Source organism: Sediminihabitans luteus (genome assembly GCF_002797595.1).
In the GTDB taxonomy this organism is placed as follows: domain Bacteria; phylum Actinomycetota; class Actinomycetes; order Actinomycetales; family Cellulomonadaceae; genus Paraoerskovia; species Paraoerskovia lutea.
The window spans coordinates 1-227299 of sequence record NZ_PGFE01000001.1 but is presented as its reverse complement, the minus strand read 5'-3'; the positions used below and the strand labels follow the sequence as shown (position 1 = coordinate 227299).

Sequence of the window (227299 nt, the reverse complement as noted above, 5' to 3'; positions counted from 1 at the left end):
AGGTCATCGGCGCCCGGCTCGCGCACCTCGAGGGCGACGGCCCCGCGCTCGCCGCGCACCGCGAGACCGAGCTCGCGGGCGCCCTGGCCGCGCTCGGGGTGCGCGACCACGTGTTCCTCGACGCGGTCCCGGCGCAGGACACCGCGGGCGACCCGGGGCGGTTCGAGGACTCGGGCATGTCCTGGCTCGCGCCCGGCATCGCGGCGTCGGCCGCCCGCCCCGCCCCGGGCGCGTTCGTCGGCGTGCCGCTCGACCGCGCGGCGGCGCGCCTCGCGGCGGTGCTGCGCGCGCGCCGTCCCGCCGTCGTGGCCACCTACGAGCCGGGCGGCGGGTACGGGCACCCCGACCACGTGCGCACGCACGAGGTCGTGCTGCGCGCGGTCGAGCTCGCGCGCGCGGCCGACGGCCCCGGGACGGTCGGGCAGGTGTGGTGCGCCGTCGTGCCCGAGTCCCTCGCGCGGTCCGGACGCCGCGCGCTCGCGTCCGCGCCCCCGCCCGCGGGGCGGAGCCTGCCCGACCCCGACGAGCCGCTGCCGCCCGTCGCGGTGCCCGACGCCGTGCTCGGGGAGATGCCCGGCGACGTCGTCGTGGTGCCCGTCGCCCCCGTGCTCGACGCGGTCCTCGCCGCACTGCGGTCGCACGCGACCCAGGTGCAGGACGTCGCACGGTGGGCCGGCGGGTCTGCCGACCACCCGGCGTCCGCCACGGACGCCGCGGTCGCGACCTACGCGCTGAGCAACGACGTCCTGGCCGCGGTGCCGCCGCACGAGCACTACGTGCGGGTCGAGGACCTCCGGGACGCGCCCGCGGACGCCGTGGGTGGCGGACCCGGGTCGGACGACGTCGCTGCCGCCGATCGACCCCGCGCCCGGTAGCGTGGGCCCGGTGATCCCCGAAGCCTCTCCCCGCGGCGCGCGCGCCCCGGGCCGCTCGCTCCTGCAGGTCCTCGTCGTCGTGCTGTGCTGCCTGCTGCTGGGGGTGGCGATCGGTGCGCTCGGGACGGTCGTGCACCGCAAGCACGTGCTCGACTGGTTCCCGCTCGGGATCGTGCTCGCCCTCGCCGCGACGCTCACCGCCGGCGTGCTCTCCCGGGCGTGGGGACGCATGAGCGGACTGCTCGGGTACGGGGTCGGATGGCTCGTGGTCGTCCAGCTCATGGCGCTCGAAGGGCCGGGCGGGGACGTGCTGATCCCGTCGGTCGACAAGATCGGGTACGTGTGGTCGTACGCCGGTCTGGCGATCGTCGCCGTGTGCGCGTTCCTGCCGTCGCAGTGGTTCTCCGACGAGCCACGCCCGGTGCGTGCGGGCAAGGCCCCTGTGGACCCGCGCTGAGCCCGGTGCCCCGGCGCGGATAGGATGGTGTCGTCGGTCACGCGTCCCGGTACGGGGAGCTGATCGGGCCACCAGCACCAGCGTCGCGGGCAGGTCCCGCCAGTTACGGAGAACGTCCATGGGCACCGAGAACGAGGACACGCCGACGGAGCCCCGGGACGAGGACGTGACCACACCGCCGTCCGACGACGAGGCGCCCTACACGCCGCGCGTGTTCGCGTTCGAACCGCCGCAGGGCGCCGGCGCGGCCGGTCCCGAGGACGCGTCGGGGACCACTGCGTCGGGGACCACTGCGCCCGAGACCGCGGCGCCCGAGACCGCGGAGTCCGAAACGACTGCGCCCGAGACGACTGCGCCGGTCGCCGAGGTCTCGGCGGAGCCTGAGGTGCGTGCTGAGCCCGAGCCTGAGCCCGAGGCCGGCGTGGCCGAGGGCGCTGGGGCGGACGCCGCACCGACCGGCGCTGCTGCGGCCGAGGAGAGCGAGCCCACCGAGACCGCTACGGCCGCGCCCGCGCCCGCGCCGACCGGACCTGCGGGCACGACCGTGCCTGCCGCTGCTGACCAGCCTGAGCGTGCCGCCGCCGACCCGGACGCGCCCGCCGCTGCCGACCAGGCCGAGCCGGACGTCGAGTCGACGGCCGTGATGGAGGCGATCCCGGCCCACGGAGAGAGCCCCTCGACGGGAGATGTGCTCCCCGCAGCGACCCCTGTCGCGGTTCCGCCGACCGAGAACCGCCCCCGTCCGTCGTCCGAGCCGCGCCGCTTCGGTGGACGGCCGACGGGCACTGCGGGGTCCGACTCCGTGGGGTCCGACTCCGTGGGGTCCGGCTCCGCGGGGTCCGACGCCACGGGGACCGCATCTGCTGAGGCCGGCGCCGCTGGAACCGCTGCTGCAGCGACCGCCGCCGCTGCGACCGGCGATGACGCCGGGACCGCCGCCGCGGCAGCCGCGGGTGCGGCCGCTGCCGCCGACGCCGGGGAGCCGGGGGCCGGTGCGACCCAGCCGATCGCCCAGGACGCCGCGCGCACTCCCGCCGGCGCCGAGCCCTGGGCTCCGCGCCCGCCGATCACGACGGTCCCGGTCGCAGGGCGGGCCGCGGACACCGCGCAGATGCCGCCGGTGCCCGGTGCGCCGTCCGGGACTGCACCGTCCGGCGCTGCGTCGTCCGGGACGGCACCGACCGGCACTGCTACCTCCGGCACTGCTCCCTCCGGCGCGGCGTCCACCGGGACGTCGGGCACGGGGACGTCGGGCACGGGGACGTCGGGCACCGGGGTGACCGGCACCACGGCCGCCGCGGCGGCCTACGCCGAGCTGCGTGCCCGCGCCGCGTCCCAGCCCGCCACGGACGCATCGAGCGGTGCAGGCGCCGACGGCGGGGACGACGTCCTGCAGGGTGTGGGCAGCGACGCGGCCCCGAGCCGGTGGCCCAAGGTCGTGCTGTGGTCGGGCGTGGGCGTCGTCGTCCTGCTCGGGCTCTACGTGGGCGCCCAGTGGTCGTTCGCCGACAAGGTCCCGTCGGGGACCACGGTCGCCGGGGTCGACGTCGGCGGCATGTCGCACGACGACGCCGCCGACGCGATCGACGCGGGCCTCGCGCCGAGCGCCAAGGAGCCCGTCGAGGTCACCGCGGGGGAGGGCACCACCTCGATCGACCCGGTCGCGGCCGGGCTCACGGTCGACGGCACCGCGACCGCCGACACGCTCACGGGTTTCTCGCTGAGCCCGGCACGTCTGTGGCAGCACCTGTTCGGCGGCACGGACGTCGCGCCCGTCGTCGACGCCGACGCGACGGCGCTGGACGCCGCCGTGACGACCGCCGCGCAGAGCCTCGACGTCGCCCCGGTCGGCGGGACGGTGTCGTTCGACGGGGTCGAGCCGACCAGCACCGACGCGGTCGACGGCACGGCGGTCGTCGTGGACGAGGCCGCGACCGCGATCGAGGAGGGCTGGCTCGTGACCGACGGGCCGATCGACCTGCCGACCACGGCGTCCGAGCCCGAGATCACGCAGGGCGAGACCGACGCGGCGCTCGAGGAGGCCACGACCGTCGTCTCCGGCCCGGTCACGGTCAGCGTCGGCGACCAGTCGGTCGAGCTCCCGGCCGAGGCGCTCGCGGGCGCGGCGTCGTACGTCCCCACGGACGGCGACCTCGTCCTCACGTGGGACGGCGACGCGCTCGTCGACGGCATCATCGACCGCACGAACGACCTGCTGGCCGACCCCGAGGACGCACACTTCGAGTTCGTCGGCGGGCGACCCACGGTCGTCGGCGGCGCCGAGGGAACCACCCTGGACCCGGACGACGTCGCGAAGAGCGTGGGCGCCGCAGCCGTCACCGACGAGCGCGCCGCGACGGTCGAGCTCGTCACGACCGACCCGGAGAACTCGGCCGAGGCGCTCGAGGCGCTCGGCGTGAAGGAGAAGATCGTCGACTTCTCGACCCCCATCACGAACGAGCCGGTGCGCACGCAGAACCTCGTGGTCGGGTCGCAGAAGGTCACGGGGACGCTCGTCAAGCCCGGCGAGACGTTCTCGATCCTGGACACGCTGAGCCCGATCACCAAGGAGAACGGGTACGGCGACGCGCACATCGTGAGCGACGGTCTCGTGGTCGACGGCACGGGCGGCGGCCTGTCGCAGATGGCGACGAACACGTACAACATCGGGTTCTTCGCGGGCTACGAGAGCGTCGCCTACAAGCCGCACTCGTACTGGTACGACCGCTACCCCGAGGGGCGCGAGTCGACGATGTTCGTGCCGAGCATCGACATGAAGTGGACCAACGACACCCCGTACGGCGTCGTCCTGCAGGCCTGGGTCGCCGACGGCCGACTGCACACCGTCGCGTGGTCGACCAAGTACTGGGACGTCACGTCCAGCACGGGCGAACGACGCAACGTCGTCAAGACCACGACGCAGAAGAGCGACAGCTCGTCGTGCGTCGCGTCGCCCGCAGGCAACGACGGGTTCACGGTCACCGTGTACCGCAAGGTCTCGCACGACGGCACCGTCGACAAGGACGAGGCCCGCACCTGGACGTACAAGCCGCAGAACGCGATCGCCTGCGAGTAGCGCTCGGTAGACTGCCGCGGGTGCGGCCCGACGGCGGCACGTCAGGTTCGGCCGCCCCACGGGTGGCCCCGTCGAAGGCAGGGCGATGCTCGGACGCAGCGAGAGGGAGTCGGGCGCGCACGCCCGGAGCGCGGTCACCGCGGCGGGGTGGGACGACCACGAGCCCGTCGACGCCGCCGGGCCGGGCGCACGCCCGGCCGAGCTCGAGCTCCTCGACCTCGGCACGACGAGCGCGACGCTCGCGACGGTCGCGCGCATCGAGGGCCTGCGGGCGGTGCTGCACGTCGGGCACCCGCAGCAGCCCGCGCACGAGCTCGAGCGGGCGATGCTCGCGGCCGACCCGTCGCTCGTGCTCACCGCGAGCGTCGCCGTCCTGTCGCAGTGGGCGTGGGTGGCACCGGCGGCTGCCGCGACCGGGGGCGTCGTCGTCGACGAGGCCGGGATGCGCGACTGCCGGCACGTGCTGCGCACCATGGGTGCCTCGCCGCACCTGGTGCCGACGCGCACGTCGCTCGCCGAGCGCGTCGAGATCGCCGGTCCGGGCGGGTCGCTCGTGATCGAGCGGTCGCGCGTGCCCGCGGGGTGGGTCGAGCTCGCGGGCAGCGAGCGGCTGCGTGACGCCGACCCGATCTGGTACGGGCTCGTCGAGTCGCGCGCGGAGGCCACGATCACGGACGGCGGGGCGCAGGTGTGGCTCGCGTTCGGCCCGAGCGACGACCACCGGGGTTCGCTCCAGCGTGTGCTTGGGGTGCTCGCCGACGTCGGGATCGACCTCGACCACCTGCGCAGCCACCCGTCGTCCGCGGGGCCGCACGTGTTCTTCGCGTCGTTCGGGTGCTCGTCGACGCAGCTGCTGCGCGACCTGCTCGCGCGCCTCACCGAGCAGTCGGTCGCCCAGCGCGTGCTCGCGGTGCTGCCGGGCCGGGAGTTCGTGCCCTCGCCGCACGCGTTCACGCCGCGCTGGGACGCCGCGCGGCCCGTCGCCGCGACCACCGGGGCCTGACCCGTGGGCGTCGCGTACCTGGGGCCCGAGGGCACGTTCACGCACCAGGCGGCACTGACGTGGGCGGGGGACCGGCACCCGCTGGTCGCCCTGCCGAGCGTCGCGGCGGTCTACGCGGGCGTCGCCTCGGGCGAGCACGACGCGGGCGTCGTCGCGATCGAGAACACGGTCGAGGGGTACGTGGTGCCGTCGCTCGACGCGATCGTGGCCGCGCAGGGCGTGGTCGCCGTCGACGAGACGGTCCTGGAGATCACCTTCGACGCGTTCGTGCGCCCGGGGCACGGCGAGCTGCGCGAGGTCACCGCCCACCCGCACGGTCTCGCGCAGTGCCAGCGCTTCGCCGGCGAGCAGGGCCTCGCTGCGGTGCCCGCGTCGTCGAACGCGGCGGCGTGCCGCGACGTGGGCGAGCACCAGGTGGCCCTCGGGCCGAGCCTGTGCGGAGACCTGTACGGCCTCGAGACCCTCGCGCGCGCGGTGCAGGACTTCCGCGGCGCCCGCACCCGGTTCCTGACGCTCGCGCGCCGCGACGACGCGCGCGCGATGCTCGCCGCGCACGACGCCCCGCACGGGTGGCGCACGATGCTCGCGATCACTCCGCTCGCGACGGGCCCGGGCGTGCTGTCACGCATCACGGCCGCGTTCGGCGTGGCCGACGTCAACATGTCGAGCCTCATCACCCGGCCGCTCAAGGCGCAGGACGGCAAGTACGCGTTCGTCGTGACCGTCGACGCCGCACCCTGGGAGCCCGCCGCGCGCCGCGTGCTGCAGGACCTCCTCGCGGCCGGCGACTCGCTCAAGACCCTCGGGGTGTTCCCCGCGCGCGGCGAGCTCGACGACCAGCTCGACCTCGACCACGTCCCCCCGGGCGGGGTGCAGGACGACGCCCCCGCGGACGCCGCGGACGCCGCACTCCTGTGGTGGGCGGGGGGACCGGCGTGAGCGCGGACGCGGGGACCGTCGTGGTCGTCGGGCTGGGCCTCGTCGGCGGCTCCGTCGCGCGCGCCCTGGTCGCCGGCGGCGTGACCGTGCTGGGCGTCGACCCGGACGCCGCGACCCGGGCCGCGGCCCGCGAGGTCGGGATCGACGCCGTCGAGGACGTCCCCGCGCTCGCCGGGCGCCCGCTCGACGTCGTCGTGCTCGCCGTCCCCCTGCGGGCGATGGCCGCGACGGCCGCGGCGCTCGCCCCCGTGCTCGGGGAGCGGACGGTGCTGACCGACGTGGGCAGCGTCAAGGGACCCGTGCGGGCCGCGATCGAGGCAGCGGGGCTCGGGACGCGGTACGTCGGGGCGCACCCGATGGCCGGCACCGAGCGGTCGGGGTTCGCGGCCTCGAGCGCCGAGCTCGTGCGTGGCGCACGTTGGGCCGTCACGGCCGACGACCGGACCGCCCCGGACGCGCTGCACGTCGTGCTCGGCCTCGTCACCGGCCCGCTCGGCGGCACCGCGAGCGTGCTGACCGACACCGCGCACGACGCCGCCGTGGCCCTCGTGAGCCACGTGCCGCACGCCCTCGCCACGACGCTGCTCACCCAGGTCGAGCTCGCGGGCGTGCGCGACGTCGCGCTCGGCCTCGCAGCAGGCAGCTTCCGGGACGGCACCCGCGTGGGCCGCACCGACCCGCGCCGCACCGAGGCGATGCTCGTCGAGAACGCCGCCCACGTCGCACCCGTGCTGCGGGACGTCGCCCGCGACCTCCTGGCGCTCGCGGACGGTCTCGAGGCGGGTGCGCCGGTCGAGAAGTTCTTCGACGCGCCCGCCACGGTGCGGGCGATCCTGGACGCGCGCGACGTCACGGGCGCTGGGGCCTGCGGCTCGACGCTCGTGGTCGAGGACGCCGCGGGCGTGCTGGCGCTGCTGGACGCGGGCACCCACGGGCGGGTCGTCGTCGGCACGCACGGTACGGCGGTCGTGCTCGGCGACTGAGGCGCACCTGTCGTGGTGCGCCTCGATCGGCGGACCGGGGTAGACATCCTTGGAGTCTGCGAGTCGATTCCGAGCACCAATGCGAAGAAGAGGATTCGTCTGCGCGATAGATTCGCGCCATGAGTTGAGCGTGCCCAGGCCGACCGGATCTCGGCTCAGCTCGAGAGATTCAGAGTCGAGGAGCCGGAGGTGCAGGCACATCGTGCGCGACGAGGTGAGCGACGTCATGGCTGACGACGAGTCAGCCCTCATGCATCGTTACGCGCGCACCATCTGGGAGGGGCTCCGGAACGTCTCCCGGACCGAGAAGGACTGGGACTGCTCCGTGCGCTACCAGGAGGCGGAGGACGTGCTGTGGGAGAGGTCGGGGAGGACCGAGGTCCTGTTCCGCATCCTCTGGGACCTCGCGCTCGACCAGGACGAGAGGTGCTATCTCGTCGAGTACACGATGGACATGTTCCCGAGTCAGGAGATCCCGCAGCGCTTCCCGTGGTTGTGGGAGATCGCACGTCTGGATCCCGACATCCGCCAGATCCTGGTGCACAACGACGTCGACGTCTCGTCGCTCCTGCCTCCTGTGGCGCAAGATGCCCAGAGCCGCAAGGAGCGCAAACGATCCCTGAGGCGAGGGCGCCATTGAGATCGTCTGACCACGGGCGCTGATGCTCCGAGGGGCCACGATGCCGCCTCGGCCCGGCCTGCGCGACCGGCACCGAGGCGCGCCACGCGTGGCGCGCGTCAGCGCGGCGTGGGCTCGGGCGGGCGGCGGCGCACGGGGCGGGGCGGCACGACCTTGCCGAGCGCGATCTCGGCCGCCGGGATGGTCACGGTCGCGGGGGAGGGGGCCGACCCGACGTCCGACCGTGCGGCGTCGGTCGCCGGATCGACGGCGCTGACCGGCCCGCGCGCCCGGGCGGGCGGGTCGCGGCGCACCACGACGCCGTCCTCGTCGCTCGCGAGCAGCGTGCCGAGCACGTCCGCGTAGGGGGCGTCGGCCTCGCCCGTGCGGCGACGCACGACCACGCGCGACCCGACGGGCCAGTCGAGCCAGGGGGTCTCGGGCACGGTCCTCCTCGGGGCGGTCGCGGCGGCGTGAGGCTCGTCACGGTCCGGCCGATGGACGGGTGGTCGACGCGGCGGCGTCCTGAGCGATACTAGAGACTCCCGAGCGCAGTTGCGCCCAGAGCTTGGAAGGACAGCGCAGTGACCTACGTGATCGCTCAGCCGTGCGTCGATGTCAAGGACAAGGCGTGCATCGAGGAGTGTCCCGTGGACTGCATCTACGAGGGCAGCCGCTCGCTGTACATCCACCCTGACGAGTGCGTCGACTGCGGCGCGTGCGAGCCGGTCTGCCCGGTCGAGGCCATCTACTACGAGGACGACGTCCCGGAGGAGTGGAGCGACTACTACCGCGCGAACGTCGAGTTCTTCAACGACCTCGGCTCGCCCGGCGGCGCCGCGAAGATGGGTCAGATCGACAAGGACGACCCGATGATCGCCGCGCTCCCGCTCCAGCAGGCCTGACCTCCCCGTGGGGCTCGCCGACCTGAGCGGTCTCGCGTACCCGTGGGACACGCTCGCGCCGTACGTCGCGACGGCGCGGGCGCACCCCCGCGGGCTGGTCGACCTGTCGATCGGCACCCCAGTCGACCCGACGCCCGCCGTCGTGCGCGACGCGCTCGCCGCGGCGTCCGACGCGCACGGCTACCCGACGACGCACGGCACGCCGGCCCTCCGCGAGGCCGTGGCCTCGTGGTTCGCGCGGCGTCGCGGCGTGCCCGGCCTCGACCCTGACGGGGTCCTGCCGACCGTCGGCTCGAAGGAGCTCGTCGGCTTGCTCCCGTCGCTGCTCGGACTCGGGGCCGGTGACGTCGTCGTGCACCCGGCGACCGCCTACCCGACCTACAACGTGGGTGCGCGCCTCGCGGGCGCGACGCCGCTCGCGACCGACGACGTCGACGCGTGGGCCGGGCGCACCGACGTGCGGCTCGTGTGGGTCAACTCCCCGAGCAACCCGACGGGCGCGGTCGCGGACCGTGCGCACCTCGCGCGCGTGGTCGCCGCGGCGCGCGCGATCGGCGCGGTCGTCGCGAGCGACGAGTGCTACGCCGAGCTCGCCTGGGAGGGCCACGCCGCGACCGACGGCGTCGCGAGCATCCTCGACCCCGAGGTCTGCGACGGCTCGCACGAGGGGCTGCTCGCGGTGTACTCGCTCTCCAAGCAGTCCAACGTCGCCGGCTACCGGGCCGCGTTCGTCGCGGGCGACGTCGCGCTCGTCGGCCGGCTCCTGGCGACCCGCAAGCACCTCGGCATGATCGTGCCGGCCCCCGTGCAGGCCGCGATGGTCGCCGCGCTCGGCGACGACGCGCACGTCGACGCGCAGCGCGAGGTCTACCGGAGCCGTCGCGTCGCGCTGCGCGGCGCGGTGGAGTCCGCCGGGTTCGTGGTCGACCACTCCGAGGCGGGGCTGTACCTGTGGGTCCGGGCAGCGGACGGCGCAGGGCCGGGCGGCACCGTCCCCGCGGACGGCCCACGGCCGGGCGACACCGTCCCCGCGGACGGCCCAGGGCCGGGCGACACAGGGTCGGCCCCGTGCTGGGGCCTGGTCGGGGACCTCGCGGCACGGGGGATCCTCGTGGGCCCGGGCGCCTTCTACGGCGAGGCGGGCCGCGCGCACGTGCGGATCGCGCTCACGGCGTCCGACGAGCGGGTCGCCGAGGCCGTGGCACGGCTCACCGGGGCCTGACCATCTGCCGGTCGAGACCTGCAGATTCCTTGCCCCGGACTGACCGTTCGCGGGGGAGTGCTTGACCGGAACCGGGCCGCTCACGGGTCGACGCGGGGTACGCTTGTGACTCGCATCACAGCGTTGTGTGCAATCTGTGTGGGTTCGGGATTGGTCACGTACGCGGGATACGGGATACCGTCGTCCTCGGGCAGTGACGTCTCACGCGCGCGTCCTTGTGCGCCGCGGCCGCGACGCGCATGACGCCCCTCGGACCACATGCTCTCGGCAGGCCTCGACGAGGTGCCCGCCGACGGGCCGCAGGAAGGACACCATGACCAGCACGGAGCACGCGACGACGGTTCAGCTCGTCGCCGGCGGTACGACCCAGGACCTCCCCGTGGTCCCCGCGACCGAGGGCAACGACGGCATCGTCGTCTCGAGCCTCATGAAGACCACCGGTCTGGTGACGGTCGACCCGGGGTTCACGAACACGGCGTCCTGCTCGTCCGACATCACCTACATCGACGGCGACGCGGGGATCCTGCGCTACCGCGGGTACCCGATCGACCAGCTCGCGGAGAAGTCCACGTTCCTCGAGGTCGCGTACCTGCTCATCCACGGCGAGCTGCCGGACGCGCCCACGCTCGAGGCGTTCGTCGAGCGGGTCAACCGCCACACGTTCGTGCACGAGGACTTCCGCACGCTCATGGGGACCTTCCCGCGCAACGGGCACCCGATGGCGGTGCTCGCCTCGGCGATCAACGCGCTGTCGACGTTCTACCCTGAGTCGCTCGACGTGAACGACCCCGAGACGGTCGAGCTCGCGACGGTCCTGCTGCTGGCCAAGACGCGCACCATCACGTCGTACCTGCACCGCCGCGCGGTCGGCGAGCCGCTGCTGTACCCCGACTACTCGCGCGGCTACGTCGACGACTTCCTGCGCATGACGTTCGCGCGCCCCTACCAGGAGTACGAGTCCGACCCGGTCGTCGTCGACGCGCTCGACAAGCTCCTCATCCTGCACGCCGACCACGAGCAGAACTGCTCGACGTCGACCGTGCGGATCGTCGGCTCGTCCAACGCGAACCTGTACGCCTCGGTCGCCGCGGGCGTCAACGCGCTCTCCGGCCCGTCGCACGGCGGCGCCAACGAGGCCGTGCTCTCGATGCTCCACCAGATCCAGGGCAGCGACTTCGACGTCGACACGTTCATGACCAAGGTCAAGAACAAGGAGGACGGCGTCCGGCTCATGGGCTTCGGCCACCGCGTCTACAAGAGCTACGACCCGCGCGCCGCGATCGTCAAGAAGAGCGCCGACGCCGTGCTCTCGAGCCTCGGCAAGAACGACGAGCTGCTCGAGATCGCGCAGCGCCTCGAGGAGATCGCGCTCAACGACGACTACTTCATCGAGCGCAAGCTCTACCCGAACGTCGACTTCTACACGGGCCTGATCTACAAGGCCATGGGCTTCAGCCCGACGATGTTCACGCCGCTGTTCGCCCTCGGGCGCATGCCGGGCTGGATCGCCCAGTGGCGCGAGATGATGAACGACCCGCAGACCAAGATCGGACGCCCGCGCCAGATCTACACGGGCGCGACCGAGCGCCCCTACGTGGACCTGTCCCAGCGCTGACCCGCTGACGACGACGAAGGCCCCCGCCACGTGGCGGGGGCCTTCGTCGTCGGTGGACGCCGTCCTACGGCGTCGCGACCGCGAGCACCACGCGCACGGTCCCCGCGGGCAGCGCCTGCGGGCCGCTCTCCTGCCCCCCGCCGTCGTGCGCCTCGTCGTCCTGCGGATCGCCGTCCGGGACGTCCGCGGCCTGCGAGGCCCACGCCCCGAGGTCTCGGGACCACGCGTCGTCCGCCACACCGACCGACGTGACGCCGGTGCCCGCCGCGACCGCGACGGCCCACTGGCCCACCGCCCACGCGCTGCGGGCCGCGTCGGCCGGGGCGGCGCCGCCGTACCCGGTCGCGTCGATCGTCAGCGCGAGCGATCCCTCGCCCGACGCGCCGTCGACCGGGACGACCTCGAACCCGAGGTCGCGCTCGGCCCGCGCGGTGAACGCGCGCACCGCCTCGTCACGGGGCGCGGGCTCCGCGACGTCGTCGAGCGTGCAGGCCAGCGCGGCGGGCGACCATCCGGTCAGGGCCGACGCCCAGGCCCGCGCCATGCCCTCGTGCTGGGCGTAGGCGTCGGGGAAGGCCGAGCGCTGCACGGTCTGCGCCGCGACCGTGACCTCCATGTCGTGCCACCCGTCGACCTCGTCGAGCGCGTCGTAGAACGTGTTGGTCGAGTACACCGGGTCCATGATCTGCTCGACCGTGCCCCAGCCCTGCGACGGGCGCTGCTGGAACAGGCCGACCGAGTCACGGTCGCCGTAGTCGATGTTGTAGAGGCTCGACTCCTGCATCGCGGTCGCGATCCCGACGGTCGCGGCCCGCGCCGGCATGCCGCGCCGCACGGCCGTGGTGCCGATCAGCGCGGCGTTGTCGGCCTGGCCCAGGCGCAACGGGAACGTCCCCGCGTCGGACGTCGCCACGCACCTCTCGACGAGCGGCGCGGCCGCGTCGTGGCCGCGCAGCAGCACGACCACGGCGCTCACGCCGATCACCCCGACGGCGACGACCGTGAGCGTCGAGACCCACGGGAAGACCCGGCGGCGCGCCGGTGGTCGTGACATGCGCGTGCCCCCTGCAGCCGCGCGTCAGTTCGCGTGCAGCGCGGCGTTGAGCTCGACGCCGGTCCCGGCGCGCGCGACCACCTCGACCCCGCCCGTGAGCGAGTTGCGGCGGAACAGCAGGTTGTCGCGGCCCGCGAGCTCGCGCGCCTTGACGGTCGTGGGCTCCTCGGCGCCGACCACGGTGACCTTGGTGCCCGCGGTGACGTACAGGCCGGCCTCGACGACGCAGTCGTCGCCGAGGGGGATCCCGATGCCGGAGTTCGCGCCGAGCAGCGACCGGCGGCCGATCGAGATGACCTCCTTGCCGCCGCCGGAGAGGGTGCCCATGATCGAGGCGCCGCCGCCGACGTCCGACCCGTCACCGACCACGACGCCGGCCGAGATGCGGCCCTCGACCATCGACGTGCCGAGCGTGCCGGCGTTGAAGTTCACGAAGCCCTCGTGCATGACCGTCGTGCCCGCCGCGAGGTGCGCGCCCAGGCGCACGCGGTCGGCGTCGGCGACGCGGACGCCCGTGGGCACGACGTAGTCGACCATGCGGGGGAACTTGTCGACGCCGTAGACGGTGACGGTCCGGCCGGTCGCGGCGCGCAGACGCAGGCGCGTCTCCTCGAAACCCTCGACCGCGCACGGGCCCTGGTCGGTCCACACCACGTTGGCGAGCACGCCGAACAGCCCGTCGAGGTTGAGCCCGTGCGGCTGCACGAGGCGGTGCGAGAGCAGGTGCAGCCGCAGGTACGCGTCCGCGGCGTCGGCGGGGGCGGCGTCCAGGTCGATCTCGGTGCGCACCACGACGACCTCGACGCCCCGCGCCTCGTCGACCTCCGCGAGCGCGACGAGCGACGCGGGCGCGGCGGCGTCCGGGGCGGTGCCCAGGGCCGGGGTCGGGTACCAGGCGTCGAGCGTCACGCCGTCCGCGACCGTGGCCAGGCCGTCGGCCCAGGCGGTGCGGGGGGCGGGGGCGGTCTCGGGGGCGTTCTCCGGGATCGAGGAAGTCATGGGTCCAACCCTAGTGGGTGGAGCCCGTCGCCCCGGGCGACCTCGGTAGAGTCCGGCCCATGACGTCCGCACCCGCCGCAGGCAGCCCCGACCGTCCCGCACCCGGCGAGGAGGCCGCGCCGGGCGCCGTGCCCGTGCGGCTCGACCTCGAGGGCGACCTGATCGCGCTGTTCCGTGCGATCTGCGACGTCCCGTCGGTCAGCGGCGACGAGAAGGCGCTCGCCGACGCGGTCGAGGCCGCGCTGCGCCCCTACGCGCACCTCGAGGTCGTGCGTGACGGCGACGCCGTGGTCGCGCGCACGAACCTCGGGCGCCAGCGCCGCGTCGTGATCGCCGGGCACCTCGACACGGTTCCCCTCACGGACCCGCCGAACCTGCCGACGCGCGTCGTCGGCGAGGGCGCGCACGCCGAGGTCTGGGGCCGGGGCACGGTCGACATGCTCGGCGGCGTCGCGATCCAGCTCGCGCTCGCGGCCGAGCTCGTCGAGCCCGCGCAGGACGTCACGTGGGTGTTCTACGACCACGAGGAGGTCGCGGCCAACCTCAACGGGCTCGGGCGCCTCATGCGCCACCGCCCCGACCTGCTCGCGGGCGACTTCGCGGTGCTCGGCGAGCCGACCGCGGCGGGCATCGAGGGCGGCTGCAAGGGCACGCTGCGCGTCGAGGTCGCGACCACGGGCGTCGCGGCGCACTCGGGCCGCCCGTGGCTCGGCGAGAACGCGATCCACGCCGCGCACGAGGTGCTCGACCGGCTCGCGGCGTACGAGGCCAAGGAGGTCGAGGTCGACGGGCTCGTGTTCCGCGAGGGCATGAGCGCGGTCGCGATCTCGGGCGGCATCGCGGGCAACGTGGTGCCCGACCGCTGCGTCGTGACCGTCAACTACCGGTTCGCACCGAACCTCGACCTCGCCGGGGCCGAGGCGCACGTGCGCGACCTGTTCGCCGGGTTCGACGTCCGGGTCACGGACGGCGCCCCCGGCGCGCGCCCCGGGCTCGACGCGCCGCTCGCGAAGGACTTCGCCGACACGGTGCTCGCGCTCACGGGCGGGCAGCCCGCCGCCAAGCAGGGCTGGACCGACGTCGCGCGGTTCTCGGCGCTCGGCGTGCCGGCCGTGAACTTCGGCCCGGGCGACCCGCTGCTCGCGCACAAGGACGACGAGCGGTGCCCCGTGGGGCACGTGACGACCTGCCACGCCGCGCTGCGCGAGTGGCTCACGCGCTGACCCGCCGCGCATGCGTAGGCTCGGCCCCATGAGCGACGAGGGACTCCCGCAGACCGGATCCGGCTACCGCAAGGGCCCCGTGCTGCTGCGCGGCGGCCAGATCCCCCAGCAGACCACCGACGCGCGGCTGCTCGACACCGCCGAGAGCGCCGACTGGGTGCACTCCGACCCGTGGCGGGTCATGCGCATCCAGAGCGAGTTCGTCGAGGGGTTCGGCGCGCTCGCCGAGGTCGGGCCCGCGGTCTCGGTGTTCGGCTCGGCCCGCACCAAGCCCGACCACCCCGACTACGCGACCGCCGAGCGCGTCGGCCGCCGCCTCGTCGAGGAGGGCTACGCCGTCATCACCGGGGGCGGGCCCGGCGTGATGGAGGCCGCGAACAAGGGCGCGAACGACGCCGGGGGGCTCTCGATCGGCCTCGGCATCGAGCTGCCGTTCGAGCAGGGCGTCAACGAGCACGTCAACCTCGGCGTCAACTTCCGCTACTTCTTCACGCGCAAGACCATGTTCGTCAAGTACGCGCAGGGGTTCGTCGTGCTCCCGGGCGGGTTCGGCACGTTCGACGAGCTGTTCGAGGCGCTCACGCTCGTGCAGACCCACAAGGTGACCGAGTTCCCCGTGGCGCTCGTCGGCAGCGACTACTGGGGCGGGCTGCTCGACTGGGCGCGCGACGTCGTGCTGCCGCGCGGCATGATCGGCGAGCACGACCTCGAGCTCGTGCACCTGTGCGACGACGCCGACGAGGCCGTGGAGTACGTGTGCGAGCGCGGCGCCGAGCTCGCGGCCGAGGAGATCGCGGCCGTGCGCGAGACGGCGGCGGACGTCACGGCCGCCGCCGAGGCGTCCCCGCCCGCACGGTGACGCGCCCCGACCGCGCCGTGGCCGCGGCCCCGGACCCGACCGTCCCCGCGGCGTCCGCCCCCCTCGAGCTGCGGGGGCGCGTCGTCGGCCCCGGGCCCGTGGTCATGGCCATCGTCAACCGGACCGACGACTCGTTCTACGCCGGCGCCCGCACCCTCGAGGACGCGCCCGCGCTGCGCGCCGTCGAGCGGGCCGCGCGCGAGGGCGCGGCGATCGTCGACGTGGGTGGCGTCCGGGCCGGGGTCGGCCCCGAGGTCACGCCCGCCGAGGAGATCCGCCGGGTCGTGCCGTTCGTCGCGCGCGTGCGCGAGGAGTTCCCCGACTTGCTCGTGAGCGTCGACACCTGGCGGGCGGACGTCGCGCACGAGGCAGCGCTCGCGGGCGCCGACCTCGTCAACGACACCTGGGCCGGGCACGACCCCCGGCTCGTCGAGGTCGCCGGGCAGCACGGCGTCGGCGTCGTCTGCTCGCACACGGGCGGCATGCGCCCGCGCACCGACCCGCACCGCGTCGCGTACCCCCTGCCCGACGACGCGCCGCCCGGCAGCGACCCGCGCGACGGCGTCGTGCTCGACGTCCTCGCGACCCTGCGCGCGGCCGCGGCGCGCGCCGTCGCGTGCGGGGTGCCGCCGGCCTCCGTGCTGGTCGACCCCACGCACGACTTCGGCAAGAACACCTGGCACTCGCTGCACCTGCTGCGCCGCACGCAGGCGCTCGCCGGGCTCGGGTTCCCGCTGCTCATGGCGCTCTCGCGCAAGGACTTCGTGGGGGAGTCGCTCGGGCTGCCCGCCGACGAGCGGCTCGAGGGCACGCTCGCCGCGACGGCGCTCGCGGCCTGGCTCGGCGGACGGGTCTTCCGTGCGCACGACGTCGCCGCTACAGTGCGGGTGCTCGAGATGATCGCGGTCGTGCGCGGGGACGTGCCGCCCGCCGCCGTGCTGCGCGGTCTCGGGTGAACCGCCGGACGCGTCGCGGCCGCGCACGGGCGACGACGACCGGCCGGACGACGATCGGCCGGACGACGACCGGCCAGAAGACGACCGGCCAGAAGACCAGGGGAGTGGCGTGACGGGGACGACGACGCAGGACGACGCGCCCGTGGGCGCGGCGGACACGCCCGCCGCGAAGGAGCAGGGCACGCGCGTGCGCGGCGCCAGGTGGCCCGGCCGCTGGCCGTGGTGGCTCCGGGTGCTCGCGGTCTACGGCCTCGCGCGCGCGGTGAGCGCGGCGATCATCATGATCGTCGCGCAGCACCAGGCCGAGAACTACTGGACGGGCGCGCAGCCCGGCTACCTCGAGTACACGGGGTCGATGTGGGACGCGAGCTGGTACGAGCAGGTCGCGCGCGACGGCTACCCGGCCGAGCTGCCGCGCGGCGACGACGGGCTCGTGCAGCAGAACGCCTGGGCCTTCTACCCGCTGTTCCCCGTGCTCGTGCGCGGGCTCATGGAGATCACGACGCTCCCGTGGGACGTCGTCGCGCCGATCCTGTGCCTCGTGCTCGGCGCGATCGCGATGCTCGTGATCCACCAGCTCGTCGCCGCCGCACCGCGAGCCGTCGCCCGGCACCCCGGGCTCCCGCTCGCGACCGTCGCCGTGGTCGCGACCGTGCCCTCGTCGCCCGTGCTGCAGGTCGCGTACACCGAGGCGCTCGCGCTGCTCCTGATCTCCACGACGCTCCTGCTGATCGTGCGGCACCGGTACGAGTGGGCCGCGCTGAGCGTCGTCGGCCTCGGGTTCACGCGCGCGGTCGCGCTGCCCATGGCCTGCGTCGTCGTGTGGCACGGCCTGCACCGCGCCTACGGGTGGTGGAGGCTTCGCCGCGCCGCGCTCGCGGCCGCCTCCGCCCCGGAGGTCGGTGCGTCGGACGCCGCACCCGCAGCCAGCCCGGCCCCGCCACCGTTCCCGTGGCTCGACGGGATCCGGGTCGCGGCGCTGCTCGCGGTCGCGGTGCTCTCCGGGTTCCTGTGGCAGTGGATCTGCGCCGCGCGCACCGGGGTGCCCGACGCGTACTTCCTGACGCAGCAGGCCTGGCGCGGCACGGGCCCGGTCGAGATCTTCACCCCCTGGGTCGAGATCTCGCAGATGCTCTGGGGCGAGCGCGGACCCTGGTACCTCGGCATGATCCTGGTCGCGACCGCCGCGGTCGTGCTGAGCCCGCCGATGTTCCGGCTCGGGCCGGAGCTGCAGGCGTGGACCGGCGCCTACCTGGCCTACCTCGTCGCGGTCATCGAGCCGTGGACGAGCCTGTGGCGGTTCCTGCTGCTCGCGTTCCCGCTCGGCGCCGTCGCGGTCTCGTGGCCGCGGCCCCGGTGGGCGGCGCGCGCGTGCCTCGCGGTGGTCGTCGCGGCCGGCGTCTACGGGCAGTGGTACTGGGTCTGGAACCTGTGGCAGCTCGTCCCGCCGTCCGGCTGGCCGCCGTGATCGTCGTCTCGGTGGGTGTGTCGTGCGAGGTGTGCCGTGCGAGGTGTGCCGCGGCGGGCGTGACGAGTCATGGGTGCCATGAGCCTGGGCGTGACGGGTCCGGGCGTGACGGCGCTGGGCGTGTGACGGGTTCGGTGTGACGAGGTCGTCGGCGGGGCGCCGGACCAGGCTGTCGCCGGGGTGAACTAGACTGTGACGCGGACCTCTTTGGACGTCCGGGACGATGTCGCCTGCACGGATCGCGTCCGCCTGGGACCAGGCGGGTGGCGCGACCGCGCACAACAGGAATGGAGAGCCCCCAATGGCTGCGATGAAGCCGAGGACGGGTGACGGACCGCTCGAGGTGACCAAGGAGGGTCGCGGCATCGTCATGCGCGTCCCCCTCGAGGGTGGTGGCCGGCTCGTCGTCGAGCTCAACGCGACCGAGGCGAGCGAGCTCGGTGACGCACTCGAGGCAGTCACCGGCTGACCTGTGGCACGCGAGCTGACGGGCGACGCCGGGCGGCGTCCTGTCGTCGACGGTGACCTCCCCGAGGTCGTCGTCGCGGACGGGACGCTCGCGACGTGCGCGTTCCTGCGGGACGGCGACGTCGACGCGGTCGTCGTGGCCGTGGCGCCGGCGTTCGAGGCCGAGGACGGCGTCGAGCCGCGCTCGGGGACGGTCGACGCCTCGACGATCTATGGCGTCGACCTCGCCGAGCTCGCCGACCGGGACGTGTCGTTCGACGGCGCTGCCGGTCAGCACGTCACGGTCGAGCTGCCGCAGGCGCACGCGCGCTCGTCGGTCACGCTGCCCTGGGCGGGCCTGCCGCCCCGGATCGTGCTCCTGGGCATCGGCTCGGGCAGCCCCCGGGACCTGCGCCGCGCGGGTGCGGCCCTCGCCCGCGCGACCGACGGCCTCGGTCGCGTCGTGAGCGTGGCCTCGGCCCGCGAGGTCGGCGACGGCGCCGAGGCGTTCGTCGAGGGGTACTTCCTGGCCGCCTACCGTGTGCCGCGCTTCGGCGGGGCGGACGCCGAGGGTGCACGCATCCCGGGCGGTGCCGAGCAGCTCGTCCTGCTGGGTGACGACGTACAGCCCACGATCGACGCGGCGAACGCCGCGGCGTCCGCCACGTGGCTCGTGCGCGACCTCGCCAACGTCCCCGCGAACATCAAGGGGCCCGAGTGGTTCGCGGCACGGGCGAGCGCGCTCGCCGCCGCCGCGGGACTCGTGGTGGACGTGCTCGGCCCGGCCGAGCTCGCCGCGCAGGGGTTCGGCGCGATCCTCGCGGTCGGCGCCGCCGCTGAGCGCGGCCCGCGGCTCGTGACGGTCTCCTACGACCCCGTCGAGTCCGCGAAGGACGCACGCCACGTCGTCGTCGTGGGCAAGGGCATCACCTACGACACGGGCGGCATCTCGATCAAGCCGCGCGAGTCGATGGTCCCCATGAAGACCGACATGGCGGGGGCCGCGGTCGCGCTCGCGACCGTGCTCGACGCCGCGCGCGCCGGGCTCGCGCACCGCGTGACCGCCGTCCTCCCGCTCGCCGAGAACCACCTCGGCGCGGCGTCGTACCGTCCGGGCGACGTGATCCGCACCTGGTCGGGCGCGACCGTCGAGGTCGCGAACACGGACGCCGAGGGGCGCCTCGTGCTCGCCGACGCGCTCGCATGGTCGGCCGCGACGCTCGCCCCCGACCTGATGGTCGACGTCGCGACCCTCACCGGTGCCGTGGCCGTGGGGCTCGGTCGCACGCACGCCGCGCTCTACGCGACGGACGACGACCTCGCGGCGCGCGTCGAGCGCGCGGGCGAGGCCGCGGGCGAGCTCGTGTGGCGCATGCCGCTCGTCGACGAGTACCGGGCCGCGCTGCGCTCCGACGTCGCGGACCTGCGCAACGTCCCCCGTGACCCGCCCGGGGCGGGGTCGGTCGTCGCCGCGCTGTTCCTCGAGCAGTTCGTGGCCGACGTGCCGTGGGTGCATCTCGACGTCAACGGCGTCGGCCGCTCCGCGAGCGACAAGCACGAGCTCTCCGCCGGGCCGACGGGGTTCGGCGCGCGGCTCCTGGGACGGTTCCTGCGCGACCTCTGAGGTCGGCGGCAGGCAATGTCAGCGGCGAACTTCGTTAAATGCGGGCAATGTCAGCGGCGAACGTCGCCAAACTGCGGGCAATGTCAGCGGCGGACCGCGACCAGCAGCCCGTCACCGACCGGCAGCAGCGCCGGGACGACGCGCTCGTCGTCCCGCAGCCTGCGCCCGACCTCGCGCACGATGGTCGTGACCTCGTCGCGGCGCGCCGGGTCCGCGACGCGGTCGTCCGCGAGCGCGCCGTCGACCACGAGCATCCCGCCCGGGCGCAGGAGGCGGAGCCCCTGCTCGGCGTAGTCCGGGTAGCTCGGCTTGTCGGTCCCGACGAGCACGAGGTCGTACGCGCCGTCCGTGAGCCGGGGCAGCACGTCGGACGCGCGCCCGGGGATCGTGCGGGTCCGGGTGCTGCGCACGCCGGCCTCGGCGAAGGCGCGCTTGGCGGCGCGCTGGTGCTCGACCTCGAGGTCGATCGTCGTGAGCACGCCGTCCTCGGGCATGCCGCGCAGGAGCCACAGCGACGCGACGCCGGCGCCCGTGCCGACCTCGACGACCGAGCGTGCGCCCAGGCCCGCGGCCAGCGCGGCGAGGGTCGCGCCCACGCCGGACGAGACCGCGGAGCAGCCGAGCTCGGCGGCGCGCTCGCGGGCGCGCAGGAGGACGTCGTCCTCGGGGACGAAGTCCTCGCAGTACATCCAGCTCGAGATCTTGGACCGTGCGCCGATGTCGGTGATCGGGACCTCCGGGGGTAGGGGGTGCTGCGCGCGGGCCGCATGCCCGTGCAGCGGGCCGTCAGCGCTGATCGTACCCGTCGCGGGGGTCGAAGGACCGGACGCCGGCCCCGACGCGGCGGGTGTCGTGCGAGGCGCGTCGGCCCGGGGCGCGGACGTCGTGTGAAGGCGCTGCGTGGGGACCGTGGCGAGAAGGTTCCCCGCGGCCGGGGGCGCCCCCGATCTGGGACGATGGTCCCGTGACCGACGCCCCCTGGACCGCACCGTCGTGGGACGAGATCGTCCGCGAGCACTCCGCCCGCGTGTACCGCCTCGCGTACCGGCTCACGGGGAACCGGCAGGACGCCGAGGACCTCACGCAGGAGACGTTCGTGCGGGTGTTCCGCGCGCTGTCGTCGTACACGCCGGGCACGTTCGAGGGGTGGCTGCACCGCATCACCACGAACCTGTTCCTCGATCAGGCGCGCCGCCGTCAGCGCATCCGGATCGACGCGATGGGTGAGCACGACGAGCTGCTCGTCTCGACCGGCGACCACGGCCAGCCCGAGCGCGGGTTCGAGCACGCGAACCTCGACCACGACGTCCAGCGGGCGCTCGACGCGCTCGCGCCCGAGTACCGCGCCGCGGTCGTGCTGTGCGACATCGAGGGCCTCGGGTACGAGGAGATCGCGGTGACGCTCGGCATCAAGATCGGGACGGTGCGCTCGCGCATCCACCGTGGCCGTGCCCAGCTGCGCGTCGCCCTCGCGCACCGCGCGCGCCGGCCGCAGGGCACGCCCGCGCACGGCGGCGTGACGGCCGGCGGCACGACGCTCGACGGTGTGACGGTCGGCGACGTGACGCGGACCCCCATGGAGCGCGACCCGGTGGAGGGCGACCCGATGGGGCGCGACCTGGTGATGCGCGACCAGGTGGTGGCCGACGGGCGGGTCGCATGAGCCACCTCGGTGCGCTCGCGAGCGCACTCGTCGACGGGCAGCTCTCTCCTGCTGCCGCGGAGCGCGCGGTCGCGCACACGGTGCGGTGCGAACGGTGCGCGGCGGAGGTCGCCGACGTCCGCGCCGCGCGCCGGAGCGTGGGCGCGGCGGCTCCCGTGGTCCCTGCGGACGACCTCGTGGCGCGCATCCTCGCGATGGCCCCCGAGCCGGCGGGCGACTCCGGTCGCGAGGCGGGGTTCGCGAGCGACGTGCCGTGCCAGTGGTACGGGACCGCGGCGGCCGCGCCGCGTCGGCGTCGCCTCGTGCCCGTCGTGGCGCTGGGCGCCTCCGGGGTCCTGCTGCTCTCGCTCGCCGCGGTGGGCGGAGCGCCGCGTGTCACGGTGCCCACGACGCGGGCCGAGGCGCGCGACGTGCTCTCCCAGGCGGGTGCGCCCGGCGGGACCGCGCTCGACCCCGGCACGAGCGTCGACGACGTCCTGGGGTCCGGTGGCTGGGTCGTTCCCACGAGCCTCGGCACGCGCGCGAGCCTGACCGGGGTGCGGCTGCCGTCGGACGACGACGGCTGGCTCGAGCTCGACCTGACCGTCGACGGCCACGCGGTGCTCGTCCGCGAGCGTCACGGCGCGCTCGACCCGGCGCTCGTCGCCGCGCACGGGGTCGACGAGCGGGGCGTCGTCGTGGTCTCGGAGGACCCGCTGCACGCCGTGTGGCAGTCGGGCGGTGACGTCGTCGAGCTGCTCGCGAGCGGCCCCGACGAGCAGGACGCGGTCGGCGTGGTCGTCGCGGCGTTCCCCGCGCACGACTACGATGCCGGGGTCCCTGCGCGCATCTGGCGGGGGTGGTCCACGATGACAGGAGCCCTCGACACACCATGAGCACCCAGGACGGCACGAGCCCCCGAGACGGCGAAAGCACCCGCGACAGCGCGAGCACCGAGGGCACCCCGGCACCGGACGCTCCGGCGAACCTGTTCGCGGCCCCCGAGCAGCCACGCGCCTCGGTGGGTCAGGACCCCGCGCCGCACAGCGCGACCGTGCCGGACGGCGCCCCCGCAGGCACGCCGTCCCCGGCCGTGGGCCCTCGCGGGCAGGGCACGCACACGGGCGAGGCGCAGCCGACGCACGGCGCTGCCCCGAGCGGACCAGTACCGACCGGACCAGTACCGACCGGACCTGCACCGACCGGACCTGCACCGACCGGACCTGCACCGACCGGACGGGTGCAGCACGGATTCGCGCAGTCCGACCACACGCAGTCCGGCCCCCCGCAGCCGGGGTACCCGTACCCCTACGCCGCGCCCGGCCATGTCTATCCGCAGCCGCAGCCGCCGACGTCGGGCTGGCCCCGGCAGCGCCCGCGCCGCACGGGTCCGTGGATGACCGCGGGCGTCGCTGTGATCGCGCTGGTCGCCGGTGCCCTGGGCGGCGTGGCCGCCGAGCGCGTCGCCGACGGCACGGGCGTCTACCGCCCCGTCGACGCGAACCTGCCGGCCGCGTCGTCGTCCGGCGCGGACGCTCCCGAGGACGGCTCGGTCGCGGCGATCGCGGCCGCGACGCTGCCGAGCGTGGTCTCGCTCCAGGTCTCGGGGGAGGACGGCGTGGCGACGGGCTCCGGCGTCATCATCCGGGAGGACGGCTACATCCTCACCAACAACCACGTCGTCGCGGGCGGGGCGGACGGCGGCGACGTCGTCGTGCTGCTCGCGGACGGCAGCGAGCTGCCCGCGACGATCGTCGGGCGCACGTCCGACTACGACCTCGCGGTCGTCAAGATCGACGCCGAGGGGCTCACGCCGCTCGTGCTGGGCGACTCCGACAAGGTCGTGGTCGGGGACTCCGTGGTCGCGGTCGGCGCCCCGCTGGGCCTCGACGGCACCGTCACGACGGGCATCGTGAGCGCGCTCAACCGCCCCGTCACCGCGGGCGAGTCGACCGACACCGCGTTCATCAACGCGATCCAGACCGACGCCGCGATCAACCCGGGCAACTCGGGCGGGCCGCTCGTCGACATGGACGGCGAGGTCGTCGGCATCAACTCCGCGATCGCGCAGCCGCCGGGAGCGCTCCAGGCGACCGGCAGCATCGGGCTCGGGTTCGCGATCGGCTCGAACCAGGCACGGCGCACCGCGGAGCAGCTCATCGAGCAGGGGACGGCGACGTACCCGGTCATCGGCGTGCTCCTCGACGACCGCTACACGGGCGAGGGCGTCCAGGTGCTCACCGAGGCCGAGGGCGACCAGCAGCCCGTCGTGCCGGGCGGGCCGGCCGACGACGCGGGCATCCGGGCGGGCGACGTGATCCTCGCGATCGACGGGCGCCCCGTGACGCAGAGCGACGAGCTGATCGTGGCGATCCGGGCCAAGGCGCCGGGCGACGCGGTGACCCTCACGGTCCGCACGGGCGACGAGGAGCGGGACGTGCGCGTCGTGCTGGACGAGCAGGCGAGCGAGTAGTCTGGCGGCATGTTCGGCATCAACGGCAGCGAGTTCGTGGTGCTCGCGGTGCTCGTGGTGCTCCTCGTGGGGCCCGAGCGGATGCCCGAGTACGCCGAACAGCTCGGGCGGCTCGTGCGCTCGGGTCGCAAGCACCTCGACGCGGCCCGCAAGCGGGTCGACGACGAGATGGGCGACGACCTCAAGGACGTCGACTGGGCCAAGCTCGACCCGCGCCAGTACGACCCCCGTCGCATTGTCCGTGAGGCGCTGCTCGACGATCCCGCCCCGACCGCGGGGGCGGCGTCCGCGGCCGGTGCCGCAGCGGCCGTGGCGGGAGGTGCAGCCGCGGGGGGTGCGGTGGCCGCGTCGGTCGGTGCGGTCCGGGCAGGGTCGGGCGCACGCCAGGCCGTCGGCGGCGGCCCGGCGTCGGTCGACCGGCTGCCCGCCGGGGTCGACGCGCCGTACGACGACGAGGCGACCTGACCGAGCCCGTGGGCACGCGTCTTGGAGGTCCTCGCGGACCTGTCAGAATGGATGGCATGTCCGCCGAGACCGCCACCGACGTCGCCACTCCCGTGACCCCGCATCAGCGCCCCCGGATCCTGTCCGGGATGCAGCCGACCGACGACACCCTGCACCTGGGCAACTACGTCGGCGCGCTCACGCAGTGGGTCGCGCTCCAGGACGACCACGACGCGCTGTACTGCGTCGTCGACCTGCACGCGCTGACCGTCAACCCCGAGCCCGCGCGGCTGCGCGAGCGCACGCGGCGGACCGCCGCGCAGTACCTTGCGGGCGGCGTCGACCCCGACCGCGCGACGCTGTTCGTGCAGTCGCACGTGCCGCAGCACACCGAGCTCGCATGGTTGCTGTCGTGCCAGACCGGCTACGGCGAGGCCGCCCGCATGACGCAGTTCAAGGACAAGTCCGCCAAGCGCGGCACCGAGGGCACGAGCGTCGGGCTGTTCACCTACCCCGTGCTCATGGCCGCCGACATCCTGCTCTACGACGCGACGCGCGTGCCCGTGGGCGAGGACCAGCGCCAGCACCTCGAGCTCACGCGCGACCTCGCGGTCCGGCTCAACACGCGGTTCGGCGAGGGCACCGTGGCGGTCCCCGAGGCGCACATCGTCAAGGCCGTCGCGAAGATCTACGACCTGCAGGACCCGACGTCCAAGATGAGCAAGTCGTCGAGCACCGACAAGGGCATCATCGGCCTGCTCGACGACCCGAAGTCCGCCGCCAAGAAGATCCGGTCCGCCGCGACGGACTCGGGCAGCGAGGTCGCCTACGACCCGGTCGCCAAGCCCGGCGTGTCGAACCTGCTGACGATCTTCTCGGCGCTCACGGGCCGTGACGTGTACGCGATCGCCGCGGACTACGAGGGCAAGGGCTACGGGCACCTCAAGGTGGACCTGGCCGACGTCGTCGTCGACCTGCTCGTGCCGTTCCAGGAGCGTGCCAACGGCTACCTGGACGACCCGGCCGAGCTCGACGCGGTGCTCGCGCGCGGCGCCGAGCGCGCCCGGGAACTCGCGCAGGGCACGATCGACCGGGTCTACGACCGCTTCGGCCTGCTGCCGGCGGGTGCGCGCCGGTGAACCTGCCCGACCGTGGTCCGGGGCAGGTGCGCCTCGGGGTGTCCATCGAGATCCCGGCGCCCTACGGGGCCGAGCTCCAGGCGTCGCGCGCCGGCTTCGGCGACCCGCTCGCCGCGACGGTGCCTCCGCACGTGACGGTGGTCGGGCCCACCGTGGTCGACGCCGACCAGATGCCCGCGGTCCACGCGCATCTCGAGGCGGCGTGCGCGGGGCGCGCTCCGTTCCGCATGCACCTGCGGGGCAGCGCGACGTTCCGGCCCGTCTCGCCGGTCGTGTTCGTGCAGGTCGTCGAGGGCATCGCCGAGTGCGAGGACCTCGAGTCGGGCGTGCGGTCCGGGATGCTCGACCAGGAGGTCCGCTTCAACTACCACCCGCACGTCACGGTCGCGCACGACCTCGACGACGCCGCGCTCGACCGGGCCTTCGCGGAGATGGCCGACTACGAGGCGGTCTTCGACGTGACGCACCTGCACCTGTACGAGCACGGCGACGACGGCGTCTGGCGACCCGTGCGCGCCTTCCCGCTCGGCGCGGAGGCTGCGAGCGCGACCCGTACCTCATAGGGTCGGGTCATGACCGACGCACCCGCCTCCCGCCGCACCGCGGTGCGCGAGGCGGTGCGTGAGCGGGCCGTGAAGGCCGGCGCCGACCTCCCGCAGGACGACGGCGCCGACGGCAAGGTCGCGGGCGCCGTCGCGACCGCCAAGGGGCTCACCGAGCTCTGGAAGCGCAGCCGCCCCGGGCGCACGTTCCAGCGCTACTCCGCGGGCCGCGGGGCGCTCCTGTGCGGCGGCATCGCCTACTCGGCGCTCTTCTCGGTGTTCGCGGCCCTCGCGATCGGGTACACGATCTTCTCGAGCATCCTCGGCGACAACGAGGAGCTCCAGGAGTCGGTGCTCGAGCAGGTCAACTCGTTCGTCCCGGGCCTGCTCGACCTCGACGGCGACGGCCCTGCGAAGGGCATCAAGCCCGAGGACCTCGTGGTCGCGCAGGGCCTGAGCTGGACCAGCGTGATCGCGTCCGCCGTGCTGCTGTGGACGGCCATCAGCTTCATGACCGCGCTGCGCCGCGGCGTGCGCGCGATGTTCGGGCTCTCGGAGGTCGGGCAGAGCTTCGTGCTGTCGAAGGTCTGGGCGCTCGTCGGGTTCCTCGGCCTCGCGGTCGGCGTCGTCGTCTCGACCGCGGCGAGCATCCTCGTGACCCAGCTCGGGCAGGTGCTCGAGGAGTACCTGCACCTGGGCGACCTCGGCGGCGTGCTCGTGGTCCTGGCCGGCCTCGCGGTGAGCCTCGTGATCGACTCGCTCCTGGTCGCCGGGGTCATCGTGGTGCTCGCGGGTGCGCGACCCCGAGCCCGCGCGCTGTGGTCGGGCGTGCTCATGGCGGGCGTCGCGTTTGGCGTGCTGCGCTACCTCGGCACCGCCGTGGTGGCGGGCAGCGCCTCGAAGAACGCCCTGCTCGCATCCTTCGCGGTGCTCGTGACGCTGCTGCTGCTCGTCAACTTCGTCGCGCGCGTGCTGCTGCTGGCCTCGGCGTGGATCGCGAACCCCGAGTACGTCGACCCGCACCCCGCACCCGTCGAGACGCCCGCCGAGCGCGCCGAGCGCGAGGCGCGGGTGCACGCCGGCCAGGGCAACGGCTACCCGTGGAGCCCGCTCGTGCGCGGCGTGCGTCGCGGGCTCCTGCCGCGCCCCCGGCGGCTTGTCGCGCGGGGCGAGGCCCTGCGTCCCGAGACGCGCCCCGACGACCGCTGAGCCACGCGTGGACGGCGCGCGCCCGACCCGACCACGCGGCGTCCGGCACGTCGCGGTATCGGCACGACGCGGTATCGGCACGACGCCACCGTCCCCGGAACGACGACGCCGCGCCACCCCGGGCGGGGGTGACGCGGCGTCGTCGTGCGGGCCGGGCGGAGGCCCGGGGTCAGGTCAGAACGCGCGGCGGATCATCGCGCGCTTGACCTCCTGGATCGCCTTGGTGATCTCGATGCCGCGCGGGCACGCCTCGGTGCAGTTGAAGGTCGTGCGGCAGCGCCACACGCCCTCCTTGTCGTTGAGGATCTCGAGGCGCTGCGTGGCGCCGTCGTCGCGCGAGTCGAAGATGAACCGGTGCGCGTTGACGATCGCGGCGGGGCCGAAGTACTGCCCGTCGGTCCAGAACACCGGGCACGAGCTCGTGCACGCGGCGCACAGGATGCACTTGGTCGTGTCGTCGAAGCGCTCGCGCTGCTCGGCCGACTGGATGCGCTCCTTGCTCGGCTCGTTGCCCGAGGTGATGAGGAACGGCATGATCTCGCGGTAGGAGGCGAAGAACGGCTCCATGTCGACCACGAGGTCCTTGATCACGGGCAGGCCCTTGATGGGCTCGACCGTGATCGGCTTGTCGGGGTTGACGTCCTTGAGGAGCGTCTTGCAGGCGAGCCGGTTGCGACCGTTGATGCGCATGGCGTCCGAGCCGCACACGCCGTGGGCGCACGAGCGGCGGAACGTGAGCGAGCCGTCGTGCTCCCACTTGATCTTGTGCAGGGCGTCGAGCACGCGGTCGGTGCCGTGGGCGGTCACGGTGAACTCGTCCCAGGTCGACTCCTCGCCGTGCTCCGACTCGGGGGAGTAGCGGCGCACGCGGAGCGTGACCTCGAACGAGGGGACGGTGCCGACCTCGGTGGCGGGGTTCTCGAGGGTCGCGGTCATCAGTACTTACGCTCCATCGGCTCGTACCGGGTCTGGGTGACGGACTTGGACCCGAGGACGACCTTGTAGCCCTCGAACTCCTCGACGTGGTCGAAGTAGCCCTCGACCGTGCCGTCCGCGGTGTCGGGTGCCGACGGCGGGCGCCGGTACGTCATGGTGTGCAGCATGTAGTTCGTGTCGTCGCGGTCCGGGAAGTCCTCGCGGTAGTGACCGCCGCGCGACTCCTTGCGGTTGATCGCCGCGACGACCGTGACCTCGGCGATGTCGAGCAGGAAGCCCAGCTCGAGCGCCTCGAGGAGGTCGGTGTTGAACAGCCGGCCCTTGTCCTGGACGGACACGTTCTTGAACCGGGCCTGGAGCGCGCGGATGTCGCTCAGCGCCTGGTTGAGCGACTCGCCCGTGCGGAACACCTGGGCGTTGGCGTCCATGGTCTCCTGCAGCTCGCGGCGCACGTCCGAGACGCGGTCGCCGTCGGGGCGGTTGCGCATCTCGTCGAGCTGCGCGACCGTGCGGTCCGCGGCGTCGGCGGGCAGCTCGGTGAACGACGCGGTCTTGGCGTACGCGGCGGCCGTGCGGCCCGCGCGCTTGCCGAACACGTTGATGTCGAGCAGCGAGTTGGTGCCGAGGCGGTTCGAGCCGTGCACCGACACGCACGCGACCTCGCCGGCCGCGTACAGGCCCTTGACGACGTTGTGCGAGTCGCGCAGCACCTCGGCCTCGACGTTGGTCGGGATGCCGCCCATCGCGTAGTGCGCGGTGGGGTACACGGGCACGGGCTCGGTGTAGGGCTCGATGCCGAGGTACGTGCGCGCGAACTCGGTGATGTCCGGGAGCTTGGCGTCGATGTGCGCGGGCTCGAGGTGCGTCAGGTCGAGCAGGACGTAGTCCTTGTTCGGGCCGCAGCCGCGGCCCTCGCGCACCTCGTTGGCCATCGACCGGGCGACGATGTCGCGCGGCGCGAGGTCCTTGATGGTCGGGGCGTAACGCTCCATGAAGCGCTCGCCCTCGGAGTTGCGCAGGATCCCGCCCTCGCCGCGGGCGGCCTCGGACAGGAGGATGCCCAGGCCCGCGAGGCCTGTCGGGTGGAACTGGAAGAACTCCATGTCCTCGAGCGGGAACCCGCGGCGCAGCGCGAGCGCCATGCCGTCGCCCGTGAGCGTGTGGGCGTTCGAGGTGGTCTTGAAGATCTTGCCCGCGCCGCCGGTCGCGAAGATGATCGCCTTGGCCTGGAAGACGTGGATCTCGCCCGTCTGCAGGTCGTAGGCGACGACGCCCGTGGCGTGCACCTCCTCGCCGTCCGCGACGTCGCCCTGGGACAGGTCGTGCGTCGTGATGAGGTCGAGGACGTAGAACTCGTTGAAGAACTCGACGTCCTGCTTGACGCAGTTCTGGTAGAGGGTCTGCAGGATCATGTGACCCGTGCGGTCCGCGGCGTAGCACGAGCGGCGCACGGCGGCCTCGCCGTGATTGCGCGTGTGGCCGCCGAACCGGCGCTGGTCGATCCGGCCCTCGGGCGTGCGGTTGAACGGCAGGCCCATGCGCTCGAGGTCGAGCACCGCGTCGATGGCCTCCTTGGCCATGATCTCGGCGGCGTCCTGGTCGACGAGGTAGTCGCCGCCCTTGACCGTGTCGAACGTGTGCCACTCCCAGTTGTCCTCCTCGACGTTCGCGAGGGCGGCGCACATGCCGCCCTGGGCGGCGCCGGTGTGGGAGCGGGTCGGGTAGAGCTTGGAGATGACGGCGGTCCGGACCTCGCCGGACGCCTCGAGCGCAGCGCGCATTCCTGCGCCGCCGGCGCCGACGATGACGACGTCGTACTGATGGGTCTGCATCGGGGTCGATGCCTCCTGGCAGCTGGTTGGGGGGCGGGGGTGCGCGCGTCAGCGCGCGGTGCGTGCGGACCGGACGGTCACGAGAAGCACACGGACGGCAGCAGGCTGGGGTCCGCACCCACGGGGCAGGGGCTGAAGGTGAAGATCACGAGCGTGCCGGCGACGACGACGATCGTGAACGCCAGGTACAGCGCGAGCTTGAGCACGAGGCGAGTCGTGTCCCGCTCGGCGTAGTCGTTGATGATCGTGCGCACGCCGTTGGTGCCGTGGATCATCGCGAGCCAGAGCATGAGCAGGTCCCAGACCTGCCAGAACGGGCTCGTCCACTTGCCGCCGACGAACGCGAAGTCGATCGCGTGGACGCCGTCGCCGACCATCAGGTTGACGAACAGGTGCCCGAAGATCAGGACCAGGAGCACGACGCCCGAGGCGCGCATGAACACCCAGCCGTAGAGCTCGTAGTTGGTGCGCGTCGACTTCTTGCGACGGTAGGCCTCGCGCGGGGCGGCGAGGTCCGGGGTGCCGGCAGCCATCAGTGACCCCCTGAGAAGACGTTCATGAGGTGACGGGGCAGGAACCCGGCCATCGTCACGGCGAACAGACCGATCACGACCCAGAGCATCACGCGCTGGTACTTCGGGCCCTTGGCCCAGAAGTCGACCAGGATGATCCGGATCCCGTTGAACGCGTGGAAGACGATCGCGGCGACGAGGCCGGCCTCCCCGAGTCCCATGATCTCGGTCTGGTAGGTCGAGATGACGGCGTTGTACGCCTCGGGCGAGACCCGCACGAGCGCCGTGTCGAGCACGTGCACGAGCAGGAAGAAGAAGATCAGCACGCCGGTCACGCGATGCGCGACCCAGGACCACATGCCTTCGCGGCCGCGGTACAACGTGCCAGCAGGTGCACTTGGCACGGTGTGGCCTCCTGTGACGAGATCCGGGGGGATGGACCGCCACGTCCCGGCGTCCAGACCCCTCCGTCGTCGGAGGATCTCGGGCGCGCCGGCAGCGCGGATGTCCGTTCTCTGCTCGTCCACTCTAATGACCCGACCGCGGGGTTCGGCACCCCAGGGCCGGGATGTGAGGTATTCGTGCAGAGTTTGTGACCGATGCCACAGGGGTCCGGCGTCGCTCCCGGGAACTCCTCCCGGGCGTCGTGGTCACGTGTCGGACGGCGGTCGGGGACGTCGTCCGACACCTGGCGTCGGTAGGATTCCGGGCATGGGAACCCCGAGCGCGCCGATCGCCGACTTCTACGCCGTCGTGCCCGCGGGAGGGGCCGGGACCCGGCTGTGGCCGCTCTCGCGCCGCGACGCGCCCAAGTTCCTCCTCGACCTCACGGGCAGCGGCCGCTCGCTCCTGCAGGGCACGGTCGACCGGCTCGTGCCGCTCGCGGGCGAGGACGGCGTCGTGCTCGTGACGGGGGAGCGGCACGTCGCCGCGGCGCGCACCCAGCTCCCCGGCCTGTCGGACGACGCGGTGCTGGCCGAGCCCTCGCCGCGCGACTCGATGGCCGCGATCGGTCTCGCGGCGGCCGTGCTGCAGGAGCGGCACGGCGACGTGGTGATCGGCTCGTTCGCCGCCGACCAGGTGATCTCGGGGACCGACGCGTTCGAGCAGGCCGTGCGTGAGGCGGTCGAGGCCGCGCGCGAGGGGTACGTCGTGACGATCGGCATCGCGGCCTCGCGCCCGTCGACCGCGTTCGGGTACGTGCGCTCGGGCGAGAGCCTCGGGGTGCTCTCGGCGCCGACCGCGCTGCACGCGCAGGGCTTCACGGAGAAGCCCGACGCGGACACCGCGCGCGCCTACCTCGCGACCGGCCAGTACCGCTGGAACGCGGGCATGTTCATCGTGCGCACCTCGGTGCTGCTCGACCACCTCGCGCGCGAGCGTCCCGCGCTGCACGACGGGCTGCGCACCATCGCGGCCGCGTGGGACTCGCCCGCGCGCGACGAGGTCGTGGCCGCGACGTGGCCGGGCCTCGAGCGGATCGCGATCGACCACGCGGTCGCCGAGCCGGTCGCCGCCCTCGGGGGTGTCGCGGTCGTGCCGGGGACGTTCGGGTGGGACGACGTCGGCGACTTCAACTCGCTCGCGGCGCTGCTGCCGTCGGTCGACGGCGCGGGCAGCAAGGTGCTCGGCGACGGCGCGGACGTCGTGCGCATCGACAGCGCCGGGTCGGTCGTCGTGCCGGGCGACCGGGTCGTGGCGGTGCTCGGCCTCGACGACGTCGTGGTCGTCGACACGCCCGACGCGCTGCTCGTCACCACGCGGGCGCGCGCGCAGAAGGTCAAGCAGATGGTCGACGCGCTCCACGACCTGGGACTCGACGAGCTGCTCTGACCTCGAGGACTACCCTCGGGCGTGTGAGCCCCTACGCGTCAGCCCCGCAGTCCGAGACCGCCCGCCGCGTCGACGCCCTCGTCGCGACGCTGCGCGACGAGCTCGTCGAGGTGCGGCGCGACATCCACGCGCACCCCGAGGTCGCGCGCACCGAGGTGCGCACGACCGCCGTCCTGGCCGAGCGGCTCCGCCTCGCCGGCCTGAGCCCGCGCCTGCTGCCCGGGACGGGCCTCGTGTGCGACGTCGGCGACGACCGCGGAGCGGGGCGCGTGGCGCTGCGCGCGGACATCGACGCGCTGCCGCTCGACGACGCGTGCGACCTGCCGTTCTCCTCGACCGTCGAGGGCGTCGCGCACGCGTGCGGGCACGACGTGCACACCACGGTCGTGCTCGGTGCGGGCCTCGTGCTCGCCGAGCTCGACCGTGCGGGCGAGCTCTCGCGCGGCGTCCGGCTGATCTTCCAGCCCGCCGAGGAGGTCATGCCCGGCGGGTCGCTCGACGTGATCGACGCCGGCGCGCTCGACGGCGTGAGCGAGATCTACGCGCTGCACTGCGAGCCCAAGATCGACGTCGGGCTCCTGGGCACGCGCATCGGCCCGATCACCTCGGCGAGCGACCAGGTCTCGGTGACCCTGACGTCGCGCGGCGGGCACACCTCGCGCCCGCACCTCACGGGCGACCTCGTGTACGCGCTCGGGCAGGTCGTGACGCAGGTCCCGGCGATCCTCGGACGACGCACCGACCCGCGCTCGGGCGTGAACCTGACCTGGGGGGCGGTGCACGCGGGCAACGTGCCCAACGCGATCCCGTCGACCGGCACCCTCCGAGGCACGCTGCGCTGCCTCGACGTGCGCGCGTGGGAGCTCGCCGCGCAGGTGCTGCACGACGCGGTCGAGCAGGTCGCCGCGCCGTACGACGTCGAGGTGTCGGTGCACCACACGCGCGGCGTGCCGCCCGTCGAGAACGACGAGGCGGCGACCTCGCGCATCGAGGCGGCGGCGCGCGACGTCGTCGGCCCGGACTCGGTCGTGCTGACCGAGCAGTCGCTCGGCGGCGAGGACTTCGCCTGGTACCTGACGAAGGTGCCCGGCGCCCTCGCGCGGCTCGGCACGCGCACGCCCGGCGGGCGCACGTACGACATCCACCAGGGCGACCTGCGGGTCGACGAGCAGGCGATCGACGTGGGCGTGGCGCTCCTGGCGCGGATCGCGCTCGGCTGAGTGCATCGACGGCTGAGTGCGTCGACGGCTGAGTGCACGAACCGCTGAATGCACGGACGGCCCTCGCGTCTCGCTGGGTGGACACGACGGGGGCGGTCGCGAGACGCCCGATGACGCTTGCGTAACGAAACCGCCGCGTTACCCGTGGGTAACGTCGTGCGGTGCGCGCTCTGGTTAGGGTTCGAGCGAACGGACCGCCAGGCGCCGTGACCGGACCGTGCAACGGCGCGCGGGGCGGTCGCGGTCTCCAACTCCGGCGGTCGTGCGAACGAACACGACAGGAGCTTCACGTGAAGAGAGCGACCACGATCACCGCGCTGGCTGGGATCGCAGCCCTCGCACTGTCCGCGTGCGGAACCGCGCCCGAGGACGAGGCGGGGGGCGACGGCGGCGCCGACGCGAGCGACTTCAAGGCCTGCATGGTCTCGGACGCCGGCGGGTTCGACGACAAGTCGTTCAACGAGTCGGGGTTCAACGGACTCAAGTCGGCCGAGGAGAACCTCGGCATCGAGACGGCGACCGCCGAGTCGCAGTCCAACTCCGACTTCGCGCCGAACATCGACAACCTGATCTCGGCCGACTGCAACCTCGTCGTCACCGTCGGGTTCCTGCTCGCGACCGCCACCGGCGACGCGGCCACCGCCAACCCCGACGTGGAGTTCGGCATCGTCGACTCGACGGCGCAGGACGCGGACGGCAACACCATCGAGCTCGACAACGTCAAGCCGATCAGCTTCGACACCGCCCAGGCCTCCTACCTCGCGGGCTACCTCGCCGCCGGCATGTCCAAGACCGGGACGGTCGCCACCTACGGCGGTCTGCAGATCCCGTCGGTCACCGTGTTCATGGACGGGTTCGTCGACGGCGTCGCGAAGTACAACGAGGTCAAGGGGACCGACGTCAAGACGCTCGGCTGGGACAAGGAGGCGCAGAACGGTTCGTTCGCCGGCGGCTTCGAGGACCAGTCGCAGGGACAGCAGCTGACGACGACGTTCATCGACCAGGGTGCCGACATCATCCTCCCGGTCGCGGGTCCGGTCGGCCTCGGCACGCTTGCCGCGGCGAAGGACGCCGACGGCGTCTCCGTGATCTGGGTCGACTCGGACGGCGCGGAGACGAACCCCGACTCCGCCGACCTCATCCTGACCTCGGTCATGAAGCAGATCGGTCCGGGCGTCGAGGACGTCATCACCGGGGCCGTCGACGACAAGTTCGACAACACGCCCTACGTCGGCACGCTCGAGAACGACGGCGTCGGCCTTGCCCCGTACCACGAGTTCGACGGCGACGTCCCGCAGGAGCTGAAGGACGAGGTCGAGCAGCTCAAGCAGGACATCATCTCCGGGACGATCACGGTGGAGTCGGACAACTCCCCGAAGTAGTCCCGCAGTTCGACCCGGCGCACGCCGGGCAGCGAGCCGACCCGGCCCTTCGCCGGGTCGGCTCGTTCATGCCGCACTAGTGTCGGGAGCACGGCGTCGTGACGTCGCGGCCCGGAAGGAGATCGCAGGTGAAGCTCGAACTGCAGGGGATCACGAAGCGCTTCGGGCCGCTCGTGGCCAACGACCGCATCGACCTGACGATCGAACCGGGTCAGGTCCACGCGCTGCTCGGGGAGAACGGTGCGGGCAAGAGCACGCTCATGAACGTGCTCTTCGGCCTCTACACCGCCGACGAGGGCAGGATCCTCCTCGACGGTGCCGAACGGACCTTCCGAGGTCCCGGCGACGCGCTCGCCGCAGGGATCGGGATGGTCCATCAGCACTTCATGCTCGTCCCCGTCTTCACGGTGGCCGAGAACGTGATGCTCGGGCACGAGGACACCAAGGGCGGTTTCCTGGACCTGCCCACGGCGCGGCGCCGCGTCGCCGAGCTCTCGGCGAGGTTCGGGTTCGGGCTCGACCCGGACGCGGTCGTCGAGGACCTCCCCGTCGGGGTCCAGCAGCGCGTCGAGATCGTCAAGGCCCTCGCCCGGGAGGCCAAGGTCCTGATCCTCGACGAGCCGACCGCGGTGCTCACCCCGCAGGAGACCGACGACCTCATCGAGATCATGCGCCAGCTCAAGGTCGCGGGGACCTCGATCGTCTTCATCACGCACAAGCTGCGCGAGGTCAAGGCGGTCGCGGACACCATCACGGTCATCCGGCGCGGCGCGGTCGTCGGCACCGCTGCCCCGTCGGCGTCCGAGAACGAGCTCGCCGAGCTCATGGTGGGCCGGTCGGTGTCCCTCGGGCTCGACAAGGCGCCCGCGACGCCGGGCGATCAGACGTTCGTCGTGAACGGCCTCACGGTGCGCGACGCCGCGGGCCAGGCCGTCGTGGACGACGTGTCCTTCGCCGTCGCCCAGGGCGAGATCCTCGCCGTCGCCGGCGTCCAGGGCAACGGCCAGACCGAGCTCACCGAGGCCATCCTCGGGGTCCGGGCGTCTGAGTCCGGCTCGATCGTGCTCGACGGCGTCGAGCTGAGAGGCTTGCGCACCGACCAGATCCTGCGCGCGGGGCTCGGGTTCGTCCCGGAGGACCGCAAGGTCGACGGGCTCGTCCTCGACTTCACGGTCGCCGAGAACCTCGTGCTCGACCTCGTCGGGACCGCTCCGTACTCGCGCGGCGTGAGCCTCGACCTGCGCGCCATCCGCAAGAACGCCCGCGCCCGCATCGAGGAGTACGACGTGCGCACGCAGGGCCCCGACCAGGAGGTCGGCCGGCTCTCGGGCGGTAACCAGCAGAAGGTCGTGGTGGCCCGCGAGCTGTCGCGACCCCTCAAGCTCTTCATCGCGAGCCAGCCGACGCGCGGCGTCGACGTCGGGTCGATCGAGTTCCTGCACCGCAGGATCGTCGCCGAACGGGACGGTGGCACACCCGTGATCATCGTCTCGACCGAGCTCGACGAGGTCTCCGAGCTCGCGGACCGGATCGCCGTCATGTACGAGGGCGGGATCGTCGGGATCGTGCCGGGGGACACCCCGCGCGCCGTGCTCGGCCTCATGATGGCCGGCGTCCCGCTCGCGGAAGCCACCCGTGAGGCCGCGGCCCACGAGAGCGCGCACCCTGCGGCGTCCGACGCCGGACCGGTCCCGGACGACGCCGCTGCACCAGAGATCACCGACGAGACGGGAGACACCCTGTGAGCGCCGCGAAGCCTGCACCGCCCTCCGGGGCGACGGACCCAGCGCCCGGCCCGGAGCGGCCCGCAGGGAGCAAGTCCGGGAACGGCGACCGCGCGGCCCAGGTCCTGCGCGAGGTGAGCACCGGCACGTTCGGCGTCACCTTCCTCGCCTTCGTCCTGGCGCTCGTCATCGGCGGCCTCCTGATCATCGCGGTGGACGACGACGTCGCCGACGCGGCGTCGTACCTGTTCGCTCGTCCGGCGGACTTCTTCACGGCCGCCTGGAGCGCGGTGAGCGAGGCGTACGCCGCACTGTTCCGCGGGGCCGTCTTCAACTACGAGGCGAGCACCGTCTCGGGCGCGATCAAGCCGCTCACCGAGACGATGACCGCCGCGACCCCGCTGATCATCGCCGCGCTCGGCGTCGCGGTCGGCTTCCGTGCGGGGCTCTTCAACATCGGTGCCCAGGGCCAGGTGATCATGGGTGCGACGATCGCCGGGTTCGTGGGATTCACCTGGAACCTCCCGGTCGGGATCCACCTCCTCGTCGCGCTGCTCGGCGGCGTGATCGCCGGTGGCCTGTGGGCGGGGATCGCCGGCCTCCTCAAGGCACGCACCGGCGCGCACGAGGTGATCGTCACGATCATGCTCAACTACGTCGCCCTGTACCTCCTGCAGTTCCTGCTGACGACCGACGCCTTCTCGACCGGCAACCAGCCCAAGAGCCCGAGCGTCAAGAGCACCGCGCAGCTCCCGCTGCTCCTCGGCGACGGGTTCCGGCTCAACGCGGGCTTCCTGCTGGCGATCCTGTCGGCCGTCTTCGTGTGGTGGCTCATGTCGCGCTCGACCATCGGGTTCCGGTTCCGGGCCGTCGGGTCGAACGCCCACGCCGCGCGCACCGCGGGCATGAGCGTGACCGCGACGTTCGTGCTCGTCATGATCGTCTCGGGTGCGCTCGCGGGCCTCGCGGGGGCGACCCAGGTACTCGGCACCGAGAAGTTCCTCACGGACGGGATCGCCGGTTCGCTCGGCTTCGACGCCATCACCGTGGCGCTGCTCGGCCGCTCGCGACCGCTCGGGATCTTCCTTGCCGGCCTGCTCTACGGCGGGCTGAACGTCGGCGGGCGCGTCATGGAGGTCTCGACCGGGACGCCCATCGACATCGTGCTCGTGATCCAGTCGCTCGTGGTGCTGTTCATCGCGGCACCCCCGCTGGTGCGGGCGATCTTCCACCTGCCCGCCCCGCGCACCGGCGCATCGAAGGAGGTCGCAGCATGAGCGTGATCGAGACCAAGGACGCACCCGGGCGGCAGGACGTCACGGTCGGCGCCGGCGCGTCAATGCGTGGCCCCGTGGTGATGCTCGCGTTCGGCGTGCTGTCGCTCGTGCTGTTCGGTCTGCTGCCGGACTCGGGCGGCACGACGACGTTCGGGATCTCGACGTCGAGCGACTTCGTGCGGTTCGACCCGGTCGAGCTCCCGTCCAAGGCGACCGCGATCGTGCTGTCGCTCGTCGCGCTCGCGCTGGCCGCCTACGGCGCGCTCCGCGTCCGCGGCGGGCGGAAGGTCCCCACGTGGGTGCTCGCGGCGTTCGGCGCGATCTGGGTCCTCACGTTCCTCACCTGGGCGGTGACCGACAAGTCGACCTCGCTCGTGAGCCTGCTCCAGGGATCGCTGCTCCTCGCCGTCCCGCTCGCCTTCGGGGCGCTCGGCGGCCTGCTCAACGAGCGCGCGGGCGTCGTCAACATCGCGATCGAGGGGCAGCTGCTCACGGGTGCCTTCGGTGCGGCCGTGATCGGGTCGGTCACGGGGAACCCCTACGCCGGCCTGGTCGCGGCGCCCGCGTTCGCGCTCGTCATCGGCGCGATGCTCGCCCTGTTCACGGTCAAGTACCACGTCAACCAGATCATCGTGGGGGTCGTGCTCAACGTCTTCGCGGTGGGCCTCACGAGCTTCCTGTTCGGGTCGGTCCTCAAGGACAACGCGGCCCAGCTCAACTCGCCGCCGCGCCTGGAGACGATCGCGATCCCGGGGCTGTCGCAGATCCCGGTCCTGGGTCCTGTGCTCTTCCGTCAGACGATCATCGTGTACCTGCTCTACGTCGCGGTCGCCGTGATCGCCGTCGCGCTGTTCCGGACGCGGTGGGGACTGCGAGTGCGCGCCGTCGGCGAGTATCCCCAGGCGGCCGACACGGTGGGCATCGACGTCAACCGCACCCGGTGGGGCAACGTCCTGCTCGGCTCCGCGGTCGCAGGCCTCGGCGGCGCGTTCTTCACGATCGGCTCGGTCGGTGCGTTCGGCGAGGAGATGACCGCGGGCAAGGGCTACATCGCGCTCGCGGCGATGATCCTCGGGCGTTGGTCGCCCGTGGGCGCGCTGACCGCGGCACTCCTCTTCGGCTTCGCCGACAAGCTCCAGCAGGTGCTCGGAGTCCTGCAGACCCCGATCCCGAACCAGTTCATGCTGATGCTGCCGTACATCGTGACGATCTTCGCGGTCGCCGGGCTCGTGGGGCGCGTCCGCGGTCCCGCCGCGGCCGGCGAGCCGTACGTGAAGGGGTGACCGGGGTGCCCGCCCCCGACCTGGACGTCGACTGGGACGCGCTGCGTGCCGCGGCGACCGAGGCCATGACCCTCGCCTACGCGCCCTACTCGGGGTTCCCCGTCGGGGCGGCCGCGCTCGTCGACGACGGGCGCGTCGTGGTCGGCTGCAACGTCGAGAACGCGGCCTACGGCGTCACGCTGTGCGCGGAGTGCTCGCTCGTGAGTGCGCTCGTGACCGGCGGCGGCGGGCGGCTCGTCGCGTTCACCTGCGTCGACCGGCACGGCACCGTGCTCATGCCCTGCGGGCGCTGCCGCCAGCTCCTGCACGAGCACGGCGGGCGCGACCTCGTGCTCGAGACCGTGCAGGGCCTGCGGACCATGGCGCAGGTGCTGCCCGACGCGTTCGGGCCCGAGGACCTCGCCCGGTGAGGTGATGCGGGCGCCCGCCCGAGGTCCGCGGCGTCACGGGAGCGAGAGCACGACAGGACACCGAGAGCACCGGGACGCCGACGCGGCGCCCCGCACCGGCCGGCCCGACCGGGTCGGCGAGCCGAGCAGAGCAGGAGCGAACGCATGAGTGAGACCCACGACGCGGTCGACGTGATCCGGACCAAGCGCGACGGCGGCACCCTCGACGCCGCGCAGATCGACTGGGTGGTCGACGCCTACACCCGCGGCGTGGTCGCCGAGGAGCAGATGTCGGCGCTCGCGATGGCGATCCTGCTCAACGGCATGGACCGCACCGAGATCTCGCGCTGGACCGCAGCCATGATCGCCTCGGGCGAGCGCATGGACTTCGCGGGGCTGTCCCGCCCGACCGCCGACAAGCACTCCACGGGCGGCGTCGGCGACAAGATCACGCTGCCGCTGGCCCCGCTCGTCGCGGTGTTCGGCGTCGCAGTCCCTCAGCTCAGCGGCCGGGGCCTGGGGCACACGGGCGGCACGCTCGACAAGCTCGAGTCCGTCCCCGGCTGGCGCGCCGCGCTCAGCAACGACGAGATGCTGCGCCAGCTCGAGGACGTCGGCGCGGTGATCTGCCAGGCGGGCAGCGGTCTCGCGCCCGCCGACCGCAAGCTCTACGCGCTGCGCGACGTGACCGGCACGGTCGAGGCGATCCCCCTGATCGCGAGCTCGATCATGAGCAAGAAGATCGCGGAGGGCACGAGCGCCCTCGTCCTCGACGTCAAGGTCGGCTCGGGCGCGTTCATGAAGGACCTCGGGGCGGCGCGCGAGCTCGCGCGCACCATGGTCGACCTCGGCACCGACGCGGGCGTGCGCACCGTCGCGCTCCTGACCGACATGTCGACGCCGCTCGGCCTGACCGCGGGCAACGCGCTCGAGGTCCGCGAGTCGGTCGAGGTGCTCGCGGGCGGCGGGCCGGCGGACGTCGTCGACCTCACGGTCGCCCTCGCGGTCGAGATGCTCGCGGGCGCGGACCGCCCCACGAGCGAGGACGACGTCCGCGCCGCCCTCGCGGACGGGCGCGCGATGGACGTGTGGCGCCGCATGATCACCGCGCAGGACGGCGACCCGGACGCGCCCCTGCCGCTCGCGCGCGAGACCGACGTGGTGCGGGCCGCGCACGACGGCGTGCTGACCTCGCTCGACGCCTACGCGGTCGGCGTCGCCGCCTGGCGGCTCGGTGCGGGCCGCGCGCGTCGCGAGGACGCGGTGCAGGCCGGCGCGGGCGTCGAGATGCACGCCAAGCCCGGCGACGTCGTCCGCGCGGGCGACCCGCTGCTCACGCTGCACACCGACACGCCCGAGAAGTTCGCCCGTGCCCACGAGGCGCTCGCGGGCGCCTGGTCCGTGGGCGAGGATGGTGCCGGACGCACCGAGGTCGTCATCGACCGGGTGGCCTGAACCGACGGAGAGGGCGGCATGGACGACGAGACGGACCGCGGGCGCGACGACGACGCACCGGTCGACCCGGACGTCGCCGACGGCCCGACCGAGCGGCTCGACCCGCAGCCCGTGCACGTGCCCGAGCACACCGCCGAGCACGCCGCGCAGCACGTGCGCGCTCGGCGCCCGTACGACGTCTACGGCGTCGGCACCGACCCGGACTACCGGTTCTCGATGGCGAACGAGCGCACCGCGCTCGCGTGGATCCGCACCGGGCTGAGCCTGGTCGCCGGGGGCGTCGCGCTCACGTCGTTCGCGACGTTCGCGAACCTCTCGGGCGTGCTCGACGTCGTCGCGGGCCTCGCGTGCCTCGGGGGTGCGAGCCTTGCGCTGTGGTCGCTCGTGGCGTGGCGGCGCAACGAGCGGGCCATGCGGCTCGGCGAGCCGCTGCCCTCGCCGACGTCGCTGCCCGTGCTCGTGGTCGGGGTCATCGGGTTCGGCCTCGGGCTCTGCGTCTACGCGTTCTTCGAGGCGTTCTGATGGTCGAGCGCGACTCCGGCGCGCAGCCCGAGCGGACCGCGCTCGCCTGGCAGCGCACCGTGCTGTCCGTGACGATCGGCTCGCTCGTGCTCGCGGCGACCGGCGTGCGCATGGACACGCACTGGATCGCGGTGGTCGCCGTCGGCATCGCCGCCGCGGCGTTCCTGCCCTTCGTGTTCCGGGCCCCGCAGGGCGGCGTGCCCTCGCACGGGCGTCTGCACGGGTGGTGGTTCCTCGTGCGTATGGTCGTGCTCGTCGCGACGCTCGGGTTCGTCGGCGCGGCCGCGGTCGTCGCGTCGATCCTGCGCGGGTGAGCGTGCCGTCGGGGGTGCCGTCGGGCGTGCCGTCGGGCGGCGGACGGTCCGGGCGCGACGCCTACCCGCGCCTCGCGACCGTCGGTGGTGTGCGCGCCCGCCAGGTGGACGGGACGACGTGCGGCGCGGCGGTGCTCGTCGCGCTGGCCGCGGCGGGCGACGTCCGCGTCCAGGAGCGGGTCCGGGAGGGCGGCGAGCAGGCCTGGCGGGACCTCCAGCGGGCCGCGCACCGCGCCGCGACCACCTGGCACGGTCTCCCGGCGTGGCCGCGCGCCCTCGGCACCCCGCCGTGGGGGCTGGCCCGCACGGCCCGGTGGGGGCCGGTGCGCTACCGGCACGTGCCCGTCGCCGACCGGACCCGGCGGGGGAGGGCGACCCTGCGCGCCGTGGCGGCGGCCGTCCGCGAGGGCGTCCCCGTGCCCCTGTACGTGGGCGGCGGTCGGCCGGCGCCGGTCCCGCGGCACGTCGTGCTCGTGACCGACGTCGTGCTCGTCACCGACCCCGCGCAGGGCCTGGACGAGGACCCCGTGTGGACCGTGCTCGAACCGGGCTCGGGCGGCCTGCACCGGGTGCCCGAGCGCGACGTGCTCGCCCCGGGCGCGTCGGCGGCCCGGCGCGCGGCGTTCGGCGGCTGGACGCGCGCGACCTGGGCGGTGCTGCCGGTGGCGAGCACCCGTGGGCCGCGTGACCATGAAGGTCCCCGGACCGAGGAGTTCTCATGAGCACCGTCCCTGGCGAGGAGTCGTTCCACGACGCGGGGCTCACGCCCCCCGACGACCGCGTCGTCGACGCGGCGCGCGACCCGCTCGAGCACCGACCCGACGAACCCCGCCCCGACCTCGACGGGCTCGCCGACGAGGCCGACGTCGTCGAGCAGGCCGCCGAGGTGCCCGAGGAGGACCCGGACGACGCGCCGCCCCGGTAGCGTGGACCCCATGACACCCACCGAGCTCGAGGCCCACATCGCCGAGCTGCCCAAGGTCCTGCTGCACGACCACCTCGACGGCGGCCTGCGACCCCAGACCGTGATCGAGCTCGCGGCCGACGCCGGCCACGAGCTGCCCACCCAGGACTCCGCGGCGCTCGCCGACTGGTTCGAGGACGCCGCCGACTCGGGGTCGCTCGTGCGGTACCTCGAGACGTTCGACCACACGATCGCGGTCATGCAGACCGCCGACGCGCTGCGTCGTGTCGCGCGCGAGGCCGTGCTCGACCTCGCGGCCGACGGCGTCGTGTACGCCGAGCAGCGCTGGGCGCCCGAGCAGCACCTGACCCGCGGCCTGAGCCTCCAGGAGACGGTCGACGCCGTGCAGGCCGGGATCGTCGAGGGCACCGCGCTCGCCGCCGAGCAGGGCCGCACGATCCGCGTGGGCCAGCTCGTCACCGCCATGCGGCACGCCGACCGGTGGCAGGAGATCGCCGAGCTCGCGGTCGCGAACCGCGACAACGGCGTGGTGGGCTTCGACATCGCCGGGGCCGAGGACGGGTTCCCGCCGTCCCGCCACCCGGAGATCTGGCGCTACCTCGCCGAGAACGACTTCCCGACCACGATCCACGCGGGTGAGGCCGCAGGCGTCGAGTCGATCCGCGAGGCCGTGCACCTGGGGCAGGCCGACCGCCTGGGCCACGGCGCGCGCATCGTCGAGGACATCGCGTTCGACGCCGAGGCCGGCACCGCGACGTTCGGGCGCCTCGCGCACTGGGTGCGCGACCACCAGGTCACGCTCGAGCTGTGCCCGTGCTCCAACCTGCAGACCGGCGTCGCCGAGACGATCCGCGACCACCCGATCACGCGGCTCAAGGAGCTCGACTTCGCGGTCACGCTCAACACCGACAACCGCCTCATGTCGCGCACGTCGATGACGAACGAGATGACGCGTCTCGTGCACGAGGCCGGATGGACGATCGACGACCTCGCCGACGTCACGATCACCGCGGCCTGGAGCGCGTTCGTCCACCACGACGAGCGTCGCGCGCTCGTCGACGACGTGATCCTGCCCGGGTACCAGAAGATCGAAGGAGCCCAGCTGTGAGCGCCACCTCCGCGCACGCGCCGCTCGACCGCGCCGCGCTCGCCCGACTCGTCGACCACACCCTGCTCAAGCCCGAGGCGACGGCCGCCGACGTCGCGGCGCTCGTCGAGGAGGGCGTCGGGCTCGGCGTGTTCTCGGTGTGCGTGTCGCCGTCGATGCTGCCGCTCGACGCCGCGGCCACGCGCGAGCGCGGCCTCGCCGTGGCGACCGTGTGCGGCTTCCCGTCGGGCAAGCACCACAGCGACGTCAAGGCCTTCGAGGCCGAGCGCTCGATCGCCGCGGGCGCCGACGAGGTCGACATGGTCATCAACCTCGGTGCCGCCAAGGAAGGGTCGTGGGACTACGTCGCGGCCGACATCGAGGCCGTGCGCGCCTCGGTGCCGGACGGCAAGGTCCTCAAGGTCATCATCGAGTCGGCCGCCCTCGACGACCACGAGATCGTCGAGGCCTGCCGTGCCGCGGTCGGCGCGGGCGCCGACTTCGTCAAGACCTCGACCGGGTTCCACCCGGCCGGCGGCGCGAGCACGCACGCCGTGTCCCTCATGTCGGAGACCGTGGGCGGCCGGCTCGGGGTCAAGGCCTCGGGCGGCGTCCGCACGCTCGCCGACGCGCTCGCGATGGTCGAGCACGGCGCGACCCGCCTCGGGCTCTCGGGCACCGCCGCGGTGCTCGCCGGGTTCGACGAGGGCGCCGGCGCGCGCAGCGAGGGCGGGGCGGGCTACTGATGGCAGCGGTGCCCGGGGCCGCGGTCGCGGCGGGCGAGCGCGCGCCGCGCGGCAGCACGACCCGCACGGTCACCGTGCGCCGCACCCGGCGGCTCACCCCGCACATGGTGCGCCTGGTGCTCGGCGGCGACGGCCTCGACGGGTTCGCGCCGACCTGCGCGGACGCGTACGTCAAGCTGCTGTTCGGCACGAGCGGTGCCGAGGCGCGCCCCGTGATGCGCACGTACACCGTGCGCGACTGGGACGCGGAGGCCCGTGAGCTCACGATCGACTTCGTGGTGCACGGGGACGAGGGCCTGGCCGGGCCGTGGGCGGACGCCGCCCGGCCGGGTGACACGATCGACCTGCGTGGTCCGGGCGGGACGTACGACCCGTCGTCCGACGCGCCGTGGCACCTGCTCGTGGGCGACGACTCGGCGCTGCCCGCGCTCGCGGTGGCCGCGTCCCGCGTGCCCGCGGGGGCGCGGGTCCTGGCGGTCGTCGAGGTGGGCGACGCGTCCGACGAGCAGGCCCTCGCGTCGTCGGGCGAGCTGGAGGTCGTCTGGGCGCACCGCACGGCCGCGAGCAGCCCGACGCCGGGCGTCGCGCTCGTCGAGGCGGTCGCACGGCTCGGCCTCGGCGCGCTCGCGGCCGAGCGCGGCGTCCCGCAGGTGTTCCTGCACGGCGAGGCGGGCGCGGTGCGCACCATCCGCCGAGCGCTGCGCACGGACGGGCTGCTCGGCGCCGACGCCTCGGTCTCGGGCTACTGGCGGCTCGGCCGCGACGACGAGGGCTGGCGGGCCGAGAAGCGCGACTGGCAGGCGTCGCTCGAGCAGGACGACGCGACGCTCACGCGCGTCTGAGTCGAGCGGGGCGTCCCGGGATTCCGGGAAGCCCCGCTCGCGGCCGTGCCCCAGCCCGGCGGTTCCCAGCCCGACTGTGCCCCAGCCCGGCGGTGCCGGGCGGCTCTCAGAGGCCGAGCGCCCGGCGCACGTCCGCGGCGACCGCGTCGAGGTGCGCACGGGCGCGCACGCGTGCTCCCACGACCGCGTCGTGCGACGCGTCGGCGTCCACGGGTACGACGACCTCGAGGTAGCACTTGACCTTGGGCTCGGTCCCGCTCGGGCGGACGATCACCCGGGTGTCGTCGTCCGCGCGCAGCAGCACGCCGTCGGTGGGCGGCAGGCCGCCCTGCCCGCGCGAGAGGTCGACGACGTCGCGCACCCCGATGCCGCCCAGGACGCGCGGCGGGCGGGCGCGCAGGCGCTCCATGGTCGCCGGGATCTCGGACAGGTCGCTGAACCGGGCGGAGACCTGGTCGGTCAGGTGCAGGCCGTGCGTGCGCGCGAGGTCGTCGAGCGCGTCCAGGAGCGTGCGGCCCTCGGCGTGCAGCCGTGCCGCGAGCCGGGCGACGACGACGGCGGCGCTGATGCCGTCCTTGTCGCGCACCGTCGCGGGGTCGACGCAGTAGCCGAGCGCCTCCTCGTACCCGTAGACCAGCCCGTCGACGCGCGAGATCCACTTGAACCCCGTCAGCGTCGTGCGGTGCTCGAGCCCGTGCGCCGCGGCCACCCGGGCGAGCAGCCGGGACGAGACGATCGAGCTCGCGAGCACCGACCCCGGGGGCGCCGAGGCCGCGACCTCCTCGCCCAGGAGCGCGCCGACCTCGTCGCCGTGCAGCATGCGCCAGCCGTTGCTGCGCGCGGTCTCCGCACCCTGGTGGGTGCCGACGCTCGGGTCGAGCACCGCGACGGCGCAGCGGTCGGCGTCCGGGTCGTTCGCGATCACGAGGTCCGCACCCGCGTCCTGCGCGAGCGCGAGCGCCATGTCGATCGCGCCCGGCTCCTCCGGGTTGGGGAACGCGACCGACCCGAACGTCGGGTCGGGGGCGAACTGCTCCTCGACGGGTACGACGTCCCGGAACCCGGCCTCGCCCAGGGCGCGCGAGAGCATCGCGCCACCCACGCCGTGCAGCGCGGTCGTGACGATGCGCAGACGCCGCGGGCCGTCGTCGGCCCAACGACCCAGGGTGTCGAGGTAGGCCCGCGCGACGCTGCGGTCGAGCACCGTCCAGCCGGACGGCGCGCGCGCGACGTCCGCGGCCGGGGGAGCCGCGTCGATCGCCGCCGCGATCGACGCGTCGAACGGGGGCACGATCTGCGCGCCCTGGCCCGCGTCGGTCACGACGCGGCCGCCGAGGTAGACCTTGTAGCCGTTGTCCGCGGGCGGGTTGTGGCTCGCGGTGACCATGACGCCCGCGTCGGCGTCAAGGTGCCGCACCGCGAACGCGAGCACCGGCGTGGGCCAGGCCTTGGGCATGAGCAGCACCTGCGCGCCCGCGGCCGTCAGGACCTCGGCGGTGTCGAGCGCGAACCGCTCCGAGCGGTGCCGGGCGTCGTATCCGACGACGACGCGCGCCCCTGGCCCGACCTCGTCGTGGAGGAACGCGCCCAGTCCGGCCGCCGCACGGGTCACGACCGCGCGGTTCATCCGGTGCGGCCCGGCGGCCATGCGCCCGCGCAGACCCGCGGTGCCGAACGCGAGGTCGCCCGCGAACCGGTCGCGGAGCTCGTCGAGCACGGCGGCGCGGGCGTCCTGGGACCGCACGTCGGTGCGTCGCGCCTGCTCGAGGAGCGTGCGCAGCTCGGCCTGGTCGTCGGGGTCGACGTCGCCCGCGACCCACGCCTCGACGCGGGCCAGGAGGTCGTCGACCTCCGTGACCGCGGTGTCTGCGCGGTAGGACGGGTCGTCGGCGTCGTACGTGTAGACGGGGGGCGTTCGGGTCATGTCACACCAGCCGGGCGATCGAGGCGAGCAGGGCGCTGATCCGGGGCCCGGCGGCCTGGCCCGCCTCGATGACCTCGGCGTGCGACAGGGGGGTCACGCTGATCCCTGCCGCGAGGTTGGTGACGAGCGAGATGCCGAGCACGTCGAGGCCCGCGTGGCGGGCGGCGATCGCCTCGAGCGTCGTGGACATGCCCACGAGGTCGGCGCCGAGGAACCCGGCCATGCGGACCTCGGCCGGGGTCTCGTAGTGGGGCCCGGGGAACTGGGCGTACACGCCCTCGGCGAGCGTGTCGTCGACCGAGCGCGCGAGCTCGCGCAGCCGCGGCGTGTAGAGGTCCGTCAGGTCGACGAAGGTCGCGCCCTCGAGCGGGGACGTCGCGGTGAGGTTCACGTGGTCGCGGATCAGCACGGGCGTGCCGGCCTTCCACGACGGGTGCAGGCCCCCGCAGCCGTTGGTCAGGATCACGGTCTCGCAGCCCGCCGCGGCGGCCGTGCGCACGCCGTGCACCACGCGCCGCACGCCGCGGCCCTCGTACAGGTGGGTGCGCGAGCCGAGCACGAGCGCGTGTCGCACCTGGCCGTCGGGCCGCTCGACCCGGATCGACCGCGTCGTCGAGCCGTGCCCCGCGACCGCCGGGCGCGAGAAGCCCGGGATCTCGTGCGTCGGGATCTCGGCGACCGTCTCGCCCAGAAGGTCGGCGGCCGCGCCCCACCCGGAGCCGAGGACGAGGGCGAGGTCGTGGTGCTCGATGCCGCTCGTGGCGGCGATGTGCGCGGCGGCCTCCCGGGCGACGACGAAGGGGTCGGTCGTCGGGTCGTCCAGGGCGTCGGAGTCGTGCGTCGTGGTCATGCTCCCGAGGCTAGTCGCTCGGCTGCGGTCCGGCTGTCCGAATGCTGACACAATGGAGGGCGTGAGCATCGAGACCCCACCCATGCAGTCCGGCAACGTCGTCGTCATCGGGGGTGGTCCCGGCGGGTACGAGGCCGCGCTCGTCGCGCGGCGCCTCGGTGCCGACGTGACCGTGGTCGAGCGCAACGGTCTCGGTGGCGCCGCGGTGCTGACCGACGTCGTGCCCTCCAAGACGCTCATCGCGACCGCCGACTGGATGACGAACGCCGAGCTCGGCCCGGACCTCGGGATCCGGCCGGCGGCCGCCGCGCAGGTCACCGAGGCCGGTGCCGGGGCCGAGCACGTGGTCGACCTCGACGCCGTCAACACCCGCGTGCGCGCGCTCGCCACGGCGCAGTCCGCGGACATCCGCGGGCGCCTCGAGCGTGAGGGCGTGCGCGTCGTCATCGGCGACGGACGTCTCGACGGGCCCTCGACCGTGGTCGTGACCACGGCCGCCGGCGAGGAGCGGATCGACGCCCACGTCGTCCTGCTCGCGCTCGGCACCACGCCGCGGGTGCTGCCGACGGCCGTGCCCGACGGCGAGCGGATCTTCACCTGGACCCAGCTCTACGAGCTCACCGAGCTGCCCAAGCACCTGATCGTGGTCGGGTCGGGCGTCACCGGCGCCGAGTTCGCGGGCGCGTACAACGCGCTCGGCAGCACCGTCACGCTCGTCTCGAGCCGCGACCGGGTGCTCCCGGGCGAGGACGCCGACGCGGCCGAGCTCCTGGAGGGCGTGTTCCGTGCACGCGGCATGAACGTCGTGTCGCGCTCGCGCGCCGAGGGCGCGGTCCGCACCGCCGACGGCGTCGCGGTCACGCTCGCCGACGGGCGCGTCGTCGAGGGCTCGCACGTGCTGTTCGCGGTCGGGTCGATCCCCTCGACGCAGGGGCTCGGCCTCGAGGAGGCCGGGGTGCAGCTCTCGCCGAGCGGGCACGTCGTGGTCGACAAGGTCTCGCGCACCACCGCGCGCGGCGTGTACGCGGCCGGCGACTGCACGGGGGTGCTGCCCCTCGCGTCGGTCGCCGCGATGCAGGGCCGCGTCGCGATGTCGCACGCGCTCGGCGACGCCGTCAGCCCGATCACCCTGCGCAACGTCGCCGCGAACATCTTCACCGCACCCGAGATCGCGACCGTCGGGTACTCGGAGGAGCAGCTCAAGGCGCAGTCGTCGAAGTACGTGACCGCGACGCTGCCGCTCGCGCGCAACCCGCGCGCCAAGATGCTCGGCATGCGCGACGGGTTCGTCAAGCTGTTCGCCCACCCGGAGGCCGGCGTGGTGCTCGGCGGCGTCGTCGTGGCGCCGCGCGCGAGCGAGCTGATCTTCCCGATCACGCTCGCGGTGTCGCACCGGCTCACCGTCGACGACGTCGCCGAGGCGTTCACGATCTACCCGTCGCTCAGCGGGTCGATCGCCGAGGTCGCGCGCATGCTGCACCACCGGCACGGCTGACCGGGGCGCCCCGGTCGTCAGCGGGGGCGCAGCGCGACGGCCTTGGCGTCGACCGACGCGTCGACCGTGAAGATGCCGTCGTCGTAGGTCACGCTCGTGACCGTCACGCCGGGCACCTTCGCGGCCAGCGCCGCGCGCACGTCGACCGTGACCCGGGTGCCCGGGCCGGTCGCGAGCCGCACGAGGCCGCGCGGCAGCCCCTGCTTGACGAGCGCCTTGTCGAGCGGCGGCAGGGCCCAGCCGATGAGCTTCTCGGCGGGCAGGCCGGCGGCGTCGACCGCGACCTGGACCACGGCGTGCCCGTTGTCGTACGACACGAATCCGAGCGTCGCGTGCACGACCGGCAGCAGCCGCGCCGCGAACCGCAGGCCCGCAGGGGCGTCCGGGATCTCGCGCAGGTCGATCTCGGCGCGCACGGCAGGGCCGCTGCCGGTCAGGCGGGTCACGCCCGGGGGGAGGGCGTCGGCGGCGGTCGCGAGCTGGGCGGCCTCGACCGCGGTGATCTGGATGCGCATGGCCCCAGTCTCTCAGGCGCGTCCACCCCACCGCCGACCGTGCGATCCGTCACGCTTTCGCGGCCAGATCCGTGACGGATCACGCGGTCGGCGGTGGGGAGGGGCGGGTGGCGGCCTCGAGCCGTTCGCGGAGCCCCGGCCAGGCCTGCGCGAACGCGGGCAGCAGCGGGAGGGCGGTGACGTCGTCCGCGGCCACCCAGCGCACGTCGACGCTCTCGGCGTCGGCCGGGCGGGGGAGGACCAGCGCCCCGGGGCGGACCGTGGCGAGCACGGTCGTGTAGCGCCAGGGGCCGTGGTCGAGCAGGTGCTCGGCGAACGGCACGACGTCGTCCGGGTCGACGCCGGCCTCCTCGGAGGTCTCGCGCAGCGCGCCCTGCGTCGCAGTCTCGTCGGGCGCGACCGCGCCGCCGGGGACGCCCCAGGTGCCGCCCTGGTCCGACCACGGCGCACGGTGCTGCAGCACGACCTCGAGCCGGCCCGCGTCGTCGAGCCGACCCAGCAGCAGGCCGGCCGCGCCGTGCAGGCCCCAGTGCCGGCGTCCGCACACGCACTCGACCCAGCCGTCGCCGGGCTGCAGGTGCCGCGGCCGGGGCCCGGCGGGGTCGGACGGGTCGGGGACGGTGGGGATGCTCACGCCCCCCACTCTCGCACCCGTCAGTCGACGATGTCGCAGATGACGGTCCCGGCGCTCACGCTCGCGCCGACGCCCGCGCCGAGCGAGCGCACGGTGCCCGCACGGTGGGCGAGCAGCGGCTGCTCCATCTTCATGGCCTCGAGGACGACGACGAGGTCGCCCTCGGCGACCTGCGCGCCGTCCGCGACCGCGACCTTGACGATCGTGCCCTGCATGGGCGACGCGAGGGACGTGGACGACGTCGCCGCGGCCGCCCGCCCGCCCGAGCGCCGTGCCGGGCGGCGGGCCGCGTTCGCGGTGCGTGCGCGGCCTGCGGCCCCGCCGAGCCCCGCGGGGATGACGACCTCGAGACGCTTGCCGCCGACCTCGACCACGACGCGCTCGGTCGCGAGGGCCGGGGCGTCGTCGTCGGACGTCGCGGGCGTCGTCGGCGCGGGGGCGAGGGCCTTGAGCTCGTCCGCGAACGCCGTCTCGATCCAGCGGGTGTGCACCCGGAACGGGGAGTCGTCGGCCGGCACGAAGTCGTCGGCGTCGAGCACCGCGCGGTGGAACGGCACCACCGTCGGGATGCCCTGGACCTCGAGCTCGCGCAGCGCGCGGCGCGCCCGCTCGACGGCCTGGCGGCGCGTGGCGCCCGTGACGATGAGCTTGGCGATCATCGAGTCGAACGCGCCCGAGACCGTGTCGCCCTCGACGATGCCCGAGTCCACGCGCACGCCCGGCCCCGAGGGGTAGCGCAGCGTCGTGATGCGCCCGGGGGCGGGCATGAAGTTGTTGGCCGGGTCCTCGCCGTTGATGCGGAACTCGAACGAGTGCCCGCGCACCTGCGTGCTGTCGTACCCGAGGGCCTCGCCCGCCGCGATGCGCAGCTGCTCGCGCACCAGGTCGATCCCGGTGACCTCCTCCGAGACGCAGTGCTCGACCTGCAGGCGCGTGTTGACCTCGAGGAACGAGATCGTGCCGTCGGCACCCACGAGGAACTCGCAGGTGCCCGCACCCACGTACCCGGCCTCGCGCAGGATCGCCTCGGACGCGCGGTACAGCTCGGCCACCTGCTCGGGCGTCAGGAACGGCGCGGGGGCCTCCTCGACGAGCTTCTGGTGGCGGCGCTGGAGCGAGCAGTCGCGCGTCGAGACGACGACGACGCCGCCGTGCTGGTCCGCGAGGCACTGGGTCTCGACGTGGCGGGGGTTGTCGAGGTAGCGCTCGATGAAGCACTCGCCACGCCCGAAGTTCGCGATCGCCTCGCGCACCGCGGACTCGTAGAGCTCGTCGATCTCGCTCGCCTCGCGCACGACCTTGATGCCGCGCCCGCCGCCGCCGAACGCCGCCTTGATCGCGATCGGCAGGCCGTGCTCGGCCGCGAACGCGTGCACCTCGGCCGCGCTCTCGACCGGGTCGGGCGTGCCCGGCACGAGCGGGGCGCCCGCGCGCTGCGCGATGTGGCGCGCGCTGACCTTGTCGCCCAGCGCGTCGATCGCCGCGGGGGAGGGGCCGATCCACGTCATGCCCGCGTCGATCACGGCCTGCGCGAAGTCGGCGCGCTCGGCCAGGAACCCGTACCCCGGGTGGACGGCGTCCGCGCCCGAGCGACGCCCGACGTCGACGATCTTGGCGATGTCGAGGTAGGTGTCGGCCGCGCGGGCCCCGTCGAGCGCGTACGCCTCGTCGGCCAGGCGCACGTGCTGCGCGTCGCGGTCCTGGTCGGCGTAGACCGCGACCGAGGCGATCCCGGCGTCCGCGCACGCACGCAGGACTCGGACGGCGATCTCACCGCGGTTGGCGATGAGCACCTTGGTGACACGGGCGCTGCTGACAGGGGCGCTGGCGAGGGGGGCGTTGTCGGGCACGGCTCACGGTAACGCGTCGGACGGCGCCCGGACACGCTCCGGGCGCCGTCCGACGCAAGATTGGAGAAGGTCCCAACCGGTTCCTGAGACTTTTGTCGGTTCCCCACATGGCCGCCCGTGCGGACCGTGGCCCGACGGCGTCCGGTTGTGGTGAACCGACAATCGGACCCGTGGGTCAGGGTCGGACGCGGTCGCTCCACAGGTCGGTCCAGAGCACGCCCAGCGCGCCGACGAGCTCGCGCAGCAACGGCAGGCTGATGCCCACGACCCCGTGGTGGTCGCCCTCGATGCCGCGCACGAACGCGCCGCCCAGGCCGTCGGTCGTGAACGCGCCCGCGACGTGCAGCGGCTCGCCCGTCGCGACGTACGCGTCGACCTCGGCGTCGCTCACGTCCGCGAAGTGCACCGTGGTCGAGCTCGTCGCGCCCCGGGCGGCCGGCCCGTGGCCCGGGTCGTCCGCCTGCTCCTCGTCCCGGGGGCGCTCGCCGACCGCGACGACCCAGTGCCCCGTGTGCAGCACCCCGGTGCGACCGCGCATCGCGTGCCAACGGCGGCGCGCGTCGTCCGCGTCCCGGGGCTTGCCCAGCACCTCGCCGTCGAGCTCGAGCATCGAGTCGCAGCCCACGACGAGTCGCGGGGCGTCCGGGGCCTCGGTCGGGTCGAGCGGGCGGGCGGCGAGGTCCGCGACGACGGTCTCGGCCTTGGCACGAGCCAGCAGCAGGACCGCCTCGACGGGCGCGACGCCGCCCGGCCGGGCCGCGGCGTCGGCGAGCAGACGGTCCTCGTCGACGTGCGACACGCGCACCGCGGGGTCGATCCCGGCCGCGCGGAGGGTCGCGAGGCGCGCCGGGGACTGCGAGGCCAGCACGAGCGTCATCGGGCGGCCCCGCCGTCGGCGTCCGCGAGCGTGCCCGCCAGCGCGCCGCGCAGCACGTCGAGGCCGACGGACCCGAGCGCGAGGGCGCGCGCGTGGAACGCGCGCGGGTCGAACTCCTCGCCCGCGGCCTCCGCGGTCGCGCGCGCCTCGTCGCGCGCCTGCTCCCACAGGCGCTGCCCGACCTTGTACGACGGCGCCTGCCCGGGCCAGCCGAGGTAGCGGTCGAGCTCGAACCGCACGAACGACTCGGGCATGTTGACGTTCGCGAGCAGGAACGGCCACGCCTTGTCGGCGTCCCAGCGCGGGTCGTCAGCGCCCGCGCGCCACCGCTCGGGCGCCTCGAGGCCCAGGTGCACGCCGATGTCCACGACCACGCGCGCGGCACGCAGGCGCTGCGCGTCGAGCATGCCGAGGCGGTCGCCGAGGTCGTCCATGAAGCCGAGGTCGGCCATGAGCCGCTCGGCGTACAGCGCCCAGCCCTCGCCGTGGCCCGAGACCCAGCAGGCGAGCCGACGCCACGAGTTGAGCGTCTCGCGCGCGACCACGGCCTGGCCGAACTGCAGGTGGTGACCCGGCACGCCCTCGTGGTAGACGGTCGTCTTCTCGCGCCAGGTGTTGAACGTCGTGACGTCGGCGGGCACCGACCACCACATGCGACCGGGACGGGAGAAGTCGTCGCTCGGGGGCGTGTAGTAGATCCCGCCCGTCTGCGTCGGGGCGATCATGCACTCGAGCGTGCGCACGGGCTCGGGGATCGTGAAGTGCACGCCGTCGAGCGCCTCGATCGCGGCGTCCGACGTCTCCTGCATCCAGGCGCGCAGCGCCTGCGTCCCGTCGAGCTGCAGCGCCGGGTCGGCGTCGAGCAGCGCGACCGCGTCCTCGACGCTCGCGTCCGGTCCCGCGATCCGCCGCGCGACCTCCTCCTGCTCGGCCACGATCCGGTCGAGCTCGGCCAGGCCCCACGCGTACGTCTCGTCGAGGTCGACCTCGGCGCCCAGGAACGTGCGCGAGAGCAGCGTGTAGCGCTCGCGGCCCACGGCGTCCTGCGCGGGCGCCTGCGGCAGCAGCTCGTCGGCGAGGAAGTCCGCGAGGCGTCCGTACGCGGCGCGCGCCTCGCGTGCGCCCGCCTCGAGCGATCCCTCGAGGAGCTGGCACGCGGCCGACCCGTCGAGCACCGCGCGGGCGGACTCGCCGCGCACGAACGACGTGAAGAACGACTCGTCGCCGGCCTGCTCGCGCGCCTGCTCGACGCACAGCCGCACCTGACGGGCCGCGGCGACGTGCCCGCGCGCGGCCGCCGCGCGCAGCGACTCGACGTAGCCGTCGACCGCGCCCGGCAGCGCCGCGAGCCGCGCCGCGACGTTCTCCCACGCCTCGACCGTGCCCGTGGGCATGACGTCGAACACGTCGCGGAGGTCCTGCACCGGGCAGGCGATGTTGTTGAGGCGTGCGTGGAACTCGTCGGCCTCGTAGAGCTCGACCTCGAGGCCGAGGCGCTCGCGCATCGCGGCGAGCGTCACGAGGTCGACGTCGTCCACCGGGGTCGCGTCGTCGAGCGCGCGGAGCGTGGCCCGGGCCGCGTCCGCGTCGGCTGCGAGGCCTGCGGGCGACAGGTCGGGCATGAGGTGGTCGTGGCCGGGGATCCCGAGCATGGTCGCCGCGAGCGGGTTGAGCTCGACGACCGTGCGGACGTACGCGTCGGCGATCTCGTCGATCGCGCTCGGTGTGCGGGGGGGCTGGGGCGTGGTGGGTGCCGTCACGCACCGAGGTTATCGCGCCGCGACTCCTCGACGCCGGGCTCCGGCCACGCGACGCCGTCGCGACCGCGCCGGTTGAGCCGCAGGCCCGCGGGCGGCGGGACCTGCGCGTCGTCGGGCAGGTCGGCGTCGAACACCGTGCGCCCGCGCAGGAGCGTGCGGGTCACGCTGCCCGTGAAGGTGCGCCCCGCCCAGGCGCTCGTCGGGTTGCGGTGCGCGAGCCGTGCGACGTCGACGGTCAGGGCGCGGTCGGGCGCCCAGACCACGAGGTCCGCGTCGTTCCCGACCGCGATCGACCCCTTGGCGTGCAGGCCCGCGACGCGTGCCGGCGCCTGGGCCGTCCAGGCGCTCACCGCCTCGATCCCGATCCCGCGCCGGCGGGCGGCGTCCGCGACCGCGACGACACCGACCTGGAGGCCCGCGATCCCGCCCCACGCCTGCTGGAGGTCGCCGCCGCCCGCACGCTTGCGCTCGAGCGTCGAGGGCGAGTGGTCGCTCACGACGCAGTCGATCACCCCGGCCACGAGCGCGTCCCACAGCGCGTCCTGGTTCCCGGTGTCCCGGATGGGCGGGCAGCACTTGAACTCGGCCGCGCCGTCGGGCAGGTGGTCGACGTCGAGCACGAGGTAGTGCGGGCACGTCTCGACGGTCAGGGGCAGGCCCTCGTCGCGCGCCGCGGCGATCATGTCGAGGGCGCGGGCGCTCGACAGGTGCAGCAGGTGCGCGCGCACGCCGGTGTCGCGCACGGTCTCGATCAGGGTCGCGATCGCCGAGGTCTCCGCGGCGTCGGGCCGCGAGGCCACGAAGTCCGCGAACCGGCGGCTCGGCGGGTGCGGGGCGGCGGCGAGCACGTCCGGGTCCTCGGCGTGCACCAGCAGCAGGCCGCCGAACCCGGCGATCTCGCGCGCCGCCGCGGCGAGCTCGTTGCGGTCCAGCGCGGGGAACTCGGGGACGCCCGAGTCCGCCAGGAAGCACTTGAAGCCGTAGACGCCGAGGTCCCACATCCGTTCGAGGTGGCCGAGCGACTCGGGCACGGCCCCGCCCCAGAACCCCGTGTCGACGTGCAGGCGGTGCGCGGCGGCCGCGCGCTTGTACCGCAGCGCCCCCGGCGTCGTGGTCGCGGGGACGCTGTTGAGAGGCATGTCGACGATCGTCGTGACCCCGCCGCGCGCGGCGGCCTCGGTCGCCGACCAGAACCCCTCCCAGCGCGAGCGGCCGGGCTCGTTGACGTGCACGTGCGAGTCGACCGCGCCGGGGAGCAGCACCGCGTCGTCCGGGACGTCGACGCGGGCCGGGTCCGCGCCCCCGGACGTGGGGCCGGGGGCGTCGTCCGACCGGATCTCGTGCACGACGCCGCCGCGCACCACGACCGTGGCGGGGCGCAGCACCCCGTCGACGAGCGCCCGGCGCGCACGCACGACGAGGTCGGGCCCGGGCGTGCCCGCCTCCCGGGTCACGGCGTTCAGCAGAACCCCGCGACGGACTCCCAGGCGCGGCCCGCGGGCGGCGCGTCCTCGACGCTCACGCTCGCCTCGATGAGCCCGTACGGGCGGTCGGCGGCGTAGAAGACCTCGTTCGGGTTGTCGAGCCCGAACGGCGAGAGGTCCACGAGGAAGTGGTGCTTGTTGGGCAGCGAGAGCCGGACCTCGACGATCGCGGGGTGCGCGACCAGCACGGCCTCGGCCATCGCGTACAGCGTCTGCTGGAGGGCGAGCGAGTGGGTGGTCGCGAACGCCTCGAGCAGCGTCGCGCGCACGCTCGCGTACGTCGCGTCCCAGTCGACGTCGGTGCCCGCGTACCGCCACCGGGCCGTGACGGCCGTCGCGAGCACGCGGTCGTCGGTCTCGCCGAGCGTCGTATACCGGTCGCGCGGGAACCCGTGGAACTCCGAGCCGGTCGACTTGAGCACCGTGAGGTCGGTCAGCCCGCCCAGGACCCACACGTCGTCGCCGTCGCGGGTCACGACCGCCGTCCGCGTCTCCTGGCCCGTGCGGACGAACGCGTGGTCGTGCTCGGCGCCTTCGGCCACGATCCGGTCCCACGCGTGCGACAGCGCCTCCCAGCGGCCGCCGTCGACCCAGGCGAAGCCCGTGAAGTGCTCCGCGAGGCGCAGCAGGAACGCCTCGGGCGCGCCCACGCCGTCCCGGGCGAACGCGTAGACCGTGTTCTTCTGGGTGTCGGTCGCCACGACCTGGGAGTTGTCGCCCGCGACGTGCGACGCCGCGAAGTCCCCGCGCAGCTGCGACGTGACGGTGAGGTCCTCGATCTCGTGCCGGGCCGTGTCGCGCGTGACCCGCACGAGCCGCACCTCGGCCTTGCCGTACTGGTTCGCGCCCAGCCGGACCGTGCGCGCGGCGCTGCTCGGGGCGGGGGTCGGGGCGGTCGTGGTCATGGTCAGCTCCCGCGGTAGGTCGAGTAGGCGAACGGGCTCAGCAGGAGCGGCACGTGGTAGTGCCGCGCGGGGTCGTCGAGGGTGAGCGTCACGCACACCTCGGGGAAGATCGTCGGGGTGTCGGACGCCGCGTACCAGGCTCCCGTCGCGAAGCGCAGCAGGTACGTGCCGGGCTCGAGCACGTCGGGGCCGAGGCGCGTGACGCGACCGTCGGCGTCGGTCGTGCCGGTCGCGACGGGCGTGGGCGTGCCGACGCGCTCGAGCACGACCTCGACGCCCACGGCGGGCGTGCCCGTCGCGGTGTCCAGGACGTGCGTGGTCAGGTGGCTCGTCGTCGCGCCGCTCGTCGTCGCGCCGCTCATCGCAGCACCTGTGCGGGGGCGACGGCCGCGGCGAGGCGGAGCAGCGCGATGTCGCACAGCTCGGCCGCGGTCGTCGCGGCCTCGGTCTCGTCGTCGGCCCCGAGGCGGGTCTCGAGCGCCGCGAGGATCTCGTGCGCGTCGCGGCCCGCGGCCCGGATCAGGAACACCCGGCCGAAGCGACGCTCGTACGCGAGGTTCCCGGCGCGCAGCCTGGCCGCGACGTCCGTGTCGGTCGAGACGCCGGCCTGCTCGCGCGCCGACATCCGGGCCTCGGCGCCGTCGCCCGCCGGTCGCTCGCCGATGCGCGGGTGCTGCGCGAGCGCGCCCTCGACCTCGGCGGGCGTCCAGGCCCGGGCGAGGCCGCGCGCCGTGGCGAGCAGCCGGTCGGCGTCGCCGAACGGTCGCAGCGCGACGAGCGCGTCGCACCAGCGCGGCACGTCCGCGCACCGCCGCACGACCTCGCGCGCGTCGTGCGCGGGCAACGTGTCGAACACGAGCTCGGTCACGGGGTGCCTCCGTCCGTCGGGTCCGGGTCAGCGGTCACGCTACGGCGGGGCCCGCACCGCGGCGTGTCCTGGTGGTGTCGTGCGTGTTACTTCGTGCGTGTTACTTCGTGCGGATTGCTTCGTGCGTGCTGCTTCGTACGTGTGACTTCGTGCGTGCTGAGTCGTGCGTGTCATGCCGTGCCGGCGAGGCCGGCGAGCTCGAGCACGGCCTGCTCGAGCGCGTCGACCGCGAGCGCGACGTCGTCCTCGCGCACCGACTCGTCGGGGTGGTGCGAGACGCCGTCGCCGCAGCGCACGAACAGCATCCCGACGTCGGTGAGCGCGGCCATCGACATCGCGTCGTGCCCGGCGGGGCTGAACAGGGTCAGGGGTGCGACGTCCCCCGCGACGCTCGTCACCGCGCGCGCGACGGCGGCGCTCGGGCCGGGTGCGCACGGCACGGCGGGCGCGCGGTGGGTCTCCTCGACCACGAGCCGCAGGCCGAGCCGCACGCATCGGGCGAGCAGCACGTCGTGGATCAGGTCCCAGACGTGGTCGCGCAGCGCGTCGGTCTCGGCGCGCAGGTCGAGGCTGAGCTCGACGCGGCCGGGGATCACGTTGACGCCGCCCGGGTAGGCCTGGAGCCGGCCGACCGTGGCGATGGCGCCCGCGGCGCGGGCGATCCGCTCGATCTCGAGCACCGCGTGGCTCGCGCCGAGCGCGGCGTCGCGGCGGCGGTCGTAGGGCGTGCCGCCCGCGTGCCGGGCCTCGCCGAGCACCGCCATCTCGAAGCGGCGCGCGGCGGCGATCGAGCTCACGACCCCGAGCGGGCGGTCGGCGTCCTCGAGCCGCACGCCCTGCTCGATGTGCGCCTCGAGGTAGCCGACGGTCGTGCCCGGGTCGAGCGCGGCGTCGCCCACGGCAGCGGGGTCCAGGCCGAACGCGACGAACGCCTCGCGCATCGTCGTGCCCGCGGCGTCGGGCAGGTCGAACCACGCCGGGTCCCAGGTGCCGGCGACCGCGCGCGAGCCGAGCAGCGTGGCGCCGAACCGTGCGCCCTCCTCGTCCCCGAACCCGACGACGCCGATCTCGAACGGCAGCTCGGCCGCCCGCGGTGCGAGCCTCCGGGCGACCTCGACCGCGACGACGACGCCGAGCGGGCCGTCGTACCGCCCGGCGTCGGGCACGGTGTCGAGGTGCGAGCCGAGCACGAGCAGCGGGACGTCGGGCGTGCCGGTGCGGCCCCAGACGTTGCCCGCCGCGTCCTGCGCGGTACGCAGCCCCGCCTCGCGCATCCAGCCGGCGACGAGCGTGTTGGCGCGGGCGTGCTCGGGCGTGAGGTAGAAGCGGTCGGTGCGGCCGGGCACCGCGGTCACGGTCGCGAGCTCGTCGCACCGGGCGAGCGCCCTGCGGGCGGCGTCATGGGCGTCAGCCGACGCGGGGCCGGTCGACGCGGGGCCGGCCGCCGGTGCGTGGGTGCCGGTCATGCGTAGACCTCCCGGGCGGCACCGACGCCGGAGCCCGCGACGGGGGCCGCGCCCGCGCTGCGCAGCACCTGCTCGAGCGCTGCGAGGGTCGTGAGCACGGCGTCGCGGCGTGCGTTGTGCCCCATGGTGCCGATGCGCCAGACCCTGCCGTGCAGGGGGCCGAACGACGTGCCGATCTCGATGCCGTAGTCCTCGAGCATGGCCGCGCGCACGCCGTCGCCGTCGACCCCGTCGGGGATCTCGACCGCGACGACGTTGTTCATGCGGTGCGCGAGGTCGCCGAACACGCGCAGCCCGAGGGCCTGGACGCCCGCGAGCATCGCGGCGCCGTGCAGCCGGTGGCGTTCGACCGCGGCGTCCATGCCCTCGTCGACGAGCAGCCGCGCGCACTCGCGCGCGGCGTAGAGCATCGAGGTGGCCTCGGTGTGGTGGTTGAGCCGCCGGGGCCCCCAGTAGTCGAGGATCATCGCGAGGTCCAGGTAGTTCGACGCGATGCGCACGCCGTGGTCCTCGTCGTGCTCGTCGCGGATCCCGTGCTCGACGTGGCGACGCGCGTCGAGCACGGCGACCGCGGCGGGCGAGAGGCTCACGGGCGCGCTGCCCGAGGGTCCGCCGAGGCACTTCTGGAGGCCGGCGCTCGCGACGTCGACGCCCCAGTCGTCCATCGCGAACGTGTTGCCGCCCAGGGACGCGGTCACGTCGGCGTACAGGAGCGCGCCGTGCGCGTGCGCGATCTCGCCGAGCGCCTCGAGGGGCTGGTTCATGGTGGTCGACGTGTCGCCCTGGACGAGCGCGACGACGTGCGGGCGCACCCGCCGCACGGCCGCCTCGACCTGCTCGGGCTCGAACACGGTGCCCCAGGCGGTCTCGATCGTGTGGACCTGCGCGCCGCAGCGCTCGGCGATCTCGCGCAGGAGGTGCCCGAACCGCCCGAGCACGGGCACGAGCACGCGGTCGCCGGGGGACAGCAGGGAGACGAGCGCGGCCTCGATGCCCGCGCGGGAGGTGCCGTCCACGAGCACGGTCGCCTCGTTCGACGTCCTGAGGACCTCGCGGTACAGCTGCGACGTCTCGTCCATGTAGCCCGTCATGACGGGGTCGTACTGCCCCACGAGCGGCGCCGACATCGCGCGCAGCACGCGCGGGTCGGCGTTGACGGGGCCGGGACCCATGAGCAGGCGCGGGGGCGGGTTCACGGGGGCGGACGCCGGTCGGCGCGGCGGGGTGGTCATGCGGGTCCTCCGGCGGTGGTCGGGGGTGTGCGGCGCAGCACGCGGTGGCCGAGCAGGGCGACCGCGAGCGTGATGAGGGCGGCCAGTCCGATGCCCGCGCCGGGGTGCCAGCGCAGCAGCAGGGCGCCGACCGAGGCGCCGAGCAGGATCAGGACGACGGCGCCGGCGCGGCGTCGCCAGAGCGCGGCGCCGTCGGTGCCGGGTGCCGCGTCGAACGCGAGCCCGGTGAGCGTGGACGTCACGACGACGGTCGTGACGTCCTTGACGGCGACGTGCCGCGCGGTGCCGGCCTGGAGCCCCATCGCGAGCCCGAGCAGGCCGGTCACGGTCAGCGCGACGCCGGGGTCGAGGTCGATCACCAGGAGCGCGACGGCGATCGCGGCCATGAGCAGCCCGCCCGCGGTGAGCAGGGTCGTGGTCCGCGACGACCAGCCCGCGGTCTCCTGGCGCAGCACCACGCCCGCGAGCGCGGCGCCGGCCATGAAGCACACGAGCGCGACGAACGGTCCGCGCACGGGCAGGTCGTCGGCGCCCACGAGTCCCATGCCGAGCACGACGACGTTGCCGGTCATGTTGCCGGTGAAGACCCGGTCGAGGCCGAGGTAGCCGACGGCGTCGATGATCCCGGTCGCGAACGTCAGGGCGAGCATGAGGGGCACGTGCAGGTGGCTCGTGACGGTGCGGGCGCGTGCCGCGGGGTCGGCCTGGGTCATGCGGTCGTCCTCGTTCTCTCGGGCGGGTCGGGCGGGTCTCGCGTCCCAGGTCACCGGTCACGGCTCGGACGTCACGGGCCGCAGGTCCCTCGGGGCGCTGCCGCGTCGTGCGCCCGGGTCGTCGAGGTTGCCCCCGGTCGTGCGCCCGGGCCATACTGGGCGAACTTGGTCCGACCAACATACCTGACGGTCGGCCCGGCCGACAGACCGGAGCCCGCGTGGAGACCCCCAGCACGACCCCGTCGCCGCTCCTGCGGCGACCGCGCTCGGTGCGCGGCGAGATCGGCGCCTACCTGCGCCGCATGATCGACGACGAGCTCGCGCCCGGCGAGCGGCTGCCCAGCGAGCGCGACCTCGCCGAGCGTCTCGGGGTGTCGCGCACGTCGCTGCGCGAGGCCATGCGCGAGCTCGAGCAGGAGCGCGTGGTCGACCGTCGGCCCGGCCGCGGGACCGTCGTCCTGCCGCCGTCGGAGCGGGCGCGCCGGCTCGAGGACGGCCTCGCCGACGTCGACCGTGAGCAGGCGGACGTCGCCGAGCTGCGTCTCGTGGTCGAGCCGCGGCTCGCGGGACTCGCCGCGCGACGCGCCGGGGACGGGGACGTCGTCCGCCTCGAGCAGATCCTCGTCGCGTCGCACGCCGGCCTCTCGCCCGAGGAGTCGCTCGCGCTCGACGTGCAGTTCCACACCCAGGTCGCGCGCGCGGCGGGCAACCCGCTCCTGGTCACGCTCTCCGAGCTCGCGAGCTCGTGGACAGAGGCGACGCGGCGGCGCTCGCACACCACGCGCGAGGGCAGACGCACCTCGGTCGACGGGCACAGGGCCATCCTCGAGGCCGTCGTCGCGCACGACGAGGACGCGGCGGTCGCGGCCATGACCGCGCACCTCGACGACGTCGCACGCCTCGTCGCGGCCGAGCGGTCGCGCGCGTGAGGGTGCTGCAGCCGGGGCAGGGGCCCGTGCCGGGCGACGCGTACCTGCCCGCCTCGACCGACCGCCTCACGTGGGGGCGCCTGCCGTGCGCGGCGGACGCCGCCGTGCTCCGCGTGGACCCGGGCAGCACGGTGACCGTCGACACCGTGAGCCACGAGGGGATCCTCGAGGACCAGGGCCGAGACCCGCGCGCGTTCTTCGGCCGCCACGGCGTCGACCCCGACCTGGTGCTCGACGACGCGGTCGCGGTCGCGGCCTCGCGCGGGCTGCGCACGGCCGGGGTCGACGGTCCGCACGTCGTGACCGGCCCGATCGAGGTCGCAGGCGCGCGCCCCGGCGACCTGCTGCGCATGACGGTCCTCGAGACCGTGCGCCGCGTGCCGTACGGCGTGGTCTCCAACCGGCACGGGCGCGGCGCGCTGCCGGGGGAGTACCCGGTCGAGGGGACGTCGTACAGCGTCTTCGCGGGCGTCGACGAGGACGCCGACGGCACCGCGGTCGGCACCCTGCCGCTCGTCGAGGGCGGGCCGCACGACGTCCGGTTCCCGTTGCGGCCGTTCCTCGGGATCATGGGTGTCGCGACCGCGGGCACCGAGCGTCCGCACTCCGTCCCGCCCGGCCCGCACGGCGGCAACATCGACATCAACCTGCTGACGACGGGCGCCTCGCTCTACCTCCCGGTCCAGGTGCCGGGGGCGCTCGCGTACGTGGGCGACCCCCACTTCGCGCAGGGCGACGGCGAGGTCGCGCTCACCGCGATGGAGGCCTCGCTCCGCGTGACCCTCCGGCTCGACGTGGTGCCCGCGGCCGACGCGCTCGAGCAGTTCGGGGCGCTCGTGGGCCCGCTCGCCGAGACCGCCGAGCACCTCGTGCCCACGGGCATGGACGCCGACCTCGACGTCGCCGTGCAGGACTGCACGCGGGCCGCGATCGCGCTGCTCGGCGCCCGCTACGGCATGGCCCCCGCGTTCGCCTACGCCTACCTGAGCGCCGCGACGGACTTCGACATCTCGCAGGTCGTCGACCTCGTCAAGGGCGTGCACTGCCGGATCCGCAAGGCCGACTTCGCCCGGGTGGCGGCGCGATGAGCGACGGCCCGCTCGTGCCCGGCGACCCGCTCGTGCCCGGCGACCCCGTGGTCCACGGCGACGCCCCCGCGGGCCTGCTCGCGGCGTTCGGCGCCTACGAGCGTGCCCTCACGGACGACGACCTGGCCGCGATGGACGCGCTGTTCGCGCCGGGCCCCGGCACGCTCCGGGGCGACCCGGCGGGCCTGCTCGTCGGGCACGGGACCATCCACGACTTCCGTGCCGCACGCCGCGGAGCGCCCCGGCGCGTGCTGCTCGACGTCCACGTGCGGCAGGTCGCGCCCGACGCCGCGCTCGTGGTCGCGGTCACGGCACCCGAACGCGGGGGTCGCGGCCTGCAGACGCAGCTCTGGCGTCGCGCCGGGGTCCGGTGGCAGGTCGAGGCCGCGCACGTCGCACCCCCGCCCGCCGCGTTCGACCCGCGCGTGTGGCGGGTCGTGGGCGACCCCCTCGTCCCGGCGACGGGCTCCGGGGCGCTCGACGGCGCGGGGGTCGCGGTCAAGGACCTGTTCGCCGTCGAGGGGCACCGCGTCGGCGCGGGCGTGCCCGCCCACCTCGAGGGCTCGCGGCCCGCGACCCGCAGCGCGAGCGCCGTCCGCCGCCTGACCGACGCGGGCGCGACCGTGCGGGGGATCGCCCGCACCGACCAGCTCGCCTACTCGATCGCCGGGGCGAACCCGCACCACGGGACCCCGCCCAACGCCGTCGTGCCCGGCGGGCTTCCCGGCGGGTCGACGTCGGGCAGCGCGACCGCCGTCGCGCTCGGCGAGGCCGAGCTCGGCCTCGGCACCGACACCGCGGGGTCGATCCGGGTGCCCGCCTCCTACCAGGGCCTGTGGGGGCTGCGGACGACGCACGGCGCCGTCCCGACCGACGGCCTGGTCCCGCTCGCGCCGGACTTCGACACGGTCGGTCTGCTGGCCCGCGACCCCGGGCTGCTCGCGCGGGCCGCCGCGGCGCTGCTCGGCGACGCCGGGGAGAGGTACCTGGGGGACGGGCGCGTCGCGCGGCCCGGGTCGGCGCCCGGCCCGACGCTCGCGGTCGCGCCCGCGCTGCTCGACGCGCTCGCGCCGGCCGTGCGGGCCGCGTTCGACGACGGCACGCGGCACCTCGAGGTCGTCCGGGTCGAGCTGCCCGTCGCGGACGCGATGCTCGCCGCGTTCCGCACGCACCAGGCGTGGCAGGCGTGGGAGCAGCACGGGGCCTGGATCGAGGCACACCCCGGGGCCGTCGTGGGCGACGTCGCAGAACGGTTCCGCGCGGCCTCGCGCGTGAGCGCGGCCGAGGACCGCGCCGCGCGTCGCGCGCTCGCCGGGCTGCGGGCGCGGCTCGACGACGCCCTGGGCGACGCGCTGCTCCTGCTGCCGTCGGCGGCCTCCGCGGCCCCGCGCGCGTGGCACGACGCCGCCCGGCTCGACGAGGCCCGCGCCGCGACCCTGCGGCTCACCTGCGTCGCGGGCATCACGGGACGCCCCGCGGTCTCGGCGCCGCTGCTGCGGGTGGCGACCGTGCCGGACGCCGCGACCGACGGCCCGCTCGGACTGTGCCTCGTGGGGCCGCAGGGGTCGGACGTCGCGCTCGTCGAGGCCGCCGCGACCCTCTGAGCCCCGGGCGCGCGTTCAGCGACCGTTCAACTCGCAGCGCGACTGTTCGGCGACGCAGCACCCCGGCGTCACCGCCCGTCCACCTGGCGTCGTTACGTTCGCGGCATGTCAGCCCCATCGTTCACCTCGCCCCCCGGGCCCGCGGTCGTCGTGATCCCCGCGCGCGGCGGCTCGCAGGGCGTGCCGCTCAAGAACCTCGCGCGCGTCGGCGGCACGAGCCTCGTCGGCCGCGCGGTGCGCACGGCGCTCGCGGCGCCCTCGGTCGGGGCGGTCGTCGTCTCGACCGACCACGACGGCATCGCGGCCGAGGCCCGACGGCACGGCGCGCGGGTCGTCGTGCGCCCGGACGAGATCGCCGGGAGCACCGCGAGCTCGGAGTCCGCGCTCGTGCACGTGCTCGACCACCTCGCCGCGGGCGGGGACCCGCTGCCGCCGGTGACGGTCCTCGTGCAGTGCACGTCGCCCTTCGTCGACCCGGCCGACCTCGACGCCGCGGTCCGCCGCGTCGCCGAGGGCGAGCACGACGTCGTCCTCGCGGTCTCTCCCACCCACGACTTCCAGTGGCGCGACGACGAGGGCGAGGTGCGCGCCGTCGGGCACTCGACGCTCGAGCGCCAGCGCCGTCAGGACCGCGCCCCGCACTACCGCGAGACCGGCGCGTTCTACGCCATGCGCACCGCCGGGCTGCTCGAGAACGGGCGCCGGTTCTTCGGCAGCATCGGGCTGCAGCCCGTCGACCCGGCGACCGCGCTCGAGATCGACGACCCCGAGGACCTCGACGAGGCCCGGCGGATCGCCGAGACCGTCCCGTCGGGCCGTGCGAGCGCGACCGCGCAGCGGATCGACGTCGACGCGCTCGTGACCGACTTCGACGGCGTGCACACCGACGACCACGCCTACGTCGCGCAGGACGGCACCGAGAGCGTGCGCGTGCACCGCGGCGACGGGCTCGGCGTCGCCGCCCTGCGCCGCGCCGGCGTGCCCGTGCTGATCCTGTCGACCGAGCACAACCCCGTGGTCGCGGCCCGCGCGGCCAAGCTCGGCGTCGACGTGCTGCACGGGGTCGACGACAAGGCCGCGGCGCTGCGCGACTGGATCGCCGCTCACCGGCTCGACCCCGACCGGGTCGCCTACGTCGGCAACGACGTCAACGACCTCGGCCCCCTGCACGTCGTCGGGTGGCCGGTCGCGGTCGCCGACGCCCGCCCCGAGGTCCGCGCCGCCGCGCGCGTCGTCCTCGACCACGCCGGCGGCACCGGGGCCGTGCGCGAGATCTGCGACCTCGTCGCGGCCGCGCGCAGGGCCGCGCCCACCGACCAGAACGTCACCACCCGGCACGACTCCCACGAGCAGAACCCCGGAAGGACCACCACCATGAGCACGAGCCCGCGCGCCGCCCAGCCCGTCGCGATCGGCGAGAACCTCGTCGGCCCCGACCAGCCCGTCTACGTGATCGGCGAGATCGGCATCAACCACAACGGCGACGTCGAGATCGCCAAGAAGCTCATCGACGTCGCCGCCGAGGCCGGCTGCCAGGCCGTCAAGTTCCAGAAGCGCACGCCCGAGATCAGTACCCCCAAGGACCAGCGGGACAAGATCCGCCAGACGCCCTGGGGCGAGATGACCTACCTCGAGTACAAGTACCGGGTCGAGTTCGAGCAGGGCGAGTACGAGAAGGTCGCCGCGCACGCCGCCGACCGCGGGATCCAGTGGTTCGCCTCGCCGTGGGACGTCCCCTCGGTCGCGTTCCTCGAGGAGCAGGGCGTGCCCACCCACAAGATCGCGTCGGCGTCGGTGACCGACCACGAGCTCCTGCGGGCGCTCGCCGAGACGGGCAAGCCGATGATCCTGTCCACGGGGATGTCGACGCTCGAGCAGATCGACGCGGCCGTCGAGATCCTCGGCACCGACGGTCTCGTGATCCTGCACGCGACGTCGACCTACCCGCTGCCCCCCGAGGAGGTCAACCTCCGCACGATCACGACGCTCCAGGAGCGCTACGGCGTCCCGGTCGGGTACTCGGGGCACGAGCGCGGGCTGCAGATCTCGCTCGCGGCCGTCGCGCTCGGGGCGGTCGCCGTCGAGCGGCACATCACGCTCGACCGCACGATGTGGGGCTCGGACCACGCGTCGTCCCTCGAGCCGACCGGCCTGCAGCACCTCGTGCGTGACATCCGGATCCTCGAGCAGGCCATGGGTGACGGCGTCAAGCGCGTCATGCCGGGCGAGCTCGCACCGATGGCTCGCCTGCGCCGCGTCGAGGCCTGACCGGCCACGCGGGAGCGTCCGCGCGGCACCCGCACGCACGACGACGCCCGGCACGGACCACCGTGCCGGGCGTCGTCATGCATTTCACAGGTGCGTGCGCAGCCAGCCGACGGTCCGGTGCGGCAGGAGCGCGGTCGCGACGAGCAGCGCACGGCCGCGCAGGCCGGGGCGCCACCGCACGGTCCGCACGGCCCTCGGCCGGGGCGCGCGCGGGCGCGTCGAGTGCCCGGCCTGCTGCGCCTGCTTGTCCCGGTACTCCGCGACCTCGACCCGGCCACGGAAGTACGCGGTCGTGCGGGCCGCGGTCGAGGCGCGCTGTGCGGGGTCGAGCGCGAGCACCTCGAGCGCCCGGTCGACGATCCGTTCGACCGGCCGGCGGTCGTCGCCGAGGAAGTAGTCGGCGAGCCAGTCGGGTGCCGGGGAGCCGAGGTCGTCACGGTCGACCTGGTCGAACGTCCGGATGAGCCCGGACGGGACGAAGATGTGGTTGCCGTGCTGCTCGTGCACGCCGAGGTCGCCCACGAACGCGGTGCGCACGCCCGCGGCGACGCCCTCCATGGCCGCGGTCGACGAGACCGTGAGCAGGAGGTCGGTCCGCGGCAGCAGCTCGGTGACGGGCGTGTAGTCGATGCGGAAGTTCGCCGGCAGGTCCCAGTCGGCGACGATCGCCGCGGGGTGGTGCCGCATGACGTGGAACGTGTCCTCGTCGGGTCGGTGGCGTGGCTTGAGGAGCACCTCGCGCTCGGGGTGGCGGCGCGCGTGCTCGACGAGCCGTGCGTACACGTAGGCGCGGTCGTCGCGTCGCCGGGGCACGGTGGGCTGGTCGGCGAAGACGACCGTGCGCACGGGCCCGCCGCGCGGCGGCTCGGGCGCCGCGGGCAGCAGCGGCAGCCCGCTCAGCAGGAGGTTGTGCGTCGGCAGCTCGAGCCGGCGCGCGACCTCGCGGAACTGGTCGAGGTCGTGGCGCGTGTTCACCGCGACCACGTCGGCGCCGAACCGTTCGAGGTACCCGGCGACGTGCTTCTCGATGATGACGCCCACCCAGCCCGTGATCGTGACCGGGACCCTGCCGTCGACACTCGGCCGGTCGGCGCGCTCGGCGAGGAACCGCGACGCGAGCGGTCCTTGCACCGCGAGGACGACGACGTCGGACCCGTCCGCGGCGACGTGCGTCTCGGCCCACGTGATCCGCTCGAGAGCGCCCGCGCCGTGGTCGGTGGCCTGGCCGTCCGAGACGGCGTGGCGCACGTCGGTCGGGACGACGTACCGGCAGGCGAACCCCCGCCGGGCGAGCTCGTCGCCGATGCCGAGCGCCCACTTGAGCTGCGAGTCGTAGGCGAGGACGAGGGTGGCGGTGGGTGGCACGGTTTCCTCCGGGTGCGGGCGGCGACCGACGCGGTGCGCGGCGGCCGTGGGGATGCCGCCACGACGTGCCGACGACGGCGCGATGCCGGGCGTCGCGAGCCGTGGCGGGTGCGTCGCAGCGACGCGAATCTCAGGTCAGGTCAGGTCCGGTGCTCGCGGGTCGCGGCGTCGTCGATGCCCCGCCAGAACCCGGCACCCCACGCGAGGTGCATGGTCACGAGCACGGCGGGCAGGAGCAGGCGCACGGGCGCGGGCTGACGCGCGCCCGCGTGCACGGACGCGGCCGTGACCGCGGCGAGGTACGCCGCGGGCGGGACGAGGCCGAGGCCAGCCCAGGGACCGACCAGGAGCGGGCCGAGCACGACGACGGGCACGCACAGCGCGAGCACCGCGACGAGCACGGGTGGTGCCAGGTACCGCAGCCGCACGCTGCGAGGGTCACGCCGCAGGACCTCGCGACGCCACATCCCGGTGCGCCAGAACTGGCGCGCGAGGGATCGCAGCGTCGCGCGCGGGTAGTAGACGACGTGCAGCCCGGGGTCGAACCACACCGTCCCGCCGCGGGCGCGCAGCCGGGCGTTGAGCTCCCAGTCCTCGGCGCGCACGAGCGACTCGTCGTAGCCCTCGGCGGCGAGCAGCGCGTCGCGCCGGAACCCGCCGAGGTAGACCGTGTCGACGGGGCCGGCGGGTCCGCCCGTGTGGAACGCGGCCGAGCCGATGCCGGCGGGGTGGCTCATGGCGCACGCCACGGCGCGCTGCGCCGACGTCGTCCCGACGGGGACCATCATGCCGCCGACGTTGACGGCCCCGGTGGACTCGAGCCGGTCGACGACGCGGCGCACGTAGTCGCGCGGCAGCACGGAGTGGCCGTCGATGCGCACGACGACGTCGTGGTCGGTGCGTCCCGCGCGGATCGCGGCGTTCAGCCCGGTCGACCGGGCCCCGGTCGGATTGTCGAGGACGACGACGCGGGAGTCCTCGCGTGCGAGCTCGTCGGCGATCTCCCGGGTGTCGTCGTGCGAGGGGCCCACGCTCACGACGACCTCGAGGCCGCCCGCGTAGTCCTGGTCGAGCGCCGAGCGGACCGCGGCCCGCAGGTGCGGTCCCTCGTCCCGGACCACCGCGATCACGCTCACCCCGCGAAGGCGCGGATCGGCGCGCCGCTCGCGGGCGGCGGAGGTGGCGGCGGGGTCGTGCCCCGCGGAGGCGTCGGCGAGCGTCATCGACGCGACGGTAGCCACGGCGATCGTCCGGGCGGGGTGCACCGGGCGAACGGGGGGTGAACGTCACCGCGCGGCTCGGCGAACCCCCGCGCTCCGGCGTCCGACGGCCAGCCTGGCGGCGGCCGCGGGGCGCAGGGCCGCGGGCGGCACGGCGAACCGGAGCACGGTCCGTACGTGCCGCGCGCGGGACCACGGCTCGAAGCGCGCGGGCGTCGGGCGGGGCGCGTGCGTGCGCGCGTGCAGAGCCCCGGGCAGCTCGTCGCGCTCGGGGTGCAGGTAGTTCGCGCGCAGCCACGCCGGGTCGGCGACCGGGCCGCCGCGCGACAGCGCCGCGGCGAGGTCGTCCAGCCGGACCACGCAGCCGCTGTCGCGGAACACGGCGTTGAGCATCGCGTCGTCCACGCCGAAGTCGGCCACGACCGCGGTCGGCAGCCCCACCGCCATGGCTTCGAGCGCGGCGGTCGAGCTGATCGTCACGAGAGCGGACCCGGGCGCGAGCCAGCGTGCCATGGGGCCGTCCTCGAAGCGCAGCGCGTCGCGCGGGTGCCCCAGCCGCGCGTGCTCCGCCGACCAGAGCGCGTCGTAGGGGTGCTGCTCGGCGTGGGTCTGCCGCTCGCCGCCACGGGCCCGCAGCTTGACGACGACGTCGCGGTCCGGGCGGGCGAGCCGCGCGAGCGCGTCGAGCACGCGGACCCGCTGCGCGCGGGTGGCCGGGACCTTGGCCTGCGGGGCGAAGACGACGTGCCGCACGCCCGGCCCGGGCGCGGGCTCCGGGACCGCCCCCGGGGTCACCTCCGGGGACGTCGTCGGGCGTGGTGCGAGGAACGGTAGGCGCGAGACCACGACCTCCGGTGCCCGGCCCTGGGCCGCGAACGCGGCCGCGTACGCGTCACGCTCGGCGTGGCTGTGGACCACGAGCAGGTCCGTCCACCGTCGGTACCCGACGCCGTCGGGCCGGGCGGGCAGCGCCATCCCAGGTAGCCCGCTCACGAGGAGCGCGCCCGGGTGGGCCGCCCGCACGACCCGGGCGACGACCTCGGCCACGGGGCCCGTCGCCGCGACGAGGACGGCGTCCGGCCGGGTGCGGTTCAGGGCCCGGCGCAGGCCGCGCAGGCCGACGGTCGCAGGGGTCGCAACCCCTGTGGCCGCGGTCGCCGCGGCGACCTGCGCCACGGTCGGCTGGATCGGGGTCCGCAGCAGCATGACCGTGAGGTGCGCGCCTGCGGTCTCGGGCGCGGTGCGCAGCGCGTCGAGCGTCGCGCAGGCCCACTTGAGGTACGAGTCGGAGTCCGCGACCGCGAGGACGGAGAGGGTCATCGCGCGCCCCCGGCCCGACCGGTCCCGGGGCGGGCCGCGAGGTCCAGCACGCTCGACAGGTGGGCGCGCAGGGCCGGGGAGGCGTCGCGCGTCCACCAGCCGGCGGGGACGGGGACGCCGACCACGTCCGCGCCCGAGCCCGCGAGCGTCGAGCCGAGCAGGACGAGAGCGGTCGACGGCAGCATGAGCACGCGCTGGCCTTCGCCGAGCGAGCGCAGGCGGATCTCGGCGGGGGCGCCGGGCGCCTCGACCGTCGCGCCGAGGGCCGCGACCCGACGCGTCACCGCGCGGTCGTGCCGCCGGTGCGGCAGGTAGCGCACGGGCCCCTCGGCCACCACGCGCCCGACCCACGCGACGTAGGCGTCCGGGTCGACGAGGCCGTCGGCGACCAGGCCCGAGCCGAGCACGACCGTGGCCTCGGGCACGGGTGCCGCGGCCGGGCGCGAGCGCAACCAGCCGAGATCGTCCCGCACGACCGTGATCCCCGAGTCCGCGAGACGCGCCGCATCCTCACCGAGAGGCATGGCCGTGAACAAGGTCAGCCGGCCGTCCGCAGCCAGCGCCCGCAGACGGCGCGCGGTCCGCAGCCCGAGCGCCCGGCGGAGCCGGTGGTGCGACGACCCGACGCGCTGGACGGGCCGGTCGGCGGCGAGCAGCACGTCCGCGAGCGCGAGGGTCGCGAGGCCGTCGTCGACGAGCACGAGGCGCGCCGGCCCGCCGCCCGCGGCGAGCCGTGACTGGAACGACCCCGAGAACGCGTCGCCCACGACCCACGTCCCGGCGCGGGGGAGGCGGACCGGGCCGGGCGGACCGTCGAGGTCGAGCCCTGCCGGGAGCCCGAGCGCGGCGAGCTCCGCGCGGGCCGCCCGCAGCGCGGGCACGTCGCGCCGGGCGTGCACCACGGTCGCGGTACCCGTGAGTCCCGCGGCGTGTGCCTCGACGGCGCACAGGAGCTGCAGCGGCGACTCGACGTGCGCGTGCGCGGGTCGCGCGCCGCTCACGCGGCGGTCACGCGGGAGCCCACGACGACGTCGCGAGCGTCTCGGTCGTGACGCGCCGGGGCGAGCGTCCGGCGGTCTGCACCGACGCCGCCGTGGTCGGGAGGGTCGCGATGGTCGTGCGCACGGCCCGCCGCAGCGTGCGCCGGTCGGCCCGGTCGGGCGCCGGCGCGGCGAGCAGCGCGTCGCAGCGTGCGCGCACGACCGCGGACAGGTGGGGCAGGAACGGTTGCGGCGAGCGGTCCGCGAGGACGACCTGCACCGTGCGGTGCAGCGACGCGACGACCGTTGACGGTGCGGGCGGGCGGGAAGGTCGGCGCTGCGCGAGGCCCGGCGCGTCCACGACGGCGACACCGTGGCTGCGCAGCTGGAGCCGCCACGTCCACGGGAGGTCGGCGGCGGTGCCCAGACCCTCGCTCAGGTCGAGCAGCCCGTCGTGCCCGAGCGCACGGTCGAACACGCCGCCCCGGACGTCGTGGACGACGCCGCGCGCGAGCTCGGCCCGCGGGTCGAGCACGACCCCGCGAGGGGTCACGGGCGAGCGGTCGTGCGCCGACGGCCCCGCGAGCCGTGAGTCGCCCGCGTGCACGGCGTCGCAGCGGAGCGTCTCGAGGGCGCCCGCGAGGTGCGCGAGGCGCTGCGGGGCGAGGACGTCCCCCGCGTCGACGAAGGTCACGAAGCGGCCGGACGCCGCCGCGAGTCCCAGGTTCCGGGCGCTCGCGGGCCCCGTGCCGGCGACGTCGGAGAGCACCTGCAGGCGAGGGAGATCCGTCGCGAACGCCGCGGCGGTCACCGCGGCGGTGCTCGCGGGAGCGGAGGCGGAAGCGGGAGCGTCGACGACGACGACGACGACCTCGAGCTCGCCCCGGTCGACGACCTGGACGCACAACGAGGCGAGGGTCCGGGCCAGGCCCGGGTCGGGCGTGTCGTCGGGTTCGGCGACGACCACGACCGAGATGCGTGGGCGGGCGCGCGTGCTCATGGTTCGACGGTAGGAGGATCCCGCGTCCGGGTGGTGAACCCGTGGTGAACGGTGCTCGACGGTCGCCCGACGGTGGTACCGGACGGCGCTGCACGCGTCAGGCTCGTGCGCCCGGGTCAGGCTCGAGCGTCCTCGTCAGGACTGCGTGCCGGGCGGGTCCTGCGTGCCTGACGGGTCCTGCCCGCCCGGGTCGGGGACGTCGTGCGGGTCGGGTTCGTCGTGCGGGTCAGGCGCGCTCGCCACGAGGGACGCGATCACGTCGTCGGCCCAGCGGCGCGCGTAGCGCACGAGCACCACGTCCTCCGCGTCGGGGCGCGCCGCGTACCAGACGGCGACGGGCTCGACGACGCGGCGCCGCGGCAGCAGGTCGACCACGGCTCCGCCGTCGGCGTCGCGCACGGTGTGCGTGAACCGCACGGTCCGGACCAGGGGCGCGTCCTCGTCGTCGTCGGGCGCGGGCGTGCGCGTGTACGTGCAGGTCCCGGTCAGCACGACGCCGGTCCGCGTGACCTCGGGCTCGGTGGCGAGGTGGAGCGTCCCGGTCGCCCGCACGGGATCGGCGAGCAGCGCGGCCCGGCCGCGGGCCGCCCGGCGGCCCCGGAGCTGGGTCGCGTACGTCACGAGCGACGCGAGCGCCGTCAGGCCGACCAGCACCGTGGTCACCGCCGGGACCCAGCCCGGCACGGTCCACCCCTGGTGGCCGGCGAGCCACTGGTAGACGAGCCCGAGCACCGTGAGGCCGGCGGGCACCGCCCAGCCGTGCTCGCGCCACCAGGCGACGCGGGCCGGGGGCGGGAGCGTCTCGACGTCCCGGTCGACCGCCGCCGCGCTCGCGGGGAGCTCGAGCAGCACCACCTGGTGCAGCACGGGGCCCGCGGTGCTCACGAGCGCAGGCTCCAGCGCCACGCGTCGGCGTTGTGGCGCCCGACGCGACCCCCGAAGCTCTTCGCGGTCGCGCCGCCGCCCGTGCCGCGCAGCACGCGGACGCGGTTGGTCCACTCCTCGACGGGGGCGACGTCGTCGGGCTCGTGATCGCCCACGACCGCGCTCAGCCCCGCGACGAGCGCGGCGACCTCGATCTCGTCGGGCGCGCCGCGCACCACGCGCAGCGCGGGCCGGTCGGGGATCTCCTGCGTCACAGGTCGTCCTCCTCGTCGTCCTCGAAGAAGTCGGGGGCCTCGCCGCGCGAGACCGCCCACTCGCCGACGTGGTAGCCCTGGTCGACGAGCTGCTGCACGATCCCCGAGCCTGCGGCGTCGATGATCCCCATCACGCCGTCGAGCGTGCCGTCGGTCGTGCCCGTGGGCGTGCCGACGACGTAGCCCAGGTAGAACACGTCGGCGTCGGTCGCGTCGTCGTCGGGCACGGCCTCGTCGAGGTCCGCGTCGGGCGACCAGACGGTCGACGTCAGGTCGGGGTGCATGCCGAGCGTGCCGTGCAGCGCGTCGTACAGCTCGGCGTTGAGGGTGCCCACGCGGGACTCGAGCGCGAGGATGCGCGGGTCCTCGTCGGCCTCGGCCGCGCCGAACTCGGCGCGCACGCCCACGGCCGTGTCGACGTACTCGTGCAGCAGCGCCGCGACGCGGTCGACCGCGGCGTGCAGCGGGTCGGGCTCGACCTGCCCCAGGGGCGCGGGCCCGTGCGTGTGGTCCTCGTGGCTCATGCGCGCACCTCGTTCGTAGGTCGGGTCTGGTCCGTCCGCGTCACAGCGGGATGTTGCCGTGCTTCTTGGGAGGAAGGCTCGCACGCTTGGTGCGCAGCGCGCGCAGGGCGCGCGTGATCTGCGCGCGCGTCTCCGACGGGCGGATCACCGCGTCGACGTACCCGCGCTGCGCGGCGTCCCACGGGTTGACGATCGCCTCCTCGTACTCGTCGACCAGGCGCGCGCGCTCGGCCTCGACGTCGCCGCCGTCGTCCGCGACCTTCCGGAGCGCGGAGCGCTGCAGGATGTTGACCGCGCCGCCCGAGCCCATCACGGCGATCTGCGCCGTGGGCCAGGCGAGGTTGACGTCCGCCCCGAGCTGCTTGGACCCCATGACGATGTACGCGCCGCCGTAGGCCTTGCGCGTGATGAGCGTGACGAGCGGCACCGTGGCCTCGGCGTACGCGTAGATGAGCTTCGCGCCGCGCCGGATGATCCCGTCCCACTCCTGGTCGGCGCCCGGCAGGAACCCGGGCACGTCCACGAGCGTGAGCACCGGGATGTTGAACGCGTCGCACGTGCGCACGAACCGGGCGGCCTTCTCCGACGCGTCGATGTCGAGCGTGCCCGCCATGGCCATGGGCTGGTTCGCGACGATCCCGACCGACTGGCCCTCGACGTGGCCGAAGCCGACGATCACGTTCTTCGCGAACAGCGGCTGGACCTCGAGTAACGCGCCGTCGTCGAGCACGTGCTCGATCACGGTCCGCATGTCGTAGGGCTGGTTGTCGGAGTCGGGCACCAGCGCGTCGAGCTCGAGGTCCTCGTCGGTGATCGACAGGTCGGTGTCCTCGGGCACGAACGCGGGCGCGTCCGAGAGGTTGTTCTGCGGCAGGTAGCCGAGCAGGTGGCGCACGTAGTCGAGCGCGTCGTCCTCGTCGGCGCCCATGTAGTGCGCGACGCCCGAGCGCTGGTTGTGGGTCAGCGCGCCGCCGAGCTCCTCGAAGCCGATGTCCTCGCCCGTCACGGCACGGATCACGTCCGGTCCGGTGATGAACATGTTCGACGTGCCGTCGGCCATGACGATGAAGTCCGTCAGGGCGGGGGAGTAGACGGCGCCGCCCGCGCTCGGGCCGAGGATCAGGGAGATCTGCGGGATCACGCCCGACGCGGCGACGTTGCGCCGGAAGATCTCCGCGAACTGGGTCAGGGCCGCGACACCCTCCTGGATGCGCGCGCCACCGCCGTCCGAGATGCCGATGAGCGGCACGCCCGTGCGCAGCGCCAGGTCCTGGACCTTGACGATCTTCTGGCCGTGCACCTCGCCGAGGCTCCCGCCGAACACCGTGAAGTCCTGCGAGTAGATGCACACCTGGCGGCCGTCGATCGTGCCGTGTCCCACCACGACCCCGTCGCCCGGGACGCGCTTCTTGTCGAGCCCGAAGTTCTGCGAGCGGTGCGTCGCGAACGCGTCGAGCTCGACGAAGCTGCCCTCGTCGAGCAGGGCGTCGATGCGCTCGCGGGCCGACTTCTTGCCGCGCGCGTGCTGCTTGGCCTGCGCGGTCTCCTCGGGGACGAGCGTCGCGGCGTCGACGCGCGCGGCGAGGTCGTCGAGCTTGGCGGCGGTCCCGACGGGACGGGTCGTCGAGCGGCCGGCGGCGGACGGGGACGGCGTGGCGGCGGTGTTCACCCGACCGAGCGTAGTTGGTGGGAACGACCAGATCGATAGCAGGGTGACCAGCGTGGGGCCGCACGCCGTTGGTGGAACCCGACAACGACGAGGGGTCGGGCGCAGCGCGGGCACCCTGGTCTCGGGCCGCCCGGCACGGCATCATGGGGGCATGTCGACGCCCCGTGAGCCCCTGCGCGCCCAGGTACTGCAGCAGATGCTCGTCGGCCCCGGGCTGCCCCTGCGGCGCGTCGAGGTGGTCGAGGAGTCGACCTCGACCATGGTCGAGCTCGCCGCCGCGCGCCGCGCCGATCCCGAGGCGTGGCCCACGCCCTCGCTCCTGGTCGCCGAGCACCAGAGCGCCGGGCGGGGACGCGCGGGCCGCAGCTGGCAGACCGCGCCGCGGGCCGCGCTCCTGGCCTCGATCCTGCTGCGCCCGCAGGTGCCCGCCGCGGCCCTCACCTGGCTCCCGCTGCTCGCCGGGCTCGCGACGGTGCGAGCGGTGCGCGCGACCGCCGGCGTCGAGGCCGTGCTCAAGTGGCCCAACGACGTGCTCGTCGAGATCCCCGGCGCGGAGCCCGTCGACGGGTGGGGGACGCTGCGCAAGCTGGGCGGGATCCTCACCGAGGTCCAGCCCGACGGCACGGTCGTGCTGGGCGTCGGCGTCAACGTCTCGCAGTCCCTCGACGAGCTGCCCGTGGGCACCGCGACCTCGCTCGCGCTCGCCGGCGCGGCCACGCTCGACCGGGAGGTGCTGCTCGTCGCGCTGCAGGAGGCCTTCTCGCAGGTGGCCGAGCGCTGGCGGGACGCGGACGGCGACGCGCTCGCGGCCGGGCTGGCCGACGAGGTCGCGCAGGTGTGCGCGACGCTCGGCGCGCAGGTCGCGATCGAGCGCGTCGACGGCTCGGTGCTCGTGGGCGAGGCCGTCGGGATCGGCGCGGCGGGCGAGCTCGTGGTGCGCCCGGACGGATCGGCTCACGGGGACGACGACCTCGTGGCCGTCGTCTCGGGCGACGTGCGCCACCTGCGCCTCGACGGCGGGCGCTGACGGGCGTCGTCCGCGCGTGACGGCGGTCACTATGATGGACGCCGTGCCCCACCCTGACACCCCCGACCTCCCCGCTGCCGGACCCGCCGCCGACCCGGCCGGACCCGCCGCCGACGCGCACCCGACCGTCCCGCGGGGCGGGACCCCGGACCCGACGCTCGCGGCCGGGCAGGTCACCGCGGCACGCCTCGACGAGGCGCTGCTGGGCGGTGAGCGCTCGCTCTCGCTCGACGAGCTCGCGGCGGTCACCGAGCTCACGCCGTCGGACGTCGAGGCGTACTGGAGCTGGCTCGGCCTGCCCGTGACCGACCCGTCCGAGAAGGCCTTCACGCGGGACGACGCGGACGCCCTGGTCGACGTCGCGCGGTTCGTCGCGGACGAGGAGCTCGACCTGCGCGCGCAGACCACGCTCGTGCGGTCGATGGGGCACACGACCGAGCGGCTCGCGCTGTGGCAGGTCGAGGGTCTCGTCGAGCACATGGCGCGGCGGTTCGGCCTCGACGACACGAGCGCGCGCCTGCTCGTGCTCGACCGGCTGCCCGCGCTGGCGCCCGCGCTCGAGCGCCAGCTGCTGCACGCGTGGCGGCGCCAGCTCGCGGCGGTCGCGGGCCGGTTCGCGACCGAGTTCTCGGGCGCGCGCATCACGCCGGGCGACGACGGGGGGCGGCTCCCGCTGCCGCGGGCCGTGGGCTTCGCGGACATCGTGTCGTTCACCAAGCGCACGGCTGGCCTCGGCTCGGTCGAGCTCGCCGAGTTCGTGCAGACCTTCGAGACGGAGGCGCGCGACCGGATCACGGCCGCGGGCGGGCGCGTGGTCAAGACGATCGGTGACGCGGTGCTGTTCGTGGCGGACGACGTCGCGACGGGCGCCGAGGTCGCGCTGCGTCTCGCGGTGTCCGGCGGGGCGGACGGCGGACCCGACGAGGCGGGTGTGCCGCCCGTGCGCGTGAGCCTCGTGTGGGGGCGCGTGCTGTCACGGTTCGGCGACGTGTTCGGCACCTCGGTCAACCTCGCGGCCCGGCTCACCGACATCGCGGAGCCGTCGACCGTGCTCATCGACCGCGACACGGCGGCGGCGCTGCGCGGGGACCCGCGCTTCGCGCTCACCGCGCAGCCCGAGCGCGAGGTCCAGGGGCTCGGCGTGATCGAGCCCGTGCGCCTGCAGCGGGCCTACGCGGGCTGACCCGCCGCGGGGTCCACGGGCTCGACGTCCACCGGCTCGACGTCCACCGGCTCGACGTTCGCCGGCGAGTCGTTCGCGACGTTCCCGACGCCTGCCGCCACCCGGTGCGCCACGAGCCGGTCCGCGTGCCGCGCGACCAGCGCGTGCGCCTCGTCGGCGGACGTCGCGGGGTCGAGCCACGCGTCCCACACGTCGCGGGGCAGCACGGCCGGCGTGCGGTCGTGGATCGCCGCGAGCTCGGTCCCGTCGGCGACGGTGGCGCCCGACGGCGCAGCCGTGGTCACGATCGTGGTGGACACGAGCCACCGCTCGGGGTCGTCGTCGGCGCGGGAGCGGTCGCGCCAGAACTCGTAGAGCCCCGCGAAGGCCGTCGGGCCGGAGGCTGCACGGATGAACCAGGGCTGCTTGCGCTGCCGGCCCGGCCCGGGGAGCTTCTGCCACTCGTAGTACCCGTCGGCGGGGACGAGGCAGCGCCGTGCCGCGAGGGGCTTGGCGAACGCCGCCTTGTCGAGCAGCGTCTCGGCGCGCGCGTTGATCATGCGCGGCCCGACGCCCGGGTCCTTGGCCCAGGAGGGCACGAGCCCCCACCGGGCGACCTGGAGGGAACGGACCGGCGCGGCGTCCGCGCTCCCGCGGGGCGCGCGCTCGACGACGATCCGCACGGGGTCGGTCGGCGCGACGTTCCACGACGGGCCGAGGAGCCGGGCGTCGTCCGCGATCTCGGCGATCGCGAACTCGTCGGCGAGGTCCTGGTCGCTCGTGAAGGAGGCGTAGCGTCCGCACATGCCCCCAGCCTGGCGCGGGCCACCGACAGTCGCACGGCAGCACGCGCGGACGTCACGTCGAAACGATACGACAGGAGCGTCGTCCGCCCGTACGATCAGGACGTGACCACCCCCGGACCCCCGCCCTCGACCCCGCCGCGCGGTGCCGGACCGTCGCGCTCGATGCTCGGGTGGATCCTGCTGCTCGGCGCGCTAGCAACGCTGCCCGCGTTCACGGTCGACACCTACCTGCCCGCGCTGCCCGACGTCGCGGAGGAGTTCGGCGCGTCCGACGCGCTGGCGCAGCTCACGCTCTCGGGCATGCTCGTGGGCGGGGCCGTCGGTCAGTTCGTCATCGGGCCACTCTCGGACCGGTTCGGTCGCCGCCTGCCCGTGCTCGTGGGGCTCACGCTGCACGTCGTGACGTCGATCGCGTGCGCGTTCGCCCCCTCGATCGAGACGCTCATCGTGCTGCGCGTGCTCCAGGGCTTCTTCAACGCCGCCTCGCAGGTCGTGTCGATCGCCGTGATCCGCGACCAGTTCACGGGGGCCGCCGCCGCGCGGATCCTGTCGCGCCTGATGCTCGTGATCGGCCTGGCCCCGCTGCTCGCGCCGTCGATCGGCGCGCTGATCCTCGCCGACGGCGGGTGGCGCTGGGTCTTCGGTGTGCTCGCGATCCTCGGCGTCGCGCTCGGCCTCGTCGTGCTGTTCTTCATGCCCGAGACGCACCCGGTCGCCAAGCGGCGCACCGGCGGGGCGCGCAGCGTGCTGCGCGGCTACGCCTCGCTGTTCAAGGACCGGCACTTCGTCGCGCTCGCGGTGCTGCCCGGCCTCGGCATGGCCGTGCTCATGAGCTACGTCGTCGGCTCGCCGTTCGTGCTGCAGGAGGGCTACGACCTGACGCACGCCCAGTTCTCCGTGCTGTTCGCGGTCAACGGCGTCGGGCTCGTGATCTCCGCCCAGGTCAACGCCGCCCTCGTGCGTCGCGTCGCACCCATCCGGCTGCTGCGCGCCGCCCTCGTGGCCCAGGCCGGGTTCGCCGTCGTCCTGCTCGTCGTCGCGCTCACCGGGGCCGGGGGGCTCGTCGGGCTCCTCGTCGCGCTGTGGCTCGTGCTGTCGATGCAGGGCATGATCCCCGCGAACGCCTCGGCGCTCGCGCTGTCCCGCCACGGCGAGATGGCGGGCACCGCGGCGGCGGTCATCGGCGCGTTCCAGTCGGGCGTCGCGGGCGTCGTGAGCCCGCTCGTGGGGGTCCTGGGCGGCGACGCGACGGCCATGGCGACCGTCATGGTCGGTGCGGTCGCGCTCTCGCTCGTGGTGCTCGCGACCGCGACGCCCGCGTTCCGTCGTGGCGGGTGGCACACCGAGATCTGACGTCCGGACGGAATGCCCGGTCTGCACTGTTCACCGGACGCTCACCGGCGCGCCCGCGCGGGTGCACGCCGCCGTGGCTGAGTGCCCGTTGTGTGAGTCCCATGAGAACCCGTGCGTTGCTCCCCGTCCTGGCGGTCGCACTCACCGCCTCGTTCCTCGTCCCGACGGCCTCGGCCGCGGCACCGCGACCGGCGGCGCCCAGCGCGGCTGCGCCGTCCGCGGGCCACGACCGGCCGCGCACCGTCGTCGTCCCGACCCTTGCCGCGCGGGCGACCCTGTCGGCCGACTACTCGGCCCCCGGCCCCGACTCGGGTGCCCTCGCGACCCCGGGCAACGGGCGCACCGGCCCCTTCGAGGGGCAGGTCGTGCCCGGCTTCTCGGCCATGGTGGAGGACGCCCACGGCTCGTTCTGGGCGCTGCCCGACAACGGGTTCGGCACGCAGGCCAACTCGGCGGACTTCCTGCTGCGGTTCTACCACGTGACCCCGCGCTGGGAGACGGCGCGCGGCGGGGCGGGGCAGATCCGCGTCGACCGGTTCGTCTCGCTCCGCGACCCCGACCGCCGGCTCGGGTTCGCCATCGTCAACGGCTCCACGCGCGAGCGGCTGCTCACGGGGGCCGACCTCGACGTCGAGTCGATCGTCCGGGCCAAGGACGGCTCGTTCTGGATCGGCGAGGAGTTCGGCCCCTTCCTCGTGCACGTCGACCGCACGGGCAAGGTGCTCGAGCGCGAGGTCCCGCTGCCCGGCGTCCGCTCCCCGCAGAACCCGTACCTCGCCGCGGGGGAGGTCCCGACCGTCCGGGCGAGCAAGGGCTTCGAGGCCATGGCCGGGTCGGACGACGGCCGGTACCTCTACCCGGTGCTCGAGGGAGCGCTCGTGGCGGACGACGACCAGCGGCGCCGCGTCATCCACCAGTACGACACGCGCACGCACCGCTACACCGACCGGACATGGGCCTACCAGACGGACACCGACGCGAACCTCGTCGCCGACGCGTTCATGACGGGTCGCTCGACCATGCTCGTGCTCGAGCGCGACAGCCTCGACGGCGCCGCCGCGGTGACCAAGCGCGTGTATGAGATCGACCTCGCACGCACGGACGTCCCCGGCTCGCCACGCACGGGCCGCGGCGGGTACGTCGACAAGACCCTCGTGCTCGACGCGCTGCGCATCGCGAACCCCGACGGGCTCGGCGCGGGCGCCGGCGACGGCACGGGCGACCCGTACGCCTTCGCCTACAACTCGTTCGAGACCGTCGTGCGGCTGCACGACGGCCGCCTCCTGCTCGCGAACGACAACAACTACCCGGGCGACGACGCCCGCGTGCCCGGCACGCCCGACGACACCGAGATGGCGATCGTGGACCTGCGCACGGTCCGCGCCCCGAAGGACGACGGCGTGACCGTCGTCGGGCACCGCGGGGCGAGCGGGTACCGGCCCGAGCACACGCTCGCGTCGTACGAGACCGCGATCCTGCAGTGCGCCGACTACATCGAGCCCGACCTCGTGCCGACCAAGGACGGCGTGCTCGTCGCGCGCCACGAGAACGAGATCGGCGGGACCACGGACGTCGCGGCCCACCCCGAGTTCGCGGCCCGCCGCACGACGAAGGTCGTCGACGGCGTGCGGCTGACCGGCTGGTTCACCGAGGACTTCACGCTCGCCGAGCTGCGCACGCTGCGGGCGAAGGAGCGCATCCCGGGCACGCGGCCCGACAACGTGCGGTTCGACGGCCTCTACCCGGTCCCGACGTTCGACGAGGTGCTCGACCTCGCGCGGCACTCGCGCACGTGCGACGGCGGACCCGTGGGTGTCTACCCCGAGACCAAGCACCCGACCTACTTCGACCAGGTCGGGCTCTCCCTCGAGGAGCCGCTCGTCGCACAGCTCGCCGCGAACGGCATGAACCGCGCGTCCTCGCCCGTGATCGTGCAGAGCTTCGAGACCGCCAACCTGCGCGAGCTGAACCGCGCGACGCCGGTCGCGATCGCCCAGCTCGTCAGCTGCTCGGGCGCACCGTACGACCTCGTCGCGGCGGGCGATCCTCGCACGTACGCGGACCTCGTCACGCGTGACGGGCTGCGGGAGATCGCGCGGTACGCCGACGGCATCGGCGCGTGCAAGGACGTCATGATCCCGCGCACCCCGGCCGGCACGCTCGGCACGCCCACCACCGTGATCCGCGACGCGCACCGTGCGGGCCTCGACGTGCACGGGTGGACGTTCCGGCGCGAGAACACCTTCCTGCCCGTCGAGTTCCGGCAGGGCACCGACCCGAACGCCGTCGGCGACCTCGCCGGGGAGATCCGGGTGTTCCTCGACGCCGGGATGGACGGGTTCTTCACCGACGACCCGGACCTCGGCGTCGCCGCCGTACGCTGAGCCGCCCCCGCCGAACGCCCCGACCGCCCCTGACCTGCCGCGCGGCAGGTCGGGGGCGGTCGTACGCTCAGGACGTGGCCGCAGCGACGACGACCGGTGACGACGCCCACGACGACGTCCCGCGCGCCGTCGCGTCCACCACCGGGTCGCCGCGGCGACCCCCGCGCCGGTCGCACGCCCCCCGGCACGCCCCGCCCCGCCGCCGCCACCCCGTGCTCTTCGCGACGGCGCTGACGGCGACCGCCGCGGTCGTGTTCGTCACCACCGCCGCCGTCGCGGCGTACGTCGACCTGCAGTCCCAGATCACGGTCGACGACGTCGACCCCCTGCTCGGCGCCGACCGCCCCGCGCAGCTCCCCGTGGCACCGCCCACCCGGGACGCCCCGCCCGACCCCGCCGACCCGTACGCCGGCCAGCCGCTCAACATCCTCGTCATGGGCACCGACCTGCGCGACGCCGCGAACATCGCGGTCGCCGGCGGTGCTGTCGAGGACGGCATGCGGTCCGACACGACGCTCCTCGTGCACGTCGCGGCCGACCGCACGCGCGCCGAGATCGTGTCGATCCCGCGCGACTCGCTCGTCGACATCCCGACGTGCACGCGCACCGACGGCACCGTGACCCCCGCACGCTCGACGACCATGTTCAACCGGGCCTTCACCTACGGTGGCGGGCCCGAGGAGGACATCGCGGGAGCAGCCGCCTGCACGCGACGCACCGTCGAGCAGCTCACCGGGGTGCGCACGACCGACCACGTCGTGGTCAAGATGAACGGCGTCGAGCCCATCGTCGACGCCCTCGGTGGCGTGCGCATGTGCATGCCCGAGCCCGTGCACGGGCGCGAGGTCGACCTCGACCTGCCCGCCGGCGAGCAGCGCCTCGACGGGTACGAGGCGATCAACTTCCTGCGCGCCCGCAAGGGCACCGGGTTCGGCCTCGAGCTCGGCAGCGACCTGCAACGCATCGAGCGCCAGCAGGCGTTCCTCGACGCGACCGTGCACGAGGTCACCTCGAAGAACCTCCTGACGAGCACACCCCAGCTCTACCGCGTCGTCGAGTCGATCCTCGCGTCCATCAGCACGAGCCCCGACCTCGGCTCGCCCCGCGCGCTCGTCGGGCTCGCGCTCTCCCTGCGCAGCATCCCGCCCGAGAACGTCGTGTTCACGGCCGTGCCCGTCGTCGACGCGCCCTGGGACAACGACCGCGTGCTGTGGACCGCCGAGGCGGACGAGATCTGGGCGCGCATCGCCGCCGACGAGCCGCCGCCCGGTGCGGAGCCCGCGCCGGGGACTGACGGCGGGACGGGCACCGGTGCCGGGACGGGCGACGGTGAGACGGGCGATGACGGCGACGGCACGAGCACCGACCCAAACCCGTCGGCCGGGACGCCCAGCCCTGCGCCGTCCGCCACCACCGCGCCGGGCGTGTGCCCGGACTGACCCCTACCCGCCCGCGGCGCCGAGCCTTCGCAGACCCGCCACCGCGTCGCGCAGCACACCCTCGCGCTTGACGAACGTGAACCGCACGCTCGACGCCAGGGCGCTCGCGGTTGCGGACGGCGTGCCGTCGTCCCCGGTCGCGCAGAACGCGGAGACGGGCACCGCGACGACGCCCGCGAGCTCGGGCAGGCGACGGCACAGCTCGACGCCGTCCGGGAAGCCGAGCGGCGCGGCGTCCGCGACCACGAAGTAGGTGCCCTGCGGCACGCTCACCCCGAACCCGGCGTCGGCGAGGCCCTCGCACAGCAGGTCGCGGCGCGCGGCGAGCGAGGCCGCGAGCGCACGCGGCGCGTCGTCGTCGGCCAGCGCCTGGGCGACCGCGTGCTGGAACGGCGTGCCCGAGGTGTACGTGAGGAACTGCTTGACGGTCCGCACCGCGGTCACGAGCTCGGCGGGGCCGTGCACCCACCCGACCTTCCAGCCCGTGAACGAGTACGTCTTGCCCGCCGAGCTGATGGTCAGGGTGCGCCCCGCCATGCCGGGCAGCGTCGCGATCGGGACGTGCGTCGCGTCGTCGAACACGAGGTGCTCGTAGACCTCGTCGGTCACGACGATCGCGTCGTGCTCCCGGGACACGGCCGCGATCGCGTCGAGCTCGGCGCGCGTGAGCACGGCGCCCGTGGGGTTGTGGGGCGTGTTGACGAGGATCAGGCGGGTCCGCGGGCCGACGACGGCCCGCAGCGTCGCGACGTCGAGCCGGAACCCTCCCGGGGCGGGGGCGCTCCCGGTGCCGGACGTCGCGTGGTCGGGCAGGGCGGGAGCGGGCAGCATCGGCACCCGCACGTGCGTCGCGCCCGCGAGCGCGATGCACGCGGCGTGCGCGTCGTAGAACGGTTCGAGCGTCACGACCTCGTCGCCCGGCCCGGCGAGCGCGAGGATCGTCGCGGCGAGCGCCTCGGTCGCGCCGGTGGTCACGAGCACCTCGGTGTCCGGGTCGACGTCGAGACCGTAGTGACGATGCTGGTGCGCGGCGATCGTGTGCCGCAGCTCGGGGATCCCGGGGCCGGGCGCGTACTGGTTGTGGCCCGCCTCGATCGCGGCCACCGCCGCGGCCCGGACGGAGGCCGGACCGCCGACGTCGGGGAACCCCTGGCCGAGGTTGATCGCGCCGGTGCGTGCGGCGAGCTGCGTCATCTCGGCGAAGACCGTCTGCGCGACGCTCCCGTCGGGGCGCAGCAGGCCGGTCGCGCGGGCGGCGTCTCGCCAGCGGCCGGGAACGGCGGTGTGGAGGGGGTGGGTCGTGTCGGGCACGCTGCGACGCTACCGCCCGGGGCGTGCGGCAGCGGTCCGAGCCGTGCGCGAGCGTCACCTTCGGGCCCCTCCCGGCACCTCCCGGGGATCCTGGTCACCCGAGCGTCACGTTCGGGCCCCTCCCGGCACCTCCCGGGGATCCTGGTCACCCGAGCGTCACGTTCGGGCCCGTTCCGGGCCCAATGAGGGGGCCGGAACGTGACTCTCGCGCGCTCTTGAACACCCGACCACGCGACCCGACCACGCGACCCGACCACGCGGCCCGGCCACACGTCGTCCACAGCCCCCATGTTGTCCACAGCCCCCTGACGCCGGATGTCCGGTCTGTCCTATGCTGCCGCTGCGACCGAGGGGGGTCGCGTCGACAGGGGGTCGGACGTGGAGAGCATGACGCTGCTCGTCGAGGAGACGCGCGAGGTGCTGCGGCGCCGCGAGCTGGACCCGGTCGCGGACCGGCCCGCGTTCACCGCGCTCGCGCACGAGCTCGTGACCGACTACCTCGCGCGGGCGGCGGCGGGGGTCGTGCCGCCCCTGCCGGACCCCGCTGCGGCGGGCCGCCATCTCGTCGACACGTTCTCGGGCTTCGGCCCGTTGCAGCCGTACCTCGACGACCCGGAGGTCGAGGAGATCTGGATCAACGCGCCCACGGCGGTGTTCGTCGCGCGCGGGGCGGCGCCCGAGCTGACCACGACGATCCTCACGGCGGACGCCGTGCGCGACCTCGTCGAGCGCATGCTCAAGTCCTCCGGTCGCCGGCTCGACCGCAGCAGCCCGTTCGTCGACGCGACGCTCCCGGGCGGGGAGCGGCTGCACGTGGTCGCGCCCGACATCACGCGCGAGCACCTCGCGGTCAACATCCGCAAGCACGTCGTGCGTGCGACCCGGCTGGACCACCTCGTCGCACGCGGCAGCCTCACGCCGCACGCCGCGACGTTCCTCGACGCCTCGGTGCGCGCAGGGCTCAACGTGCTTGTCGCGGGCGCGACGCAGGCGGGCAAGACGACCATGCTCAACGCGCTGGCGGGGTCGATCCCGGCGTCCGAGCGGGTCATCACGTGCGAGGAGGTCTTCGAGCTGCGCTTCGCCGCACGGGACGTCGTCGCGCTGCAGTGCCGCCAGGCGGGCCTCGAGGGCACGGGCGAGGTCACGCTGCGGCGTCTCGTCAAGGAGGCGCTGCGCATGCGGCCCGATCGGATCGTGGTCGGCGAGGTGCGCGAGGCCGAGAGCCTCGACCTGCTGGTGGCGCTCAACGCGGGCATCCCGGGGCTCTGCACGATCCACGCGAGCTCGGCGCGCGACGCGCTGACCAAGCTCTGTACGCTCCCGCTGCTCGCGGGGCCGAACATCTCCGACCGCTTCGTGGTGCCGACGGTCGCGAGCGTGGTCGACCTCGTGGTGCACCTGCGGGTCGACCGGGACGGCACGCGCCGGGTCGCCGAGATCGTCGGGGTCCCCGGGAGGTCGGAGGACGGGGTGGTCGAGACGAGCGACCTGTTCCGCCGGGTCGGGGGCAGGCTCGTGCGCGGGCGCGGGTTCCCGCCCGCCCTGGACCGGTTCGCGCGAGCGGGCATCGACGTCGCCTCCCTGCTCCAGGAGCCCGTCGCGGCCGGCGTCCCGGCGGGGGTGCGCTGATGGGGGTCGTCGCGGGGCTCGTGCTCGGTGCGGGCCTCGCCCTGTGCTGGCTCGCGTGGTGGGAGCCGACGGGGCCGGGCGCGCGCACCCGTGACCGTCGCGCCCGCCGCCACGACCTCGTGGTGCAGGCGGGCGTCCCGGGGCTGACGCCGACGGTCGTCGGTGTCGCCGGGGCGGGTGCGGGCGTCCTGGCCGCGGTGCTCACGCTCGGCGTCGCGGGCTCGGTCGTGCTCGCGTGCGCGTTCGGAGCGCTCGCCGCCTGCGGGCCGTGGCAGCTCGTGCGTTCGCGCGCCGCGCGCAGACGCCGCGACCGACGCGAGCTGTGGCCGGACGCCGTCGACCACCTCGCCTCGGGCGTTCGCGCCGGGCTGTCGCTGCCCGAGGCGGTGAGCCAGCTCGGTGAGCGCGGCCCGGCGGCGCTGCGCGCACCGTTCGCGCGGTTCGCGGACGACTACCGCGTGACCGGCCGCTTCGGTGACTGCCTCGACGCGCTCAAGGACCGCCTCGCCGACCCGGTGGCCGACCGCATCGTCGAGTCGCTGCGGATCACGCGCGAGGTGGGCGGCACCGACCTCGGGCCGCTCCTGCGGACCGTGTCCGCGCTCCTGCGCGACGACCTGCGCACGCGCACCGAGCTCGAGTCTCGGCAGTCGTGGACCGTTGCCGGAGCGCGCCTCGCGTGCGCCGCCCCGTGGGTCGTGCTCGCGCTGCTCGCGACCCGGCCCGAGGCCGCGGCGGCCTACGACTCGACCGCGGGGGCCGTCGTCCTCGGGGCGGGCGCGCTCTGCTCGGTCGTGGCCTACCGCACGATGCTGCGGGTCGGTCGCCTGCCCGAGGAGCGGCGGGTGCTGCGATGAACCCGTGGGTCGTGGGGGTGTGCTCCGGGCTGGGTGCGGGGCTCGGCGTGCTCGTCGTGCTGCGCGCCCTCGCGGCGCGCCGGCCGTCGCTCGTGGCGCGCGTGTCGCCGTACCTGCGGGCACGGTCCGCGACGTCGGGCCTGCTCGCCGAGGACGACGCCCCGGGCCGTCTCGCCGCGGCGCTGGCACTCGTCCTGCCGGACCCGGCCACGGTCGAGCGGGCCCTCGCGCGGCTCGGCGCGAGCCGGGACGACGTCGCGCGCCGCATCCGCCGTGCGGACCTGCCCTGGACGGTCGAGGCGTTCCGCCTGCGGCAGGTCGTGGTCGGGTGCCTCGGGCTCGCCGGAGGGCTGGCCGCGGCCGTGCTCCTCGCGGTGCTGCGCGACGCGCAGCCCGTGCCGCTCGTGCTGCTCGTCGGTCTGTGCGGCCTGCTGGGGGTGCTCGGGTGCGACCGGGACCTGACGGCGAGGGCCCGGGCGCGCGAGTCCCGGATGCTCGAGGAGTTCCCGACCTTCGCGGAGCTCGTGGCGCTCGCGGTCGGCGCGGGGGAGGGCCCTGCGGCCTCGATCGAGCGGGTCGCGCGGTCGATGCGGGGCGAGCTCGCGCGCGAGTTCGTCCGCGTCGCCGCGGAGGTCCACGCGGGTGTGGGGCTCACCGACGCGCTCGAGGCGCTCGCGGGTCGGACCGGGCTGCCGAGCCTCGCGCGGTTCGCGGAGACGGTCGCGGTCGCGGTCGCGCGCGGCACGCCGCTCGCGCACGTGCTGCGCGCGCAGGCGCAGGACGTGCGCGACGCGGGGCGTGCCGCGCTCATGGAGACGGGCGGGAAGAAGGAGGTGCTGATGATGGTCCCCGTGGTGCTGCTCGTGCTGCCCGTGACCGTCGTCTTCGCCGTCTTCCCGGGGATCAGCACCCTCCAGGTGGGGTTGTGAGGGGCCCACGACGGCACCGTGCCGGCGGGGAAAAGCACGCGGGCCGCGAGGCCCGCGAGGACGGAGCAGGGCATGGGGCAGGCAGGACGGACGACGCACGGGACGCGGACAGCACGCGGGACGCGAACAGCACGCGGGACGCGGACGGCGGTGGCCGGCCTCGCCGCCGTCCGCGCGGGGTGGCGTCGGCGGTTCGGGTCGCACGAGGCCGAGCGGGGGGACGTGCCGGGCTGGGTGCTCATCACGCTCATGACCTGCGGCATCGTGATCGCCCTCTGGGCCGTCGCGGGCCCGCTGCTGACGCGGCTGTTCGAGGAGGCCGTGACGAGCGTGACGGGCCCCTGAGCCGCGCCCGGAAGAGCACAGCTCGAACGCGCACAGCCCGAGCGAGCATCGTGCGAGCGAGCGCCAGTGCCCGTGCCAGTGCCAGGGCCCGCCCAGAGGCCGGCTCGGCCCTCGTCGACTTCGTGCTGGTCTCGGCGCTCGTCGTGGCCCTGTTCCTCGGTGTCGTCCAGGTCGCGCTCGTGCTGCACGTGCGGGCGGTGCTGGTCGACGCCGCGGGCGAGGGCGCGCGGGTCGCGGCGCGCGCCGACCGTACCCCGGCGGACGGCGTCGACCGGACGCGGGCGCTCGTGCGCGACGCGGTCTCGGCGCGGTTCGCGCAGGACGTGAGCGCGGGCACCGCGACCCTCGACGGTCTCGAGGTCGTCGAGGTGACGGTCCGAGCGCCGCTGCCCGTGGTCGGTCTGCTCGGGCCGTCCGGGACGCTGACGGTCACCGGCCATGCGGTGGCGGAGCCGTGAGGCGGGCGCTCGCGCGACGGTGGGCTGCCCTCGTGCGCGACGACACGGGCAGCGCGCTCGTCGAGTTCGTCGGCGCGACGGTCGTGCTGCTCCTGCCCGTGCTGTACCTCGTGCTCACGCTCGCCCGGGTGCAGGCGGCGACGTTCGCGGTCGAGTCGGGGGCGCGCGAGGCCGCACGCGTGGTCGTGAGCGCCGACGACCTCGACGAGGGCGTCGCGCGCGCCCGGCAGGTCGTCGGGCTCGCGCTGCACGACCAGGGCTTCGACGACGCGGTTCAGGCGTTCGAGGTCGCCTGCTCGAGCACGCCTTGCCGCGCGCCGGGCAGCACCGTGCGGGTGCGCGTGCGCTACGACGTCGTGCTGCCGTTCGTGCCTGCCTCGATCGGCGACGGCGCGTCCCTCGCGGTCCCGGTCGAGGCGACCGAGGTCATGCCGGTCGACGACCACGTGGCCGCGCCGTGAGGGCCCGGGGCGAGGACGGGCAGGTGCTCGTGCTCACGGCGGCCTTCGTCGCGTTCGCGCTCGCGCTCACGGCCGTGGTCGTGTCGGTCACGGCGATCCACCTCGACCGCAAGCGGCTCGCCGACCTCGCCGACGCGACGGCGCTCGCGGCCGCGGACGCCGTCGCCGCGGACGACCTGTACGCGGGCGGCGCACGCCCGGAGGCCGGGGGAGGCCTCGCGCTGTCGGACGACTCGGTGCACGACGCCGCGGTCGAGTTCCTCGCGGAGGCGGTCGGCCCGAGCAGCCTCGACGGCGTCGTGCTGGTCGACGCGTCGTCCCCGGACGGGCGGGCGGCGCACGTCGAGCTCGCGGTCGTCTCGCGCCCGGTGCTGGTCTCGTGGGTCACGGCGGCGTGGTCGGGCGGGGTCACGGTGCGTGCGGGCGCGACGGCCCGGGCGTGGTGAGTCGCGTACCCTTGACCCTCGTGGCCACCATCGACTTTCCGCACGAGATCAAGAACCTGCGAGCGACGCTGGAGACCATCAGCGCCGTGAGCGACCCCGCCGCGCTGCGCGCGAAGATCGCGGAGCTCTCGGAGGCGGCGTCGGCGCCGGACCTCTGGGACGACCCGGAGGCCGCGCAGAAGGTCACGAGCGCGCTGTCGCAGTCGCAGAACGAGCTCGAGCGCATCACGTCGATGGAGAGCCACATCGACGACCTCGAGACGCTCGTCGAGATGGCGACCGAGGACGGCGGCGACGCCGACACCCTCGCGGAGGCGGAGTCCGAGCTCGAGTCGATCCGCAAGACGCTCGGCGAGCTCGAGGTCCGCACGCTGCTGTCGGGCGAGTACGACGTGCGCGAGGCGGTCGTCACGATCCGCGCGGGCGCGGGCGGCGTCGACGCGGCGGACTTCGCCGAGATGCTCATGCGCATGTACCTGCGCTGGGCCGAGCGCCACGGCTACCCGACGACGGTGCTTGACACCTCGTACGCCGAGGAGGCGGGTCTCAAGTCCGCGACGTTCGAGGTCAAGGCGCCGTACGCGTTCGGGCACCTGTCGGTCGAGGCCGGTACGCACCGCCTCGTGCGCATCTCGCCGTTCGACAACCAGGGCCGTCGCCAGACGTCGTTCGCCGCGGTCGAGGTCATCCCGCTCATCGAGCAGGACGACTCGATCGAGATCCCCGAGTCGGAGATCAAGGTCGACGTGTTCCGCTCGTCGGGCCCGGGTGGTCAGAGCGTCAACACGACCGACTCGGCGGTGCGCATGACGCACATCCCGACCGGCATCGTCGTGTCGATGCAGAACGAGAAGTCGCAGATCCAGAACCGTGCGGCGGCGCTGCGCGTGCTCCAGTCCCGCCTGCTGCTGGTGCGCCAGCAGGAGGAGGCGGCGAAGAAGAAGGAGCTCGCGGGCGACATCAAGGCGAGCTGGGGCGATCAGATGCGCTCGTACGTGCTGCACCCGTACCAGATGGTCAAGGACCTGCGCACCGAGCACGAGGTCGGCAACACGTCGGGCGTGTTCGACGGCGACATCGACGGCTTCATCGAGGCGGGCATCCGCTGGCGTCGTGGCATGGAGAAGGCCGCCGAGTAGGTCGCGCGCACCCCGGGCGACGGGTGCCCGGGGCACCTGGCGTGGGTGAAACCGCGCGGCGTGTCGGACGACGCGTCGTGCGTTCGCTGCTTAGTGTCGAGTTCGTCCGTACCGGCCCGCCGGTTCCTCCGACACCCCGTGAGCAGCCGTGATCCGCTTCGAGAACGTGACCAAGTTCTACGCCAGGACCCCGCGTCCTGCGCTCGACGACGTCAGCATCGAGATCGGCCGCGGCGAGTTCGTGTTCCTCGTGGGCGCCTCGGGCTCGGGCAAGACGTCGTGCATCTCGCTCGTGCAGCGCGAGGAGCGCCCGTCGGCCGGCAAGGTGTTCGTCGCCGGCCGTGACCTGTCGAGCATGTCGGCCTGGAAGGTGCCCGAGCACCGCCGCAAGCTCGGCGTCGTGTTCCAGGACTTCCGGCTGCTGCCCGACAAGACGGTCTACGAGAACGTCGCGTTCGCCCTCCAGGTGATCGGCAAGAAGCGGCACACGATCCGTCTCGCGGTGCCCGAGGTGCTCGAGATGGTGGGTCTCGCGGGCAAGGAGAAGCGTCGCCCGCACGAGCTCTCGGGCGGCGAGCAGCAGCGCGTCGCGATCGCCCGCGCCTACGTGAACCGGCCGCCGATCCTGCTGGCGGACGAGCCCACCGGGAACCTCGACCCGACGACGTCGCTCGGCATCATGCGCCTGCTCGACCAGATCAACCTCACGGGCACGACCGTCGTCATGGCCACGCACGACGAGGAGATCGTCAACCAGTGGCGCAAGCGTGTGATCGAGCTCGACGAGGGCGTCGTGGTGCGCGACCAGCCCGAGGGCATCTACGACTCCTCGCGGCCTGCGCGCGGCGAGCTGACCGTGAGCGAGGCCTGAGGTGCGCCTGTCGTTCGTCCTGGCCGAGATGGTCCAGGGGTTGCGGCGCAACCTCGCGATGACCGTGTCCGTGGTGCTCGTGACGTTCGTGTCGCTCACGTTCGTGGGCGCCTCGATCCTGCTGCAGACGCAGATCGACAAGCTCAAGGACGACTGGTACGACCGGGTCGAGGTCACGGCGTACCTGTGCCCGCAGGACTCGCCGCAGCCGGCGTGCGCCGCGGGCGAGGCGACGGACGAGCAGGTCGCCGCGCTGCAGGCCGTGGTCGACGACCAGCTCGCGGGCGACGTCGAGACCGTCTACCTCGAGACCAAGGCCGACGCGTACGAGGCGTTCGCCGAGCGCTACCCGGACGGCTACCAGGGCGTGCCGCTCACCGAGGACGACATGCAGGCGTCGCTGCGGCTCAAGCTCGTCGACCCGGAGCAGGACTACGCGGTCGTCAACGACGTGCTCACGGGCAGGCCGGGCGTCGAGTCGGTCGAGGACGAGCGGGCGGTCTTCGAGCCTCTGTTCCACGCGCTCAACCGGGCGTCGATCCTCGCGGCCGGCCTCGCGGGGGTCATGCTCCTGGCGGCGGTGCTGCTCATCACGACGACGATCCGCCTCTCGGCGCACAGTCGACGGCGCGAGACGCGGATCATGCGGCTCGTGGGCGCCTCGACGTGGTTCATCCAGATGCCGTTCCTGCTCGAGGGGGCGATCGCGGCCGTGCTCGGCGCGGGTCTCGCGGTGGGCGGGCTGCTGCTCGGGGTCAAGTACCTCGTGGTGGACTGGCTCGAGCAGTCCGTCGACTGGGTCGCGTACGTCGACGCGGGGGACGTGCTGCAGATCGCCCCCGTGCTCGTCGGGATCGCGTTCCTGCTGGCGATCGTCTCGTCCTTCCTCACGCTCCGACGATTCACGAGGGTCTGATCGCATGCGCTCGACGACGCGCCGCACGGCGGACGCACCGACGACCGGCCGGGGGACGCACCCCGCCCCGGCCCGACGACGCGCGCGCTGGGTCGCGCTCGTCGCGGCGTCCGCCCTCGTGCTGGGTGTCGGCACGGCCACCGCGGACGACATCGACGACCGGCGGGCCGAGGTCGAGCGCCAGCAGGCCGCGGCCGAGGCGCACCGCGAGACCCTCGAGTCCGAGCTCGAGCACACCGACGCCGAGCTCGCCCAGGCCGTGCTCGACCTCGACGCGGTCGAGACGCGGCTGCCGGTCGCGCAGCAGGAGCTCGCGGAGGCCGAGGCCGAGGTCGAGCGCACGCAGCGCGTCGCGGACCAGCTCGCGGGTCGGCTGACGGACGCGCAGGCCGAGGAGACGCAGATCTCCACGGACATCGACGAGAGCGCGCAGGCCGCGGACGGCGCGCGCACCGACCTCGCGGAGATGGCGCGGCAGGCGATGCGCGGCGGGAGCAGCACCACGAGCCTCGACATCGTCACGGGCGCGCAGGACGCCGACGCGTTCGTCGACGAGTACGCCGTGGCGATGTCGGCCGCGCGGTCGACGACGCGCACGCTCGACGCGTTGCGCGAGGCCGAGTCGGTCGCGAAGAACCGCTCGGTGCGGCTCACCGCGATCCGCGAGACGATCGCCGACCTCAAGCAGGAGGCCGACGACAACGCGGCCGCGGCGCAGGTCGCCCGGCAGGCGGCGGCCGACCGCAAGGCCGAGATCGAGAAGCTCATCGCGGAGCAGAAGGCGAAGAAGGCCGTCATCGAGTCGCGCAAGGCCGCGGCGCAGAAGGACCTCGAGACCACCGAGGCCGAGCAGAAGGCGCTCTCGCAGGACCTCAAGGCGGTCGTCGCGGAGCAGCTCGCGCGCGACGAGCGGCTGCGCAAGGAGGCGGCCGAGCGGGCCGCGCGCGAGGCGGCGGCGAAGAAGGCCGCCGAGGAGAAGGCTGCGCAGCAGAACCAGTCGGGCGGCGGCTCCTCGGGCGGTGGCTCCTCGGGCGGTGGCTCGTCCGGCGGTGGCTCGTCATCGGGCGGGTCCTCAGGCGGCGGGGCCTCCACGGGCAGGTTCCTGTCGTACCCGACCAAGGTGCCGTACGTGACGTCGAACTACGGCTACCGTCTCCAGCCCGTCCTGGGCATCTACCGGCTGCACGCCGGCACCGACTTCCGGGCCTACTGCGGCACGCCGGTCTACGCCGCGGCCGCGGGCACCGTGCTGTACACCCGCTACTACGGCGGGCTCGGCAACCAGGTGCTCGTCGACCACGGCTTCCACGACGGCGCGAGCATCATGACGAGCTACAACCACCTGACGCGCTTCGCCGTGAGCCCGGGCGCCCGGGTCTCCAAGGGGCAGGTCGTGGGCTACTCGGGCCAGACGGGCGGGGTCTCGACCGCCTGTCACCTGCACTTCGAGGTGTACGTCAACGGCAGCACGGTCGACCCGATGACGATGCTGCGGTAGCCGCACCGACCTCGCGCGTCGGGCCGCCGGGAACCGTGCGACGCCGCCGTTCCTGCCCGACGGCGGGGACGGCGTCCGCCCGCAGCGCAATGACCTGGGTTCCGTCGGTCGGGTCGCGTAGATTGGTCGTCCGCGCCGTCCGGCGCGCGAACGCAGCGACGAGGGAGCCCGGCCGAGATGGCGAAGGACAAGGGACGTGCGGTGATCGCCACGAACCGCAAGGCCCGGCACGACTACGTCATCGAGGACGTCTACGAGGCAGGCATCGTCCTGAGCGGCACCGAGGTCAAGGCGCTGCGCATGGGACGCGCCTCGCTCGCCGACGGCTACGCGTCGATCGACAACGGCGAGGCGTGGCTCGAGAACGTGCACATCCAGGAGTACTCGCAGGGGACCTGGAACAACCACGCCCCCCGGCGCCGGCGCAAGCTCCTGCTGCACAAGGACGAGATCCACCGGCTCGAGATCAAGACGCGCGAGAAGGGTCACACGCTGATCCCGCTGCAGCTGTACTTCCTCGACGGGCGGGTCAAGGTCGAGGTCGCCGTCGGGCGGGGCAAGAAGGAGTACGACAAGCGTCACGCGCTGCGCGAGAAGCAGGACAACCGCGAGGCGCACCGCGCGATCCGCTCGCGCGAGCTGCGCTGAGCGGCCGCGCTCGAGCGGTCGCGGGTGCGCGGCCGGCGTCGTACGGTACGTCGGTCATGCCGGGTGCGTCCCGGCCGTCGTCGTCACCGGGAGGCCCCGTGGCCAAGCTCCGTCAGTACGTCCCCCGTCTCGCCGCGGGTGCGTTCATCCTCAACTCCGGCCTCGGCAAGCGGGGGGCGGACGCCGAGACCGCGGCCGGCCTGCACGCCATGGCCGCGGGGACCTACCCGTTCCTCGAGGACGTCGACCCGCAGGAGTTCGTCAAGGCGCTCTCGACCGCGGAGATCGCGCTGGGTGCGGCGCTGCTCGTGCCGTTCGTCCCCTCGGGCCTGGTCGGGCTCGCGCTCTCGGGCTTCGCCGGCGGGCTCGTGGGGATGTACCTGCGGACCCCGGGCATGACGCAGTCGGACGGCGTGCGGCCGACCCCCGAGGGCATCGGCCTCGCCAAGGACGTGTTCCTGCTGGGCATCGGCGGCGGGCTCGTCGCGGACGCCCTGACGCGCGAGAAGTAGTGCGCCGACGGCGAAACCGCTGCTCCCGGTGGCAAATGCCGTGACGGGTGTCGGCGGGAGCGCGTAGGATCGTGGTGCACGGTCGGGCGGCAGCCCGTTCGTGCACGCGTGCGGTGGCTCTCGGGTCGACCGGGCGCGTGCTTGACAACTGCACAGGGGGTGATCGGTTTCGACGGTGGTCGTGCTTCGAGGAGAAGCGGGCCGAGGATGCAGACTTATCTCGTAAACGACGTCTGCAAACCTATAGGTGCCGATAACAAGCGCACCGACTTCGCCCTCGCCGCCTGAGCGAGGCTTCGAAGTCCGTCAGCCCGGGGATGCTCTCGCCCCGGTTCCTGGCGTCAGCTAGAGAGCCACTGCTCGTGACGTTCGTCGGTGACGTCACGGGGACTTTCAGCCGACTGAGCCTGTCAGCATCGTGTCCGTGAGAATGCTGGGGCCGAGAAAGGCGTAACGGACTGCGCCCGGAGAAGTCCTGGAAAAGCGCCACCGGACCGGGGTTCGATTCCCCGCACCTCCACCCCTGCGCGACGCCCCGCCCCCTCTCGGGGGAGCGGGGCGTCGTCGTTCCTGCAGCCGACGTCCGCGCCTCGTCCGTCGGCCTCCCGGTCGTCGTGGACCCGCCGTGCGCCGACGGGCCCGCGGTGCCCGGGGGCGGGTCCCGATCGTGCCCGGCTCGCGCGGGCTGGTCGGTGTGTCCGTTCCGCGCGCGCTGCCTCGTGCTGACCCCTAGTGTTCGAGTCGTGGGGCGGTTCGCCGCCATCGAGGTCCGGCGGTGGCCGGCGACCCGAGGAGGATTCGCATGACTGCTGACGCCGGGACGATGAGGAAGGGGACCACCGCCGCGCTCATCGCGCTGACGGCGGCCTCGTGCCTCCAGGTGGTCGACCCGACCGCCAACAACATCTCGATCGTCGGGGCCAGCGTCGACCTCGACATGTCCGGCTCCGAGCGTGCGTTCGCGGCGAGCGTCGGCACGCTCGCGCTCGCGGCGCTCATCCTGACCACGGGCGCGCTCGGCGACCGGCTCGGCCGGCGCAAGGTCATGCTCGCGGGCCTGCTCGTCGCGGTCATCGGCGGCGTCATCACCGCGATCGCCCCGAGCACCGCGATCTTCATCCTCGGTCGTGCGGTCACCGGCATCGGCATCGCCGGGTCGTTCGGCCTCAGCTTCGCCCTGCTGCGCGAGGTGCTCCCGAACAACATCCCCAAGGCCGTCGCCTTCTGGCTCGCGGGGCAGACCGCCGCCGCGCTCGTGCTGGGCGTCGTCGCGGGCTGGATGGCCGGCATCAGCTGGCGCCTCGGCTACCTGACCATGCCGATCGTCGCGGTCGTCGCGTTCCTCATGTGCATGCGCGGGCTCCCCGAGGCCAAGGCCGACAAGGTCGGCAAGTTCGACTACGTGGGCCTGAGCGCGATCGCCGTCTCGCTCATCGGCCTGATCTACGGCCTGAGCAACGCGGGCGGCGACGGCTGGACGTCGTCCTCGGTCCTGATCCCGCTCGCGATCGGCGTCGTCGCGATGGTCGTCTTCATCTGGTGGGAGGCGCGCATCCCCGACCCCGCCTTCCCCGTCAAGCTCTTCAAGGACCCCGAGCTCGCCGGGTCGGTCGCCACGGGCTTCTCGTTCAACATGTGGCAGGCCGTGGTGATGATCCAGCTGTCGATGCTCTGGCAGTACGTCTACCGCTACGAGCCTCTGCAGGTGAGCCTCGGCCAGCTGCCGATGAGCCTCGCGATGGTCGTCGGTGCGACCATCGCCGGCCGGATGCTCTCCAAGGGCATCCCCGCGTCCCTCAACCTGATCATCGGTCACGTGCTGCTCATCGGGACGATGGTCATGTTCGGGTTCTCGACCTCGACCTCGCCGTACATCTTCTTCGCGATCCCGATGATCGTCGGTGGCTTCGCCCGCATGCTCAACGAGACGACCATGGGCCAGTACTTCGTGGCCAAGCCGCCGGCGGCTCTCACGGGCGCGATGTCGTCGTCCAAGACCGCGATCGGCCAGACGAGCTTCGCGCTCGGCACCGCGCTCTCGTCGACGTTCCTGTTCGGCCAGTACGGCCGGGCGATCGCCGAGAAGTTCGCCGAGGCCAACGTCGAGCCGGCGCAGCAGGGCCAGTACACGGGCATGATCCAGACCTACGTCTCGGGCGGGGACATGGACCAGTACGACCCCGCCGTCGTGCAGAAGGTCATCGACGAGGCGTCGGACGCCTTCGTGACCTCGTTCAACGGCACGATGTTCATCATCGCCGGGTTCCTGACGTTCTTCGCCGTGATCAGCACGCTGTTCTTCATGCGGGCGAACAAGCTCCGCAGGGACGGTCGTCTGGTCGACGGCCCGCTCACGGTCGACGGCGTGCCCGCGGCCCTCGTCGGCGGCGCCGGCACGTCGACGGCGGACCCCGACGGCGGGACGACCCCCGACGCCGACGGACCGGGCGGACCAGGGACGGCCGGCCCCGCGCCGTCCGGCGCCTGACGAGCGCCTGCCGCGACCGCACCGTCGACGACCACTCCCGCAGAAGGAACGACCATGAGCACACCTGACCTGATCCTGACCAACGCGACCGTGATCACGGTCGACGACGCCGCGACCGTGGCCGAGGCCGTCGCCGTGACCGACGGGCTCGTCTCGGCCGTCGGCACGGCCGCCGAGATCGGCGCCCTCGCGGGCGACGCGACCGAGGTCGTCGACCTCGGCGGTCGCACCGTCGTGCCCGGCTTCGTCGACGCGCACAGCCACGTCTCGATGGGCGCGCCGTACGTCAAGCACGCCGCGCTGCACACCCCGCCGGTCGGCGACACCCGCACGGTCGAGGACGCGATCCGCAAGCTCCACGAGGCCAAGGAGCGCAACGACCCGGCGCCGGGGGAGTACGTGATCGGGTGGGGGTACTTCCCCGACCTGATGGACGACGGCGGCGTGCTGACGGCCGAGATCCTCGACCGCGAGTTCCCCGACCACCGGGTCGCCGTCGTGCACGTCTCGGGCCACGGCGGCTTCGTCAACTCGCGCGTGCTCGAGGACGCGGGGTACGGGCCGGGCAGCCCCAACCCGGACGGAGGGACGATCGTGCGCCTCCCGGGCACCGACGTCCCGTCGGGCGAGCTCTGGGAGCAGGCGTGGATGCCGCTCGTGTTCAGCCTGCTGTCGTACGGCGAGGCCGAGCTCGACGCGATGCTCGCGGAGTACGCGCGCTGGGGCGTGACCACGGTCCAGGACGGCGCGGCGACCGCGGAGCAGATCGAGACGATCCGTGGCTTCGCCGAGAAGAAGCCGCTGCTGGTCGACGTGCGCTCGCTCGCGATCTTCAACGAGCTGCCCGAGGTGCTCGAGTCGGGCCTCATGGGCACGACGGCGGGCGGGCACACGGTCCAGGGTGTCAAGCTGATCCTCGACGGCTCGCCGCAGGGCCGGACCGCGCACGTGACCGAGGAGTACGTGACGGGCGGGCCCGGGGGCGAGCAGCACTGGCACGGCCTCGCGGTGATCGACCAGCCGACGACCGACCACTTCGTCGACCTCGCCTACCGCAACGGCGTCCAGGTGTTCGCGCACTGCAACGGCGACGCGGCGGTCGACCAGCTGCTCTCCGCGCACCGGACCGTCACGGCCGCGGGCGTGACCCCGCCGGGACGCACCGTGCCGATCCACTCGCAGGTCATGCGGCACGACCAGCTCGACGAGTACGTCGCCGCGGGCTTCGAGCCGTCGATGTTCACGATCCACGCCTACCTGTTCGGCGACATCCACATCAAGAACTTCGGCGAGGAGCGCGCGTTCGGGATCTCGCCGATGCGCTCGGCCATCGACAAGGGGCTGCGACCCACGAACCACTCGGACTACCCGATCACGCCGATCAACCCCCTCGTGCTGCTGTGGAGCTCGGTCAGCCGGACGTCGCTCAACGGTGTCGTGCTGGGCGAGGGCGAGCGCATCACGCCGCTTGAGGGCCTGCGGGCGCTCACGATCGACGCGGCGTACGAGCACCGCACCGAGCACGACCGCGGCTCGATCGAGGTCGGCAAGCTCGCCGACCTCGTGGTGCTCAGCGACAACCCGCTCGAGGTCGAGACCGACGCCATCAAGGACGTCCAGGTCGTGCGCACCCTCAAGCGGGGCGTCACGGTGTTTGACGCCTGATGGCGACCGACGGCACGAGCGCGACCCGCTCGACCGAGGGGGTCGCGCACCGCCCGGGCCTCGCGATCTTCGCGCTCACCGTCGCGGGCGTCGCGCAGGCCGCCGACGTCTCGCTGCACAACACCGCGATCGCGTCGGCCGCGGTCGACCTCGGGATGACCGGCTCGCAGCGGGCGTTCGCGGCGTCGGTCGCGACGCTCGCCATGGCGGCGTCGATCCTGTCGATCGGCAGCCTCGGCGACCGCGTCGGGCGGCGCCTCACGCTGCTGTGGGCCTGCGGGGCGCTGCTCCTGGGCGGCATCCTGACGGCCGTCGCCCCGGGCTTCGGGCTCTACGTCGTGGGCCGCGCGATCACGGGCGTCGGCCTCGCCGGCACGCTGTGCCTGTCGATGGCGCTCATCCGGACGGTCGCGCCGGACAGGGTCGCGAAGGCGATGTCGCTCTACTTCACCGGTCAGGTGGGGTTCGCGCTGCCGCTGACCATCGCGGGCGGGGCGCTCATCGGCGCCTCGTGGCGGCTGGGCTACCTCGTCGTCCCCGTCGTGGGCGTCCTGGCGTTCTTCCTCAACAAGCACTTCGTGCCACGGTCGAAGGCGCAGGAGTTCAGGCCGGCCGACCCGGTGGGCCTGAGCCTCATCGCGGTCGCGCTGGTCGGGATCATCTGGGGCGTGAGCAACGCGAGCGGAGGCTGGACCGAGGCCCGCGTGCTGATCCCCGTGGTGCTCGGCGTCGTCGCGCTCGTCGCGTTCCTGTGGTGGGAGACGCACCACGACTCGCCCGCGCTGCCCGTGCACCTGTTCAAGGACCCGAACCTCGCGGGCGCGCTCACCGCCGACGTCTCGTTCAACATGTGGCAGGCCGTGATGACGCTGCAGCTCTCGCTGCTGTGGCAGTACATCTACGCGTACGGGCCGCTCGAGGTCACGCTCGGCCAGCTCCCCGCGACCATCGCGATGGCGCTCGGTGCGTTCGCCGCCGGACGCTACGTGGCGCGCGGCGGCACGCCGCAGACGGCGATCCTCACGGGGCTCGCCGGCGTGACCGTCGCGATGGCGCTGTTCGCGTTCGCCGGCGCCGACACCCCGTACTGGATCTTCGGGATCGGGCTCGTGGTCGGCGGCTTCTCGCGCATGCTGACCGAGACGTCGGCGGGGGAGTTCTTCGTGGGCGTCCCGCCGCCCGACCTCGTCGGGGCGACCGTCGCGAGCAAGCCCGCGATCGGCCAGGCGTCGTTCGCCCTGGGCCTCGCGCTGAGCTCGACGCTCCTGTACGGCGGCTTCGGCAACGGGCTGCAGGAGGCGCTCGACGACTCGGGGCTCACCCCGTCCCAGCAGCTCGTCGTGACGGGCTACTTCGCGGGCGACGACGAGCTGCCCGAGTGGGCGACGCAGACGCCGCAGTTCGGCGAGATCGTCTCGACCGCCGAGGACGCCTACGTCGACTCGTACCGCACGACGATGACGCTCTTCACGGTCGTGTTCGCGCTCCTGTGGTTCGTCGCGGCGTACTTCCTGTGGTGGGTCCCGCGACGCCGGGGGTCACCAGTCCAGCAGTGACCTGCGTGCGAGTGCGCCGTCGTCGAGCCACCGGAGCTCGAGGCGGCGCCCTCGCACGTCGAACCATCCGTTCTCCCCCGGGGGGAGCGGGTCGTGGGGCTCGACCTCGTCGCTGAAGACGGCGGGCACCGCGGGGTCGTCCCACGTGACGTACCACTGGACGACGTCGCGCGGGTTCACGAACGCGCAGTACCGCCGAGGCCCGAGCACGTCCCAGTGCCGTCGCACGCGCGTCATGAGGTACCCGACGGGGCGACCGTCCTCGAGCAACCGCGCGACGGGCACGGTCAGCTCCCGGATCGTGCCGGGGTCGCGACGTCCGCGGCTGCGGGGTCAGGGGCCGCGTCGTCCGGCGCGGCGGAGGCCGCACGCCGTGAACGTCGACGCAGCAGGAGCACCACGCCGAGCACGAGCGCGCCGGCGACGACCCAGGGGAGAAGGACGCCGATCACGACCACGGCGACGCCGACGGTCGCGACGAGGGCGTCCCACCCGGCGGCCATGCCACCGGTGAAGCCGCCGCTCCCGGCCTCCGCGGGCGGCTCGGGGACGATCGCGATGTCGAGGGTCGACATCGCGACCTGGTCGGCGAGCTGCGCGCGCTGGCTCTCGAGGCTCTCGAGGTCCGCCTGGCGGCTCGTGAGCTCCTTCTCGGCGGCGAGCAGGTCGGCCGTGCTCGCGGCGTCCGCCATGAGGTCGCGCAGCCGCGTGGTCGAGGTGGTCAGGGCCGCGATGCGCGCGTCGAGGTCCTGGGCGGTCGAGGTCACGTCGGCCGAGTCGAGCGAGACGTCCTGCACGTCGCCGGCCTTCGACAGCGCTCGGATGGTGTCGTCCGTCGCGTCGGCAGGCAGGCGCACCCGGACGTAGGCCGTGCGCTCGTCGTCCGGCCCGGTCGACTGCGACCGCGACTCGACGCGACCGCCCACGGTGTCCACCATCGTGGCGATCTGCTGCGCGGTCGCGACCGGGTCGGGGGCGACGACCGTGAGCGAGCCGGTCGTGACGATGCTCCGGCCGTCGTCCGTGTCGGCGCCGGCCACACCGGCGATCTCGGGGCCGACCGCGTCCTGCGCGACCGCGGAGTCGTCGCCGGCCGACGAGCTCACGGCCTCGTCGCCGCTCGACGAGCAGCCCGCGAGCGCGGTCGCGAGCACGGCGGCGGTGGCCAGGAGGGCGAGCCGCGCGGTGGCGGGGCGACGGGAGCGCATGCCTCGAGCCTAGGTCCGGGGTGCGTCCAGGAGACGTGGGGTCGCACGATCGTGACCGGTTTGTGGCGTATCCGTGATCCGCCCGAGGCTGGGCGGCGTGCAAGCGCCCCGGGGGTCGGGACAGGGGACCGGGGCAGCGGACCGGCGGTCGTGGCGTCGTCGTCGGAGCCGGCGCAAGATCGTTGATCTCTCAACGATTCCGGGCAGATCCGTGCGCTGACGTGCGACGGGACTTCACCGTGACGTCGCCCGAATGTTTCGGCCCGGCAACGGTTTGGACACGGCCCTTCCGATCGCTTGACACGCGCTTAGTAAAGGCGGTCTACTAACAAACATGACGACGGACGTCACCCGCAGCGGTGCACAGCGACGCGGACTCAGCACGACGCTGAGGCCGACGTCCAAGGTGCTCCCGGAGCACGCCAGGGCGCACAACCGCTCGCTGGTGCTCCAGCACCTCTTCCACGAGGGTCCCACCTCGCGGGCGGACCTCGCACGGGCGACATCCCTGACCCGCGTCACGATCTCGGACCTCGTCTCGGTGCTCATCGCCGAGGGCCTCGTCGAGGAGCTCGGGATCCGTCCCGGCCAGCGCGTGGGCAAGCCCGCGATCCTCGTCGGGATGCGCACGAGCGCCTACCAGATCGTCGCGGTCGACCTCACGGACGACGCCGAGATGCGCGGAGCGGTCATGTCGCTCACGGGCGACGTGGTCGTGCGCTCCAACCTCAAGATCGAGGGTCGCAGCGGCGTCGAGCTCGTCGACTTCCTCGCCCGGTTCACGCGCGGCCTGATCGCGTCGGCGACCCAGCCCGTGCTCGGCGTGGGCATCGGCTCGCCGGGCGTGATCGACGCCGACGGCACGGTGGTCGAGGCTCCCAACCGCGGGTGGTTCGGCGTCCCGCTCGCCACCGACCTCTCGGAGCGGCTCGCGCTCCCGGTCCACGTCGCCAACGACGCCAACATCGCCTCGCTCGCCGAGTTCACCTTCGGCGGTGCCGAGGGCACGGGATTCATGGTCGTGACGATCGGCGCGGGCGTCGGTGCCGGCGTATTCGTCGACGGCACGCCGATGCGCGGCCACGGCGACGCGGCCGGCGAGATCGGGCACATCACGGTCGTCCCCGACGGCGGGCAGCCCTGCGGCTGCGGCCGCGAGGGATGCCTCGAGACCATCGCCTCGGTCCCGGCGCTGCGCCGCGCGATCGCGGGTCTCGACCCCCAAGACTCCGACGCCCACCTGGCGTCGGTCGGCAGGACGCTCGGCATCGCGCTGGCGCCTGTCGTGAGTGCGCTCAACCTCGCGGAGGTCCTTCTGAGCGGTCCGGCGGACCTGCTCGACGGTGCCCTGCGCGAGGCGGCGTTCGAGGTCATCCGCGTGCGGACGATGCCGGCGGTCAGCGCCGGCTTCTCCCTGCGGATGGCGTCGCTCGACGAGGACGTCGTCCTCGCCGGGGCAGCAGTCCTCGTCCTGTCCGGTCAGCTGGGGGTCTCATGACCCTCCGCGGCAGCAGGTCGGAACCCCGCGGCTCCTCGGAGTCGTGACCAGCGGTACACGACGTACAACGCAGTACCGACGCAACACCTCCCGCATCACCTCCGGTGACGTCCCCAGCGTCACCTCAGCGAAACACCGAGAGGAAGTACCCCAGTGAAGAGGAACCGCATCGTTGCCACCTCCGTGGCCGCGGCTTTCGCGTTGGGCCTTGGCCTGACGGCATGCTCCAGCGACGACGACGCAGCAGGCTCGGGCGACAAGGCCACCGACGACGCAGCGTCGATCCCCGACCAGCTCGAGGGCTGGGAGGAGTCGGCCAAGGGCAAGACCGGGCAGACCGTCCGCGTCTGGCTCATCCAGCCGGGTGACTCGCAGAAGGCTGCGAACGAGTACCTGAAGACGGAGTTCGAGAAGGAGTACCCCGGCAACACCCTCGTCATCGAGGAGCAGCAGTGGCAGACGTACAAGGACAAGTACCTCTCCACGCTCGCCGGCTCGGACGCTCCCGACGTCGTCGAGATGGGTAACACCGACACGCAGGCCTTCACCGCGATCGGCGCGCTCCTCGACCTCACCGCGCAGTACGAGGACCTGGGCGGCGACGACCTGCTCCCCGCCTTCACGGAGATCGGCTCGCTCGACGGCCACTTCTACGCCCCGCCGTACTACTCGGCCGCGCGCCTCGCGTTCTACAGCCCCGAGGCCGTGCCCGGCGACGCCCCGACGACCCTCGACGACTACGTCGCCAAGGGCAAGGAGCTCAAGACGGACGACTTCTCGGGCATCTACCTGCCGGGCAAGGACTGGTACAACGTCATGACGTACGTCTGGGCCGCTGGCGCCGAGATCGCGACGCAGGACGCCGACAACAAGTGGACGGGTGGCTTCGACACGCCCGAGGGCATCAAGGGCCTGACGCAGGCCCAGGACGTCCTGCAGAACGCGAACAGCCAGAAGGTCGCTCCGGCCGACGGCGACGAGTCGAAGGGCACGGACACCTTCTGCGAGGGCAAGATCGGTTACCTCGCGGGTGCCGGCTGGCTCGGCGGCGTCATCTCCGACCCCGCCGCGGGCTGCCCCGACGGGGCCGGCAAGGACCTCAAGGCCTTCGCGATCCCGGGCAACGAGGCCGGCACCGCCGCCCCGACGTTCTCGGGTGGCTCGAACCTCGCCGTGGCGAAGAACTCGAAGAACACGGACCTCGCCTACGGTGCGCTGAAGATCATCGTCGGTGCCGAGTACCAGAACATGATCGCCGAGAAGGCCATGATCCCGGCCCTCCAGTCGTCGTTCTCCTCGCTCCCTGACGACGAGGCCACGCAGATCGGCCTCGAGGTCGTCAAGACCGCGAAGCCCGTCCCGGCTTCGCCGAAGTGGTCCGAGGTCGAGACCAAGAGCTACCTGAAGGACGCCTTCACCAAGCTCGCGCAGGGCGGCGACCCGGCCGAGATCGCGAAGACGCTCGACCAGCAGATCGCGGACACGCTCAACAGCTGACGCTGGTGAGCACGTGACCCGGGGCGGGGGCCCCGGGTCAGCCCTCAGGACGACGGCCGGCCGGCGCACGCCGGCCGGCCGTTCGTCCGAGGCCCCCTGAACACCGTTCCACCACCATTCCTGGGAGTCAGATCATCATGAGCGTTCCCGCAGCGGCGGGGACCCGGACCGCGACCACGGATCCGCCAGTCCCGTCCCCACGCAAGGCGCGCGCGCCGAAGCTCCCCTGGGTGCTTCTCGTGCCCACGTTCGTCATCCTCGGCATCATCACCGCGTACCCGGTGGTCCGCCTGGTGATCATGTCGTTCCAGGAGTACACCGCGGCGCAGCTCTACGGGACACCCGCCGAGTGGATCGGGTTCGACAACTACGTCGAGGTGCTGACCGACCCCGAGTTCCACGGCGTGATTCTGCGCAGCCTCGGCCTGATGATCGTCTGCGTCGTGCTCACCATGGTGCTCGGGACCCTCGTCGCGCTGCTCATGATGCGCCTCGGCAAGGGGATGCGCACCATGGTCTCGGTCGGCCTGCTGCTGGCCTGGGGCATGCCCGCCCTCACGGCCACGATCGTGTGGGGCTGGATCGTCGACCCCAACGGCATCCTGAACTACCTGCTCAGCGTCATCACGGGCGACGACTGGTCGGGTCACTCGTGGCTCGCGAACCCGATCTCGTTCCTGGCGGTCGCCGCCGTCATCATCGTCTGGGGCGCCGTGCCGTTCGTGTGCTTCACGATGTACGCCGGCCTCACGCAGATCCCGGGCGAGGTCCTCGAGGCCGCGCAGCTCGACGGCGCCGGGAAGGTCAAGACCTTCCGCCTCATCCAGATCCCGTTCGTGACGTCGATCATCGCGGTCCTCGTGGTGCTCTCGGTCATCTGGGACCTGCGCGTCTTCGCCCAGATCTACGCCCTGCAGGGCATGGGCGGCGTCGCCGCCGAGAACAGCACGATCGGCGTGTACATCTACCAGACCGCGTTCTCAAGCGCGAACTACGGCCTCGCGAGCGCGATGGGCGTGATCCTGACGATCGCACTCATGGCGATCTCCTACGTCTACATCCGCCGCACCGTGAAGGAGGAAGGGCTGTGAGCTCGACCATGACCAGCCCCGCACCCGCGAAGGGCGCGTCCCAGGAGTCGGCCGCGAGCGCCGCCCGACGCTCCCGCACGGGCACCAAGCGACGCGTCGGCAACGTCGGCTGGGGCCTGGTGGCCCTCGTCGTCTTCGTCTTCTCGGTCTTCCCGTTCTACTGGATGCTGAACACCTCGCTCCAGCCGGCCCGCAACACCATGGGGTCGTCGCCGAGCTTCTTCCCGACGGAGTTCACGCTCCGGGCGTTCGACACCGCGATCAACGAGCCCAACCCGGCCGTGTTCTCGACCGCGCTGCAGAACTCGCTCATCGTCACGTTCATGACGCTGGTCGCGTGTCTCGTGGTCGGCTTCATGGCCGCGCTGGCCGTCGCCCGCTTCACCTTCAAGGGGCGTCGCACGTTCATCATCTCGATCCTCGTGGTCCAGATGCTCCCGGCCGAGGCGATGTTCGTCTCGCTCTACCGGATCCTCGACTCGTGGCAGCTGACCAACACCTTCTTCGGGCTCGCGCTCGCCTACGTCGGTGGTGTCCTGCCCTTCACGATCTGGACCCTGCGCGGGTTCGTCGCGGGCGTGCCGGCCGACCTCGAGGAGGCGGCGATGATCGACGGCTGCTCGCGCGGCAAGGCGTTCTGGAAGGTCACGTTCCCGCTGCTCGCTCCGGGCCTCGTCTCGACCGGCATCTTCGCGTTCCTCCAGGCCTGGAACGAGTTCGTCCTGGCGCTCGTCGTCATGACCCGCCCGGAGAACGTGACGCTGCCGGTCTGGCTGCGCTACTTCCAGCAGGCGACGCGTGGCACGGACTGGTCGGCGCTCATGGCGGGGTCGGTGCTCATGTCGATCCCCGTCCTGATCTTCTTCCTCATCGTCCAGGGCCGGATGACGGGTGGCCTCGTCTCCGGCGCGGTGAAGGGCTGACGTGAGCGAACTCAGCCCGGTGGTCCCATCGTCCGACGGGACCACCCGACCTCCCGGTGCGCTCTCGGTCGGGCTCGACGTCGGTGGGACCAAGGTCCTGGGCGTCCTGCTCGGCCCCGAGGGGAACGTCCTCGCGACGCTGCGCATCCCGACCCGGTACGGTCCCGAGGGCGTCGTCGCGAGCGCGGTCGAGGCCGTGCGTGGTCTTGCGGAGCCGGCGGGCGTCGACCCGACGGAGCTGTCCGGCGTGGGCATCGGCGTCCCCGGCCTGGTGGACCCGGCGACCGGTTCGGTCGTCCACGCGGTCAACCTCGGCATCGAGGGCAAGCCGTTCGCGCTCGCCGCGCAGGTCTCGGCCGAGCTCGGTGGCGTCGCGGTGAGCGTCGACAACGACCTCAACGTGGCGGCGCTCGGCGCCGCCCACGCGGCGCCTCCGTCGGCGTCGGGCGACCTCGCCTTTCTCGCGCTCGGCACGGGCATGGCCGCGGGCATCGTCCTCGCGGGCGAACTGCGCCGCGGCGTCTCGGGCGCTGCCGGGGAGATCGGTCACGTGCCGGTCGACCCCGCCGGCCCCGAGTGCCCGTGCGGCCAGCGCGGCTGCCTCGAGACGTTCGTCTCGGGGACCGCGCTGAGCGCGCGGTGGCCGTCGCGCGAAGGGCGCCCGGCGCCCGCCGAGCTGTTCGACGCGGCAGCCGCGGGCGTGCCCGAGGCCGTCCAGATCAAGCACGAGTTCGTCACGGCGGTCGCGAGCGCCGTCCGGCTCCTCGTGCTCACGTACGACGTCGACCGGGTCGTCCTCGGCGGCGGGGTGAGCGCCCTGGGCGTCCCGCTGCTCGACGGGGTCCGTGAGGCGCTCGCGCGGCAGGCGGACGGTTCGCCGTTCATCGCCTCGCTCGCGATCGCCGATCGGGTCGCCCTGTGCCCGCCCGACGTTCCTGTGGCCGCGGTGGGCGCTGCCCTCGCCGGTCGGAAAGAGGTGTCCTGATGGAAGTTGTGATCGCTCCCGCCGACGAGCTCGCGCGGCTCGCGGCAGACACGATCGAGGCCAAGCTCCGTGAGAAGGCCGACGCGGTGCTGGGCCTCGCGACGGGTTCGAGCCCGCTCAAGGTGTACGACGAGCTCGCTCGTCGGCACACCGAGACCGGGCTGTCGTTCGCGAAGGCCCGGGCGTTCATGCTCGACGAGTACGTGGGCATCGCCGCGGACCACCCCGAGCGCTACCGCAACGTGATCGAGACCGAGATCGCGTCGCGCGTGGACTTCGCCGAGGGGGCCGTGCGCGGGCCGGACGGGCTCGCGGACGACCTGGTCGCGGCGTGCGCCGACTACGAGGCCGCGATCGCGGCCGCGGGCGGCGTCGACGTGCAGCTCCTGGGCATCGGGACCGACGGGCACATCGCGTTCAACGAGCCCGGCTCGTCGCTCGCGTCGCGCACGCGGATCAAGACGCTCACGCAGCAGACCCGCGAGGACAACGCGCGGTTCTTCGAGGACGACCTCTCGCAGGTGCCGCAGCACTGCCTCACGCAGGGGCTCGCGACGATCATGTCGGCCAAGCACCTCGTGCTGCTGGCGACGGGCAAGGGCAAGGCCGAGGCCGTGCACCAGCTCGTCGAGGGCCCGATCTCGGCCATGTGGCCGGGCACGGTCATGCAGATGCACCCTCACGCGACGGTCCTGGTGGACGACGCGGCCGCGAGCCGGCTGCAGCTCGCGGACTACTACCGGCAGACGTACGCGTCCAAGCCGGCGTGGCAGGGTCTCTGACCCTCGTCCGCACGAGCACCCGAGGGCGGGTCGGCACGCACGTGCCGGCCCGCCCTCGTGCGTGCTCCCGGGGTCGCGCATCGTGAGACGACGCACAGCGCGGGGTCGACGCCACGTCGGTGCCGCGACCTAGAATCGTGCCCATGAGCGAACCGAGCGCACCCACGGGTCCCCAGGCACCGTCCGACGAGCCGTCGTCGGGCACCTCGACGGGGCTGCTCGAGCGCACCGAGACGACCGAGCAGGTCGAGCCGGGCGACCACGAACGTTTCGCGCACTACGTGCGCAAGGAGAAGATCATGCAGTCCGCGATGACGGGCAAGCCCGTGATCGCCCTGTGCGGCAAGGTCTGGGTGCCGGGGCGGGACCCGAACAAGTTCCCGGTCTGCCCCGCGTGCAAGGAGATCTACGAGGGCCTGCGCAGCCCCCGGGACGGCGACGGCGACTCCGGCAAGTGACCGACCGCCTCAGCCCCCGCACCGACCGCACACCCGCTCCGACACCCGCCGCACCTCAGGCGGCGTCGTCCTTCGCCGCCTCGACGCTCTCGCCCGCGTTCCCGCGGCGCGCCCCGTGGGGCACGGCGTCCAAGCTGCGCGCGTGGCAGGCCGCCGCGCTCGAGCAGTACCGCGCCGCGGAGCCCCGTGACTTCCTCGCGGTGGCGACGCCGGGCGCGGGCAAGACGACGTTCGCGCTGCGCATCGCGACCGAGCTGCTCGAGCAGGGCGTCGTGCGGCGCGTGACGGTGGTGGCCCCGACCGAGCACCTCAAGCACCAGTGGGCCGACGCCGCCGCGCGCGTGGGCATCCGGATCGACCCGAGCTTCAAGAACAGCCAGGGGCGGCACGGGTCGCACTACGACGGTGTGGCGCTCACGTACGCGCAGGTCGCGGCCAAGCCGGCGCTGCACGCGGCGCGCACGACGGCCGCGCCGACGCTCGTGATCCTCGACGAGGTGCACCACGGTGGCGACGCGCTCTCGTGGGGCGACGCGGTGCGTGAGGCCTTCGAGGACGCGACGCGGCGGCTCGCGCTCACGGGCACGCCGTTCCGCTCGGACACCGCGGCGATCCCGTTCGTGCGGTACGCGCGCGACGAGCAGGGCATCCGCCGATCGGTCGCGGACTACACGTACGGCTACGGCGACGCGCTGCGCGACCACGTGGTGCGCCCCGTGCTGTTCATGACGTACTCGGGCCAGATGCGCTGGCGCACGCGCGCGGGCGACGAGGTCAGCGCGCGCCTCGGCGAGGACATGACCAAGGACATGACCGGTCAGGCGTGGCGCACCGCGCTCGACCCGAACGGTCAGTGGATCCCGTCGGTGCTCGCCGCGGCGGACAAGCGTCTCTCGGAGGTGCGGCGCGCGGTCCCGGACGCGGGCGCCCTGGTCATCGCCACGGACCAGACGGACGCCCGCGCGTACGCGGGGCACCTCGCGCGCATCACGGGGACGTCGCCCACGGTCGTGCTCTCGGACGACGACGGCGCGAGCGCGCGCATCGACGAGTTCTCGGCGAGCGACGACCGCTGGATGGTCGCGGTGCGCATGGTCTCCGAGGGCGTGGACGTCCCGCGGCTCGCGGTCGGGGTCTACGCGACGTCGACGTCGACCCCGCTGTTCTTCGCGCAGGCCGTCGGGCGGTTCGTGCGCGCGCGCCGTCGCGGCGAGACGGCGTCGGTGTTCCTGCCGAGCGTCCCGCACCTCGTGGGGCTCGCCAACGGCATGGAGATCGAGCGCGACCACGCGCTCGACCGTCCGCTCACGGCCGAGGAGCAGGGCGAGGAGTTCAACCCCGAGGACGCGCTGCTCGCGGCCGCGAACAAGGAGGAGAAGGCGTCGGACTCCCTGCAGGGGACGTTCGAGGCCCTCGACGCGCAGGCGACGTTCGACCGCGTGCTGTTCGACGGCGGCGAGTTCGGCACGGGCGCGGAGACGGGCTCGGACGACGAGCTCGACTTCCTCGGGCTGCCCGGCCTGCTCGACGCCGACCAGGTCGCGACCCTGCTGCGCCAGCGGCAGGCCGACCAGCTCTCGGCACGCTCGCGGCGCGGCGCGGACGCGCAGCGGATCGAGCAGGAGCGCGCCGAGATGGACCACCGGCGCGCGGCCGAGCTGCGCAAGGAGCTCGCCCAGCTCGTGTCGGGGTGGGCGCGCCGCAGCAAGCAGCCGCACGGCTCGGTGCACACCGAGCTGCGCCGTCGCTGCGGGGGGCCGGAGGTCGCGCTCGCGACCGTCGAGCAGCTCGAGGCGCGGCTCGAGGTGCTGCGCGGCTGGTTCGTCGGCCGCCGCTGACGTCAGGGGCGGCCCGCGAGACGGGCGACCGTCGTCCGCTCGGTCGGGATCGTCGGCTCCCCGGCCGAGAGCCGGCGCGCGCCGCGCGGGAGCTCGTCGCGCGAGGCCCGGTGGCGCTCGGCGGCCAGGCGCACGCCGGTCGCCCCCGTCCAGCGGTGGTCGATCGCGCCGTCGACCACGAGCGGGACGTGCAGGGGGCGCAGGTCGTCGTCGGGGGACCAGGCGGCCACCTCGTCGTCCGGCCCGCCCGCCACGACCTCGGCGCTCGCGCGGCCGTCGGGGCCGTAGCGCCGGGCTGCGGACTTGCGACCGCCGACGCTCGTCTTGGACGTCGAGGCCTTCGCGACGGGCTGCATGGTGCCGTCGTCGTCGGCGCGCGCGACGAGCTTGTAGACCATGCCGCACGTGGGCGCGCCCGACCCCGTGACGAGCCGCGTGCCGACGCCGTAGCTGTCGACGGGCGCGACCGCGAGGCTCGCGATCGCGTGCTCGTCGAGGTCAGAGGTCACGACGATCTGCGTGTCGCGGGCCCCGAGGCCGTCGAGCTGGCGCCGCACCTCGATCGCGAGCACCCCGAGGTCGCCCGAGTCGAGCCGCACCGCGCCGAGCCCGGTGCCGCCCGCGGCGACCGCGCGCTGGACGCCGCGGCGCACGTCGTAGGTGTCGACCAGGAGCGTCGTGCCCGTGCCCATCGAGGCGACCTGCGAGCGGAAGGCCTCCTCCTCGTCGTCGTGCAGGAGCGTGTAGGCGTGCGCGGCCGTGCCGATCGTGGGCAGCCCGTAGCGGCGCCCCGCCTCGAGGTTGGACGTGCCGGCGAAGCCCGCGACGACGGCCGCGCGCGCGGCGGCGACCGCGGCCTCCTCGTGCGCGCGCCGGGCACCCATCTCGAGGCACGGTCGGTCGACCGCGGCGCTCGTCATGCGCGACGCGGCCGCGGCGATCGCGGAGTCGAAGTTGAGGATCGACAGCACGAGCGTCTCGAGCAGCACGGCCTCGGCGAACGTGCCCTCGACGACCATGAGCGGCGAGCCCGGCACGTACGTCTCGCCCTCGGCGTACCCGACGATCGTGCCGCCGAACCGGTAGTCGGCGAGCCAGGCGAGCGTGCGGTCGTCGACGACGCGCTCGGCCTCGAGCCAGGCGAGCTCGGCGTCCCCGAACCGGAAGCTCGCGAGCGCGTCGAGCACCCGGCCCGTGCCGGCGAGCACGCCGTAACGGCGACCTGCGGGCAGGCTGCGCGTGAAGACCTCGAAGACGCTGCGCCGGTGCGCGGTGCCGTCGGCCAGCGCCGCCTGGACCATGGTCAGCTCGTACCGGTCGGTCAGCAGGGCGGTGCTCGTCATGGCGCCACCCTAGGGCCACCGCGGCCTCCCCGCCGTCCTCGCCCGGGCGGCGTCCGCGGGCCGAGACGGCCGAGCCCGCGGAGCCCGCGTCGGGACCTAGAGTGGTGGGGTGAGGATCCGAGACGTGCGCGCGAGCAGCCCCGCGGGGGACGTGCTCGAGGACGTGCGCACCGACGAGGCGACGGGCACGGCCGACGCGTGGGCGACCGTCGTGTGGAACGACCCCGTGAACCTGATGTCGTACGTGAGCTACGTCTTCCAGAGCTACTTCGGCTACGGCGAGGCGAAGGCGCACGCGCTCATGCTGCAGGTGCACCAGGAGGGCCGCGCCGTGGTGTCGTCGGGCGGTCGCGAGAAGGTCGAGGTCGACGTGCAGGCCATGCACGGGTTCGGGCTGTGGGCGACCATGCAGCGGGGCTCCGAGTGACCCGCGGGGGCCGCTGATGCGCAGGTTCGTCCGCGGCGCGGACGACGCCGGCGCGCCCGCGTACGTGGCCGAGCTCGACGCGACCGAGCGGATCGTCCTGGCGCAGGTCGTGGGCGACGTCGCGCAGATGCTCGAGTCCGCGCTGCCCGACCCGCAGGACGTGGTCGACGACGCGGGCACCCCGGTCGAGGAGGGCGCGGGCGTCCCGCTCGAGGACCTCCCGCCGCACGGCACGTCCCCGGACGCGGTGCGCCCGCCCGACGACCCGGCGCTCGCGCGCCTGCTCCCGGACGCCTCGCGCGACGACCCCGAGGTCTCGGCCGAGTTCCGGCGGCTCACGCAGGCCGACGTCGCCGAGCGCAAGTCGGCGGGCCTCGTGCGGCTCGCGCACCTGCTGCTCGCGGACGAGCCGGCCGTCGGCGAGCCGTCGCCGCTGGCCGTGGCCCCGGGCGAGGCCCGCGCGGTCGCGGCGGCGCTCACGGACGTGCGCCTCGTGCTCGCCTCGCGCCTGGGCGTGGAGACCGACGAGCAGGCCGAGGCGCTGCACGCCGAGGCCGCGCAGGGGTCGGACGCCGGGGCGCGGGGCTTCCTCGTCGGGGTGTTCCTGGCCCTGGGCTGGCTCCAGGAGACGCTGCTCGAGCTCATGCTCGCCGACCTGCGGCGCTGACCCGCCCGGGTCCGTCCGGGGCCGAGGGGCTCCCGACGTGCGAGTCACCGGCGGCGGTGCGACGGTCACCAGGTGACCGGGGCACCTTGCCCCGGCGTCGTGGAAGGGACCCACACCATGCCTACCTGGCTCATCATCGTCATCGTCGCCGTCGTCCTCGCGCTGTTCGGGCTGCTCGTGCCTGCGCTCAAGATCCTGCTGTGGATCGCGCTCGCCGTGATCGTGATCGGACTCGTCCTGGCGCTCGTCAACCGGGGCAAGAGCAAGGTCTGACGACCTCGGGGCCCCGGCCCGCGTGCGGCGCACGTCACCACGACATCCTGTGTCGTCGGGGCGTGCGCCGCGGCGCGTCCGACTACCCTCGAACTCGTGAACGACGCACCCATCGGGATCTTCGACTCCGGCGTCGGCGGTCTGACCGTCGCCCGCTCGATCCTCGACCAGCTCCCGCACGAGTCGCTGTACTACATCGGCGACACCGCGAACTCGCCGTACGGGCCCAAGCCCCTCGCGGCCGTGCGGGCGATGTCGCTCGCGATCATGGACGACCTGGTCGACCAGGGCGTCAAGATGCTCGTCATCGCGTGCAACAGCGCGTCGTCCGCGGTGCTGCACGACGCGCGCGAGCGCTACACCGGCAGGCACGGCCTGCCCGTGGTCGAGGTCGTCCTGCCCGCGGCGCGGCGCGCCGCCGCGGCCACGCGCAACGGCCGGATCGGCGTCATCGGCACGCAGGCCACGATCGGCTCGCGCTCGTACGACGACGCGTTCGCGGTCGCCCCCGGCATCACGCTGACCTCGCAGGCCTGCCCCGAGTTCGTGTCGTTCGTCGAGGCGGGCATCACGTCGGGCCCGGACGTGCTCGACGTCGCGCACGCGTACCTCGACCCGGTCCGCGAGGCCGGCGTCGACACCCTCGTGCTCGGCTGCACGCACTACCCGCTACTCACCGGCGCGATCTCGTACGTCATGGGGGAGGACGTCACGCTCGTCTCGAGCGCGGAGGAGACCGCCAAGGACGTCTACCGCAACCTCGTCGCGCACGGCCTCGAGCGCTCGCGCGACGCGGGCCCGCCGCAGCACCGGTTCGTCGCGACCGGCTCGGCCGAGCCGTTCGACCACCTCGCCCGCCGGTTCCTGGGCCCCGAGGTCGCGACCGTTGAGGCCGTCTGATGCGTCTGACGACGGTCGGCACGTCGGGCTCGTTCGCCGGGCCCGACTCCCCGGCGTCCTGCCACCTGGTGCAGGTCGGCGCGGACGTCTCGCCCGACGGGCGCGCGTGGAACGTCGTGCTCGACCTGGGCAACGGCGCCCTCGGCGCGCTGCAGCGGCACGTCGACCCGCTCGCCCTCGACGCGGTCCTGCTCTCGCACCTGCACCCCGACCACTTCGTCGACGTGTGCGGGCTCTACGTGTACCTGCGGTACCACCCGGGCGCCGGGGCGGAGCGGGGCACGCACCGCGCGCCCCTGCCCGTCCTGGGGCCGGACGACGTCGCGGCCCGCGTCGCTCAGGCGTACGGCCTCGGCCCGGACGAGGACATGTCGGCCCAGCTCGACCTGCGCCCGTACGCGGGCACCTTCGACGTCGGCCCGCTGCGCGTCGAGCCCGTGCCGATGTACCACCCGGTGCCCGCATTCGGGCTGCGCGTGACCGGTCCGTCGACCGTGCGGCCGGGCGAGCGCGCGACGCTCGCCTACACGGGCGACACCGACTACTGCGAGAACGTCGTCGGGCTCGCGCGCGACGTCGACCTGCTGCTGTGCGAGGCCGCGTTCCACGAGGGGCGCGACGACCTCGTCGAGCCCGGCATCCACCTCACGGGGCGGCGGGCGGGCCGCGTCGCGCGCGAGGCCGGAGCGCGCCGTCTGGTGCTCACGCACGTGCCGCCGTGGAACGACCGCGCCGCGACGGCCGCCGAGGCCGCGGGTGAGTACGCGGGGCCGCTCGAGGTCGCGACGTCGGGGGCGACGTACACGGTGTGACGGCCTGCCTCGGTGCCGCAGGCGCGGCGGGCCAGGTGACGAAGGCGCGGCGGTCGCCCGCGCGCGCAGGGACCGCGCGGTCCGTCGTCCGACCGCCCGATAGGCTGGCGGCATGACTCAGAACCCCTCCGCCGTCGTGCGCGCCGACGGGCGCACCCCCGACCAGCTGCGCCCCGTGACCATCACCCGGGGATGGCTCGACCACGCCGAGGGGTCGGTGCTCGTCGAGTTCGGTGGCACGCGCGTGCTGTGCGCGGCCTCGTTCACCGAGGGAGTGCCGCGCTGGAAGAAGGGCTCGGGCGAGGGCTGGGTCACGGCCGAGTACGCGATGCTGCCTCGCGCGACCGACTCGCGGAACCAGCGCGAGTCCGTCAAGGGCAAGATCGGCGGCCGCACGCACGAGATCTCGCGGCTGATCGGGCGCTCGCTGCGCGCCGTGGTCGACGTCAAGGCGCTCGGCGAGAACACGATCGTGCTCGACTGCGACGTGCTGCAGGCCGACGGCGGCACGCGCACCGCGGCCATCACGGGCGCGTACGTCGCGCTCGCGGACGCGATCGCGTGGGGGCGTCGGCACGGGCACGTCACGGGCGGCCACCAGGTGCTGACCGACTCGGTCTCGGCCGTGAGCGTCGGGATCATTGACGGCACCCCGATGCTCGACCTGCCGTACGTCGAGGACGTGCGCGCCGAGACCGACATGAACGTCGTCGTGACGGGCGCGGGCACGTTCGTCGAGGTGCAGGGCACCGCCGAGCACGCGCCGTTCGACCGTGCCGAGCTCGACGCGCTGCTCGACCTCGCGGTCGGCGGGACCGCGACCCTCGCGCAGATCCAGCGGGACGCCCTCGCCGCCGAGCCGGGCCGCCGATGATCACGGACGGTCCGACGGCGCACGCCGCGGTGGTCCCGGCGGGCGCGCGGCTCGTGCTCGCGACGCACAACCGCGGCAAGCTCGCCGAGCTGCGCGCGATCCTGGGCGCCCAGCCCGGTCTCGACCTGCCGGAGGAGGCCGTGATCTCGGCCGCCGACCTCGCGACCGCCGAGCCCGTCGAGGACGGCACCACGTTCGCCGAGAACGCGCTCATCAAGGCGCGGGCGCTCGTCGCCGCGACCGGCCTGCCCGCGGTCGCGGACGACTCGGGGCTCGCGGTCGACGTGCTCGGCGGCGCGCCCGGCATCTTCTCGGCCCGCTGGTCGGGCGCGCACGGCGACGACGCGGCGAACCTCGCCCTGCTGCTCGGCCAGCTCGCCGACGTGCGCGACGAGCACCGCGGCGCCGGGTTCGTGTGCGCGGCGGCACTCGTGACGCCCGACGGCACCGAGGTCGTGTACGAGGGCGCGTTGCGCGGGATGCTCCTGCGGGCACCGCGCGGCGCGGGCGGGTTCGGGTACGACCCGATCCTGCGGCCCGACGGCGAGGAGCGCTCGTGCGCCGAGCTCACGGCGGCCGAGAAGAACGCGATCAGCCACCGCGGGCAGGCGTTCCGGGCGCTCGCGCCCGCGATCGCCGGCGCGCTCGGGGCGTGACCCGCCCCGCCGCGGCGGTCAGCGGGGCGGACGTCGCCCGGCGAGCTCGGCCGCGCGGCGTCGGCGGTCGCGCGGGCTGAGCACCTCGACGAGCTGCACCACGCCCCGCCAGCCGAGCATCAGCACCGCGAGGAACCCGAAGCTCACGAGCTGGAACGCGGGCGCCGTGCCCTGGTCGGTCAGCGCGCGCAGGATCAGCCCGACCGACCACGTCGCACCCCAGACGATGATCCCGACGGGCGCGACCACCGTCGGGCGGCGCCATGCCCGCGCGAGCACCCAGCCGACGGCCGTGCCCGCGAGGAACGGCCACACGATGCGCAGGATCGCCTCGGTCACGTCACCCGTGTCGTGGGCGCGGTAGCCCCCGAGGGCGAGCGCGACGACGCACGCGACGTCCGCCACGGCCGCGAGGACCGTGACGCGCACGGCGCGGCCCGGACCGTCGCCGGACCGTCGGGAGGCAGGCTGGGAGGTCATGCGGCGAGCGTAGTCCCGCCGGCTGGGAGCCCGGCGCCCCGTAGGGTGGGGGAGTGCAGCTCGTGGCCCAGGACATCGCGTTCTCCTACCCCGGACGTGACGTCCTCTCCCACGTCGACGTCGCCGTCTCTCCCGGGACCCGTCTCGGGGTGGTCGGCGAGAACGGCACGGGCAAGTCGACGCTGCTGCGGGTCCTGTCGGGCGAGCTCGCCCCGAGCCGTGGCACGGTGCAGCGCGAGGGCTCGCTCGCCGTCGTCGAGCAGGAGATGGCCGCGCCGCCGGGGGTGACCGTGGGCGACGTCGTCGACGCCTCGCTGCGCGCGCTGCGCGCGGTCGTGACCGAGCTCGACGCCGCGGCCGACGCGTTCGACCACGAGACCGGGGACCTCGCGGCGTACGGCGAGATCCTCGCGCGCGTCGAGCACCTCGCCGCGTGGGACGCCGACCGTCGCGTCGACGTCGCCCTGACCCGCCTCGGGGCGTGCCGTGACCGCGAGCGCGAGCTCGCGACCCTGTCCGTGGGCCAACGGTTCCGGGTGCGCCTGGCGTGCCGGCTCGCCGAACGCTCCGACCTGCTCCTGCTCGACGAGCCGACCAACCACCTCGACGACGCGGGCCTCGACTACCTCACGGGCGAGCTGCTCGCGTGGCGCGGCGGCGTCGTCGCGGTGACGCACGACCGCGAGCTGCTCGACGACGTCGCGACCGAGATCCTCGACCTCGACCCGTCGGTCGACGGCCGCCCCGTGCTCTACGGGCAGCCCGGGTACCTGAGCTACCGGTTCGCCAAGAACCAGGCCGTGCAGAAGTGGCGCCGCCGGTACCGCAGCGAGCGTGAACGGGCCGCGAAGCTCGCCGCGATCCTCGACCGGTCGTACGAGAACCTCTCCGACGAGTGGCGCCCGCCCAAGGGCAGCGACAAGCACCGTCGTGCGACGCGCGCGCGCCAGCACGTCAAGTCCGCCGACCGCCTCGCGCAGAAGCTCGAGGAGACCGCGGTCGAGGTGCCCGTGCCGCCGCTCGAGCTCGTGTTCCCCGAGCTCGTCGCGATGTCACCGGGGTGGAGCCCCGCCGAGCCGGTGCTCGAGGTGCGCAGCCCGCGCGTCGTCGCGCCGTCCGGGGCGGTCCGGCTCGACCTGCCCGGCACCCGGGTCGCGGTGCCGCCCAGCGGACGCCTGCTCGTGATCGGCGCCAACGGCAGCGGCAAGTCGACCCTGCTCGCCGCGCTCGCCGGAGCGCTGCCGCTCGACCGGGGCACGCGCACGGTCGTGGACGGCGCGCGCGTCGGGGCCGTGACCCAGGAGGGCGCGCCCGTGCCGACCGACGTCACGGGGTTCGACGCGTACGCGCGCGAGGCCCTCGACCTGCTCGAGGCCGGCGAGCTCGACCCCGACCACCTCGTGCCCGTCGCGTTCCTCGGGCTGCTCACCGAGGAGGACCTCGACCGGCCCCTGACGGAGCTCTCGGCCGGGCAGCGTCGGCGCTTCGACCTCGCGCGGGCGCTGCTGCACGTGCCGCACCTGCTCCTGCTCGACGAGCCGACGAACCACCTGTCGATCGACCTCGTCGACGAGCTCACGCAGGCGCTGCGCGTGACCCCGGCGGCCGTCGTCGTCGCGACGCACGACCGGCGCATGCGCGCCGAGCTCGCGGACTGGCCGGTGCTCGACCTGACGCCCTCGCGCTGACGGGCGGCCCGCCGAGGGTCGGTCGACGGCTCGTCAGCGCACCGCGACGCGCCGGCTCGGCCGCTCCATCGCCATGGGGCCCGGCTCGGTGAAGCCGAACCGTCGGTAGACCTCGTGCGCGTCGCGCGTGAAGAGCGTCCACCGGAAGTCGGCCCCGGGCCCGCCGTCGACCATGGTCTCGACGATGCGCGTGCCCAGCCCGCGCCCGCGGTGCGCCGGGGCGACGATCACGTCGGCCAGGTAGGCGAAGTCGACGCCGTCCGAGACGGCGCGCGCGAACCCGACCTGCTCGGTGCCCGCGTACGCGCCGACGACGCGCCACGACCCCGCGACCGCGGCCTCGACGTCCGCCCGCTCGCGCCACCGCCCCCAGTAGGCCTCGCGCAGCAGCGACCACACGACGTCGAGGTCGAGGCGCGCGGGGTCGTCCGAGAGCGTGTACCCGTCAGGCAAGACGACCCACGTGCGCCATGGCCTGACGCAGCAACGCGCCCTGGCCGCCGTGCATCTCGACCTGCACCGTGTCCTCGCACGCCTGCTCGGGCGTGAGCCACGCGAGGTCGAGCGCGTGCTGCTGGGGCTGGCAGTCGCCGGTCACGGGCACGACGTACGCGAGCGAGACCGCGTGCTGGCGCGGGTCGTGGTACGGCGTGATCCCGGGGGTCGGGAAGTACTCGGCGACCGTGAACGGCTGCGGCGAGGCGGGGATCTGCGGCAGCGCGACGGGGCCGAGGTCCTTCTCGATGTGCCGCAGCAGCGCGTCGCGGATCCGCTCGTGGTACATGACGCGGCCCGAGACGAGGGCGCGCGTCATCTGCCCCTCGGGCGTGACGCGCAGCAGCAGGCCGACGGCGACGACGTCGCCCGAGTCGTCCACGCGCACCGGGACGGCGTCGACGTAGACGATGGGCAGCTGCGCGCGCGCCGCGGCGATCTCCTCGCGGCTGAGCCAGCCCGCGGGCGGGGTCTCGTGCCGGTAGGAGTCGTCGAAGTCGTCGGGCGGGAAGTCGGCGGTGTCGGTCACCCGACTGTTCTACCCCGCGGCTCGCGGTCGCCGCACGCGCGACGCCGCGAGTCCGCCCAGGGCGTACCCGGACGCGCTCCGAAGCTCACCGCTCAGGAGGGCACGGTTCAGGACGGCACGGTTCAGGACGGCACGGCTCGGGACCTTACGTCGATCAGGACGGTTCGGTCAGGCGCGCGATGATCTCGACCAGCAGGCGTCCGCTCACGTGCGGCGGCAGGGCCTCGACGAGCGAGAGCACGGGCGCCATGCGCGCGGGCAGCGTGCCTGCGGGCTGCGTGCCGGCGGCGCCGAGCACTCCCTGGACGATCGCCCACGCGTCGTCCGACCCCGCCTGCTCGAACAGCGCGAGCGCCTGCTCGGGCGTCGCGCCGGGGGCGAGCGACGCGAGCAGCTGCGCGAGCACGTCGTGGGGCGCGGGGCGGGCGACGCCGCGCGCACGGTCGGCGGCGGTCGCGAGCACCGCCCCGAGGTCGTCGACGACGGACGCCGTCACGGGCGTCACGGTCAGGTGCGTGGTGTGCGGCAGGTGGGTGCCGTCGGACTGCGCGAGCCCCGGCTGGGCCTGGATGATCCAGCCGAGCGCCTTGGTCTCGTCGGCCCACACGTGCGGGTCGACCTGTCGCTCGGCGGACACGCTCTCGTCGGCCGCGACGCAGATCAGCGGGCCGGTGGGGGAGCCGACGACGCGCAGCCCGTCGATCTGGTCGACGACCTCGCGCAGGCGTGCGGTCGCCTCGACGCAGCGCCGGGTCAGGGCGGTGTAGCCGTCGACGCCGAGGGCCTGCGTCACGGCCCACGCGGCGGCGAGCGGGCCTGCCGAGCGGGACCCGGCGAGGGTCGCGTTGACGACGGGGTAGCCGGGCCAGTCGGTCACGGCGAAGAACTGGTGCCGGTGCAGGTCGCGGCCGCGCACGAGCAGCACCGAGGTGCCCTTGGGCACGTACCCGTACTTGTGCACGTCGGCCGAGATGCTCGTCACGCCTGGCACCCGGAAGTCGAACGGGGGCACCTCGCCGCCGCCGGCGGCGTCCCAGAACGGCAGGACCCACCCGCCCACGCAGGCGTCGACGTGCACGGGCACGCCCGCGGCGGCGCCGGCCGCGGCGACCTCGACGACGGGGTCGATCGCGCCGTGCGGGTAGGCGGGGGCGGAGACGACGACGAGCGCGACGTCGTCCCCGATCCTCGCGATCATGTCGGCCGCGCTCGGGACGCCGGTCGCGGGGTCGACGGGGACGAGGTCGAGGTCCATGTCGCAGAACGCCGCGGCCTTGCGGAAGGCCGCGTGCGCCGTCGTCGGCAGGACGATGCGCGGGCGCGGGGGAGTGGTCCCGGCGCGACGGTGACGGGTGCGCAGGGCGTCGCGCGCCGTCTTGACGGCGAGCATGCAGCTCTCGGTGCCGCCCGCGGTCACGGATCCCACGACGTCGTCGTCGCCGTGCAGCACGGTCCGGGCGAACGCGAGGAGCTCGCGCTCCATGACGGCGATCGAGGTGAACGTCGTCGGGTCGAGCCCGTTGAGGGGCTGGACCGCGCGGATCGCCGCGGCGGCGAGCTCGTCGAGCTCGGCGAGGCCCGGGTCGTAGACGTAGGAGAGCACGCGACCGCCGTGCGTGGGAGCGTCGGCGCGGCGGAGCTCGGCGAGCCGGTCCAGGATCCCGGCGGTGCGCACGGGCACGTCGTCCGTCGGGGTCAGGGGGGTGGCGTCGTGCGTCACGGGGTCTCCATCGGTCGGGCTTCCTCGAAGTGCCCCCGTCGCAGACCGTACCGCACGAGCGGCACGATGCTGACAGCGGCCAGTGTCGCCGGCAGCACGGAGAAGGCGAGCGAGATGCCGAGGACGGCGGAGCCGGGCTGGGTCGCGTCGACGCCGCTCGTGGTCGAGACGAACCCGGTCACGGCGAGCACGAGCGAGAGCAGGCCGCCGCCGAGCGCCATGCCCGTCGTCTCGCCCGCGGTCCACAGCCCGCTGAACGTGCCGCCGTCGGCACCCGTCGCGGTGCCGGTGCGCTCGGCGTCGTCCTGGATCACGTCGGGCAGCATCGCGAGCGGCAGTGCCTGCATGCCCGCGTACGCGACGCCCACCAGGGCCGTGGTCGCGTAGACCCAGACGCCGGGCACCCACGCGAGCGGGAGCATCGCGGCGGCGCCGACGACGAACAGGACCGTGGCGACGACGAACGCGCGCTCCTTGCCGACCCGCCCCGCGAGGCGGGTCCACAGCGGCATGGTGAGCAGCGCGGGAGCGATGAGCGCCGCGAACAGGATGCTCACCGCGGCCTCGGAGTCGAGCACGTAGGTCGCGACGTACTGCGCGCCGGCGAGCATGAGGCCGGTCGCGAGCGCCTGGAGGGCGAACGTCGTGAACAGCGTGCGGAACGGCTGGCTGCGGCGCAGCGCCGCCGCGCTCTCGCGGACCGAGGCGACGACGACCTCGCGCACCCCGCGCACCGTCGGCCGACGCGCGGCGGCGACCGTGCCGGTCAGCGGAGCGCGGGGTGCGGCGCCGGCCGCGACGACCATGCCGACGCCGATCACGAGCCCCGCGACGACGCCCATGCGCAGGTACCCCGCGAAGTCGGTCGACTCCCCGCGCAGGAGCGGCCCGCCGGCCCCGAACGCGAGGATCGCGACCGCGAGGATCGCCACACGCCACGAGAGCAGGCGCGTGCGGTCGTCGTAGGTGTGCGCGATCTCGGCGGGCAGCGCGATGTACGGCACCTGGAAGAGGCTGAACGCCGTCCCGGTGAGCAGGAACGCGACGAGCACCCACAGCCCGGCCGCGCCGGGGTCGAGCGAGCGCGGCACCGCGAACGTGAGCGCGAAGAACACGGGCAGCGTGAGCCCGCCCGCGAGCATGAGCCGCCGCCGCGACCCGGTGCGCGCGGCGTCGGCGTCGCTGAGCTGCCCGACCGCGGGCGAGACGAGCACGTCCCAGATCTTGGCGACCGTGACGATGGTGCCCGCGAGCAGCGCGGGCACGGCGAGGGCGTCGGTCAGGTAGTAGATCAGGACGAGCCCGGGCAGGGTCGCGAACCCGCCCGTGCCGACCGACCCGACGGCGTAGCGGGCGACGGTGCCGGGGCGCAGCTGCGCGGGCCTGTTCATGCGAGCAGGGTAAGCGTTCGGAGCGGGAGCGCTGCCATCGGGCGCGTGTCGGCTGGCGGCGAGCCCCCGGGGGCACCCGGGAATACCTGGCGCGCGTGGCGTGCTGCCCTAGGTGACACCGACGGAAGGACCACCATGCCCACCCTGGAGCTCACCGACACCACGTTCGAGCAGACGATCAAGGACAACGACATCGTCCTGGTCGACTTCTGGGCCGAGTGGTGCGGCCCGTGCAAGCAGTTCGGTCCCGTGTTCGAGAAGTCCTCGGACGCGAACCCGGACATCGTGCACGGCAAGATCGACACCGAGGCGCAGCAGGGCCTCGCCGCGGCCGCCAACATCACGTCGATCCCGACGCTCATGGCGTTCCGCGAGGGCATCCTCGTCTTCTCGCAGCCCGGTGCGCTGCCCGCGCCGCAGCTCGCGCAGGTCGTCGAGGCCGTCAAGGGTCTCGACATGGACGACGTGCGCCAGCAGATCGCCGCGCAGCAGGACGGTGCCGCGCAGGCCTGATCCCCGCTGCGGCGGAACCCGCGTCGCCACGCGTCCCGAGGCCCGGTCGGCACCCGCTGACTGGGCCTCAGTCGCGCCCGAGCGCGAGGTGACGGTCGAGGAACCGCACGATCGCCTCGCGCTCGGCGGCCTCGGCGGCGACGTCCGCGGCGAAGGGCCGCCCGTTGAAGTAGCGGGCGGGGGTGCCGTCACCGTCCGGGCTGCCGTGGTCGGCGTCGATCGACCGGCGCCACCTCTCGGCGTGGTCCTTCCACTCCTTCACGCACACGAGCTCGGGCTGGTTGAACCACACGTTCCACGTCAGCACGTTGCCCTCGCGCAGCAGGTTGCCGGTCCACAGGTTGAACGCGTCGATCACGAGCGCGTTGAACTCGTCGACGACCGCGTCGCCGCTCGGCCGGACCGCGCCGATCTGCACCGAGAGGTTGCCGACCGCCCACGCCTCGACGTCGTGCAGGGCGAAGGTCGGGTTGGTGAAGTCCGGGCTGAGCCCGTCCCGCAGCGAGAAGGCGGCGTCGTCCGGGACGCCGACGCGGTGGGTGCTGACCCGGATCGCGTGCTCCTTGGACGCGGGGAACGGGAGTCCGTTGTCGGCGAAGAGACGCCACAGCACGGCGACGAGCGGTGAGGCGGTCGCGCTCGGCGAGAACCAGACCTTGCCCTCGACCGTGAGGTCGGCGGCCCGTGCGCGCGACGGCTCGTCGACCCAGCCACGCTGCCCGGTGACCGAGACCTCGACGTTGAGCGCGCCGACCGTCGGCGAGCAGGTGCCCTGCTGGGGGCAGATGATCGACCAGACCCGACCCGCGTCGTCGTACCCCAGGCGCGAGATGTCCGGGGCGAACATCTGGAAGCACCGGGACGCCTCGTCGCCCCTCACGGTCTGCCAGCTGAACTCGGGCCACAGCACCGCCTGCTGGCGCGTGAGGCGGTCGATGTTCGCCATGTTGTCGAGCAGCCGTAGCGAGCTCAGGTCGGGGTCCGGGTACTCGAAGGCGGGGTCCGACGTCGAGAACCCACCCTTCCAGCCGTCAGGCACGGGTGTGGTCGGCATCGTCGCCCCCTGGTGTCGGTGCGCCCCGGACCCGGGGCACCGTCGACGCTATCCGTAGGCCCGCACCGGTGCATCCGGGCGTCCCGCATAGGATGGCTGCGCGCGCGAGTGGCGTAACTGGCAGCCGCGCCAGGTTTAGGTCCTGGTGCCCTCGGGCGTGCGGGTTCGAGTCCCGCCTCGCGCACGACGCCGAGCCCGGCCGGACGACGTCCGGCCGGGCTCCGTCGCGTCCGGCCGCGACGGCCGGGCCCGCCTCAGCGCGCGTCGATGCCGAGGTCGCGGCGGAGCTTGGCGACGTGCCCCGTGGCCTTGACGTTGTACTGCGCGAGCGCGACCTTGCCCTCGGGGTCCACGACCACCGTCGAGCGGATCACGCCCGTGACGACCTTGCCGTAGAGCTTCTTCTCGCCCCACGCGCCGTAGGCCTCGAGCGTGGTCCGCTCGACGTCGGACGCGAGCGGGAACGTGAGCGACTCGTCCGCGGCGAACGTCGCGAGCTTGGCGACCGGGTCGGGCGAGACGCCGACGACCTCGTACCCGGCGCCGGCGAGCGACGCGAGCGAGTCGCGGAAGTCGCACGCCTGCGTGGTGCAGCCGGGCGTCGCGGCGGCGGGGTAGAAGTAGACCACCACGGACCGGCCGCGCAGCGCGGACAGGCTGACCGTGCCGCCGTCCGCGGTGGGGAGCGTGAAGTCGGGGGCGACGTCGCCGACGGCGAGACGAGCGGACATGGGTCCTCCTGGATCGGTGTGCGGGTGCGGCACGAGCCTAGGCGACCGCACCGACGCCGGTAGCGTGGACCGCGTGAACGCGAACACCCCCGACACCCCGCCTCCCGTGCGGATGCTGCACGACCGGATCCTGGTCGACCCCGAGAAGGACGCCTCCGAGCGGCAGTCGTCCGCCGGCCTCGTGATCCCCGCGACCGCGGCCGGCCCCAAGAAGCTCGCGTGGGCCGTGGTCGTCGCGGCCGGCGAGCACGTGCGCCAGGTCGCGGTGGGCGACCGCGTGCTGTTCGACCCCGAGGACCGTGCCGAGGTCACGCTCGGCGGCAAGGACCTCGTGCTGCTGCGCGAGCGCGACGTGCACGGGGTCGCGCACGTGCCGGACGACGGCGGCGGGACCGGGCTCTACATGTGACCTCCCAGGGCGTCGCGGGCGAGTCCGGAAGGGTTGTCGTGCAGGTCACAGCGCTGGTGGCCGGATCCGATTTCACACCGCGGCCCGACCGCTGCTAACGTTCTTCCTGTTGCGCCATTAGCTCAATTGGCAGAGCAGCTGACTCTTAATCAGCGGGTTCTAGGTTCAAGTCCTAGATGGCGCACAGTGCACGAGGCCCCGGCCGGTGGAGACACCGGCCGGGGCCTTCGTCGTTCCGGGAGTCACGTCGTTCTCGGAAGTCTCGTCGTTCCCGGAAGTCTCGTCGTTCCGGAAGTCTCGTCGTACCGGGAGCGGGCGCCGTCCCCGTAGGGGGAACCGCGTACGGGGGTTGCTCACGTCGGGTGAGCAGGGTCAGGCTCGGGTGAATTCGTCCCTATCCTCCCGGAGGTTCCGATGCGTACCGCATCCACCCCGCACGTCGCGCAGCGCGCGTCCGTGCTCCTGGCGATCCTGGGCCTCGTGGCCTCGATCGCCCTGACCCTGTCCGTCGTCTCGCCGCAGCGCGCCGCCGCCGCGACGGCGTGCGCCGCCGCGTGGTCCTCGTCGTCGGTGTACACCGGCGGCGCCGTCGTCTCCCAGGACGGCAAGAACTGGCGCGCCGGCTGGTGGACGACGGGCGAGAAGCCCGGCAGCACCGGCGAGTGGGGCGTGTGGCGCGACCAGGGCGCGTGCGGCGGCACGAGCACCCCGACGCCCACGACCACGCCCACGACGACGCCGAAGCCGACCGTGACGCCCACGCCGACCGTGAGCCCCACGCAGAACCCGGGCTCGTTCGTGGTGTCCAAGGCGCAGTTCGAGCAGATGTTCCCGAACCGCAACGCGTTCTACACCTACGAGGGCCTCGTCGAGGCGACGAAGTCGTACCCCGCCTTCGCGACGACGGGCGGCACCGAGATCGCCAAGCGCGAGGCCGCGGCGTTCCTCGCCAACGTCGACCACGAGACCGGTGGCCTGCGCTACATCACCGAGATCAACACGGCGAACTACCCGCACTACTGCGACCCGACGCAGCCGTTCGGCTGCCCGGCCGGCCAGGCCATGTACTACGGCCGCGGGCCGATCCAGCTGAGCTGGAACTACAACTACAAGGCCGCGGGTGACGCGCTCGGCATCGACCTGCTCAACAACCCGAACCTGGTCCAGACCGACCCGGCCGTCGCCATGGCGACCGGCCTGTGGTACTGGAACACCCAGACCGGCCCGGGCACGATGACGGGGCACGCCGCGATCGTCAACAACCGTGGCTTCGGCGAGACCATCCGCTCGATCAACGGCTCGCTCGAGTGCAACGGCGGCAACACCGCCCAGGTCAACAGCCGTGTCGCGTCGTTCCAGCGCTTCACGCAGATCCTCGGCACCACGACCGGGTCGAACCTGACCTGCTGACCCTCCGGTGCGGCGACCGAGGTCGCCGACACCGAGATCGTGCCCCGGCGAGCGTTCGTCCGCTCGCCGGGGCACGGCCGACTCCGCGGCGAATATCCTGGACGGATGCCTGAGAACGTCGAGTCCCTCCCGTCGCTCGTGCCGGACGCCGCCCGCCCGGGCGAGCCGCCGGTCGGGGCCGCCGACCAGCCGGCGTTCCGCACGACCCCGGTGTCGTTCGTGCGCCGCAGCGGACGCATGAACGTGCGCCAGCAGGAGGCGTGGGACACCCGTCGCGACGAGTTCGTGGTCGAGGTGCCGCGTCTGGCGGCCCGCACGTCGGTCGACCCGCGCTGGTCGTTCGACCCGGAGGCGTCGTTCGGGCGCCGGGCGCCGCTCGTGGTCGAGGTCGGTTCGGGCCAGGGCGAGGCCGTGGTCGCGGCCGCGGCGGCGACGCCCGAGCGCGACTTCCTCGCCCTCGAGGTCTACACCCCGGGCCTCGGGCAGACCGTCTACCGCTCGATCAGGGCGGGTCTGACGAACGTGCGGCTCATGCAGGCGAACGCGCCCGAGGTGCTCGAGCACGCGCTCGCCCCGGGGTCGGTGGACGAGCTCTGGGTGTTCTTCCCGGACCCGTGGCACAAGGCGCGGCATACCAAGCGACGGCTCGTCGCGCCGCCGTTCGTCGAGCTCGCGGCGCGTGCGCTGCGCCCCGGGGGCACCTGGCGGCTCGCGACCGACTGGGCCGAGTACGCCGAGCAGATGATCGAGGTCGTCGAGGCGAGCAGCGCGTTCACGAACGCCCACGGCCCGGGCGCGCACGCGCCGCGGTTCGAGGGGCGCGTCCTGACGGGCTTCGAGAACAAGGCCGCGAAGGCCGGCCGCGACGTCGTCGACCTGACCTACGTCCGTTCGTGACGCCGGGGGCTGCACCCGCTTTGTAGCAAAGGTGCAGAACCTGTGCCCATGTGTGGAGAGATCGTGAATTCTCACCCGGTGTGATCGGGGTCATAGTGGCCTCGGGCGACGAAGCCCGACGGTCCGCGACGACGCGGACCGACCCCGACACCCGGAGGCGTCATGTCCGACGACACCGCGGTACCCGTCCAGGAGACCGAGTACCAGCGCGTCCAACGATCACCCGAGTTCCAGGAGCTGCGGCGCCGGTTCCGGAACTTCGTGTTCCCGATGACCGCGCTGTTCCTCGTCTGGTACCTCGTCTACGTCCTGCTCGCCGACTACGCGCACGACTTCATGTCGATCCGCGTGGGCGACAGCACGATCACGGTCGGGCTGCTGCTCGGCCTCGGCCAGTTCGTCTCGACCTTCGTGATCACGATGGTCTACGCGCGCTGGGCCAACAAGAAGTTCGACCCGCCGGCTGACGCGCTGCGTCGCGAGATCGAGGACGGTGCCCTGTGAGCGCCCTGACCCTGGCCGCGGGCCTGCACGCCGCCGCCGAGACCGAGAAGATCGGCAACCCGGCCGTCAACATCGCGATCTTCGGCGCGTTCGTCGCCGTGACGCTCGTGATCGTGCTGCGCGCGTCGCGGCAGAACAAGTCCGCCGAGGACTACTACGCCGGCGGCCGCAGCTTCACGGGCGCCCAGAACGGCACCGCGATCGCGGGCGACTACCTCTCGGCCGCGAGCTTCCTCGGTATCTGCGGCGCGATCGCCGTCAACGGGTACGACGGGTTCCTGTACTCGATCGGGTTCCTCGTCGCGTGGCTCGTCGCGCTGCTGCTCGTCGCCGAGCTGCTGCGCAACACGGGCCGCTTCACGATGGCCGACGTGCTGTCGTTCCGGCTCAAGGAGCGCCCCGTGCGCATGGCCGCGGCGCTCGCGACCCTGCTCGTGGTGTTCTTCTACCTGCTCGCGCAGATGGCGGGCGCGGGCGGCCTGGTCGCCCTGCTGCTCGGGATCTCCTCGACGGCCGGGCAGAGCGTCGTCATCGCCGTGGTCGGCGCGCTCATGATCCTGTACGTGCTGGTCGGCGGCATGAAGGGCACCACCTGGGTCCAGATCGTCAAGGCCGTGCTGCTCATCATCGGCGCCGCCGTCATGACGGCCTGGGTTCTCGCGAAGTTCGGGTTCAACATCTCCGACCTGTTCCAGGCGGCGATCGACCGGGCGGGCGAGGGCGGCGAGGCACTCATCGAGCCGGGTAAGGCGTACGGCGCCACGTCGCTGTCGAAGCTCAACTTCCTGTCGCTCGCGCTCGCGCTCGTGCTGGGCACCGCGGGTCTGCCGCACGTGCTCATGCGCTTCTACACGGTGCCCGACGCCAAGGCCGCGCGCCGGTCCGTGGTCTGGGCGATCTGGCTCATCGGCATCTTCTACCTGTTCACCCTCGTCCTCGGCTACGGGGCCGCGGCGCTCGTCGGTGCGGACACGATCAAGGCGGCCCCCGGCGGGGTCAACTCCGCGGCCCCGCTGCTCGCGTACGAGCTCGGCGGCGAGGTGCTCCTCGGCCTGATCTCCGCGGTCGCGTTCGCGACCATCCTCGCGGTCGTCGCGGGGCTCACGATCACCGCCGCGGCGAGCTTCGCGCACGACATCTACGCGAGCGTGATCAAGAAGGGCCAGGTCTCGGGCGACGGCGAGGTGCGCGTCGCGCGCATCACGGTCGTCGTGATCGGCGTGCTCGCGATCGTCGGCGGGATCTTCGCGCAGGGCCAGAACGTCGCGTTCCTGGTCGCGCTCGCGTTCGCCGTCGCGGCGAGCGCGAACCTGCCCACGATCATCTACTCGCTGTTCTGGAAGCGGTTCAACACCTCGGGCGCGCTGTGGAGCATGTACGGCGGCATGATCTCGTGCATCGTCCTCATCACGTTCTCGCCCGTCGTCTCGGGCAAGGTCGACCCCGTCACCGGCGAGAGCCTGTCGATGATCAAGGACACGGGCATCGACTTCCACCTCATCTCGCTCGAGAACCCGGGACTCATCACGATCCCGCTCGCGTTCGTCCTCGGCGTGGTCGGCACCTACCTGTCGAAGGAGAAGCCGCACCCCGAGAAGTTCGCCGAGATGGAGGTGCGTTCGCTCACGGGCGCGGGGGCCGAGAAGGCCACCGAGCACTGACCGGTCGACAATGACCGGCTGACACTGACCGGCTGACTCTGACCGGCCGACGCTGACCGGCCGACACCGACCGGTCGGTGCCGGTCGGTGCCGGGTCGTCGCCCGGGTGCGTCCACCCCGCACCCGGGCGACGATGGCGAACGTGAACACCACGAACAGCACCGACAAGGACCAGACCCGCGACGGCGTGCCGGGCGAGGACCGCAGAGGCCATGAGCACTCCCGGCAGGAGACGTACGACGTCGTCGTGCTGGGCGCGGGCCCCGTCGGGGAGAACGTCGCCGACCGGGCGAGCCGCACCGGCCTGAGCGTCGCGATCGTCGAGGCCGAGCTCGCGGGCGGCGAGTGCTCGTACTGGGCGTGCATGCCGTCCAAGGCGCTCCTGCGGCCCGGCGCCGTGGCGGCCGCGGCGCGCGACGTGCCCGGCGTGAGCGCCCCGAGCATCGACGGGGCCGCGGTGCTCGCGCACCGCGACGAGGTCGTGCACGACTGGGACGACTCGGGCCAGGCGGACTGGATCGAGAGCACCGGGATCACGCTCGTGCGGGGCTTCGGCCGGATCGTCGCGCCCCGCACCGTCGAGGTCGAGGCGACCGCCGTCTCGCGCGTCGAGGACGACGCGTCGTCAGCCTCCGGCGACTCAGCCTCGAACGGATCACCCTCGAACGGATCACCCTCGAACGGATCACCCTCGAACGAGTCATCCGCGGACGGCGCGCCGCGCACCCTGGTCGCCCGGCGCGCGGTCGTCGTCGCCACGGGCAGCGTCCCGCGCCTGCCGGACGTCCCCGGGCTGCTCAGGGCGGCACCGTGGGGGAGCCGCGAGGCGACGAGCGTCGAGACCGTGCCCGCGTCGCTCGTGGTCGTGGGCGGCGGGGTCGTGGCGGTCGAGATGGCCGACGCGTTCGCCGCGCTCGGGTCGCACGTCACGCTGCTCGCCCGCAGCGGGCTGCTCGGTGCGATGGAGTCGTTCGCGGGCGAGCAGGTCGCCGAGTCGCTGCGTGGCGCGGGGGTCGACGTCGTGCTCGGGGCGAGCCCGAGCAGGGTCGATCGCACGGACGGACGCGTGCGGGTCGCGTACGACGGGCCCGACGGTGGCGCGGTCGTCGAGGCCGACGAGATCCTTGTCGCAACGGGCCGCGTGCCGCGCACGACCGACCTCGGGCTCGAGGCCGCAGGGCTCCCGGCCGACGCCCTCGAGGACCTGCCACGCGGCCTCGGGGTCGACGCGACCGGGCTCGTGCGCGGCGTCGACGGCGACTGGCTCTACGCCTCGGGCGACGTGCTCGGCTCGATCGCCACGACGCACCAGGGCAAGTACCAGGCGCGCGTGTGCGGCGACGCGATCGCCGCCCGGTTCGGCACCGACGAGCGCGAGGGCGTCGCGGCCTGGGGCGGGTCGGTACCCGCCGCCGGCACGGACCCCGAGCCGTGGACCCGCTACGCGTCGACCGCCGACGGTCCCGCGAAGACCCAGGTCGTGTTCACGCGGCACCAGGTGGCCGCAGTCGGGCTGACCGCGGCGCAGGCACGCGAGGAGGGCCTCGACGTGCGCGTCGTCGACGTCGACCTCGCGGGCGTCGCCGGCGGGTACCTCATGGGCCCGTCGTACGGCGGCACCGCGCGGATCGTCGTCGACGAGGCGCGGCACGTGATCGTCGGCGCGACGTTCGCCGGCCCCGAGGTCGCCGAGATGCTGCACGCGGCCACGGTCGCCGTCGTCGGCGAGGTCCCGCTCGAGCGCCTGTGGCACGCGGTGCCCGCCTACCCGACCGTGAGCGAGGCCTGGCTGCGGCTGCTCGAGGGCTACGGCCTCTGACGTCGCGGCCGCCCGGCCCGGACGGCGAGCACCGACGACGAGCACCGACGACGAGCACCGACGACGAGCACCGACGACGAGCACCGACGACGAGCACCGACGACGAGCACCGACGACGAGCACCGACGACGACGCCCTCGCCCCGGAGAACCGGGGCGAGGGCGTCGTGGTGTCGGCGCGGCGGGCCGCCGCCGCGGATCGCGCGCCGACGGCGGAGCGTCAGGCGTCGGTGCTGAGCTGGCCGTCCGAGGAGAAGACGAGGCCGAGGGTGATCTTGCCCTGCTGCAGCGCGGTCTTGGTGAGCGGGCCGCCCGCGTCGAGCGCCTCGAACGACGCGACGTCGATCCCGTAGGTCTCCTCGAGGCCCGGCTGGCAGAAGGGCCGCTCGGTGCACTCGGGGCCGGCGCCGAGGATCACGCCACCGCACGCCTCGGCGAGGTCGGAGAGCGTCGTCAGGTCGTTCGCCTCGGCGAAGCCCTTCGTGACCGCGAACGCGTTCTGGTCCTGCGCGGGCGACGCGGTACCGAACGTGAGGCCGACGGTCTCGCCGATCGTGGTCAGTGCGTCGACGGTCGCGTCGAGGTCGCTGCTCGCGAGAGTCTCGGCGTCCGCACCGTTCTCGGCCTTGTTGATGAACTCGGTGAGCGTGCCCACGTACTCGGGGACGACGGTCAGCGTGCCGTCCTCGAGCGCCGGGAGGTACGTCTCGCGGTTGCCGATGGTCTGCGTGCTCGCGTCGTACCCGGCGCTGGTCAGCACCGCGGCGTAGATCTCGGCGAGCGTGCTGCTCTCCGAGAAGTTGCCCGCCCCGACGACGACGGCCGTGCCGTCGCCCGGCTGGTCCTTGGACGCGAGGCCCTCGTCGGCGACGAACTGCGCGGCGACGTCCTTGGAGCTCTCGCGCTCGACGTCGACGGCCTTGTTGAGCGCGATGAGCTTGTCGGTGTCGAGCGCCTCCGAGACGCTGCTGAGCAGCGGCAGGATCGCGTCGTCGCCCTCGATCGCGGCGGCGTTGACCGCGGGGATGATGTTGTCGACGGTCTGCAGGTTCTTGTCGTCCTCGAGCACCACGAGCTCGTCGCCCGGGACGGCCTCGCAGGTCGCGGCGGCCTCGCCGCCGTCGGACGACGCGGTGGCACCCCCGCCCGTGCCGGACGAGCCGGAGTCGCCGCACGCGGTCAGGAGGGCGAGGACGGCCGCGGTCGCGAGGACGGCGGCCGAGCGGGACGTGCGTGTGGTCTTCATGGCTTCACCTTGGTGCTCGACGGGGCGGTCGCGGGGGCGACCTCGAGAACTCGTCCGCGGGGCGGACGCACGTGAGCCATTCGACCGCCGCCCCCGCGTCCCGGCAACCGGGGGAGGGGCGCCGTCACCGGATCGTCATGTGCGGAACGTCACGGACGTCCGGGTTCGCCGGCGGGCACGGGGCGAGCCGGGCCCGGCTGCGGCGTCCGACGTCGGCGCCGACCCCCGCGCGGGGCGTCGAGGTACGACGGCGTGACCGCGCGCTGGACCAGGCCCAGCAGCAGGTCGATCACGAGCGCGAGCGCCGCGATGATCAGGCCGCCCGCGAGCACCTGCCCGTACCGCTGGTTGCCGATGCCGAAGTTGATGATCTGCCCGAGGCCGCCGCCGCCCGCGACCGCGGCCAGGGGGATCGTCGCGACGACCTGGACGATCGTGGTGCGCAGGCCCGCGGCGATGAGGGGTACCGCGAGCGGCAGCTCGACGAGGCCCACGATCCTGAGCCCGGACATGCCCATGCCGCGCGCGGCGTCGCGCACGTCGCGGTCCACGCCGTGCACGCCCGTGAACGTGTTCGCCAGGATCACCGGGAACGCGAACACCGCGGCCGCGATGATCGCCGCACCGTTGCCGAAGAGCCCGGTCGTGGCGAGGATCAGGATGATCCCGAACGTCGGCACGGCCCGGGTCGAGTTCGCCACGAGGATCGTCACGCCCGCGCCGCGGCCCGTGTGCCCGAGCCAGACGCCCAGCGGCAGCGCGAGCACCGCCGCGATGCCCACCGCGGCGGCCGTCATGCGCAGGTGCTCGGCGCCGAGCTCGAGCACGCCGCCCGGGCCGGTCCAGTTGTACGGGTCGTTGAGCCAGACCAGTGCGTCGTCGATCGTGCTCATGCCACGCTCCTCGTCCGCAGCCACGGTTGCATCGCCCGACCCAGCGCCCACAGCAGCAGGTCGAGCACGAGCGCGAGCAGCACGCACAGCAGGGTCGCCGTCACGATCTCGGCCCGGTAGAACGTCTGGAACCCGCGGAACATGAGCTGGCCGAGCCCGCCGTACCCGACCACCACGCCCACCGTCACGAGCGCGACCGTCGACACGGTCGCCAGGCGCAGGCCCGTGATCACACCGGGCAGGGCGTTGGGCATCTCGACGGTCCAGAACAACCGCGCGCGCCCGTAGCCGAGACCGCGCGCGGCGTCGACCACGTCCGGGTCGACGCCCGCGAGCCCCGCGACGGTGTTGCGGATCATGACGAGCAACGCGTACACCACGACCCCGACCAGCACGGGCGTGCGCCCGATCCCGAGGATCGGCGCGAGGATCGCGAACAGCGCGAGCGACGGGATCGTGTAGAGCACCGACGCGGTGCCGATGATCGCGCCCGAGAGCCAGCGCACGTTCGCGGCGAGCGCCGCGAGCGGCAGCGCGATGACGAACCCGATGACGACGGCTTCGATCGTGAGCGTCGTGTGCTCGACGAGCCGGGCCGAGATGTCGTCCCAGTTGGTCTGCACGTAGTCCCACGAGAACCAGGGGTTGGACGACATGCGCTCGAACGTACCCGCCGCGCGCGCACCACGCAGTCCCACGGGCCTGCGGCCGCGTGCGCGGGTAGCGTGCGGGCCATGCCTGCCGAGACCGTCAGCCCGCCCGCCAGCTCGCCCGTCGGTACGCCCGTCATCGAGTTCGACGCCGTCCGCAAGGTCTACCCGGACGGCACGGTCGCCGTCCACGAGCTCTCGCTCGACGTGCGCGAGCACGAGCTGCTCGCGCTCGTCGGTCCGTCGGGCTGCGGCAAGTCGACCACGCTGCGCATGGCGAACCGGCTCGTCGAGCCGACCGGCGGGCGAATCCTGCTCGAGGGCACCGACGTGACGCACGCCGACCCCGTCGCGCTGCGCCGACGCATCGGGTACGTGATCCAGAACGTCGGGCTGTTCCCGCACCGGACCGTCGGGCAGAACGTCGGCACGGTCCCGCGCCTGCTGGGCTGGGACAAGAAACGGACCGCGGCTCGCACCGCCGAGCTGCTCGCCCTGGTCGGTCTCGACCCCGACACGTACGCGCGCCGCTACCCGCACGAGCTCTCGGGCGGCGAGCGCCAGCGCGTCGGCGTCGCGCGCGCGCTCGCGACCGACCCGCCCGTGCTGCTCATGGACGAGCCGTTCGGGGCGGTCGACCCCGCGGGTCGACGGCGCCTGCAGGCCGAGTTCCGGCGCATCCAGCAGGAGGTCGGCACGACCGTCATGTTCGTCACGCACGACATCGAGGAGGCCGTGCAGCTCGGCGACCGTGTCGCGGTCTTCAGCGTGGGCGGGCACCTCGAGCAGCTCGCCGAGCCCCTCACGGTGCTCGCGCACCCCGCGAGCGACCCCGTGCGGGAGTTCATCGGCGAGGGCGCGCCCGTGCGGATGCTCTCGCTCGCGACCGTGCAGCGCGAGGACCTCGAACCGGCCGACCGCGTCGTCGAGCCCGCGCCCGAGCCCGTGACCCTCGGGTCGACGCTTACCACGGCGTTCGAGGCCATCGCGGCGCTCTCGTCGCGCGCCACGGGCCGCGTGCCCGTGGTCGACGACGCCGGGACCGTCGTCGGCTCGCTCACGGCCGAGGGGATCCTGGCGGCCCTGCGTCGGACGGCGGACGCCGCGCAGACCGCCGACGCCTGACGCGGGTCCACGCCCGGCGTCGTCCGCCCCCGCGAGCGTCGACCGCCCCGCGGGCGCCGGCCGCCCGGGAGCGTTGACCACCCCTCGACCGCCGGCCGCCCGGGACCGCCGGGCGGACGCCTCCGGCGCGACCGACTAGGCTCGGCGCGTGACGAACTCCACGACTGACCCCGCCCCGGACCAGAGCGTCGCGCGCCCCCGCGTCGCCCTCGCGACCTGCTCGGTGCTCCCGCGCCTCGACCCGGACGACGCACCGCTCGTCGGAGCCCTCGACCAGCGTGGCGTCGAGGCCGTGCCCGCCGTGTGGGACGACCCGGGGGTCGACTGGGAGTCCTTCGACGCCGTCGTGGTGCGCTCGACCTACGACTACTCGGCCCGCCGCGACGAGTTCGTGTCCTGGGCCGCGAGCGTGCCGAACATCCTCAACCCCGAGGCCGTGCTGCGCTGGAACACGCACAAGTTCTACCTGCGCGACCTCGAGACCGCCGGGATCCCCGTGATCCCGACCGTGTGGCTCGACCCCGAGCGCAACCTCAGCTCGCGCGCGATCCACACGCGCATGCCCGCGCACGGGCACTTCGTCATCAAGCCCGTCGTGAGCGCGGGAGCCAAGGACACGGGCCGCTACGAGGCGATCGACGCCGAGTCGCGCGGCCTCGCGATCCTGCACGCCAAGAAGCTGCTCGCGCAGGGCCGGCACGTCATGGTCCAGCCCTACGTCATGAGCATCGACACCGAGGGCGAGGCCCGTCTCGTGTTCGTCGACGGCGAGCTCTCGCACGCCGTCAGCACGAGCACGCGCCTGACCGGGCCGCACCGCCCCACGCAGGGCCTGTACCGCAAGGAGTCCATGCGTGTGCACGAGCCCGACGACGCGCAGGTCGACGTCGCCCGCCGGGCGCTCGCCGTCGCCGCCGAGTCCGTGCCGGGCGTCGACCCGCTGCTGTACGCGCGCGTCGACCTCGTGTGGGGCGCGGACGGCTCGGCGACGGTGCTCGAGCTCGAGCTCACCGAGGCCTCGCTCTACCTGTCGTCGGCGCCCGGGGCGCTCGAGCGCTTCGCCGACGCGATCGCGGCGCGGGTCTCGGGGGGCTCCGGCGACTGACCCGCGCGCCCGCCGGGCCCGGAACGCCGGGCCCGGAACGACGGGCCACGAACGACGAAGGCCGCCTCGCAGTCGCGAGGCGGCCTTCGTGCTGGGGTGAGTAACGGGACTTGAACCCGCGACCCCCTGGACCACAACCAGGTGCTCTACCAGCTGAGCTATACCCACCATTGGTGGAGACCAGCCGCCCGTGCTAGCTCGTGACGGATGATCAACCGTCGAAAAGCATACCGGAGGAACGGCCCGGGTCAGGACGGGTTTGCGCCGGTGCCCCGCGTGACGCTCGTCTCCTTGACGCGCGCGGCGATCGCGCGGGCGGTCGCAGTGTCGGGGCCGGGCGGCGCGACGAGCAGCGCCTCACGGTAGTAGCGCAGCTCGTCGATCGACTCGAGGATGTCCGCGAGCGCCCGGTGGCCGCCGTTCTTCTCGGGGCTCGCGAAGTACACGCGCGGGTACCAGCGTCGTGCGAGCTCCTTGATCGAGGACACGTCGATGATGCGGTAGTGCAGGTGCTCGACGAGGCCGGGCATGTCGCGGTCGAGGAACGCCTTGTCGGTGCCGACCGAGTTGCCGGCGAGCGGCGCCTTGCCGGGCTCGGGCACCCAGGTGCGCACGTAGTCGAGCACCTGGGCCTCGGCGTCGGCGAGGGTGGTCCCGGCGTCGAGCTCGGTGATGAGGCCCGACGTGGTGTGCATGGCGGTCACGAAGTCGTTCATCTGCTCGAGCGCCGCCGCGGGCGGGCGGACGACGACGTCGACCCCGTCGCCCAGGACGGTGAGCTCGGAGTCGGTGACCACGGCGGCGATCTCGACGAGCGCGTCGGCGCCCAGGTCGAGTCCGGTCATCTCGCAGTCGATCCAGACGATGCGGTCGTTGGCGTTCGGCGTCACAGGGCTCACAGGGACACCCTAGAGCGTGTCGGGGCGCGGGGTGCCGGGACGCGTCCCGGCCACGCGCCGTCCGCCGGGCAGACCAAGGGCCTCGTCCCGGACGGCGAGGTCCGGGACGAGGCCCAGGGTCGTGCGTGCCCGCGGTGCGGGCGGTGCGGCGCTCATGCGCCGCGTCGCGGCAGGAGCCCGCGGCGCGTGCGGGCGGGTGCCCGGTCGCCGAGGCGGCGCAGCGCCTCCCGGCGGTGGGCGAGCTCCTCGAGCTGGAGCCGTCTCTCGAGGACGGCGATGTCGTACGTGGTTCCAGGGTGCATGGTGATGCCTCTCGTGACGTCGGGATGTCGGGCCTGGCCGGGCCCCCACCGCCCGGTCGTGAGCCGGACGAACGCCACCGCGGTGTGATCTGAGACAACCACGACCTCCCGGGCGGGCGCACGACTTTTTCGACGGCTAGCCTCGCCGGATGGACACGGACGAGGGTCGGACGACGGGGCGCGCCCGTGTGCTGGGAGCGGTGTGGCCGGGTCTGGTGCTCGTCGCGGTGGGTGTGCTCACGTTCGTGGCGCTGTACGACGCGCTGGTCGAGCAGGACGACCTGTGGGAGACCGACACCCCGCTGGTCGAGTGGTTCGCCGCGCACCGCACCCCGGGGATGACGACGGTCATGACGGTGGTCACGGACACGTTCGGCCCGATCGTGCTGCCCGTGCTGGTCGCGATCGGGTGCGTCGTGTGGGCGCGGCTCGCGCGCGGGTGGTGGGAGCCGCTCGTGCTCGCGGGCGCGATGGTCGTCTCGACCCTGCTGAGCTCGCTGCTCAAGGTGCTCGTGGGGCGTCCTCGCCCCGACGACGAGCTCATGGCGGTGCCGGGGCTCGAGACCACGTTCTCGTTCCCGTCGGGGCACACCACCGGGGCGGCGACGCTCGTGCTCGTCAGCGGGTACCTGATCCAGCACCGGTCGGGGTCGCGGCGGGCCGTCGTGCTGTGGGCCCTCGCGTCGGTCGTCGTGGTCGCGGCCGTCGGCGGCAGCCGGATGTACCTCGGGTACCACTTCCTGACCGACGTGCTCGCGGGGATCTGCGTGGCCGTCGTCGTGCTCGGCGGGGTCGTCGCGCTGACCCGCTGGCACGACCTGCGGGTCGGCGAGGGCGCCGGGGAGCCCTCGCACGACGTCGCACCGACCGCCTGAGCGTCAGTCGTCGAGGTCGCCCACGGTCGCCCTCGTCCGTCGAGGTCGCCCTCGGTCGTCGAGACGGTCGGTCGTCGAGCCCGTCAGTCGTCGAGCCCGCGGGCGACGAGCGCCTCGCCGAGCGCGTCGGCCTGCCGCAGGGCCCCGACCACGACGGGCACGGCGAGCGCCCGCAGGTCGTTCTCGCGGCCGCGGGCCCGCTGGGCGTCGCGGACCCGGCCCACGAGGTCCACGAGCACGGGCACGCTGCGGATCGTGAGGGCGAGCACGAGGCCGACGCGCGTCGGGTCGACGCCGACGCGGGCGGCTGGACGAGCCGCGGCCTCGAACGCCGCGAGCAGCGCCGACGTGCGCGTGGTCAGCATCACGAGCCCGGCGAGCGCGACGAGCACGAGGAGCCGCGTGCAGGTCACGACCGCGGTCGTGGGCCCCGCGAGCCACCACTGGACCGCGAGGAGCACCACCAGCACGAGCCGCACGGGGCGCACCTGACCCCACGCGAGCCGCCACGGGACACGCGCGAGCGCGTACAGCGCGACGACGACGGCGAGCGCGACCCCGACGCCGGTCGCGGACCGGACCGCGAGCAGCGCGGTCGAGGCGACGAGCAGCGCGACGAGCTTGGCCCCGGCGGGGGCACGGTGCAGCACCGACGTGCCGGGCGAGTACGCCCCCGCGAGCGACCCGGTCACGCCATGCGCCGACGGTAGGCCGCGAGCGCGGGGCCGGGGGCGTCGTCCGCCACGACGCGACCCTCGTCCACCACGAGCACGCGCTGCGCGCCGGCCGCGACGTCGAGGTCGTGCGTGACGACCACGACCTGCTGGTCGAGGTCCCACAGTCGGCGTCCGACGTCGCGCGTGTTGCGCAGGTCCAGGAGGGTCGTGGGCTCGTCGGCGACGAGCACGGCAGGGCCGGTCACGAGTACCGACGTCAGCGCCAGGAGCTGCTTCTGGCCGCCCGAGAGCAGGTGGGCCGGGTGGTCGCGGTGCTCGGCGAGCCCCACCTGGTCGAGCGCCGCCGCGACGCGGTCGTCGACCTCCGCGCGGCTCAGGCCGTGGCGGCGCAACGAGTAGGCGACGTCCTCGGCGACGGTCGGCATGATGATCTGCGCGTCCGGGTCGGTGAAGACGAACCCGACGGCGCGGCGCACCGCGGCGCCGTCGTCCGCGGTGTCGTGGCCGTGCACGCGCACCGAGCCCCCGGTGGGCAGGACGAGGCCGTTGAGCAGGCGAGCGAGCGTCGACTTGCCCGAGCCGTTGGCCCCGACCACCGCGATGCGGCGTTCGGGCAGGTCGAGCGTCACGCCGCGCAGCACGTCGCGCTCGCCGAGCCGGACGTGGACGTCGTCGAGCACGATCCGCTCGTCAACCGGATGCTGGCCCGTGCGCCGGGTGAACAACCTCACCGGACCACCTCCAGCACCGCGGCGACCCCGACGCCGCCGCCCGCGGCGACCGTCGCGAGGCCGAGCGTGCCGGCGGGCGCGCCGCCGCGCACGAGCTCGGTGAACAGCCGCACGACGGCGACCGCGCCGCTCGCGCCCCACGGGTGACCGAGCGCGATCGCGCCGCCCGCGGGGCACACGCGCGCGTCGTCGGCGCCGAGCGGGTCGAGGCCCAGGGCGTCGGTCACGGCGAGCACCTGCCCGGCGAACGCCTCGACGACCTCGACCACCGCGAGGTCGCGGACCGTGCAGCCCGCCGCCGCGAGGGCCGCCTCGACCGCGGGCACGGGGGACAGGCCCGGCAGGCGGGGGTCGCTCGCGCGCACCGCTCCCGCGACCAGGCGCAGGCCGGGCACGCCCGCCGCGGCCCGTGCCGCCCCCGGCACGAGGACGACGGCCGCCGCGCCGTCGCTCACGGGCGCGGACGACGCCGCGGTCGCCGTCCCGCCGAACGCGGGCCGCAGCCGGGCTGCGAGCCGCAGGTCGAGCGCGCGCACGTGCTCGTCGCGGTCGAGCGGGACGCGCGCACCGGGGACGCCCACGGTCTCGGCCGCGAACCGACCGGCCGTGTGCGCGGCGAGGGCCCGCGCGTGCGAGCGCACCGCGTAGGCGTCCTGGCGTGCACGCCCGACGCCGCGCTCGCGGGCGACCGCGTCGGCCGCCGGTCCCATGTCGGGGTCGTCCCAGCCCTCGGGGGTGAAGCGCGCACGGTCGAAGGGCACGAGGCCCCCGGGGGTGCGGTGCGCGCGGGCGGGGGCCGTCGAGGGGCTCTCCACGCCGCCCGCGAGCACCGCACGGGCGCCGTCGCGCACGGCCTGCGCGCCCACGAGCACCGCCGCCAGGCCGCTCGCGCACTGCCGGTCGACCGTGAGCCCCGGCACGTGTGCGCCGAGGCCGGCGCCGAGCGCGGCCGCGCGGGCGACGTTGCCGCCCGGCCCGGCGCTGCTGCCGAGCACGACGTCGTCGCACGCGCCGCGCGTGCCGGGCCCTGCGTCGTCGGGCCCCATGTCGTCGAGCCCTGCGTCGTCGAGCCCTGCGTCGTCGTGCACCGCGGCGTCGCGCACGGCGCGCAGGACGGGGGCCGCATCGTCATGCACCGCGCGGAGCACGGGGGCGGCGAGGCCCGCGGCGTCCGTGCCCGCGTGCCCGCGACCCATGGACCCGATCCAGGTGCGGCGGGCCGCGACGACCACGACCTCGGGGCGGCTCATCGCAGCACCTCGAGGGTGCCGGGCCCGTCGAGCAGCAGCTCGCTCACGGCCGCGCGGGCCGCCTTGCCGGAGGCGGTGCGGGGGAGCGTGCGCACGCCGTACCAGCGGCGCGGGCGCTGTGCGGGCGCGAGGTTCGAGCGTGCGACCCGTTCGAGGTGCGCGCGCAGGCCCGGGCGTGCGTCGCACTCCACCACGGCCGTCACCACCGCGCCGAGCCGGCGGTGCGCGGTGCCGACCACGACGACGTCGCGCACGCCCGGCACGCGGCGCAGCACGACCTCGACGTCCTCGGGCACCACGGTCGCGCCGCCCGTGAGGATCGCGCCGTCGCCGCGGCCGCGCAGCACGAGCGGGGCGTCCTGGCCGGGGCCGCCGGGTGCCTCGGCGAGGTCGCCCACGCTCGCCCACCCGCCCTCGCGCACGAACGGCCCGGACGCGCGCGCGAGGTAGCCGAGCGCGACCCACGGCGAGCGCACCCACACCTGGCCCAGGCGTGAACCGGGCGTGGGACGCACGTCGAGCTCGACGCCGGGGAACGCGCGCAGCCCGGCGCCGTCGTCGTCGTACGCGACGAACGACAGCTCGACCGCACCGTAGTAGGCGAACGTCGCGATCCCGCGCCGGTCGGCGCGCTCGCGCACGCCCTCGGGCAACGACGCGCCGCCCACCACGAGGGTGCGCAGCGCCGACGGCGCGCCCGCCTCGATCGCGTCGAGCACCTCGACCGCGTCGGCCGGGACCGTGTGCACCACGCACCCGTCGGCGAGGGCCGCGACGAGCGACGCCCCGCCGCGCGCGAAGCGCACGCTCGCGCCCGTCGCGAGCGCGTGCACGGTCGCGAAGCAGTACAGCGACGACGCGAGCGGGCCGGGCACGACGACGACGTCGCCCGGGCGGGTCCCCGTCAACGCGGCCGCGGCCCCGAACGAGCCCGCCCACGAGGCGCGCGTGCGCACCACGGCGCGCGGACGGCCCGTGCTGCCCGAGCTGAACCCCGCCCACGGGCGGTCGTCGTCCGCGGGGGCGGGCGCGTCGCGGGGACCGGCCGTGCCGGGGAGCCCGCGCGGCAGCGCGACGTCGCAGAACGTCGTCGGCTCGACCGCGCGCAGCACCTCGGCGCGGTGCGGACGCGTCCAGGTCGGGTCGCACACGAGCGCCGTCGCCCCGAGGAGGTCGACCGCGAGCATCGCGACGACCGCGTCGACCGGGTCCGCGATGCTCACCGCGACGAGGTCGCCCGCGACCGTGCCCGCACCCTGCAGGTGCACCGCGCCCGCGCGCACGTCGTCCGCGAGCTGCGACCACGTGCGGCGGCGGGTGTCGGCGAGCAGCGCGGCGCGCCCCGCGGTCGCGGGGTCGGCGGCGTGCGCGAGCACCTCGCGGGCGACGGGCACGGTTCAGCCCCGGGCCGCGCGCAGCACGGGTGCGGCCGGGTAGGCGCGCAGGACGGCGACCGTGACGGACGCCGCGACGACGGCCTTGAGCAGGTCGCCGGGGACGAACGCGAGGGCCCCGAGCGCGACCGTGGTCTGCGGGAGGCCGAGCATGGCGGCCTGCCACGGGATGCCGCACGCATAGACGAACGCGACGCCGCCCACGAGCGCCGCGACCAGGACGTCGAGCGCAAGGGTGCGCGACGCGCTGCGCGGTACGCCGTGCGACAGTCCGCGACGGGCCACCGTACGCTGCACGAGCCAGCCCACGAGCGCTGCGCCCGCGATCCAGGCGACGACGTACCCGCCCGACGGGCCCAGGAGGATCGAGAGGCCGCCACGGCCGCCCGAGAGCAGCGGGAGGCCCGCGGCGACGAGCGCGACGAACGTCGCCATCGCGAGCGCGCCGCGGTAGGCGCCCAGGAGGGTGCCCGCGAGCATCACGCCGAGCGTCTGGGCGGTGATCGGCACGGCGCCGCCGAGCACGTACAGCGGCGGGGCCAGGCCGAGCGCGGCGGTGAGTGCCGCGAACGTCGCGACGTGCGCGAGGTCGCGCGCGTCGAGCGCCCAGCGCGAGCGGCGGGGCCGGCGGGCCGTGGGCGCGCTCGGCGTGGCGACGACCGGGGTCGGCTCCGTCGCGGTCGTCGCGGCTGTCTTTGCGGTCTTGGTCGTCGCGGCTGTCTCGGCTGTCTTGGCCGTCGCGGTCGTCGCGGTCGTCGCGGTCGTGGGCGCTGAGGTCCCGGGCGCGGGCGGCGTGCTGGTCATGGGTGCTCCTCGTCGGGTCGGCGGGCGCGTGCGCGCCCCACGACAACTCTGCCCAGCGCGCGACGTCACGGCGCCGCCGTGCCCGACGACGCCGGGTGCCGTGCGTTGGCAGGTGCCGACAACCCGTTGGGGGATCCGTCCAAAGGTCGCCCCGTGGTCCCGGCCGCGCGTTGACGGAACCGACAAACGTCTCGGCCGAGGCTCAGAACTCGCCGGGCAGCGCCCTGCGGATCGACAGCCGGGTCCACGCCCCGAGGTACACGCGGTCGCCCTCGAGCACCTCACGCCGGTCGCCCGGCCGCAGGGCCTCGGACGGCAGGCGTGCCCCGGCCGTGCCCACGTAGGTGCCGTTCGACGAGCGCAGGTCCTCGACCCACCACCGACGCCCGTCGGTGTTGAGCTGGCAGTGCCGGCGCGAGACCCCGGTGTCGTCGCCGCAGTCGACCTGCGGGTGGATGTTGCGCGAGTGCGACGTGCGTCCCACGAGCACGCTGCGCTCGCGGATCAGCACGAGTCCCGGCGGGGCCGGGGCCGGCAGCGGCTCGGCGGCCTGCTGCGCCTCGTACCACTGCGGGTCCGTCCACACCTCGACCACCCAGGGCTCGCTCGCGGGCGGGCTCGGAGCGGTCGGCGACGTCGACTCGGGGGCGTGCGTGGGCGTCGAGATGCGCGCGGACCCCGTCCACCCGCGGCTGAGGCGGGCCGACGACGACGGGAGGTCCGTCTCGGCCGCCGGAACCTCTCCCGCAGCCGGGTCGGACGACGGGGCGTGGGCGGCCCCGGGAACCGATGACCCGGGAACCGATGACCCGGACGGCGACGACCCGGACGGCGACGACCCGGACGGCGAAGACCCCGAGAACGAGGCTCTCGACGGCGACGCGGGCGGCGCGTCGGTCGTGAAGTCGTGCCCGCAGTTCTCGCAGAACAGCGCACGCGCGCGTGCCGGGGCACCGCACGTCGGGCACGCCCCGTTCGCGACGGTCGCACCCAGCACGTCGGTCGACCCGATCCCGCCGGGCCGTGCGGCCGAGGTGCTCGTCGCACCCGTGCGGGCCGGGGCCGCGCCGTCCGGCGTGCCGGGGGAGGCGTGCGTTCCCGCGGCCACGAGCACCGCGCCGCACGTGTCGCAGTAGTCGGTCGCCTGCGTGACGTGCCCCGCCGGGCACACGAGCGCGGTCATCGTCGCACCCGGGTCGTCTTGGTCGAGCCCGTGTCGAGGGCCATCTCGTCGAGACGGTCGACCTCGCGTCGTAGCCGCACGGTGCCCAGCTCCTCGTCCTCGATGTCCACCACGCGCCGCAGCCGTGACGTGGCCTCGTCGTTCCCGGTCTCCTTCGCGAGCAGGACGGCGCGCCCGAGCCGTGTCGTCGCGGTCGCCTCGTCCCCGGCGGCCTTGGCGGCCAGGCCCTCCTGGATCACGGCCGCGAGCTCGGTCTGCCCGGTGTAGTGCGCGACCTCGTCGTTGATCGGGGCGGTCAGCGCGTCGTCGTCCGACCACAGGGCCTTGACGAGACCCGAGACGACGACCTCGCCGTCGACCGCGAGCTGGACGCGCGCGCCGAGCTGCTCCGAGCCCACGGGCTTCGACGGCAGCCTGACGGCGACGTGGTAGTCGCGCGACTCGTCGGCCCACGACCCGGTCGGGTAGGCGCCCGTGAGGGGGTCCACCGGGGTGCGGCGGTACGTGAGGTCGTCGAGCGTCGGTGCGACCTGCCGCACGAACAGCACCTGGCCGCCCGCCGGCGTCCACACGCGCAGGTCGGCCGCCGCGACGCCGCGGGCCATCGAGGCGCGCACGAGCTGCTCGAAGTCGGCCGCGATCTCCTGCGGCGAGGCGATGAGGTCGACCGTGCCCAGCAGGGCCGTCGCGATCTCTCGCAGCTCGTCGACCTGCCAGTGCGACCCGACGCCGCGCGCGTCGCACTGGAAGCGCCCTGCGCAGCGCGCGACGACCTCGCTCAGGCGGGCGCGCGGCTCGGACTCGTTGCGCCCGTCGGTCAGCAGCACGGCGTGGCGTCGCGTCGCCTGGGGGACGGTCGCGAAGAGCTCGTCCGCGAGCGCGAGCCACGTGCTCATCGCGGTGCCGCCCTGCGCGCGCATGCCCGAGATCGCGCGCTTGGCCTCGGCGCGGGCGCCCGGCTCCATGGGCACCATCGCGAGGCGTGCGTTGGGGTAGGGGAACGTGCGCTGCGCGACGTGGCTGCCGCTCACGATCGCGAACCACGTGCCGTCGGCGATCTGGTCCACCGCGACCTGCGCCGCGTGCTTCGCGGCCTCGAGCGCGGGGCCCGTCATCGACCCGGAGGTGTCGACCAGGATGATCTCGGCGGCCTCGGGCGAGGTGCCCTCGACACCCTGCGCCGTGATCGTCACGATCGCGTGCAGGTCGGTGCCGCCCGGACCGAGGTACGGGTTCTGGAAGACCTCGGCGGTGAACTCTGCCATGGTCACGGCTCCTCGTTCGTGGCGTCGTCGGACACTTCGTCGCAGTGCAGCGTATCGCCGTCGTGCCGTGCGAGGACGACGGTGATGTTGTCGGCCCCGCCCTGCTCGACCGCCCAGCGCACCAGGCGCTGCGCGGCGCTCGCCGGGGTCGCCGGTCCGCCGTCCGCCGGTCCGCCGTCCACCGGGGCGAGGGCCTGGCGCACGACGTCGGTGAGCGTTGCCGCGTCCGGACAGTAGTTCCACAACCCGTCCGAGCACAGCAGGAGCCAGCCGGGCGTGTCGAGGTCGTGCTCGACCACGCGCGGGGGGTGGTCGCCCGAGTCGGGTCCGAGCCACCGCGTGATGGCGTGCGCCTGCGACGACGACTCGGCCTGCGCGCGGTCGATCCCGCGGGCGACCATCTCCTCGACCCACGAGTCGTCGACGGTCAGTGGCACGGCCGTCGCGCCGTCCGGCACCCAGTAGGCGCGCGAGTCGCCGAGCCAGGCCGTCGTGGCGCGCGAGCCCTCGACGACCGACGCGACGAACGTGCAGGACGGCGGGTCGACCCGCTGCGCCCGGTCGCCCACGTGGTCCAGGATCGCCTGCTCCGCCGCGGCGGCGGCCGCGACCAGAGCATCGGAGGTCCGGGCGCCCGCGGGGTCGACCAGCGCGTCGCGTGCCGCGGTCGCCGCCGCGAGGCTCGCGATGTCGGAGTCGGGGGCCGAGGACACGCCGTCGCACACCACGAGCACCGCGCGGTCGCCCGTGACGGCGATCGCCATGGCGTCCTCGTTGCGCGCGTGCCGCACGCCCCGGTCGCACACGCCCGCGACCCACGGTGCGGGCGACTCGGCCCAGTGGTCGCGGGGCGGGACCGTCGGGGTGCCGCACGTGTCGCAGTAGCCGTCGGCGGAGACGCGGCCGCCGCACGCGCGGCAGGTCGCGCTCGGAGGTCGAGTCCACGTCGTCGACGACGCGACCGAGCGCTCGGGAGCGGGGGCCGGGGCGGGGTCGGGCGCGGTCGACGGGTCGAGCGCGGCGCCGCAGGCCTCGCAGAAGCGGGCGTCCGGCGGGGCCGCCTCGTCGCACCCGGGGCACCGGGTCGTGCGCGTGCCGCTCATCGCAGCGTCCAGCGGCGCACCGTGTTGGCGCGGTCCACGACGCGGATCCGCTCGTCGTGGTCGTCGGTGAGCAGCGCGACGTCGCGCAGGGCACGCTCGAGCGCGTCCCGCAGCGGCCCCTCCTGGGCGGGGACACCGCCGACCGTGCTGGCAGGGCCTGCGGTGCCAGCAGGGTCGACTGTGCTTCCCGGATCGACCGTGCCCGACGTGACCACGTTGAGCGCCGACGCGAGCACGGTGGCCCGCAGGCCGGCGTCCTCGCGCGCGGGCAGCTCGACGTGCGCGACGCTCTCGAGGGCCGCGGCGAGCGCGGGCAGCCCGCGGCCCGAGGCCGCGAGGATCCGGGCGCGTCGCAGGCGTGCCTCGACGTACGAGCCGCGGGTCGCGCCGACCTTGTCGAGGGCGTCGAGCGCCCCGTCGACGTCGTCCCGGCTCAGGCGGATGCGTGCCATGCCGAACGCCGCGGGCGCGGCGTAGTTCGCGTCGGTGCGCGCGCACACGTCGTACAGCGCCTCGGCCACGTCGAGCTCGCCCAGGCCCTCGCACGCCGTCGCGAGCGCGAGCTTGGGCGCGAGCTCGCCCGGCACCTGGCCGTAGACGGCGTTGAACGAGCGCGAGGCGCCCGCGGCGTCGCCCGTCGCGAGGTCGACGAGACCTGCGAGCCACGCGGCACGCCACTCCCACGGGTCGTCGGCGAGCATGTCGGCGATCGCGGTGCGCGCGACCCCGGGGCGTCCCGCCTCGATCGCGGCGCGGCCGCGCGCGAGGCGCACCTCGGGGCTCTCGACGGGGGCGGCCGAGAGGGCACGCACACGGTCGTCGGGGTCGAGCACGTTGACCCCGGCGAGCCACCCCGCGCCCGGGTCGTCGTCGTCCGCGCGCAGCGCGGGCAGCTCGTCCCAGTGCAGCGGGCGGTCGGGCACGTCGGCGACGGGCGGGTGGAAGTGCACCGAGGACGCGGACGTCGGCGCCGCGCCCCCGCCGCCCCGTGCGGCGACGACCTCGCGCAGCACGCCGAGGGTCTGGGCGCGCATCTCGTCGATCGTGCCGAACCGGTCGGACGGGTCGACCGCGCACGCCTTGGCGAGCAGCCGGTACAGCGAGTCGTGGCGCTGGAACAGCGGCGTGTCCTCGACCGGGGGGAGCGCCGCGACGTACGTCGTCGTGTTGCCGCGGAAGTCCAGCACGAGCGTCGCGAGCGTCCGGCCGATCGTGTAGACGTCCGAGGCGACCGACGGGCCGAGCGACGCGATCTCGGGCGCCTGGAACCCGACGGTGCCGTAGATCGCGGACTCGACGTCCTCGACCCGGCGCACGCCGCCGAGGTCGATGAGCTTGACCCCGTCGCCCTGCTGGATCACGTTGTCGGGCTTGAAGTCGCAGAACAGCAGCCCCTTGTCGTGCAGGTACGAGAACGCGGGGAGCACCTCGTGCACGTACGCGAGGGCGTGCTCGGGCGACATCGGGTCCGGCACGCCGCCGTTCGCGTCACGTCGCGCCGTCAGGAGCTCCTTGAGCGAGGGCCCGCCCACGAACTCCATGACCGTGTACCCGGCCCCGGCGTGCATCGCGAAGTTGTAGATCTCGACGATCAGCGGGTGCTCGACCTCGGCGAGGAACTGCCGCTCCGAGATCGCCGCCGCGTACGCGTCGGCGTCGCCCGCGTTGAGCAGGCCCTTGAGCACCACCCAGCGGTCCGAGACGTTCTTGTCCTGCGCGAGGTAGATCCACCCCAGGCCGCCGTGCGCGAGGCAGCCGACGACCTCGTACTGCCCGCCGACGAGGTCGCCCGGCGCGAGCTGCGGCGTGAAGTCGAAGCGGACCCCGCACTGCGGGCAGAACCCTTGCGTGCGCCCCTCGACGCCCTCGCGCGAGCGTCCCACGGGCGCGCTGCAGCTCGGGCAGTAGCGCTTGTGCTCGGGGACCTCGGGCACGGCCATGACCGCGGCGCGCGGGTCGCCCACGGTCGTGGGCGGCACCGTCGTCAGGCCGGCGCCGAGCCGGTGCTCGCGCAGCCGGGTCGAGCCCGTGCCGACCCGACGCGTCGCGCGGCTGCCGGTCTCGCGCGTGCGCGCCGAGCCGAGAGCGGTCGCGGCGAGCCGGGCCGAGCTGCTCCCGCGGGTCGCGTGCTCGGACTCCTGGCGCGTGCTCGACGATCCGCGGCCGGCTGCCGCCGGGGCACCTGCCGCCGGGGCGCCTGACGCGGACAGACCTGCCGCGGGTCCACCGCCGGCAGACCCACCTGCAGGGCCGCCCGCAGAGGTGCCGGACGGCGCAGCCGCGGCCGACGCCGCCCACGACCCGGGGTGCGCGGCCGGGTCGGGGGAGCCGGTGTACGCCGCCGCCTGGGTCGCGCCCTCGTCGAGCGGGTCACCGGGGGAGCCCGCGCCGGACGCGTCGACCTCGGGCGCGCCGCAGTAGTCGCAGTAGCCGTCCTCGATCGAGCCCGGGCACGCGGGCGTGGCGCACGTGCTGCTCTCGACGCTCATGCGGTGAGTCCTTCCTGGCCGGCGGCGTGCGCCGTGCGGTGCGGGGTGGTCGTCGGCAACGGCCGGACGACGACCTCGAGCTGGTCGGTGAGGTGGCGGGCGACGGCCAGGTCGCAGGGCGTCCGCTCGACGGCGGCGAGCGCCTCGGCGTGGCCCGCGATCGTCGTCGGCGACCCGGCGCGCCCGGTCTCGACGGCCCGCTCGAGGAGCTGACCGATGCGGAACCGCAGGCGTGCGCGCTCGCGCAGCGGCGCGGTGTAGACGTCCTCGACGACCTCCATCGCGCGCTCGACGGCGTCGAGACGGCTCATGTAGGCGTCGAGGGCGGCGCGCTCGTCGGGCACCGGGCCCAGGCGCGAGACGTCGGGCACGGCGTGCGGGGGAGGGTCGAGCACCTCGACCCGGGTGCGCTCCGCGAGCTCGCGCAGCACGGGCTCGCGTGCCTCGAGGGCTGCCGCGCGGGCCGCGGCCGAGGCCTGGTCCGTGCCGAGAGCGTGGCGCCGCGACGCCCCGACGATCAGGTCGCGCTCGGTCCGCGCGACGTCGCGCTCGATCTCGCCGAGCGGCCCGGTCACGTCGGCGCCGCGCGCCGCGTCGGCGACCACCCGGTCGAGCCGTGCGCGCAGCGCGGTGACGGCCGCGTCGTCGCCCAGCCGGGCGCACCGGGCGAGCGCTGCGCCCACTGCGCGCAGCCGCGTCGCCGCCTCGCTCGCGTCGAGCGTCCCGGCGAGCCGCGCCGACAGGGAGGTGACGAGCGCGTCGCACAGGCGCACGGCCTCGACGAGCGACACGAGCGCCGAGCCGTCGCCCGAGCCGAGCCGGCCCCACACCAGACCGGTCACGGTCTCGCGCGCGGGCACGTCGGTGCCGCCCGCGGCCCACGTCCGGTCGAGCTCGACGGCCCGGTCCTGGACCGCGCGCCACAGCGTCAGGGCGAGCAGCACGTCGGAGGTGTGCGCCGACGGGTCGTCGGCCGTGCCGACGGCCGCGTCGAGGCGGTCGAGCGTCGCGCGACGGTCCGCGCACCACGCGCGCAGGCCCTGCAGGAACGTCTCGATCGCGAGCACGCTCGGCGCCTCGCCCAGCCGACCGGGGGGTGCGGGCGCGGGGACGACGCCGCTCACGGCGTCCGCCCGTACAGCGGGGTGGGCGGGGCCGGGGCGGGTTCTCCCGCGACACCGAACCACTCGTCGTACGAGGCGCGCCACGCGCCGTCCGCGACGCGCTGGGCGAGGACGCCGTTGACGAACCGGACGAGGTCGACGTCGTCGGCGTTCATGCCGACCCCGTACGCCTCGTCGCTGATCGGCTCGCCCACGACCTTGGCGTACGGATCCTGCGCGACGAAGCCCGCGAGGATCGTGTCGTCGCCCGTGATCGCGTCGACCTCGCCGCGCTGGAACATGACCAGGCACCGCGTGTGCGTGCTCGCGGGCACCGGCACGACGTCGGGGTAGCGCTCGAGGTTGGCGAGCGTCGTCGTGCCCTCGGGCGCGCACACGCGCCGACCGGCGAGGTCGCCGAAGTCCGTGACGTCCGAGTCGCGGGGCACCAGCAGGCGCTGGCCGGCGTGCAGGTACTCGGCCGAGAACGCGACCTGGTCCCAGCGGTCGCACGTGATGCTGAACGCCCGGGCGACCATGTCGACCTCGCGGTCCTGGAGCACGTCGATGCGCTGACCGGACGTGATGACCTTGAGGCGCAGGTGCCCCGGCTCGCCGAAGATCGCCTCGGCGACGTCCTCGAGGACGTCGATGTCGAAGCCCTCGATCTCGCCGTCGATCGGGTCGCGTGCCCCCATGAGCAGCGTGTCGGCCGAGACGCCCACGCGCAGCGCGCCGCTCTCGCGGATCGCCTCCATCGTGCTGCCCGCGGGCATCGACCCGGGGGCGGGCAGCGAGTCCGCGGGCGCGTACGACTCGAGCGCGTCGTCGCAGGTCGGGGCGGCGGACGGCGCAGCCGCGGTCGCGGCGTCCGTGGCCTTGGTCGTGCCCGTGGCCGAGTCCGTGCCCGTGCCCGTCGACCCGGCCGCGGTCCCGGGGTCCACCGTGCCGCCGGCTGCGCAGCCGGCGAGCAGCAGCGCCGCCGCGAGCGCCCCGGCGAGGGCGCCGGCCGTCGTCCGCGGTGCGGTGCGGTGCGGCGGGCGCGTGCCCGTCCGTGCGGTCCAGCGGCTCATCGGTACTCCTCGAGTCGGCGGTGGATGCCACGCCAGGCCGCGAGCGCGGCCAGTGCCGCGAGCACGACGGCGACCACCGCGGCGGCGTCCGCGACGGCCGCGGACTCGTCGAGGTCGGCGTCGAGCGTGGTGACGGTGTCGGTCACGAACGTGTCGGCGGCCGACGTGAACGCGGCGAAGGTGTCGTTCGACGACCCGGGGTCGTCGGACGACGCGGCGGCGACCGCGGCGTCCCAGTCGCCGCCGTCGTCGAGCGCCCGCACGCCTGCGTGGGCGTCGACCCACGCGTCGAGCGCGTCACCGAGCGCGGGGTCGCCCACGCCGGTCGCGTCCGCGTCGGCCAGGTGTGCCCGGGCCTCGTCGAGCGACTCGACGAGCCCGACCTCGACGTCGGGCCCGCTGCCGCGACGGATCAGGCCGACGCTCTCCTGCGACTTCGCGTCGTTGGCCGCGGCCTGCGCCGAGAGCACGGCGCTCGCGGCGGCGTAGCGGCCGTCGCGCACCGCGTCGGTCGTCGACCCGATCGAGGCCATGAGCACGGCCCCGCCCGCGGTCACGACGAGCACGAGCACGGTCGCGGTCACGAGCCAGGGGTTGAGCACGCGCCGGGTGCGGCGGGCGACCCACACCTGGACGGCCACGAGGGCGAGGATCGCGAGCGCGCACCAGCCGAGTGCGCGCGAGGCGCCCGACGACTCGTCGAACGCGGCGGCCACGCGCGCCTGCTCGGCGCTCGTCGCGGTCGCGAGCGGTGCGAGCACGTCGCTGCGCAGCGACGTCGAGGCCGAGTCGAGGTAGGCGGCACCCACGGGGTAGCCCTGCCGGTTGTTGGCCCGCGCCTGCTCGATCTCGCCGGTGTACCGGGTGAGCGCGGCGAAGGGCAGCGGGGTCCGGGCGCCGTCCCCGAGCCGTGACGCGGCGAGCGTGCGGAGCATGTCGGCGGCGTCGGCGAGCGACGCGTCGTACGCGGCCCGGCGCTCGGGCGGCTCGAGACCGCCGACCAGGAACGCGTTGGTCGCGGTCGCGTCGGCCGCGACGAGGTCGGCGCGCACCGACTGGCCGCCCACGACCTGCTGCGTGCCGCCGCGCACGGCCTCGACCGCGTCGGCCTGCGAGCGTGCGGTCTCGTACGCCAGGGCGCCGACCAGGAGGCACGCGAGCACGCTCACCGCGAGCGCGAGGCGCAGCCGGCCCGGCGTCCGCGCGAGCGCGTGCGCCGCGCGCGCGAGGCGCCCGGGCGGAGCGGGCGCTGCCGCGGGCCCCGGGTCGGTACCCGGGGCCACGGCCGCGGACGGCGCCGGGCCGGGCGGGGTGGTCGTGACGGTCATGCGTCCTCCTCGGGCGCGGGGGCCTGGTCCTGCTCGTCGGTGCTCGTCCCGGACGGCGCCTCGGCTACGGGCGGTGCGTTGGCCGTGTCCGTGGCGTCGGTGCCGTCCGTGGCGTCGAGGTCCTCGGGCAGCAGCGTGCGCAGCTCGTCGAGCGTGGGCGCCTCGACGTCGCGCAGCCGCCACGCGTGGTGCGCCATCGCGGCGTCGAGGACGTTGCGCGCCCAGCGGCCGTTGCCGAACCCCGGGCCGCGCGGCTCGTCGCGCGCGAGCTGCTCGAACCGTTCGAGCGCCTCGGGGGTCGGCACGAAGTCCGCCTTGGCGGCGATGCGCGCGAAGATGTCGCGCAGCTCGTCGACCGCGTAGTCCTCGAACCCGATGACGCGCGAGAACCGGGACTCGAGCCCCGGGTTCGTCGCGATGAGGTCGGCCATCGGCAGAGGGTAGCCCGCGACGACGACCACGAGGTCGTCGCGGTGGTCCTCCATGTCCTTGACGAGCGTGTCGATGGCCTCCTGGCCGTACTGGTCGCCCGCGAGCGAGTACGCCTCGTCGATGAACAGCACGCCCCCGAGCGCGCGCTCGACGACCTCGGTCGTGCGCGCGGCGGTCTGCCCGAGGTACCCGGCGACCAGCTCGGACCGGTCGACCTCGACCAGGTGCCCCGAGCTCAGCAGCCCGAGCGAGCGGTAGATCTCGGCGACGAGCCGGCCGACCGTCGTCTTGCCCGTGCCCGGGTTGCCGACGAACACCAGGTGGCGCGTGAGCGCGGGCGCGTTGAGCCCGGCCTCGACGCGCAGCTTCTCGATGCGCAGCATCTCGGTCTGCCGGCGCACCTCGCGCTTGACGCCCTCGAGCCCGACGAGCGCGTCGAGCTCGGCCAGCAGCTCGGCGAGCGGGCGGGGCGGGTGCGCCTCGGCGGCCTCGGTGGTCGTGTCGGACGGCGCCCCCGCGGCGGCCGTGGTTGCAGGGTCCGTCGCCCCGTGGTTCGGCGTCCCGTGGTCCGTCGCCCCGTCGTGCTGGCCACCCGGAGCGTCCTGCCGGACGTCGACCGGCGGGGTCGGGGCCGTGCCGTACGGTCCGGTGCTCAGCGGGTCGAGCGATGCCCCGACCTCGTCGAGGCGCGCGAGGATCTCGGCGACGCCCGGGATGCGCGTGAGCGCGGGGTCGACCCCTGGAGCGCGGCCCGCGGTACTGGTGCCGGTGCCGGTGCCGGTGCCGGTGCCGGTGCCGGTGCTGGTGCTGGTGCTGGTGGGTGCGACCGTGCCTGTGCCGGACGTCGGACCGGCGGGCAGGTCCGCGAGCGCGCCGGACGGCAGGGGCGACGCTCCGCCCGCGCGCTGCACCGCGGCGGTTGCGAGCGCCGCGCTCTGCTGCCCGGCACCGGGGGTCCCGAGCGTGGCTGCGGCGTCGACGACGTCGGCGAGCGCAGCACCGTAGGCCGCGGCGTGCGGCGACGTGTCGCGTGCGAGCGCGGCCAGGAGGTCGGTCGGCGCGGCGCGCCAGCGTCGGCCGCGTGCCGCTGCGGTGAAGAACGGGCGCAGCGGCTCGGCGGGCAGCTCGCACGCCGCGAGCCACGCGGGCGCGGCGCCCGAGGCCGACGCGGCGACGGCGGCGGCGAGCGCGGCGCCCTCGTCACGGGCGGCGGACGCGGGCAGGCCCGCGCGCGAGCCCGCGGCGGCGAGCGCGTCGAGGGCGCGGGCGAGACGGTCGCTCATGCGGGGTCCTGGTTCGTCGGTCGGTGCGCGGGCTGGTGTGCGGGTGCGGGCGGGTCTGCGGGTGCGGTCGGGTCGGCGGGCACGTCGGGCAGCGTGATCGACGACCGCCCGAGCGTGTCGGCGAGGAACCGCCCGTGCGCGACGAGCGCGTCGGCGTCCTGACGCGAGACGGCGTCCGAGATGCGGTCGAGCGTGCTGCCCAGCAGGTCGAGCTGGTCGCACAGCAGCATCAGGGCCGTGCGGCCCTGGTCGACGGGACGCGTGTCCGCGAAGTCGCGCGGCAGGCGCAGGTACGCGCCGACGGCCTCGGGCAGGTAGCTCGTCGCGGTCGCGACCACGGTGTGCGCCTGCGCGCTGCCGACCGCGAGCCGGTCGAGCCGCGGCACCATCTCGTCGACCGTGTCGCTGATGCGCTGCACCCGGGCGGTGACGGCGCGCGGCACGCTCGCGTCGAGACGCTCCTGCACGCGGTCGACCGCGGCGAGGATCTCGGCGCTCGTCGGCGCGGCGGGAGCCGGCGGCGCGACCGGCGCGGCGGACTCGTGCGGGGTGCCGCTCAGGCGGGCCATCGTGCGTCGGAACCAGCCCATGCGGTGCGGTGCTCCTCGTTCGGGTGTCGGACGTCCCGTCGCGGTGTCGGACGTCGCGGAGTGCGTCATGAGCCTAGCGGTGCGGTCGTGGTCAGGACCCGTCCCGTCGCGCTCACCGCGGTGCGGGCGTCGGCGTGCAGGGCCTCGATCCCGGCGAGCGCCTCGAACGCCGAGGTGAGCGCGGTCTGCGCCTCCGCCGCTTCCCGTGCCGCGGTGCCCAGCCCGCCGGCGGCCGTCGCGGCGTCGAGCGCGGCGCTCGCGGTGCGGATCGCGCGATCCGCGGCGGCGTCGAGCGCGTCGTCGGTCCGCACGAGCTGGTCGAGCGCGAGGTCGCCCTGGACCGCGACCGCGAGCGCGGTCACGAGCTCGGCGTGCCGGTGGCGTGCGGCGCTCTGGGCCTCGTCGAGCGAGGCCGGGCCTGCCGTCGGGTCGGTCATCAGGGCTGTGTCAGTCATCGGGTTCTGGACGGACGTGGCAGGGGACGTCGGGGCGTCGTGCAGGCCTGCGTCGACGAGCGCCGCGAGGCGCGCGAAGCGGGCGATACGGCCCGTGGTCCCGGCGTGCCGCTCCTGGTCGAGACGCAGCGCGACGGCGTCTCGGGCCAGCACGTCGCGGGCGGCGCGCAACGAGGCCAGGGCCGCGGCCACGTCGTCCGCGACCGAGCCGAGCCGTGCTGCGGGGGTGCTGGGCCCACGACGGGCGGGCAGCAGGCCGAACAGGCGGCGGCGCGACGGGGCGGCAGGTGCGAGGGCTGCGTGCAGCGCCTCGACGGCTGCGGTGAGCACGCCGGCCGGCGCGAGCGCGGGGCCGTCGAGCGCGCGCGCCGTGAGCGCGCCGACGCGCTCCGCGGCCGCGGCGAGGGCACGCAGGTCGTCGTCCCCCATGGTGCGCACGTCGCGGCAGGCCTGGTCGTGGGCGGGCGTGCCCGGCGTCGTCGCGAGCACGGCTGCGACCACACGCGCGGCCTGGTCGGCGAGGGCGGCCTCGGTGGCCGCGTCGATCGCAGGGCCGGCGGCGACGGCCTGCCGGGGGTCGAGGGCGCTCACCGCGGCGGGGGCGCGCGGGGGAACGGTCATCGTCGTCCTCGGTCAGTGCGTGCGGTGCGTGAGGTGCGGGCCGGGTACGGCCGGGCGGGGCGTGCGGTGCTGGGATGCTACGCGATCGCGCGTGGTCGCCCGGGCGTCGTCCGTGGCGTACGGCCACCCGTCGTGCGTGGTGCCCCGAGCAGGACTCGAACCTGCAACCTAGGGATCGGGCGGGCTTGAACTTGCGTCCCGAGACGCGGTGCCGCGCGACGATTGCCCAAGCCAAGTGAAATGGCAATTGCGATGCATTGTCCGGATTTTGTGAAGTGTCGGCTAGCGGGGCGAGGCGCATAGGTGTGATGCGGTTAGAGCTACTCGCCAGCCGTTAGGAAGGAAGCGCCGCGTTCGCGCCAGGTTGCTACCCGGTCGAAGCGACCGAGACTCTCGGCCACCTCCAAAGCCAGTCGCGCGAGTTCACCTCTGACGTCCCTCGTGTCGAATTCGGTCCACGTCCCATCCGAGGTACGCTTCCAGACAAGCGCGGGTTCGGGCGATTCCTCGAGAGTGCTAACCCAGTGCCGATCGGCTGTGTGGATCAGGTCGCCGAGCTCGTCGTCGTCCTGCGCGGCGCAAAGCCGGTTATATAGCAGCAGTGACCCGACTTCGAACCCGCCGTTGTGCGCTTCCCGGAAGCAGGCCGCTGCTCGCGTTGAGTCGACGGGGATGAGGCAGAAACCCAAGTTGTTGGCAGCCTGAGGGTCGCCTGGGCGCTGAGTTAGAAGATACTCGAAGAGGGCGGCGGCCTCGACATAGCGACGTTGCTTAAGGAAGGTCCGTGCCTGTTCCTGCATGCGGCTAAGTAGTCGGCGCCAGCCTGCTGCTTCTTCGTCCAATGGGTTGTAAACCGCGTGCTCTGCAATGAGGCGGCAGAGGTGATCGTGATCGACCGTGCGTGCCGCCATCAGCGATGCAGGCACGGGGGCCTCGAGCTTGCCGTCAGCCCACATGTACTCGAGGTGAAGTTCAGCAGCGTGCCAAGCTTCGAGTTCGGTTCCCGACGACCTCTCGACGAGCCAGCGGTACCGGACCGTAAGGTCGTGATCGGCCTGGGTGAGCGCGGGGAGGGAGTGAAGGTGCTTCGCCTCTGGGGGCTTGAGCGCCAACACGTCCTTGAAGGGGGCCGATAGAGCCCACGCTGTCAGGAGCGAGGTGCTCGTGCCGAACCAGTCGAGCTCGATCGAGTCGTCGAGTGTGATCGTGGGTGAACCGAGGGCGGCCTTCCATCCGGCCACGTCGATGTGCGACTTGTACTCCACCTTGTCGTGCTCAAGGATCGCCGACACGGCTACAGCGCCCAGTGCGGGCCAAACCAAAGTTGGCCCCATGCCGTAACGCACGAACGCTTCGCCATCGATGCCGTGTCGCTCCAGCACCCGCAGTGCGTGCACTACAAGCGCGTTCGGATCCTCCAGAGGGGTGGTCCCGTCTCGTCGCTGAAGCACGCCACGCAGGGTTGCGACAAGGCCGGCAGGGCCTGTCTTGGCAAGTTCGCTCGGGCTGATCGTCCCGCGAGGGTCCTCGTGCATGCCGAGAGTCTAGGGAAGTGTGGCCTGTAGCACGAGTGGCGTCCGTGCTACAAGTTGTGCGGTACGATCCTGCGCAGGATCATAGGTATGATCCTGCTGAGATGGAGAGGCAATCATGCCGGACGTTATATTCCAGGCAAGTGACCTAACTAACACCAAACGCCGTCAGTTCCTCGATGCCGCGAAGACGGGACGCGCTCATCTGCGGGATGCCGACGGCACGAGCATCGTTGCGCTGCCTGCGAGCGACCTAGAGGTGCTTGAGCAGCTTGCGCACTGGTCGGCTGAGCATCGGCGCCTCGTGCAACTCGTGGATGCTGGAGGCCAACTCGGCGTGGCTACCCTGGGCTCTCTAGCGTGGCTTCGCGCTTTCGATCGCGACGACATGCGCGCGTTCGCGGAGGAACTGCAGGAGACGCTCATCATCGCAATGGCCGACAACGACGCAGCGCCGATTCGCGAAGTTGTCCGTGCTTGGCGCGTGACAGCGTCTCAGCTCGAGGACCCGGTGCGCCGTGCAGTACTAACGGGGCGGTTCGACCCGCTCAGTTACGTAGACGCGGGGAGTTCGAGGGGGGAGTGAAGCCGGATGCGACGCACGCGTACCACCCTCTATGGGTAACAGGACGCCCAGGAGGCAAGCCGCATGTTGCGCCTGAGTATCGGGTCCTAGTCGAACGACGCTTTTACCAGAAGTGGATGGAGCTCGCGGATAGGGTTGGCGTTGAGAGCGCCAACCAGTTTTGGGATCACGTGTCGATGACTCCTGGCCAGATGCCCGAAATCAACGGTTCCTGCATACTTCGGGGCAAGGCGGGTGCGCCAAAGGGTGAAGGTTGGTCTCGCACCGTGCACTATGAAGTGTCCAGCATGTGCCGGATCGACTATCAGTACAAGGACAACTACAAGAACCATGCGGACGGTGATGTGCACAAGGTGGTGGCGATCCTGACTATTAGCTACTCAAGTCACTAGGTCGGTCACCCACGCGTCGACCCGCAGTCTGTTGCGCCCCGGGTCTGATGGAGGCTCTCATTCCACGGAAGGATGAGAGTCATGGCTGCACCGAGGAAGTATCCGGACGAGCTCCGGGACCGCGCCATCCGGATGGCGGTCGATCTGTGTCGTGACCCTGCGACCCGCAAGGGCGCGCTGGCCAGGGTCGGTGAGCAACTCGGGATTAACCCCGAGACGCTGCGTAACTGGGTGACCCAGGCTGAGGTCGATGCTGGCGAGCGGCCCGGGACCACGACGCTGGAGCAGGCGCGGATGAACGAGGTCGAGCGTGAGGTCCGCGAGTTGCGGCGGGCGAACGAGATCTTGCGGACGGCGTCAGCGTTTTTCGCCGCGGCGGAGCTCGACCGCAAGATCAAGTCAGTACCGCGGTGCTGGTCGACTACATCGACCAGCACCGCGAGGTGTTCGGGGTCGAGCCGATCTGCAGGGTCCTTGCCGGTGCAGGGATGCAGGTCGCTCCGAGCACGTACTACGCGGCCAAGACGCGGCCGCCCTCACCCAGGTCGGTCACCGGCGCGGCCACGACGACCCTGATCCAGCAGGTCCACGTAGAGAACTACGGGGTCTACGGTTCCCGCAAGGTCCATGCCGAGCTGCGCCGGCGCGGGCGGCCGGTGGCGCGCTGCACGGTCGAACGGCTCATGCGCGCCGCCGGGCTGCGCGGCATCAGCCGCGCCAAGGGGCCACGCACCACGATCCCAGGCAGCGGAAAGGACACCCGCCCGGACCTGGTCGAGCGGGACTTCACCGCCGAGGCTCCGAACCGGTTGTGGGTCTGCGACATCACCTACTGCCGCACGTTCTCCGGCTGGGCGTATGCCGCCTTCGTCACGGACGTCTTCTCCCGTCGCGTGGTCGGCTGGCAGCTGTCGAAGTCGTTGCGCACCGATCTGGCGCTGGATGCCCTGGAGATGGCGATCTGGACCCGCACCCACGACGGGCACGACGTCACCGGACTGACGCACCACAGCGACGAGGGCGTCCAATATGTCGCTATTCGCTACACCCAGCGCCTGGCCGAGGCCGGCGCGGTCGCCTCGGTCGGCTCGACGGGCGACTCGTATGACAATGCCGCCGCTGAGGCGTTCAACTCGCTGTTCAAGGCTGAGCTCGTACGCAACAAGGGGCCGTGGCAGACGATCGACGACCTCGAGATCGCCACCGCGGAGTACATCGACTGGTTCAACCACCGACGCCTGCACAGCGAGATCGGCATGGTCCCGCCCGCCGAGCTCGAGGACACCTACTACCGTCACAACACCGCTGCGACTACCGTCGAAGCGTCAGTTCCGAGCCTCCACTGAACCCGGGGCGCAACAACTTGATCCAGCCCGACAACATTGCATCCTTGATCCCCAGGTCCGCGGCCATCCCCGCGACCGTGGCAGTCGGCGTCGAGCGATACAACTCGACAGCATCACGACGGAACTCCGCCGTGTACGTCTTCCTGGCCATGACCAGAAGTTCTCGCTTCCCCCGGGCCAGACCCGGAATCAGCGTGTCCACCTCACGGGGTCAAGGCCCGGGAGCAAGAACGGTGCCCCGAGCAGGACTCGAACCTGCAACCTACGGATTAGAAGGCCGTTGCTCTATCCATTGAGCTATCGAGGCGCGACACCGATCCTAGTGGGACCGCGCAGGCTCCGTGACGCGGTCCACCCTGCGGATCGGGTGGGTGCGCGGCGCGCATCTTTTGCGTCAGCCGCCGGGACAGACAGGATGAGTCCGTGACGAGCCAAGACGTCCCCTCGACGGGTGAGACCACGACCGACGCCCCCGGGGCTGCGGCCGCACCGCGTGCGACGCGACGCGCGCGGCGGCCCGAGACGGGCGACCGTGCGGCGGTGCGCGGCGACGCCGACGCCGCGGCGGCGTCCGGCGACCTCGGGGTCACGGTGCACGACGTCGCCCGCGACCTGCGTCGTGCCGTGGCCGAGGTCCGGTTCCCGCTCGACGTGGCCGGTGCCGACGAGGCCGCGTCGGCGCGCGACCGGCTCGTGATCCAGCTCGACGAGCACCTCCTGCCGCGGCTGCGCGAGCTGTCGTCGCCCGCGCTCGTGGTGCTCGCCGGGTCGACGGGCGCGGGCAAGTCGACGCTGTACAACTCGATCCTGGGCGAGGAGGTCTCGACGGCGGGCGTGCTGCGCCCGACGACCCGGCGCCCGGTGCTCGCGTACAACCCGCTCGACCAGGACGTCCTCGCGCCGGGCCCGGCGACCGCGGACGCGCGCCTGGTCGCGCACGACGCGGTGCCGCGCGGCATCGCGTTCGTCGACGCCCCGGACCTCGACTCGCTGCTCGACGAGAACCGGTCGACCGCCGAGTCGCTGCTCGAGGCGGCCGACCTCTGGCTGTTCGCGACGACCGCCGCCCGGTACGGCGACGCACTGCCGTGGCAGGCCCTCGGCCGTGCGCGCGAGCGTGGTGCGAGCGTCGCCCTGGTGCTCAACCGCGTGCCGCGCAAGAACCTCGTGACGATCCGGGCGGACCTGCTGCAGCGGCTCAAGGACCACGGCATGGACAACGTGCCGCTCTTCGTGGTGCCCGACATGGGCCCGCACGAGGGCATGCTCGCGCCCGAGCACGTCACCCCGATCACGCGCTGGCTGTCGATGCTCGGCGGGTCGGAACGCTCGCGCTCGGTCATCGTGCGCACGCTCAAGGGTTCGCTCGCCGCGCTGCCCGAATGGGTCACGGGCATCGCCGACGCGGTCGACGCGCAGGGCGCGGCCGCGCGGGCGATCGGTGCGCTGGTCGACGACACGGTGCCGGTGGCGACGTCCGCGGCCCGGGCGGCGCTGCGCTCGGGCTCGCTCGGCGAGGGTCCCGTGGCGTCGGTCTGGGCGCACTCGGTCGCGTCGACCAAGGTCGAGAACGTCAAGGTCAAGGACGGCGTCGCGCGCAGCAGCCGGCGGCGCGGACGCTCGCGCGAGGCGGCTCTCGACGAGGTGCGGGCCGAGCTCGTCGCCTCGGCGAGACGCTCGCTCGCCGCGGCGGGCGCGAGCACCGAGGACGCCTTGCGCCGGGCGCTGACCGCCCCCGACGCGCCGCACGCGGGCGTGTCGGTCGCCCCCGACCCGGGTGACCCGCGCCGTGACGTCGCGCGCGACGCGCTCGCGTCCGCGCAGGTCGACGCCTGGCTCGCGCACGCCGACGACGTCGTGGCACGTCTCGACGGTGCCGCCGCCACGGCGGCGGTGCGCGCGACCGGCGCCCGGGGGCTCGCGACCGTGCTCGCGGCGGCCGGGGCCGGCAACGGTGACGCCGCGCGGTTCGCGACCCGGCTCCTGGGGCCGGTCGCGTCGGGCGCGGTCGACGAGATGCGTGAGGACCTCGCGGCACGCGCCGCGACCATGGCCGAGGCGGAGGCTCAGGACGTGCGCGACGCGCTCGCCGACCCCGCCCTCGACGACGACGCGGGGGCCGGTCTGACGGTGCGCCTCGCAGAGCTGAGGAGGCTCGCATGACGGACGACAGCGACCTGAGGGGTCGCACCGACGACCTCGAGAAGGCGCTCGACCTCGCCGGAGCACGCCTCGACCCGGAGGTCGCGGCACGCGTGCGGCAGGCGATCGCCGGGGTGCGCGAGCGCCTCGCGCTGGGCGTGGACCACACGGTCGTGGCGCTCGCGGGCGGCACCGGGTCGGGCAAGTCGAGCCTGTTCAACCGGCTCTCGCGGCTCGAGTTCGCGGACGTGGGCGTCAAGCGACCCACGACCGCGCAGATCACCGCCTGCGCCTGGAGCCCGCACGCGGGTCCCCTGCTCGACTGGCTCGAGGTGATCCCCGAGCGTCGCATCGCGCGCGGCGACGAGCTCGACGCGGCCGACGAGGCCGCGCTGTCCGGGCTCGTGCTGCTCGACCTGCCGGACCACGACTCGATCCAGGCGGCGCACCGCCAGGTCGTGGACCGCGTGCTGCCCTACGTCGACCTGCTCGTGTGGGTGCTCGACCCGCAGAAGTACGCCGACGACTCGCTGCACACCGACTACCTCGCGAAGTCGGTCGGGTACGAGGCGTCGATGGTCGTGGCGATCAACCAGATCGACACGGTCGCCGAGTCGCAGCGCCCCCGCATCGTCGCCGACCTCGAGCGGCTCCTGGCGCAGGACGGCCTGACGGGCGTGTACGTCGCGTCCGTCTCCGCGGTCACGGCCGAGGGCGTGCCGGGTCTGCTCGAGCTGCTCGAGCAGGCCGTCGCCCGGCGCAGCGTCGCGGCGAGCCGGGTCGCGGGCGAGCTCGACACCGCGGGTGCCCTGCTGCTCGGTCAGACGCCCGCCGAGGCGCCGTGGAACGAGCAGAGCGCCGTGGACGACGAGGTCGAGGCGCTCGTGCAGGCGACCGGCCTCGAGTCGGTCGCGGCGCAGGTCGCGGACGCCGTCCGCAACGGCTACGGGCGACCCGAGTTCGGGTACCCGCAGCGCGACGCGGTCGGGCTCAGCCGCTCGCGCTGGCTCGCCCGGGCGGGCAAGGGCCTGCGCCCGGGATGGCGTGACGCGCTCGGCGCCGAGGTGGCCTCGACGACCGACGTGGGGGACCGGCTCGCGCAGGGTCTGGGCCGCGTCCCGCTCGACACGTCGGGGCCCGCGGCGGGTCCCGTGCTGCGCGGGCTGGGGACGGCGTTCGTCGTGCTGGGCGTCCTCGCGGGGATCTTCGCGGGGCTGTGCTGGGCCGGGGTGGTCGAGGTCTCCGACGCGGTCCGCGACGCGACGTCGATCGGCGCGGCCGTCGCCCTGGTGCTGGGCGTGGTGCTGTGGCTGGTCGCGGCGCGCGTGCGCCGCACGCTCGCGCGTCGTCGGCGCCGGGGCGTGGTCGAGACGGGGCGCGAGATCGTCGCCGCGGTCGTCGAGGAGTCGTTCGCCGCGCCCACCCGGAGCGTTCTCGGCGAGTACCGGTCGGTGCGCGAGCTCGCGTCCAAGGCGCGCGAGTCCGAGCGCGTCGCACCGCTGACCGGGGCGATCCGGTTGCCCACAGCCGCCGAGCTCGACGAGCTGTCCACAGAACCCGCGACCACCCAGGACACGGGCACCGGTCAGCGCGGAGCCTGAGCGCGAGGGTCGGCACGGGCCGGCCCCTGACCTCAGGAGGACGCATGTCGGACGTCACGGTGACCCTCACGGGATTCGTCGGCACGACCCCGCGACTGTTCACGTCGCAGAACGGCACGAGCTTCACGAGCTTCCGCATCGCGAGCACGCGGCGCTACCTCGACCGCACGCGCAACGAGTGGGTCGACGGCAGGACCGTCTGGTTCACGGTCAAGTCCTGGCGCAGCATGGCGCGCAACGTCGCGACGTCGCTGCGCAAGGGCGACGCCGTGGTCGTCACGGGCCGGTTCGCGGTCGACGAGTGGACCGGGGAGGACGGCGCCCGCACCGACCTCGTGGTCGAGGCGACCGCCGTCGGCCCCGACCTCGCGCGCGGCACCGCGCAGTTCGCGCACACGATGCGGCGCGACGACGGCGACGCCCGCGCGGGACGTTCGACCCACGGGGCGCCGGCCGCCGACGACGGGCCGGGCGGGAGCACGGGCGCGGACGACGCTCCCGACCTGCCCGACGTCACCGACCTGGCCGAGGCTCCCGACCTGGCGGACGACGCACGGTCCGGCGTCCTCGTGCCCGACGACGCCGCGGGGCTGGGAGCGTTCGAGGCGGCGACCGCGTAGGCTCAGGGGTCGACGGCGCTCGGCCGTCCGCGCCCCCACGTCACGGTCCTGCCTCGCAGGCTCGCGTCGACGCGCAGGGGAGCGGGCGGCCGGGACGCGCCGCCGCGCACGACGAGTCGTCACCTGCGCGGCGGGGCCGCGGCCCGCGTCGTCCGACAGCATCCGCGAGCGAGCGAACGGTGGAACAGAGCCAGTGGCTGAGTTCATCTACTCCATGTACAAGGCGCGCAAGGCGCACGGTGACAAGGTCATCCTCGACGACGTCACCCTGAACTTCCTGCCCGGCGCGAAGATCGGCGTCGTCGGCCCCAACGGTGCCGGGAAGTCGACGATCCTGAAGATCATGGCGGGCATCGAGCAGCCGTCGAACGGTGACGCGCGCCTGTCGCCGGGCTACAGCGTCGGGATCCTCATGCAGGAGCCGCCGCTCAACGAGGAGAAGACGGTCCTCGGCAACGTCGAGGAGGGCGTCGCTGAGATCAAGGGCAAGCTTGACCGCTTCAACGAGATCTCGGCGCTCATGGCCGAGCCCGACGCGGACTTCGACGCGCTCATGGCCGAGATGGGCGAGCTCCAGGAGGCCATCGACGCGGCCGACGCGTGGGACCTCGACTCGCAGCTCGAGCAGGCCATGGACGCGCTGCGCTGCCCGCCGCCGGACGCCGACGTGACCGTGCTCTCGGGTGGTGAGCGTCGCCGCGTCGCGCTGTGCAAGCTGCTGCTCGAGAAGCCCGACCTGCTGCTGCTCGACGAGCCGACCAACCACCTCGACGCCGAGTCGGTGCTGTGGCTCGAGCAGCACCTGTCGTCGTACCCCGGCGCGATCCTCGCCGTGACCCACGACCGGTACTTCCTCGACCACGTCGCGGAGTGGATCTGCGAGGTCGACCGCGGTCGCCTGTACCCGTACGAGGGCAACTACTCGACGTACCTGGAGAAGAAGCGCGAGCGCCTCGAGGTCCAGGGCAAGAAGGACGCGAAGCTCGCCAAGCGTCTCAAGGACGAGCTCGAGTGGGTGCGCTCGAACGCCAAGGGCCGCCAGACCAAGTCGAAGGCGCGTCTGGCCCGCTACGAGGAGATGGCCGCCGAGGCGGACCGCACCAGGAAGCTCGACTTCGAGGAGATCCAGATCCCGCCGGGCCCGCGCCTGGGCAGCGTGGTCCTGGAGGCCGAGAACCTGCAGAAGGGCTTCGACGGCCGCGTGCTGATCGACGGGCTGTCGTTCACGCTCCCGCGCAACGGCATCGTCGGCGTGATCGGCCCCAACGGCGTCGGCAAGACAACGCTGTTCAAGACCATCGTGGGCCTCGAGCCGCTCGACGGCGGCGACCTGAAGGTCGGCGAGACGGTCAAGGTCTCGTACGTCGACCAGTCGCGCGGTGGCATCGACCCGAAGAAGACCCTGTTCGAGGTCGTCTCGGACGGCCTGGACTTCATCAAGGTCGGCAACGTCGAGATGCCCTCGCGCGCGTACGTCGCCGCGTTCGGGTTCAAGGGCCCCGACCAGCAGAAGCCGGCCGGCGTGCTCTCGGGCGGTGAGCGCAACCGCCTGAACCTCGCGCTCACCCTCAAGCAGGGCGGCAACCTGTTGCTGCTCGACGAGCCGACGAACGACCTCGACACCGAGACGCTCGGCTCGCTCGAGAACGCGCTGCTCGAGTTCCCGGGCTGCGCCGTCGTGGTCTCGCACGACCGGTGGTTCCTCGACCGGGTCGCGACGCACATCCTCGCCTACGAGGGCACCGAGGAGAACCCGTCGAACTGGTACTGGTTCGAGGGCAACTTCGCCTCGTACGAGGAGAACAAGGTCGAGCGCCTCGGTGCCGACGCGGCGCGCCCGCACCGCATCACGTACCGCAAGCTCACGCGCGACTGATCCTTCCGCGCACCGCGACGAGCGGCCGACCCGACGGGTCGGCCGCTCGTCGCCGTTCAGGGACTTCGCGCTCGCGCTGTGGGGGAGGGCCCGCTCGGGCAGACTGTCCGCATGACCGACCCCGAGCGCCCCGCCGACGACGCCGCGACCGGTCTGGACACGGTCTCGGGTGCGCTCGAGGTGCTGCGCGCGCGCGTCGAGGCGGTCCGGCTGCCCCTCGACGCACCGGGGGCGCAGGCCGCGCGCGCGACCCGCGCCGGTGTGCTCGCGCAGGTCGACGACTACCTCCTGCCGCGCCTGCGCACGGCGGCGGCGCCGCTGCTCGTCGTGGTCGGCGGGTCGACCGGCGCAGGCAAGTCGACGCTCGTGAACTCGCTGCTCGGCGAGCGGGTGAGCGCCCCGGGCGTGCTGCGCCCCACGACCCGGTCGCCGGTGCTCGCGCACCACCCGCAGGACGCCCCGTGGTTCACGGGTGACCGTGTGCTGCCGGGGCTCGCGCGCGTGGTCGCCAGGACCGCCGGCGGCACGGACGGCAGGACCGGGGACGCGGCAGGTGCGTCGTCGGGCGCCCCGGCATCGGTGCCTGCGGCGCTGCCGGACCCTGCGGCCGCGACGGCCGCGGCGCAGGCGGGCGGGGGGCTCACGCTGGTCGCGACCGTGGCGCTGCCGGCCGGGATCGCGCTGCTCGACGCGCCCGACGTCGACTCGGTCGCGGACGAGAACCGCGCCCTGGCGGCCCAGCTCCTCGCCGCGGCGGACCTCTGGCTGTTCGTGACGACCGCGGCCCGCTACGCGGACGCGGTGCCCTGGGACGTGCTCGCGGGCGCCGCGGGACGCGACGCGCAGGTCGCGCTCGTGCTCGACCGGCTCGACGCCGGGACTGGCGAGGTCGTCCCCGACCTGCGAGCGCTCGTGGCCGCGCAGGGACTCGAGGACGCCCCGCTGTTCGTCATCCCCGAGTCCGCGCTCGAGGCGGGCCTCCTCCCGGCCCGGGTGGTCGCGCCGCTGCGGGACTGGCTCGCCCAGCTCGCGACCGAGCCCGGGGCGGGCGCCGCGGTCGTGGCCGCCACGCGCGACGGTGCGGTCGACGACGTGCTGCGTCAGGTCGAGGACCTCGCGCTCGCCGCGGACGCCCAGGCGGAGGCGGTCGAGCGGCTGCGCTCGAGCCTCGACGCCGCGTACGCGCAGGCCCGTGAGCAGGTGCGTCGCTCCACGAGCGACGGGTCGATGCTGCGGGGCGAGGTGCTGGCCCGCTGGCAGGACTTCGTGGGCACGGGCGAGTTCTTCCGGGCGCTCGAGCGTCGCGTCGGGGCCGCTCGCGACCGTGTCGTGGGGTTCCTGCGCGGCCGGCCGACGTCCGCGCCGCAGGTGCAGGAGGCGATCGCGCACGGCCTCGAGGCCGTCCTGCTCGACGCGAGCGAGTCCGCCGCGGAGCGCACGTGGTCGACGTGGCGCGCCGATCCGGCGGGCCGCGCGCTCGTCGACGACCCGACGCTCGCGCGTGCGCCGTCCGACCTGCGCACGAGCGTCGCGGCCGAGATCCGGGCCTGGCAGTCCGACGTGCTCGACCTCGTGCGCGAGCAGGGTGCCGGACGCCGCGGGGTGGCCCGGGCCGTGTCGTTCGGTCTCAACGGGATCGGCGTGAGCCTCATGGTCGTGGTGTTCGCCTCGACGGGCGGGCTGACCGGCATCGAGGTCGGCGTCGCGGGGGGCACGGCCGTCGCCGCGCAGAAGGTCCTCGAGGCGGTCTTCGGGGACGACGCGGTGCGTCGTCTCGCGCGGCAGGCGCACGAGCGCCTCGACGACCGGGTCCAGGCCCTGCTCGACGGGCAGCGCCGCCGCTATGAGGCGCTCCTGGACGCCGCGCTCGCCGGGGTCGCCGGTGGCGGTGCGGTGCGGGCGGCGGCCCGCGACCTCGACGCCGCCGCGCGGGCCGAGCGCGCCACGCGCCCGGCCGACGCGCGGCGCGGACTGCCCGCCGCGCCGTCCGACGCCGTGCCGCCGGACATGTCGCCTGACGCCTTGTCGCCTGACGCCGCGTCGCGGGACCGCGGACCGAGGGACCGGTTCTCCACCGGGGAGCAGGGACCCGGGTCGACCGCCCCCCGCACCGGTCTGTGGGCCCGGCTGCGGGGGCGTCGACCGGGCAGGACCGCCTGATGGCCGGGCCGGGGCTCGCCTCGCGCACGAGCGCGCTCGAGACCGCGCTCGGCGCGGGCGACGGTCGCCTGCCGGACGCGCTGGTCGCCCGCGGGCGCGAGGTCGTGGAGCGGGCCCGCGCGCGCGCGGCACTGTCGGCCGAGCACACCGTGGTCGCGGTGGCCGGCTCGACCGGGTCCGGCAAGTCGTCGCTCGTCAACGCCGTCGCCGGGGTCGAGGTCGCCACGCCCGGCACGCGTCGTCCGACCACGGCCACCGCGCGGGCCGCCGTCTGGGGGCCGGGTGCGGACGCGCTGCTCGACTGGCTCGACGTGCGCGACCGGGTCGCGCTCGAGCCCACCGGGCTCGTCGAGACGCCCGGGCTCGTGCTGCTCGACCTGCCCGACCACGACTCCGTCGTGACCGAGCACCGGACGCGCGCCGAGGCCCTCGTCGAACGGGCCGACCTGCTCGTGTGGGTCGTGGACCCGCAGAAGTACGCCGACGCGGCCCTGCACGAGCGCTACCTGCGCACGCTCGTCGGCCACGACGCGGTCGTCGTCGTGGTGCTCAACCAGGTCGACCGCCTCGACCCGGCGGAGGTCGGTGCGGTGCGCGACGACCTCGCCCGGCTCGTGCGCGAGGACGGCCTCACCGAGGCGCGCGTCGTCACGGCGTCGGCCCGCACGGGGGCGGGCGTCGACGAGCTGCGCGACCTGCTCGCGGACGTCGCGCGGCGCCGCTCCGCCGCGACCGCGCGACTGCTCGCCGACGTCGTCTCCGTCGCGCACGAGGTCGTCGCGGCCTGCGGCGAGCCGGTCCGGGACCGCGAGAGCAAGGCCGCGCGCGCCCGGCTCGTCGACGGCCTCGAGACCGCCGCGGGCGTGCGGACCGTGGTCGACGCGGTGCGCGCGTCGGCCGTGCGCGACGCGCGCGCCTCGACCGGATGGCCGCTGACCCGATGGGTCGGCCGGCTGCGCCCCGACCCGCTGCGGCGACTCGGCCTGCGCACGGTCGACGAGCAGGCCGTGCACAGGCCCGACCTCGTCGCGTCCTCGATGCCCCCGCCCACGGCGTCGGCGCTCGCGGACGTGCGGCTCGCGGTGCGCGAGTGCGTGCGGACCCTCAGCGCGGGACTGCCCGAGCCGTGGGCGAACGCCGTCGCGGCGCACGCGGCGTCGAGCGCCGACGAGGTCCCGGGGGCGCTCGACCAGGCCGTGGTCTCGACGCGCTTGGGGGCGGCGCGGGTCCCGCTGTGGTGGCGCGTGGTGAACGTGCTCCAGTGGGTCGTGCTCGCCGTCGGTGCGGCCGGGCTCGCGTGGCTCGGCGCGATCGCGGTCGCGGGCTACCTGCAGCTGCCCGACCTGCCCGTGCCGCGCTGGGGAGACCTGCCGGTCCCGACGGCGCTCGCGCTCGGCGCACTCGTCGCCGGGATCCTGCTCGCGCTCGTCTCGCGTGCTCTCGCGAGCATCGGCGCGCGACACCGGGCCACTCAGGCGCGGCGGCGCCTGCGCGAGGCTGTCGGGCGCGTGGGCGACGAGTTCGTGCGGCTCCCGATCGACGGCGAGCTCGCGCGGCTCGCGCGCTGCCGCACGGCCGCGCTCATCGCCGCGACGTGACCCGACTCAGCGGGCGCCGGACGCGGAGAGCGCGGTCGTCGCGAGCCGGGGCCGCACGTGCTCCCAGGGACGGGCGAGCTCGAGGGCGCGCGCGACCCGCAGGGCGCCCGCCTCGGACCCCTGCGGGCCGATGATCTGCAGCCCGACGGGCAGCCCGTCGACGAAGCCCGCCGGGACGCTCACCGCGGTCAGGCGCAGCAGGTTCACGAGTCCTGTGTTGGCGATGTACGCGCCCATCGTCTCGAACGGCATGGACCACGGGTCCGCGGGGACGGGCGGGGCGACGTAGGGGGCCGTGGGGCACACGACGAACCCGTGGTCCTCGAACAGCGCGTCGAGCCGACGACGGCAGTCCTCGACCCAGGTCGTCGACCGCTCCCACTGCTCGGGCGTGATCCGGGGCGAGCCCGCCATCGAGGCGACGATGTACGGGGTCAGGAGCTCGTCGCGCTGCTCCGAGGCGAACGCCGCACGCACCTCGGGCTCCTGCATCGCGCCGGGACGGCCTCCGCCGTACCGGTGGTTGCCGAGGTTGAGCGGCACGAAGTGCTCCTCGAGGCCGGCGAACGAGTCGTGCCGCTCGACGACCCGGCACCCCGCGTCCTCGAGGTCGTCGACGGCGTCGCGCACGACCTCACCGACGGCGCGGTCGGGCTCGACCTCGCCCATGCCGTCGAGCCAGACGAGCCGGACACCCTCCACGCCGTCGTCGAGCCCGGCCTCGTAGTCCTGGCGGGCGACGCCGGCGGACGACGGGTCGCGCTCGTCCGGGCCGGAGATGACGGTCAGGATCCGGGCGGCGTCGCGCACGCTGCGGGTCATGGGTCCGACGGCGCCGAAGGCTCCGTACCCGACCTGCCCCCACGCGGGGACGACGCCGCGGCTGGGCTGCACCCCGACCACGCCGTTGAGCGCGGCCGGGAGGCGCGTCGACCCGCCACCGTCGGTCCCGAGAGCGACGGGCACCTGTGCGGCGGCGACCGCCGAGCCCGACCCGCCGCTCGACGCACCGGTGATGCGGGTCGGGTCCCACGGGTTGCAGTTGTCGCCCTGCACGTGCGCGACCGTCCGGGGCCAGGCCGCGAACTCGGGCATGTGCGTCTTGCCGAAGATCACCGCCCCGGCGGCGCGCAGGCGGGCGACGGGAAGGCCGTCCGACGGAGGCACGAAGTCCGCGTACACGCGCGAGCCCCCGGTCGTGGGCAGGTCGGCCGTCCACAGGTTGTCCTTGATCCCGATCGGGACGCCGTGCAGGGGCCCGAGCGGCTCGCCCGCCGCGACGCGCTCGTCCGCCCGCTCGGCGGAGCGGAGGGCGACGTCCTCGTCGACCGTGATGAACGATCGCAGGGTGGGCTCGAGCGCTCGCGTCTGCTCGAGGTGCGCGGCCGTGACCTCGCGCGCGGTCAGCTCGCCGCGGGCGATGCGGTCCGCGGTCTCGTGGGCGCTGGCCCAGATGATCTCCGACATGGGTGCTCCTCGTCTCGCCGTTGGCAGGGAGTCTTCCGTCCACGCCCCCCGGTGCACAGCACCAGTCGGGCCGGCGACGAGGGGACCAGTCGTCACGCGCCCGCAACACGGGCTCCGGGAGTAGGGTCGGTGCGGTCGATCGACGAAGGAGAACCATGAGGTTGCACGTGCCCGTCGCGCTGCGGTGGTCCGACCTGGACGCCTACCAGCACGTCAACAACGTCGAGATGTTCCGCCTCCTGGAGGACGCGCGGATCACGGTGTTCTGGCGGCACGACGCCGCGGGGGAGCCCGACCTCGAGGAGTGGCCCACCGCGGTGCTCGACACGGGGCCGCAGGCGACCTCGCACACGCTGGTCGCGCGCCAGGAGATCGAGTACCTGCGCCCGCTCGGGTTCACGCGCACCCCGGTGCGCGTCGAGATGTGGGTGGGCCGACTCGGTGGCGCGAGCCTCGAGGTCTGCTACGAGGTGCACGACGGCGCGCACCGGTTCGACCGCACGGGCCCGACGTCGGGCGGTGCGCCCTACGCGCGCGCGTCGACCACGATCGTCGTGGTCGACGCCGCGACGGGAACCCCGCGGCGCCTCACCGCCGACGAGCGTGCAGCGTGGGAGCCGTTCGTCGAGGAACCGATCGCGTTCCGTCGGCGCTGACGCCTGCCGGGGAGTCGACGGGGTGTGCAGCAGCCCGGGGCCCGCAGCAGCCAGGCCCGCAGTAGCCAGGCCCGCAGCAGCCAGGCGCGCAGTAGCCAGGCCCGCAGCAGCCAGGCGCGCACCGTTCAGGTGCCGGCGGGATCCAGCTCCTTGGCGTACCAGCGCTGCGCGTACGGACCGGCGTTGAACGCGGGCACCCGCACGAACCCGTGCCGCTCGTAGAGGCGGTGCGACTCGACGAGGTCGTCGCGCGTGTCGAGCCGGAGCGTCGTGAGCCCGTGCTCGCGGGCATGCTGCTCGACGGTTGTCAGCAGCGCCGCGCCCACGCCGCGCCCGCGCGCCGAGGCGTCGACCCAGACGCGCTTGACCTCGCCCACGAGGGCGGTCTTGCCACCGGCGGTGCCCATCGCTGCGCCCTCGTCCGGCACGTGCCCGACCCGGACCTGCTCGACCCGGACCCTCTCCACTCCGATGCACCCCACCACGCGCCCGTCGAGCTCGGCGAGCCAGAACGCGCCCGTCGGCGGCGCGAGCTCGTCGCTCGGGTCGTCGCGCAGCGCGGCGTCGACCTCGTCGGCGGTCGCGGGACGCCCGTACCAGCGGCCCGCGACGTCGGCGAGGTAGGAGCGCAGGGCGGTGGAGGCCGCGGGGTGGGTGGGCAGGGCGGGACGGATGCAGATCACGGGGCCGATGGTCGCACGTGGGCCGCGCTCTCGGCCGTCTCCTTGATATTGCGCAGCATGCCGCCGAACACGACGCCGTGGAACGGCTTGACCGACTGCCAGTACGCCTGCCCCGCGAGACCGTGCGGGTAGAAGAGAGCACGCAGCACGAAGTAGGTGCGGCGCGGGCCGGCCGCGTCGCTCGGCTCGGGCACGTCGTCCGCGGCCGTGTCCGCGTCGCTCGTGACCTCCTCGGCGGCGTCGTCGACGCGCAGCTCGAGCCATGCGAGGCCGGGCAGGCGCATCTCGGCCCGCAGCAGCAGCGACCGGCCGGGGTCGATCGACTCGACGCGCCAGAAGTCGAGGGCGTCGTCGACGCGCAGGCTCTTGGCGTCGCGCCGTCCGCGCCGCAGCCCGGGGCCTCCCACGACCCGGTCCATGAGGCCGCGCACGCGCCACGCGAGCCCCCACGAGTACCAGCCGGAGGCTCCGCCGATGCCCTGCACGACGTCCCACAGCACGTCGGCGGGGGCCTCGACCACGGTGCGGCGCTCGTCGACGTACAGCGAGCCGCCCGCCCAGTCGGGGTCGCTCGGCAGGGGTTCGCTCGGGGCGCCGGGGACCGACGCCGACGACCAGCGGGTGGCGACCTCGCCGTCGTGGATGCGTTCGAGGGCGAGCCCGACCGCGGCCCGGAACCCCAGCAGGCCCTCGGGCGGGTCGGGCACGTACGCCGCGACATCGTGCTCGTCGCACACGACCTCGTGCTGGAGCGACTCGACCAGCGGCCGGGCGATGCTCGCGGGCACGGGCGTGACGATCCCGACCCAGTGCGACGACAGGCGCGGCGTGAGCACCGGGACGCTGACGATGAACCGCCGGGGGAGCCCCGCGACCTCCGCGTAGCCCTGCATCATCTCGCGGTACGTCAGGACGTCCGGTCCGCCGACGTCGAAGGCCCGCGACACGTCGTCCGGCATCGAGGCGCTGCCCACGAGGTACCGGAGCACGTCGCGCACGGCGATGGGCTGGACCCGGTTGTCGACCCAGCGCGGCGTCGTCATGGCGGGCAGCCGCTCGGTCAGGTAGCGCATCATCTCGAACGACGCCGAGCCGGAGCCCAGGATCACGGCGGCCTGCAGCACCGTCGTCGGCACGCCCGAGGCGAGCAGGATGTCGCCGACCTCCTTGCGCGACTCCAGGTGCGGCGACAGGTCCTCGCCCGCGGGGTACAGGCCGCCGAGGTACACGATGCGCCGCACCCCGGCCTCGCGGGCCGCCTGCGCGAACGTGAGCGCGGTCCGACGGTCGCGCGACTCGAACTTCTTGCCCGTGCCGAGCGAGTGGATCAGGTAGTAGGCGACCTCGACGCCGTCGAGCGCCGACCTGATCTGGTCGGCGTCGCTCGCGTCGGCCTCGACCCGTTCCACGTCGTCGTACCAGGGTCGGGCCACGAGGCGGTCGGGGTTGCGACCGATGGTGCGCACCGCGAACCCGGCGTCGAGGAGCTCGGGCACGAGGCGTCCGCCCACGTACCCGGTCGCTCCGGTCACGGCCACGAGCGTGCGTGCGTCGTCGGTCATGCGTACCTCCTGGACGGTGTGGTGCAGATCGTGGTGCAGGTCGTGGTGCACGGGTGTTCGCTCGCGGGGGCCCGCCCGGATGCACGGCTCGTGGTCGCACGGCTCACCCGAGCAGCTCCAGGACCTCGCGCTCGGCGCGCGCGGTCGAGCGGGTGCGGGCGATCGTGACGCCGCGCGTCCACTCGTCGACCAGGCGCGGGTCCACGTACGACGACCGCGCGACCGCGGGCGTGTTGCCGAGCTCGGCGGCCACGTCGCGGTACACCTGCGCGAGCACGGCGCGGCGCCCGCGCTCCGAGGTCGGGGGAGCGCCCGCCTGCGCGAGCGCCTGCGCCGCGAGCACGGTCGCGTGCCACGTGCGCAGGTCCTTGGGCGTCGCGTCGGGGCCGAGCAGCTCCTTGACGTGGGCCTGGACGTCGCCGCTCGTGACGTCGTGCCACACCACGTGGCCCGCGGCGCGGTCCTCGGCCTCGTCGTGCCACACGAGCAGGTCCCCGTCGCCACGGCGCCGGCGCAGCGTCGTGACGGCGGCGGCGACCTGGGGGTCGTCGACGACGACGTCGCGCACCTGGCCCGACTTCGCGGGGTACCGGAACCGGACCGTGCCGTCGGCGCGCACGCTCGCGTGCTCCTTGCGCACGGTCGCGAGCCCGTAGCTCGCATTCTCGCGCGCGTACGACTCGCTGCCGGCCCGGAAGTACGCGGTGTCGAGCAGCCGGAACGCGAGCGCGAGCACGCGGTCGCGGCCCATGCCGTCCTCGTCGAGGTCGCGGGCGACGCGTCGTCGGGCGGCGGGCAGGGCGCGGGCGACGTCGAGCACGTGGTCGAACTTGCGGCGCGAGCGCCGCTCGACCCACTGCGGGTGGTAGACGTACTGGCCCCGCCCGGCGTCGTCGTACCCGAACGCCTGCACGTGCCCCTGCGGGTACCGGCAGATCCACACGTCGCGCCACGCGGGCGGGATCGCGAGCGCGCGGCAGCGTTCGAGCACGTCCGGGTCGTCGATCCGCACGCCGTCGTCCAGGTACACCCAGCCGCGCCCCGCGCGGCGGCGCGCGTACCCCGGCGACGTCACGGACACGCGGCGCAGTCGGGGCATGCCCCGAGTGTCGGACGCCGCCCCCGCACTCGCGCGTCGAGCGCACCCGGACCCGTGGCCGGGTCGGGCACGTCACACGGGCAGGCGGAGCATGCCCTCCTGCGCGATGCTCGCCACGAGCGTGCCGTCCTGCGCGAACACGCGCGTGGCGCCCAGCCCGCGCCCGCCCTGCGCGCTCGGCGAGGACTGCACGTACAGCAGCCACTCGTCGACGCGCACGTCCCGGTGCCACCACATCGCGTGGTCGAGCGACGCGATCGAGATCCCGGGGGTCGCCCACGACGAGCCCACGCGCCGCATGACCGGCTCGAGCATGATCTGGTCGCACGCGAACGCCAGCAGGGCGCGGTGCAGCAGCTGGTCGCCGTCGACCGGTCCGCGGGCGCGCATCCAGACCATCTGCTGGTCCGTGCGCTCCGGGCCCGCGTCGAGGTAGAGCGACCCCTCGACGTGGCGCAGGTCGAACGCGCTCTCGTGCGAGCGCGAGCGCGCGGCCGGGACCGGGATGCTCCCGAGCTCGTCGATCGCCGAGCGCAACGTCTCCGGGTCGGGCGCCGCCGGCATGGTCGTGGTGTGCTCGACGCCCTCCTGCGACTCCTGGAACGACGCGATCATCGACAGGATCGGCTTGCCGTGCTGGATCGCGTGCGTGCGCCGCGCGCTGAACGAACGCCCGTCGCGCAGCCGCTCGACCGCGAGCTCGACCGGGACGTCGAGGTCGCCCGGGCGCAGGAAGTACCCGTGCATCGAGTGCGGCAGCCGGCCGTCGGGCACCGTGCGCCCCGCGGCCAGGAGCGACTGGGCGAGCACCTGGCCGCCGTAGATCCGCTTGTTCGGCTGGTGCAGCGACCCGCCCGAGAAGTGCACGTCCGCGCCGTCCGCGCGCCCGTCGTCCTCCGGGAGCGTCTCGAGCTCGAGCACCCGCAGCAGGGACCCCAGGGGGTCGGCGGCGAGCTCGTCGGCGGGGATCCGGGCGGACCGCGGGTCGGTCGTCGTCACTCTCACTCCTCGAACGTGTTGATCAGCGAGTGGGCCGCGCGCTCGAGGTAGTCCCAGAGGGTCGCCTCGTGCAGCGGCGACAGCCCGAGGGAGTCGACCGCGACGCGCATGTGCGCGAGCCACCGGTCCCGGGCGTCGGGGTTGACCTTGAAGCCTGCGTGCCGCATGCGCAACCGCGGGTGGCCGCGGCGCTGCGAGTACGTCGTCGGCCCGCCCCAGTACTGCTCGAGGAACATCGTGAGGCGCTCGCGGGCCGGGCCGAGGTCCTGCTCGGGGTACATGGGACGCAGCACCTCGTCGTCCGCGACGCCCGCGTAGAACGCGTCGACCAGCGCGACGAAGGTCTCGTGCCCGCCGATCTGCGCGAAGAACGAGTCGTCGGCGACGGGGCGGGACGGGCTGGGCCCGGCCGCCACGGGAAGTGGCGCGCGGCCGGACGGCGGGGTGGCGGGGTGCTCGGTCACGGGACCATCATCGCATCGGCCCGCCAGGCCCACGGCAGGGGTCGTGCCCGTGCGCCGCAGAGCCGGAACCCTTCGCCAGAGACTAGGCTGTCGGTGTCAACTCCCCGAGGTCCTGGTCGGACGGCGTCGCCGTCCGACGGCGCGGGCCCGGGCATCTCACCGTTCAGGAGCACCACCACATGAGCAAGGCACAGCAGATCCTCGACGCACTCGGCGGGACGGCGAACGTCGTCGAGCTCGAGCCCTGCATCACGCGACTGCGTGTCGAGGTCGCCGACCCCTCCCGCGTGGACGAGGCCGGCCTCAAGGCGACCGGGGCGTTCGGTGTCGTGCGCTCGGGCCGCGTCGTCCAGGTGATCGTCGGACCGGAGGCGGACACGCTCGCCTCCGAGCTCGACGACATCCGCTGACGACGGCGCCGTGCAGGGGGAGCAGCGGCCGCCACTCGTCCTCGTCGCGCCCGTCGGCGGGAGGGTGGTCGCCCTGACCGAGGTCTCCGACCCGGTCTTCGCGCAACAGATCGCGGGCCCTGGCGTCGCGGTGGTGCCCCCGGCGGGCACCGAGCCGCGGTCCGTGCTCGCCCCCGTGGCAGGACGGGTCGTGTCCCTCCTGCCGCACGCGTTCGCGGTCGAGTCCGCGGACGGTCGCACCGTGCTGGTGCACCTCGGGCTCGGACCGCGCGGGGCCGGCAACGGCACGTTCTCGACGCACGTCGACCCCGGCGAGGTCGTCGACGCGGGCGCGCACCTGGTCACCTGGACGCCCGACGCGGCGTCCGCGGGCGGCGCCTGCCCCGTGGTCGCCCTGCAGGGGGACCCGGCGCTCGTCGCGCTCGCGGTCCCGACGGGCAGCGAGGTCGAGGCCGGGGAGGCCGTGCTCCGCTGGACCTGACGTCCCGCGGACCGCGCGCCCTACCAGACGGCGAGCGCGACGTCCGCCGCCGCGAAGTCGTCCCGGATCGCGACCCGCAGCGCCCGGGCGACCTCCCACTGCATCGACGGCTGCGTCTTGATGCGCACCCGGAACGTGAGCCGGCCCGCGGCGATCGACTCGATGCCCGTGACCTCCGGGTCCTCGAGCACGTATGCACCGAGCACCGGGTCGGCCGTGACGCGCGCGGCCGCACCCGTGAGCAGGCCGCGCACCTGCTCGACGTCCGCGGTCAGCGGCACCGGGATCTCGACGAGCGTGCGGCTCCACTCCTGCGACATGTTGCCCGTGCGCAGGATCTCCCCGTTGCGCACGAACCACAGCGTGCCCTCGATGTCGCGCACCTTGGTCACGCGCAGCTGGACCTCCTCGACCGTGCCCGTGACGTCGCCCAGGTCGACCGTGTCGCCCACGCCGTACTGGTCCTCGAGCAGCATGAAGATGCCGGACAAGAAGTCCTTGACGAGGCTCTGCGCGCCGAAGCCGAGCGCGACGCCCACGATCCCGGCCGACGCGATGAACGGCGCGATGTTCATGCCGAGAGCGTCCAGCACGAGCAGCAGCATGATCGAGATCACGAGGATGTTCGCGCTCGAGCGCAGCACCGAGCCGATGGTCCGGGCGCGCTGGGCGCGACGCGCGCCCGCGAGCGGGTTGGCACGCATGAGGCCGCGCGCCGCGGGCGGGTCGTCCGCCGCGATCTTCTCCGCGACGTGACGGATCGCGCTGCGCAGCACGACGAGCACGACCAGGCTGACCACGACGATCAGCACCACGCGCAGCGGCACGCCGAGGAACCAGTGCCACCACGCCTCCGCGCCGTCGTCGAGGGCGGGCACCGCCGGGGGATCGGTCGCGGCGACGAGGCTCGACGGTGCCGAGCCGTCGAGCGTGCCGAGGATCTGCGGGGCCGTCGGGAGGAACGTGAGGTGCATGGCCAGCAGGCTACCGGGGCCGGGGAACCGTGCCCGAACCGCACCCCGAGCCGCACCCCGAACCGCACTCCGAACAGCACGGAGGGGGAGCCGGGCCGCCCGGGAACCGCCGCGCGTCGCCCGCCTCGCCGCGTCCGGTGCGTGGTCGGGGGCCTCCCTCTGGCAGGATCGAAGGGTGAACGCCGACACGACCGACCACAGCCCCACGCCACTGCAGCGCCTCGCAGCCGCGCACGGCGTGGCGACCGAGGTCGACGGCCCGCACGGTCGACGCGCCGTGCGTGACACGACCCTCGTCGCGGTCCTCGGCGCGATGGGCGTGCCCGCGGCGACCCCCGCCCTGGTCTCCCGCAGCCTCGACGAGGCGGACGACGCCCCCTGGGCGCAGGTGCTGCCCGAGGCCGTCGTCACGGTCGAGGGGGTCGGATCGAGCGTCGCCGTGCACGTGCGCGACGGCGACGAGGTCGAGGTGTGGGTCGAGCTCGAGGTCACCGCCCGCCGAGCCCCGGCGCCGCGGGCGGGATCCCACGCGGTGCGCCGCGACCCCGTGCGCGTGGACCTCGTGCAGCAGGACGTGCCGACCGAGCCGCGCACCGTGCTCGGGCGCCTGACCGGTCGTGCGACCTTCGCCCTCCCGGACGACCTCCCGCTCGGCTGGCACGTGCTGCGCGCGCGGACCGGCGGGACGACCGCGTCGACGCCCCTCGTGGTGACCCCCGCCCGCCTCGACCCGGCCGCCCGGCTCGGCGACGAGCAGCGCTGGGGGTACGTCGCCGACCTCTACGCGGTGCGCTCGCGCCGCTCGTGGGGCCTCGGCGACCTCGCGGACCTCGCCGACCTCGCGTGGCTCGCCGCGCACGAGACCGGCGCCGACTATGTGCTGGTCGACCCCGTGCATGCCGCCGAGCCCGTCGCCCCGCGGACCGCCTCGCCCTACGCGCCGAGCAGCCGCCGGTGCACCGACCCGCTCCTGGTGCGCGTCGAGGAGATCCCCGAGACCGCCTACCTGTCGGCGGCCGACCGCTCGCTCGTCGAGTGGTCGTTCGACGAGGTCCGCGACCTGGCGACCGACCCGGGCCCGCTCGACCGGGACGCCGCGTGGGCGGCCAAGCGCGCCGCGCTCGAGGTCGTGTTCGCGGCCCCGCGGTCCGTGGTGCGTCAGGCCGCGTTCGAGGACTTCCGCACCCGCGAGGGCCAGGGGCTGATCGACGTCGCGACGTGGTTCGCGCTCGTCGAGCACCACGCGGGCCGCGACCTGCCGCCCGCGCTCGACGACCCGCGCTCGCCCGCCGTCGCCGCGATGCGCGACGAGCTGCACGAGCGCGTCGAGCTGCACGTGTGGGTGCAGTGGGTCGCCGCCGAGCAGCGCGAGAGCGCCCAGCGCGCGGCGACCGCAGGCGGCATGCGCCTCGGCGTGGTGCACACGCTCGCCGCCGGGCCCGCCGCCTACGGCGCCGACGCCTGGGCGCTGGGACCGCTGCTCGCGCGCGGCGTCACGCTCGGCACACCACCCACCGCCGAACGGCCCGACGGCGTGCGCTCGACCCTCGTCCCGTGGGACCCGCGCGCGCTGCGGCGCGCCGGGTACGCCCCCTACCGGGACGTGCTGCGCGCCACGCTGCGCGGCGCCGGGGCGCTGCGCGTCGACCAGGCCCTCGGCCTCTTCCGGTCGTGGTGGGTGCCGGGCGGCGCGCGCGCGGACGCCGGCACCTGGGTCGAGGCCGACGCCGACGCCCTGGTCGGGATCCTGTGCCTCGAGGCGCAGCGCGCCGGCGCGCTGCTGATCGCCGACGACCGCACCGTGACCGACCCCGCCGTGCGGGACGCCCTCGCCGCGCGCGGCGTGCTCGGCACCACGCTCCTGTGGGACGAGACCGACGAGCACGGCACCCCCCGGGCGCCCGAGACGTTCCGCGCCGGGGCGCTCGCGGGCGCCGTCGCGCGCGACATGCCGCCGAGCGGACCGCACCTCGCGGGCGAGCACCTCGAGGTCGAGGACGACCCGGACGGCCTCGTCGACACCGACGCGGACGTCGCCCGGCGGCGCGGTCTCGCGGCCCGCGACGCGATGGTCCTCGCCCTCGTCGAGCGCGGCGTCGTCGGCCCGGACCCTTCCGAGCGCGAGCTCGTCGAGGGCCTCTACCGGTACCTGCGGGCGACGCCGTCGGCGCTCGTCGCGGTCTCGCTCGCCGACGCCGTGGGGGAGCGGCGCGCGCAGCACCGGCCAGACGACCCCGACTACCCGAGCTGGAACGTCCCGCTCGCCGGGCCCGGCGGCGACGTCGTCCTGCTCGAGGAGATCTTCGACAGCGCGCGGCTGCAGTCGCTCGCGGCCGTCGTGCGCGACGGCTGAGTCGACGTCGGCCCGAGACGACGACGGCCTGAGACGACGACGGGCTGGGTCGACGACGGTCCGATACGACGACGGGGCGGGACCGGCCCAGGCCGGTCCCGCCCCGTCGTCGTCGGGTCAGGCGTCGTCGGGTCAGGCGTCGGCGGCCTGCGCCTCGACGGCCCGCTGCGTGCCCGCGAGGTTCTCGACCACGAGACGGCGCAGCGCGGGCGCGACGTCCGGGTGGGCGTCGAGCCAGGCCTGCGTCGCGTCACGCAGCGCGACGTCCGCGAGCGGGGCCGGGTAGAGGCCCGCGATCAGCGTCTCGGCGATGTGGTAGCTGCGCGACTCCCAGACCGGCAGGATCGACGCGGTGTAGCGCTCGGCCACCTCGCGCAGCACCTCGGGGTCGTTGACGTGCGTGAACCCGAGCGTCGTGGCGCGCACGATCGCGTTGGGCGCGTCGTCGGCGTCCACGAGCCGGGCGAACGCGGCGGCCTTGGCCTCGGGGGTCGGGATCGTCGCGGTCGCCCGTGCGGCGGACTGCTGGCCGTTGGCCGTGTTGTCCTGCGCGAGCTGGGCGTCGATCTCGGGCTGGCCGGCGCGGCCGACGAGCACGAGGCCCTCGAGGATCTCCCACCGCAGGTCGGTGTCGATCTCGAGCCCGTCGAGCGTCGTCGTGCCGTCCAGGAGTGCCGCGAGCACGTCGCCGTGCGCGTCGGTCGAGGCGAGGTGCGCGAAGAACTTGACGAACTGGAACTGGGCGTCCGAGCCCGCCTCGGCCTCCTGCGCGAGCGACCACAGGGCGTCGCCCGCGACCGCGAGCGTCTCGGCACGCCGCGCGGGGGCGACGTACTGCTTGACCGCGAGCGCGAGCTGGTTGAGCGTCGTGCGGATCGTGGTCGACTCGGTCTCGGCGCCGATGTTGCCCAGCACGAGGCGCACGTAGTCGCCCGCGGGCGTCTCGCCGTCGCGCGTCGCGTCCCACACCGAGCCCCACACGAGCGAGCGGGCGAGCGGGTCGGTGAACCGCCCCAGGTTCTCGAGCGCGACGCGCAGCGAGTCGTCGTCGAGGCGGATCTTCGCGTAGGCGAGGTCGTCGTCGTTGAGCAGCACGAGCGCGGGGCGGTCGAGCTCGACGAGCTCGGGCACCTCGGTGCGCTCGCCGTCGACGTCGATCTCGACGCGGTGCGTGCGGGTCAGGCGCTGCTCGCCGTCCACGTCCACCAGGTCGTAGAAGCCGATCGCGAGGCGGTGCGGGCGGATCGTCGGGTAGTCGGGGTGCGCCTCCTGCTGCACCGCGAACGAGGTGATGCGGGCGTGGTTGTCCACCTCGATCGCGGGGCGCAGCGTGTTGACGCCCGACGTCTCGAGCCACAGCCGGCTCCAGCCGCTCAGGTCGCGACCCGACGTCGTCTCGAGCTCGACGAGCAGGTCGGCCAGCTCGGTGTTGCCCCAGGCGTGCTTGCGGAAGTACGCCGCGACGCCCGCGAGGAACTCGTCCTTGCCGACCCACGCGACGAGCTGCTTGAGCACCGAGCCGCCCTTGGCGTACGTGATGCCGTCGAAGTTGACCTGCACGTCGTCGAGGTCGTTGATCGTCGCGACCACGGGGTGGGTCGAGGGCAGCTGGTCCTGCTTGTAGGCCCAGGACTTCTCCATGGCGGCGAACGTGGTCCAGGCCTCGGTCCACTCCGTGGCCTCGGCGGTCGCGAGCGTCGAGGCGTACTCGGCGAACGACTCGTTGAGCCACAGGTCGTTCCACCAGCGCATCGTGACGAGGTCGCCGAACCACATGTGCGCGAGCTCGTGCAGGATCGTCACGACGCGACGCTCCTTGATCGCGTCGGTGACCTTGGAGCGGAACACGTACGTCTCGGTGAAGGTCACGCAGCCCGCGTTCTCCATGGCGCCCATGTTGAACTCGGGCACGAAGAGCTGGTCGTACTTGTCGAACGGGTAGGGCTGCTCGAACGCCTTCTCGTAGAACGCGAAGCCCTCGCGCGTCTTGTCGAACACGTAGTCGGCGTCGAGGTACGGCGCGAGGGACGCGCGCGCGAACACGCCGAGCGGGATCGTGCGGCCGTCCGCGCTCGTGAGCTCGCTGCGCTCGACGACGTACGGCCCGGCGACGAGCGCCGTGATGTACGACGAGATGCGGGGCGTCGCGCCGAACGACCAGGTCGACGCCGCGACGTCGGGCTCGCTCGCGTGGGTCGCGGGCACGGGCTCGGGCGTCGGCTGGTTGCTCACGACCTGCCAGGCGGACGGCGCGGTGACCGTGAACGTGAACGTGGCCTTGAGGTCGGGCTGCTCGAACACCGCGAACATGCGGCGCGAGTCCGGGACCTCGAACTGGGTGTAGAGGTACACCTCGCCGTCCGCCGGGTCGACGAACCGGTGCAGGCCCTCGCCCGAGTTGGTGTACGCGCAGTCCGCGACGACCGTGAGCTCGTTCTCGGCCTCGAGTCCGTCGAGCGCGATGCGAGAGTCCGCGAAGACGGCGGCGACGTCGAACTCACGGCCGTTGAGCACGACCGAGCGCACCGACGGCGCGACCAGGTCGATGAACGTCGACGCGCCCGGCGTCGCGGTGAAGCGCACCGTGCTCGACGACGTGAACGTCGTCGGCCCGGTCGTGAGGTCCAGCGACACGTCGTACGACTGCGTCGCGACGACCGCAGCCCTCTCGCTCGCCTCGGTGCGGGTGAGGTTCTCTCCGGGCACGACTGCTCCTTCGTCTCTCGTGGGCGGCCGGGTCCCGGCCACCTCCGATCATCCCACGCGCCACCGTCGGGTCGCGGGCGCAGGGTGTGAGGGGCCGTGGGGTGTGACGGGCCGCGGTGTACGAGGGATCGCAGGTGCGACGCACCGTGGAACGCGACGGCCGGTGGAATGCGCGGGGGACCGGCGCGGTTGCACCGGCTGCGGGCCCGCTCCACGGTGGGCGCGTCCGCGAGCATGGACGCCCGATCGACGACAGCCCACCGACGACAGACCATCGACGACAGACCCTGGAGGCACCCGGATGACCGCCGAGACCACGACCGCCGAGCAGACCGCGAGCGAGCCCCTCGCGACGCAGGACGCCCCGACGAACCAGGCCGACTTCTGGTTCGACCCCCTGTGCCCCTGGGCGTGGATGACGAGCCGGTGGATGGACGAGGTCTCGACGGTGCGCGACATCACGGTGCGCTGGCACGTGATGAGCCTCGCGGTGCTCAACGAGGGTCGTGACCTGCCCGAGAACTACCGCGAGCTCATGGACCGCGCGTGGGGTCCCGTGCGCGTCGTGATCGCCGCTCAGGCCGAGCACGGCGACGACGTCGTCAAGCCGCTCTACGACGCGATCGGCACGCGCATCCACCCGGGCGGTCGCGACGACCACGACCAGATCATCGCTGAGGCGCTCGCCGAGGTCGGCCTGCCGGCGTCGCTCGCCGACGCCGCGACGTCCGACGCGTACGACGACCGTCTGCGGGCCTCGCACGCCGAGGGCATCGGCCGCGTGGGCGAGGACGTCGGCACCCCGGTCGTCGCGTTCGGGGACGTCGCGTTCTTCGGTCCCGTCGTGACCCCCGCCCCGAAGGGCGAGGCCGCGGGACGGCTGTGGGACGGCGCGGTGCTCGTCGCGAGCACCCCCGGCTTCTTCGAGATGAAGCGCACCCGGACGAGCGGACCCGTCTTCGACTGACCCGACCGCCGGTCCGCGCGTCGTCGCAGGTCACAGCCCTGCGGGTGTGGACAAGTTCGACCCGGAGCGCTCCCGCGTGCGACCATGCGTGTCGGTCTGCGCAGTTCGTCGGGACCATCGCGAGGAGATGTGATGTCGGGCAGTACCCCAGTGCCACCACCGCCGCACCGCCGTGCGGACGTGCCGCAGCGGTCCTACCCGCCGCGACCCGGCGTCGGCCCTGTCGACCACGACCCGGACGCCACCCAGCTCCAGGACGCGGTGCCCTCGACGGCGCCCGTGCGGTACGACGCGCCACCGGCCGGGGTCCAGCGCACGCCCGCGACGCCCGCGCCCTGGTCGCGTCCCGACGCGACCCCCGGGACGGCCGGACCCTCGATGCGCGACAACGCACCGCAGTCCGCGGTGCCCCGCCCGCCCTTCGCCGGGGCGCCGCGCCAGTCCGCGTTCGCCGCGCCGCCCGCCGCGGACACGTACCCGTCCGCGGCAGGTCGGACGACGGCCTACCCGGGTGCGACGCAGGTCGGTGCGGGCTACCCGACCGCCGTCGGCGCGACCGCCGCGCAGACGGCGGCCGGGCGGCCCGGTGCGCAGCCCGCCGGGCCGACGCCGCCGGGTGGGTACCCGACCGCGCGCACGTCGACCCAGCCGGTGGCTCCCCGCACGGCGGGCGGCGCTGCGCAGGGCCGGGGAGCGCCGAACCCGGGCACGCAGGGCTCGCGGACGCCGGGTTCGCGGACGCCGGGCTCACAGGCACCTGGCGGCCCGGGCTCCGGTCGTCGGACCCCGGGCGGGAGCACGGCCGGCCGGCTCGGTGCGGGGTGGATCGCGTTCATCGTGCTGGATGCCCTGCTCGTGCTGACCGCGATCGTCCTGGCGTTCTCGCTCGGCGGCGACCCGGACGACGGCGGGACGACGGCCGGGAACGACGCGTCGGCGAGCGCTGGTGCGTCGTCCGCGCCGTCCGAGGCCGCCCCGGCACCGGTCGCGATCGACGGCGAGTCGTTCAGGTCGCCGAGCGGGAACATCGCCTGCGTGATCGGTGAGGCGGGCGTCGAGTGCGGCATCGCGACGCTCGGTGCCGCCCCCGCGCCGGTCGAGGGGTGCGACGGGACCGTGGGCCAGGTCGTGCGCCTGACGGCCGACGGCGTCGACGAGCCGTGCACGCCGGCCGGTGACGCGCCGACCGCGGCGGGCGAGGACGTCGACGCGCTCGACTACGGCGAGAGCGTCGACGAGGGCGACTTCACGTGCAAGAGCGCCGAGAGCGGCGTCTCGTGCGAGGACTCCTCGGGTGCGGGGTTCAGCATCGCCAAGGCCGGCATCACGACCTTCTGACCTGTACGACGACCTGACCGGTACGACGACGGGGACCGCACAGTGTGCGGTCCCCGTCGTCGTGGTGTCACCGTCGTGGTGTCACCGTGGTCGCATCACCAGATGCGCACGCGCTCCTCGGGGGCGAGGTACAGCGCGTCGTCCGGCGTCACGGCGTACGCGTCGTGGAACGCGTCGAGGTTGCGCACCACGCCGTTGCAGCGGAACTCGTTGGGCGAGTGCGGGTCGGTCGCGAGGCGGCGCAGGACCTCCTCGTCACGGCCCTTGGACTGCCACACCTGGGCCCAGCCGAGCAGCACGCGCTGGGCGCCCGTGAGGCCGTCGACCACGGGGGCCTCGGCGAGCGGCGTGCCGAGCGCGATCTCGTAGGCCTTGAGCGCGATCGACAGCCCGCCCAGGTCGCCGATGTTCTCGCCGATCGTGAGCGAGCCGTTGACGTGGGTGCCGGGGGAGACGTCGTCCGCGAGCTGCTCGGGCCGGAACGCGTCGTACTGCGCGATCAGCGCCGAGGTGCGCTTCTCGAACTCGGAGCGGTCGGTCGGGGTCCACCAGTCCTCGAGGCGTCCGTCGCCGTCGTACTTCGAGCCCTGGTCGTCGAACCCGTGCCCGATCTCGTGGCCGATGACCGAGCCGATGCCGCCGTAGTTGACGGCGTCCTCGGCCTCGGGGTCGAAGAACGGCGGCTGGAGGATCGCGGCGGGGAAGACGATCTCGTTCATCCCGGGGTTGTAGTACGCGTTGACCGTCTGCGGCGTCATGAACCACTCGTCGCGGTCGAGCGGCGTGCCGATCTTGGCGAGCTCGCGGTCGTGCTCGAACGCGGTCGCGCGGCGCACGTTGCCCAGGAGGTCCTCGGGGTCGACGACGAGCGCGGAGTAGTCGCGCCAGCGCGCGGGGTAGCCGATCTTGGGCGTGAACTTCTCGAGCTTGGCGAGCGCCTTGGCCTTGGTCTCGTCCGTCATCCAGTCGAGCGTCGAGATCGAGGCGCGGTAGGCCGCGACGAGGTTCGCGACGAGCTCGTCCATGCGCTCCTTGTGCGCGGGCGGGAAGTGCCGTGCCACGTATACCTCGCCGACGGCCTCGCCGAGCGCGCCCTGGACGAGGGTCACGCCGCGCTTCCAGCGGTCGCGCACCTCCTGCGCGCCCGAGAGCGTGCGGCCGTAGAAGTCGAAGTTCGCCTCGACGAGCTCGTCCGTCAGGTACGGGGCGCGGGCGGACGTCGCGTGGTACGCGGCCCAGAGCTTCCAGTCCGCGAGAGGCAGCTCGTCCCACAGGGCCGCGAAGCCCGTCGTGAAGCCGGGCTCGCGCACGATCACGCGCGCGAACGCGTCGGCGGGGGCGTCGAGCGCGAGCGTCCACGCGGCCCAGTCGAAGCCGGGCGCGGAGGCGACGAGCTCGTCGAGCGTCATCGGGTTGTACGTGAGGTCGGCGTCGCGGTCGCGCACGACGTCCCAGTGGTGGGCGGCGAGCGCGGTCTCGAGCGCCATGACGCGCTGCGCGGTGTCGGTCGCGGCGTCCTCGGCGACGACGCCCGCGAGCGCGAGCATGCGGGCGAGGTGCGCGACGTAGGCCTCGCGCAGCTCGGCGTACTGGTCCTCGCGGTAGTACGCCTCGTCGGGGAGGCCGAGGCCGCCCTGCGTGAGGTGCACGACGTAGGTCTCGGGGTCCTTGGCGTCGTTGTCGACCCAGAAGCCGACCGCGCCGCCGGCGCCCGTGCGCTGCAGCGCGCCGAGCGTGCCCGTGAGCTCGGCCTGGGTGGTCGCGGCGTCGACGAGGGCGAGGTCGGCCTGCAGCGGGGTGACGCCGAGCGCGGCGACGCGCTCGGTGTCCATGAAGCTCGCGTACAGGCCGCCGATCTTGCCCTGCACCCCGGTCGCGGCGTCGGGGTCGGTCGCGGCGAGTGCGCCCGCCTCCTCGACGATCTCGCGGACGTGCTCCTCGGCCTGGTCGTGCAGCGCACGGAAGGAGCCGTCGATGGACCGGTCGGCCGGGATCTCGTGGGTCGCGAGCCAGCGTCCGTTGACGTGGCGGTACAGGTCGTCCTGGGGGCGGGTCGCGGGGTCGAGCGCGGTGAGGTCGATCCCCGACCGTGCCGGGGTGGTGGCGGTGTCGTCGGTCTGCGTCATACCGCCAGCCTAGGACAGCCACGGGGGCGTTCCGCGTGCGCTCGTGGTCGCGGGTCGGTTGAATCGTGGCGATCGCACGGCGAGTCGTGGCGCGCGATGGTCTAGACCAGTAGGGTGGTCGCATCGCTCGTCGCCCCACACGCAGGAGGAACGCATGAACCGCTCGGTCGTCGTCGCCATCGAGGAGGGCCTGCACGCGCGGCCCGCAGCACTGTTCGTCGCGGAGGCGGGCCGGCAGCCCGCCGACGTCACGATCGCGAAGGCCGGGGCCGAGCCCGTCGCGGCGTCGTCGATCCTCGGGGTCATGACGCTCGGGGTCGGTGCGGGGGACGAGGTCTCGCTCGCGACCACGGCGGACGACGCCGACGCCGCGGCCTCGCTCGACGCGCTCGAGGCGTTCCTGCAGCAGGCCGTCGTCTCCTGACCTCAGCCGCCTGAGCCGCCTGAGCCGCCTGAGCTGCCTGAGCCGCCTGCGCTGCATGGCCTGGCGCACGGGCCGGTCGGCCCGGCCGCGACGAAGGGGCGCCACCGTGAGGTGGCGCCCCTTCTGCTGCTCCTGCTGCTCCTGCTGATTTCCGTGCTGCACGCACCGCACGCACCGCACGGGCCGCCCGGCGTCCCCAGTCCGGGCGGCCCCGGCCCCTAGAGCCCCAGCTCCTCGAGGACCGGCAGCGCGTCCCGGACCGCGGCGCGCGCGGCGTCCGCGGTGGGCTGCTCGAGCGCGAGCGCCGCGAGCTCGCGGCACCGCTCGAGCGAGGTCGCCGCGAGCACGGCCGCGACGTCGGGCAGCGCGCGGGGCGTCATCGAGAGCGACGAGACGCCGAGGCCGACGAGCACCGGCGCGAGCGCCGGGTCGGCCGCGGCCTCGCCGCACACGCCGACGGGCCGCCCGTGCGCCGCCCCGCCCCGGCAGGTCGCGTCGACGAGGTCGAGCACCGCGGGCTGCCACGGCGTCGAGAGCGCCGCGACCCCGGCGAGCTCGCGGTCGGCCGCGAGCGCGTACTGCGTGAGGTCGTTCGTGCCGAGGCTCGCGAACGCGGCGTGCTCGAGCACGTGCCGCGACCGCAGGGCCGCGGCGGGCACCTCGACCATGACGCCGGCCTGCTCGAGCCCGTGCGCCGCGCACGCGGCGACGAACCGCTCGGCCTCGTCGGGGGTCGCGACCATGGGGGCCATGACCCACACCTCGGCCTGCTCGGCCTCCGCCGCGCGTGCGATCGCGGTGAGCTGGTCCTCGAGCACCTGCGGGTGGTCGGCCGCGGTGCGCAGGCCGCGGACGCCGAGCGCCGGGTTGGGCTCGTGGTCCGCGGTCACGAACGGCAGGGGCTTGTCGGCCCCCGCGTCGAGCGTGCGCACCACGACCTTCTTTCCCGCGAACGCCGCGAGCACGGTCCGGTAGGCAGCGACCTGCTCGTCGACGCTCGGTGCGCTCGTGCGCCCCAGGAAGCAGAACTCGGTGCGGAACAGCCCGACGCCCTCGGCGCCCGCGTCGGCCGCGGCCTGCGCCCCCGACGGGTCGCCCACGTTGGCGAGCAGCGCGACCGGGTGGCCGTCGCTCGTCGCGCCGGGCGCCTCGAGCGTCGTCGGGCGGTCCACGACGCGGCGTGCACGCTCGACGGCGGCGTCGTCCGGGTCGCGCACGACCTCGCCGGTCGACCCGTCGACGACGACGAGCTCGCCGTCGCGCAGGTCGTCCGCGCCCGTGGCCGCGACGACCGCGGGGATCCCGAGCGAGCGCGCCAGGATCGCGGTGTGCGACGTCGGGCCGCCGCCGCTGGTGACGAGCGCGACGACGCCGGCCGGGTCGAGGGTCGCGGTGTCGGCGGGCGCGAGGTCGTGCGCGACGAGCACGAACGGCTCGTCGAGCACGGGAACGCCCGGCGTGGGTGCGTCGGTCAGCACCGCGATGATGCGGTCGCGCACGTCGAGCACGTCGCGGGCCCGCTCGGCGAGGTCGCCGCCCAGGCTCCGCAGCTGGTCCGCGACGCCCCCGGCCGCGTCCCACACCGCGCGGGCCGGGCTCTCGCCGCCGTCGACGACGAGGGCCCGGGCCTGCTTGACGAGGGTCGGGTCGGCCGCCATGGCGGCCGTGACCGTGAGGATGTCGGACGCCGTGCCGCTCGTCGCGGCCGCGGCGCGGGCCAGGTCGGCCTGCACCGCCGCGGACGCCGCGTCGATCGTCCCGGCCGCGGCGTCGCGGTCCGCGTCGCCGGGCAGAGGGCGGTCCGAGGGGGCGGCGACCGGGTCGGGCATGCGCGCGACCCGGGCCGCCCGGCGTCCGGGGCTGACCCCGACGCCGCGCAGCGTGCCGGCCGTCATGCGCGCTCCCCGTACCCCGGGGAACCGTCCTGGGGCGTATCGCTCGTGGGTGCATCGCTCGTGGGTGCATCGCCGGTGGACGATCCGCCCGACTCGACGCTCGTGCTGCTCGACTCCACCGCGGCCTCCTTGCGCACGGGCGCGGCGTCCGGCTGGTCGGCCGTCGGGTCGGCGCCCACGGCTGCCGGGTCGTCCTCACGCCCAGGGGTCTTGAGGTTCCACTTCGTGATCACCCAGCGGAACAGGAAGTAGTAGATGACAGCGTATCCGAGCCCGATCGGGATCAGCAGGAGCGGCATCTCGGCGATCCGGAAGTTCAGGAGGTAGTCGATCGCGCCGGCGGAGAAGCCGAACCCGTCGCGGATGCCGAGGGCGTTGACCAGGGCGAGCGAGGTGCCGGTGAGCACGGCGTGGATCACGTAGAGCGGGTAGGCGACGAACACGAACGAGAACTCGAGCGGCTCGGTCACGCCGGTGACGATCGACACGAGCGCGGCGGACCCCATGACGCCCGCGATGACCTTGCGGTTCTCGGGCTTGGCGGTGTGGATGATCGCGAGCGCGGCGGCGGGCAGGGCGAACATCATGATCGGGAAGAACCCGGTGAGGAACGTGCCGGCGGTCGGGTCCTGGTGCAGGAACCGGGCGATGTCGCCGTTCCAGGTCTCGCCGTTGGCGTCGGTGTAGGAGCCGAACTGGAACCACGGCAGCGAGTTGAGCAGGTGGTGCAGGCCGATGGGCACGAGCAGGCGGTTGAGCGTGCCGAAGACGAACGCGCCGAGGATGGTCGACCCGGTGACCCAGCCGCCGATCTTCTCGTTGATGAGCCAGTCGAAGCCCGGGTAGATCAGCGCGCCAAGCACCGCGAGCACGACGGCCGCGCCGGCGGTCACGATCGGCACGAAGCGGCGTCCGCCGAAGAACGCGAGGTAGGGCGGGAGCTTGATCCGCGAGTACTTCTGGAACAGGATCGCGGCGGTCAGGCCGATCACGATGCCGCCCAGGACCCCGTAGTTGATGAGTTCCTGCGTCTCGCCCTCGGCGGCCGTCCCCAGCACGCGCGGCGAGAGGGCGTCGGTCACGCCCGTGAAGACGAAGTACCCGATGACGGCGGCGAGCGCGGTCGACCCGTCGGACTTCTTGGCGAACCCGACCGCGACACCGACCGCGAAGAGCATCGCGAGGTTCGCGAAGAGCGCGTTGCCGGCGGCGCCGAGCACGTCCGCGACGGGCTGCATCCACGGCAGGTGCTTGGCCGCGCCGTCGGCCCCCAGCATGTCGGCCTGGCCGAGCCGCAGCAGCAGCGCGGCCGCGGGCAGGGATGCGATGGGCAGCATCAGCGAGCGGCCGATGCGCTGGAGCTGGGCGAATCCGGGGATCCCCTTGCGTGGTGTCTCGACGGCTGTCGCGGTCATGAAGCACTCCTCGTTGCGTGGTTCGTGAACTGTGCGGTTCTCGCGAACGTCGTCCCGGTTCGTGAACCCGGACGTTCGTGGTTGTCTAGTTCCGGAGAGCCGATCGGGAACTCTCTGGTCTGGACCAGTTGCGCCAAGGGTGGTCTAGACCTCATCATCGTGTCAAGGGTCACTGCTGACGAGGCGTGACCGCGACCGCTCACGGGCGGTCATGTCGAAGGAGCAGGTCATCTCGGTGAACTCGGTGAACGGACCCCCGCGCGGAACCGCGTCCGCGGACGGGTCGTCAGCCGTCGCCAGGGCGGGGACGCACAAGTACCTCGCCGTGCGCGACTACCTGACGAACCTCGTCGTGCGCGAGCTGCGCGTGGGTGACGCGATCCCGTCCGAGCGTGCGCTGACGGAAAGGTTCGGCGTCTCGCGCATGACCGTGCGGCAAGCCGTCGACGCGCTCGTGACCGAGGGTGTCCTCGAACGCGCGCAGGGGCGCGGCACGTTCGTCGCTCCCCAGCGCATGGACTTCGAGCTGCGCCTGACGACCTTCGGCGAGGAGATGGCGCGCCGCGGCATGGAGCCCACCACCACGGTCCTGGCCGCGCAGACCGTCGAGGCAACGACCGAGGTCGCGACCGAGCTCGAGATCGCGCCCGGCGACGACGTCCATTTCCTGTACCGCGTGCGCAGCGCCGACGGCGCCCCCATGTCGATCGAGCAGGTCTGGGTGCCCGTCGCCCTCGTCCCCGCGCTCTTCGGCGACGGGCCGCCCGCGAGCGTGTACGAGGCGCTGCGCGAGCACGGGCAGGCACCCGCCTGGGGCGAGCAGACGCTCGAGGCGGCCGACGCCTCCGACGCCGAGGCGTCACTGCTCGGCCTCGGGGCCTCGCGTGCGGTGCTGCGTGCCAAGCGGCGCACGTTCTCCGAGACGGGTCCGTGCATGTACTCCCACGCGAGCTACCGCAGCGACCGGTACAGCGTGTGGGTCCCGCTCAAGGCGCCCGGCCCGGCGATCGTGCCGCGTGGACGCGAGCGAGGAGGGGCCGCCGCGGGCGCGCCCGACCGGGCTGCGCGGGCGACGACCGACCACACGGCGGTCGATCAGGCGACGTCCGACCAGGCTGCAACTGATCATGCAACTGACCAGGCAACGACGAGGGAGGGGTGATGAAGCCCGAGGGCAAGAACCAGGCGGCCGCGATCCTGGCAGGGCTGGGCGGCGTCGACAACATCGACGAGGTCGAGCCGTGCACCACGCGACTGAGGTCGCTCGTGCGCGAGCCGGCGCTCGTGGACGTCGCCGCGCTCCGCGCGGCCGGCGCGTTCGGCGTCATGGTCTCCGGCCGGGTCGTCCAGGTCGTCATGGGGCCGAGCGTCGACACCATCGCGTCCGAGCTCGACGACCTCATGTGACTCGACGACCTCAGGTGAGACGCGCACGACCGCCCGTGGACAGCACGGCCGCACGACCCGAACCAGCAGCACGACCCTGAACCAGCAGCACGCAGCAGGGCACCACCGATGAATGGAGCACGGATGAGCAAGGCAGAGCAGATCCTGGCGGGACTCGGCGGGGACGACAACGTCCTCGACCTCGAGCCCTGCATCACGCGGCTGCGCGTCGAGGTCGAGGACCCGACCAAGGTCGACGAGGCGGCGCTCAAGGCCGCGGGCGCGGTCGCGGTCGTGCGCTCCGGCACGGTCGTGCAGGTCATCGTCGGTCCTGAGGCGGACACCCTCGCCTCGGACATCGAGGACCTGCGGTGACCGCACCCCTGACCGTGCTCGCACCCGTCACCGGCGTGGTCGTGGCGCTCGCGGAGGTCGACGACCCGGTCTTCTCGGCCGAGCTCGTCGGCCCCGGGCTCGCGATCGAGCCCGTGCGCGGGCCCGTCTCGGAGGTCCTGGCCCCCGTGGCCGGACGGATCGCCAAGATGCACGCGCACGCGTTCGTCGTCCAGGGCGAGGACGGCCGGGCCGTGCTCGTGCACCTGGGCATCAACACGGTGCAGCTCGAGGGCGAGGGCTTCACGCTGCACGCGGCCGAGGGTGACGACGTCGCGCTCGGGCAGGTGCTCGTGAGCTGGGACCCTGCCGCGGTCGAGGCGGGCGGCCGCTCGCCCGTGGTCCCCGTGGTCGGCCTCGACGCGGGGCCCGACCACATCGCGCGCCTGGTCGAGCCCGGCGACGAGGTCGCCGCGGGCACGCCGCTGATCACCTGGGGGTGATCCTCGGTCGGCGCGGCCCCGTGCCGCGCCGACCGACGCCCCGCGCGATCGCCCGCGTACGGCATCATGGAGTCATGCGCGTTCACATCGCCGCGGACCACGCGGGCTACGAGCTCAAGACCCAGCTGATCGACCACCTGCGCACCGCGGGCCACGACGTCGTGGACCACGGGGCCCACGAGTACGACGCCCTCGACGACTACCCGTCGTTCTGCATCGCCGCCGGCGAGGCCGTGGCGAGCGAGCCGGGCAGCCTCGGCGTCGTGATCGGCGGCTCGGGCAACGGCGAGCAGATCGCCGCGAACAAGGTCGACGGCGTGCGCGCCGCGCTCGCCTGGAACCTCGACACCGCGCGCCTCGGGCGCCAGCACAACGACGCCAACGTCATCTCGGTCGGCGCGCGCCAGCACACCGCCGACGACGCGCTCGCGCTCGTCGACGCGTTCCTCGCGGAGCCCTTCAGCGGAGACGAGCGGCACCAGCGCCGCATCGACCAGCTCACCGCGTACGAGCGCTCGCGGGCGACCGTCGAGCCCACGGACTGACCCCGGTGCCCGAGGGGCACACCGTCCACCGCCTCGCCCGGACCTTCGGCGAGCTCTTCGCGGGCCAGCGCCTCGACGTGTCGAGCCCGCAGGGCCGGTTCGAGGCCGGCGCCCGGCGGCTCGACGGGCGGCGCCTGGTCGCCGCAGAGGCGTGGGGCAAGCACCTGTTCCTGGGCTTCGCCGAGCCGGCCGAGCGTGACCTGACCGACCATGAGCCGGCCGAGCGTGACCTGACCGACCACGGGCAGGCGGGCAGCGAGCCGACGTGGCTGCGCGTGCACCTGGGGCTCTACGGGGCGTGGACCTTCGCGGGCGACGGCAGCGCCGAGGTCGTGCACGCGATCGGCGCGCCGCGCCGCCGCGTGGGCGAGCGCGAGACCGTGCCCGACGCCGGGGGCGTCGGCCGTCCGGACGGCACCGAGCCAGGCGACACCGTGTCGGACGACACCGTGTCAGACGGCGCTGACGCAGGCCTCATCATGTCGGACGGCGCGTGGTCGCCGCCCGCCCCGCGCGGGCAGGTCCGCGTCCGCCTCGTGGGCGAGCACGCGGTCGCCGACCTCACGGGACCGACGGCGTGCGAGGTCGTGCTCGCGGACGACAAGCGTGCGGTCGAGGCGCGCCTGGGCCCCGACCCGATCCGCGCGGCGGCCGCGGGGGAGCGGGACGCGGCGGCGGACCGCGAGCGGTTCGTCGCGCGCGTGCGCAGGTCGCGCACCGCGGTCGGTCTGCAGCTCATGGACCAGGCGGTCGTGGCGGGCGTGGGCAACATCTACCGCGCCGAGGTGCTGTTCCGCGCCGGGCTCGATCCGGCGCGCCCGGGCCGGGACGTCCCGGCCGACGACCTGCGCGCGCTGTGGGACGACCTCGTCGTCCTCATGACCGACGGCGCCCGGGTCGGCGCGATCGTCACGACCCGGCCCGCCGACCGTCGTCCGGCACCGGCACCGGCACCGGGCGGGAGCCGCCGGCGCGTGCGGCAGAACACCGACGCGACGCCCGGTGCGGTCGCGGCCGAGGATGCGTTCTACGTCTACCACCGCGACGGACTGCCGTGCCGCGTGTGCGGCACGACGGTCCTGGTGCGCGACGCCGCGGGACGCACGCTCTACTGGTGCCCGCGCTGCCAGGCGTGAGCGGCCGGCCCCGGCCCCGCGACGTCCGCCCGGGGTGTCAGAACGTCCAGCTTGAGCCCGGGGAGACGGGCCACCCGAACGCCACCGCGGCGCGGGTGAGCGCACCCGGCGCATGCTCGGTCACCAGACCCGCCGCGGCGAGCGCGGTCAGCGAGATCCCGCCGAGGTAGGCGGCGCCGAGCTCGCGCACGTCGAGCGAGAGCTCGGCCGGGTCGTCGGTGCGCTCGCACGTCGCGGGGCCGAACGCGTCGGCGCGCAGGCGCCAGTGACCGGCGTTCTCGGGCAGCAGCTCGTCGCTCACGTGCAGCACGACGTCGACCGGGCTCGGGTAGCGGCGTCCGGCGAGCGCGCCGGCGACGTCGACCACGCGGACCCACTGGTTGTCGGCGATGCGCGGCGTCGCCGAACGCTGGTCGACGAGCAGGTGCGTCACGACGTCGTCCACCGGGAGCACGAACGGGACGACCTCGTGGCTGAGGTCGAGGTCGACGAGCACGCCCCACAGGGCGCGCGCCGCGGCGGCGTCGAGCGCGACCACCTCGCCCGTGCGGACCGTGCCGCGCGGCCCGGCGTCCTCCCAGGTGAGCGAGCGTCGGAACCTCGCGTACCCGCGGGGCTCGCCGTCGAGCTCGACCACGACGATGCGCAGCGACTCGCGTCCGTCCCGGAACGCCGGGGCGTCGTCCCAGAACGTCTCGACGAGCTCGGGGGTCTCGCGCGTGACCCAGCCGGGGCGGTTGACGGGCGTACCGTCGGCCGTCGCGCCGCCGGCGGTGCGGCCTGCGCGCTCGTGCAGGTCGGCGACCAGGTCGCCGTGGCGCTCGCGCGTCGCGTGCTCGACGCGCACGGTGTGCCGCTCGGCGCCGGGCACGTCGCGCAGCGCGGCGCGGCGCGGGACGGTGAGGCGCAGGTCGTACGCGGCGAGGCCGTACCCGAAGCGCCCGTAGATCGCGGCCTCGGCGGCGAACAGCGCCGAGAGCGGCTCGCCCGCGTCGCGGCAGCGGCGCAGGTGCTCGCGGATCATCGCGGTCAGCAGGCCGCGGCGCCGGTGCTGCGGGTGCACGCCGACCCACGTGAGACCGCCGACCGGGAGGGTCGCGCCGGGGACGGGGAAGGCGGCGAAGGGGTAGGACGAGTGCATCGCGACGAGATCGCTCGCGCGGGGCACGGCGCCGTCGGCCGGGACGGCTGCGGCGTCGTCGTGCTCCGCGACGACGCCGACGGTCCGGTCCCAGGTCAGGGGGAGTGGGTGCGCCTCGAGGTCGTCGACCGAGCGGCTGTCGGGGAAGGCCCACAGGTCGAGGTCGAGGACGGCGCGCTTGTCGTCGGCCGTGAGCGGCGCGAGCCGGTAGCCGGACGGGAGGTCGGAGGGTGCGTCGTGCGTCATGCGACGAGCGTCGCACCGGCCCGGCGAGGGCGCGAGAGATTTTCGGTACGGTCGGGGCGTGGACCCGGCCGGCACGATCAACCCTGCGCTCGAGTACCTCGACGAGGTGCTCCGTGTGGTCGAGCGCGTCCCCGCGGGCCGGGCGACGACGTACGGCGTCGTGGCCGAGGCGGTCGCGGCGGTGCTCGGCCGGGGCGGCCCGCGGCAGGTCGGGACGGCGCTCGCGCGCGGCGGTGCGGGCGTGCCGTGGTGGCGCGTGGTCAACGCTGCGGGCTCCCCGCCCGCGCACCACGCGTCGTCCGCCCTCGACGCGCTGCGGGCCGAGGGGTGCCCGCTGACGGCGGACGGGACCCGGGTCGACCTGCGGCGCGCGGGCTGGGAGCCGTGGGAGGACGACGCGACGGCGTCGACGGGTTAGGGTGGCGCAGTACCTCGAACGCTCGGTTCTGGGTACTTGAGACAGGGCCCGCGAGCCCCCGACCTCGACGACGAGGAGCACCATGCGCATCGGCATCCACAGCGGCTACTGGTCGGCAGGCCCGCCCCCGGGCATCGAGGACGCGATCGTCGCGGCCGACGCGCTGGGCGTCGACTCGGTCTGGACCGCCGAGGCGTACGGGTCGGACGCGTTCACGCCGCTCGCGTGGTGGGGCTCGCGCACGCGCCGGATCCGCCTCGGCACCGCCGTCGCGCAGATCTACGCCCGCACGCCGACGGCGACCGCGATGGCCGCGCTCACGCTCGACCACCTCTCGGGCGGCCGCGCGATCCTCGGGCTCGGCGTCTCGGGCCCGCAGGTCGTCGAGGGCTGGTACGGCGAGCCCTACCGGCGCCCGCTGGCCCGCACGCGCGAGTACGTCGACATCGTGCGCCAGGTGCTCGAGCGCGGCGCCCCCGTGGCCTACGACGGCGAGTTCTACCAGCTGCCCACGCGCGCCGAGCAGGCCACCGGGCTCGGCAAGTCGCTGCGCTCGACCGTGCACCCGCTGCGCGCCGACCTGCCGATCCACCTGGCCGCCGAGGGGCCCAAGAACATCGCGCTCGCGGCCGAGATCGCCGACGGCTGGCTCCCGCTGTTCTACACCCCGCGCCTCGACGCCGAGTTCCGCGAGCACCTCGAGGCCGGGTTCGCGGCGCGTGCGCCCGAGCGATCGTCGCGCGCCGACTTCGAGGTCTCCGCGACGGTCCCCGTGGTGGTGCACGACGACGTCGAGAAGGCCGCGGACGCCGTCCGCCCGTTCCTCGCGCTCTACGTCGGGGGGATGGGCGCCAAGGGCGCGAACTTCCACCGCAACGCGATCGACCGGCTCGGCTACTCCGAGGCCGCCGACGAGATCACCGAGCTCTACGCCGCCGGGCGACGCGCGGAGGCCGTCGCCGCCGTCCCGACCGCGCTCGTCGAGGACATCGCGCTCGTCGGGCCGGCCGAGAAGATCGCGCGGGACGTCGAGGCGTGGAAGGGCACGGCCGTGACGACGCTTCTGGTCCAGGGCGACGCGACCGCGGTGCGGACCATGGCCGAGATCCTGGGCTGAGCCCTACCGGCGGGCGCGGTCCGCGAGCGCGTTGAGCAGGGCCGCGCCCTCGTCCGGGTCGTCGACCGTGACGACGAACGAGCGTCCGCCCGTGCGCTCGACGAGCAGCCCCGGTCCCTTGCGCACGACGACGCCGACCCGGCCGCCGCGTCCGACGCGCCAGCCCCAGCCGCCGAAATCCCGCACGGGGTCGACGGCGACGACGCCCGCGCGCTCGACCTCGTCCGCCGGGACGAGGGTGCGCGGCACGCCCAGGGCCGAGCACACCTGCAGGCCGCGCTCGTCGACCCGGACGACGAATTCGAGCATCGCCGCGAGCAGCAGGCCGAGCAGCACGGGCAGTAGGAGCAGCCACCACGTCTCGAGCACGACCGCGACCACCGCGGTGCCCGCGATCGCGAGCGCCCCGATCGCGAGCCCCGGGCCGCCGCGCGTGCGCGCGACCCACGCGGCGCGCTCGTGCGGGTCCAGGGACGCGCGGGGAGCATCCGGGTCGACGGGTGCGGTCGCCGGGAGCGGCCGGTCGCGGGGCAGTGCGAGACCCACGGTCGCACCGACCAGTAGCGCGACGAGCAGCGAGACACCGATGCCCGCGTCGGTCGCGTCGCGCGCGTCGGCGAGGCCACGCTGGGTGCCGAGCGACACGATCTGCAGCGTCGCCACGAGCGCCGCGAGGCCCACGGACGTCCCCGCCAGGACGCGACGGGCGAACGCGGCGGTCCCGAGCACGGCGATCAGGACGCCGAGGAGCACGACGAGCGCGGCCATGACGAGGGTCGGTGCGAGGAGCCCGATCCCGTCGAGCGACGTGAACCCGTCCGGGCCGTCAGTTCCCCAGTGCGTCGCGACCGGGTCGGGGAGCTCGTCGACCCAGCGCAGGGGGACGAGGTAGCCGACGGCGAGCACCGCGAGGGACGCGAGCGTCGAGGCGAGCGCGACGACCCGGCGTGAGCGCAGGCCACGTGCTGTCGGGTCGTGGTCGGGGCGGGCGCCGTCGGGACGGGTCATCGCAGCTGCTCCTCGAGGAGTGAGATCACGGTCTGGGGGCTGGTGCCGAGCCGGGCGGCCTCGTCGGCGAGCGCGCGCACCGCGGCGTGCAGCGCGGCCGTGTCGCCCGTGGCGGTCGCGGCGACGACGGCGCCGCGACCACGCCGGAGCTCGACGAGGCCGTCGTCGCGCAGCAGCTGGTAGGCCTTGAGCACGGTGTGCACGTTGACGTCGAGCGAATCGGCCAGGTCGCGCGCCGCGGGGAGCCGTTCGCCGGTCGTGAGCTCGCCGCGGCTGATCCCGACGCGCACCTGCGCGGCGAGCTGCTCGTAGAGCGGCACGCCCGCGGTGGGGTCGATCCGGAAGATCATGCGATCACCCTAGTTGTTCTAGTGCTACTAGAACAAGTGCGGCTCGGGAACGCGGACGGGCCGCCCACCCGGAGGTGGACGGCCCGTCGGCCCGGCGCTGCCGCCCTAGATCACGTACTCGATGAGCTGGGACGGGTCGACGACCTCGCCGCCTGCCGCGCCCGCCCGTGGCATGCGCACGCGCGCGGGCACGCCCACCGCGACTCCACCCGGCGGCACGTCCTTGACGACCACCGCGTTGGCGCCGACCTGGGCGTCGTCACCGATCCAGACGGCGCCCAGCACCTTGGCGCCCGCGCCGACGACCACGCGGTCGCCGAGCGTCGGGTGCCGCTTGCCCTTCTTCATCGAGCGCCCGCCGAGCGTCGAGCCGTGGAACAGCACGACGTCGTCGCCCACCACGGCCGTCTCGCCGATCACGACACCCATGCCGTGGTCGATGAACAGCCGCCGCCCGAGCAGCGCCCCCGGGTGGATCTCGATACCCGTGAGGGCGCGCGTGGTCTGCGAGATCACGCGCGCCGGGAACCGGCCCGCGGGGGACCGCCACAGGCGGTGCGCGAACCGGTACGCCCACACCGCGTGGACCCCCGGGTACAGCAGGGCGACCTCGAGGCGCGAGCGCGCCGCGGGGTCACCGTGGCGCGCCGCGTCGAGGTCCTCGTCGAGGACCTTCACGAACCGGCGCAGTCGTCCCACGTCAGTCCATCAGGTCCGAGTAGAGGACCGACGTCAGGTAGCGCTCGCCGAACGACGGGATGATCACGACGATGAGCTTGCCGTCGTTCTCGGGGCGCTTCGCGAGCTGCAGCGCGGCCGAGATGGCCGCACCCGAGGAGATGCCCACGAGCAGGCCCTCCTCCTTGGCGGCGCGGCGCGCGAACTCGACGGCGGTCTCGGCGTTGACGTCGATGACCTCGTCGTAGACCTCGGTGTCGAGGATCTCGGGCACGAAGTTCGCGCCGATGCCCTGGATCTTGTGCGGGCCGGGGGCGCCGCCGTTGAGGATGGGCGACTCCTCGGGCTCGACGGCGACGATCTTGACGTCGGGCTTGCGCTCCTTGAGGACCTGGCCGACACCCGTGATGGTGCCGCCCGTGCCGATGCCCGCGACGACGATGTCGACCGCGCCGTCGGTGTCGGCCCAGATCTCCTCGGCCGTCGTGGCGCGGTGGATCGCCGGGTTGGCCTCGTTCGCGAACTGCTTGGCGAGGATCGCGCCCGGACGCTCGGCGACGATCTCGTCGGCGCGGTTGACCGCACCCTTCATGCCCTCGCCGGCCGGCGTGAGGATGAGCTCGGCGCCGAACGCGCGCAGCAGCGCGCGGCGCTCCTTCGACATGCTCTCGGGCATGGTCAGGACGACGTCGTAGCCGCGGGCCGCGCCGACCATCGCGAGCGCGATGCCCGTGTTGCCCGAGGTCGCCTCGACGATCGTGCCGCCCGGCTTCAGGGCACCCGACTGCTCGGCGGCGTCGATGATCGCGACGCCGATGCGGTCCTTGACCGAGTTCGCCGGGTTGTAGAACTCGAGCTTGCCGACGACGGTCGCGCCCGCGCCCTCGGTCAGCTTGTTGAGACGGACCAGCGGGGTGTTGCCGACCAGCTTGGTCACGTCGTCGTAGATGCGTGCCATGTCATCCTCTTCTGCTCGCAGGCCCTCGGGGCCGTGGTGGGTGCCGTGAACGGCGGGGTGGTGCGGGTGGTTCAGCCAGGGGTCCGTGGCGGACGGCGGCGGGCCGGGTCGCGGGTGCGCGTACGGCGGGCCTGCGCGTCGCAGGGCCGGGGGAGCGCCGGGGGGTGGGCGGGGACCGCCGCGTGCCGACGCTCTAGCGACAGCGACAGCACGGACAGGCGAGAGCCTGCGCGGTGCGCGGGGCGGGCACGGTGCGAGGACGGACGTCGTCGTGACGCTCGGTCATCCTCGGTCCTCCGTTCGGGCCGCGGACCGGTGGTCCGTGCGGCGGGTGCTGGGTGCGTGCCGTGCACGACAGTATCGACCAGGTCAACCGCCCGCAATGGCGTCTCATTCCCCGCGCTGTCGGACGACGAAGGGCGGCCCGCGCTCGCGGGCCGCCCTTCGGGACGTGCTGGAGCGGGCGACGGGAATCGAACCCGCGTGATCAGTTTGGAAGACTGAGGCTCTACCATTGAGCTACGCCCGCAGCCGACGGCGATGCCGTCCGTGCGTGGGCCACCTTAGCAAGGATCGCCGGTCGCGACGCACGCCCGGCCGCCGGCCCCGAGCCCGGGAGCGGGTGCGGGAGCGCGTGCGGTGACGTGACCGGGCACCCGCGCGTGCGACCCGCGGACGACGGCGCGATCCGTGCGCGCCGACCCGTACACTGTGACCTGCGCGTTCGCAGGCGCCGTCGGCAGCTCGACGGTGGGCTGGCGACGGGCGATCCGGGGTGTGGCGCAGGTTGGTAGCGCGTCCGCTTTGGGAGCGGAAGGTCGCAGGTTCAAATCCTGTCACCCCGACACCGGAAGAGCCGCGCACCCTCGGGTGCGCGGCTCTCGTGCTTTCGCACCGCGCGACGTCCTGCACCGCGCGACCGCGACGCCGGCGTGCCGGTGGTGTACCTGCGCGACACCCCGACGCCAGACGCCGACGTGCCGACGTGCGTCTCGGGCGCCCTCGACGACTGGTCGCGGTGCTCGTTCGACCGGGCGACGGGCCTGCTCGACGACCCCGTGCTCGCGCAGGTCGCGCTCGGGGACCTGCCCGGGGTCCGCGTGGTCGACGTCTCCGCGCTCGTGTGCCCGCCGGGCGACCGGTGCCCGAGCGTGCTGGGCGGCGTCCTGCTCTACCGCGACGCGAGCCACCTCACGGCCACGGCGACCGAGCTCCTGCGCCCCCAGGTCGAGCAGGACCTCGTGGCGACCGGGCTTTTCGGCGCCACGACCGGATGACGTAGCATGGAACGGTTGCCCGTGCGCCGATTCTCGTGCCCAGGGCCAGCACGTACCTCTGCCGCACGTCGGCCAGCCCCGATCAGTTGGAGATCATCGAAGTGAAGAGCGCCGTCGAGACCCTCGAGCCCACCAAGGTCAAGCTGACCGTCGAGGTGGAGTACAGCGAGCTCGAGTCGAGCATCGCGCACGCGTACGAGCACATCGCGGAGCAGGTGAACGTCCCGGGCTTCCGCAAGGGCAAGATCCCGCCGCGCATCATCGACCAGCGCGTCGGTCGTGGTGCCGTGCTCGAGCACGCGATCAACGAGTCGCTCCCGGGCTTCTACCGCCAGGCCGTGACCGAGGCCGAGCTGCGCCCCATGGGCCAGCCCGAGGTCGAGGTCACCGAGGTGCCGGTCGGCACCGACGGCTCGCTCCACTTCGTCGCCGAGGTCGAGGTCCGCCCCGAGATCGAGATCCCGTCGCTCGAGGGCCTCGAGCTCTCGGTGTCGGCGTCGGAGGTCAGCGACGAGGACGTCAACGAGCGCCTCGAGTCGCTCCGCGAGCGCTTCGGCACCCTCGTGGGCGTCGACCGCCCGGCCGCCGAGGGCGACTTCGTCGTGATCGACCTGGCCGCGACGCTCGACGGCGAGGAGGTCGACTCGGTCTCCGGCGTGTCGTACCAGATCGGCTCGGGCAACATGCTCGAGGGCCTCGACGAGGCGCTCACCGGCCTCTCGGCCGAGGAGACCACGACCTTCAACGCGCCCCTCGCGGGCGGCGACCACGAGGGCAAGGAGGCCGAGGTCACGGTCACCGCGACCACGGTCAAGCAGCGCGAGCTGCCCGAGGCGGACGACGAGTTCGCGCAGCTTGCGTCCGAGTTCGACACGCTCGCCGAGCTGACCGACGACCTGCGCTCGCAGGTCGCCGACGCGAAGGTCTCCGACCAGGCCGTCGAGGCGCGCGACGCGCTTCTCGCGCACCTGCTCGAGGTCGTCGAGATCCCCGTGCCCCAGGGTGCGGTCGAGGCCGAGGTGCACCGCCACCTCGAGGGCGAGAACCGCCTCGAGGACGACGAGCACCGCGCCGAGGTCACCGAGCAGGCGACCGAGGCCCTCAAGAACCAGATCCTGCTCGACACTCTCGCCGAGAAGCTCGAGGTCAAGGTCGCGCAGAACGAGCTCCTCGAGTACCTCGTGAGCGCGTCGCGCCAGTACGGCATGGACCCGAACCAGTTCATCCAGTCGCTCGACCAGAACGGCCAGATCCCGGCCATGGTCGGCGAGGTCGCGCGCTCCAAGGCGCTCGCCGTCGCGCTGCGCGGCGTCAAGGTCGTCGACGCCTCGGGCGCCGAGGTCGACCTGACCGACTTCGTGGGCTCCGACGAGGAGGACGCGGCCGAGGCTGCCGAGACCGCCACGGACGAGACCGCCACGGACGAGGCCCCGGCCGAGGACGAGGCCCCGGCCGCGGACGACGCCAAGGCCTGACCCGCCCTGCCCGGCCTTCGCGCCGGGCCGTGCACGCACCGCCACGACGGCCCCCGCCCACCACGGGCGGGGGCCGTCGTGCGTGCCGGCCCCGCGTCGTCCGGCACTCCGTGCGCCTACAGCGAAACGGCCCCGGATCAGGACGATCCTCGGGGTGCCCGCGCGTTAGGGTCACTGCAACGGTGACGTAGGACGACGCAAGGAGATGGACGTGAACGACCAGCTGCCGATGGCACGAGCCGAGGGACCCGGGCTCGCGCTCAACGACTCCATCTACAACCGGCTCCTCAAGGAGCGGATCATCTGGCTCGGCTCCGAGGTGCGCGACGAGAACGCGAACGCGATCTGCGCCCAGCTGATGCTCCTCGCCGCGGAGGACCCCGAGAAGGACATCTACCTCTACATCAACTCGCCGGGCGGGTCGATCACGGCGGGCATGGCGATCTACGACACCATGCAGTTCATCCAGCCCGACGTCGCGACGGTCGCCATGGGCATGGCCGCGTCGATGGGGCAGTTCCTGCTCTCCTCGGGCGCCAAGGGCAAGCGCTACGCGACGCCGCACGCGCGCGTCATGATGCACCAGCCCTCGGGCGGCATCGGCGGCACCGCGACCGACGTGCGCATCAACGCGCAGCTCATCATGCACATGAAGCGCGTGCTGTCCGAGCTCACGGCCGAGCAGACCGGCAAGACGCTCGAGCAGATCAACAAGGATAACGACCGCGACAACTGGTTCACGGCGACCGAGGCGCTCGAGTACGGGTTCATCGACCACGTCGTCGAGCACGCCGGCTCGGTGACCGGCGGCGGCGGGACGACGGGCGCCTGAGCGCCCACGTCCCCACGACACCTTCCACCCCACGAGGAGAGAACCCGTGAGCATCGAGTCCCAGTACATCTCCACCGCCCAGCGCCTCGCCGGCGCGGGCGGGCGCGCCCTGCCGAACGGCGTGCCGTCGTCCCGCTACGTGCTCCCGCAGTTCGAGGAGCGCACGGCGTACGGCTACAAGCGGCAGGACCCCTACACCAAGCTGTTCGAGGACCGCATCATCTTCCTGGGCGTCCAGGTCGACGACGCCTCGGCGGACGACGTGATGGCCCAGCTGCTCGTGCTCGAGAGCTCGGACCCGGACCGCGACATCATCCTGTACATCAACTCGCCCGGTGGCTCGTTCACCGCGATGACGGCGCTGTACGACACGATGCAGTACATCAAGCCGCAGATCCAGACGGTGTGCCTCGGGCAGGCCGCGTCGGCCGCCGCGGTGCTGCTCGCGGCGGGTCAGCCGGGCAAGCGTCTCGCGCTCCCGAACGCGCGCGTGCTGATCCACCAGCCCGCGATGGAGGGTGGCGGCTACGCGCAGGCCTCGGACATCGAGATCCACGCGAACGAGCTCATCCGCATGCGCGAGTGGCTCGAGAGCACGCTGTCCTTGCACACGGGGCGCAGCCTCGAGCAGGTGCAGCAGGACATCGAGCGCGACAAGATCCTCACGGCCGCGCAGGCCAAGGACTACGGCCTCGTCGACCAGGTGCTCGAGAGCCGCAAGCCGGTCATCCAGAACCGCCCGTGACGAAAGACCCCTCATGACGGGACAGATCACCCCATGAGGGGACGGACCCACCGGAGTGCCCTGCTGACAACGGGCCTCCGGTGGTGTCCAATGGGGGCAGGAAGCGTGGACCAGAGGCGAGGAGACGAATAGTGGCCCGGATCTCGGACGGCGCCGACCTGCTCAAGTGCTCTTTCTGCGGGAAGTCGCAGAAGCAGGTCAAGAGGCTGATCGCCGGCCCTGGTGTCTACATCTGCGACGAGTGCGTCGAGCTCTGCAACGAGATCGCGCAGGAGGAGCTCACGGAGGCGGCCGAGCTGGGCCTGGTGGACCTGCCCAAGCCTCGGGAGATCTTCGACTTCCTCGAGCAGTACATCATCGGGCAGGACGCCGCCAAGCGGGCCCTCGCGGTCGCGGTGTACAACCACTACAAGCGGATCCAGGCGGCCGAGGCGCCGCGGACCGCGCACGACGACTCCGACGTCGAGATCTCGAAGTCGAACATCCTGCTCATCGGCCCGACGGGCACGGGCAAGACGTACCTCGCGCAGACGCTCGCGAAGATGCTCAACGTGCCGTTCGCCATCGCCGACGCGACCGCGCTGACCGAGGCCGGCTACGTGGGCGAGGACGTCGAGAACATCCTCCTCAAGCTCATCCAGGCGGCCGACTTCGACGTCAAGAAGGCCGAGACCGGGATCATCTACATCGACGAGGTCGACAAGGTGGCCCGCAAGGCCGAGAACCCGTCGATCACGCGCGACGTCTCGGGCGAGGGCGTGCAGCAGGCGCTGCTGAAGATCATCGAGGGCACGAGCGCCTCGGTGCCGCCGCAGGGCGGTCGCAAGCACCCGCACCAGGAGTTCATCCAGATCGACACGACGAACGTGCTGTTCATCGTGGCGGGCGCGTTCGCGGGGCTCGACGACATCGTCGCCTCGCGCGTGCGCAAGCGCGGCGTCGGGTTCGGCGCGCCGATGGAGTCGGACGACACCGCGGACCTCTTCGCGGAGGTCCGCCCCGAGGACCTGCACACCTACGGCCTCATCCCGGAGTTCATCGGGCGCCTGCCGATCATCGCGGCGGTCTCGCCGCTCGACCGCGACGCGCTCGTGCGCATCCTCACGGAGCCCAAGAACGCCCTGGTGCGCCAGTACCAGCGCATGTTCCAGATCGACGGCGTCGAGCTCGAGTTCGAGGACGACGCGGTCGGCGCGATCGCCGACCAGGCGCTGCTGCGCGGCACGGGCGCGCGCGGGCTTCGGGCGATCATGGAGGAGGTCCTCCAGCAGGTCATGTTCGACGTCCCGAGCCGTGACGACGTCGAGCGCGTCGTCATCTCGCGCGACGTCGTGCTCGACAACGTGAACCCGACGATCGTGCCCCGCGCGGAGCCCAAGCGGGCCCCGCGCGAGAAGTCGGCCTGAGGCCGGGCCTCAGGCCCGGGGCGTGCCGTACAGCGCGGCGATCTCGTCCGCGAACGCGTCGAGCACGATGGGGCGCCGCACCTTGAGCGATGGCGTCAGGTAGCCGTTCTCCTCGGTGAAGTCGAGCGGCAGCACCGTGACCTTCCGGATCGACTCGGCGCGCGAGACGATCTCGTTCGCGGTGGCCATGGCCCGGTCGACCTCGGCGAGCACGTCGGGGTCGGTCGCGGCCTCGGCGAGGCTCAGCGGGGCCCGGCCACGCGTCGTCGTCCAGTGCTCGAGCCCCTCGGCGTCGAGGGTCACGAGCGCGCCGACGAACGGCTGCTGGTCGCCGACCACGACGGCCTGGCTCACGAGCGGGTGCGTGCGCAGGCGGTCCTCGAGCGGTGCGGGCGCGACGTTCTTGCCGCCCGCGGTCACGATGATCTCCTTCTTGCGGCCCACGATCCGGACGAACCCGTCGTCGTCGATCGTGCCGAGGTCGCCCGTGCGGAACCACCCGTCGTCGAACACCTCGGCCGTGAGGCCGGGCTGGTTGCGGTACCCGTGGAACACGTGCGCGCCGCGGACCTGGATCTCGCCGTCGTCGGCGATCCGGATCGAGGTCCCGGGGAACGCGGTGCCGACGGTCCCGACGCGCGTGCTGCCCGGGCGGTTGACCGCCGTGGGCGCGGTCGTCTCGGTCAGGCCGTAGCCCTCGAGGATCGTCAGGCCGGCGCCGCGGAAGAAGTGCCCGAGGTCCTCGCCCAGTGGTGCGCCGCCCGAGATCGCGTAGGTCGCCTGCCCTCCGAGAGCGTCGCGCAGGGTCTGGAGCACGAGCCGGCCCGCGACCGCGTGCCGGGCGCGCACCCCGAACGACGCGCGTCCTGCGGACGTCGCGCGCGAGTAGGCCCGTGAGGCCTCGGCGGCCCACGCGAAGACCTTGCCGCGCGTGCCGCCGCCCGCCTTGCGCTCGGCGCCCGCGTAGACCTTCTCGAAGATGCGCGGCACCGCGAGCAGGTAGGTGGGACGGAACGTCGAGAGGTCGGCCAGCAGGTCCTTGGTGTCGGGGGAGTGCCCGATCACGCTCGGCGAGGCGACGGCCATGACCTGGATGTACCGCGCGAACACGTGCGCGAGCGGCAGGAACAGCAGCGTGCGGGCGCCGGCGGGCGCGACGATCTCGGCGAGCCCCTCGACGCCGTTGAGGGCGAGGTGCACGAAGTTCCCGTGCGTGAGCTCGGCGCCCTTGGGGCGTCCGGTCGAGCCCGAGGTGTAGATGATCGTAGCGACGTCGTCGCGCTGGCACGCGTCGCGCCGCGCCTCGAGGGCGGACGCCGTCACCGCGGTCCCGGCGGAGCGCAGGGCCTCGAGGGCTCCGTCGTCGAGCACGAGCACGTCCTCGAGCGAGGGCAGCGCGTCGCGGACGGCGGCGACGGTCGCGGCGTGCGCGGCGGTCTCGGTCACGGCGAGGCGGGTGCCCGAGTCCTCGAGGATCCAGCGCACCTGCTCGGGCGACGAGGTCTCGTACACGGGCACGGGGACCAGGCCCGCGGCCCACGCCGCGAAGTCGAGCAGCATCCACTCGTAGCGCGTGCGCGACATGATCGCGACGCGGTCGCCCTTCTCGAGCCCGCGCGCGAGGAACCCGCGCGCGACCGCGGCGACGTCGTCGGCGAACTCGCGGGCCGTCACGGGCTCCCACGTGCCGTCGGGGCCGCGCCGCTCGACGAGCGGGAGGTCCGCGGAGCGCTCGACGCGGGCGCTGAGCAGGGACGGGATGGTGGTCCGGGCGTCGACCTCGACGAGGGTCGGCGACTCGCTTCGTTGCATGGGGACTCCGCTTCGGGTGGGCAGGGCGCCCCAGAACTCTACCCGTCCGCGACGATACCCAGGACGCGTCGTCCTAGGCAGTTCGACCGTAGGATCGACGGATGACGTCGCCCGAAGTGCCCGCCGAGATCCTCGCACTGCGCGCCAGCATCGACAATATCGACGCCGCGCTCATGCACCTGCTGGCCGAGCGGTTCACGTGCACGCGCCGCGTCGGCGAGCTCAAGGCGCAGGCGGGCCTGCCGCCGGCGGACATGACGCGCGAGGCCGCGCAGATCGCTCGCCTCGGCGGCATCGCGGCCTCGTCCGGGCTCGATCCGGCCTTCGCCGAGCAGTTCCGCGAGTTCATCGTGAGCGAGGTCAAGCGCCAGCACCGGATCATCGCGCTCGCGCACGGCGCGTCGTCCGACGACCAGGAGCCTGACCTCTACGCCTGAGGGTCTCGACCCTGCGGGTGGCGGGGTGTCGCGGCGTGCCCCACGCTGGGGTGATCCTCGGGCGTGGCCGTGCGGCGTGCCGCGCCCCGTCGACGACGGAAGGATCCTGCATGAAGATCGACTGGCTCAAGCCGTTGCTCGGGACCGCAGGGCCGTTCGCGACCGTCTTCCTGGACGTGACGCGGGACGGCGACGCGGGCGAGCGCGAGGTCGAGAACCGATGGCGCGGGGTCGTGCGTTCCCTGGTGCGTGACGGCGCCCCCCAGGCGACCGTCGACCTGCTCGAGCAGGCCGTGATGCGGCCCACGCACGTGCGCGGTCCGCACGCGAAGGTCGTCGTCGCGAACGACGACGGCGTGCTCGTCGACCGCGTCGTGGGGGCGCCGCCCGCGACGCCTGTTGCGTCCTACGGTCCCGTGCCCGTGCTGCTGCCCGCGGGGCGGGCGGCCGAGCAGTCGGTCGACCGGCTCGTCGTGGTCGTCGACCGCACGGGCGCCGACCTGCGCTGGTCGCGCTCGGGGCCCGACGGGATCGACCAGGGCGCCGAGACCGTCGAGGGGGACCACGACGAGGTCAGCAAGGCCGCGGTCGGCGGCACCGCGCAGCGCAGGGTCGAGGCGCGCGCCGAGGACTCCTGGGGGCGCAACGCCGAGACCGTCGCACGGCGCGTGGAGGCGTCGGTCGCCGAGCGTCGTCCTGAGGTCGTGATCCTCACGGGCGACGTGCGCGCCGCGGGGCTGGTCAAGGCTGCGCTCGGGCGGCCCGTGCTCGCCCTCGTGCGCGACGTCCCGGGCGGGGTCCGCGGCGAGGCGCCGTCCGCGGCGTTCACGGGCCGGTGCGCCGAGGTCGTGGACGAGGTGCGCACCGCCCGGCGCGCCGTCGTCCTCGACGCGCTGCGCGAGGGCCAGGGGCGCGCGAGCGGGGGAGTGTCCTCGCTCGAGGACGTCGTGGCCGTGCTCGCGCGCGGGCAGGTCGCCGAGCTCGTGCTCGGCGACGAGCTCCTCGCGACGGCGGGCGACGGCCAGCGCGAGGTCTGGGTCGGGCCGTCGCCGCTGCACGTGGGCACGAGCCGCGAGGCGATCGCCGAGATGGGCGTCGAGGACGAGATCCACCGCTACCCGGTCGGCGTCGCGCTCGTGCGTGCGGCGCTCGGTCAGGACGCGGGCGTCACGTTCGCACCTGCGGGCAGCGTCGCGCTGACCGACGGGGTCGGGGCCGTGCTGCGCTGGACCGACGACGGCACGCCCAGCGAGTCCGCGGTGAGCATGAGCGGCGACAGCAGGCGGCTGCACGAGCTCTGAGACCCCGCACGCCGCACGCACGACGGCCGGGTCGGGGGCAACCCCCGGCCCGGCCGTCGTGGGTGGTCAGCCGCGGTTGCGGACCACGGGCTCGCCGAGCTCGGAGGCGACGACGACGATCCCGCCCTGGACCGCGGGGTCGCCCTGGCCCGCGGCGGCCTCGACGACCGTGAGCGGGCCCTCGACGCGACCGCCGTTGCGGACATCGACCGCGGACGCCTCGACGCCCGCGACCCCGGCGGCGGGCACCGCGAGCTCGACGCTCAGGATCGGGGTGCGCATCGAGACCTTGGCCTCGGACTTGATCTTGCGCAGCGCGGCGAGGGCGTGGCCGGCGACGGCGAGGACGCCCGGGTCGGCGTCGCCCGCGGCCTCGCGCAGCGGGCCCGAGGTGGGCCAGGGCGCGCGGTGGATCGAGCCCTCGCGCCACCACGACCAGACCTCCTCGGTCGCGAACGGCACGACCGGGGCGAACAGGCGCAGCAGCACGTCGAGCGCGAGGCCGAGCGCGACGCGGGCCGAGCGGGTCGCGGCGTCGACCTCGTCGCTGTCGGCGCCGGCGCCGTACGCGCGGTCCTTGACGAGCTCGAGGTAGTCGTCGCAGAACGTCCAGAAGAACGTCTCGGTGGTCTCGAGCGCGCGCGTGTGGTCGTATGCCTCGAGCGCCTCGGTGGCGCGGTCCACGACGTCGGCGAGCCCGGCGAGCATCGCCCGGTCGAGCGGCTCGGTCACGAGCGCCGGGTCGAGCACGATCTCGCCGTCGCCGAACGCGAGCGCGAACTTCGACGCGTTGAGGATCTTGATCGCGAGGCGGCGGCCGATCTTCATCTGGCCGACCTCGAACGCGGCGTCGGTGCCCAGGCGCGCCGAGGCCGCCCAGTAGCGCACCGCGTCCGAGCCGTGCTCCTCGAGCAGGCCCATGGGCGTGACGACGTTGCCCTTGGACTTCGACATCTTCTTGCGGTCGGGGTCCAGGATCCAGCCCGAGATCGCGGCGTTGCGCCACGGCACGGAGTCGTGCTCGAGGTGCGAGCGCACCGCGGTCGAGAAGAGCCACGTGCGGATGATGTCCTGGCCCTGCGGGCGCAGGTCCATGGGGAACACGCGCGCGAAGAGGTCCTCGTCGCGCTCCCAGCCGCCCGCGATCTGCGGCGTGAGCGACGACGTCGCCCAGGTGTCCATGACGTCGGCCTCGCCCACGAACCCGCCAGGCACGCCGCGCTGGTCCTCGGTGAAGCCCGCGGGCACGTCGGACGACGGGTCGACGGGCAGCGCCGACTCGTCGGGCACGATCGGGTGGTCGTGGTCGACCTCGCCCGAGTCGAGCACCGGGTACCACAGCGGGATGGACACGCCGAAGAACCGCTGGCGCGAGACGAGCCAGTCGCCGTTGAGGCCGCCGACCCAGTTGTCGTAGCGCACGCGCATGAAGTCGGGGTGGAACGCGACCTCGGCGCCACGCGCGAGGAGCGCCGCGTTGAGGTCGGCGTCGCGGCCGCCGTTGCGGATGTACCACTGGCGCGAGGTGACGATCTCGAGCGGCTTGTCGCCCTTCTCGAAGAAGTTGGCCTTGCGCTGGGTCGCGACGGGCTCGCCGTCGAGGTCGCCCGAGGCGCGCAGCGCGTCGACCACGGCCGTGCGGGCCGAGAACGTCGTCTTGCCCTCGAGCTCGGCGAACAGCGCGCGCGCCGGCTCGGTCTCGATCCAGGCCGGCGTCTCGCGCGTGATGCGCCCGTCGCGGCTGATGATCGAGCGCGTCGGCAGGCGCAGCTCACGCCACCACTGCACGTCGGTCAGGTCGCCGAACGTGCAGCACATCGCGATGCCCGCACCCTTGTCGGCCTGCGCGGCGGGGTGCGCCACGACGGGCACCTCGACGTCGAACAGGGGCGAGCGCACGGTCGTGCCGAACAGGTGCTGGTAACGCTCGTCGTCGGGGTGCGCGATGAGCGCGACGCACGCCGCGAGCAGCTCGGGACGGGTGGTCTCGATGATCACGGGCGTGCCCGCGGCCGGGCTGTCGGACGTCGGGTGGAACGCGACGCGGTGGAAGTGCCCCGGGTAGTCGCGGGCCTCGAGCTCGGCCTGCGCGACCGCGGTCTGGAACGTGACGTCCCACAGGCCGGGGGCCTCGGCCTGGTAGGCCTCGCCGCGCGCGAGGTTGCGCAGGAACGCCTTCTGGGCGACGGTCCGGGCGTCGGCCGAGATCGTCTGGTAGTGGTGGTTCCAGTCGACCGAGAGCCCGAGGCGGCGCCACAGCTCCTCGAACGTGCGCTCGTCCTCGACCGTGAGCCGCTCGCACAGCTCGATGAAGTTGCGGCGCGAGATCGGCTGCTGGTCGGCGCTCTTGATGCTCTTGCCCTCGCCGCCCTCGTGCGGGGGCTCGTAGCCCTCGACGTAGGGCAGGGTCGGGTCGCAGCGCACGCCGTAGTAGTTCTGGACGCGGCGCTCGGTCGGCAGGCCGTTGTCGTCCCACCCCATGGGGTAGAACACCTCCTTGCCGCGCATGCGCTGGAAGCGCGCGACGACGTCGGTGTGCGTGTACGAGAACACGTGGCCCACGTGCAGCGACCCGGAGACGGTCGGCGGCGGGGTGTCGATCGAGTAGACCTGCTCGCGCGTGCGCGTGCGGTCGAACGCGTACGTGCCCTGCGCGGTCCACGCGGCGTCGTACTTGGCCTCGAGCCCGTCGGTGCTCACCTTGTCCGGCACCTCGCGGACCGTCGCGCGGACCACGTCGCCGGCCGGGCGGACGTCGGGCGTGGCCGAGGTCGTGGGCGTGGCGGGGGTCGGGGCGGGGGCGGCGTCGGCCGCGGACGAGAAGGTGCTCATGGGCGCCATTGTCCCAGATCGAGCGCGGCGCGTGCGACTCTCTCGGACCGCGGACGCCGCGTGCGACGTCCGCCCGACACGCGCACTACCCAGAACCGCAGGTCTCGGGTAATCGGTCCGACGGGGATAGTCTCGGAGCATGGCATCCCTGACCGTCGGCTACGCCGCCGCACTCGAGCAGTTCCACCCCACCGAGGCCGTCGAGCTCAGCGCGCTCGCCGAGCAGCACGGGTTCAGCGGCACCATGGCCGCCGACCACTTCCAGCCGTGGGTCCCCGCGCAGGGCGAGGCCTCGTTCGTGTGGAACGTGCTCACGGCGCTGGGCGAGCGCACGACGGGCGACATCGGCCCGGGCGTGACCGCCCCGACGTTCCGCTGGCACCCCGCGATGGTCGCCCAGGCGTCGGCCACGCTCGCCGCGATGTACCCGGGGCGGCACTGGCTCGGCCTCGGGTCGGGCGAGGCGCTCAACGAGCGCGTCGTCGCCGGCTACTGGCCCGAGGCGCCCGAGCGGATCAACCGCATGTTCGAGGCCATCGACATCATCAAGAAGCTGTTCAACGCCTCGCTCCAGGGCCGCGACGTCAAGCACGCGGGCGAGTTCTACAAGATGGAGTCCTCGCGGCTGTGGACCATGCCCGAGGTTCCGCCCGAGATCCTCGTCGCGACCGCCGGGCCCGTGACCGCCAAGCGTGCCGGCAAGGTCGCCGACGGCCTCATCACCGTGGGCGCGCCGCTCGAGAAGATCTCGATGCTGTTCGACCGGTTCGACACGGGCGCGCGCGACGCCGGGCGCGACCCCGAGACCATGCCCAAGGTGCTCCAGCTCCACATGTCGTGGGCGTCGACCTACGAGGAGGCGCTCGAGAACGCGCTCGTGCAGTGGCCCAACGGCGGCATGAAGTTCCCCAAGGGAGACATCCGCTCGCCCCACGACCTCGAGCAGATGGCCAAGCTCGTGCGCGCCGAGGACTTCGAGGACCGCCTCGTGATCTCGGAGGACCCCGACGTGCACCGTGCCTACATCCAGCAGTTCGTCGACCTCGGGTTCGACCGGATCTACCTGCACAACGTGGGCCGCAACCAGCGCGAGTGGATCGAGACGTTCGGCCGCCAGGTGCTCCCGGCCCTGAGCCGCTAACGTTCGTGCATCGAGCGGGGGCGAGCGCCGTGGCCGTGGCCCGTGCCTGGTCGGCACGCGCGTCGTCCGCCCGGACGTCGTCCGCCCTCCGCACGCCCGCACGACGAGAGGACCCCGCATGAGCGTCACCCCCGCGCCGGACGAGACGCCGGTCGGACTCGAGCCGAGCTCCGGCTCGGTCGCCTCGCCCGCACGGTTCTCGGTCTGGGCGCTCGCAGCGCTGCCCGAGGTCGTCCCCGGGGACGACCTCGGTGCGCTCGTGGGCGACGCGATCGAGCGCGACGGCGGGCTCGAGGCGGGCGACGTCGTCGTCGTCACGAGCAAGATCGTCTCCAAGGCCGAGGGGCGCGTGCGCGCGGCGGCCGACCGCGAGGCCGCGATCACGGAGGAGACGGTGCGGCCCGTCGCCTCGCGCAGCTCGGACCACGGCGTGCTGAGGATCGTCGAAAACCGCCTCGGGCTCGTCATGGCGGCGGCCGGGGTCGACGCGAGCAACACGCCCGAGGGCACCGTGCTGCTGCTGCCCGAGGACCCGGACGCCTCGGCGCGCGCGATCCGCGCCGCGCTCGTGCGGCGGTTCGGTGTCGAGGTCGGCGTCGTCGTCTCGGACACCATCGGGCGCCCGTGGCGCGAGGGGCAGACCGACATCGCGATCGGGGTCGCCGGCGTGCGGGTCGTGCACGACCTGCGCGGCACGACCGACACGCACGGGCGCGAGATCCGCGTCACGCAGAGCGCCGTCGTCGACGAGATCGCGGGTGCGACCGAGCTCGTGCGCGGCAAGGCCACCGCCCGGCCGCTCGCGATCGTGCGCGGCCTCGGCCGGTTCGTGACGCCCGACGACGGGCCCGGCGCCCGCGCGCTCGTGCGCCCCGCCGAGGACGACCTCTTCCGCACCGGCAGCGAGGAGTCGTACGAGGAGGGGTACGCCGACGGCTACGAGCGTGGGGTCACCGAGGCGTTCGACTCGGAGCGCGACGACGACGACACCCCGGTGACCGAGTCGTACTGACGGCTCGCCGGGTCAGCTGGACTTCGCGGCCTTCGCCGCCGCCTTGGCGGCCTGCTTCGTCGCCCGCACCTGCGCGAGCGACTCGGGGCTCGTGACGTCGGCGATCGACCGGCGCGAGCCGTCCTCGCCGTAGGGGCCTGCGGCCTCGCGCCAGCCCTCGGGCGTGACGTCGCGCTGCTTGGCGAGCAGGGCGAGGAAGATCCTGGCCTTCTGGTCGCCGAAGCCCGGCAGCGCCTTGAGGCGACGCAGGACCTCGCGGCCGGTCGGCGCGGGGCCTGAGCCGTCGCCGAGCCAGAGCCTCGTGACGTCGCCGTCGTACTCGTCGACCACGACGTGCGCGACCGCCTGGATGCGCGCGGCCATCGAGCCGGGGTAGCGGTGCACCGCGGGCGGCGTCGAGCAGAGCGCCGCGAAGTCGGCCGGGTCGGTCTCCGCGATCACGCGAGGGTCCAACGTGCCGAGCCGCTCCGTGATCTTGCGCGGGCCCGCGAACGCGTGCTCCATCGGGTACTGCTGGTCCAGCAGCATGCCGATCAGCAGCGCGAACGGGTCGGCGTCGAGGATTCCGTCGGCCGCGGGGTCGCCGGTCATCCAGAGCGGGGTGGTCATGGGTCCATCCTGCCCCGAACCCGACGGCCGAGCACGAGTGCGGTCGTCGAACCGGCGATCGTGGTCCGCCGACCCGGCGTTCGTGTGCCGTACAGGGGCCGGGAACGTACGAGATCGCCGGGTCGGCGGTGAGGGTCGGCGGTGAGGGTCGGCGGTGAGGGTCGGCGGGGAGGGTCGGCGGTGAGGGGGAGTCGAGCGGGAAGTCGAGGGGGACCGGGGGCGGACGGCGCGCCGTCCCGTCGCGTCGGGCCGCGGCTGGGAGGGTGGCCGCATGGTCGCGCAGGTGGTCGCCGTGCTCGTGGTCGTGCTCGCCGCCGTCGGGACGGGGGTGGTCGCCGGGGTGTTCTTCGCGTTCTCGGCGGTCGTGATGCCGGCGCTGCGGCGCTCGAGCCCGGCGCTCGCGGCGGGCGCGATGCGCGCGGTCAACCACGCGGCCGTGCGGTGGCCCCTCCTGGTCGCGCTGTTCGGCACGGGTCTCGCGGTCGTGGTCGCTCCCGTGCTCGTGGTGGTCGCGGCGGACGACGGCGGGCCCGTCCTCGGGTGGGTGATCGCGGGGGCCGTCGTCTACGTGGCGGGCGGCGTCGGCGTCACGATCGCCGGCAACGTGCCGCTCAACAACCGCATCGACCGCGTCGAGATCGGCGAGGCCAGGGCGTTCTGGCCCGAGTATGCCGAGCGGTGGACCGCGTGGAACGACATCCGCACGGCGAGTTGCGTGGTCGCGTGCGTGCTGCTCGTGACCTCGCTCGTCGCGTGAGACCGGGTCGGGCTCAGCTGAACGCGAGCACGGGGCGGCCGGTCGCCGGGTGCTCGAGCACGTCGCAGCGCACGCCGTAGACCTGCTCGATCACCGCGGGCACCAGGACCTCCTTGACGCTCCCGGCCGCGACGACCCGGCCGGCGTCGAGCATCACGACGTGATCGCACGCCGCGGCCGCGAGATTGAGGTCGTGCAGGGCGGCGAGCACCGTGACGCCGTCGGCGGCGAGCTTGCGCGCGAGCGTCATGGTCGCGAGCTGCGCGGCGACGTCCAGGTGGTTGGTCGGCTCGTCGAGCAGCAGCAGCGAGGGCTCCTGCGCGAGCGCGCGCGCCACGTGGACGCGCTGGCGCTCGCCGCCCGAGAGAGTGGCGAGCGAACGGTCGGCGAACTCCGCCATGCCCACGCGGGCGAGGGCCTCGCGCGCGAGGTGGCGGTCCGCGTCGGTGTCGCCCGCGAGCAGCGACCGGTGCGGGATGCGCCCCAGGAGCACGGCGTCGAGCACCCGCAGGGGCGTCTCGGCAGCGGCCTCCTGCTCGACGAACGCGACACGTCGGGCCCTCTCGCGACGGCGCACCGACGCGAGGTCGGTCCCGGCGAAGGCCGCGGTGCCGGCGTCCGGCACGGTGATGCCCGCGACGAGGCGCAGCAGGCTCGACTTGCCCGAGCCGTTCGGTCCGAGCAGGCCCGTGAACGCGCCCGGGGGAGCGGTGCAGTCGACGTCGTCGACGATGAGCCGACCCGCGACCGACCAGCGCACGCGCGCGACCTCGAGCCCGGGGGTGCTCCCCGGGGCTGCGACCCTGCTGGTCCCGTCCGTCGTCCGGTCACGCATCTCAGACCGCCTTCCCGCGCCACAGCAGCACCGCGAACACGGGCGCGCCGATCGCGGCGGTCACGATCCCGACGGGCAGCTCGCGCGGCGCGAACACCGTGCGCGCGATGGTGTCGGCCCACACGAGGAAGCTCGCGCCGAACAGGCCCGCGAGCGGCAGCAGCAGGCGGTGCCGCGCGCCCGTGAGCATCCGCACGGCGTGCGGGAGGGTCAGGCCGACGAACCCGATCGCGCCCGAGACCGACACGAGCGCGCCCGTGAGCAGCGCGACACCGACGAGGAGCACCCAGCGGGTGCGCTGCACGTCGAGGCCCAGCCCCGCGGCGGCGGTGTCGCCGAACGTGAACGCGTCGAGCACCGAGCCGGTCGAGGCGAGCAGCCCCCCGACCACGAGCACCGCGACGCCCGCGATCGCGACCGACGTCCAGGTCGAGCGGGCGACCGAGCCCATGAGCCAGGAGAGGATGTCGCGGTACGCGTCGCCCTGGGCCGACCAGAACACCACGAACGACGTGGCCGCGGCGGCGAGCTGGCTCACCGCGAGACCGGCCAGGACGATCCGGGTCGGGGTCATCACGCCCATGGCGCGCGCCAGGAGCAGCGCCGCGGCGAGCGCCGCGAGCGCCCCGACGAACGCGGCGAGCGGGAGCAGCAGGGCCACGCCCGCGCCGAGCACGAGCACGGCCCCGAACGACGCGCCCGAGGACAAGCCGAGCAGGTACGGGTCGGCGAGCGGGTTGCGCGTCAGGGCCTGCATGACGACGCCGCAGACCGCGAGGCCCGCACCGACGGCGGCGGCGGTGAGCACGCGCGGCATGCGCAGCTCCCAGATCGTCGCGTCCTGGAGCGCGGGCAGCGGCTCGACGCCCAGCAGGCCACCCAGCCCGAGGTGCGTGACGAGGGTGCGACCGACGTCCGCGGCCCCGAGGTCGGCGGCGCCGACCATGACCGACCCGACCACGCTCGCGACGAGGACCACGAGCGCGGCGGGGACCCAGACGGCCGCGCGCGGGTCGCGGCGTCGGGCCGGTGCCGCTGCCGTGGTCGGGGCGGGGGTCGGGGTGGTCGTGGTCGGCACGGTCGGCTCAGCCCTCGACGTCGAGGTCCGCGAGCTGGGCCTGCAGGTCCACGACCGTGTCGACGTTGCGCACACCAGCCTCGGACGCGGCGAACGGCACCGTGAGGAACCGGTGGTGCTTGACGGCCGTGAGCTCAGCCGTCACGGGGTTGCCCTCGAGGTAGGCGATCTTGTCGTCGACCGAGTTCCAGACCGAGTCGACGAGCACGATGACGTCGGGGTCGGCCGCGACGACGGACTCCCAGCCCATCGACGTCCAGGTGTCGTGGACGTCGGCGCCCACGTTCTCCAGCCCGACCGCGTCCATCATCATCTGGGGCGCGCCGATCCCGGCGCCCACGTACGGGGTGTCGGAACCCGAGGAGTACCACAGGGCGGTGAGGCCACGGTCGTCGGGCGTGGCGTCGGCGAGCGTCGCGCGCTGCTGCGCGACGAGGTCGGCCGCGGCGTCCGGCACGTCGAAGATCTCGCCCGCCTGGGTGATCTCGTCGAAGACCGAGTCGAAGGTCAGCGGGTCGGGCTGGTAGCCGGCCTCCTTGCACGCGGACGGCGCGACGTACGTCGCGACGCCGACCTTCTCGTACGTGTCGCGCTCGCCCGCGCCGTCGCCCGTGAGGTTCGACTCCCAGCCCGCGAACACGAGGTCGGGCTCGAGCGCGTACACCGCCTCGGCGCCGGGGACCTTGTCGGACATCGGCGTCGTGACGGTCTCGGGCGCGTCGGCGGCGAGGTCGTCGGGCAGCGGGCCGTCGGGGAACGCGGAGCCGACGATCCGGTCGCCGAGCCCGAGGGCGAGCATCATCTCGGTGGTCGAGGACTTGATCGTGACCACGCGCTGCGGCGCGGCGTCGATCGTGGTCTCGAAGCCGCAGTTGTCGAGCGTGAGCGGGTACGACGTGCCGGCGGACGTCGACGCGGAGGACGTGCTCGCGGTGTCGGCGGGGGCGGCGTCGTCCGAGCACGCGCTGAGCGTGAGCGCTCCCACGGCGAGCAGGGCGAGGGCGGCGGAACGGGGTGCACGAAGCACGGGGGCGTCTCCAGGGGAGCCAGGCCGCGAGGTCGCGGCGACGGTCTGGTCGGGCACGCCATCCGGTGCCGGGGATCCACGGCCCATGCACCGGGCCGTCGGTACGGGCCAAGAAGGGGCCCGCGATCCGCTCCTGCCACCCTAGTACCTGCGCGGGCCCGCCGGGATCCCGGCAGGCCCGCGCAGGTGCTGGTCAGGCCGCCGGGACGGGCTCGACGCCGAGCTCGGCGAGCAGGCCCAGCACGCGACGGCGGATCTCGTCGCGGATCGGGCGCACGGCCTCGATTCCCTGGCCCGCCGGGTCCTCGAGCGCCCAGTCCTCGTAGCGCTTGCCGGGGAAGTACGGGCACACGTCGCCGCAGCCCATCGTGATCACGACGTCGGAGGCCTGGACGGCCTCGGGTGCGAGCACCTTGGGCCGCTCGGCGCGGATGTCGATGCCGACCTCGAGCATGGCCTCGACCGCGGTCGGGTTGATCTGGTCGGCCGGCATCGACCCGGCGGAGCGGACCTCGACGGCGCCGCCGGACAGCGCGCGCAGGAACCCCGCGGCCATCTGGGAGCGGCCGGCGTTGTGGACGCACACGAACAGGGCGGACGGGGCGCTGCCCGTGGTGGCGGACGGCGCAGGGCTGGTCTGGTCGTTCACTGGTCTCTCCTGGGGTCGGGGTGCTGCGGGACGGTTGGTGGGACGTTCGGCGGGACGTTCGGTGGGTGCGCGCGGACGGCGCTAGTCGTCGTCAGTGGACGTCGGTGGCGCCGTCGACCGGCGCGGGGCCGGGCGGCAGCTCGAGGTCGGGCAGGAGCGCGCCGAGCAGCACCCGCACGCGTGCGTCGATCGTCTCGCGGATCGCCGCGACGCCGGCGGGGGAGGCGAGCGCGGGGTCGCCGACCTTCCAGTCCTCGTAGCGCACGCCGGGCAGCACGGGGCAGACGTCGCCGCAGCCCATGGTGACCACGACGTCGGCGGCGCGCACGGCGTCGTCGGTCAGTGGCTTGCAGAACGCCTCGTCGGCGCCGAGCGCGGCGAGTGCGGGGCGGACGCCCGGGTGCACGTCTGCCGCGGGGGCGGAGCCGGCCGAGCGGACCACGACCCGGTTGCCCGCGTACCGGCGCACGAGGGCTGCGGCGAGCTGCGAGCGTCCGGCGTTGGCCACGCAGACGAACAGCACCTGCGGCGGTGCGTCGGCGGGGCGCGCGAGGTCGGTCAGGCGCTGGCGAGCGAACCGCTCGGTCAGGGTCAGCAGGTGCGCGCTGACGTGTGCGGTCCGGGCGAGCCCGACGTACGACTCGCGCACGGTCGTGCGCACGACGTCGAGGGGTACGGGGTAGGCGTCGGCGAGCTCGACGACGAGGCGGTCGAGCGCGGCGTCGGCGTCCGCGATGCCTGCCAGGCCCTTGGGCGCCGCGGTGACGGCCGTGCGGGCGAGCACCGCGGGGGCGAACGCGTCGAGCACGGTCGCGACGGCGCCTGTGAACCCGGGGGCGATGCGGTACCAGACCCAGGTGCCGCGACGCTCCGACGTCAGCAGCCCGACGTCCTTGAGCACCTTGAGGTGGTGCGACACGGTGGGCTGGGAGACCTGGGTCAGCGCCGCGAGGTCGCACACGCACGCCTCGCCCGCGGGGGCGGTCGCGACGTACGACACCATGCGCAGGCGCAGCGGCTCGGCCAGCGCCTTGAGGGTCGTGGCGAGCTCGGCGGCGACGTCGCTGCCGATCGCGTGCGCGTCGGGCTGCGGGGCGCAGACGGCCTCGGCGGTGCCGGGGATGGTGTCGGTCATCGTGACTCCTTGATCCGTTGCGGGGCGTCGATCGGTTGCGGGGCCTCGGACGCCGCGGTGCCCGTGACGGCCGGGCCGTCGGGGAACCAGCGGGCGCACCAGAGCGAGACGTAGACGAGACCGACGAGCACGGGCACCTCGATCAGGGGCCCGACGACCCCGGCGAGCGCCTCGCCCGAGGTCGCGCCGAACGTCCCGATCGCGACCGCGATGGCGAGCTCGAAGTTGTTGCCGGCTGCGGTGAAGGCCAGGGTCACGGTGCGCGCGTAGCCGAGGCGCAGCGCGGCGCCGAGCAGCATCCCCAGGCCCCACATGACCGCGAAGTAGACCAGCAGCGGCAGGGCGATGCGCACCACGTCGAGCGGGTTGGAGGTCACGGCCTCGCCCTGGAGGGCGAACAGCAGGACGATCGTGAACAGCAGGCCGTAGAGCGCCCAGGGACCGATGCGGGGCAGGAACCGCTCCTCGTACCACTCGCGCCCGCGTGCCCGCTCGCCGATCGCGCGGGACGCGAACCCGGCGACGAGTGGTATCCCGAGGAACACCAGGACGTTGAGGGCGATCTGACCGGCCGAGACGTCGAGTCCCTGCGTGTCGAGGCCGAGCCAGCCCGGCAGCACCGTGAGGTAGAAGTAGCCGAGCAGCGAGAAGGCCAGGACCTGGAACACGGAGTTGATCGCGACGAGCACCGCGGCGGCCTCGCGGTCTCCGCACGCGAGGTCGTTCCAGATCACGACCATCGCGATGCACCGCGCGAGCCCCACGATGATCAGGCCCGTGCGGTACTCGGGCAGGTCGGGAAGGAACGCCCAGGCGAGCGTGAACATCAGCGCCGGGCCGACGACCCAGTTCAGCACGAGCGACGAGACGAGGAGCTTCTTGTCGCCCGTGACGGAGGCGACCTTGTCGTAGCGGACCTTGGCCAGGACCGGGTACATCATGATGAGCAGGCCCAGCGCGATCGGGATGGAGATCCCCGCGACCTCCATCGCGGCGAGGGCGTCGGTGAGCCCGGGCACGAACCGGCCCAGCAGGATCCCGCCGACCATCGCGAGGCCGATCCACAGGGGCAGGCCCCGGTCGAGCGCCGAGAGCCTGCCGCGGGTCGCCGCGGTCGCGGTGGTGGTGTCGGTCATCGGATCTCCTCGAGTGCGGTGGGAAGTCCTTCGGGGTTGGGGGTGGCCGGGGTGCCGGCGAGGTCCTGCT

General features: G+C 74.1%; 215 protein-coding genes, 6 tRNA genes, 1 other RNA gene, 2 pseudogenes and 1 other annotated feature (1 of these 225 cut by a window edge). Of the genes and pseudogenes, 130 read left to right on the top strand and 94 right to left on the bottom strand.

Translation table 11 applies throughout. The features are described 5' to 3' along the window. The 7 genes from CLV28_RS01105 to CLV28_RS01075 form a co-directional block, all read left to right on the top strand. Positions 1-875: the 3' portion of a PIG-L family deacetylase gene (locus tag CLV28_RS01105; RefSeq protein ID WP_100422306.1), read on the top strand. Its footprint begins 154 nt before the window's first position; only the last 875 of its 1029 coding nucleotides appear in the window; the start codon falls outside the window, past its left edge; its stop codon occupies positions 873-875. Between the two features lie 10 nt (positions 876-885). Continuing rightward, positions 886-1332, top strand: a complete 447-nt coding sequence (locus tag CLV28_RS01100) for a DUF6113 family protein (RefSeq protein ID WP_239073275.1) — start codon at positions 886-888, stop codon at positions 1330-1332. A 118-nt stretch (positions 1333-1450) separates the two neighbouring features. Next, the gene (locus CLV28_RS01095; protein ID WP_100421469.1) at positions 1451-4408 is read left to right on the top strand and encodes a VanW family protein; all 2958 of its coding nucleotides are present in this window, start codon (positions 1451-1453) and stop codon (positions 4406-4408) included. Positions 4409-4493: 85 nt separating this feature from the next. Further along, positions 4494-5411 carry an ACT domain-containing protein gene (locus CLV28_RS01090; RefSeq protein WP_100421468.1) on the top strand — a complete coding sequence of 306 codons (918 nt, stop codon included), beginning with the start codon at positions 4494-4496 and terminating at the stop codon, positions 5409-5411. A gap of 3 nt (positions 5412-5414) precedes the next feature. Further along, positions 5415-6350: a prephenate dehydratase gene (locus CLV28_RS01085; RefSeq protein WP_100421467.1), complete on the top strand. Its 936-nt coding sequence runs from the start codon at positions 5415-5417 to the stop codon at positions 6348-6350. Next, positions 6347-7333 (top strand): prephenate dehydrogenase, encoded by a 987-nt coding sequence (locus CLV28_RS01080; protein WP_100422304.1) that lies wholly within the window; start codon positions 6347-6349, stop codon positions 7331-7333. The genes CLV28_RS01085 and CLV28_RS01080 overlap by 4 nt, the downstream gene beginning before the upstream one ends. A gap of 202 nt (positions 7334-7535) precedes the next feature. Beyond that, a complete protein-coding gene (locus tag CLV28_RS01075; protein WP_100421466.1) occupies positions 7536-7973 on the top strand; it encodes a hypothetical protein in 438 nt (145 codons plus the stop codon). Between the two features lie 98 nt (positions 7974-8071). Here CLV28_RS01075 and CLV28_RS01070 read toward each other — a convergent pair whose 3' ends face one another. Beyond that, positions 8072-8398, bottom strand: coding sequence for a hypothetical protein (locus CLV28_RS01070; protein WP_100421465.1), 327 nt, complete (start codon positions 8396-8398; stop codon positions 8072-8074). A gap of 138 nt (positions 8399-8536) precedes the next feature. Between CLV28_RS01070 and fdxA the strand changes: the two genes are divergently transcribed. The 3 genes from fdxA (at position 8537) to CLV28_RS01055 (ending at position 11694) form a co-directional block, all read left to right on the top strand. Continuing rightward, entirely contained in the window at positions 8537-8857 is a 321-nt protein-coding gene (fdxA, locus tag CLV28_RS01065) for a ferredoxin (protein ID WP_100421464.1), read from the top strand. A gap of 7 nt (positions 8858-8864) precedes the next feature. Next, on the top strand, positions 8865-10079 hold the full coding sequence (dapC, locus tag CLV28_RS01060) for a succinyldiaminopimelate transaminase (RefSeq protein WP_100421463.1): 1215 nt from the start codon (positions 8865-8867) through the stop codon (positions 10077-10079). Between the two features lie 313 nt (positions 10080-10392). After that, entirely contained in the window at positions 10393-11694 is a 1302-nt protein-coding gene (locus tag CLV28_RS01055; protein ID WP_100421462.1) for a citrate synthase, read from the top strand. Between the two features lie 64 nt (positions 11695-11758). Here CLV28_RS01055 and CLV28_RS01050 read toward each other — a convergent pair whose 3' ends face one another. Together CLV28_RS01050 and dapD are read right to left on the bottom strand one after the other, a co-directional pair. Next, entirely contained in the window at positions 11759-12748 is a 990-nt protein-coding gene (locus tag CLV28_RS01050; protein ID WP_203968198.1) for a hypothetical protein, read from the bottom strand. Between the two features lie 24 nt (positions 12749-12772). Continuing rightward, the gene (gene dapD, locus CLV28_RS01045) at positions 12773-13747 is read right to left on the bottom strand and encodes a 2,3,4,5-tetrahydropyridine-2,6-dicarboxylate N-succinyltransferase (RefSeq protein WP_100421461.1); all 975 of its coding nucleotides are present in this window, start codon (positions 13745-13747) and stop codon (positions 12773-12775) included. Between the two features lie 59 nt (positions 13748-13806). Between dapD and dapE the strand changes: the two genes are divergently transcribed. The 6 genes from dapE to CLV28_RS01015 all read left to right on the top strand — a co-directional run bounded on the left by dapE (position 13807) and on the right by CLV28_RS01015 (position 20324). Continuing rightward, a complete protein-coding gene (dapE, locus tag CLV28_RS01040; protein ID WP_100421460.1) occupies positions 13807-14970 on the top strand; it encodes a succinyl-diaminopimelate desuccinylase in 1164 nt (387 codons plus the stop codon). A 28-nt stretch (positions 14971-14998) separates the two neighbouring features. Further along, on the top strand, positions 14999-15829 hold the full coding sequence (locus CLV28_RS01035; RefSeq protein WP_100421459.1) for an LOG family protein: 831 nt from the start codon (positions 14999-15001) through the stop codon (positions 15827-15829). Next, a complete protein-coding gene (folP, locus tag CLV28_RS01030) occupies positions 15826-16785 on the top strand; it encodes a dihydropteroate synthase (RefSeq protein ID WP_239073274.1) in 960 nt (319 codons plus the stop codon). The genes CLV28_RS01035 and folP overlap by 4 nt, the downstream gene beginning before the upstream one ends. A gap of 109 nt (positions 16786-16894) precedes the next feature. Continuing rightward, positions 16895-18253, top strand: coding sequence for a hypothetical protein (locus tag CLV28_RS01025; RefSeq protein ID WP_100421458.1), 1359 nt, complete (start codon positions 16895-16897; stop codon positions 18251-18253). Between the two features lie 301 nt (positions 18254-18554). Further along, positions 18555-18722 (top strand): DUF3117 domain-containing protein, encoded by a 168-nt coding sequence (locus CLV28_RS01020; RefSeq protein WP_100421457.1) that lies wholly within the window; start codon positions 18555-18557, stop codon positions 18720-18722. A gap of 3 nt (positions 18723-18725) precedes the next feature. Continuing rightward, positions 18726-20324 carry a leucyl aminopeptidase family protein gene (locus CLV28_RS01015; RefSeq protein WP_239073273.1) on the top strand — a complete coding sequence of 533 codons (1599 nt, stop codon included), beginning with the start codon at positions 18726-18728 and terminating at the stop codon, positions 20322-20324. A gap of 83 nt (positions 20325-20407) precedes the next feature. Here CLV28_RS01015 and CLV28_RS01010 read toward each other — a convergent pair whose 3' ends face one another. Beyond that, positions 20408-21013 (bottom strand): O-methyltransferase, encoded by a 606-nt coding sequence (locus CLV28_RS01010; protein ID WP_100421456.1) that lies wholly within the window; start codon positions 21011-21013, stop codon positions 20408-20410. 257 nt (positions 21014-21270) lie between these two features. Here CLV28_RS01010 and sigE point away from each other — a divergent pair. The 7 genes and pseudogenes from sigE to CLV28_RS00975 all read left to right on the top strand — a co-directional run. After that, positions 21271-21819 (top strand): annotated as a pseudogene (sigE, locus tag CLV28_RS01005) (RNA polymerase sigma factor SigE); the annotation flags it as partial. A 164-nt stretch (positions 21820-21983) separates the two neighbouring features. Continuing rightward, positions 21984-22862 (top strand): anti-sigma factor family protein, encoded by an 879-nt coding sequence (locus CLV28_RS01000; RefSeq protein WP_100421455.1) that lies wholly within the window; start codon positions 21984-21986, stop codon positions 22860-22862. 500 nt (positions 22863-23362) lie between these two features. Beyond that, the gene (locus CLV28_RS00995; RefSeq protein ID WP_308440389.1) at positions 23363-24439 is read left to right on the top strand and encodes a S1C family serine protease; all 1077 of its coding nucleotides are present in this window, start codon (positions 23363-23365) and stop codon (positions 24437-24439) included. Positions 24440-24448: 9 nt separating this feature from the next. After that, a complete protein-coding gene (locus CLV28_RS00990; RefSeq protein ID WP_100421453.1) occupies positions 24449-24904 on the top strand; it encodes a twin-arginine translocase TatA/TatE family subunit in 456 nt (151 codons plus the stop codon). A gap of 56 nt (positions 24905-24960) precedes the next feature. Beyond that, positions 24961-26022: a tryptophan--tRNA ligase gene (gene trpS, locus CLV28_RS00985; RefSeq protein ID WP_100421452.1), complete on the top strand. Its 1062-nt coding sequence runs from the start codon at positions 24961-24963 to the stop codon at positions 26020-26022. Further along, positions 26019-26585 carry a 2'-5' RNA ligase family protein gene (locus CLV28_RS00980; protein WP_100421451.1) on the top strand — a complete coding sequence of 189 codons (567 nt, stop codon included), beginning with the start codon at positions 26019-26021 and terminating at the stop codon, positions 26583-26585. The genes trpS and CLV28_RS00980 overlap by 4 nt, the downstream gene beginning before the upstream one ends. Before the next feature lie 9 nt (positions 26586-26594). Beyond that, complete coding sequence (locus CLV28_RS00975; protein ID WP_100421450.1) at positions 26595-27773, top strand: YihY/virulence factor BrkB family protein; 1179 nt, start codon at positions 26595-26597, stop codon at positions 27771-27773. A gap of 174 nt (positions 27774-27947) precedes the next feature. Here CLV28_RS00975 and CLV28_RS00970 read toward each other — a convergent pair whose 3' ends face one another. The 4 genes from CLV28_RS00970 to sdhC all read right to left on the bottom strand — a co-directional run bounded on the left by CLV28_RS00970 (position 27948) and on the right by sdhC (position 31457). Continuing rightward, positions 27948-28709 carry a succinate dehydrogenase iron-sulfur subunit gene (locus CLV28_RS00970; RefSeq protein WP_100421449.1) on the bottom strand — a complete coding sequence of 254 codons (762 nt, stop codon included), beginning with the start codon at positions 28707-28709 and terminating at the stop codon, positions 27948-27950. Then, positions 28709-30541, bottom strand: coding sequence for a succinate dehydrogenase flavoprotein subunit (gene sdhA / locus CLV28_RS00965; protein ID WP_100421448.1), 1833 nt, complete (start codon positions 30539-30541; stop codon positions 28709-28711). The genes CLV28_RS00970 and sdhA overlap by 1 nt, the downstream gene beginning before the upstream one ends. Before the next feature lie 77 nt (positions 30542-30618). Then, complete coding sequence (locus tag CLV28_RS00960; RefSeq protein WP_100421447.1) at positions 30619-31074, bottom strand: succinate dehydrogenase hydrophobic membrane anchor subunit; 456 nt, start codon at positions 31072-31074, stop codon at positions 30619-30621. Further along, positions 31074-31457: a succinate dehydrogenase, cytochrome b556 subunit gene (gene sdhC / locus CLV28_RS00955; protein ID WP_100421446.1), complete on the bottom strand. Its 384-nt coding sequence runs from the start codon at positions 31455-31457 to the stop codon at positions 31074-31076. Before sdhC ends, CLV28_RS00960 begins: the two co-directional genes overlap by 1 nt. A 307-nt stretch (positions 31458-31764) precedes the next feature. Here sdhC and CLV28_RS00950 point away from each other — a divergent pair, with 307 nt between their 5' ends. From CLV28_RS00950 to CLV28_RS00880, 15 genes are all read left to right on the top strand, one after another. Continuing rightward, complete coding sequence (locus CLV28_RS00950) at positions 31765-32886, top strand: mannose-1-phosphate guanylyltransferase (protein ID WP_100421445.1); 1122 nt, start codon at positions 31765-31767, stop codon at positions 32884-32886. Positions 32887-32909: 23 nt separating this feature from the next. Beyond that, a complete protein-coding gene (locus tag CLV28_RS00945) occupies positions 32910-34106 on the top strand; it encodes an amidohydrolase (protein ID WP_100421444.1) in 1197 nt (398 codons plus the stop codon). Between the two features lie 290 nt (positions 34107-34396). After that, positions 34397-35488: a BMP family lipoprotein gene (locus tag CLV28_RS00940; RefSeq protein ID WP_157802441.1), complete on the top strand. Its 1092-nt coding sequence runs from the start codon at positions 34397-34399 to the stop codon at positions 35486-35488. A 128-nt stretch (positions 35489-35616) separates the two neighbouring features. Next, complete coding sequence (locus CLV28_RS00935; RefSeq protein WP_100421443.1) at positions 35617-37233, top strand: ABC transporter ATP-binding protein; 1617 nt, start codon at positions 35617-35619, stop codon at positions 37231-37233. Then, positions 37230-38489, top strand: a complete 1260-nt coding sequence (locus tag CLV28_RS00930; protein ID WP_100421442.1) for an ABC transporter permease — start codon at positions 37230-37232, stop codon at positions 38487-38489. The genes CLV28_RS00935 and CLV28_RS00930 overlap by 4 nt, the downstream gene beginning before the upstream one ends. Then, entirely contained in the window at positions 38486-39772 is a 1287-nt protein-coding gene (locus tag CLV28_RS00925) for an ABC transporter permease (protein WP_100421441.1), read from the top strand. The genes CLV28_RS00930 and CLV28_RS00925 overlap by 4 nt, the downstream gene beginning before the upstream one ends. Positions 39773-39777: 5 nt before the next feature. Beyond that, positions 39778-40182 (top strand): cytidine deaminase, encoded by a 405-nt coding sequence (locus CLV28_RS00920; RefSeq protein WP_275405072.1) that lies wholly within the window; start codon positions 39778-39780, stop codon positions 40180-40182. Between the two features lie 144 nt (positions 40183-40326). After that, a complete protein-coding gene (locus CLV28_RS00915) occupies positions 40327-41616 on the top strand; it encodes a thymidine phosphorylase (RefSeq protein WP_100421440.1) in 1290 nt (429 codons plus the stop codon). 18 nt (positions 41617-41634) lie between these two features. Beyond that, positions 41635-42138, top strand: a complete 504-nt coding sequence (locus tag CLV28_RS16240) for a YidH family protein (RefSeq protein ID WP_100421439.1) — start codon at positions 41635-41637, stop codon at positions 42136-42138. Beyond that, complete coding sequence (locus CLV28_RS00905; RefSeq protein WP_100421438.1) at positions 42138-42452, top strand: DUF202 domain-containing protein; 315 nt, start codon at positions 42138-42140, stop codon at positions 42450-42452. The genes CLV28_RS16240 and CLV28_RS00905 overlap by 1 nt, the downstream gene beginning before the upstream one ends. Beyond that, positions 42449-43174, top strand: coding sequence for a hypothetical protein (locus CLV28_RS00900; protein WP_100421437.1), 726 nt, complete (start codon positions 42449-42451; stop codon positions 43172-43174). Before CLV28_RS00905 ends, CLV28_RS00900 begins: the two co-directional genes overlap by 4 nt. After that, on the top strand, positions 43171-43377 hold the full coding sequence (locus tag CLV28_RS00895) for a hypothetical protein (protein ID WP_100421436.1): 207 nt from the start codon (positions 43171-43173) through the stop codon (positions 43375-43377). Before CLV28_RS00900 ends, CLV28_RS00895 begins: the two co-directional genes overlap by 4 nt. A 10-nt stretch (positions 43378-43387) precedes the next feature. Beyond that, positions 43388-44485, top strand: a complete 1098-nt coding sequence (locus CLV28_RS00890) for an adenosine deaminase (protein ID WP_100422298.1) — start codon at positions 43388-43390, stop codon at positions 44483-44485. After that, positions 44482-45210, top strand: coding sequence for a deoxyribose-phosphate aldolase (gene deoC, locus CLV28_RS00885; RefSeq protein WP_100421435.1), 729 nt, complete (start codon positions 44482-44484; stop codon positions 45208-45210). Before CLV28_RS00890 ends, deoC begins: the two co-directional genes overlap by 4 nt. Beyond that, entirely contained in the window at positions 45210-46052 is an 843-nt protein-coding gene (locus CLV28_RS00880; RefSeq protein ID WP_203968195.1) for a siderophore-interacting protein, read from the top strand. The genes deoC and CLV28_RS00880 overlap by 1 nt, the downstream gene beginning before the upstream one ends. Before the next feature lie 106 nt (positions 46053-46158). On the opposite strand, the gene CLV28_RS00875 is transcribed toward CLV28_RS00880, so the two are convergent. Both CLV28_RS00875 and CLV28_RS00870 read right to left on the bottom strand, forming a co-directional pair. Beyond that, a complete protein-coding gene (locus CLV28_RS00875; RefSeq protein WP_100421434.1) occupies positions 46159-47976 on the bottom strand; it encodes a phospho-sugar mutase in 1818 nt (605 codons plus the stop codon). A 1-nt stretch (position 47977) separates the two neighbouring features. After that, complete coding sequence (locus CLV28_RS00870) at positions 47978-48826, bottom strand: purine-nucleoside phosphorylase (RefSeq protein ID WP_100421433.1); 849 nt, start codon at positions 48824-48826, stop codon at positions 47978-47980. Between the two features lie 82 nt (positions 48827-48908). Here CLV28_RS00870 and CLV28_RS00865 point away from each other — a divergent pair, with 82 nt between their 5' ends. Continuing rightward, positions 48909-50321, top strand: a complete 1413-nt coding sequence (locus CLV28_RS00865; protein WP_239073280.1) for an NAD(P)H-quinone dehydrogenase — start codon at positions 48909-48911, stop codon at positions 50319-50321. Between the two features lie 17 nt (positions 50322-50338). Here the strand turns inward: CLV28_RS00865 and CLV28_RS00860 are convergent, their stop codons facing one another. The 12 genes from CLV28_RS00860 to CLV28_RS00805 all read right to left on the bottom strand — a co-directional run bounded on the left by CLV28_RS00860 (position 50339) and on the right by CLV28_RS00805 (position 62625). Beyond that, positions 50339-50836, bottom strand: a complete 498-nt coding sequence (locus CLV28_RS00860) for a hypothetical protein (protein ID WP_100421431.1) — start codon at positions 50834-50836, stop codon at positions 50339-50341. Positions 50837-50915: 79 nt separating this feature from the next. After that, positions 50916-51470: an NUDIX hydrolase gene (locus tag CLV28_RS00855; RefSeq protein ID WP_308440388.1), complete on the bottom strand. Its 555-nt coding sequence runs from the start codon at positions 51468-51470 to the stop codon at positions 50916-50918. Between the two features lie 20 nt (positions 51471-51490). Continuing rightward, positions 51491-53320: an acetyl/propionyl/methylcrotonyl-CoA carboxylase subunit alpha gene (locus tag CLV28_RS00850; protein WP_203968194.1), complete on the bottom strand. Its 1830-nt coding sequence runs from the start codon at positions 53318-53320 to the stop codon at positions 51491-51493. Between the two features lie 175 nt (positions 53321-53495). Further along, a complete protein-coding gene (locus CLV28_RS00845; RefSeq protein ID WP_100421430.1) occupies positions 53496-54197 on the bottom strand; it encodes a Maf family protein in 702 nt (233 codons plus the stop codon). Beyond that, positions 54194-55957 carry a DUF885 domain-containing protein gene (locus CLV28_RS00840; protein WP_100421429.1) on the bottom strand — a complete coding sequence of 588 codons (1764 nt, stop codon included), beginning with the start codon at positions 55955-55957 and terminating at the stop codon, positions 54194-54196. The genes CLV28_RS00845 and CLV28_RS00840 overlap by 4 nt, the downstream gene beginning before the upstream one ends. Beyond that, positions 55954-57411, bottom strand: coding sequence for an allantoinase AllB (gene allB, locus CLV28_RS00835; RefSeq protein WP_203968193.1), 1458 nt, complete (start codon positions 57409-57411; stop codon positions 55954-55956). Before allB ends, CLV28_RS00840 begins: the two co-directional genes overlap by 4 nt. A 5-nt stretch (positions 57412-57416) precedes the next feature. Next, complete coding sequence (gene pucL / locus CLV28_RS00830; RefSeq protein ID WP_100421428.1) at positions 57417-58346, bottom strand: factor-independent urate hydroxylase; 930 nt, start codon at positions 58344-58346, stop codon at positions 57417-57419. A 2-nt stretch (positions 58347-58348) separates the two neighbouring features. Beyond that, positions 58349-58708: a hydroxyisourate hydrolase gene (gene uraH / locus CLV28_RS00825; RefSeq protein ID WP_100421427.1), complete on the bottom strand. Its 360-nt coding sequence runs from the start codon at positions 58706-58708 to the stop codon at positions 58349-58351. Continuing rightward, a complete protein-coding gene (gene uraD / locus CLV28_RS00820; protein WP_100421426.1) occupies positions 58705-59214 on the bottom strand; it encodes a 2-oxo-4-hydroxy-4-carboxy-5-ureidoimidazoline decarboxylase in 510 nt (169 codons plus the stop codon). Before uraD ends, uraH begins: the two co-directional genes overlap by 4 nt. A gap of 170 nt (positions 59215-59384) precedes the next feature. Continuing rightward, entirely contained in the window at positions 59385-60680 is a 1296-nt protein-coding gene (locus tag CLV28_RS00815) for an allantoate amidohydrolase (protein ID WP_100421425.1), read from the bottom strand. Then, entirely contained in the window at positions 60677-61912 is a 1236-nt protein-coding gene (locus CLV28_RS00810) for a pyridoxal-phosphate-dependent aminotransferase family protein (RefSeq protein WP_239073272.1), read from the bottom strand. Before CLV28_RS00810 ends, CLV28_RS00815 begins: the two co-directional genes overlap by 4 nt. Beyond that, the gene (locus tag CLV28_RS00805) at positions 61909-62625 is read right to left on the bottom strand and encodes a YoaK family protein (protein ID WP_100421424.1); all 717 of its coding nucleotides are present in this window, start codon (positions 62623-62625) and stop codon (positions 61909-61911) included. Before CLV28_RS00805 ends, CLV28_RS00810 begins: the two co-directional genes overlap by 4 nt. 218 nt (positions 62626-62843) lie before the next feature. Between CLV28_RS00805 and CLV28_RS00800 the strand changes: the two genes are divergently transcribed. From CLV28_RS00800 to CLV28_RS15720, 5 genes and pseudogenes are all read left to right on the top strand, one after another. Beyond that, a complete protein-coding gene (locus tag CLV28_RS00800) occupies positions 62844-63554 on the top strand; it encodes a FadR/GntR family transcriptional regulator (protein ID WP_100421423.1) in 711 nt (236 codons plus the stop codon). Beyond that, a complete protein-coding gene (locus CLV28_RS00795) occupies positions 63551-64642 on the top strand; it encodes an acetamidase/formamidase family protein (RefSeq protein ID WP_170062600.1) in 1092 nt (363 codons plus the stop codon). Before CLV28_RS00800 ends, CLV28_RS00795 begins: the two co-directional genes overlap by 4 nt. Then, a complete protein-coding gene (locus CLV28_RS00790; RefSeq protein ID WP_100421421.1) occupies positions 64639-66246 on the top strand; it encodes an AtzH-like domain-containing protein in 1608 nt (535 codons plus the stop codon). Before CLV28_RS00795 ends, CLV28_RS00790 begins: the two co-directional genes overlap by 4 nt. 105 nt (positions 66247-66351) lie before the next feature. Then, positions 66352-67488: pseudogene (locus CLV28_RS15725) on the top strand (cytidylyltransferase domain-containing protein); the annotation flags it as partial. Positions 67489-67620: 132 nt separating this feature from the next. After that, positions 67621-68514 carry an N-acetylneuraminate synthase family protein gene (locus CLV28_RS15720; protein ID WP_203968204.1) on the top strand — a complete coding sequence of 298 codons (894 nt, stop codon included), beginning with the start codon at positions 67621-67623 and terminating at the stop codon, positions 68512-68514. Positions 68515-68598: 84 nt separating this feature from the next. Here CLV28_RS15720 and CLV28_RS00780 read toward each other — a convergent pair whose 3' ends face one another. From CLV28_RS00780 to CLV28_RS00740, 9 genes are all read right to left on the bottom strand, one after another. Beyond that, positions 68599-69879 carry a DUF6716 putative glycosyltransferase gene (locus CLV28_RS00780; protein ID WP_100421419.1) on the bottom strand — a complete coding sequence of 427 codons (1281 nt, stop codon included), beginning with the start codon at positions 69877-69879 and terminating at the stop codon, positions 68599-68601. Between the two features lie 140 nt (positions 69880-70019). Continuing rightward, positions 70020-71120 carry a glycosyltransferase family 2 protein gene (locus CLV28_RS00775; protein WP_239073271.1) on the bottom strand — a complete coding sequence of 367 codons (1101 nt, stop codon included), beginning with the start codon at positions 71118-71120 and terminating at the stop codon, positions 70020-70022. A gap of 45 nt (positions 71121-71165) precedes the next feature. After that, positions 71166-72419, bottom strand: coding sequence for a DUF6716 putative glycosyltransferase (locus tag CLV28_RS00770; protein WP_100421418.1), 1254 nt, complete (start codon positions 72417-72419; stop codon positions 71166-71168). Continuing rightward, complete coding sequence (locus CLV28_RS00765; protein ID WP_100421417.1) at positions 72416-73420, bottom strand: hypothetical protein; 1005 nt, start codon at positions 73418-73420, stop codon at positions 72416-72418. Before CLV28_RS00765 ends, CLV28_RS00770 begins: the two co-directional genes overlap by 4 nt. 7 nt (positions 73421-73427) lie before the next feature. Then, positions 73428-74399 (bottom strand): glycosyltransferase family 2 protein, encoded by a 972-nt coding sequence (locus CLV28_RS00760; protein ID WP_100421416.1) that lies wholly within the window; start codon positions 74397-74399, stop codon positions 73428-73430. A gap of 135 nt (positions 74400-74534) precedes the next feature. Beyond that, positions 74535-75284 carry a hypothetical protein gene (locus CLV28_RS00755; RefSeq protein WP_157802440.1) on the bottom strand — a complete coding sequence of 250 codons (750 nt, stop codon included), beginning with the start codon at positions 75282-75284 and terminating at the stop codon, positions 74535-74537. Then, positions 75281-75538, bottom strand: a complete 258-nt coding sequence (locus CLV28_RS00750) for an acyl-CoA carboxylase subunit epsilon (protein WP_100421414.1) — start codon at positions 75536-75538, stop codon at positions 75281-75283. Before CLV28_RS00750 ends, CLV28_RS00755 begins: the two co-directional genes overlap by 4 nt. Next, entirely contained in the window at positions 75535-76062 is a 528-nt protein-coding gene (locus CLV28_RS00745) for a hypothetical protein (RefSeq protein ID WP_100421413.1), read from the bottom strand. The genes CLV28_RS00750 and CLV28_RS00745 overlap by 4 nt, the downstream gene beginning before the upstream one ends. A gap of 40 nt (positions 76063-76102) precedes the next feature. Beyond that, positions 76103-77731, bottom strand: coding sequence for an acyl-CoA carboxylase subunit beta (locus CLV28_RS00740; protein WP_100421412.1), 1629 nt, complete (start codon positions 77729-77731; stop codon positions 76103-76105). Positions 77732-77882: 151 nt separating this feature from the next. Here CLV28_RS00740 and CLV28_RS00735 point away from each other — a divergent pair, with 151 nt between their 5' ends. Both CLV28_RS00735 and CLV28_RS00730 read left to right on the top strand, forming a co-directional pair. Further along, positions 77883-78758, top strand: a complete 876-nt coding sequence (locus tag CLV28_RS00735; RefSeq protein WP_100421411.1) for a biotin--[acetyl-CoA-carboxylase] ligase — start codon at positions 77883-77885, stop codon at positions 78756-78758. A gap of 43 nt (positions 78759-78801) precedes the next feature. After that, the gene (locus CLV28_RS00730; RefSeq protein ID WP_239073270.1) at positions 78802-79941 is read left to right on the top strand and encodes an adenylate/guanylate cyclase domain-containing protein; all 1140 of its coding nucleotides are present in this window, start codon (positions 78802-78804) and stop codon (positions 79939-79941) included. On the opposite strand, the gene CLV28_RS00725 is transcribed toward CLV28_RS00730, so the two are convergent. After that, the gene (locus CLV28_RS00725; RefSeq protein ID WP_100421409.1) at positions 79929-80726 is read right to left on the bottom strand and encodes an SOS response-associated peptidase; all 798 of its coding nucleotides are present in this window, start codon (positions 80724-80726) and stop codon (positions 79929-79931) included. The genes CLV28_RS00730 and CLV28_RS00725 overlap by 13 nt on opposite strands. 102 nt (positions 80727-80828) lie before the next feature. Between CLV28_RS00725 and CLV28_RS00720 the strand changes: the two genes are divergently transcribed. From CLV28_RS00720 to CLV28_RS00710, 3 genes are all read left to right on the top strand, one after another. After that, entirely contained in the window at positions 80829-82079 is a 1251-nt protein-coding gene (locus CLV28_RS00720; RefSeq protein WP_373314300.1) for a multidrug effflux MFS transporter, read from the top strand. A 101-nt stretch (positions 82080-82180) separates the two neighbouring features. Then, positions 82181-84463, top strand: coding sequence for an esterase-like activity of phytase family protein (locus CLV28_RS00715; protein ID WP_100421408.1), 2283 nt, complete (start codon positions 82181-82183; stop codon positions 84461-84463). 74 nt (positions 84464-84537) lie between these two features. Next, a complete protein-coding gene (locus CLV28_RS00710) occupies positions 84538-85902 on the top strand; it encodes an LCP family protein (protein ID WP_239073269.1) in 1365 nt (454 codons plus the stop codon). Between the two features lie 3 nt (positions 85903-85905). Here the strand turns inward: CLV28_RS00710 and CLV28_RS00705 are convergent, their stop codons facing one another. After that, the gene (locus CLV28_RS00705) at positions 85906-87213 is read right to left on the bottom strand and encodes an aminotransferase class I/II-fold pyridoxal phosphate-dependent enzyme (RefSeq protein ID WP_100421407.1); all 1308 of its coding nucleotides are present in this window, start codon (positions 87211-87213) and stop codon (positions 85906-85908) included. Positions 87214-87600: 387 nt separating this feature from the next. Between CLV28_RS00705 and CLV28_RS00700 the strand changes: the two genes are divergently transcribed. The 17 genes from CLV28_RS00700 (at position 87601) to CLV28_RS00620 (ending at position 103634) form a co-directional block, all read left to right on the top strand. After that, complete coding sequence (locus tag CLV28_RS00700) at positions 87601-88845, top strand: TadA family conjugal transfer-associated ATPase (RefSeq protein WP_373314307.1); 1245 nt, start codon at positions 87601-87603, stop codon at positions 88843-88845. Next, the gene (locus tag CLV28_RS00695) at positions 88845-89702 is read left to right on the top strand and encodes a type II secretion system F family protein (RefSeq protein WP_100421405.1); all 858 of its coding nucleotides are present in this window, start codon (positions 88845-88847) and stop codon (positions 89700-89702) included. The genes CLV28_RS00700 and CLV28_RS00695 overlap by 1 nt, the downstream gene beginning before the upstream one ends. Further along, positions 89699-90631, top strand: coding sequence for a type II secretion system F family protein (locus CLV28_RS00690; RefSeq protein ID WP_100421404.1), 933 nt, complete (start codon positions 89699-89701; stop codon positions 90629-90631). Before CLV28_RS00695 ends, CLV28_RS00690 begins: the two co-directional genes overlap by 4 nt. Positions 90632-90781: 150 nt before the next feature. Continuing rightward, entirely contained in the window at positions 90782-90976 is a 195-nt protein-coding gene (locus CLV28_RS00685; protein WP_100421403.1) for a hypothetical protein, read from the top strand. Positions 90977-91026: 50 nt separating this feature from the next. Next, the gene (locus CLV28_RS00680) at positions 91027-91434 is read left to right on the top strand and encodes a TadE family protein (RefSeq protein ID WP_100421402.1); all 408 of its coding nucleotides are present in this window, start codon (positions 91027-91029) and stop codon (positions 91432-91434) included. A 32-nt stretch (positions 91435-91466) separates the two neighbouring features. Next, positions 91467-91895, top strand: coding sequence for a TadE/TadG family type IV pilus assembly protein (locus CLV28_RS00675; RefSeq protein WP_100421401.1), 429 nt, complete (start codon positions 91467-91469; stop codon positions 91893-91895). Next, positions 91892-92341, top strand: a complete 450-nt coding sequence (locus CLV28_RS00670) for a pilus assembly protein TadG-related protein (RefSeq protein WP_100421400.1) — start codon at positions 91892-91894, stop codon at positions 92339-92341. Before CLV28_RS00675 ends, CLV28_RS00670 begins: the two co-directional genes overlap by 4 nt. Before the next feature lie 20 nt (positions 92342-92361). After that, positions 92362-93480, top strand: a complete 1119-nt coding sequence (gene prfB / locus CLV28_RS00665) for a peptide chain release factor 2 (RefSeq protein ID WP_100421399.1) — start codon at positions 92362-92364, stop codon at positions 93478-93480. 148 nt (positions 93481-93628) lie between these two features. After that, positions 93629-94351, top strand: coding sequence for a cell division ATP-binding protein FtsE (ftsE, locus tag CLV28_RS00660; RefSeq protein WP_100421398.1), 723 nt, complete (start codon positions 93629-93631; stop codon positions 94349-94351). 1 nt (position 94352) lies between these two features. Then, on the top strand, positions 94353-95267 hold the full coding sequence (ftsX, locus tag CLV28_RS00655; RefSeq protein WP_100421397.1) for a permease-like cell division protein FtsX: 915 nt from the start codon (positions 94353-94355) through the stop codon (positions 95265-95267). Between the two features lie 4 nt (positions 95268-95271). Then, positions 95272-96765, top strand: a complete 1494-nt coding sequence (locus CLV28_RS00650; RefSeq protein WP_100421396.1) for a M23 family metallopeptidase — start codon at positions 95272-95274, stop codon at positions 96763-96765. Positions 96766-96942: 177 nt separating this feature from the next. After that, positions 96943-97413 carry an SsrA-binding protein SmpB gene (gene smpB, locus CLV28_RS00645; protein WP_100421395.1) on the top strand — a complete coding sequence of 157 codons (471 nt, stop codon included), beginning with the start codon at positions 96943-96945 and terminating at the stop codon, positions 97411-97413. A gap of 98 nt (positions 97414-97511) precedes the next feature. After that, complete coding sequence (locus tag CLV28_RS00640) at positions 97512-97925, top strand: hypothetical protein (RefSeq protein WP_203968192.1); 414 nt, start codon at positions 97512-97514, stop codon at positions 97923-97925. Between the two features lie 155 nt (positions 97926-98080). Beyond that, positions 98081-98448, top strand: a transfer-messenger RNA (tmRNA) gene (gene ssrA, locus CLV28_RS00635). Positions 98449-98727: 279 nt separating this feature from the next. Continuing rightward, on the top strand, positions 98728-100413 hold the full coding sequence (locus CLV28_RS00630) for an MFS transporter (protein ID WP_100421393.1): 1686 nt from the start codon (positions 98728-98730) through the stop codon (positions 100411-100413). Between the two features lie 54 nt (positions 100414-100467). Next, positions 100468-102078, top strand: a complete 1611-nt coding sequence (locus CLV28_RS00625; RefSeq protein ID WP_100421392.1) for an amidohydrolase — start codon at positions 100468-100470, stop codon at positions 102076-102078. After that, on the top strand, positions 102078-103634 hold the full coding sequence (locus CLV28_RS00620) for an MFS transporter (RefSeq protein ID WP_100421391.1): 1557 nt from the start codon (positions 102078-102080) through the stop codon (positions 103632-103634). Before CLV28_RS00625 ends, CLV28_RS00620 begins: the two co-directional genes overlap by 1 nt. On the opposite strand, the gene CLV28_RS00615 is transcribed toward CLV28_RS00620, so the two are convergent. Next, positions 103617-103919 carry a hypothetical protein gene (locus tag CLV28_RS00615; protein ID WP_100421390.1) on the bottom strand — a complete coding sequence of 101 codons (303 nt, stop codon included), beginning with the start codon at positions 103917-103919 and terminating at the stop codon, positions 103617-103619. The two genes, CLV28_RS00620 and CLV28_RS00615, sit on opposite strands and share 18 nt — an antisense overlap. Before the next feature lie 2 nt (positions 103920-103921). After that, positions 103922-104842, bottom strand: coding sequence for a DUF4349 domain-containing protein (locus CLV28_RS00610; RefSeq protein ID WP_100421389.1), 921 nt, complete (start codon positions 104840-104842; stop codon positions 103922-103924). A gap of 334 nt (positions 104843-105176) precedes the next feature. Between CLV28_RS00610 and CLV28_RS00605 the strand changes: the two genes are divergently transcribed. The 8 genes from CLV28_RS00605 to CLV28_RS00570 all read left to right on the top strand — a co-directional run bounded on the left by CLV28_RS00605 (position 105177) and on the right by CLV28_RS00570 (position 113914). Beyond that, complete coding sequence (locus CLV28_RS00605) at positions 105177-106340, top strand: ROK family transcriptional regulator (protein WP_100421388.1); 1164 nt, start codon at positions 105177-105179, stop codon at positions 106338-106340. Positions 106341-106541: 201 nt separating this feature from the next. Next, positions 106542-107837 (top strand): extracellular solute-binding protein, encoded by a 1296-nt coding sequence (locus tag CLV28_RS00600; protein ID WP_157802439.1) that lies wholly within the window; start codon positions 106542-106544, stop codon positions 107835-107837. A 239-nt stretch (positions 107838-108076) separates the two neighbouring features. Continuing rightward, positions 108077-108928, top strand: a complete 852-nt coding sequence (locus CLV28_RS00595; RefSeq protein WP_239073268.1) for a carbohydrate ABC transporter permease — start codon at positions 108077-108079, stop codon at positions 108926-108928. Then, positions 108925-109851, top strand: coding sequence for a carbohydrate ABC transporter permease (locus CLV28_RS00590; RefSeq protein ID WP_239073267.1), 927 nt, complete (start codon positions 108925-108927; stop codon positions 109849-109851). The genes CLV28_RS00595 and CLV28_RS00590 overlap by 4 nt, the downstream gene beginning before the upstream one ends. Position 109852: 1 nt before the next feature. Beyond that, positions 109853-110836, top strand: coding sequence for an ROK family protein (locus tag CLV28_RS00585; RefSeq protein WP_239073266.1), 984 nt, complete (start codon positions 109853-109855; stop codon positions 110834-110836). Continuing rightward, positions 110836-111618 carry a glucosamine-6-phosphate deaminase gene (nagB, locus tag CLV28_RS00580; RefSeq protein WP_100421385.1) on the top strand — a complete coding sequence of 261 codons (783 nt, stop codon included), beginning with the start codon at positions 110836-110838 and terminating at the stop codon, positions 111616-111618. Before CLV28_RS00585 ends, nagB begins: the two co-directional genes overlap by 1 nt. A gap of 143 nt (positions 111619-111761) precedes the next feature. Continuing rightward, complete coding sequence (locus CLV28_RS00575) at positions 111762-112076, top strand: DUF3039 domain-containing protein (RefSeq protein WP_100421384.1); 315 nt, start codon at positions 111762-111764, stop codon at positions 112074-112076. Next, a complete protein-coding gene (locus CLV28_RS00570; RefSeq protein ID WP_100421383.1) occupies positions 112073-113914 on the top strand; it encodes a DEAD/DEAH box helicase in 1842 nt (613 codons plus the stop codon). The genes CLV28_RS00575 and CLV28_RS00570 overlap by 4 nt, the downstream gene beginning before the upstream one ends. Positions 113915-113916: 2 nt before the next feature. Here the strand turns inward: CLV28_RS00570 and CLV28_RS00565 are convergent, their stop codons facing one another. Then, positions 113917-115257, bottom strand: a complete 1341-nt coding sequence (locus tag CLV28_RS00565; RefSeq protein ID WP_100421382.1) for a nicotinate phosphoribosyltransferase — start codon at positions 115255-115257, stop codon at positions 113917-113919. 151 nt (positions 115258-115408) lie between these two features. Between CLV28_RS00565 and clpS the strand changes: the two genes are divergently transcribed. The 7 genes from clpS to rdgB all read left to right on the top strand — a co-directional run bounded on the left by clpS (position 115409) and on the right by rdgB (position 119866). Continuing rightward, positions 115409-115684 carry an ATP-dependent Clp protease adapter ClpS gene (gene clpS, locus CLV28_RS00560; RefSeq protein ID WP_100422287.1) on the top strand — a complete coding sequence of 92 codons (276 nt, stop codon included), beginning with the start codon at positions 115409-115411 and terminating at the stop codon, positions 115682-115684. Positions 115685-115700: 16 nt separating this feature from the next. After that, a complete protein-coding gene (locus tag CLV28_RS00555) occupies positions 115701-116351 on the top strand; it encodes a DUF2017 family protein (protein ID WP_100421381.1) in 651 nt (216 codons plus the stop codon). Positions 116352-116468: 117 nt separating this feature from the next. Further along, a complete protein-coding gene (locus tag CLV28_RS15630; RefSeq protein ID WP_170062603.1) occupies positions 116469-116624 on the top strand; it encodes a hypothetical protein in 156 nt (51 codons plus the stop codon). 96 nt (positions 116625-116720) lie between these two features. Continuing rightward, positions 116721-117524, top strand: coding sequence for a glutamate racemase (gene murI / locus CLV28_RS00550; protein WP_100421380.1), 804 nt, complete (start codon positions 116721-116723; stop codon positions 117522-117524). Further along, positions 117524-118336 carry an MBL fold metallo-hydrolase gene (locus CLV28_RS00545; protein WP_100421379.1) on the top strand — a complete coding sequence of 271 codons (813 nt, stop codon included), beginning with the start codon at positions 117524-117526 and terminating at the stop codon, positions 118334-118336. The genes murI and CLV28_RS00545 overlap by 1 nt, the downstream gene beginning before the upstream one ends. 112 nt (positions 118337-118448) lie before the next feature. Next, entirely contained in the window at positions 118449-119210 is a 762-nt protein-coding gene (gene rph / locus CLV28_RS00540) for a ribonuclease PH (RefSeq protein WP_100421378.1), read from the top strand. After that, entirely contained in the window at positions 119207-119866 is a 660-nt protein-coding gene (gene rdgB / locus CLV28_RS00535; protein WP_100421377.1) for an RdgB/HAM1 family non-canonical purine NTP pyrophosphatase, read from the top strand. The genes rph and rdgB overlap by 4 nt, the downstream gene beginning before the upstream one ends. Before the next feature lie 18 nt (positions 119867-119884). Here rdgB and CLV28_RS00530 read toward each other — a convergent pair whose 3' ends face one another. Continuing rightward, positions 119885-120346, bottom strand: coding sequence for a DUF3054 domain-containing protein (locus CLV28_RS00530; RefSeq protein WP_100421376.1), 462 nt, complete (start codon positions 120344-120346; stop codon positions 119885-119887). Between the two features lie 53 nt (positions 120347-120399). Between CLV28_RS00530 and CLV28_RS00525 the strand changes: the two genes are divergently transcribed. After that, positions 120400-122034 carry an ATP-binding cassette domain-containing protein gene (locus tag CLV28_RS00525; RefSeq protein WP_100421375.1) on the top strand — a complete coding sequence of 545 codons (1635 nt, stop codon included), beginning with the start codon at positions 120400-120402 and terminating at the stop codon, positions 122032-122034. Positions 122035-122067: 33 nt separating this feature from the next. Here CLV28_RS00525 and CLV28_RS00520 read toward each other — a convergent pair whose 3' ends face one another. From CLV28_RS00520 to CLV28_RS00505, 4 genes are all read right to left on the bottom strand, one after another. Next, positions 122068-122487 (bottom strand): GNAT family N-acetyltransferase, encoded by a 420-nt coding sequence (locus CLV28_RS00520; protein WP_100421374.1) that lies wholly within the window; start codon positions 122485-122487, stop codon positions 122068-122070. Beyond that, on the bottom strand, positions 122480-123058 hold the full coding sequence (locus CLV28_RS00515; RefSeq protein WP_100421373.1) for an NUDIX hydrolase family protein: 579 nt from the start codon (positions 123056-123058) through the stop codon (positions 122480-122482). Before CLV28_RS00515 ends, CLV28_RS00520 begins: the two co-directional genes overlap by 8 nt. 154 nt (positions 123059-123212) lie before the next feature. Further along, positions 123213-124778, bottom strand: a complete 1566-nt coding sequence (locus tag CLV28_RS00510) for a pyridoxal phosphate-dependent decarboxylase family protein (RefSeq protein WP_239073265.1) — start codon at positions 124776-124778, stop codon at positions 123213-123215. Next, entirely contained in the window at positions 124775-126169 is a 1395-nt protein-coding gene (locus tag CLV28_RS00505) for an MFS transporter (protein WP_100421372.1), read from the bottom strand. Before CLV28_RS00505 ends, CLV28_RS00510 begins: the two co-directional genes overlap by 4 nt. Positions 126170-126304: 135 nt before the next feature. On the opposite strand from CLV28_RS00505, the gene trxA reads away from it, so the two are divergent. Further along, on the top strand, positions 126305-126682 hold the full coding sequence (gene trxA, locus CLV28_RS00500) for a thioredoxin (RefSeq protein WP_100421371.1): 378 nt from the start codon (positions 126305-126307) through the stop codon (positions 126680-126682). A 67-nt stretch (positions 126683-126749) separates the two neighbouring features. Here trxA and CLV28_RS00495 read toward each other — a convergent pair whose 3' ends face one another. Then, positions 126750-127736, bottom strand: coding sequence for a hypothetical protein (locus CLV28_RS00495; RefSeq protein WP_157802438.1), 987 nt, complete (start codon positions 127734-127736; stop codon positions 126750-126752). A 102-nt stretch (positions 127737-127838) separates the two neighbouring features. Here CLV28_RS00495 and CLV28_RS00490 point away from each other — a divergent pair. Then, positions 127839-127920: transfer RNA gene (locus tag CLV28_RS00490), tRNA-Leu, on the top strand. A gap of 70 nt (positions 127921-127990) precedes the next feature. Here the strand turns inward: CLV28_RS00490 and bcp are convergent. Continuing rightward, positions 127991-128467: a thioredoxin-dependent thiol peroxidase gene (gene bcp, locus CLV28_RS00485; protein ID WP_100421369.1), complete on the bottom strand. Its 477-nt coding sequence runs from the start codon at positions 128465-128467 to the stop codon at positions 127991-127993. A gap of 112 nt (positions 128468-128579) precedes the next feature. On the opposite strand from bcp, the gene CLV28_RS00480 reads away from it, so the two are divergent. The 7 genes from CLV28_RS00480 to CLV28_RS00450 all read left to right on the top strand — a co-directional run bounded on the left by CLV28_RS00480 (position 128580) and on the right by CLV28_RS00450 (position 135167). After that, positions 128580-128876: a GroES family chaperonin gene (locus tag CLV28_RS00480; RefSeq protein ID WP_100422285.1), complete on the top strand. Its 297-nt coding sequence runs from the start codon at positions 128580-128582 to the stop codon at positions 128874-128876. 111 nt (positions 128877-128987) lie between these two features. Next, positions 128988-129060 (top strand) — tRNA-Lys (locus CLV28_RS00475). 230 nt (positions 129061-129290) lie between these two features. After that, a complete protein-coding gene (locus tag CLV28_RS00470; protein WP_100421368.1) occupies positions 129291-130286 on the top strand; it encodes a glycoside hydrolase family 19 protein in 996 nt (331 codons plus the stop codon). Positions 130287-130391: 105 nt separating this feature from the next. Next, complete coding sequence (trmB, locus tag CLV28_RS00465; RefSeq protein ID WP_100421367.1) at positions 130392-131183, top strand: tRNA (guanosine(46)-N7)-methyltransferase TrmB; 792 nt, start codon at positions 130392-130394, stop codon at positions 131181-131183. A 162-nt stretch (positions 131184-131345) separates the two neighbouring features. Beyond that, entirely contained in the window at positions 131346-131687 is a 342-nt protein-coding gene (locus CLV28_RS00460; RefSeq protein WP_100421366.1) for a DUF485 domain-containing protein, read from the top strand. Beyond that, complete coding sequence (locus tag CLV28_RS00455; protein WP_373314298.1) at positions 131684-133348, top strand: solute symporter family protein; 1665 nt, start codon at positions 131684-131686, stop codon at positions 133346-133348. The genes CLV28_RS00460 and CLV28_RS00455 overlap by 4 nt, the downstream gene beginning before the upstream one ends. Before the next feature lie 247 nt (positions 133349-133595). Next, a complete protein-coding gene (locus CLV28_RS00450; protein ID WP_373314306.1) occupies positions 133596-135167 on the top strand; it encodes a dihydrolipoyl dehydrogenase family protein in 1572 nt (523 codons plus the stop codon). A gap of 219 nt (positions 135168-135386) precedes the next feature. Here the strand turns inward: CLV28_RS00450 and CLV28_RS00445 are convergent, their stop codons facing one another. The 3 genes from CLV28_RS00445 to CLV28_RS00435 all read right to left on the bottom strand — a co-directional run bounded on the left by CLV28_RS00445 (position 135387) and on the right by CLV28_RS00435 (position 137961). Continuing rightward, positions 135387-136412, bottom strand: coding sequence for a glycine betaine ABC transporter substrate-binding protein (locus CLV28_RS00445; protein ID WP_100421364.1), 1026 nt, complete (start codon positions 136410-136412; stop codon positions 135387-135389). A 149-nt stretch (positions 136413-136561) separates the two neighbouring features. Continuing rightward, positions 136562-137305: an ABC transporter permease gene (locus tag CLV28_RS00440; protein WP_203968271.1), complete on the bottom strand. Its 744-nt coding sequence runs from the start codon at positions 137303-137305 to the stop codon at positions 136562-136564. Further along, positions 137302-137961 (bottom strand): ABC transporter permease, encoded by a 660-nt coding sequence (locus CLV28_RS00435; protein ID WP_100421362.1) that lies wholly within the window; start codon positions 137959-137961, stop codon positions 137302-137304. The genes CLV28_RS00440 and CLV28_RS00435 overlap by 4 nt, the downstream gene beginning before the upstream one ends. Positions 137962-138039: 78 nt before the next feature. On the opposite strand from CLV28_RS00435, the gene CLV28_RS00430 reads away from it, so the two are divergent. Both CLV28_RS00430 and CLV28_RS00425 read left to right on the top strand, forming a co-directional pair. After that, positions 138040-139080, top strand: a complete 1041-nt coding sequence (locus tag CLV28_RS00430) for an ABC transporter ATP-binding protein (protein ID WP_100421361.1) — start codon at positions 138040-138042, stop codon at positions 139078-139080. Between the two features lie 148 nt (positions 139081-139228). Further along, positions 139229-140185 (top strand): ATP-grasp domain-containing protein, encoded by a 957-nt coding sequence (locus CLV28_RS00425; protein ID WP_100421360.1) that lies wholly within the window; start codon positions 139229-139231, stop codon positions 140183-140185. A 92-nt stretch (positions 140186-140277) separates the two neighbouring features. On the opposite strand, the gene CLV28_RS00420 is transcribed toward CLV28_RS00425, so the two are convergent. The 4 genes from CLV28_RS00420 to CLV28_RS00410 form a co-directional block, all read right to left on the bottom strand. Then, positions 140278-140353 (bottom strand) — tRNA-His (locus CLV28_RS00420). Positions 140354-140433: 80 nt separating this feature from the next. Further along, positions 140434-141084 (bottom strand): oligoribonuclease, encoded by a 651-nt coding sequence (gene orn / locus CLV28_RS00415; protein WP_100421359.1) that lies wholly within the window; start codon positions 141082-141084, stop codon positions 140434-140436. A 9-nt stretch (positions 141085-141093) separates the two neighbouring features. Further along, positions 141094-141240: a hypothetical protein gene (locus CLV28_RS15345; RefSeq protein ID WP_157802437.1), complete on the bottom strand. Its 147-nt coding sequence runs from the start codon at positions 141238-141240 to the stop codon at positions 141094-141096. Then, positions 141237-141386 carry a hypothetical protein gene (locus CLV28_RS00410; protein WP_157802436.1) on the bottom strand — a complete coding sequence of 50 codons (150 nt, stop codon included), beginning with the start codon at positions 141384-141386 and terminating at the stop codon, positions 141237-141239. The genes CLV28_RS15345 and CLV28_RS00410 overlap by 4 nt, the downstream gene beginning before the upstream one ends. Positions 141387-141535: 149 nt before the next feature. Here CLV28_RS00410 and CLV28_RS00405 point away from each other — a divergent pair, with 149 nt between their 5' ends. Further along, a complete protein-coding gene (locus CLV28_RS00405; protein ID WP_100421357.1) occupies positions 141536-142261 on the top strand; it encodes a phosphatase PAP2 family protein in 726 nt (241 codons plus the stop codon). A gap of 83 nt (positions 142262-142344) precedes the next feature. Here the strand turns inward: CLV28_RS00405 and CLV28_RS00400 are convergent, their stop codons facing one another. The 6 genes from CLV28_RS00400 to CLV28_RS15900 all read right to left on the bottom strand — a co-directional run bounded on the left by CLV28_RS00400 (position 142345) and on the right by CLV28_RS15900 (position 147712). Then, positions 142345-142953: a CbiQ family ECF transporter T component gene (locus tag CLV28_RS00400; protein ID WP_100421356.1), complete on the bottom strand. Its 609-nt coding sequence runs from the start codon at positions 142951-142953 to the stop codon at positions 142345-142347. Next, entirely contained in the window at positions 142950-143663 is a 714-nt protein-coding gene (locus tag CLV28_RS00395) for an energy-coupling factor ABC transporter ATP-binding protein (RefSeq protein ID WP_373314337.1), read from the bottom strand. Before CLV28_RS00395 ends, CLV28_RS00400 begins: the two co-directional genes overlap by 4 nt. 2 nt (positions 143664-143665) lie before the next feature. Next, the gene (locus CLV28_RS00390) at positions 143666-144919 is read right to left on the bottom strand and encodes a thiolase family protein (RefSeq protein ID WP_100421355.1); all 1254 of its coding nucleotides are present in this window, start codon (positions 144917-144919) and stop codon (positions 143666-143668) included. Continuing rightward, positions 144916-146313, bottom strand: coding sequence for a class I adenylate-forming enzyme family protein (locus tag CLV28_RS00385; protein ID WP_100421354.1), 1398 nt, complete (start codon positions 146311-146313; stop codon positions 144916-144918). The genes CLV28_RS00390 and CLV28_RS00385 overlap by 4 nt, the downstream gene beginning before the upstream one ends. Positions 146314-146316: 3 nt before the next feature. Beyond that, complete coding sequence (locus tag CLV28_RS00380) at positions 146317-147117, bottom strand: biotin transporter BioY (RefSeq protein ID WP_100421353.1); 801 nt, start codon at positions 147115-147117, stop codon at positions 146317-146319. Positions 147118-147319: 202 nt separating this feature from the next. Continuing rightward, entirely contained in the window at positions 147320-147712 is a 393-nt protein-coding gene (locus CLV28_RS15900; protein WP_239073354.1) for an FHA domain-containing protein, read from the bottom strand. A 58-nt stretch (positions 147713-147770) separates the two neighbouring features. Between CLV28_RS15900 and CLV28_RS15895 the strand changes: the two genes are divergently transcribed. Then, positions 147771-148253, top strand: coding sequence for a hypothetical protein (locus tag CLV28_RS15895; protein ID WP_239073353.1), 483 nt, complete (start codon positions 147771-147773; stop codon positions 148251-148253). A 43-nt stretch (positions 148254-148296) separates the two neighbouring features. Here CLV28_RS15895 and CLV28_RS00370 read toward each other — a convergent pair whose 3' ends face one another. The 10 genes from CLV28_RS00370 to CLV28_RS00325 form a co-directional block, all read right to left on the bottom strand. After that, complete coding sequence (locus tag CLV28_RS00370; RefSeq protein WP_100421351.1) at positions 148297-149565, bottom strand: VWA domain-containing protein; 1269 nt, start codon at positions 149563-149565, stop codon at positions 148297-148299. A 2-nt stretch (positions 149566-149567) separates the two neighbouring features. Next, positions 149568-150668 (bottom strand): PP2C family protein-serine/threonine phosphatase, encoded by a 1101-nt coding sequence (locus CLV28_RS00365; RefSeq protein WP_203968269.1) that lies wholly within the window; start codon positions 150666-150668, stop codon positions 149568-149570. Next, positions 150665-153157 carry a serine/threonine-protein kinase gene (locus tag CLV28_RS00360; RefSeq protein ID WP_100421350.1) on the bottom strand — a complete coding sequence of 831 codons (2493 nt, stop codon included), beginning with the start codon at positions 153155-153157 and terminating at the stop codon, positions 150665-150667. Before CLV28_RS00360 ends, CLV28_RS00365 begins: the two co-directional genes overlap by 4 nt. Further along, complete coding sequence (locus CLV28_RS00355) at positions 153154-154281, bottom strand: hypothetical protein (RefSeq protein WP_100421349.1); 1128 nt, start codon at positions 154279-154281, stop codon at positions 153154-153156. The genes CLV28_RS00360 and CLV28_RS00355 overlap by 4 nt, the downstream gene beginning before the upstream one ends. After that, a complete protein-coding gene (locus CLV28_RS00350) occupies positions 154278-155333 on the bottom strand; it encodes a glutamate ABC transporter substrate-binding protein (protein ID WP_100421348.1) in 1056 nt (351 codons plus the stop codon). Before CLV28_RS00350 ends, CLV28_RS00355 begins: the two co-directional genes overlap by 4 nt. After that, positions 155330-156661 carry a hypothetical protein gene (locus tag CLV28_RS00345; RefSeq protein WP_100421347.1) on the bottom strand — a complete coding sequence of 444 codons (1332 nt, stop codon included), beginning with the start codon at positions 156659-156661 and terminating at the stop codon, positions 155330-155332. Before CLV28_RS00345 ends, CLV28_RS00350 begins: the two co-directional genes overlap by 4 nt. Continuing rightward, positions 156658-158376 carry an AAA family ATPase gene (locus CLV28_RS00340; RefSeq protein ID WP_100421346.1) on the bottom strand — a complete coding sequence of 573 codons (1719 nt, stop codon included), beginning with the start codon at positions 158374-158376 and terminating at the stop codon, positions 156658-156660. The genes CLV28_RS00345 and CLV28_RS00340 overlap by 4 nt, the downstream gene beginning before the upstream one ends. Beyond that, on the bottom strand, positions 158373-158966 hold the full coding sequence (locus tag CLV28_RS00335) for a hypothetical protein (protein ID WP_203968267.1): 594 nt from the start codon (positions 158964-158966) through the stop codon (positions 158373-158375). Before CLV28_RS00335 ends, CLV28_RS00340 begins: the two co-directional genes overlap by 4 nt. A gap of 65 nt (positions 158967-159031) precedes the next feature. Next, positions 159032-160042, bottom strand: coding sequence for a toxic anion resistance protein (locus CLV28_RS00330; protein WP_157802435.1), 1011 nt, complete (start codon positions 160040-160042; stop codon positions 159032-159034). A 320-nt stretch (positions 160043-160362) separates the two neighbouring features. Further along, positions 160363-161577 (bottom strand): tetratricopeptide repeat protein, encoded by a 1215-nt coding sequence (locus CLV28_RS00325; RefSeq protein WP_157802434.1) that lies wholly within the window; start codon positions 161575-161577, stop codon positions 160363-160365. 115 nt (positions 161578-161692) lie between these two features. Between CLV28_RS00325 and CLV28_RS00320 the strand changes: the two genes are divergently transcribed. The 3 genes from CLV28_RS00320 (at position 161693) to CLV28_RS00310 (ending at position 163898) form a co-directional block, all read left to right on the top strand. Beyond that, on the top strand, positions 161693-162160 hold the full coding sequence (locus CLV28_RS00320; protein ID WP_100421343.1) for a hypothetical protein: 468 nt from the start codon (positions 161693-161695) through the stop codon (positions 162158-162160). A gap of 116 nt (positions 162161-162276) precedes the next feature. Next, on the top strand, positions 162277-162552 hold the full coding sequence (locus CLV28_RS00315) for a hypothetical protein (RefSeq protein ID WP_100421342.1): 276 nt from the start codon (positions 162277-162279) through the stop codon (positions 162550-162552). An 81-nt stretch (positions 162553-162633) separates the two neighbouring features. Further along, a protein-coding gene (locus CLV28_RS00310) for an IS3 family transposase (RefSeq protein ID WP_373314332.1) occupies positions 162634-163898 on the top strand; the annotation gives its coding sequence in 2 pieces (ribosomal slippage) (positions 162634-162922 and positions 162922-163898; 1266 coding nt in all). Next, positions 162912-163055, top strand: a sequence feature (AL1L pseudoknot). It overlaps the preceding gene by 144 nt. On the opposite strand, the gene CLV28_RS15890 is transcribed toward CLV28_RS00310, so the two are convergent. Beyond that, on the bottom strand, positions 163864-164049 hold the full coding sequence (locus tag CLV28_RS15890; protein WP_373314335.1) for a transposase: 186 nt from the start codon (positions 164047-164049) through the stop codon (positions 163864-163866). The genes CLV28_RS00310 and CLV28_RS15890 overlap by 35 nt on opposite strands. A gap of 83 nt (positions 164050-164132) precedes the next feature. Then, a tRNA-Arg gene (locus CLV28_RS00300) sits at positions 164133-164205 on the bottom strand. A gap of 116 nt (positions 164206-164321) precedes the next feature. On the opposite strand from CLV28_RS00300, the gene CLV28_RS00295 reads away from it, so the two are divergent. The 6 genes from CLV28_RS00295 to CLV28_RS00270 all read left to right on the top strand — a co-directional run bounded on the left by CLV28_RS00295 (position 164322) and on the right by CLV28_RS00270 (position 173895). Then, a complete protein-coding gene (locus tag CLV28_RS00295) occupies positions 164322-166061 on the top strand; it encodes a GTPase domain-containing protein (protein ID WP_239073352.1) in 1740 nt (579 codons plus the stop codon). Further along, the gene (locus CLV28_RS00290) at positions 166058-167641 is read left to right on the top strand and encodes a GTPase (protein WP_100421339.1); all 1584 of its coding nucleotides are present in this window, start codon (positions 166058-166060) and stop codon (positions 167639-167641) included. The genes CLV28_RS00295 and CLV28_RS00290 overlap by 4 nt, the downstream gene beginning before the upstream one ends. A gap of 44 nt (positions 167642-167685) precedes the next feature. Next, positions 167686-168261 (top strand): single-stranded DNA-binding protein, encoded by a 576-nt coding sequence (locus tag CLV28_RS00285; RefSeq protein WP_100421338.1) that lies wholly within the window; start codon positions 167686-167688, stop codon positions 168259-168261. Between the two features lie 193 nt (positions 168262-168454). Then, positions 168455-170137 carry an energy-dependent translational throttle protein EttA gene (gene ettA, locus CLV28_RS00280; RefSeq protein ID WP_100421337.1) on the top strand — a complete coding sequence of 561 codons (1683 nt, stop codon included), beginning with the start codon at positions 168455-168457 and terminating at the stop codon, positions 170135-170137. A gap of 111 nt (positions 170138-170248) precedes the next feature. Further along, positions 170249-172297, top strand: coding sequence for a GTPase domain-containing protein (locus tag CLV28_RS00275; RefSeq protein ID WP_100422280.1), 2049 nt, complete (start codon positions 170249-170251; stop codon positions 172295-172297). After that, positions 172297-173895 carry a GTPase gene (locus CLV28_RS00270; protein ID WP_100422279.1) on the top strand — a complete coding sequence of 533 codons (1599 nt, stop codon included), beginning with the start codon at positions 172297-172299 and terminating at the stop codon, positions 173893-173895. The genes CLV28_RS00275 and CLV28_RS00270 overlap by 1 nt, the downstream gene beginning before the upstream one ends. Before the next feature lie 6 nt (positions 173896-173901). Here the strand turns inward: CLV28_RS00270 and CLV28_RS00265 are convergent, their stop codons facing one another. Further along, positions 173902-175362, bottom strand: a complete 1461-nt coding sequence (locus tag CLV28_RS00265; protein WP_100421336.1) for an amidase — start codon at positions 175360-175362, stop codon at positions 173902-173904. Positions 175363-175517: 155 nt separating this feature from the next. Between CLV28_RS00265 and CLV28_RS00260 the strand changes: the two genes are divergently transcribed. Next, positions 175518-176018, top strand: coding sequence for an acyl-CoA thioesterase (locus CLV28_RS00260; protein WP_100421335.1), 501 nt, complete (start codon positions 175518-175520; stop codon positions 176016-176018). 125 nt (positions 176019-176143) lie between these two features. Here the strand turns inward: CLV28_RS00260 and CLV28_RS00255 are convergent, their stop codons facing one another. From CLV28_RS00255 to CLV28_RS00235, 5 genes are all read right to left on the bottom strand, one after another. Continuing rightward, positions 176144-176701 carry a GNAT family N-acetyltransferase gene (locus CLV28_RS00255; RefSeq protein WP_239073351.1) on the bottom strand — a complete coding sequence of 186 codons (558 nt, stop codon included), beginning with the start codon at positions 176699-176701 and terminating at the stop codon, positions 176144-176146. Continuing rightward, complete coding sequence (locus CLV28_RS00250) at positions 176698-178263, bottom strand: SDR family oxidoreductase (protein WP_100422277.1); 1566 nt, start codon at positions 178261-178263, stop codon at positions 176698-176700. The genes CLV28_RS00255 and CLV28_RS00250 overlap by 4 nt, the downstream gene beginning before the upstream one ends. Before the next feature lie 103 nt (positions 178264-178366). Next, a complete protein-coding gene (locus CLV28_RS00245; protein WP_100421334.1) occupies positions 178367-179362 on the bottom strand; it encodes a DNA topoisomerase IB in 996 nt (331 codons plus the stop codon). A gap of 72 nt (positions 179363-179434) precedes the next feature. Next, a complete protein-coding gene (locus CLV28_RS00240) occupies positions 179435-180361 on the bottom strand; it encodes an acyl-CoA thioesterase (protein ID WP_239073350.1) in 927 nt (308 codons plus the stop codon). 2 nt (positions 180362-180363) lie between these two features. Then, the gene (locus tag CLV28_RS00235) at positions 180364-180777 is read right to left on the bottom strand and encodes a globin (protein ID WP_100421333.1); all 414 of its coding nucleotides are present in this window, start codon (positions 180775-180777) and stop codon (positions 180364-180366) included. Between the two features lie 227 nt (positions 180778-181004). On the opposite strand from CLV28_RS00235, the gene CLV28_RS00230 reads away from it, so the two are divergent. Next, positions 181005-181235, top strand: a complete 231-nt coding sequence (locus CLV28_RS00230) for a PTS sugar transporter subunit IIB (RefSeq protein ID WP_100421332.1) — start codon at positions 181005-181007, stop codon at positions 181233-181235. A gap of 10 nt (positions 181236-181245) precedes the next feature. Then, positions 181246-181716, top strand: coding sequence for a PTS sugar transporter subunit IIA (locus CLV28_RS00225; RefSeq protein ID WP_100421331.1), 471 nt, complete (start codon positions 181246-181248; stop codon positions 181714-181716). 20 nt (positions 181717-181736) lie between these two features. Here CLV28_RS00225 and CLV28_RS00220 read toward each other — a convergent pair whose 3' ends face one another. After that, on the bottom strand, positions 181737-182690 hold the full coding sequence (locus CLV28_RS00220) for a mechanosensitive ion channel family protein (protein ID WP_100421330.1): 954 nt from the start codon (positions 182688-182690) through the stop codon (positions 181737-181739). 175 nt (positions 182691-182865) lie between these two features. Between CLV28_RS00220 and CLV28_RS00215 the strand changes: the two genes are divergently transcribed. After that, on the top strand, positions 182866-185043 hold the full coding sequence (locus CLV28_RS00215) for a 4-alpha-glucanotransferase (RefSeq protein ID WP_239073349.1): 2178 nt from the start codon (positions 182866-182868) through the stop codon (positions 185041-185043). A gap of 132 nt (positions 185044-185175) precedes the next feature. On the opposite strand, the gene pepN is transcribed toward CLV28_RS00215, so the two are convergent. Then, positions 185176-187749: an aminopeptidase N gene (gene pepN / locus CLV28_RS00210; protein ID WP_100421328.1), complete on the bottom strand. Its 2574-nt coding sequence runs from the start codon at positions 187747-187749 to the stop codon at positions 185176-185178. 301 nt (positions 187750-188050) lie between these two features. Here pepN and CLV28_RS00205 point away from each other — a divergent pair, with 301 nt between their 5' ends. Together CLV28_RS00205 and CLV28_RS00195 are read left to right on the top strand one after the other, a co-directional pair. After that, complete coding sequence (locus tag CLV28_RS00205) at positions 188051-188716, top strand: mycothiol-dependent nitroreductase Rv2466c family protein (RefSeq protein ID WP_100421327.1); 666 nt, start codon at positions 188051-188053, stop codon at positions 188714-188716. A gap of 180 nt (positions 188717-188896) precedes the next feature. Beyond that, positions 188897-190054, top strand: coding sequence for a YML083C domain-containing protein (locus tag CLV28_RS00195; RefSeq protein WP_157802433.1), 1158 nt, complete (start codon positions 188897-188899; stop codon positions 190052-190054). 95 nt (positions 190055-190149) lie between these two features. Here CLV28_RS00195 and CLV28_RS00190 read toward each other — a convergent pair whose 3' ends face one another. Next, positions 190150-192180 (bottom strand): M13 family metallopeptidase, encoded by a 2031-nt coding sequence (locus CLV28_RS00190; RefSeq protein WP_100421324.1) that lies wholly within the window; start codon positions 192178-192180, stop codon positions 190150-190152. Positions 192181-192334: 154 nt separating this feature from the next. Here CLV28_RS00190 and CLV28_RS00185 point away from each other — a divergent pair, with 154 nt between their 5' ends. Next, positions 192335-192604 carry an HPr family phosphocarrier protein gene (locus CLV28_RS00185; RefSeq protein WP_100421323.1) on the top strand — a complete coding sequence of 90 codons (270 nt, stop codon included), beginning with the start codon at positions 192335-192337 and terminating at the stop codon, positions 192602-192604. 218 nt (positions 192605-192822) lie between these two features. Here CLV28_RS00185 and ptsP read toward each other — a convergent pair whose 3' ends face one another. Then, on the bottom strand, positions 192823-194499 hold the full coding sequence (gene ptsP, locus CLV28_RS00180; protein WP_100421322.1) for a phosphoenolpyruvate--protein phosphotransferase: 1677 nt from the start codon (positions 194497-194499) through the stop codon (positions 192823-192825). Next, positions 194496-195914 carry a PTS transporter subunit EIIC gene (locus tag CLV28_RS00175; protein WP_100421321.1) on the bottom strand — a complete coding sequence of 473 codons (1419 nt, stop codon included), beginning with the start codon at positions 195912-195914 and terminating at the stop codon, positions 194496-194498. Before CLV28_RS00175 ends, ptsP begins: the two co-directional genes overlap by 4 nt. Before the next feature lie 211 nt (positions 195915-196125). Between CLV28_RS00175 and CLV28_RS00170 the strand changes: the two genes are divergently transcribed. The 6 genes from CLV28_RS00170 to CLV28_RS00145 all read left to right on the top strand — a co-directional run bounded on the left by CLV28_RS00170 (position 196126) and on the right by CLV28_RS00145 (position 199817). Next, on the top strand, positions 196126-197076 hold the full coding sequence (locus tag CLV28_RS00170; protein WP_100421320.1) for a GntR family transcriptional regulator: 951 nt from the start codon (positions 196126-196128) through the stop codon (positions 197074-197076). After that, entirely contained in the window at positions 197076-197321 is a 246-nt protein-coding gene (locus CLV28_RS00165; RefSeq protein WP_100421319.1) for a PTS sugar transporter subunit IIB, read from the top strand. The genes CLV28_RS00170 and CLV28_RS00165 overlap by 1 nt, the downstream gene beginning before the upstream one ends. Positions 197322-197444: 123 nt before the next feature. Next, positions 197445-197675 carry a PTS sugar transporter subunit IIB gene (locus CLV28_RS00160; protein ID WP_100421318.1) on the top strand — a complete coding sequence of 77 codons (231 nt, stop codon included), beginning with the start codon at positions 197445-197447 and terminating at the stop codon, positions 197673-197675. Further along, the gene (locus CLV28_RS00155) at positions 197672-198136 is read left to right on the top strand and encodes a PTS sugar transporter subunit IIA (RefSeq protein WP_203968265.1); all 465 of its coding nucleotides are present in this window, start codon (positions 197672-197674) and stop codon (positions 198134-198136) included. Before CLV28_RS00160 ends, CLV28_RS00155 begins: the two co-directional genes overlap by 4 nt. Positions 198137-198210: 74 nt before the next feature. After that, positions 198211-198681 carry a ribose-5-phosphate isomerase gene (locus CLV28_RS00150; RefSeq protein WP_100421317.1) on the top strand — a complete coding sequence of 157 codons (471 nt, stop codon included), beginning with the start codon at positions 198211-198213 and terminating at the stop codon, positions 198679-198681. Between the two features lie 5 nt (positions 198682-198686). Further along, positions 198687-199817 (top strand): Fpg/Nei family DNA glycosylase, encoded by a 1131-nt coding sequence (locus CLV28_RS00145; RefSeq protein WP_100421316.1) that lies wholly within the window; start codon positions 198687-198689, stop codon positions 199815-199817. Positions 199818-199854: 37 nt separating this feature from the next. Here CLV28_RS00145 and CLV28_RS00140 read toward each other — a convergent pair whose 3' ends face one another. Next, complete coding sequence (locus CLV28_RS00140; protein ID WP_100421315.1) at positions 199855-201204, bottom strand: GNAT family N-acetyltransferase; 1350 nt, start codon at positions 201202-201204, stop codon at positions 199855-199857. A gap of 58 nt (positions 201205-201262) precedes the next feature. On the opposite strand from CLV28_RS00140, the gene CLV28_RS00135 reads away from it, so the two are divergent. Both CLV28_RS00135 and CLV28_RS00130 read left to right on the top strand, forming a co-directional pair. Next, positions 201263-201622, top strand: coding sequence for an MGMT family protein (locus tag CLV28_RS00135; protein ID WP_239073348.1), 360 nt, complete (start codon positions 201263-201265; stop codon positions 201620-201622). Between the two features lie 82 nt (positions 201623-201704). Next, positions 201705-202739 (top strand): LLM class F420-dependent oxidoreductase, encoded by a 1035-nt coding sequence (locus tag CLV28_RS00130; RefSeq protein ID WP_100421313.1) that lies wholly within the window; start codon positions 201705-201707, stop codon positions 202737-202739. Between the two features lie 3 nt (positions 202740-202742). Here the strand turns inward: CLV28_RS00130 and CLV28_RS00125 are convergent, their stop codons facing one another. The 5 genes from CLV28_RS00125 to CLV28_RS00105 all read right to left on the bottom strand — a co-directional run bounded on the left by CLV28_RS00125 (position 202743) and on the right by CLV28_RS00105 (position 206262). After that, complete coding sequence (locus CLV28_RS00125) at positions 202743-203747, bottom strand: SdpI family protein (RefSeq protein ID WP_100421312.1); 1005 nt, start codon at positions 203745-203747, stop codon at positions 202743-202745. Then, positions 203744-204097 (bottom strand): GntR family transcriptional regulator, encoded by a 354-nt coding sequence (locus CLV28_RS00120; RefSeq protein ID WP_100421311.1) that lies wholly within the window; start codon positions 204095-204097, stop codon positions 203744-203746. The genes CLV28_RS00125 and CLV28_RS00120 overlap by 4 nt, the downstream gene beginning before the upstream one ends. A gap of 105 nt (positions 204098-204202) precedes the next feature. Beyond that, positions 204203-204796 (bottom strand): serine O-acetyltransferase EpsC, encoded by a 594-nt coding sequence (gene epsC, locus CLV28_RS00115; RefSeq protein ID WP_100421310.1) that lies wholly within the window; start codon positions 204794-204796, stop codon positions 204203-204205. A 1-nt stretch (position 204797) separates the two neighbouring features. Beyond that, positions 204798-205733: a cysteine synthase A gene (gene cysK, locus CLV28_RS00110; protein ID WP_100421309.1), complete on the bottom strand. Its 936-nt coding sequence runs from the start codon at positions 205731-205733 to the stop codon at positions 204798-204800. 455 nt (positions 205734-206188) lie between these two features. After that, positions 206189-206262 (bottom strand) — tRNA-Gly (locus CLV28_RS00105). 242 nt (positions 206263-206504) lie between these two features. Between CLV28_RS00105 and CLV28_RS00100 the strand changes: the two genes are divergently transcribed. From CLV28_RS00100 to clpX, 6 genes are all read left to right on the top strand, one after another. After that, positions 206505-206578 (top strand) — tRNA-Pro (locus CLV28_RS00100). A gap of 87 nt (positions 206579-206665) precedes the next feature. Beyond that, a complete protein-coding gene (locus tag CLV28_RS00095) occupies positions 206666-207010 on the top strand; it encodes an SGNH hydrolase domain-containing protein (RefSeq protein WP_157802432.1) in 345 nt (114 codons plus the stop codon). A 101-nt stretch (positions 207011-207111) separates the two neighbouring features. Further along, a complete protein-coding gene (tig, locus tag CLV28_RS00090; RefSeq protein ID WP_100421307.1) occupies positions 207112-208485 on the top strand; it encodes a trigger factor in 1374 nt (457 codons plus the stop codon). 205 nt (positions 208486-208690) lie between these two features. Beyond that, positions 208691-209317, top strand: coding sequence for an ATP-dependent Clp protease proteolytic subunit (locus CLV28_RS00085; protein WP_170062601.1), 627 nt, complete (start codon positions 208691-208693; stop codon positions 209315-209317). Between the two features lie 46 nt (positions 209318-209363). Beyond that, positions 209364-210062 carry an ATP-dependent Clp protease proteolytic subunit gene (locus tag CLV28_RS00080; protein WP_100421306.1) on the top strand — a complete coding sequence of 233 codons (699 nt, stop codon included), beginning with the start codon at positions 209364-209366 and terminating at the stop codon, positions 210060-210062. A gap of 131 nt (positions 210063-210193) precedes the next feature. Beyond that, a complete protein-coding gene (gene clpX, locus CLV28_RS00075; RefSeq protein WP_100421305.1) occupies positions 210194-211468 on the top strand; it encodes an ATP-dependent Clp protease ATP-binding subunit ClpX in 1275 nt (424 codons plus the stop codon). Positions 211469-211477: 9 nt separating this feature from the next. On the opposite strand, the gene CLV28_RS00070 is transcribed toward clpX, so the two are convergent. Further along, on the bottom strand, positions 211478-213280 hold the full coding sequence (locus tag CLV28_RS00070; RefSeq protein ID WP_100421304.1) for an AMP-dependent synthetase/ligase: 1803 nt from the start codon (positions 213278-213280) through the stop codon (positions 211478-211480). A gap of 101 nt (positions 213281-213381) precedes the next feature. Between CLV28_RS00070 and CLV28_RS00065 the strand changes: the two genes are divergently transcribed. After that, positions 213382-213717: a chorismate mutase gene (locus CLV28_RS00065; protein ID WP_100421303.1), complete on the top strand. Its 336-nt coding sequence runs from the start codon at positions 213382-213384 to the stop codon at positions 213715-213717. 110 nt (positions 213718-213827) lie between these two features. Beyond that, positions 213828-215018, top strand: a complete 1191-nt coding sequence (locus CLV28_RS00060; protein ID WP_100421302.1) for a baeRF2 domain-containing protein — start codon at positions 213828-213830, stop codon at positions 215016-215018. 66 nt (positions 215019-215084) lie between these two features. On the opposite strand, the gene valS is transcribed toward CLV28_RS00060, so the two are convergent. Beyond that, on the bottom strand, positions 215085-217850 hold the full coding sequence (valS, locus tag CLV28_RS00055; RefSeq protein ID WP_100421301.1) for a valine--tRNA ligase: 2766 nt from the start codon (positions 217848-217850) through the stop codon (positions 215085-215087). 139 nt (positions 217851-217989) lie between these two features. Here valS and CLV28_RS00050 point away from each other — a divergent pair, with 139 nt between their 5' ends. Beyond that, positions 217990-218991 carry a TIGR03557 family F420-dependent LLM class oxidoreductase gene (locus tag CLV28_RS00050; RefSeq protein WP_100421300.1) on the top strand — a complete coding sequence of 334 codons (1002 nt, stop codon included), beginning with the start codon at positions 217990-217992 and terminating at the stop codon, positions 218989-218991. A 118-nt stretch (positions 218992-219109) separates the two neighbouring features. Further along, positions 219110-220003, top strand: coding sequence for a coenzyme F420-0:L-glutamate ligase (locus CLV28_RS00045; protein WP_100421299.1), 894 nt, complete (start codon positions 219110-219112; stop codon positions 220001-220003). Between the two features lie 12 nt (positions 220004-220015). Here CLV28_RS00045 and CLV28_RS00040 read toward each other — a convergent pair whose 3' ends face one another. Next, on the bottom strand, positions 220016-220612 hold the full coding sequence (locus CLV28_RS00040; RefSeq protein ID WP_100421298.1) for an HhH-GPD-type base excision DNA repair protein: 597 nt from the start codon (positions 220610-220612) through the stop codon (positions 220016-220018). 271 nt (positions 220613-220883) lie between these two features. Between CLV28_RS00040 and CLV28_RS00035 the strand changes: the two genes are divergently transcribed. Beyond that, positions 220884-221369 (top strand): anthrone oxygenase family protein, encoded by a 486-nt coding sequence (locus CLV28_RS00035; RefSeq protein WP_100421297.1) that lies wholly within the window; start codon positions 220884-220886, stop codon positions 221367-221369. A gap of 13 nt (positions 221370-221382) precedes the next feature. Here CLV28_RS00035 and CLV28_RS00030 read toward each other — a convergent pair whose 3' ends face one another. From CLV28_RS00030 to arsB, 6 genes are all read right to left on the bottom strand, one after another. After that, the gene (locus CLV28_RS00030; RefSeq protein WP_100421296.1) at positions 221383-222204 is read right to left on the bottom strand and encodes a putative F420-0 ABC transporter ATP-binding protein; all 822 of its coding nucleotides are present in this window, start codon (positions 222202-222204) and stop codon (positions 221383-221385) included. Position 222205: 1 nt separating this feature from the next. Continuing rightward, positions 222206-223282, bottom strand: a complete 1077-nt coding sequence (locus CLV28_RS00025; RefSeq protein WP_100421295.1) for a putative F420-0 ABC transporter permease subunit — start codon at positions 223280-223282, stop codon at positions 222206-222208. Positions 223283-223289: 7 nt separating this feature from the next. Continuing rightward, on the bottom strand, positions 223290-224309 hold the full coding sequence (locus tag CLV28_RS00020) for a putative F420-0 ABC transporter substrate-binding protein (protein ID WP_239073347.1): 1020 nt from the start codon (positions 224307-224309) through the stop codon (positions 223290-223292). 193 nt (positions 224310-224502) lie between these two features. Then, positions 224503-224958 (bottom strand): arsenate reductase ArsC, encoded by a 456-nt coding sequence (locus CLV28_RS00015; protein WP_100421293.1) that lies wholly within the window; start codon positions 224956-224958, stop codon positions 224503-224505. 91 nt (positions 224959-225049) lie between these two features. Next, the gene (locus CLV28_RS00010; RefSeq protein ID WP_100421292.1) at positions 225050-226093 is read right to left on the bottom strand and encodes a metalloregulator ArsR/SmtB family transcription factor; all 1044 of its coding nucleotides are present in this window, start codon (positions 226091-226093) and stop codon (positions 225050-225052) included. Beyond that, entirely contained in the window at positions 226090-227229 is a 1140-nt protein-coding gene (arsB, locus tag CLV28_RS00005) for an ACR3 family arsenite efflux transporter (protein WP_100421291.1), read from the bottom strand. Before arsB ends, CLV28_RS00010 begins: the two co-directional genes overlap by 4 nt. Positions 227230-227299: the final 70 nt, after the last annotated feature.

Excerpts from the sequence above, each read along its gene's own strand:
- CLV28_RS01095 (WP_100421469.1), top strand. The coding sequence starts at position 1,451 with ATGGGCACCGAGAACGAGGACACGCCGACGGAGCCCCGGGACGAGGAC.
- CLV28_RS01090 (WP_100421468.1), top strand. The coding sequence starts at position 4,494 with ATGCTCGGACGCAGCGAGAGGGAGTCGGGCGCGCACGCCCGGAGCGCG.
- CLV28_RS01055 (WP_100421462.1), top strand. The coding sequence starts at position 10,393 with ATGACCAGCACGGAGCACGCGACGACGGTTCAGCTCGTCGCCGGCGGT.
- CLV28_RS01050 (WP_203968198.1), bottom strand. The coding sequence starts at position 12,748 with ATGTCACGACCACCGGCGCGCCGCCGGGTCTTCCCGTGGGTCTCGACG.
- dapD (WP_100421461.1), bottom strand. The coding sequence starts at position 13,747 with ATGACTTCCTCGATCCCGGAGAACGCCCCCGAGACCGCCCCCGCCCCC.
- dapE (WP_100421460.1), top strand. The coding sequence starts at position 13,807 with ATGACGTCCGCACCCGCCGCAGGCAGCCCCGACCGTCCCGCACCCGGC.
- CLV28_RS01035 (WP_100421459.1), top strand. The coding sequence starts at position 14,999 with ATGAGCGACGAGGGACTCCCGCAGACCGGATCCGGCTACCGCAAGGGC.
- CLV28_RS01020 (WP_100421457.1), top strand. The coding sequence starts at position 18,555 with ATGGCTGCGATGAAGCCGAGGACGGGTGACGGACCGCTCGAGGTGACC.
- CLV28_RS01010 (WP_100421456.1), bottom strand. The coding sequence starts at position 21,013 with ATGTACTGCGAGGACTTCGTCCCCGAGGACGACGTCCTCCTGCGCGCC.
- CLV28_RS01000 (WP_100421455.1), top strand. The coding sequence starts at position 21,984 with ATGAGCCACCTCGGTGCGCTCGCGAGCGCACTCGTCGACGGGCAGCTC.
- CLV28_RS00995 (WP_308440389.1), top strand. The coding sequence starts at position 23,363 with ATGACCGCGGGCGTCGCTGTGATCGCGCTGGTCGCCGGTGCCCTGGGC.
- CLV28_RS00990 (WP_100421453.1), top strand. The coding sequence starts at position 24,449 with ATGTTCGGCATCAACGGCAGCGAGTTCGTGGTGCTCGCGGTGCTCGTG.
- trpS (WP_100421452.1), top strand. The coding sequence starts at position 24,961 with ATGTCCGCCGAGACCGCCACCGACGTCGCCACTCCCGTGACCCCGCAT.
- CLV28_RS00975 (WP_100421450.1), top strand. The coding sequence starts at position 26,595 with ATGACCGACGCACCCGCCTCCCGCCGCACCGCGGTGCGCGAGGCGGTG.
- CLV28_RS00970 (WP_100421449.1), bottom strand. The coding sequence starts at position 28,709 with ATGACCGCGACCCTCGAGAACCCCGCCACCGAGGTCGGCACCGTCCCC.
- sdhA (WP_100421448.1), bottom strand. The coding sequence starts at position 30,541 with ATGCAGACCCATCAGTACGACGTCGTCATCGTCGGCGCCGGCGGCGCA.
- CLV28_RS00960 (WP_100421447.1), bottom strand. The coding sequence starts at position 31,074 with ATGGCTGCCGGCACCCCGGACCTCGCCGCCCCGCGCGAGGCCTACCGT.
- CLV28_RS00950 (WP_100421445.1), top strand. The coding sequence starts at position 31,765 with ATGGGAACCCCGAGCGCGCCGATCGCCGACTTCTACGCCGTCGTGCCC.
- CLV28_RS00925 (WP_100421441.1), top strand. The coding sequence starts at position 38,486 with ATGAGCGTGATCGAGACCAAGGACGCACCCGGGCGGCAGGACGTCACG.
- CLV28_RS00915 (WP_100421440.1), top strand. The coding sequence starts at position 40,327 with ATGAGTGAGACCCACGACGCGGTCGACGTGATCCGGACCAAGCGCGAC.
- CLV28_RS16240 (WP_100421439.1), top strand. The coding sequence starts at position 41,635 with ATGGACGACGAGACGGACCGCGGGCGCGACGACGACGCACCGGTCGAC.
- CLV28_RS00905 (WP_100421438.1), top strand. The coding sequence starts at position 42,138 with ATGGTCGAGCGCGACTCCGGCGCGCAGCCCGAGCGGACCGCGCTCGCC.
- CLV28_RS00895 (WP_100421436.1), top strand. The coding sequence starts at position 43,171 with ATGAGCACCGTCCCTGGCGAGGAGTCGTTCCACGACGCGGGGCTCACG.
- CLV28_RS00890 (WP_100422298.1), top strand. The coding sequence starts at position 43,388 with ATGACACCCACCGAGCTCGAGGCCCACATCGCCGAGCTGCCCAAGGTC.
- CLV28_RS00880 (WP_203968195.1), top strand. The coding sequence starts at position 45,210 with ATGGCAGCGGTGCCCGGGGCCGCGGTCGCGGCGGGCGAGCGCGCGCCG.
- CLV28_RS00875 (WP_100421434.1), bottom strand. The coding sequence starts at position 47,976 with ATGACCCGAACGCCCCCCGTCTACACGTACGACGCCGACGACCCGTCC.
- CLV28_RS00870 (WP_100421433.1), bottom strand. The coding sequence starts at position 48,826 with ATGACCACGACGCACGACTCCGACGCCCTGGACGACCCGACGACCGAC.
- CLV28_RS00865 (WP_239073280.1), top strand. The coding sequence starts at position 48,909 with ATGCAGTCCGGCAACGTCGTCGTCATCGGGGGTGGTCCCGGCGGGTAC.
- CLV28_RS00860 (WP_100421431.1), bottom strand. The coding sequence starts at position 50,836 with ATGCGCATCCAGATCACCGCGGTCGAGGCCGCCCAGCTCGCGACCGCC.
- CLV28_RS00845 (WP_100421430.1), bottom strand. The coding sequence starts at position 54,197 with ATGACGCTCGTGCTGGCCTCGCAGTCCCCGGCGCGCCTCGCGACCCTC.
- pucL (WP_100421428.1), bottom strand. The coding sequence starts at position 58,346 with ATGACCACGACCGCCCCGACCCCCGCCCCGAGCAGCGCCGCGCGCACG.
- uraH (WP_100421427.1), bottom strand. The coding sequence starts at position 58,708 with ATGAGCGGCGCGACGACGAGCGGCGCGACGACGAGCCACCTGACCACG.
- CLV28_RS00815 (WP_100421425.1), bottom strand. The coding sequence starts at position 60,680 with ATGACCGGCACCCACGCACCGGCGGCCGGCCCCGCGTCGACCGGCCCC.
- CLV28_RS00810 (WP_239073272.1), bottom strand. The coding sequence starts at position 61,912 with ATGACCACCCCGCCGCGCCGACCGGCGTCCGCCCCCGTGAACCCGCCC.
- CLV28_RS00805 (WP_100421424.1), bottom strand. The coding sequence starts at position 62,625 with ATGACCCAGGCCGACCCCGCGGCACGCGCCCGCACCGTCACGAGCCAC.
- CLV28_RS00790 (WP_100421421.1), top strand. The coding sequence starts at position 64,639 with ATGAGCGACGGCCCGCTCGTGCCCGGCGACCCGCTCGTGCCCGGCGAC.
- CLV28_RS15720 (WP_203968204.1), top strand. The coding sequence starts at position 67,621 with ATGAGCACGAGCCCGCGCGCCGCCCAGCCCGTCGCGATCGGCGAGAAC.
- CLV28_RS00770 (WP_100421418.1), bottom strand. The coding sequence starts at position 72,419 with ATGACCCTCTCCGTCCTCGCGGTCGCGGACTCCGACTCGTACCTCAAG.
- CLV28_RS00760 (WP_100421416.1), bottom strand. The coding sequence starts at position 74,399 with ATGAGCACGCGCGCCCGCCCACGCATCTCGGTCGTGGTCGTCGCCGAA.
- CLV28_RS00745 (WP_100421413.1), bottom strand. The coding sequence starts at position 76,062 with ATGAGCCACGAGGACCACACGCACGGGCCCGCGCCCCTGGGGCAGGTC.
- CLV28_RS00735 (WP_100421411.1), top strand. The coding sequence starts at position 77,883 with ATGTCGACGCCCCGTGAGCCCCTGCGCGCCCAGGTACTGCAGCAGATG.
- CLV28_RS00725 (WP_100421409.1), bottom strand. The coding sequence starts at position 80,726 with ATGTGCGGACGCTACGCCTCCTTCACGAGCGACCAGGACCTCGCCGAC.
- CLV28_RS00715 (WP_100421408.1), top strand. The coding sequence starts at position 82,181 with ATGAGAACCCGTGCGTTGCTCCCCGTCCTGGCGGTCGCACTCACCGCC.
- CLV28_RS00700 (WP_373314307.1), top strand. The coding sequence starts at position 87,601 with ATGACGCTGCTCGTCGAGGAGACGCGCGAGGTGCTGCGGCGCCGCGAG.
- CLV28_RS00695 (WP_100421405.1), top strand. The coding sequence starts at position 88,845 with ATGGGGGTCGTCGCGGGGCTCGTGCTCGGTGCGGGCCTCGCCCTGTGC.
- CLV28_RS00690 (WP_100421404.1), top strand. The coding sequence starts at position 89,699 with ATGAACCCGTGGGTCGTGGGGGTGTGCTCCGGGCTGGGTGCGGGGCTC.
- CLV28_RS00650 (WP_100421396.1), top strand. The coding sequence starts at position 95,272 with ATGCGCTCGACGACGCGCCGCACGGCGGACGCACCGACGACCGGCCGG.
- smpB (WP_100421395.1), top strand. The coding sequence starts at position 96,943 with ATGGCGAAGGACAAGGGACGTGCGGTGATCGCCACGAACCGCAAGGCC.
- CLV28_RS00630 (WP_100421393.1), top strand. The coding sequence starts at position 98,728 with ATGACTGCTGACGCCGGGACGATGAGGAAGGGGACCACCGCCGCGCTC.
- CLV28_RS00625 (WP_100421392.1), top strand. The coding sequence starts at position 100,468 with ATGAGCACACCTGACCTGATCCTGACCAACGCGACCGTGATCACGGTC.
- CLV28_RS00620 (WP_100421391.1), top strand. The coding sequence starts at position 102,078 with ATGGCGACCGACGGCACGAGCGCGACCCGCTCGACCGAGGGGGTCGCG.
- CLV28_RS00610 (WP_100421389.1), bottom strand. The coding sequence starts at position 104,842 with ATGCGCTCCCGTCGCCCCGCCACCGCGCGGCTCGCCCTCCTGGCCACC.
- CLV28_RS00605 (WP_100421388.1), top strand. The coding sequence starts at position 105,177 with ATGACGACGGACGTCACCCGCAGCGGTGCACAGCGACGCGGACTCAGC.
- nagB (WP_100421385.1), top strand. The coding sequence starts at position 110,836 with ATGGAAGTTGTGATCGCTCCCGCCGACGAGCTCGCGCGGCTCGCGGCA.
- CLV28_RS00575 (WP_100421384.1), top strand. The coding sequence starts at position 111,762 with ATGAGCGAACCGAGCGCACCCACGGGTCCCCAGGCACCGTCCGACGAG.
- CLV28_RS00565 (WP_100421382.1), bottom strand. The coding sequence starts at position 115,257 with ATGACGAGCACCGCCCTGCTGACCGACCGGTACGAGCTGACCATGGTC.
- CLV28_RS00555 (WP_100421381.1), top strand. The coding sequence starts at position 115,701 with ATGCGCAGGTTCGTCCGCGGCGCGGACGACGCCGGCGCGCCCGCGTAC.
- CLV28_RS15630 (WP_170062603.1), top strand. The coding sequence starts at position 116,469 with ATGCCTACCTGGCTCATCATCGTCATCGTCGCCGTCGTCCTCGCGCTG.
- CLV28_RS00545 (WP_100421379.1), top strand. The coding sequence starts at position 117,524 with ATGCGTCTGACGACGGTCGGCACGTCGGGCTCGTTCGCCGGGCCCGAC.
- rph (WP_100421378.1), top strand. The coding sequence starts at position 118,449 with ATGACTCAGAACCCCTCCGCCGTCGTGCGCGCCGACGGGCGCACCCCC.
- rdgB (WP_100421377.1), top strand. The coding sequence starts at position 119,207 with ATGATCACGGACGGTCCGACGGCGCACGCCGCGGTGGTCCCGGCGGGC.
- CLV28_RS00530 (WP_100421376.1), bottom strand. The coding sequence starts at position 120,346 with ATGACCTCCCAGCCTGCCTCCCGACGGTCCGGCGACGGTCCGGGCCGC.
- CLV28_RS00505 (WP_100421372.1), bottom strand. The coding sequence starts at position 126,169 with ATGAACAGGCCCGCGCAGCTGCGCCCCGGCACCGTCGCCCGCTACGCC.
- trxA (WP_100421371.1), top strand. The coding sequence starts at position 126,305 with ATGCCCACCCTGGAGCTCACCGACACCACGTTCGAGCAGACGATCAAG.
- CLV28_RS00495 (WP_157802438.1), bottom strand. The coding sequence starts at position 127,736 with ATGCCGACCACACCCGTGCCTGACGGCTGGAAGGGTGGGTTCTCGACG.
- bcp (WP_100421369.1), bottom strand. The coding sequence starts at position 128,467 with ATGTCCGCTCGTCTCGCCGTCGGCGACGTCGCCCCCGACTTCACGCTC.
- CLV28_RS00480 (WP_100422285.1), top strand. The coding sequence starts at position 128,580 with ATGCTGCACGACCGGATCCTGGTCGACCCCGAGAAGGACGCCTCCGAG.
- CLV28_RS00470 (WP_100421368.1), top strand. The coding sequence starts at position 129,291 with ATGCGTACCGCATCCACCCCGCACGTCGCGCAGCGCGCGTCCGTGCTC.
- trmB (WP_100421367.1), top strand. The coding sequence starts at position 130,392 with ATGCCTGAGAACGTCGAGTCCCTCCCGTCGCTCGTGCCGGACGCCGCC.
- CLV28_RS00460 (WP_100421366.1), top strand. The coding sequence starts at position 131,346 with ATGTCCGACGACACCGCGGTACCCGTCCAGGAGACCGAGTACCAGCGC.
- CLV28_RS00445 (WP_100421364.1), bottom strand. The coding sequence starts at position 136,412 with ATGAAGACCACACGCACGTCCCGCTCGGCCGCCGTCCTCGCGACCGCG.
- CLV28_RS00440 (WP_203968271.1), bottom strand. The coding sequence starts at position 137,305 with ATGAGCACGATCGACGACGCACTGGTCTGGCTCAACGACCCGTACAAC.
- CLV28_RS00435 (WP_100421362.1), bottom strand. The coding sequence starts at position 137,961 with ATGTCGTCCAACCCCTGGTTCTCGTGGGACTACGTGCAGACCAACTGG.
- CLV28_RS00430 (WP_100421361.1), top strand. The coding sequence starts at position 138,040 with ATGCCTGCCGAGACCGTCAGCCCGCCCGCCAGCTCGCCCGTCGGTACG.
- CLV28_RS15345 (WP_157802437.1), bottom strand. The coding sequence starts at position 141,240 with ATGAGCGCCGCACCGCCCGCACCGCGGGCACGCACGACCCTGGGCCTC.
- CLV28_RS00410 (WP_157802436.1), bottom strand. The coding sequence starts at position 141,386 with ATGCACCCTGGAACCACGTACGACATCGCCGTCCTCGAGAGACGGCTC.
- CLV28_RS00405 (WP_100421357.1), top strand. The coding sequence starts at position 141,536 with ATGGACACGGACGAGGGTCGGACGACGGGGCGCGCCCGTGTGCTGGGA.
- CLV28_RS00390 (WP_100421355.1), bottom strand. The coding sequence starts at position 144,919 with ATGAGCCGCCCCGAGGTCGTGGTCGTCGCGGCCCGCCGCACCTGGATC.
- CLV28_RS00380 (WP_100421353.1), bottom strand. The coding sequence starts at position 147,117 with ATGACCAGCACGCCGCCCGCGCCCGGGACCTCAGCGCCCACGACCGCG.
- CLV28_RS00370 (WP_100421351.1), bottom strand. The coding sequence starts at position 149,565 with ATGGCAGAGTTCACCGCCGAGGTCTTCCAGAACCCGTACCTCGGTCCG.
- CLV28_RS00365 (WP_203968269.1), bottom strand. The coding sequence starts at position 150,668 with ATGAGCGGCACGCGCACGACCCGGTGCCCCGGGTGCGACGAGGCGGCC.
- CLV28_RS00360 (WP_100421350.1), bottom strand. The coding sequence starts at position 153,157 with ATGAGCGTCGAGAGCAGCACGTGCGCCACGCCCGCGTGCCCGGGCTCG.
- CLV28_RS00350 (WP_100421348.1), bottom strand. The coding sequence starts at position 155,333 with ATGAGCCGCTGGACCGCACGGACGGGCACGCGCCCGCCGCACCGCACC.
- CLV28_RS00345 (WP_100421347.1), bottom strand. The coding sequence starts at position 156,661 with ATGACCGTCACGACCACCCCGCCCGGCCCGGCGCCGTCCGCGGCCGTG.
- CLV28_RS00340 (WP_100421346.1), bottom strand. The coding sequence starts at position 158,376 with ATGAGCGACCGTCTCGCCCGCGCCCTCGACGCGCTCGCCGCCGCGGGC.
- CLV28_RS00335 (WP_203968267.1), bottom strand. The coding sequence starts at position 158,966 with ATGGGCTGGTTCCGACGCACGATGGCCCGCCTGAGCGGCACCCCGCAC.
- CLV28_RS00330 (WP_157802435.1), bottom strand. The coding sequence starts at position 160,042 with ATGACCGTTCCCCCGCGCGCCCCCGCCGCGGTGAGCGCCCTCGACCCC.
- CLV28_RS00325 (WP_157802434.1), bottom strand. The coding sequence starts at position 161,577 with ATGCACGAGGACCCTCGCGGGACGATCAGCCCGAGCGAACTTGCCAAG.
- CLV28_RS00320 (WP_100421343.1), top strand. The coding sequence starts at position 161,693 with ATGCCGGACGTTATATTCCAGGCAAGTGACCTAACTAACACCAAACGC.
- CLV28_RS00315 (WP_100421342.1), top strand. The coding sequence starts at position 162,277 with ATGGAGCTCGCGGATAGGGTTGGCGTTGAGAGCGCCAACCAGTTTTGG.
- CLV28_RS15890 (WP_373314335.1), bottom strand. The coding sequence starts at position 164,049 with ATGGCCAGGAAGACGTACACGGCGGAGTTCCGTCGTGATGCTGTCGAG.
- CLV28_RS00290 (WP_100421339.1), top strand. The coding sequence starts at position 166,058 with ATGACGGACGACAGCGACCTGAGGGGTCGCACCGACGACCTCGAGAAG.
- CLV28_RS00285 (WP_100421338.1), top strand. The coding sequence starts at position 167,686 with ATGTCGGACGTCACGGTGACCCTCACGGGATTCGTCGGCACGACCCCG.
- CLV28_RS00275 (WP_100422280.1), top strand. The coding sequence starts at position 170,249 with ATGACCGACCCCGAGCGCCCCGCCGACGACGCCGCGACCGGTCTGGAC.
- CLV28_RS00270 (WP_100422279.1), top strand. The coding sequence starts at position 172,297 with ATGGCCGGGCCGGGGCTCGCCTCGCGCACGAGCGCGCTCGAGACCGCG.
- CLV28_RS00265 (WP_100421336.1), bottom strand. The coding sequence starts at position 175,362 with ATGTCGGAGATCATCTGGGCCAGCGCCCACGAGACCGCGGACCGCATC.
- CLV28_RS00260 (WP_100421335.1), top strand. The coding sequence starts at position 175,518 with ATGAGGTTGCACGTGCCCGTCGCGCTGCGGTGGTCCGACCTGGACGCC.
- CLV28_RS00250 (WP_100422277.1), bottom strand. The coding sequence starts at position 178,263 with ATGACCGACGACGCACGCACGCTCGTGGCCGTGACCGGAGCGACCGGG.
- CLV28_RS00245 (WP_100421334.1), bottom strand. The coding sequence starts at position 179,362 with ATGCCCCGACTGCGCCGCGTGTCCGTGACGTCGCCGGGGTACGCGCGC.
- CLV28_RS00230 (WP_100421332.1), top strand. The coding sequence starts at position 181,005 with ATGAGCAAGGCACAGCAGATCCTCGACGCACTCGGCGGGACGGCGAAC.
- CLV28_RS00220 (WP_100421330.1), bottom strand. The coding sequence starts at position 182,690 with ATGCACCTCACGTTCCTCCCGACGGCCCCGCAGATCCTCGGCACGCTC.
- CLV28_RS00205 (WP_100421327.1), top strand. The coding sequence starts at position 188,051 with ATGACCGCCGAGACCACGACCGCCGAGCAGACCGCGAGCGAGCCCCTC.
- CLV28_RS00190 (WP_100421324.1), bottom strand. The coding sequence starts at position 192,180 with ATGACGCAGACCGACGACACCGCCACCACCCCGGCACGGTCGGGGATC.
- CLV28_RS00185 (WP_100421323.1), top strand. The coding sequence starts at position 192,335 with ATGAACCGCTCGGTCGTCGTCGCCATCGAGGAGGGCCTGCACGCGCGG.
- ptsP (WP_100421322.1), bottom strand. The coding sequence starts at position 194,499 with ATGACGGCCGGCACGCTGCGCGGCGTCGGGGTCAGCCCCGGACGCCGG.
- CLV28_RS00175 (WP_100421321.1), bottom strand. The coding sequence starts at position 195,914 with ATGACCGCGACAGCCGTCGAGACACCACGCAAGGGGATCCCCGGATTC.
- CLV28_RS00170 (WP_100421320.1), top strand. The coding sequence starts at position 196,126 with ATGTCGAAGGAGCAGGTCATCTCGGTGAACTCGGTGAACGGACCCCCG.
- CLV28_RS00165 (WP_100421319.1), top strand. The coding sequence starts at position 197,076 with ATGAAGCCCGAGGGCAAGAACCAGGCGGCCGCGATCCTGGCAGGGCTG.
- CLV28_RS00160 (WP_100421318.1), top strand. The coding sequence starts at position 197,445 with ATGAGCAAGGCAGAGCAGATCCTGGCGGGACTCGGCGGGGACGACAAC.
- CLV28_RS00150 (WP_100421317.1), top strand. The coding sequence starts at position 198,211 with ATGCGCGTTCACATCGCCGCGGACCACGCGGGCTACGAGCTCAAGACC.
- CLV28_RS00140 (WP_100421315.1), bottom strand. The coding sequence starts at position 201,204 with ATGACGCACGACGCACCCTCCGACCTCCCGTCCGGCTACCGGCTCGCG.
- CLV28_RS00130 (WP_100421313.1), top strand. The coding sequence starts at position 201,705 with ATGCGCATCGGCATCCACAGCGGCTACTGGTCGGCAGGCCCGCCCCCG.
- CLV28_RS00125 (WP_100421312.1), bottom strand. The coding sequence starts at position 203,747 with ATGACCCGTCCCGACGGCGCCCGCCCCGACCACGACCCGACAGCACGT.
- CLV28_RS00120 (WP_100421311.1), bottom strand. The coding sequence starts at position 204,097 with ATGATCTTCCGGATCGACCCCACCGCGGGCGTGCCGCTCTACGAGCAG.
- cysK (WP_100421309.1), bottom strand. The coding sequence starts at position 205,733 with ATGGCACGCATCTACGACGACGTGACCAAGCTGGTCGGCAACACCCCG.
- CLV28_RS00085 (WP_170062601.1), top strand. The coding sequence starts at position 208,691 with ATGGACGTGAACGACCAGCTGCCGATGGCACGAGCCGAGGGACCCGGG.
- CLV28_RS00070 (WP_100421304.1), bottom strand. The coding sequence starts at position 213,280 with ATGCAACGAAGCGAGTCGCCGACCCTCGTCGAGGTCGACGCCCGGACC.
- CLV28_RS00065 (WP_100421303.1), top strand. The coding sequence starts at position 213,382 with ATGACGTCGCCCGAAGTGCCCGCCGAGATCCTCGCACTGCGCGCCAGC.
- CLV28_RS00060 (WP_100421302.1), top strand. The coding sequence starts at position 213,828 with ATGAAGATCGACTGGCTCAAGCCGTTGCTCGGGACCGCAGGGCCGTTC.
- valS (WP_100421301.1), bottom strand. The coding sequence starts at position 217,850 with ATGAGCACCTTCTCGTCCGCGGCCGACGCCGCCCCCGCCCCGACCCCC.
- CLV28_RS00050 (WP_100421300.1), top strand. The coding sequence starts at position 217,990 with ATGGCATCCCTGACCGTCGGCTACGCCGCCGCACTCGAGCAGTTCCAC.
- CLV28_RS00045 (WP_100421299.1), top strand. The coding sequence starts at position 219,110 with ATGAGCGTCACCCCCGCGCCGGACGAGACGCCGGTCGGACTCGAGCCG.
- CLV28_RS00040 (WP_100421298.1), bottom strand. The coding sequence starts at position 220,612 with ATGACCACCCCGCTCTGGATGACCGGCGACCCCGCGGCCGACGGAATC.
- CLV28_RS00035 (WP_100421297.1), top strand. The coding sequence starts at position 220,884 with ATGGTCGCGCAGGTGGTCGCCGTGCTCGTGGTCGTGCTCGCCGCCGTC.
- CLV28_RS00030 (WP_100421296.1), bottom strand. The coding sequence starts at position 222,204 with ATGCGTGACCGGACGACGGACGGGACCAGCAGGGTCGCAGCCCCGGGG.
- CLV28_RS00010 (WP_100421292.1), bottom strand. The coding sequence starts at position 226,093 with ATGACCGACACCATCCCCGGCACCGCCGAGGCCGTCTGCGCCCCGCAG.
- arsB (WP_100421291.1), bottom strand. The coding sequence starts at position 227,229 with ATGACCGACACCACCACCGCGACCGCGGCGACCCGCGGCAGGCTCTCG.